Below are 225,791 nucleotides of genomic sequence, written 5' to 3' on the forward strand. Positions count from 1 at the left end.
CCATCGACGAGGTCAAGGCGAAGCTGGCCGGCATGGGCCTGGCCCTGAAGGACAGCCCGCCCGGATTCGACCCGACCGCCGCCGCGGACGCCTTCGGCGCCGACGACGACGCGGACGCCGGTTTCGTCGAGACCGAGCAGTACTGAGCGCTCCGCGAGGAGCCCGGTCCTGCGACCGCGGGCCGGCCGTGGCCGGTCGCGCGGTTCCCCGCGCCCCTCGGGGCGCGGGGTCTCCGACAGACAACCGTCTGCTCGGATACTGACCTCGGTACCTGATACGGCCGGGGCAGACACACAGGAGAAGAACCATGCCGAAGCCCACCAAGGGTGCCCGTCTGGGCGGCAGCGCCGCGCACGAGAAGCTGCTCCTCGCGAACCTCGCGAAGGCGCTCTTCGAGCACGGCCGCATCACCACCACCGAGGCGAAGGCCCGCCGCCTGCGCCCGTACGCCGAGCGTCTGGTCACCAAGGCGAAGAAGGGCGACCTTCACAACCGCCGTCAGGTGCTCCAGGTGATCACGGACAAGAGCATCGTCCACACGCTCTTCACCGAGATCGGCCCGCGCTACGAGAACCGCCCGGGTGGCTACACCCGCATCACCAAGATCGGTAACCGCCGTGGCGACAACGCGCCCATGGCCGTCATCGAGCTGGTCGAGGCGCTGACGGTGCAGCAGAAGGCCGTGGGTGAGGCCGAGGCCGCCACCAAGCGCGCGGTCAAGGAGTCGGACGAGGCCAAGGCCCAGGAGACCACCGAGGCCCCGGCCGAGGCTCCGGCCGAGGAGTCGAAGGACGCCTGAGGCTCTGCCTGACGCGGTAAGCGGGTCCGCCCTCCGGGGCGGGCCCGCTTTCACGTTTCCCGACCAGAGCACAGCCTTGAGAGGATCCCTGTGTGAGTGACGAAGTACAGCCCGGACACGTACGCATCCGCCTCGACCTCTCCTACGACGGCGCCGGCTTCCACGGCTGGGCCAAGCAGGCCGGCGGCAGGCGGACCGTGCAGGGGGAGATCGAGGACGCCCTGCGGACCGTGACGCGGTCGAAGGAGACGTACGAACTGACGGTGGCGGGGCGGACGGACGCCGGGGTGCACGCGCGCGGCCAGGTCGCGCACGTCGACCTGCCCGCCGAACTGTGGGCGGAGCACCGCGAGAAGCTGCTGAAGCGGCTCGCCGGACGGCTGTCCAAGGACGTCCGGGTGTGGCGGCTCAGCGAGGCGCCGGCCGGGTTCAACGCCCGGTTCTCGGCGGTCTGGCGGCGCTACGCGTACCGCGTCACCGACAACCCCGGCGGCGTGGACCCGCTGCTGCGGGGGCACGTCCTGTGGCACGACTGGCCGCTCGACGTGGACGCGATGAACGAGGCCGCGCGGGCGCTCGTCGGCGAGCACGACTTCGCCGCCTACTGCAAGCGGCGCGAGGGCGCGACCACGATCCGCACCCTCCAGGAGCTGAGCCTGGTGCGCGGCGCGGACGGGGTGGTCACGGCCACGGTCCGGGCCGACGCCTTCTGCCACAACATGGTGCGCTCGCTGATCGGCGCGCTGCTGTTCGTGGGGGACGGGCACCGGGGCCCGGAGTGGCCCGGCAAGGTGCTGGCCGCCGGGGTACGGGACAGCGCCGTGCACGTCGTACGGCCGCACGGGCTGACCCTCGAGGAGGTCGGCTATCCCGCCGACGAGCTGCTGGCCGCCCGGAACAAGGAGGCCCGGAACAAGCGGTCGCTTCCGTCGGCGGGGTGCTGCTGAGCTACCGGTTCGCCGCCGCGGAGGCCTGTGCCTGGCCGCGGCGGTGGATCTGGTTGACGGTGAACTGGGCCAGGTCGTCGCCGGTGCGGAACACCTTGGTGTCCTTGGTGGTGACGTTCTTGCCGCCGGTGAAGCCGCTGATCGTGAAGTAGGCGTAGCGGCCGTAGGCGTTCGTGGTCGTCCGGCAGATCGCGGAGTCGCAGAAGTCCTTGATGCCCTTGCCCGCCAGGGAGTTCACCAGGCTCTTCCTGCTGCCGGCCTGGGACTTCACCTTCGTGGCCTGCGCCTCGTCGTCGAAGACCGCGACGCCGACCGTGACGGCGATGTCGCCGTTGGCGTAGCTCACCCGCATCAGCCGGGTGCAGCCGTTGGCGGTCAGGATCTTCGGCAGGTTGCCGCCGGTCGCCGAGGCGCAGTTCCTCGTGTCGGCGGTGGCGCCCTTCTTGTACACCGTCTGGCCCATGGTGAGCTGCGTGCCCGGGAACAGCGTCTCCGGGCTGAGCGGGGCGGTGTCCTTCTTGGCGCTGGCTATGAAGTCCTTCGGGTCCAGCGGCGGCGGGGCGCTGGTGGGCGCGAAGGACGGCGCGGTGGCCGAGCCGCTGGGCAGGGAGGCGCTGGCGGGCAGCCCGGTGGGCTTGCCGGAGGCGCCGTCGTCGCCGTTCGCGGAGACCACGGCCATGGCGACGGCCGCGCCGACGCCGATCGTGGCGAGCGCGCCGCCGCCGATGAACAGCAGCCGGCGACGCTTGTTCCGCGTCTCGGACGCCTCGGCGAGCGCGGCCCAGTCGGGGGTTCCGTCGTCACCGCCGCTGCTCCAGGGCTGCTGGGAATTAGGTTTCCAGGGATCCCACTGAGACTGGGGTCCCCCCTGCCCGTAACTCATGGGGCGCATCTTAGACGTGGGGCGGGCGATACTGGAGCGCGAGCGGCGGCATGCGACCTTTGTCCGTCGGCATGCCTCGTTTTGACCCGTCCGGGGGCGTCCAGGTAACCTGCTTCTTCGTTGTGTATTGGCTTGCTCATTCTCACGGGACGGGCCCTTACACCGGTCCACCGGGCCGATGACCAGCAACCCCACGTACGCGGTATGCGTCGCCGCAGTGGCTCAGGCTGTCGTGATCGTTTCGGTGACCTGTTCAGGACCATTCACTCGAAGCGAAGGCTACGAACCGTGCGTACGTACAGCCCCAAGCCCGGCGATGTGACGCGCCAGTGGCACGTCATCGACGCCCAGGACGTTGTTCTGGGCCGTCTCGCCACCACCGCAGCGACCCTCCTCCGGGGCAAGCACAAGCCGATCTACGCGCCGCACGTCGACGCTGGTGACTTCGTCATCATCATCAACGCCGACAAGGTGCACCTGTCGGGCAACAAGCGGACCCAGAAGATGGCGTACCGCCACTCCGGCTACCCGGGTGGTCTGCGCTCCGTCCGCTACGACGAGCTGCTGGACAAGAACCCGGAGAAGGCCATCGAGAAGGCCGTCAAGGGCATGCTCCCCAAGAACTCCCTGGGCCGTCAGATGCTCTCGAAGCTGAAGGTCTACAAGGGTGACGTGCACCCGCACGCTGCGCAGCAGCCGGTGCCGTTCGAGATCACCCAGGTCGCGCAGTAAGTCCGGCCACCCCCTAAGACTGACAGAGAATCTGAGGAGAATCGTGGCCGAGACCACTGCCGAGCAGCCGCTCGAAGAGCTTGACATCGACAGCTACACCACCGAGTCCGAGGTCCCCGTCGAGGGCGAGTACACCTCGGAGTCCATGGCCTCCCGCTTCGGCGAGCCCCAGCCGGCCGCCGGCCTGGGCCGTCGCAAGAACGCCATCGCCCGCGTCCGGATCGTCCCGGGCACCGGCAAGTGGAAGATCAACGGTCGCACCCTCGAGGACTACTTCCCGAACAAGGTGCACCAGCAGGAAGTCAACGAGCCCTTCAAGGTGCTCGAGCTCGAGGGCCGCTACGACGTGATCGCCCGTATCGCGGGTGGCGGCGTCTCCGGTCAGGCCGGTGCGCTCCGTCTCGGTGTCGCCCGTGCGCTGAACGAGGCCGACGTCGACAACAACCGCGGCCCGCTGAAGAAGGCCGGCTTCCTCAAGCGCGACGACCGTGCGGTCGAGCGCAAGAAGGCCGGTCTGAAGAAGGCCCGCAAGGCCCCGCAGTACAGCAAGCGCTAATCACCGCTGCCTGCTCGTACTCCGAACGCCCCGGCGGCACGCCTCTGTGCCGCCGGGGCGTTCGTTTATCCCAGCCCAAGGGCGTATAACGACACAAGACGCTCAAAGGCTTGTGTGATCGGATGTCGTGGCGTCTGCCATGATTCCCGGCAGCATGGACGCTTCCTCAGGAGGACAAGTGGGACGACTCTTCGGTACGGACGGCGTGCGCGGTGTCGCCAACGCGGACCTGACGGCCGAGATGGCGCTCGGCCTGTCCGTGGCGGCGGCCCACGTGCTGGCCGAGGCGGGCACCTTCGAGGGCCACCGGCCGACGGCCGTGGTCGGACGGGACCCGCGCGCGTCCGGGGAGTTCCTGGAGGCGGCGGTGGTCGCGGGCCTGGCCAGCGCGGGCGTGGACGTCCTGCGAGTCGGCGTGCTGCCGACGCCCGCGGTGGCGTTCCTGACCGGCGCGCTCGGCGCCGACCTCGGCGTGATGCTCTCCGCCAGCCACAACGCCATGCCGGACAACGGCATCAAGTTCTTCGCCCGGGGCGGCCACAAACTCGCCGACGAGCTCGAGGACCGGATCGAGTCGGTGTACGACTCCCACCGTCACGGCGAGCCCTGGGAGCGGCCCACGGGCGCCGGGGTCGGACGGGCCCGTCCGTACGACGAGGGCTTCGAGCGCTACGTCGGCCACCTGCTCGGCGCGCTGCCGAACCGGCTCGACGGCCTGAAGATCGTCCTGGACGAGGCGCACGGCGCGGCCTCGGGGGTCTCGCCGGAGGCGTTCTCGCGGGCCGGCGCCCAGGTCGTCACGATCGGCGCCGAGCCGGACGGGCTCAACATCAACGACGGCTGCGGCTCCACCCACCTGGAGAAGCTGAAGGCGGCCGTCGTCGAGCAGGGCGCCGACCTCGGCATCGCGCACGACGGCGACGCCGACCGCTGCCTCGCCGTGGATCACACCGGCGAGGAGGTCGACGGGGACCAGATCCTCGCCGTGCTCGCGCTGGCGATGCGGGAACGCTCCGAGCTGCGCTCCGACACCGTCGTCGCGACGGTCATGTCGAACCTGGGCTTCAAGCTGGCGATGGAGCGCGAGGGCATGCACCTGGTGCAGACCGCCGTCGGCGACCGGTACGTGCTGGAGGAGATGAAGGAGAAGGGCTACGCCCTCGGCGGCGAGCAGTCCGGCCACGTGATCATCCTCGACCACGCGACGACCGGCGACGGCACGCTGACCGGGCTGCTGCTGGCGGCGCGGGTCGCGCAGACCGGCCGTACGCTGCGTGAGCTGGCGTCGGTGATGGAGCGCCTGCCGCAGGTCCTGATCAACGTCCCGGACGTGGACAAGTCCCGGGTGAAGACCTCCGCCGACCTGGCCGCCGCGGTCGCCGAGGCGGAGCGTGAGCTGGGCGAGACCGGCCGCGTGCTGCTGCGTCCCTCGGGGACCGAGCCGCTGGTGCGGGTGATGGTCGAGGCGGCCGACATCGACCAGGCCCGCTCCGTCGCCGGACGCCTCGCCGACGCCGTGAAGTCGGCCCTGGGCTAGGCCCTGTCTGACAATTCCCGCCTGCCGCGCGACGCCATGCACGCGCTCTCGCCGCACCGGCCCCAGACCCGAGTACGTCCAGTACGCGGCCCTGGAGCCGGCCCGCCGAGAGCACGCACCTGACGCCGCGCGGCCGCCCTTCGGGCGACGGCGCGAATGGTCAGACAGGCCCTAGGCCCGTTCGGGGCCAGGGCCGTTCGGCGGCAAGGCCTCAGGACCGTCCGACGTTCGGCCGCTGCTGCCGCTGCCTGGCCCAGAACCACTTCTGGGTCAGCAGGGTCAGGATGCCGGCCAGGACGATGCCCAGCAGGTTCAGCAGGAGCTGGTTCGTGGAGCCGATCGTCTGGGCCGTGTCGCCGTAGGCGAGGGCCACGGCCGCGTTGGCGGCGGCGGGCACCGTCGTCACCGAGATGGCCACGCCGACCAGCGCGCCCGACTTGGCGGAGGTCAGGGACAGGGTGCCGGCGATCCCGGCCAGCACCGCCACGACGAACGAGAAGGCGTCGGGCGCGTAGACGAACGCCGTGTTGGGGCGCGCGCCCTCCAGCCCGGACCGGTGGAACAGCCCGACGGCGTCCATGAACAGGCTGAAGCCGACCGTGACCGCCATCGCCGCCGCGAAGCCCACGAGCAGCGCCGTCACCGAGCGCAGCGCCAGGCGCGGGCGGCGCTGCACCAGGGCCGTGCAGATGCCGGCCAGCGGACCGAACTCCGGGCCGACCGCCATGGCCCCCACGATCAGCACCGCGTTGTCCAGCACCACGCCGCAGGCCGCGATCATGGTGGCGAGGGTGAGGAACGCGACGTAGGTGACCGACAGGGTCGACTCCTCGTGCGTCGCCTCCGTCAGGTGCTCCCACAGCACCGCGTCCGCGGCCTCGCCGGGCGCCTCCTCCTCGGCCCGGTCGGCGCGCCGGGACAGCGAGAGGTCGATGTTCTCGACCGCGATGGAGCCCGTCCGCTCCAGGTCCAACTTCTGCAGCGCGCTGAGGAGTTCGTCGCCCGCCTCGCGGGCCACGTCGCACTGGACGACGTCCCCGGCCGGGTTCCGGGCGGCGCCCGGCAGCACGACGAGGTGGGCCGTGCCGACCGTCGTCTCGATCAGCCGCACCACCTCGTCCGTCGTGTCGGCCGGGGTGATCAGGCGCAGATGCAGCATGGCGCCTTTCTAACAGGCTTCCATGCACACGTCACATGGACACGTCGCCCCTAGAGCTTGCGCAGGCGCAGCCGCTGCACCTTGTGGTCGGCGCCCTTGCGGACGACGAGGGTGGCGCGGCCGCGGGTGGGCGCGATGTTCTCGACCAGGTTGGGCTTGTTGATCGTGCGCCACAGGGTGCGGGCGTAGTCGAGGGCCTCCTCCTCGGACACCTGGGTGTACTTGCGGAAGTACGAGTCCGGGTTCTGGAAGGCGGTCCGGCGCAGCTTGCGGAAGCGGCTGAGGTACCAGCTCTCGATGTCCTCGGCGCTCGCGTCGACGTACACGCTGAAGTCGAAGTAGTCGGCGAGACCGACCCGGGTGCGCCCGTCCTTGCCGGGCAGGGCGGGCTGCAGGACGTTGAGCCCCTCGACGATCAGGATGTCCGGGCGGCGCACGGTGAGCCGGCTGTCCGGGACGATGTCGTAGATCAGGTGGGAGTAGACGGGGGCCGTCACCTCGTCCTTGCCCGCCTTGATGTCGGCGACGAAGCGGGTCAGCGCCCGGCGGTCGTAGGACTCGGGGAAGCCCTTGCGCGACATCAGGCCGCGCGACTCCAGCTCCCTGGTGGGCAGCAGGAACCCGTCGGTCGTCACCAGTTCGACGCGCGGGTGCTCGGGCCAGCGGGACAGCAGGGCCTGCAGCAGCCGGGCGACGGTCGACTTGCCGACCGCCACCGAGCCGGCGACGCCTATCACGAACGGGGTGCCGGACTGGGAACCCTGTTCGCCGAGGAAGGTGTTGAGCGCGCTGCGCAGGCCGTCCGTGGCGCCGACGTAGAGGTTGAGCAGGCGCGACAGCGGGAGGTAGATGTCCCGCACCTCGTCGAGGTCGATGACGTCGCCGAGCCCGCGCAGCTTCTCCACCTCCTCGGCGGTGAGCGGCAGCGGCGTCTTGTCCCGCAGCGCACTCCATTCGGCGCGCGTGAGGTCGACGTAGGGAGTCGCCTCCGGCCTGGACCGGTGGGCGCTCCTGGGCATCGGGGAGACCGGTGAGATCACAGTCCATTGTTAACGGAGTTTGAACAGGGCCGCGGGGTGGGGTACGTCACGTGCGGGCCCGGCCGCGGACCCGGGCCGGGCCTCCTGCCGCGGTGGGAATTTCTGATTTCGGGCACGCGGCGGCTCTTTCGAGAGGCCGGTCGCCCGTAGGCTGCGGCACATGTGCGGAATCGTGGGATACGTGGGGTCGCAGTCGGCGCTCGATGTCGTGATGGCCGGGCTGAAGCGGCTGGAGTACCGGGGCTACGACTCGGCGGGCGTCGCCGTGCTCGCGGACGGCGGGCTGGCCGCGGGGAAGAAGGCCGGGAAGCTGGTCAACCTGGAGAAGGAGCTCGTCGACCGGCCGCTGCCGGCGGGCACGACGGGTATCGGCCACACGCGCTGGGCCACCCACGGCGGTCCCACGGACGCGAACGCGCACCCGCACCTCGACAACGCGGGCCGGGTCGCCGTCGTGCACAACGGCATCATCGAGAACTTCGCCGCGCTGCGGGCCGAGCTGACGGAGCGCGGGCACGAGCTTGCGTCCGAGACGGACACCGAGGTCGTCGCGCACCTGCTGGCGGAGGAGTTCTCCTCCTACGCCGACCTCGCCGAGGCCATGCGGCTGGTGTGCCGGCGCCTGGACGGCGCGTTCACGCTGGTCGCGGTGCACGCCGACGCGCCGGACGTGGTCGTCGGCGCCCGCCGCAACTCGCCCCTGGTGGTGGGAGTCGGCGAGGGCGAGGCGTTCCTGGCCTCCGACGTCGCCGCGTTCATCGAGCACACCCGCTCGGCGGTCGAGCTGGGCCAGGACCAGGTGGTGGAGCTGCGCCGGGACGGTGTCACGGTGACCGGCTTCGACGGCCGTCCCGCCGAGGTGCGTTCGTACCACGTGGACTGGGACGCGTCGGCCGCGGAGAAGGGCGGCTACGACTACTTCATGCTCAAGGAGATCGCCGAGCAGCCCAAGGCGGTCGCCGACACCCTGCTCGGGCGCATCGACGCGGCCGGCTCCCTGACGCTGGACGAGGTCCGGATCACGCCCTCGGAGCTGCGCGAGGTGGACAAGGTCGTCATCGTCGCGTGCGGCACGGCCTTCCACGCCGGCATGATCGCCAAGTACGCCATCGAGCACTGGACCCGCATCCCGTGCGAGGTGGAGCTGGCGAGCGAGTTCCGCTACCGCGACCCCATCCTCGACGGCCGCTCCCTGGTCATCGCCATCTCGCAGTCCGGCGAGACCATGGACACCCTGATGGCGCTGCGGCACGCGCGCGAGCAGGGCTCCAAGGTGCTGGCGATCTGCAACACCAACGGCTCCACCATCCCGCGCGAGTCGGACGCGGTGCTGTACACCCACGCCGGGCCGGAGGTGGCCGTCGCCTCCACCAAGGCGTTCCTCACCCAGTTGGTGGCGTGCTACCTGGTGGCCCTGTACCTGGGCCAGGTGCGCGGCACCAAGTGGGGCGACGAGATCAGCGCCGTCATCAGGGACCTGTCCCACATCGCGGGCGCGGTCGACCGGGTACTGGAGACCATGGAGCCGGTACGGGCGCTCGCGCGGTCGCTGGCGGACAAGGACACGGTGCTGTTCCTGGGCCGGCACGTGGGCTACCCGGTCGCCCTGGAGGGCGCGCTCAAGCTCAAGGAGCTCGCCTACATGCACGCCGAGGGCTTCGCGGCGGGCGAGCTGAAGCACGGCCCGATCGCCCTGATCGAGGAGGACCTGCCCGTGGTGGTGGTCGTGCCGTCGCCGCGCGGCCGGTCGGTGCTCTACGACAAGATCGTCTCCAACATCCAGGAGATCCGGGCGCGCGGGGCACGGACCATCGTGATCGCGGAGGAGGGCGACGAGGCGGTGGTCCCCTACGCCGACCACCTGATCCGCATCCCGGCCACGCCCACGCTGCTGCAGCCGTTGGTGGCCACGGTGCCGCTCCAGGTCTTCGCCTGCGAACTGGCCACGGCCCGGGGCAACGAGGTGGACCAGCCGCGCAACCTGGCGAAGTCCGTCACGGTGGAGTGACCTGCCGACGGCCGCGCACCGGCGCCCCGTAGGGTCTGCCCATGAGCATCATCGGGGTCGGTATCGACGTCGCCGAGATCGACCGGTTCCGGGCGTCGCTCGACCGGACGCCTGGACTGGCCGGCCGGCTGTTCGTCGACAGTGAGTTGCTGCTGCCCAGCGGGGAGCGGCGCGGCATCGCGTCCCTCGCGGCGCGGTTCGCCGCCAAGGAGGCGCTGGCCAAGGCGTTGGGCGCGCCGCCGGGCCTGCACTGGACCGACGCCGAGGTGTACGTCGAGGACAGCGGTCAGCCGCGGCTGCGGGTGAAGGGGACCGTCGCCGCGAAGGCGGCGGAACTCGGGGTGCGCTCCTGGCACGTGTCGCTGAGTCACGACGCCGGGATCGCCTCGGCCGTGGTGGTCGCCGAGGGCTGAGCGCCGCGGGCGGCTCCGTGGCGCGAGTGTGGCGGACGGCGTTCGCGGGGCACACTCGAACCCATGCGTACTGCGTACAACGTGGAGACGGTGAGGGCGGCCGAGCGGGAGCTGATGGCACGGCTACCGGAGGGCGCGCTGATGCAGCGGGCCGCCGCCGGGCTGGCCGCTGCCTGCGCCGACCTGCTCGGGCGGGTCTACGGCCGGCGGGTGGTGCTGCTCGTCGGCAGCGGGGACAACGGCGGGGACGCGTTGTACGCGGGCGCCCGGCTGGCGCGGCGGGGCGCGGGCGTCACGGCCGTGCTGCTGGCGCCGCCCGAGCGCACCCACCCGGGCGGTCTGGCGGCGCTGCGCCGGGCGGGCGGCTCCGTCACGGCGCCCGGCGGCGCCGAACGGTGGATCGCACGGGCCGACCTCGTGGTGGACGGCATCGTCGGCATCGGCGGCAGGGGCGGGCTGCGGCCGGAGGCCGAGGCCCTGGTGGACGCCGTCGAGCGGTCGGGCGCGGCCGTCGTCGCGGTGGACCTGCCGAGCGGGGTGGAGGCCGACACCGGGGAGGTGCGGGGCGCGGCGGTCCGGGCCGACCTCACCGTCACCTTCGGCACGCACAAGCCGGGGCTGCTGATCGACCCGGCGCGCGAGTACGCCGGAAGCGTGCGGCTGGTCGGCATCGGTCTGGTCCTGCCGCCCGTCGCCGAGCTGGAGGCGCTGCAACACGCGGACGTGGCCCGGCTGTTGCCGCGTCCGGCGGCGGAGAGCGACAAGTACCGGCGGGGCGTGGTCGGGATCGCCGCCGGGTCGGCGCGCTATCCGGGGGCCGCCGTGCTGGCCGTCTCCGGGGCGCTGCGCGGCGGGGCGGGCGCCGTGCGGTACGTCGGGCCGGCCGCGGACGCGGTGATCGCCCGGTTCCCGGAGACGCTCGTGTCCGACCGGGGCCCGGCGAAGGCCGGGCGGGTGCAGGCGTGGGTGGTCGGGCCCGGCGCCGGGGACGACGCGGCGACCGTGGCGGAGGTGCTGGACACCGACGTGCCGGTGCTGCTCGACGCCGACGGGCTGCGGCTGGCGGAGCGGGACGCGGTGCGCGGGCGTGCGGCGCCGACGCTGATGACCCCGCACGCGGGGGAGGCGGCCGCGCTGCTCGGGGTGCGCCGCGAGGAGGTCGAGGGGGCCAGGCTGGCCGCGGTGCGGGAACTGGCGGCGGTGTACCGGGCGACCGTGCTGCTGAAGGGGTCGACGACGCTGGTCGCCGACCCGCGGGGCGGCGCGGTGCGGGTGAACGCCACGGGCACGGGCTGGCTGGCCACCGCCGGGAGCGGTGACGTGCTGTCGGGGCTCGCCGGGTCGCTGCTGGCTACCGGGCTGCCCGCGCGGGACGCCGGGAGCGCGGCGGCGTATCTGCACGGCCTGGCCGGGCGGTTCGCCGCTTCGGGGGCGCCGGCCGGGGCCCACGACATCGCGGAGCGGCTGCCCGAGGCGTGGCGCGACGTGCGGGACGCCCTGGGCTGAGCCCCGCGACCGGGGGCCCGGCGCGCCGCCGGTGCGGCGCGCCGGCCCCTGTCGGTGTCCGGCTCAACGCACGGTGAAGGCCGGGGACTTGCCGGTGATCGGGGTGACGGTGCCGAGCAGGTTCCGCGCGTCGCCGCGGTACACGATCCGGTACGTGCCCGGGGCGGTGTCCTGCGGGATGTCCCAGGTGACGGTGACCTTGGAGGCGGCGACGCCGTAGCGCTCCCAGTGGAACCTGGTCGCCCAGTCGCCGTCGTCCGCGATCCGGCGCCAGGCGCCGCCGGGGTCCTGGCGCTGGATCTCCAGGTACGTGCCGCCCCGGTGCAGGTCGTTGCCCGGGTGGGCGCCGGCGAAGACGACCCGCGCCCGGTCGCCGGCCCGGTAGCCGTCCTGGGGCGTCTCCAGCACGTCCCCGAACGACTTGAGGACCGGCGGCGCGTCCAGCACCACGCCGGGCTGAAGAGCGAGGACCGTGCCGGACAGGTCCGGGGCCTCGGGGCCGAGGGGCAGCTCGGTGCCGTCGCGCAGCGCGGTGGCGAGAGCGGCCGCCGTCTGCTGCAGCGCCGGGAGCTGCCAGCGGCCGAACAGGGTGCTGCCGCCCTCGTACTGCTGGGAGTCGTACTCCTCCGGGGTGGTCAGGTAGTGGAAGTACGCGTTGGCGTATCCGGCGACCAGCACGTCCTCGAGGTCGGCGCCGACGATCTCCGCGACCGTGCGCCGCAGCCGCAGGCCCGCGCAGATGGTGACCTCGCCCGGGATGCCGACGAGGTACAGCCGGCCGATGCGCACCAGCATCACCGGCACCCGCTCCTGGACCCACGGGTAGACGCGGTTCATCTCGCCGATGGGCACGAAGACGTCCTTGGGCGCCTGCGCCTCCTTCAGCTCCGGCGAGACGGTGTAGATCACGGAGTCGGACACCGCGTCCCAGAAGGGGTTCTCGCCTTCCTGGAATCCCGGGAAGGCCGGCCCGTCCTCCATGCTCCCGGCGGCCATGGAGGCGCCGATGCAGGGCTTGGAGGTGCGGTGGGTCCGCCCGTCGCCGGTGAACTCGGGGCGCACCGCGACGTCGGAGAGGTCGACGTAGACCAGCCGGGAGTCCACCGGGCCGGTCAGCGTGACGCCCGGCTCGTGCAACTGCGCCGCGGCGGCCTCGTACTGCCGCAGCCCGCTGGCGTGGGTGTGGGCGAAGTCCTCCGGCGTGGTCGGGGGCGACAGGTCCAGGTTGAGGGACATGTCGCCGCTGTTGGTCTGCGCGAACGCCGAGACGAACGCCGGGGAGCCGTCGGCCAGGTAGTCGACGCCGTTGACCTCGCGCTCCCAGTGGTAGGCGGCGAACCCCTTGTTGTCCGCGCTGATCACCCGGTTGTCCCCGGACATGCTGGTGCCGTGCACCGGGAACCAGTTGACGGCGCCCACCGCCCGGCCCTCCCGCTCCACCCGCAGCAGCGTGGTGTGCGGGTCGACGCCGTCCGGGAAGTGGTCGCGGTCGGCCTTCGGGTTGCGGTCGAAGGCCACCCGGGAGCGGTTGGCGCTGGCCCCGGTCAGGGTCCCGTGGCTGAGGACCAGGCCGGAGGGCGCCAGATCGTCGTGGGCGCGCCGGGCGGCCTCGACGAGACCGTCCGCCACGGCCTCGAAGGTCTTGCGGTGGAACCCGAACGTGGTCGCGTTGTACAGCAGATGGTGCGAGTAGCCGCCGGGACCGGCGTGGGTGTGGGTGGCGGTGATGAGCACGTTCTGCTCGGTGTAGAGGTCGCCGTACCGCGCGGCGAGACGCCGCAGCACCTCCTGGTGCACGCTCTCGAAGATCATCGGCGAGTCCGCGACGATCAGCAGGACGCGCCGGCCCGTGGCCCGGTCCACCACCACGAACCCGCGGGCCCGCAGACGCGTGTGCAGCCCGGCGGCCTGCTGGTCGAACCGGCCGTAGCCCATCATGCCGACCTCGGCGACCTCGCCGGTGGCGTCGGCGACGCCCCGCCCGACGAGGTAGGTGGTGTCACCGCCGGACGGGGTGTCACCCGCGGACGCCGTGCCGTCGGCGGTCGCGGCGCCGGCCGGCGCCGGCCCGGCCAACTGGGCGCCCGCCAGGCCGAGGCCGGTGAGGGCTCCCGCGGCCAGGACGGTACGCCGGCTGCGGGCGGGGCGTTCCGTGGACATCTGCTGCTCCTCGGCTCGGTGGGGGGTGCGAACGCGAAGTGGAGAACGGGAAGTGCCGAACACGCCGGGAAGGAACTTGAACAATGTTCAAGTTTTCCGTGCGCCATTGCTACACCTGCCGCCGCGGGCGCCGCAATACCCGTGCGGCAACCTCCACGCGGTCGCCGTGCCTTCGCCGCGACGCCCCCGCAGGACGGCCTTCGGCGGCCCTCCGGACGGTGCGCCCGGGGGCCGCCGCGGTCCTCTGAGACACTGGGGGCGCCATGAGTGAGACTGTTGCTGAGCCGACCGCGCCTCTGCGGGCCCGGGCCGAGATCGATCTGGCCGCCCTGCGCGCCAATGTGCGGGTCCTGCGGGCCCGGGCGCGGGGCGCGGCCCTGATGGCCGTCGTCAAGTCCGACGCGTACGGCCACGGGGCGCTGCCGTGTGCCCGCGCCGCCGTCGAGGCGGGCGCGACCTGGCTGGGCACGGCCACCCCGGAGGAGGCGCTCGCGCTGCGCGCCGCCGGCCTGGACACCCGCGTCCTGTGCTGGCTCTGGGTGCCCGGCGGGCCCTGGCGGCAGGCCGTCGAGGCGGACATCGACGTCTCCCTCAGCGGGATGTGGGCGCTGCGCGAGGTCACCGAGGCCGCCCGGCAGGCGGGCCGGCCCGCGCGGGTGCAGCTCAAGGCCGACACCGGGCTCGGACGCAACGGCTGCCAGCCCGCCGACTGGCCCGAACTGGTCGACGCGGCCCTGCGGGCCGAGGCCGAGGGCCTGCTCCGGGTCACCGGTCTGTGGTCGCACTTCGCCTGCGCCGACGAGCCGGGGCACCCGTCCATCGCCGCCCAGCTCACCCGTTTCCGGGAGATGGTGGCGTACGCCGAGGAGCGTGGCGTGCGCCCCGAGGTCCGCCACATCGCCAACTCCCCGGCCACGCTGACCCTTCCGGAGACCCACTTCGACCTCGTCCGGCCGGGCATCGCGATGTACGGCATCTCGCCCAGCCCGGAGATCGGCACCCCGGCCGACTTCGGCCTGCGCCCGGTGATGACGCTGAGCGCGTCGCTGGCACTGGTCAAGCACGTCCCGGCCGGACACGGCGTCAGTTACGGCCACCACTACGTCACCCCGGGCGCGACCACCCTCGGCCTCGTCCCCGTCGGCTACGCGGACGGCATCCCCCGGCACGCCTCCGGCACCGGCCCGGTGCTGGTGGACGGCAAGTGGCGGACCGTCGCGGGGCGGGTGGCCATGGACCAGTTCGTGGTGGACCTCGGCGGGGACGAGCCCGAGGCCGGCGCGCAGGCGGTGCTGTTCGGTCCCGGCGACCGCGGCGAGCCCACCGCCGAGGACTGGGCGCAGGCCTGCGGCACGATCGCGTACGAGATCGTCACCCGGATCGGAACGCGTGTTCCCCGCGTCCATGTGAACGGGGCCCAGGCGGGGTAACCCCTTCAGGGGGCGGACATCCATGCCCGGTTACTCCTGCCGCCACCGGTAACACGGACACCACCGGCACCACCGGCACCAGCCCCGGCACCACCCGTTTCACCCACCCAGCGAACTGCAGTACGGCGAAGAGGAGCGGAAGTGAGCGAGAGCAGCGCGGAGGCCCTGGTGGACGCCGTCGCCTCGGCGGCCGCCGCCTCCGCGGCGGGGGCGGCCGGCAACTGGCGCAGGACGACCGGCATCGCCGGTGCCGCGATAGGCGTCCTGGCCGCGGGCGCGGCCGCCGGGGTGGCCGTCGAGCGGATGACCGTGGGCCGCGGGATGCGCCGCAGGGCCCGGCTCGTGCTCGACTCGGCCGGCCCCTACGGCACCCTGCGCGGCACCCCCGGCAAGGCGTACGCCGACGACGGCACGGAGTTGTACTACGAGGTCGACGACGTCGAGCCCGACCCGGGTCCGAACGTCTCCCCGCGCCGCCGCAGGCTCTTCGGCCGCAAGGCCCCCGCCCCCGTCACCGTCGTCTTCTGCCACGGCTACTGCCTCAGCCAGGACTCCTTCCACTTCCAGCGGGCGGCCCTGCGCGGGGTCGTGCGCACCGTGTACTGGGACCAGCGCAGCCACGGCCGCTCCGCACGCGGGGTGGCCCAGACCCAGGACGGCGTGCCCCTCACCATCGACCAGCTCGGCCGCGATCTGAAGGCCGTCCTCGACGCGGCCGTGCCGGACGGGCCGATCGTGCTGGTCGGGCACTCCATGGGCGGGATGACGATCATGGCGCTGGCCGCCCACTTCCCGGAGCTGATCCGCGACCGGGTCGTGGCCACCGCCTTCATCGGCACCTCCTCCGGACGGCTCGGCGAGGTCAACTTCGGGCTGCCGGTGGCCGGCGTCAACGCGGTGCGCCGGATACTCCCCGGAGTGCTGAGGGCGCTCGGGCAGCAGGCGGAACTGGTCGAGAAGGGGCGCCGGGCCACCGCCGACCTGTTCGCCGGGGTCATCAAGCGGTACTCGTTCGCGTCCCGGGACGTCGATCCCGCCGTGGAGCGGTTCGCCGAACGGATGATCGAGTCGACGCCGATCGACGTGGTCGCCGAGTTCTACCCGGCCTTCACCGAGCACGACAAGACCGAGGCGCTGCTCTGCTTCCGGGACTTCCCCGTGCTGGTGCTGGCCGGGGTGCAGGACCTGGTCACGCCCAGCGAGCACAGCGAGGCCATCGCCGACCTCCTCCCGGACGCCGAACTGGTGCTCGTGCCGGACGCCGGGCACCTCGTGATGCTGGAACACCCCGAAGTGGTCACCGACCGCCTGGCCGACCTGCTCACCCGCGCGGGCGCGGTGCCGGCAGGGGCTACCGTAAGTGGCTATGGAACAGCCAGCAGCACCAGCAGCACCGCACGACCCCGCTGAGACCCGGCTGACCATCACCTCTCCCGAGCAGATGCGGGAGCTGGGCCGCCGCCTGGCCAAGCTGCTGCGCTCGGGTGACCTGGTGATGCTCAGCGGCGAGCTGGGCGCGGGCAAGACCACGCTGACCCGCGGGCTCGGGGAGGGGCTCGGCGTGCGCGGCGCGGTCACCTCGCCGACCTTCGTGATCGCCCGGGTGCACCCCTCCCTGGGCGACGGGCCGCCGCTCGTCCACGTGGACGCCTACCGGCTCTCCGGCGGTCTCGACGAGATGGAGGACCTCGACCTCGACGTCTCCCTGCCCGACTCGGTGATCGTCGTGGAGTGGGGCGAGGGCAAGGTCGAGGAGCTGACCGACGAGCGGCTCCAGGTCGTCATCCACCGGGCCGTCGGCGACACGACCGACGAGGTCCGGCACGTGACGGTCACCGGGCTCGGGCAGCGGTGGGCGAGCGCGGACCTGGACACGCTCGCGGCCTGACGACGACCTCTTTCCGACAAGGCGTCGGTAACATATTGCGCAGGATGTCCCGGGCGTGGTCACATGGAGTCCCCGCTCGTGGTTAGGCATACCTAACCGCGTCTGCCCCCGCACGTGAGGAGGCGTCCATGTCCGCTTCTCGGTCCACGGAGCCGCCGGTCGAGCCGCCCGTGGTCGGCGGGGTGTCGATGCGTGAGCTGCTGGCGTCGTGCGAGGCCGCCCGCGCCGTCTCCCGGCCCCCGTGCGAGCCGGCCCCGTCCCGGCCGGAACACCCGGTGGGACCGGAGCGGTGCCGGGCCGCGTGACCGGCGTCCCGTAGCCGCGGGACGAGTGCCGCCGGGAGCGGCACGGGTGAGCGCGGCCGCGTCCGGCGAGCCGGCCCCGGCGGCGGCCCCGCGCACCTGCGGGCGCCGGGCGGTCCGCCCCGCGAACGTCAGCGGATCACCACCACGGGTACGCCGATCGTGGCGAATTTCCACATCGCCTCGCCGTCCTCGCGCCGCTCCCGGATGCCGCCCGTCTTCACGCCGTCCCCCGTGACGGGGTCCCCGCCCCGCACCGCCGCGCTGAAGCCGATCACCACCCCGTCCACGCTGGTGAACCGCACGACGTGCTCGATGGGCAGGCCGTCCGTGCCGGTGACCGCGTTCGATCGGGACGTGACCCAGTACCTGCCCGCCGGCGGGTCCACGGTGCCGGGTTTCACCCCGAAGCTGCGCTGGACCCGGTTGTGGTCGTCGACCAGCCAGACTCTGTCGTCGTCCACCGAGTACACGACCCGTTCACCCGTTCCGGAACCGCTCGGCAGGGCGCCCGGGTGGAGTCGGTCGCGCGGCGCCTTGCCGGTCGCCGAGGCGGACGCCGCGTTCGGCCCGGGCCTGCCGCTCAGGTTCGGCGGGACGGTCGCCTGTGCCTGGTAGGTGAGGAATCCGACGACGCCGATGGCCACCGCGGTGAGGCCGGCCACGATCCCCGAGCTGGTCCCTGCCACGCGCGCCCACCTCTGTTTCGTGCCATATGTCGTACTTCGTACGAACCGTAGCAGTCGGTCACCGCCGCACCCGTACGGCGATGCGAGCGGCGCGAGCGCCGTAGGCTGTTCGCGTGCTCTTGCTCGCTCTGGATACCGCCACCCCCGCCGTCACCGTCGCGCTGCACGACGGAACGGACGTCATCGCGTCGTCGAGCCAGGTGGACGCCCGCCGGCACGGAGAGCTGCTGCTGCCGGCCGTCGACCGGGTGCTCGCCGAGGCCGGGCTCAAGCTGGAGGCCGTCACCGGCATCGTCGTCGGCGCCGGGCCCGGGCCGTACACCGGTCTGCGGGTCGGCCTGATGACCGCCGACACCTTCGGCCTCGCGCTCGGCGTCCCTGTGCACGGCCTGTGCACCCTGGACGGCCTCGCCTACGCCGCCGACATCGAGAAGGGCCCCTTCGTCGTGGCGACCGACGCCCGGCGCAAGGAGGTCTACTGGGCGACCTACGCCGACTCCCGCACCCGCCTGACCGACCCGGCCGTCGACCGCCCCGCCGACATCGCCGAGCGGGTCGCCGGACTGCCCGCGGTCGGCGCCGGCGCGCTGCTCTACCCGGACACGTTCCCGAGCGCCCACGAGCCGGAGCACGTGTCCGCCGCCGCCCTCGCCGCGCTGGCGGCCGAGAGGCTGGCCGCGGGCGAGGAGCTGCCGGCGCCGCGCCCGCTGTACCTGCGCCGCCCCGACGCGCAGGTCCCCAAGAACTACAAGGTGGTCACCCCGAAGTGACGGAACCTCGACTGCGTGAGATGCGCTGGTGGGACATCGACCCGGTCCTCGGGCTGGAACGGGAGCTGTTCCCCGACGACGCCTGGTCGAGGGGCATGTTCTGGTCCGAGCTGGCCCACGCCCGGGGCGGCGAGGCCAACCGGCGGTACCTCGTGGCCGAGGAGGACGGCCGGATCGTCGGGTACGCGGGCCTCGCGGCCTCCGGCGACGTGGGCGACATCCAGACCATCGCCGTCGCCCGCTCCCACCAGGGCACCGGCCTCGGCGGCCGCCTGCTGACCGAGCTGCTGAAGGCGGCCACCGCCTTCGAGTGCGCCGAGGTCATGCTCGAGTGCCGGGTCGACAACCTGGCCGCCCAGAAGCTCTACGAGCGCTTCGGCTTCGTGCCCATCGGCTTCAGGCGCGGCTACTACCAGCCGGGGAACGTCGACGCCCTGGTGATGCGCCTGACCACAGCATCCGACAGCGGCCCCGCCGCGGACTCACCCCCAGTACAAGGAACCGAGATCAATGGCTGACGAACCTCTCGTCCTCGGCATCGAGACCTCCTGCGACGAGACCGGCGTCGGCATCGTCCGCGGCACCACCCTGCTGGCGGACGCCGTCGCCTCCAGTGTCGACGAGCACGCCCGCTTCGGCGGCGTGGTGCCCGAGGTGGCCTCCCGGGCGCACCTGGAGGCGATGGTCCCGACCATCGACCGCGCGCTGAAGGAGGCGGGCGTCACCGCGAAGGACCTCGACGGCATCGCGGTCACCGCCGGCCCCGGACTCGCCGGCGCCCTGCTGGTCGGCGTCTCGGCCGCCAAGGCCTACGCCTACGCCCTCGGCAAGCCCCTCTACGGCGTCAACCACCTGGCCTCGCACATCTGCGTGGACCAGCTGGAGCACGGCCCGCTGCCCGAGCCGACCATGGCCCTGCTGGTCTCCGGCGGACACTCCTCGCTGCTGCTGTCCGAGGACATCACCTCCGACGTCCGCCCCATGGGCGCCACCATCGACGACGCGGCCGGCGAGGCTTTCGACAAGATCGCCCGGGTGCTGGACCTGGGCTTCCCCGGCGGTCCGGTCATCGACCGCTACGCCCGTGAGGGCGACCCGTCGGCGATCGCCTTCCCGCGCGGCCTGACCGGCCCGCGCGACCCCGCGTACGACTTCTCCTTCTCCGGTCTGAAGACCGCCGTGGCCCGCTGGATCGAGGCGCGGCGGGCGGCCGGCGAGGAGGTCCCGGTCCGGGACGTGGCCGCGTCCTTCCAGGAGGCCGTGGTCGACGTGCTGACCCGCAAGGCCGTCCGCGCCTGCAAGGACCAGGGGGTCGACCATCTGATGATCGGCGGCGGCGTCGCGGCCAACTCCCGGCTGCGCGTCCTGGCCCAGGAGCGCTGCGAGGCGGCCGGCATCCGGCTGCGCGTCCCGCGTCCCAAGCTCTGCACGGACAACGGAGCGATGGTCGCGGCCCTCGGCGCCGAGATGGTCTCCCGCAACCGCGCCGCCTCCGACTGGGACCTGTCCGCCGACTCCTCGCTGCCGGTGACCGACCCGCACGTGCCGGGGCAGAGCCATGCCCACGCGCACGAGACCGGCACGGAGAACCTGTACTCATGACGGTCGCCCTGATGTGGGAGGCCCGGGCGGCCGCGGGCCGGGGCGCGGAACTGCTGGCCTGGGCGCGTGCGCAGGACCTCGCAGGGGAGCCGCTGCGCCGGGAGACGTTCCGGGCCCCGCAGGACCGGGTGCTGGTCGTCACCTGGTGGGACGCGCCGTACGACGCCGAGCTGCCGGAACTGCCCGAACCGGACGGGGGGCTGGTGACGCGGGCGGTCCACCGGTGGCGGTTCGAGCGGGTGGACGGGGAAGCGGAAGGCTGAGGTGGCGCGCGGGCCCGATCCCGCGCTATGATCATCACACGCGAACGGCCGGAAACCCGGTCCGGACGCAGTGCGTTGGTGGTCCAAGGAAAGACGCCCCACTTCCTGTGGGGAGATGCAGGTGCAAGGCCTGCCCGGCGCTCCATCGAACACCCCGTCACCGGTTCTCCGGCGGCGGGGTGTTCGCGTTCACCCCGCCTCGGTCACCTCCACCTCGCAGCGCAGCGTCCGCTCGGGCCCGACCACCCGCACCGGACCGGTCAGCCGCAGCCGGGCGGTGTGCCGTACCTCCGCGCTGGACGGCCCGAGCCGCAGCTCCAGCGCGCCCGGCTCCACCACGCGGGCGCCGGTGCGGTCGGTGAAGGACGACAGGTCGGCGTGGAAGCGGAAGGTCAGCCGGCGGGACTCGCCGGGGGACAGCTCCAGTCGCCGGTAGCCGGTCAGCCGGACGTCCGGGCGGGTCACCGACGCCACCGGGTCGTGCAGATAGAGCTGGACCACCTCGGCGCCCGCCCGGTCGCCGGTGTTGCGGACGGTCAGCGAGAGGTCGTACGAGCCGTCCGTGCCGATCTCCGTGACGTCGCCGCCGGTGAAGTCCTCCCAGGAGAACGTCGTGTACGAGCGGCCGTGGCCGAAGGGGAACAGCGGGGTCGGGTCCAGATTGCTGACCTCGCCGGCCAGGCCCAGCGGGGGCTGGAGATAGGTCCAGGGCTGGCCGCCGGGCGCCCGCGGGACGCTCACCGGCAGGCGCCCCGAGGGGTTCACCCGGCCGGACAGGACGCCCGCGAGGGCCGGGCCGCCCTCCTCGCCCGGGAAGAAGGCCTGGACGGCCGCGCCCAGCCGGCCGTGCCAGCGGCCCAGTGCGTACGGGCGGCCGGTGAGCAGAACCAGGACGACGGGGACGCCGGTGGCGACCAGCGCGTCCAGCAACTCGCCCTGGACGCCCGGCAGCCGCAGGTCCGCCACGTCGCAGCCCTCGCCCGAGGTGCCCCGGCCGAACAGGCCCGCGCGGTCGCCGAGGACCGCCACGCACACGTCCGCCTCCGCCGCCCGGGCCACCGCCTCCGCGAAGCCCGAGGCGTCCGGGTCGGAGACCCCGCAGCCCTCGGCGAACGTCACCTTGGCGTCCGGGAGTTCGGCGCGCAGGGCCTCCAGGACGGTCGGGATCGGGATGCCGAGCGGCACCTCGGGATGGTGGGGGAGCACATGGGAGGGGAAGGAGTAGCAGCCGAGCATCGCCAGGGCGTCCGCCGCGCGGGGGCCCACCACCGCGATCCGGGTGTCGGGGGCCAGCGGAAGCAGCCCGTCGGGGTTGTCGAGCAGGACCACCGACTCCTGCGCCAGCCGGCCGGCCAGGGCCCGGTTGGGGGCCGAGTCCAGGTCGACCGGGCCGTCCGGCTCCGGCCGCCAGTCCTCGTCCAGCAGACCCAGCTCGCACTTCTGCAGCAGGACCCGCCGGGCCGCGCGGTCCACCAGCGACTCCGGGATCCGGCCCGCCCGCACCGCGCCCACGAGCGGGGCGCCGTAGCACTTCAGGGTGGGCAGTTCGACGTCGATGCCCGCCGCGAGGGCCAGGTGCGCCGCGCCGGCCTCGTCCTCCGCGACCCGGTGCTGGCTCTGCAGGAAGCCCACGCCGAAGTAGTCGGCGACCACCGTGCCCGTGAACCCCCACTCGCCGCGCAGGAGTTCGTCGAGCAGCCGGGGGTCGGCGGAGACCGGCACGCCGTCGGTCTCGGTGTAGGAGGCCATCACCGAGCGCGCCCCACCCTCGCGCAGCGCCATCTCGAACGGCGGCAGGGTCACGTCCGCGAACTCCCGCACGCCCGCCCGTACGGGGGCGAGGTTGCGGGCGCCCACCGAGGAGGCGTACCCCGCGAAGTGCTTGAGGGTGGCGACCACCCCGGCCGACTCCAGACCGCGCACGTAGGCCGCGCCGACCGTGCCGACGAGGTACGGGTCCTCGCCGATCGTCTCCTCCACCCGGCCCCAGCGCGGGTCGCGGACCACGTCCAGCACGGGGGCGAGGCCCTGGTGGACGCCGACCGAGCGCAGGTCGCGGCCGATGTGCCGGCCCAGCTCGGCGACGAGCTCCGGGTCGAAGGACGCGCCCCAGGCGAGCGGCACCGGGTACGCGGTCGCGCCCCAGGCCGTGAAGCCCGCCAGGCACTCCTCGTGGGCGACCGCCGGGATGCCGAAGCGGCCCGCCCCGGCGATGCGGCGCTGGGCGCGGGCCAGCGCCTGCGCGCCCAGCGCCGGGTCCACGGGGGCGGTGCCGAAGGAGCGGGTCAACTGGCCGAGGCCGTGGGTGATCAGCTCGTCCCAGTCGTAGTCGGCGGTCATCTCGCGCTGCAGCGGGGCGACTCCGTCGCCGTCCGTGGCGGCGCCCACCCACACTCCGTAGAGCTGCGCGGTCTTCTCCTCGAGGGTCATGCGGGAGAGCAGGTCGTCGACGCGCGCGGCGGCGGGCAGGGCGGGGTCGCGCCAAGGAGCGGTGGTCATGGAACTCCCGTCGGAAGGGTCGGGACGCCGGGCGGTACCCCGTTCGTCGGCACACTCTCGGGCTCTCGGGCGGTGGACTCTCGACTCCGCTCACGAATGTTTCGGAAAGGGTATCGAATGTTCCGGAAACCTATGGCGCGACAACACCTTCGTCAAGAGGTGCCGCAGGGATACGATCGCGGGCATGAAGCCTTCGAAGCCCGCAGAAACGCAGACGGCGACCCTCGCCGAAATCGCCAGGGAGGCCGGGGTCTCCGCTCCGACTGTTTCGAAGGTCCTCAACGGCCGGGCCGACGTGGCCCCGGCCACCCGCACCCGGGTCGAGGAGCTGCTGCGCGTCTACGGCTACCGCCGCCGGCGTGCCGAGGCCTCCCGTTCCCCGCTGATCGACCTGGTCTTCCACGAGCTGGAGAGCGCCTGGGCGATGGAGGTCATCCGGGGCGTGGAGAACGTGGCCCGGGACGCGGGGCTGAGCGTGGTGCTGTCCGAGTCGGCCGGGCGGCTCACCCCGGGCCGCACCTGGGCCGACCAGGTCGCCGCCCGCCGGCCGCACGGCGTGGTCCTGGTCCTCTCCCACCTCGACGAGTCCCAGCGTGCCCTGCTGACCAGCCGTTCCATCCCGTTCGTGGTGATGGACCCGGCCGGCGACCCGGGCCCGGACGTGCCCTCGATCGGCGCCACCAACTGGCAGGGCGGCCTCGCCGCGACCCGCCACCTGGTGGAGCTCGGCCACACCCGGATCGGCGCCATCAGCGGGCCGTCCCGGATGATGTGCAGCCGGGCCCGCGTCGACGGCTACCGGGCCGCGCTGGAGACGGCGGGCCTGCCGGTCGACCCCTCGCTCGTGGTCACCGGCGACTTCCACCACGACGCCGGCTACCGGCTGGGGCTGGAGCTGCTGCGCCGCCCGGACCGGCCCACCGCCGTCTTCGCCGGCAACGACCTCCAGGCGCTCGGCCTGTTCGAGGCCGCGCGGGAGCTGGGGCTGCGCGTCCCGGAGGATCTCAGCGTGGTCGGCTTCGACGATCTGCCGGTGGCCCGCTGGGTCGGGCCGCCGCTGACGACCGTGCGCCAGCCGCTGACCGAGATGGCCGAGGCCGCGGCCCGGCTGGTGCTGGAACTGGGCCGCGCGCAGGACGAGCGGGCGGCGACCCGGGTGGAGCTGGCGACCAGCCTGGTGGTGCGCAGCAGCACGGCGGCCCCGGCCGCCGGGTGATATGCGTGGCCGGAAGTTGACGTTTTGACAGGTGGGGCGTGCGCGCCCACACTCCTCCGAAGTCAATCGGTTGTACGGCCGAAACTTTCGGAGGCACCCCCGCCATGAGAACCTCCAGAACCCCCCTTACGCGCCTGCCCGGCCGCCCTGGTCGCCGCCGCGGCCCTGCTCACGGCCGGCGTCGGCACCGCCCGCGCCGCCGACCCGCCGCTGCGCGACCTCGCCGCGGCCAGTGGCAGGGTCACGGCTCTGACCCTTTCCGCCGCCCGTCGCGGACGGCCGGAGAAGTTCTCCGGAAGATTTTTCCGCGCGGCTGTCGATCCGGCCGTCTCCCGTTCGACGCATGGGTGAGCGGCGGGGAACGACCCCGCCGCCCGGACCGAGGAGTCACCATGCCCCGTTACCTGTCGCTCGTGCGCATCGACGAGGCCTCCGCCCCCGCCGAGGGCCCCAGCGAGGAACTGATGCGGCGGATGGGCGAGCTGATCGAGGAGATCACCAAGGCCGGCGTCATGCTCGACACCGCCGGGCTCACCCCCTCCGCCCAGGGCTCCCGGGTGCGCTGGGAGGGCGGGAAGATCTCCGTCACCGACGGGCCCTTCACCGAGTCCAAGGAGGTCGTCGGCGGCTACGCGCTCATGCAGTGCAAGGACATGGCCGAGGCCGTGGAGTGGACCAAGCGGTTCCTGAAGACCCACGAGGAGTTCTGGACCGTCACCTGTGAGGTCCGGGAGATCGCCGAGGGCTGAGGCCGCTTGGCTCCGGCGGCCCGGGGGGTGTTGCATGGTGGGCTGTGGAAGCACAGCCCACCGCGGCACACGCCATCGAGACCGTCTTCCGGCTGGAGTCCCCGCGCGTCGTCGCCGGCGTCGCCCGGATCGTGCGGGATGTCGGCCTCGCCGAGGAACTCGCGCAGGACGCGCTGGTCGTCGCCCTGGAGCGGTGGCCCCGGGACGGCGTGCCCGACAACCCCGGCGCCTGGCTCATGGCCACCGCCCGGCACCGCGCCGTCGACCTGGTCCGGCGCCGCGAGACCTACGCCCGCAAGCTCGCGGAGGTCGGCCGGACCCTGCCGGACACGGTCCCGGCGCAGGAGCCCGCCGACCCGGACGGCATCGACGACGACCTGCTGCGGCTCGTCTTCACCACCTGCCACCCGGTGCTGTCGCCCGAGGCCCGCATCGCCCTCACCCTGCGCCTGCTCGGCGGCCTCACCACGGCGGAGATCGCCCGCGCCCACCTGGTCCCGGAGGCGACGGTCGCCCAGCGCATCGTCCGCGCCAAACGCACCCTCGCGACCCGCGGCGTCGCCTTCGAGGTGCCGTACGGACCCGACCGCGAGGCCCGCCTCGGCTCGGTCCTCGACGTCATCTACCTGATCTTCAACGAGGGCTACGCGGCCACCGCCGGCGACGACCTGCTGCGCCCCGGGCTCTGTGAGGACGCCCTGCGGCTGGCCCGGCTGCTGTCCGCCCTGATGCCCAAGGAACCGGAGGTGCACGGCCTGACCGCACTGCTGGAGTTCCAGGCCTCGCGCACCGCCGCCCGCACCGCCCCCGACGGCACCCCGGTCCTGCTGAAGGACCAGAACCGGCGCCGCTGGAACCGCATGCTCGTCACCCGCGGCATCGAGGCCCTCGCCCGCGCCGACGCCACCGCCGCCGGCGCACCCGGCCCCTACGCCCTCCAGGCGGCCATCGCCGCCTGCCACGCGCACGCGTACTCCTACGCGGAGACCGATTGGCGGACCATCGCCACCCTCTACGCGCTGCTCGCCGCCCGCGCCCCGTCGCCGGTCGTCGAGCTCAACCGCGCGGTCGCCGTGTCGATGGCCGAGGGACCGGCCGAAGCGCTCGGGCTCGTCGACGCCCTGGCCGCCGAACCCGCCCTGCGCGACTACCACCTGCTGCCCAGCGTCCGCGCCGACCTGCTGTCCCGCCTCGGCCGCACGGCGGAGGCCCGCGCGGAGTTCGAACGCGCCGCCTCCCTCACCCGCAACGAACGCGAACGCGCCCTGCTGCTGGCCCGGGCCGCGGAGGCCGGCTGAGGGCCCGGACGCGGCGCTCAGCGCGCCGGCCGGCCGACCAGCATCGTCGGGGCTCCCGCCACCCGGGTCAGGAAGACCGTGGCCGAGTGGGGGCCCTGCGGTTTGACCTTTCTGCGCAGCTCCTCCGGCTCGACCGCCGAGCCCCGCTTCTTCACGGTCAGGATGCCGACCTCGCGCTCGCGCAGCAGCGCCTTGAGCTTCTTGACGTTGAACGGGAGCCGGTCGGTGATCTCGTAGGCGGTGGCGTACGGGGTGCCGTGCAGCTCGTCGGAGGTGACGTAGGCGATGGTCGGGTCGATCAGACCACCGTCCAGGTCCTCTGCCACCTCGGCGACCAGGTGGGCGCGGATCACGGCGCCGTCGGGCTCGTACAGGTACCGGCCCACCGGGCGTACCCCGGGGTCGGGCAGGCCCCGGCCGGGCAGGGTGCGCGGGCCCGGCAGCAGGGTGGCCCGCACGGTGCCGGGCGCCCCGGCGCCGAACCACAGCACCGCCTCCTTGACGTCCCCGCCGTCCGAGATCCACTCGGCCTCCGCCTCGGCCGGGATCGCCTCGTGCGGGACGCCGGGCGCGATCTTCAGGGCGGCCCGCGGCGCCTTCAGGGCCGCTCCGACGGCCCACGACAGCGGCGGCGAGTAGGCCTCGGGGTCGAAGACGCGGCCCCGGCCGCCGCGCCGGGCGGGGTCCACGAACACGGCGTCGTGGCCGCCCGTGTCCACGTCGGTCACGTCCGCCTCCCGCACCTCGATCAGCCCGGCGAGCCCCAGCGCCTCGGCGTTGGCCCGGGCCGCGGCCGCCGTCAGCGGGTCGCGGTCCACCGCCAGCACGCGGATCCCGGCCCGGGCCAGGGCGATCGCGTCGCCGCCGATCCCGCAGCACAGGTCGGCGACCGAGGTCACCCCCAGCCCCTTCATCCGCTCGGCGCGGTACGCGGCCACGCTCGCGCGGGTCGACTGCTCGACCCCGTTGGGCGTGAAGAACATCCGACCCGCGTCCTCGGCCCCGAACTTGGCCACCGCCCGCTGCCGCAGCCGCGCCTGGCCCAGCGCCGCCGACACCAGCTCGGCGGGGTGGTCCCGGCGCAGCCGGGTGGCGACGGCCAGTTCGTGCGCGGGGTCGGTGTCACGCACCTCGTCGAGCAAGGCGCGGCCTTCGGGGGTGAGGAGGAGGGCGAGGTCGTTCACCGGGTCATTGTGGGCCAGTCGGTGGATGGTGCGCCTCCTGCGGCGGTGTCGGGCCGGGTTCGGCGCCGGGGCCTGCGAGGATCCGACGCCATGCGAGAAGTAGTACAAAATGACAAAAAGCGGTCGTATGCCGGGCGTTCGTGCCTTCGGGGGGCCGCCCTACGCTGCGGGGCGGCCGCCCTGGCCTCAGCCGCCCTCGTCGCCGGCTGCGGCTCCCCCGGCCAGAGTTCCGGCGCCCACCACGGACCCGGCCACGGCTCCGGCCAGGGCGGCCCCGCCCAGGCGCTCAGCCCCGAGGCGCGCCGCGCCGCCGAACAGGCCCGGCTGGCGGCCGCCGCCCGGCGCTGGAAGCTGGCCCGGGTGCCGCTCACACCCCCGGCTCCGCCGGCCGTCAAGCCGAAGATCACCCCGCGCGACGGCTTCGAGGTGGACGGCCAGGAGGAGGAGAACCTGCCCCCGGTCTTCACCACCGTCCCCACCGGCAAGAAGGTCGTCTTCCTCACCATCGACGACGGCGCCGAGAAGGACCCGGCGTTCCTGCGCATGATGAGCGACCTGAAGATCCCCTACTCGGCCTTCCTCAGCAACTACCTGGTGAAGGACGACTACGGCTACTTCCGCCGGATGCAGTCCGAGGGCCACACCCTCAACAACCACACCCTCACCCACCCGTATCTGCCCGGCCTCTCCTACGAGCAGCAGCGGGACGAGATCTGCGGCATGCAGGACATCATGAAGAAGCAGTTCGGCAAGGCGCCCACGATCTTCCGGCCGCCCTACGGCAACTACAACGGCGACACCCTGCGCGCCGCCAAGTCCTGCGGGATCAAGTACGCGCCGATCTGGGACGAGGAGGTCTTCGTCGACCACTGGGAGTACCGCGACTGGGACCGCAGCCTGCACCCCGGCGACATCGTGCTCACCCACTTCCGCGGCCGCGACGACTGGGACGGCACGATGGTCGACGACATGCGCAGGTTCCTCGACAAGGTCACGCGCGAGGGATACGCCGTGGCGCGCCTGGAGGACTACCTGTGAGGCGCCGGGGGCGGCCGGCGGGCGGCCCGGTGCGAGCGCGGGCCGCCCCGGCGGCCGCGCTCGCCGCGGTCCTCCTGCTCGCCGGCTGCGCCCAGTCGGTCGACCCCATCGAGCGCCTGGGCAAGCGGGCGGCCCAGGGGGCCCGGCCGCCGAGCCCGGCCGCCGGCCAGGCGCACCGCCGCTGGGGCCTGGCCGCCCCGCTCGCCGTCCCGCCCAGCCACCCGGCCCGGCCGCCCGTCGCCCGCCGGGCGGACGCCCCGCCGCCGGTCGTGGACCACGTCGACACCACCGACCGGGTCGTCTTCCTCACCTACGACGACGGCGCCGGGCGGGACCCGCGGTTCGCCGACATGGTCCGCGAACTCCGGCTGCCGGTCAGCCTCTTCCTCGCCGACGGCGTGACGGACCCGGGCCACGGACGGTTCGCCCGGCTGCGCGCGGCCGGCGCCGCGATCGAGAACCGCGCCCCCGGCCACCCCGCGCTGCCCGGACTGCCCTACGCCGAACAGCGCGCCGAGATCTGCGGCCGGCGGGACAGGATCGGCTCCCGCTTCGGCGTCCGCCCCCGGCTCCTGCGGCCGCCCCGCGGCGCCTACGACACCACCACCCTGCGCGCCGCCGCCGCCTGCGGCGTCTCCGCCGTCGTCCTGTGGCGCGCCGCCCTCGGCCCCGACGGCGTCGTCCACCGCAGGGGTGCAGGGCGCCTGACCCCAGGCGACATCGTCCTCGTGGGCCCCGGCGAGGACGGCGGCCCCACCCTGACGGAACGCACCGCCCGCCTGCTGCGCCGCGCCCAGCGCCAGGGCCTGACGGTGGCCCGCCTCGAGGACTACCTGGCCTGACCACGCCCGCCCGGGGCACCCCCCAGCGGCCCCGGCCGGCCGACGCGCCGCACCGCCATTGGCACTCCGCTTGACCGAGTGCTAATCGCGGTCATAGTCTCGGCTCTGGCACTCGGCAGATGAGAGTGCCAACCAGCGACGGGCAGGTCCGGCACCCGCGACGACGGATCCACCTGGTCGCCACCCCAGACAGTTAACCCCGTGAGATCTCCGAAGGGGGAGGTCGGACCGTGACGACCACCAGCTCCAAGGTTGCCATCAAGCCGCTCGAGGACCGCATCGTGGTCCAGCCGCTCGACGCCGAGCAGACCACCGCCTCTGGCCTGGTCATCCCGGACACCGCGAAGGAGAAGCCCCAGGAGGGCGCCGTCCTCGCCGTGGGCCCGGGCCGCTTCGAGAACGGCGAGCGCCTGCCGCTCGACGTCAAGGTCGGCGACGTCGTCCTGTACAGCAAGTACGGCGGCACCGAGGTGAAGTACAACGGCGAGGAGTACCTCGTCCTCTCGGCTCGCGACGTCCTCGCGATCATCGAGAAGTAAGTCACCTCGAGCACTTTTGATGCTTGACGCTGCGCCCCTGGCCCCCGCGACCACATAAGAGCCGGGCGCCCGGGGCGCAGTGCCTTTTTCACCCACAGATTTCCGAGAGGGCTCCCGCTGTCATGGCGAAGATCCTGAAGTTCGACGAGGACGCCCGTCGCGCCCTCGAGCGCGGCGTCAACAAGCTGGCCGACACGGTGAAGGTGACGATCGGCCCCAAGGGCCGCAACGTCGTCATCGACAAGAAGTTCGGCGCGCCCACCATCACCAACGACGGTGTCACGATCGCCCGTGAGGTCGAGATCGAGGACCCGTACGAGAACCTCGGCGCCCAGCTGGTGAAGGAGGTGGCGACCAAGACCAACGACATCGCTGGTGACGGCACCACCACCGCCACCGTGCTGGCCCAGGCGCTGGTGCGCGAGGGTCTGCGCAACGTCGCCGCCGGCGCCTCCCCGGCCCTGCTCAAGAAGGGCATCGACGCCGCGGTCAAGGCCGTCTCCGAGGACCTGCTCGCCTCGGCGCGCCCGATCGACGAGAAGTCCGACATCGCCGCCGTCGCCGCGCTGTCCGCCCAGGACCAGCAGGTCGGCGAGCTGATCGCCGAGGCCATGGACAAGGTCGGCAAGGACGGTGTCATCACCGTCGAGGAGTCCAACACCTTCGGTCTGGAGCTGGACTTCACCGAGGGCATGGCCTTCGACAAGGGCTACCTGTCGCCGTACTTCGTCACCGACCAGGAGCGTATGGAGGCCGTCCTCGACGACCCGTACATCCTGATCAACCAGGGCAAGATCAGCTCCATCCAGGACCTGCTGCCGCTGCTGGAGAAGGTCATCCAGTCGGGCGCCTCCAAGCCGCTGCTGATCATCGCCGAGGACGTCGACGGCGAGGCCCTGTCGACCCTGGTCGTCAACAAGATCCGCGGCACCTTCAACGCCGTCGCGGTGAAGGCCCCGGGCTTCGGCGACCGCCGCAAGGCCATGCTCCAGGACATCGCCACCCTCACCGGCGGCACCGTCATCTCCGAGGAGGTCGGCCTCAAGCTCGACCAGGTCGGTCTGGACGTGCTCGGCTCCGCCCGCCGCGTGACCGTCACCAAGGACGACACCACGATCGTCGACGGCGGCGGCAACTCCGGCGACGTCGCGGGCCGCGTCGCGCAGATCAAGGCCGAGATCGAGAACACCGACTCCGACTGGGACCGCGAGAAGCTCCAGGAGCGCCTCGCGAAGCTGGCCGGCGGCGTGTGCGTGATCAAGGTCGGCGCCGCCACCGAGGTGGAGCTGAAGGAGAAGAAGCACCGTCTGGAGGACGCCATCTCCGCGACCCGCGCCGCGGTCGAGGAGGGCATCGTCTCCGGTGGTGGCTCCGCTCTGGTCCACGCCGTCAAGGTCCTCGAGGGCAACCTCGACAAGACCGGCGACGAGGCCACCGGTGTCGCGGTCGTCCGCCGCGCCGCCGTCGAGCCGCTCCGCTGGATCGCGGAGAACGCCGGCCTCGAGGGCTACGTCATCGTCTCCAAGGTGGCCGAGCTCGAGAAGGGCAGCGGCTACAACGCCGCCTCCGGCGAGTACGGCGACCTGATCAAGGCCGGCGTCATCGACCCGGTCAAGGTCACCCGCTCCGCCCTGGAGAACGCCGCCTCCATCGCCTCCCTCCTGCTCACGACCGAGACCCTGGTCGTCGAGAAGAAGGAAGAGGAGGAGCCGGCCGCGGCGGGCCACGGCCACGGCCACGCCCACTGAGGCACATCGGCGACGAGGCCCGGCACCCTTCGGGGTGCCGGGCCTCCCGCGTTCTCCGGCCCGGAAGCCCGCCGATCAGCTCGTCAGGGTGTCGAACATCCCCGGCTCGTACGAACCCCCGGGGTTGTGCACGATCACGTTCATCCGGGTGGACGCGTTGATCAGGGCGACCACGCAGACCAGCGCGCCGATCTGCTCGTCGTCGAAGTGCCTGCGCACCTCGGCCCACGTCTCGTCGGACACGCCCCGGTCGCCGAGCAGTGTGCCCTCCTCGGCGAGCGCCAGCGCGGCCCGCTCCGCCTCGGTGAACACGGTGGAGTGGCGCCAGGCGGCGACCAGGTGCAGCCGGAGCGCGGACTCACCGGCGGCCGCGGCCTCCTTGGTGTGGATGTCGACGCAGAAGCCGCAGCCGTTGAGCTGACCGACCCTCAGCTCCACCAGCTCCCGCAGGGCCTTCGGCAGCGTCGAATCCTCCAGGGCCAGCGACGTGCCGTAGAAGCGCTTGACGACCTTCGCGGCGGTCGGGCTGTCGAGCAGGTTGAAACGGGGTTCCATGGCCTTGTCCTCACTCGTGCGGTACCGCCGCGCGGATCGTTCGCGGCGTCCTGACGACCACGAGACGCCGCCCGCCCGGACCGTGTGACAGCCCCGGCGTGTGACGCGGTCCACCCGCCGTGGTGTCACACTCCGGCCGGTCGCGGCGTCTTGTGCGTGACACGGACGAGAGCCGACAGGGGAGTGGGCCATGACCGAGCAGAGCGCGCACACGGACGACACCACCGGGCCGTCCGCCGGCCCGGACCCCGCCACGGAGACCTTCGTCGCGCACCGCAACCTGCTGTTCACCGTCGCCTACGAGATGCTCGGCTCGGCCGCCGACGCCGAGGACGTCCTCCAGGAGACCTGGCTGCGCTGGGCCGGCGTCGACCTCGGCGCGGTGCGCGACCGGCGTGCCTACCTGGTCCGCGTCACCACCCGCCAGGCGCTGACCCGGCTGCGCACGCTCCGCCGCCGCAAGGAGTCCTACGTCGGCCCCTGGCTCCCCGAGCCGCTGCTGACCGCGCCGGACGTGGCCGAGGACGTCGAGCTGGCCGACAGCGTCTCCATGGCGATGCTGCTGGTGCTGGAGACGCTGTCGCCGACCGAGCGCGCGGTGTTCGTCCTGCGCGAGGTGTTCGACCTGAGGTACGACGAGATCGCCGAGGCCGTCGACAAGAACCCGGCTGCGGTCCGCCAGATCGCCCACCGGGCACGGGCCCACGTGGCGGCCCGCCGTCCCCGCGAGGCCGTCTCCCCGGACCACGCCCGCGACGCGCTCGCGGCGTTCCGGCGGGCCGTCGAGACCGGGGACCCGAGGGGCCTGCTCGACCTGATCGCACCGGACGTCGTCCTGCTGACCGACGGCGGCGGAGCCGTACCGGCCGCCCTGCGGCCCGTGGTGGGCGCCGCCGAGGTCATCCGGGTCCTGAACCGGATCGACACCGGGGTCTCCGTGCGACCGGCCCAGGTCAACGGCCACCCGGCCCTGCTCCTGCACCGCGGCGACGAACTCGACACCGTCATCGCCTTCCGCCTCGACGCCGGCCTCGTCACGGGCCTCTACGCGGTCCGCAACCCGGAGAAGCTGTCCCGGATCGGCCGGGAGACGGCGATCAGCCGGTGAGCAGCGGCGGGACGGGGGCGCCGGAGGCGCGCGCCGGCACATGTGGGCCAGTACGTCACCTCGCCCGGGAAGCCCTCCGCCCCGACCCGCTCCGCCGGGGGACCGGCGAGGCGCCTGCCGCAGCACGGACAGGGGACCGGCGTACGGATCGGGCCCCCTGTCGCTCTCCTTCCGCCCGCTCAGCGCCTGCCCGGGCCCGCGGGGCGGATCCGCCCGTAGGCCGCCCATCCGCGCACCGCTGCGGCGTCCGTGCCGCAGGCCAGCAGTCGCCAGGCCCGCGGTGTCCAGGCGAAGATCGCGTCCTGGTGGAAGCGGCGGCCGAGGTCACGCGCCGCGTGGTCGCTCAGGCCGACGAGGGCGACGCTCTCCTCACGGTGTGCGCCGCCCGCGTCGCCGCCCACGGCGGGCCACCAGGGGAGACCACGGCGGCGGAGCTCGTCGAGCAACCGGGACTGGGCGCGGCCGTTGTCGCGGTCCGACGCGGTACGGCCCAGCGGGTTCCACGCGGTCACCACGTGGATGGTGGCGCCGTCGGCCGCCGCCGGGAAGGCGCCCTCGGCCGTGCCCGAGGGGCGGGGTTCGACGCGGACGGTACGGTCCGGGAAGCGGATGTCGACGACCGCGGTCTCGTAGTGGATCCAGTTACGGGGCGCGCCGGCTGCGTCGATGTGCACAAGGGCCTCCTGAGGAACGAAGACCCCCTTGCCCGTCGCAGGGAGATCGGTGCTTGAACCCGGCCCGGCCGTGCTCGACCGGGCGGCCGGGCGGCAAGATCTCATGATCGCCGGCCCGGAGGCAAGGGGGTCGTGAAGATCTCGCGGTCGGTGCGAGCCGGGTGCTACCGCTCGACCGCCGCCTACTGCTCCAGCTCGTCCAGCGCCCCGAGCTGCTGCATGAGGCCGAGCTGGTCGTGCTGCCACCAGGTCTCGGTGATCTTGCCGTGGGCGTCGAAGCGGAAGAGGGTCATGCCGGTCATGGTGACCTGGCGGCCGGTCGCCGGGATGCCCAGGAAGTCGCCCGTGTGGGTCGCGTGCCAGGTCCAGCGCGCACAGGCCTGGTCGCCCTGGGCCAGCACGTCGTCGACGGTGAAGGCGAAGTCGAAGGCGGCGCGCCACATCCGGTACTCGCCGCGCACGCTGTCGAGACCGATGGTGTCCTGCGGGTTCACCGGGTCGTGGCTGTGGATGTCCTCGTCCAGCAGGTCGTTGAGCGGCGGCAGCTCGCCCTCGCTCTCCAGCGCCGCGAAGAGCCGCCGTACGGCGTCGAGGCCCAGCTGCTCGTCCCTGACGACGTCCAGGTCGGTGAACGTCGGGGTCTCGTCGCAGAGGGCGGCCATGTCCCGGAAGATCCGTCCGGTCTCCGGGAGGCTCGAGTTCCGCATCGCCTCCTCGTACGACGGGAACTCCACCACCTCGACGATGTGCGACGCGTCCGAGCGGTCCTTGGCGACCACCGCGTGCGTCGCCGTGCGCCGTCCCTTGCTCTGGGTGACCCAGTCGTCCATCAGCCGGTTGATCTCGTCCAGCCGGCTCGTCCTGCACTCGATGAGCTGTACGAAGGTCATGTCACCGCCTCCGGCCCCCCTGGTCGGGTACCGACCCGACCATCCTCCCACCGGATCGGCGGCGCCACCCGTGCTACTGGGGCCCGTACTTGCGGCCCGTCCGCGAGCTGACCCCGCCCAGCAGACCGCGCGGGGTGACCTTCACCAGCCCCATCAGCGCCTTGTAGCGCGGGTCCGGGATGGACACCGACTTCCCGCGCGCGAGGTCGGCCAGCGCCGCCGCGACCAGCTTGTCCGCGTCCAACCACATCCAGCCGGGGATGTTGTCCGTGCCCATCCCGGCCCGCTCGTGGAACTCGGTGCGCACGAAGCCGGGGCACAGCGCCATCAGCCGGACCCCGCTGCCGGCCAGGTCCTTCGCCGCGCCCTGGGTGAACTGCACGACCCACGCCTTCGAGGCGCCGTAGGTGCCCCGGGGCAGGAAGGCGGCCACCGACGCCACGTTGACCACACCGCCCCGGCCGCGCTCGCGCATCGGCCCGGCGGCCGCAGCGGTCAGCCGCAGCACCGCCTCGCAGTGCACCTTGAGCATCCTCAGCTCGTCGGCCATGGGCACGTCGAGGAAGCGGCCCTTGTTGCCGAAGCCGGCGTTGTTGATCAGCAGGTCGACCGGGTTGCGCCGGTCACCGAGCCGGTCGGCCACCCGCTCGATGCCCTTGTCCTCGGCGAGGTCGGCGGTCAGCACCTCCACCTCGACGCCGTGCCGGTCGTGCAGCTCGGTCGCCTGCTCGCGCAGCCGCTTGGTGTCCCGCGCCGCCAGGACGAGGTCGTGCCCGTCCGCCGCGAGGCGGCGCGCGAACGCGGCACCGATCCCCGCCGTCGATCCCGTAATCAGAGCCGTTGTCATGGCCCAAGCGTAGTGACCCGGAGCGGCCGCGTCCGCCGGCGGTGACGGCCGCTCAGCGGGCCCGGTCGGCGACGTACTTCCGGGCCGCGGCCAGGGTCTCGGCGTGCAGCGCCTCGCCGGCCGCGAGCAGCCCGGGCAGCAGTTCCCGCTCGGTGGTGACCGCGCGGAACTGCGTCGCCACGGTCACCCCGTGGTCCGGCCGGTGCAGGATCTCGACGGAGTCGCCCGCCCGTATCTCTCCCGGCTCGATCACCCGCAGGTAGGCGCCGGTCGCGCCCTTCCGGGTGAATCTCCTCACCCATCCCCGTTCGGCCAGATGGCCCTGGAAAGTGCGGCACGGGATGCGTCCGGAGGTGACTTCCAGTACGACCCCGGAACCGATCCGCCAGCGCTCACCGATCAGCGCCCCGGACACGTCCAGGCCGCCCGTCGTCAGGTTCTCGCCGAAGCAGCCGTTGGGCAGCGTCCGGCCCAGCTCGCGCTCCCACTCGTCGAGGTCCTCGCGCGCGAAGGCGTACACCGCCTGGTCGTCACCGCCGTGGTGCCGGGTGTCGCACACCGCGTCCCCGGCGACACCGCTCGCGCCGGTCCCCTTGGGGCCGGGCGCCGCCACCCGCACCGGCCCGTCGGCGGGCCGCTTGTCGATGCCCGTCAGGCCCTGCGGCTGGTCCGTGTACGGCACCGCCCGCGGGCTGCCCAGGTTGACCGAGAGAAGCTTCATGCCGGCACGGTACGGGAGCGGACCCCAAAGCGTCGACGCGATATCGGGTGCCGCACCCAAGCCCGGCTTATGCTTAGGAGGTGATCGAGGCCCGTCATCTCCGCGTCCTGCGCGCCGTCGCCACCACCGGCTCCTTCTCCGCCGCGGGGCGCGAGCTGGGCTGCACCCAGCCCGCCGTCAGCCAGCAGATGAAGGCCCTCGAAGGCTCGGTCGGCACCCCGCTGCTGGTCCGCAGCGGCCGCGAGATGCGGCTGACCCAGGCCGGCGAGGCCCTGGTCCGGCACGCCTCCGGCATCCTCGCCGGGCTCACCGCGGCCGAGGAGGAGGTCGCCGCGATCGCGGGCCTGCGTGCCGGCCGGGTCCGGCTCGTCTCCTTCCCCAGCGGCAGCTCCACCCTGGTGCCCACCGCCCTGGCCGCCCTGCGCGCCGCCCACCCGGGCACCCGCGTCTCCCTGGAGGAGGCCGAGCCGCCGAGATCCGTGGAGCTGCTGCGCGAGGGCGACTGCGACCTGGCGCTCGCCTTCCGCTACGAGGGCGCGGCGGTCGCCGAGGAGTGGGACGACCTCGTCGTACGGCCCCTGCTGACGGACCGCCTGGTCGCCCTGGTGCCCGAGCGGCACCCGCTCGCGCGCGCGGAGTCCGTCGGCATCGGGGAGCTGGCCCGGGAGCCCTGGATCGCGGGCTGCCCGCGCTGTCGCGGCCAGTTGGTCGAGGTGTGCGAGAGCGCCGGCTTCACGCCACGCATCGACTTCGCCACCGACGACTACCCGGCGGTGGTCGGCCTGGTGGGCGCGGGACTCGGGGTCGCCGTCCTGCCGCAGCTCGCGGTGGAGTCGGTACGGCCGAGAGGGGTGCGCACGGTGGGCCTGGAACCGGCGGTCCGGCGGCAGATCGTCGCCCTCACCCTGCCCGACCTGGCACAGGTGCCGGCCGTGGCGGCGACGCTGGAGCAGCTCGCCCGGGCGGCCGGGCGGGAGTAGGGGTACGGCGGCAGAGTCACGGGCACGCGGTCGGCGTGCCCGGTGGGGGGATGGGAAGCACCCGGTGGTCTGTGGGTGCAGAAACGTTTCCTTCAGTGATGAGGGGCGGTGTCGCCGCTGGTGGTCGAGGCCGCCACCAGACGGTTGCGGGCCCGCCCCATCAACTCCTCACGCTCGTCCTCGGTCAGGCCGCCCCAGACTCCGTACGGCTCGCGTACCGCCAGCGCATGCGCGGCGCACTCCGCACGGACCGGGCACCTCATGCAGACCTCCTTGGCCGAGTTCTCTCGAGCGCTCCGAGCCGCCCCGCGCTCGCCCTCAGGGTGAAAGAAGAGCGAGCTGTCCACTCCGCGGCAGGCAGCCAGCAGCTGCCAGTCCCATAGGTCCGCGTTCGGTCCGGGAAGGCGGGAGAAATCTGCCATTACGTGACCCCTTGTAGCCGTTCTGGGCGGATCCGGTGCCAACGACCGTACATCTCCGGTCTAAGGAGATGAAAATATGACTCATTGCGAATCTAGCTCCAGACACTGAGAAATGGGAGCAAAAGCGACTAAATGGGGCATAGGTTGTGATGAAAAGTTGAGAGTCCGTTCGGCATGTCTGCACCGTGTCGAGACCCTCACGTAGAGTGCCGAAGACGGCATGTAGCCCCGTAACTCTTTCGAGTGACCGTCGTTGAGAGTGCGGAGGCGGTTGAAAACACAAGCGCTCGGGCAGGCGTCCGAGGCGGTCGACCGCACAGGTGACGATTCCGTACCAGCCTGGAGGCTCAAGGTGACGCGCATCAGCTGCGGAGGGCGGTCATGACTTCCGTCCTCGTCTGCGACGACTCCCCGCTTGCCCGAGAGGCGCTGCGCCGCGCGGTGGCGACCGTGCCCGGCGTCGAGCGCGTGACCACGGCGGCCAACGGCGAGGAAGTCCTCCGCCGCTGGGGCGCCGACCGCTCCGACCTGATCCTGATGGACGTGCGCATGCCCGGCCTGGGCGGCGTCGAGACCGTGCGCCGCCTGCTGTCCGCCGACCCGGGCGCGCGCATCATCATGCTGACGGTCGCCGAGGACCTCGACGGTGTGGCCCTCGCGGTCGCCGCCGGCGCCCGCGGCTACCTGCACAAGGACGCCTCGCGCGCGGAGCTGCGCGCCACGGTGACGCAGGCCCTCGCCGACCCCACCTGGCGGCTGGCGCCGCGCCGTCTGCGCTCGGCGGAGATGGGCGCGGCGCCCACCCTCACCGCACGCGAGATCCAGGTGCTGGAGGGCATGAGCCACGGCCGCTCCAACGCCGAGATCGGCCGTGAGCTGTTCCTCTCCGAGGACACCGTGAAGACGCACGCCCGCCGCCTGTTCAAGAAGCTCGGCGCCTCGGACCGGGCCCACGCGGTGGCACTCGGCTTCCGCTGGGGACTGGTCCGGTAGCGCGCGCCGCGGCACACGGCCGCGGCCGGCCCCCGGCGGTCCCCGTCGGCATGCGACGGACGGGCCGAAGCGCGGCCGGGGGCGAGGCGGTGCGGTGGCGGGACGGCGGGCGGGTGCGAGTGCCGCTCGGCGACCTGTCGGCAGCCGCCCGCGGCGCGGGTCCGTGACCCGTGTCCGTGGCCGGAGGTCACGCGACCGAAGGGCGCGCAGCCGTTCGAGCGAGGCTGTTGTCCCGTCGTGTGCGTGGTGACTGTGGGTGACGGGTCCGGCCTCCGCCGGACTCCGGGGCCGGTCCTCCGGTCGCCTCCCCGGCGATCGGCCGGTCGGCTGCCATCCGCCGCGACGGCTCGGCCGCTCGCCGCCGGTCCGCCGACCGGGGTGCGAAGCGCGCGGGCACGGGCTGCCGGCGGGCGGTGGGAGGCGCGTGGACGGAGCCGGGCGAGGCGGTCCGCGGACGCCCGCTGCTCGTTTCGGCGCGGATGCCGCATCCTTGAGTTGTGGAGTCTCTCGGGGACGAGTCGGTCGAGCGGAAGGGGAGGGCGCAGGGGATGAGTGCCGGCGCACCTACTCATAACGCTTCGGTGCACAACCACGGGCACGATGCGACGGACCCATCGGCCGCAGGGCACCATGGACCGATGCGCGACGACGAGGCGGGCACGGCCCCTGGGGCGTTCGGTGCGCTCGTGCATCGCGCCGTCGACGGCGACGCCCAGGCCACGCACGACCTGCTCGCGCACGTCCACCCCCTGGCGCTGCGCTACTGCCGCACCCGGCTGTCCCGGCTGCCCGGCGACGCGCGCCACTTCGTGGAGGACCTCGCCCAGGAGGTCTGCGTCGCGGTGCTGCTCGCCCTGCCCCGCTACCGGGACACCGGCCGCCCCTTCGAGGCCTTCGTCTTCGCCATCGCCTCGCACAAGGTGGCCGACCTCCAGCGCGCCGCGATGCGCCACCCGGGCTCCACGGCCGTCCCCTCGGACGAGATGCCGGAGCGCCCTGACGACTCCCTCGGCCCCGAGGAGCGCGCCCTGCTCAGCAGCGACGCCGAGTGGGCCAAGAAACTGCTGGCCAACCTGCCCGAGAACCAGCGGGAGCTGCTCCTGCTGCGCATCGCCGTGGGCTTGACCGCGGAGGAGACGGGGCAGATGTTGGGAATGTCACCCGGCGCGGTCCGGGTCGCCCAGCACCGGGCGCTCAGCCGCCTGCGCGCGCTGGCCGAGCAGTAACCCCCTGGACGGAGCCGTCGGAGCTCCCTCCGCTGAACGGGCACGCCCCCGTTCCCGTACGAACATACGAAGCCTGAAGCGGCGCCCTGACGTGGAATTTGCTAGCGAAGCTTGCCGTTAGCATGGACATCCGCACCGATCAAGGCCATTTGGGGAAGGTGTCATGACTGCAAACGTCGACGGAGTGCCCGGAAAATTCGCGACACTCGGGCTGACCTACGACGACGTGCTGCTGCTGCCGGGCGCATCCGAGGTGCTCCCCAACGCGGTCGACACCTCGTCCCGCATCTCCCGCAACGTCCGGGTGAACATCCCGCTGCTCTCGGCGGCGATGGACAAGGTGACCGAGTCCCGCATGGCGATCGCGATGGCGCGGCTGGGCGGCGTCGGCGTGCTGCACCGCAACCTCTCCGTCGAGGACCAGGTCAACCAGGTCGACCTGGTGAAGCGGTCCGAGTCCGGCATGGTCACCGACCCGATCACGGTGCACCCCGAGGCCACGCTCGCCGAGGCGGACGCGCTGTGCGCCAAGTTCCGCATCAGCGGTGTGCCGGTCACCAACCCCGCCGGCAAGCTGCTCGGCATCGTGACCAACCGCGACATGGCCTTCGAGAGCGACCGCACCCGCCGCGTGCACGAGGTCATGACCCCGATGCCGCTGGTCACCGGCAAGGTCGGCATCTCCGGCCCGGAGGCCATGGAGCTGCTGCGGAAGCACAAGATCGAGAAGCTGCCGCTGGTGGACGACGAGGGCGTCCTCAAGGGCCTGATCACGGTCAAGGACTTCGTCAAGGCCGAGAAGTACCCCAACGCCGCGAAGGACGCCGAGGGCCGGCTGCTCGTCGGCGCAGCGGTCGGCGCCAGCCCCGAGGCGCTGGAGCGCGCCCAGGCGCTGGCCGGGGCCGGTGTGGACTTCCTGGTCGTCGACACCTCGCACGGCCACAACAGCAACGCCCTGAGCTGGATGTCCAAGATCAAGTCGAGCGTGAACGTCGACGTGGTCGGCGGCAACGTCGCCACCCGCGACGGCGCCCAGGCGCTGATCGACGCCGGTGTGGACGGCATCAAGGTGGGCGTCGGCCCGGGCTCGATCTGCACCACCCGAGTCGTCGCCGGCATCGGCGTCCCGCAGGTCACCGCCATCTACGAGGCCTCCCTCGCGGCCCGTTCCGCCGGTGTCCCGCTGATCGGCGACGGCGGCCTGCAGTACTCCGGCGACATCGGCAAGGCGCTGGCCGCCGGCGCCGACACGGTGATGCTGGGCAGCCTCCTCGCCGGCTGTGAGGAGTCCCCGGGCGAGCTGCTCTTCATCAACGGCAAGCAGTTCAAGTCGTACCGCGGCATGGGCTCGCTGGGCGCCATGCAGTCCCGCGGCCAGGGCCGGTCGTACTCCAAGGACCGCTACTTCCAGGCCGACGTCACCGCCGACGAGAAGCTCGTGCCCGAGGGCGTCGAGGGCCAGGTGCCCTACCGCGGCCCGCTCGCCAACGTGCTGCACCAGCTCGTCGGCGGCCTGCGCCAGACCATGGGCTACGTGGGTGCCGCCACCATCGAGGAGATGGAGTCCAAGGGCCGCTTCGTGCGGATCACCTCGGCGGGTCTGAAGGAGAGCCACCCGCATGACATCCAGATGACGGTCGAGGCGCCGAACTACAGCAACAAGAAGTGACGCACGCGCGCGCGTGACGGGTATCGGCGGCGGCCCCGGAACCTCCGGGGCCGCCGTTGCCGTGCCCGTCGGCGATACTGGAAGACGCTGAACGCATCAGGGAAAGGCCAAGACGTGACTGAGATCGAGATCGGGCGCGGCAAGCGCGGCCGCCGGGCGTACGCCTTCGACGACATCGCCGTCGTCCCCAGCCGCCGTACGCGGGACCCGAAGGAGGTCTCGATCGCCTGGCAGATCGACGCCTACCGGTTCGAGCTGCCGTTCCTGGCCGCCCCCATGGACTCGGTCGTCTCCCCGGCCACCGCGATCCGCATCGGCGAGCTGGGCGGTCTGGGCGTACTGAACCTCGAGGGCCTGTGGACGCGGCACGAGAACCCGCAGCCGCTGCTCGACGAGATCGCCGAGCTGCCCGCCGAGCGGGCGACCCGCCGCCTCCAGGAGATCTACGCGGCTCCCGTCAAGGAGGAGCTGATCGGCGCCCGCATCAAGGAGGTGCGCGACTCCGGCGTGGTCACGGCGGCCGCGCTCTCCCCGCAGCGCACCGCCGAGTTCTCCAAGGCGGTCGTGGACGCGGGCGTGGACATCTTCGTCATCCGCGGAACGACGGTCTCCGCGGAGCACGTGTCGTCCTCGCACGAGCCGCTGAACCTCAAGCAGTTCATCTACGAGCTGGACGTCCCGGTGATCGTGGGCGGCTGCGCCACCTACACCGCGGCCCTGCACCTGATGCGCACCGGCGCGGCGGGCGTGCTGGTGGGCTTCGGCGGCGGCGCCGCGCACACCACGCGCAACGTGCTCGGCATCCAGGTCCCGATGGCGACGGCGGTCGCCGACGTGGCCGCGGCCCGCCGCGACTACATGGACGAGTCCGGCGGCCGGTACGTGCACGTGATCGCCGACGGCGGCGTCGGCTGGTCCGGCGACCTGCCCAAGGCGATCGCCTGCGGCGCCGACTCCGTGATGATGGGCTCCCCGCTGGCCCGCGGCACGGACGCGCCCGGCAAGGGCCACCACTGGGGCATGGAGGCCGTCAACGAGGAGCTGCCCCGCGGCCAGAAGGTCGACCTGGGCACGGTCGGCACCATCGAGGAGATCCTCACCGGCCCGTCCCACACTCCCGACGGCTCCATGAACTTCTTCGGCGCCCTGCGCCGCGCCATGGCCACCACCGGCTACAGCGAGCTGAAGGAGTTCCAGCGGGTCGAGGTGACGGTCGCGGACAGCCAGCACCGCCGCTGAGCCTTCTGAGCACCGCAAGGGCCGGCCGTCCAGCAGGACGACCGGCCCTTGCGTGTCTCCGTGCGCACCCGCAGCCGCGGTCCCGCCCCTCAGGCCGCCGGCGCGCTCCTCTTCACAACCGGTGCGCCGCCCCCGTGGGGGCCGCGCCCCTGGTGTCCAGGAGGAGTTGCGCCTTCACCGACAGGCCCTGCAGGTCGTAGGTGCGGTGGTGCTGGAGCAGGATCGTCAGGTCGGCGTCGGCGACCGCCTCGTACAGGGCGTCGGCCCGGGGGACCGGGCGGTCGAGGACGCTCCACGCGTGCACGTACGGGTCGTGGAAGCTCACGGACGCGCCCAGCTCGGTCAGCCGCACCGCGATCTCGCGCGCGGGCGTGCCCTGGAGGTCGGCGATGTCGGGCTTGTAGGTGACGCCGAGCAGCAGCACGCGGGCCCCGCGCGCGGACTTGCCGTGCTCGTTGAGGAGGGTGGCGGCGCGCCGGACGACGTACTCGGGCATGCGGTCGTTGACCTGCTGGGCGAGTTCCACCATGCGCAGGGTGCGGGTCGCGTGGCCGGTCAGGTCCTGGGGGAGGCCGTGGCCGCCGACGCCCGGGCCCGGCCGGAAGGCCTGGAAGCCGAACGGCTTGGTCTCCGCGCAGCGCAGTACGTCCCACAGGTCGACGCCCAGCTCGTGGCAGAGCACGGCCATCTCGTTGACCAGCGCGATGTTCACGTGCCGGTAGTTCGTCTCCAGCAACTGCACCGTCTCCGCCTCGCGCAGCCCGCGCGCGCGGACCACCTTGTCGGTCAGCCGCCCGTAGAAGGCGGCGGCCGACTCGGTGCAGGCCGGGGTGAGGCCGCCGATGACCTTGGGCGTGTTGACGGGGTTGCGGTCGCGGTTGCCGGGGTCGACCCGGCTGGGCGAGTAGGCGAGGTGGAAGTCGCGTCCGGCGCGGAGCCCGGATCCCTCTTCCAGCAGGGGGCGCAGGAACTCCTCGGTGGTGCCGGGCAGCACGGGTGACTCCAGGATGACCGTGGTGTGCGGGCGGAGCCGCTGGGCGAGCGTGCGGGCGGCACCCTCCACCTGACCGAGGTCCATCCCGCCGTCGGCGCCGCGCGGAGTGGGCGCGCAGATCACCGCGGTGCGCACCCGGCCGAGCTGGGCCGGGTCGGTGCCCGGCAGGAATCCGGTGGAGCGCATCCGGCGCAGCTCGGCGGGGCTGAGCGAGCCGGCCTCGGGGCCGGTGGCGTACCCGATGGTCGGGATGCCTGCGGCGACGGCGGCCTGGGCGAGCGGCAGGCCGTACGGACCGAGTCCGATCACGGCGAGGTCTGCGGGCATGGGGCGTGGGCCGTCCTTCCCAGTAGCCGAAGCGGAACAGGTGCGCAACCGCTGTGAGCAGCATGTACGAGCGCACTGTCACACTAGGAGTAAATATGACCGTTATGTGGGATTGTGTTCGTGTGTCTCCCGGGTCGTTGCGCGGACGTTGTCCACAGGTCGCGGGCGCGTGGTGGCCGGTGCAGGACGAGCCGGTCAGAATTTGGGCATGAGGAGGGGGTGAACGGGCTTCGCCCACCGCGGGTGCGGCCGACGCGGAGCGAGACGTCCGACAGCGGGAGGCAGCGGTGAGGACAGCGACTCTGGGCCCGGAGCGGCGCGCCGAGGCACTGGCGGCGATGGCGGAACGCGAACTGGACGTGCTGGTGGTCGGCGGCGGAGTGGTGGGCGCCGGCACCGCGCTGGACGCCGTCACCCGTGGTCTGTCCACCGGCCTGGTCGAGGCCCGCGACTGGGCGTCCGGCACCTCCAGCCGGTCCAGCAAGCTCATCCACGGCGGCCTGCGCTACCTGGAGATGCTCGACTTCGCCCTCGTCCGCGAGGCGCTGAAGGAACGCGGCCTGCTGCTGGAGCGGCTCGCCCCGCACCTGGTCAAACCGGTGCCGTTCCTCTACCCGCTCCAGCACAAGGGCTGGGAGCGGGTGTACGCCGGGTCCGGCGTCGCGCTCTACGACGCGATGTCGATGGCCCGCGGGCACGGCCGGGGCCTGCCCCTGCACCGGCACCTGACCCGCCGTCACGCCCTGCGCGTCGCGCCGTGCCTGAAGAAGGACGCCCTGGTCGGCGCGCTGCAGTACTACGACGCCCAGATGGACGACGCCCGCTTCGTCACCAACCTGGTGCGCACGGCGGTGTCCTACGGCGCGCGGGTCGCCAACCGGGCCCGCGTCACCGGGTTCCTGCGTGAGGGCGAGCGGGTCGTCGGCGCCCGGGTGCAGGACGTGGAGGGCGGCGGGGAGTACGAGATCCGCGCCAAGCAGGTCGTCAACGCCACCGGTGTGTGGACGGACGACACCCAGGCCATGGTGGGGGAGCGGGGCCAGTTCCACGTCCGCGCCTCCAAGGGCATCCACCTGGTCGTGCCCAAGGACCGCATCCACTCCACCACCGGTCTGATCCTGCGCACCGAGAAGTCGGTCCTGTTCGTCATCCCCTGGGGCCGGCACTGGATCGTCGGCACCACGGACACCGGCTGGGACCTCGACAAGGCGCACCCGGCCGCCTCCAGCGCCGACATCGACTACCTGCTGGAGCACGTCAACTCGGTGCTCGCCGTGCCGCTCAGCCGGGACGACGTGCAAGGGGTGTACGCCGGACTGCGCCCGCTGCTGGCCGGCGAGTCGGACGCCACCAGCAAGCTGTCCCGCGAGCACACCGTGGCGCATCCCGCGCCCGGCCTGGTGGTCGTGGCGGGCGGCAAGTACACGACGTACCGGGTGATGGCGAAGGACGCCGTCGACGAGGCCGTGCACGGGCTCGACACGCGCGTCGCCGACTGCGTCACCGAGGAGATCCCGCTGCTCGGCGCCGAGGGGTACCGGGCGATGTGGAACGCCCGGGCGCGGATAGCCGCCCGCACCGGTCTGCACGTGGTCCGGGTGGAGCACCTGCTGAACCGGTACGGCTCCATGGCGGAGGAGGTCCTGGACCTCATCGCCGCCGACCCGACGCTGGGCGAGCCGCTGCGGGCCGCCGACGACTATCTGCGCGCCGAGGTCGTGTACGCCGCCTCGCACGAGGGCGCCCGGCACCTGGACGACGTGCTCACCCGCCGCACCCGCATCTCCATCGAGACCTTCGACCGGGGCACCCGCAGCGCCCGCGAGGCCGCCGAGCTGATGGCGCCCGTCCTCGGCTGGGACAAGGGCCAGATCGAGCGCGAGGTGGAGCACTACGAGAAGCGGGTGGAGGCCGAGCGGGAGTCCCAGCTCCAGCCGGACGACCTGACGGCGGACGCGGCCCGGCTGGGAGCGCCGGACATCGTGCCGCTGTAGCCGGAACCGGTGCGGCCGGAACCACCCGGACGAGTGAGCCGGGCCGGGATCTCCGCCGCCGGCCCGGCCGTTGTACCCGGTGCGAGGACGGATCCGGCGGCGCGCGGGGCGGGTCCGGCGGCTGGTGCGCCGGGGTTCTGCGGGTGCCGGAAAGGATGTCGGAGAGCGGCCGGGGCGGGCTGGGAGGGGCGAGTGGGGCGCATGGTCTGACGCGGACTCAAGGTGACGGTGCGGCGGGTGTTCCGGTGTGCGCGGCCCCCGGCGCGGCAGTGGGCACCCTGGGCGTCGGGCACTTGTCGGGTGAGAGACAATGGAGGCTCTGTCAGGGCGGGTTGCATGAGGGGACGCATGTCGGAGGCGGAGCGGGCGGGAACATCCCGTCAGGAGACTCGTCAGGGCAAGAACGAGGGTCGTCTCCTCGCCGGGCGGTACCGGCTGGGAGACGTGCTGGGCCGCGGCGGCATGGGCACGGTGTGGCGCGCCGAGGACGAGACCCTCGGTCGCACGGTCGCCGTCAAGGAGCTGCGGTTCCCGTCGAACATCGACGAGGAGGAGAAGCGGCGTCTGATCACGCGCACCCTGCGCGAGGCCAAGGCGATCGCCCGGATCCGCAACAACAGCGCGGTGACGGTCTTCGACGTGGTCGAGGAGGACGACCGGCCGTGGATCGTCATGGAGCTGGTCGAGGGCAAGTCCCTGGCCGAGGTCATCCGTGAGGACGGCCTGCTGGAGCCCAAACGAGCGGCCGAGGTGGGCCTCGCCGTCCTCGACGTGCTGCGCTCCGCGCACCGCCAGGGCATCCTGCACCGGGACGTGAAGCCGTCCAACGTGCTGATCGCCGAGGACGGCCGGGTCGTGCTCACCGACTTCGGCATCGCGCAGGTCGAGGGCGACCCGTCCATCACCTCCACCGGCATGCTGGTCGGCGCCCCCTCCTACATCTCCCCGGAGCGCGCCCGCGGGCACAAGCCCGGTCCCGCGGCCGACCTGTGGTCCCTGGGCGGCCTGCTGTACGCGTCCGTCGAGGGTCTGCCGCCGTACGACAAGGGCTCGGCGATCGCCACGCTGACCGCGGTGATGACCGAGCCCCTGGAGGAGCCCAAGAACGCCGGCCCGCTCAGGGACGTCATCTACGGCCTGCTCAACAAGGACCCGGCGCAGCGGCTCGACGACGCCGGCGCCCGGACCATGCTCAACGCGGTGATCCACGCGCCGGAGCCCGAGCCGATGGACGCCACCCGTGTCGTCCCGCTGCCGGCGCAGCCCGGCGCCCCGGAAGGCAAGCCGGGCCAGGAGGCCGGGGAGAAGCTGCGCGGAGCCCTGCGCTCGGTCCGCAAGGCGGCCGGGGCGGCCACCGCGGCGGCGGCCGTGCGGGCGAAGAGCAACAGCGGGACGGCCGCTTCGGGTACCGGCGCCGCGGACACGGAGGGCGGTGCGGGCGCCGCGGAGCGCGGTCGGACCGGCGCCGCCGCGGGTGCGGGCGCCGGCGCCGGCGCGCGGGGGAGGCAGGCCGGCCCCGCCCAGGGCTCCCCGTCCGCGCCGAACTCCGATGCGACCAAGCCCAGTTCCGGGTGGCCCGTGGTGCCGCCGCCGGACCTGGACCTGCCGCCGCGGCCGGTGCCCAGAGCGCCGCTCACCGACGTGGTGCCCAGGCGGACCCTGGTGATCATCGCGGTCGTGGTCGCGCTGGCGGTGATCGGCACCGTACTGGCCGTCGTGTTCGGCGGCGGTGACGACAAGGGCGGCGACCGCGGCAGCGGCGCCAAGGCGGCGCCGAGCGCGAGTGCCTCCACCAAGGAGGACAAGAACACGGGCGGCGAGAGCAGCCCCGGCGACGGCGCCCGGACCGACGGGAGCGCCTCGGCCTCCGCGTCGTCCGGCTCGTCGTCGGACGACGGGGCGAGCGCGAGCGCCTCCGGCGACAGCGGGGACTCCGGCTCGTCCGGCTCGAAGGGCGGCGGCAGCGCGCCCGTCGCGTCGACCCACAAGGGCGGCCAGGGGTACTCGATCGGGCTGCCCAAGGGCTGGAAGTACGAGTCCACCGGACGGGCCGGGGACCGCTACACGGGTCCCGACGGACAGACGCTGCTGGTGGCTTGGACCAGCACGCCCAAGAACGACCCGGTGGCGGACTGGAAGAGCCAGGAGCGCTACATGGTGCGTTCCCAGTACCAGCGGATCCGCATAGAGAAGGTCGACTACCGCGACTGGAACACCGCCGACTGGGAGTTCACCTACTCCGACAACGGCACGCGGTACCGCACGATCGACCGCGGTTTCGTGGTGAACGGGCATCTCGGCCACGCGCTGATGTACACCGCCAAGGCCGGGAAGTGGCAGAGCGACCTGCGCAAGGACACCTGGCGGACGCTGACGAAGTCCTTCGAGCCCAAGTCGTGACATGACCGAGCCCGGTTCGGATCCGTGAGAATCCGTCATCCCCTCAATGCGGGTTGCCTCCGGCACGTATCGTGAATGGTTGCGGACCGTACGGAGCCGGATGCGGACGCGGAACGGACCGTAGTGGAACGGATCTGAACGACCAGGCGGCCGGGGGAGGCAACGTGGACGACTACGCGGGCCGGGTGCTCGCGGACCGCTACCGCCTGCCGCTGCCGCCGTCCGACGAGTACGAACTGACCGAGACCCGGGCGTTCGACACCTACAGCGGCCAGGAGGTGCTGGTCCGTCAGGTGCCGCTGCCCGAGGTCGTCGAGGCCGAGGTGCTCGACTCCGAGGGGCTGCCCGAGGGCTTCACGGCCCGCGAGCGCGGCGGCCGCCGCTCACCCGCCGCCCGCACGGCCACCCGCCGCCCGTCGGACCCCGCGGTGCGGCGCGCCGTCGAGGCCGCGCAGGCGGCGGCCCGCATCCCCGACCATCCGCGGCTCGACCAGGTCTTCGACGTGTTCGCCGAGGGCGGCTCGCTGTGGATCGTCAGCGAGTGGGTGGCCGCCCGGCCCCTGTCCGCGCTGCTGGCCGAGCAGCCGCTGGCGCCGTACCGGGCGGCCGAGGTCGCCTCCGACGTCCTCATGGCACTGCGCGTGCTGCACGCCCACGGCTGGACGCACCGCAACATCACCGCCCGCACGGTCCTCGTCTGCGACGACGGCCGGGTGATGCTGACCGGACTCGCGGTCGGCGCGGCGGAGGAGGCGCTGTGCGGGTACGACCCGGTGCCGGCCCAGGACGGGCCGCAGGACCCGCTCGGGCCGGCCGGTGACGGCGGCGGTACGGACGTCCGGGCCCCCGGCGGACACCTTCCCGGCGCCCCGGGCACCCCGGGCAGCTCAGGGAGCCAGGGGTTCGGCGGCGCGCCCGGGCCCGCCGAGCCGGTTCCGTCCCCCGACGCCGATCCCGAGGCCGCGCGGCGTGCCGCGATCCAGGCGCGGGCGGCCGGCGGGCTGCCGGTGCCGGGCGGTGCTCCCCCGGGGACCGTCGCGGTGCCGCCGTCCGGACGCCGGGCCCTGGAGAGCGGCGACGACGTCCGTGCCGCCCGCGCCGGGGCGATAGCCGCCTACCGCGCCGGCACCCGTGCCGCCGCCCGGGTGCAGGAGGCCCAGCAGAACGGCCGCGCCGCGCTGCCCGGCGCCCGTCCGCCCGCCGAGGGCGACACCGGGGCCGCGGGCGCGGCGCAGCAGCCGTACTCAGCCGGCCGGACCGCGATCCCGCCCGGCCGGACGGCCGACCCCCACGGCGCGCCCGGCACCGCCTGGCACGGCGCCGCACCCCGCACCGCCCCGGCCGGCGACCCGCAGCGACCGGGACTGCCGTCCGGCGACGACACGGCCTCCGGCTCGGGGCGCCTGCCGTTGCCCGGCCAGGCGCCCCCGCCCGGATACGGGAGCGCCGGCTCCGGCCAGTCGCCCGCGCCCACGTCGTACGGGGCTCCTGGCCCTGGTCAGCCATTCGCCTCTGGGCACGGGGCTTCCGGCCCCGGCGCCATGGTCCCGGGTCAGTCGTCCGCGCCCGGATACGGCGCACCCGGCCCCGGTCACGACGTCGCCCCGCGCGGCAACCCCTCCGCAGCGGGCTCCGGGTGGGACGACCCCGGGGCCGGGAGTGGCGCCGCGCGGCGTGGCCCCGGCACCGCGCTCGCCGCCGAGCGGGCCCGGCAGGTGCGGATGACCGTGGTCGGGCCGGTCACCGAGCGCTGGGCACCGGAGCAGGCGGGCCCCGTGCACGAGAACTGGCAGTTGGCCGCGCCGATCGGGCCCGCCACCGACCTCTGGGCGCTGGGCGCGCTGCTCTTCCGCGCCGTCCAGGGACACGCCCCCTATCCCGAGGAGTCCACGGCCGAGCTGGTGCAGCTCGTGTGCGCGGAGCCGCCCGCCTTCGCCGAGGAGTGCGGGCCGCTGCGCCCGGTCGTGGAGTCGCTGCTGCGTCAGGACCCCACCGACCGGCCGGACTTCGAGGAGCTGAGCGGCTGGCTGCGCTCCCTGGTGCGCTCGGCGCCCGAGCCGGACGCCGGCGCCCATGTGGTGCCCGTGCCGCCCGCCGACCCCAACCGCCTGCCGATCGTCCGGCGGCGCGGCGAACTCGTACGGCGGCGGCGTGCCCGGGTGCCCGCCACCCATCCGCACGGGCGGCACAAACGCGCCGCCGAGCAAGCGCGTTCTCCCCGCAGCCTGGGCAGGCTGCTGCTCCTGCTGGTCTTTCTTCTGCTGGCCGGCGCGGTGGCGTACGCGATGCTGTTCATGCCCAAGCAGGGCGAGAGCGGCGCCGGCGGCGACCGCACCGGCAGCGCCGGTGAGGCGAGTCCGGCGCCCTCGCCCTCCGAACGTCCCTCATCCGCGGGGCCGTCCGATTCCGGTCCCTCGGCGTCCGCACCCGCCGCCGAGACCCAGACCGGCGGCGACCCCTCCGTCGCCGACGGGTTCACCCTGCGCAAGGACCCGGACGGCTTCCGCATCGCCGTCGCCAAGGGCTGGGACCGCACACCGAAGAACGGCAGCGGCCAAGTCGTCTACTCCCACGGGGACTTCGAGCTGCTCGTCGTACCCGGACGGGACGGAACAGGCGGCTACGGCAGCGATCCGATGGTCTACCAGCGGGACAGGGAGCGCGAACTCCAGCCGTACCGGGACTCCAGCTGGGCCACGGCCACCGGCCTGCGGACCATCGAGGTCGGCGGACGGACCATGGCAGAGGGCCAGTTCACCTGGACCGACGGACAGGGCCGCGACCGGTACGTGCGCAACATGGCGATCCTGCTGAACGGCCGCTACCACATCGTCCAGGTCCGAGGCCCGGAGGCCGAGCGCGACGAGGTGACACGGCTGTACGAGCAAGCTACCGCGACGTACCGCTACACGGGTTGAGCGCCCCGTATACCGCCTGCGTGAAACGGTGTTGGGGTCCGCCCGCGCGCCGGAAGCGGTAACCGTCACAGGACTGTCACCTTGGTACCCCTCGTGTTCCCAGGGGGAGGGCCGGTCCTTAGTCTGACCCTGTCAATAGCATTGCGGGGCAACGTGAATCAGATGCAGGGCCTGCTCATAGCGGGCCGCTACCGGCTCGCCGATTCCATCGGCAGCGGCGGCATGGGCCGGGTGTGGCGCGCCCACGACGAGGTGCTGCACCGGCACGTCGCCGTCAAGGAGCTGACCGCGGCGCTCTACGTCTCCGACAGCGACCGGGCCGTCCTGCTGGCCCGCACCCGGGCCGAGGCGCGGGCCGCCGCACGCATCAACCACTCCGCCGTCGTCACCGTCCACGACGTGCTGGAGCACGACGGCCGCCCGTGGATCGTGATGGAGCTGGTCGAGGGCCACTCGCTGGCCGACGCGGTCAAGGAGCGCGGCCGCATCGAACCCGCCGAGGCCGCGCGGATCGGCCTGTGGGTGCTGCGGGCCCTGCGCGCCGCGCACTCGGCCGGTGTACTCCACCGGGACGTCAAACCCGGCAACGTCCTCCTCGGCCGGGACGGCCGGGTCCTGCTCACCGACTTCGGCATCGCCCAGATCGAGGGCGACTCCACCATCACCCGCACCGGAGAGGTCGTCGGCTCGGTCGACTACCTCGCGCCCGAGCGGGTGCGAGGTCACGACCCGGGCCCGTCCTCGGATCTGTGGGCGCTCGGGGCCACGCTGTACACGGCGGTCGAGGGACGCTCGCCGTTCCGCCGGACCTCGCCGCTGAGCACCATGCAGGCGGTCGTCGAGGAAGAGGCGGAGGAGCCCCGCAACGCCGGTCCGCTCGGCCCCGTCATATCCGCCCTGCTGCGCAAGGAACCGGCCCAGCGGCCGGGCGCGAAGGAGGCGGAACGCATGCTCGCGGAGGCGGCGCAGGGCCGCCTGCCGCAGACCACGCAGGCGTTCGTACCGGCGCAGAGCCCGGGCACGCAGGCCGGCGCGCCGGGGAACACCGGCCACGCGCCCGCCGGTTACCCCTCGGGAGGGGCCACGCGCGCTCACGGCGCACCGGCGGCCGGGGGCCGCTCCACGACCGGGGCGACGGCCGTGGCCCCCGCACCCGCGGGTCCGCCGGACCGGCCCAGGCGACGGCTGCGCACCCTCGCGCTGGTCGTCGCCGTCGCGGCCGTGTTCGGCGGCGCCGCGGCCGTCGCCTACCAGCAGTGGGGCGGATCGGAGCACGGCACCGGCGCGAGCGGGGGCACGGGCCGGCTCACCCCCTCGCCCTCCACCAGCCCCAGCTCCGGCGGCAGCGCCACGCCGGGCCCCGACGGTGTCCTGCCCGCCTCCTGGCAGGCGTACCCCGACCCGTGGGGCTTCACCGTCTACCTGCCCAAAGGCTGGTCGCGCCGGGTCGTCGAGGCGAAGGACGGCGCGGCCGACCCCGACCTCCGGCAGGTCGACTACACGCCCGACGGCGGCAAGCACTTCCTGCGCATCTCCATGGACACCAGCTCGGACTTCGCCAACGCCCTCGCGCACCAGAGGAACCTGGAAGGGCAGGTCCAGTCGCTCGTCAACTACCACCGGGTCACCATGAAGGCGAACACCTACCGCGACCGCGAGGGCGCGGTGTGGGAGATGACCTGGGACGCGCTGGCGAAGGACCCGCCCTACGTGGCCGGGCCCCGGCACGCCATCGAGGAGACGTACTTCTCGCGCGAGGGAACCGAGTACGCGATCTACATGTCGACGCCCGAGGCCGACTGGCCGCGGACCAGCAAGCAGTTCCAGTGGGTGCTACGGAGCTGGCAGCCGCCGAGCACCGGCTGACCTGACCTGCCGACCCACTGATCGTCTGAGCTGAATTGCCGCCGGCCGACCGGCCGACAGGTTCGGTCTCGGCACTCGGCACTTGGCCGATCACCGACCCGAACGGGTGCGGCCGGTGCGGCATGATGGGCCTCATGGGATCCGACGGGGACGACTTCCGCGTGATCGCGGGCCGTTACCGCCTCCAGGAGCGGATCGGGCGCGGCGGCATGGGCGTCGTATGGCGGGCCAGCGACCAGGTGCTGGGCCGGCTGGTGGCGGTCAAGGAACTGGCGGCCGACGACTCCCTCCCGGACGACGACGCCCGCCGCCGCCGTGACCGCACCTTCCGTGAGGCGCGGGCGGTCGCACAGTTGCGGCACCCGCACATCATCGTCGTGCACGACGTCATCGAGCAGGACGAGCGTCCGTACCTCGTCATGGAGTTGATCGACGGCGGCTCGCTCGCCGACCGCCTCACCAGGCACGGCCCCGTCGACGCCGCCGAGGCCGCCCGGATCGGCGCCGACCTGCTGAGCGCGCTGCGCGTCGCGCACGCGGCCGGCGTGCTGCACCGCGACATCAAACCCGCGAACGTGCTGCTGGAGTCCGGCACCGGCCGGGTGGTGCTGACCGACTTCGGCATCGCGCAGGTCGCGGGCGCCACCACGCTCACCGAGACCGGCTCCTTCGTCGGCTCGCCCGAGTACACCGCCCCGGAGCGGATGGCCGGCACCCGCACCGGGCCCGAGTCCGACCTGTGGTCGCTGGGCGCGCTGCTGTGCACGGTGCTCAGCGGCGAGTCCCCCTTCCGGCGGGACTCGCTCGGCGGCATCCTGCACGCCGTCGTCGCCGCCGAGATCCGGCCACCCGCCGAGGCCGAGCCGCTGCTGCCCGTCGTACGGGGCCTGCTGGAACGCGACCCGGACCGGCGGCTGGACGCGGCGGACGCCGAGCGGATGCTGCGGGCCTTCCTGGAGACGGGCCGCACGCCGGCCGCCCCGGAAACGCCGGCGACCGGCCGCACCCCCAGGCTCGTCGCCCGGGCGGCCCGCGCGGCCGGAGCGGGTCACCCGCCGGCCGAGCCCGACGCGCCGCGGGCGCCCGCCGACCCGCCGACGCCCGTACAGCCCCCGCCCGGCCGGCAGTCGTCGCGCGGTGTGCTGATCGCCGCGCTGCTGGTCGCGGCGGTGGCCGGGGCCGGTGTCTCGGCGGCGGCGCTGCTGCTGCACCGGGGCGACGGCGGCGGCCCGCCCGGTGGCCCGACCAGCAGCCCGGCGGCGCCGACGAGTCGCTCCGCGTCCCCGCCGGCCGGCAGCGCCTCGCCGTCCCGCGCGGGCACCGCGCCCGCTGCCTCCCGGCCGCACACCGCCCCCTCCGGCTACCGCACCGCGCGGGACCCGGCCGGCTTCTCGCTCGCCGTGCCGGAGGACTTCGACCGCGAACGGCAGGGCGAGCGCGTCTTCTACCTCTCCCCGGGGCAGACCTTCCGGCTCGGCGTCAAGGTCTCCCCGCCCGACGCCGGCGGGCCCGCCGCGGTGATGAGCCGGGCGGCGGCGGAAGGGGCCGGCACCAATCCGGGTTACCACGACGGCCGGGTCGTCGGGACCACGCACTCCGGGCACCCCGCCGCCCTCTGGGAGTTCACCTGGGACGGCTTCAGCGCGGCCGAGGGGCCGCGCCACACCTACGACCTGTGCTGGGAGGAGGACGGCCGGATGTACGACGTGTGGGTGTCGGCGCCGGTCGGACGGGTCCGGGAGGCCCGGGAGTACTTCGACGTCGCCGTGGACACCTTCTCGGTCACGACACGTTGATTCCCGCCCGGTCACGGCTTCGTGACCGGTTCGTGCTCCCTGTGGTGGCGGACGCCGGTGGCGCGATATGGATGGTCCATGAGCAGCGACGGGGGAGCCGGCCGTACGGCCGACGACACGACGAGTTTTGTTCTGCAACCGCCGAACCCGACGCCGGATCCGGTGCCGGGCGCACGGCCCGGTGCGGCGCCTCGGCCGGCTGCGGAGCAGGCGGCCCCGCAGAGCCCGCACCAGGCACCGGCCCCCGCGGCTCAGGACGGCACCGGACGGCTGATCGCCGGCCGGTACCGGCTGCTCGCCAGGCTCGGCCACGGAGGCATGGGCACGGTATGGCGGGCCAAGGACGAGACGGTGGACCGCGAGGTCGCGGTGAAGGAGCCCCGCGTACCGGACCACCTTCCCGAGCGCGAACGCGCCAACGCCTTCGAGCGGATGCGCCGCGAGGCCCGCGCGGCGGCCCGGCTCGACCATCCCGCCGTGGTCAACGTGTACGACGTCGCCGTGGTCGACGGCCGGCCGTGGATCGTGATGGAGCTGGTGCACGGCCGCTCACTGGGCGGCGCGCTCCAGGAGGGCACGCTGGACGCGCGCGAGGCGGCGCGGATCGGCCTCGAGGTGCTCGGCGCGCTGGAGGCCGCGCACGCGGCGGGCGTCCTGCACCGGGACGTCAAGCCGGACAACGTGCTGCTCGGCCGGTACGGCCGGGTCGTGCTCACGGACTTCGGCATCGCGCAGATCGAGGGCGAGACGAACCTGACCGACACCGGTGGCTTCGTCGGCTCGCCCGAGTACATCGCGCCGGAACGGGTGCTGGGGCAGCGTCCCGGTCCGGCGAGCGACCTGTGGTCCCTGGGTGTCGTCCTCTACACCGCCACCGAGGGCGTCTCCCCGTTCCGCCGCAGCAACACCCCGGCCACCCTGCAGTCCGTCCTCAACGCCACCCCGGCCGCGCCCGCCGCCGCGCGCGGCCCGCTGGCGGAGGCCGTCAACAGCCTGCTCCGCAAGGACCCTTCCCGCCGCCCGACGGCCGCCCAGGTCCGGGTGCTGCTGGAGGCGGCCGCCGACCCGCCGGCCCCGGAGCCCACCCAGCACGTGGCGTTCGCCGCGCCCACCACGCCCGCCGGCCGTGCCCCGCGCCCGGGACGCAAGGTCTGGCTGGGCCTGGGGGCCGCCGTGACCGCGGCGGCGGTGGCCGGGTACCTCGTCCTCGCCGACCCCTTCGCGGGACCGCTGCCGGACGGCTGGACGAAGCACACCGACGCCGGGCTCGGCGTCACCCTCGCCGTCCCCGCGGCCTACGAGACCGGTCACCCGGACAAGAACGACTCCGACCAGAGCTGGGTGTCGTACACGGACCCGAGCGGCGCCGTCTCGGTCGTGCTGGACCTGACCCGGAAGTCGGAGGACTCGCTCAACACGATCAAGAGCAACGCGGTGGCCCAGATGCACGCCGACGACGAGAAGTTCAAGAACGAGGGCGAGTACAGCCTCGACATGCCCAAGGGCGCGACGACGCACCCGGACGACGGAACCGAGTACCGCGGCAGACAGGCCGCCACGAACACCGTCGAGTACCAGACCGACGACTCCCAGCACCCGCGCCCGCGCGAGCTGCGGATCTTCTACTACCGCACCGGCTCCGGAGACCTGTACCGGCTCACCATCGGCTACCCGGGCAAGGGCGACCTCACCGACCGGGGCCGCGAGGTCGCCAGGACCGCGATCGCCAACCTGGACGTCAAGAAGCCCTGAGCGACGGCCGGATCGGGGCGCCGGACCGGTGTCCCTTCGACAAGGGCGGGGTGCGCACGGTACTCATGTGACATGAGTGGAGACGGCGAACTCCCGCCCGGCGCACGGCTGATCGGTGGACGCTACCGACTTCTCGGGCGCCTGGGCGCCGGGCCGGCCGGGACCGTCTGGCGGGCCCGGGACGAGCAGGAGCGGCGGGACGTCGCCGTCAAGGAGCCCGTGCTGCCGGGGCGTCCGGCCGACGACGAGGAGAGCCGGCGGATCGCGCACCGGCTGCACCGGGAGGCTCGGACCGCCGCCCGGCTGCGGCATCCCTCGGCCGTCGCCCTGCACGATGTCGTCCTCGACGGCGGACTGCCGTGGATCGTCATGGAGTTGGTGGAGGGCGAGTCGCTCCAGGAGGCCGTGCGGCGCGGGCCGCTGCCGCCCGCCGAGGCCGCGCGGATCGGGCTCGCCGTCCTCGGGGCGCTCAGGGCGGCGCACGCCGTGGGGATGGTGCACCGGGACCTCAAGCCCGCCAACGTCCTGATCGAGTCCGGTACCGGGTGGGTCGTCGTCACCGACTTCGGGATCGGGGACGGGCCGGCCGCGGACGTCCCCGCCGGGTTCGCCGCCCCGGAGCGGGCCTCCGGACGTGGCGCCGGGCCCGCCTCCGACCTGTGGTCCCTCGGCGCGCTGCTCGCCTCCGCCGTCGCGGGCGGCGACGCCGGCCCGCTGCGGCCGCTCCTGACCCGCCTGCACGCGCCGGACCCGGACGCGCGGCCGCCCGCGGAGGAGGTCGCGGCCGCCCTGAAGGCCTGCGCGACCGCACCACCCACCCGCCCGTCCCCGGCAAAGCCCGACGCGACCGTGCCGGCTGTCCGCGCGGCGCCTTCGGAGCCCGACGCGACCGTGCCGCCCCTCCGCCCGGCGTCCCGGAAGCCCGATGCGACCGTGCCGGCCGCCCGCCCGGCGCCTGCGGAGCCCGATGCGACCGTGCCCGCCGTCCGCCCGCCCGGGAGCCCGATGTGACCGCCGTGCCGGCTGTCCGTGCGATGCCTCCGGAGGCCGGCGCGACCACCCGCCGTCCGTCAGGCGCCCTCAGAGCCCGATGCGACCGCGCCGGCTGTCCGTGCGGCGCCTGCGGAGCCCGGTGCGACCGTGCGGGCTGTCCGCCCTGCGTCCCGGGAGCCCGATGCGACCGTGCCGCCCGTCCGCCCGGCGCCCCCGGAGCCCGACGCCACCGGGCCCGCCGTCCGCCCGGCGCCCCAGGAGCCGCTGCGAACCCTGGCGGCCGAACCGCGCCCCTGACCCGAATCGCGCCGCCCTCGCGCCGACTTCGTCGCTCCCCGGGCCGGAAAAACCACACTCCCGTTGATCATCACTCGACAACGCGCTGATCAGCGCGTTTGCTGCCAGTGATCACTGGCGTAGTGTGTGCACTCGGTGAATCCCCGTTACCGACGGGTACCCAAAGCCTCCGCCGCGGCATACCCTGCGCGTCATGACGGACTCGCAGGCCCCGGACATCACCGGTACCAACCCGCTCGCGCCCGCCCCCGAGGGCGTGCGCACCGCCGCCGACGTGGTCACCCCGACACTGGTGGCCCAGCTCACCAAGGGCGTCGTCGGCTCCGGCCGCACGGCCAACCACACTCCCTTCACCGGCGAGAAGCTGGCCGACCTGCCCGAGTCCACGCCCGAGGACGTACGAAAGGCCTTCGAGGCCGCCCGCGCCGCCCAGGCCGTGTGGGAGAGGACGCCCGTGCGGCAGCGCGCCGCCGTGCTGCTCCGCTTCCACGACCTGGTGCTCGAGCGCCAGGCCGAGGTGCTCGACCTCATCCAGCTCGAGACCGGCAAGGCCCGGCTGCACGCGCACGAGGAAGTGCAGGCCGTCGCCGTCGCGGCCCGCCATTACGGCCGCAAGGCGCCCAGCTACCTGCGGCCCAAGCGGCACACCGGCGCCGTGCCGACCCTGACCAAGGTCACCGAACTCCGGCACCCGCGCGGGGTCGTCGGGCAGATCGCCCCGTGGAACTACCCCCTGGAGCTGTCCGTCGGCGACGCGCTGCCCGCCTTCGCCGCCGGCAACGCGGTCGTCATGAAGCCGGACACCGAGACCTGCCTCACCGCGCTCTGGGCCCGTGACCTGCTCATCGAGGCCGGGCTGCCCGAGGACGTCTTCCAGGTCGTGCTCGGCGAGGGTCCGGTCGTCGGACCCGAGCTGGTCAGGCACGCCGACTACGTCTCGTTCACCGGCTCCACCCGCACCGGCCGCGAGGTCGCGCAGGGCGCCGCCGCCCGCCTGGTCGGCGTCTCCCTCGAACTCGGCGGCAAGAACGCCATGCTCGTGCTGGAGGACGCCGACATCGAGAAGGCCGCCGCGGGCGCCGTCCGGGCCTGCTTCTCCTCGGCCGGCCAGCTCTGCATCTCCATCGAGCGGCTGTACGTCCACGAGTCCGTCGCCGACGCCTTCCTGGAGCGCTTCGCCGCCCGCACCCGGGCCATGCGGCTCGGCAACTCCCTCGCCTACGGCGCGGACATGGGTTCGCTGGTCGGCGAGCGGCAGCTCAAGACCGTGGAGGGGCACGTCCAGGAGGCCGTCGCCAAGGGCGCCCGGGTGGTCACGGGCGGCGTGGCGCGCCCCGACATCGGCCCGTACTTCTTCGAGCCGACCATCCTCGACGGCGTAGAGGAGTCCATGGCCGTCTGCGAGGAGGAGACCTTCGGGCCCGTCGTCTCGCTGTACCGCTTCAAGACCGAGGACGAGGCGGTCGAACGCGCCAACTCCACGCCGTACGGCCTGAACGCGTCCGTGTGGACGAAGTCCGCCCGGCGCGGCCTGGACGTCGCCTCCCGGCTGCGCACCGGCACGGTCAACGTCAACGAGGGCTACGCGCCCGCCTATGGCAGCGTCCAGTCCCCGATGGGCGGCATGAAGGACTCCGGCCTCGGCCGCCGCCACGGTTCCGAGGGCATCCTCAAGTACACCGAGGCCCAGACGGTGGCCAGGCAGCGGTTGCTGCCGATGGCGCCGTCGCTGGGGATGGACGACGCGCAGTACGCCCAGTTCATGAGCCGCAGCCTCCGCCTGATGAAGGCCTTCCGCTTCCGTTAGCCACGACCCCACCGCCAGCAAGCCCGTTCTCGACGAGGAGAGCACGTGTCGCAGGAGAAGTCTGTCCAGACCCGGGACGAGGACGGGTACGACTACGACGTCATCGTGATCGGTTCGGGGTTCGGCGGCTCGGTCTCCGCCCTGCGCCTCACCGAGAAGGGGTACCGGGTGGGCGTGCTGGAGGCCGGCCGCCGCTTCACCCGCGACTCCCTGCCCAGGAACTCCTGGGACCTGAAGAACTACCTCTGGGCCCCGCGGCTCGGCATGTACGGCATCCAGCGCATCCATCTGCTGGGCAACGTGATGGTGCTGGCCGGCGCGGGCGTCGGCGGCGGCTCGCTGAACTACGCCAACACCCTCTACGTGCCGCCGAAGGCCTTCTTCGACGATCCCCAGTGGCGCGGCATCACCGACTGGCAGCAGGAGCTGAAGCCGTACTACGACCAGGCGCAGCGCATGCTCGGCGTGCGGCTCAACCCGACCATGACGCCGTCCGACGTGCACCTGAAGGCCGCGGCCGAGAAGATGGGCGTCGGCGACACCTTCCACCTGGCGCCCGTCGGCGTGTTCTTCGGCGACGGCAAGGACGCCGACGGCACGGCGCAGGGCCGGCCCGGCGAGCGGGTGGACGACCCGTACTTCGGCGGCGCCGGGCCCGCCCGCAACGCCTGCACCGAGTGCGGCGAGTGCATGACCGGCTGCCGGCACGGTGCGAAGAACACCCTCAACGAGAACTACCTGTACCTCGCCGAGAAGGCCGGCGCGGTGGTGCACCCGATGACGACGGTGGTGTCCGTCACCGACGACTCGCGCGGCGGCTACGCGATCGCGACGCTGCCGACGGACGAGAAGAAGAAGGGCAAGGGGCGGCTGTTCACCACGCGCAGGGTCGTGGTCGCGGCCGGCACGTACGGCACCCAGACCCTGCTGCACCGGATGAAGGCCGGCGGCCAGCTGCCGCGTCTGTCCGCCCGGCTCGGCGATCTGACCCGCACCAACTCCGAGGCGCTGGTGGGCGCGCAGACCGACAACCGCCGCTACCGCAAGGCGACCGGCGAGCAGCGGGCCGACTTCACGCGCGGCGTCGCCATCACGTCCTCGATCCACCCCGACGACAGCACGCACATCGAACCGGTCCGCTACGGCAAGGGCTCCAACTCGATGGGCGGGCTGTCCATCCTCCAGGTCCCCTACGCCGAGGGCTCCTCGCGCGTCCTGGCCTGGCTGGCCAACGCCGCCCGCCACCCCCTCCTCGTCGCCCGCTCGCTGTCCAACCGGCGCTGGTCGGAGCGGACCATCATCGGGCTGGTGATGCAGTCGCTGGACAACTCGCTGACGACGTACCTGAAGCCCGGCGGGGTCGGCAAGGGCCTGCTCACCGCCCGGCAGGGGCACGGCGCCCCGAACCCCAAGCAGATCAAGGCCGCCTCCGAGGCCGCCACCGTGCTCGCCGAGGAGATCAACGGCTTCCCGGGCAGCAACGTCGGCGAGCTGATGGGCACCCCGCTGACCGCGCACTTCCTCGGCGGCTGCCCCATCGGCGACTCCCCGGAGACCGGTGTGATCGACCCCTACCACCGGCTCTACGGCCACCCCGGCATCTCGGTGGTGGACGGCGCCGCCGTCTCGGCCAACCTGGGCGTCAACCCGTCGCTGACCATCACCGCGCAGGCCGAGCGGGCCATGTCGTACTGGCCGAACAAGGGCGAGGAGGACCCGCGCCCGGCACAGGGGGCGGCGTACGAGCGGCTGAAGCCGGTGGAGCCGCGCGAGCCGGCGGTCCCGGCGGACGCGTTCGGCGCGCTCAGGCTGCCGTTCCTGGGCATCCCGGCGGTGCCGCCGAAGAAGTAGGCCGGACCCGGAGACGCCGAGGGACCTGCATCCCCCTCCGAACGCAGGTCCCTCGTCTCTTACCGTCTACGTGATCCGGCAGCAGGTTTGATCCGCGAGGGCGGTGAATGGTTGCTTCCGGATTCACCGGAATTTTTGTGTCATGGATCACATTCGGTGGGAGTCTCCGGCCGGACACGACGAAGGGCACGACGAAGGGCCCCGCGGGACTCGAGCCGCGGGGCCCTCTCTTCGCCGGCACCGGCGCAAGGGCGCGCTGGTGCCCAGGAGCGGCGCCGGGGGGTCGCGCCGCCTGCTCATGTGTCCTGACCTGGTGTTTCCGCGGACGGCCCCGGGCGTCCCCGGAGCCGGCCGTTCTCTTGGGTGACCGGGCTGCTGTCCCCTGCCGTCCGGTCACTTCTCCGGAGCGAGGTCCCACGGTGTACGGCACGACCCGTACGCCTCATCGCTCCGGTGAGCCACGCGTGGTTCTGTCGGGCCCGCCCCTGGCTGGCACGGACAACCGGCTCAACGAAGCGGTGCGGGGGGCGGTCACGCGCCGTACGGGTGAGAACCGGCCCGAACTCAGATGCGACCCCGGCACAGCTCCAGCATGGTCATCGCCAGCGCGGTGCCCGGCTTGCCGAGCGCCTCGCGGTAGCGGCCGAGGATCTCCATCTCACGGGAGAGGTTCACCCGCCGGCCGCCGGAGGCGATCCGGGTCTCCTGGACGACGGTGGAGACGGCCATCCGCTCCTGGATGAGCCCGATGATCCGGTCGTCGAGCGCGTCGATGCGGGTACGGGCGTCGGTGATGGTCTGTTCCGCGGTGAGAGTGGTCATATCGGGGGCTCCTCGTGAAGGTGGCTGGCGGAGGCCCCGGAACGGCAGAACCCGGAGAAACGACAGGCGCCCCGGGCCTTGTCGGCCCGGGGCGCCTGGTAAGTCGCTTGGCGGTTCGCTCAAGCAGCACGACCATGGCAGCCGGCGGGCCGGGTGCCATAGGTAAAGAGGAAGGTCGGGTGCGCGAGCATGCGTCCAGTATGCCACGGTCCCGTCCGGGGGAGGCGTACCCGCCCGCACCGTTAGACTCGTTAGCACAGACCCCGCCCGACCACCAGAAGGCACCCCGTGTCATCAGCGACTTCGCCTGCCGCCTCCCCCGACACCGTCCTGGTCGTCGACTTCGGCGCGCAGTACGCCCAGCTCATCGCCCGTCGCGTCCGCGAGGCGCGGGTCTACAGCGAGATCGTGCCGAGCACCATGCCGGTCCAGGAGATGCTCGCCAAGAACCCCGCGGCGATCATCCTCTCCGGCGGCCCCTCGTCCGTGTACGAGGAGGGCGCCCCCCGGCTCGACCGCGCGCTCTTCGAGGCCGGCGTCCCCGTCTTCGGCATGTGCTACGGCTTCCAGCTCATGGCGCAGGTCCTCGGCGGCACCGTCGACAACACCGGCGCCCGTGAGTACGGCCGCACCGACCTGCACGTCTCCAAGTCCGGCTCCACCCTGTTCGAGGGCACGCCGGACGAGCAGCACGTGTGGATGTCGCACGGCGACGCCTGCTCCGCCGCCCCCGAGGGCTTCGCCGTGACCGCGTCCACCGACGTCGTCCCGGTCGCCGCCTTCGAGAACGACGAGAAGAAGCTGTACGGCGTCCAGTACCACCCCGAGGTCATGCACTCCACGCACGGCCAGCTCGTGCTGGAGCACTTCCTGTACCGGGGCGCGGGCCTCACCCCGTCCTGGACCACCGGCAACGTGATCGAGGAGCAGGTCACCGCGATCCGCGAGCAGGTCGGCGACCGGCGCGCCATCTGCGGTCTGTCCGGCGGCGTGGACTCCGCCGTCGCCGCCGCGCTCGTCGCGCGGGCCATCGGCGACCAGCTCACCTGCGTCTACGTCGACCACGGCCTGATGCGCAAGGGCGAGACCGAGCAGGTCGAGAAGGACTTCGTGGCCGCGACCGGCGTCAAGCTGGTCGTCGTGGACGCCGAGGAGCGCTTCCTGACCGCGCTCAAGGGCGTCTCCGACCCGGAGGAGAAGCGCAAGATCATCGGCCGCGAGTTCATCCGCGTCTTCGAGCAGGCGCAGGCCGAGATCATCGCCGACGAGGGCCCGGCCGTGGAGTTCCTGGTCCAGGGCACCCTGTACCCGGACGTGGTCGAGTCCGGCGGCGGCACCGGCACCGCCAACATCAAGTCGCACCACAACGTCGGCGGCCTGCCCGAGGACCTCGAGTTCAAGCTGATCGAGCCGCTGCGCAAGCTGTTCAAGGACGAGGTCCGGATGGTCGGCCAGGAGCTGGGCCTGCCGGAGGAGATCGTGCAGCGCCAGCCCTTCCCGGGCCCCGGCCTCGGCATCCGCATCGTCGGCGAGGTCACCAAGGAGCGCCTCGACCTGCTCCGGGACGCCGACGCCATCGCCCGCGAGGAGCTGACCGCGGCCGGCCTGGACCGCGACATCTGGCAGTGCCCGGTGGTCCTGCTCGCGGACGTCCGCAGCGTGGGCGTCCAGGGCGACGGCCGCACCTACGGTCACCCGATCGTGCTGCGCCCGGTCTCCTCCGAGGACGCCATGACCGCCGACTGGTCGCGGCTGCCGTACGACGTCCTCGGCCGCATCTCCACCCGGATCACCAACGAGGTCCGCGACGTCAACCGCGTCGTCCTCGACGTGACCTCCAAGCCCCCGGGCACCATCGAGTGGGAGTGATCCTCTCCCGCTGAGGATCAGGTCCGCCTGAGCGTGCGCACCGGCGCGCCGGGCCGCCAGACCTGGACGACCAGATGCGTGTCGTCCTCGACGAAGGTCCGCACGACCTCCGTCAACTCGGTGCGGAAGAGGTGGAACGGCTGCGGCGGTTCCACCTCTTTCACGTACGCGGCCTTGGTCACCCCGTCCCCGACCTCGTACGCCCGCCCGGCGATCCGTACGTCACCGCCGCCCATCGCGGTGCCCTCGCCCGGGTTCGCCTGCAGCGCGAAGCGCGGATCACGGCGCAGGTCCAGGGCCTTCCACGAGCCGGCCATCATGCCCAGCCACAGCTCGCCGCCCCGGAAGTCGGCCTCCAGGCCGGAGGTACGCGGGGAGCCGTCCCGGCGCAGGGTGGCGAGGACATGGTGACGGAAGGCGCCGAAGCGCCGCTCGGTGATCGCCGCGAGCTCGGGCGCGGCGGTGGTGAAGGCTGCCCAGTTCATGCCGGCCAGTCTCACCGGCAAAGCGGACACCCTCTGTCGGGTATCCGCCGCCCACGTCATCTTTACCAACCAGCGCTGCCCTTTTGCGCCGACCGGCGGTAACTTCCCGCCCGTACCGCAAACCCCCACGCTGGAGGACCCATGAACGGGCCCACGCCGCCGCCTCCGCTGCCCACCGATCAGCTGAGATTCGCCATGCCGCCGATGCACGACTCGGTGGAGGACGAACGCCGGCACCGCAAGGAGCGGCTCGCGGGCGCCCTGCGGGTCTTCGGGCGCTCCGGACTCGAGGACGGGGTGTCCGGGCACATCACCGCCCGCGATCCGGAGTACAGCGACTGCTTCTGGGTCAACCCGTTCGGGATGCCGTTCAAGCACGTCACCGTCGGCGACCTCGTGCTCGTCAACCAGGACGGGCAGGTCGTCGACGGCCGCTACCACGTCAACCAGGCCGCGTTCACCGTGCACGCCCAGGTGCACGCCGCCCGGCCCGACGTCGTCGCGGTCGCGCACTGCCACTCCGTGCACGGCAGGGCCGTCGCCGCGCTCGGCGACCTCATCGACCCCATCACCCAGGAGAGCTGCGCGTTCTACGAGGACCTGGCGCTGTACGACGCCTACACCGGCGTCAACGTCGACGCCGACGAGGGCCGCCGCATCGCCGGGGTGCTGGGGTCCCGCAAGGCTCTGGTGCTGCGCAACCACGGGCTGCTGACCGTGGGGAACTCGGTCGACGCGGCGGCCTGGTGGTTCCTGTCCCTGGAACGGTCCTGCCAGGTGCAGCTCATGGCCAAGGCGGCCGGCCGGCCGGTCCTCATCGACCACAAGCTGGCCGTGGCCACCCGCGAACAGCTCGGCGGCGACCTGGTGGCCTGGATCAACTACCAGCCCCTGTGGCAGGACGTCAGCCGCAGCGAGCCCGACCTGCTCGGCTAGCTCCCGGCCGTACGGGGGCCCCGGGAGCCGCGTCAACGCGGTGGCCCGGGGTTCACCCGGCATGACCCGGACCGGCGAACCCCGGACGGCCCGGGGTAGGGCACAATTCGCTGTCGTCGCAGGGGAGTTGCGCGGCCGGAAATGCGCACTATGGGTGGCTTCGGGTCGTGTCGAGAGGCAGTGCGGAAGGCGGGCGTCGGGCGTGGCGGTGCAGGAGGCCAGACAGAGCACGGGTGCCGACGGCGCCCATGAGGGCGGCTGTGCGTGCGGGGACTGCCCGCACGGGGCCCGGCAGGGGCACCGGCGGGCCGTCGCCGCGTTCCTGCGCGTCCGCGACGAGTTCGCGGCCGGACAGGGCCTGCCGCCCGCGGTGGCCCACTCGGCCTCCGCCTCCCGCCAGTGGGTGTCCGAGGAGCTGACCCAGCGGGCCGAGGAGGTCGCCGGGCGCGGCCGCGCCGAGGGCCAGGCGTGGCTCGCGCGGCTGTGGCTGCGGACGGTGTGCGCGGTGGGCGGAGCCGTCCTCGCCCTGCTGCTCGCCGAGTCGCTCACCGCGATCGGCGCGGGCTGGAGCAGCGCCCGGACCGCCGCCCTGCTCGCAGCCCTCGCCGTCGGCGGCGTGCTGGCGGCCGCCTCCTGGTGGCACCGGGCCCGCGGCGGCGTCCTGGCCCCGCTCATCGGCGAGGACAACCGCTTGTCCACCTCCCGCACCGTGGCCGCCGGCTGGATCCTCCTCGCGACCTACTCCGTCCTGCTGCTCGCGGGCCGGCTGGCCGCCGCCTCCGGCCACACCGAACGCGACGCGCTGCTCGCCGGCCTGGACCTCGCGCGCGGCGCGGGCCTGCTGACCGTCCTCGGCGTGCTGTGCGGCATCGCCGTACTGGTCCGCCGGGTGGTCGGCCTGCGCATCCTCGCCCAGCGGCTGCAGAAGGTGCCGGCCCACCGGCCGCGCGCGGCCGACCTGCTGACCGACGACTCCGGCCGGGGCGCCTTCGCCGACATCCAGTACGTCGCCGTCAACGGCGTCGCCCTGCTGTTCGCCGCCGTCCGGCTGGCGCGCCGCCCCGACCAGCTCCCCGACCTGCCCTGGGGGCTCGCGGTCCTGGTACTGGTCTCCGCCGCGACCTACCTGGCCGGCAAGTACGCGGAGGGCGGCCGTCCGGTGATCCTCTCCGTGGTCCGCGCCCGTGAGCCCGGCGATCTGGACGGTCCGATCCGCACCGGCGACGACATCGAGATCCGCGGCACCGGCTTCGTCCCGCCCGGCGCCCACGGCGCCGACCGGCTCTCCCGCACCGTCGTCCGGATCGGCGCCGTCGACGTCCACGTGCCCCTGGTCCCCGTCACCGGCGGCTTCCGCAACCCCACCGACACCGTCCTGACCGTCCCCGTGCCGGTCGAGGTGGAACCCGGCGCGGTGGAGGTGCAGGTGATCACCGCGGGCGGCGCCGCGACCAACCGGTGCGTCGTCCAGATCACGGAGTGAGGTCCGGGTCGGGAGCGGCCGGGTGAGCCGGTCCCTCCATTCGGTCCGGCCGTCCACCCGGATGCGAAGGTCGGAAGTCGGTAAAAGCGGTGAAAGCGTCCCGCAGAGGATTGAACGGTTCCCCCTTGTCATACGTATCGTCGATTGAGGGGTCCGGCACGGCGGGTGAGAGGCGGCTGGCAGCGATGACTCAGGGTATTCGGACGGACACCTACACGACCGATCTGCACGGCATGCGCGGCTGGCGGGACACCGCCACCCGGTACGCCCTCCTTCCGCTCCGGATCTACCTCGGCGTGACTTTCATGTACGCCGGCCTCAACAAGATCACCGACAGTGCCTTCCTCAAGTCCGGCGGAGCCGGGTCGATCGGCGACACCATGCGCGCGGCCCGCGGCTCCGCCGCCCTGCCGGCCCTGATCGACCTGGCGCTCAAGAACCCCGTCGGCTTCGGCTTCGCCATCGCCCTCGGCGAACTGGCCGTCGGCATCGGCACCCTCCTCGGACTCTTCGGCCGGCTGGCCGCCCTCGGCGGCGCGCTGATCTCGCTCAGCCTCTGGCTGACCGTGAGCTGGGCCTCGACGCCGTACTACTACGGCAACGACCTCGCCTACCTGATGGCCTGGCTGCCCCTCGTCCTCGCCGGAGCCCCCTACCTCTCCCTCGACGCGGTCCTCAGGTCGCGCCGCCGTGCCCGGGCGGGCGGCTACCGCTGACCGCTGCGCGCGGCCTGCCGTCTGCGTACGCCCCGCGCCGCCGCCGTGCCGGCGCCGGCCAGGCAGAGGCCGCCCACCACCAGCGGGATGATCAGGAACCACGGGGCTTCCCACAGCCCGGCCGCGTCGCCGGCGTAGACCGCTCCGGCGGCGCTGAGGAAGAGCCCGGCGACCAGCTTCCCCGGCTGGAACTCATGACGCAGCACGGCTGACCTCCACCTGTCCGACGCCCACCCGCAGATCCAGGGTCAGCGTGCCGGCCTTCTTGCCGGACCCGACCGGTGCCAGGGTCACTTCCTCGTGCCTGCCCGGCTTCACGTCCACGTCCTTCCTGCTGTCACCGGGCAACCGGATGTCGCCCACGCCCACGTCGATGCTCATCCGCACGGTCGCGTCCCGGGGCAGGAGCACCTTCAGCTGCCCCGCGCCCACCTGGGCGTCGGTGGTCACCGTCCGCCCCTTGCCGGGGTGCACCCGCGTCAGGTCCAGGGTGCCGACGCCGGTGCCCACGGAGTAGGCGGGCCGCACCTGCGCCGTCGCGGCCGGTCTCCAGGACGTCCGGTTCCAGTGGGTCGCTATGTCCTTCGGCAGGGCCGTGGCGCCCGCCAGCAGCCCCGCGGTGACGATCGCCAGGAGCACCGATCCGGCCCCCGTCCGGCCCAGGAACGCGCTGACCGCGATGCCGAGGCCGAAGACCACGAGCGCCCAGGCGAGGCCGGTCTGGAGACTGGTGCCCAGTGGGTGCGTGTCCCAGGTCAGCCCGGTGCCCAGTCCGCCGGCCAGCAGGGCGCACAGGAACACCCAGCCGCCGATCCAGCGCGGGCCGCGAGGTCTCGGCGGCGCCGTCCGCGTCGGCCGGGCGGCGCCGGGGTGGGTCCAGGGGAGGCCGATGCCCAGGTCGACGGGGGCGATGTCCCGGTCGCGGGTGTCCGGAGGGCCCCACAGATACCCGGTGCCGCCGACATGGGTGCCGTCCTTGACGATCGGGTCCCGCCACCAGGAGGCGTGGTGAATGGCGATGACCGGCGGCGCCTTGGCCTCCGGCGGGGCGTCCGCGGCGGCCTGCGCGGCGAGCGGATCCGGGTCGGGGGCGCCGCGGTGTCGCGACCAGTACCCGGCGCCGGCCAGCAGCAGGGAGAGCACCACGGCGAACGCCAGCACCCCGCCGTTCTTCAGCATGGTCAGGAAGATCCCGCAGCCGACCAGCGCGAACAGCACGGCGGCCAGCGCCTGCCCGTCGACCCGCCCGGTCAGCAGCTTGCGGACTTCGTTCTCCTCTTCCTCCTCGTACGGCACGAGCAGCCAGGCGAAGCCGTAGAAGATGAGACCGATGCCACCGGTCGCGGCCAGCACGGCCAGGGTGATCCGGAAGATCACCGGGTCCATGTCGGCCTGCCGTCCGAGCCCCGCGCACACGCCGGCGATCATCTTGTGCCGGCGGTCGCGCCGCAGGCGGCCCGGGGCCCCGGCGGTGTCCTGGTCCTCCGTCCCCTGCTCCGGCTCCCGCTCCGCCGTCGTCGTCCGCCCCGCGGCGCCGGTGCCGGCGGGTCCCTCAACTCCGGGCGCCTGCGTCCCTCCCGCCGCGGCGGGCGCGGCATCCGCCGGCCCGGTGCCCGGGGCCGGGCGCGGGCCGGAGCCGGGTCCCGTACCCGTCGCGGCGTGCTCGTGATCGGTCATGCGTCCATGGTGACGGTCCGTCCGCCGCGAGGGGAGTCGGGATGACCCTGGGCGAACCCTGAGATCGGCCCGGAGGGACGGCGGGAAGGCGTTCGGCGGCGGTCGGCCGCCGCGCACCGCCCGACCGTAGATCAGGGGAGTCTAGGGGGCGGACCCTGATGCTCCGCCCCCGCGGCCGTGTGACCATCGATGGCATGCCGGAAGCCGCAGCCTCGCCCCTCGACGACCCGCGGCCGCCGCGCAAGCTCTACCGCAGCAGCGACGGCCGCTGGCTGGGAGGAGTGGCGCGGGGCCTCGCCGGGCACCTCGGCCTGCCCGTCATCTGGGTCCGGCTCGCCTTCGTCGGCCTGTTCATGGCCAACGGACTGGGCGCGCTGCTGTACGCCGCGTTCTGGTTCTTCGTCCCGCTCGGCGTCGGCGGCGTCGGCGGCCACAAGCCGCCGCTGGTCGGCACCGAGACCTCGCCGGAGGGCCGCCGCAGACTGGTGGCCCGCAAGCCGGACAAGGGGCAGATGGTCGCCCTGCTCCTCATGGTCATCGTGTCCATGGTCTTCGTGGGCAGCGTCAACGTGACCAACGGGGCCAAGGCCTATCTCCTGCCCGCCGTGCTGGTCGCGGCCGGTGTCGCCCTCGTCTGGCGCCAGGCGGACAACGCCCGCCGGGCCCGCTGGGTCGAGGTCGGCAGCCGCCGGCGCACCCTCACCCTGCTGCGCGCGGGCGTCGGCGTCCTGCTGGTCACCGCCGGCGTCTCCGCCATCTTCGTCATGCAGGGCTCGGCCGCCCACCTCGGCGCGGTCCTCCAGGCCGCGCTCGCCGTCCTCGTCGGCATCACCCTGCTTGCCGGCCCCTACCTGGTCCGGATGACCCAGGACCTGTCCGAGGAACGGCTGATGCGCATCCGCGCCCAGGAGCGCGCCGAGGTCGCCGCCCACGTCCACGACTCCGTGCTGCACACCCTCACCCTGATCCAGCGCAACGCCGACAACGCCGGCGAGGTGCGCCGCCTGGCCCGGGCCCAGGAGCGGGACCTGCGCACCTGGCTGTACAAGCCCGAGGGCACCGGCAAGGACGAGGCGGACGAGCCCGACACGGTCGCCGAGGCGGTGCGGCGCAGCGCCGCCGAGGTGGAGGACAAGCACGGCGTGCCCATCGAGGTGGTCGTCGTAGGCGACTGCCCGCTCGACGAACGGACCGCGGCGCAGATGCAGGCCGCGCGCGAGGCGATGGTCAATGCCGCCAAGTACGGTGGCGAGGGCGGCGCCGTACAGGTGTACGCCGAGGTCGAGGGGAGGACGGTGTTCGTGTCGGTCCGCGACCGCGGCCCGGGTTTCGACCTCGACTCGATACCCGCCGACCGCATGGGTGTCAGAGAATCGATCATCGGCCGCATGGAGCGCAACGGCGGCACGGCCCGGCTACGGGCGGTGCCGGGCGGCGGCACCGAGGTCGAACTGGAGATGGAGAGGGCGGAGAAGACGTCATGAGCGACGCGACCGAGGCGAGCGGTACGGCGGGAGCGGCGGAACCGGCCGGGTCCGGCCCGGCCGGTAAGCGGCATGTGCGCGTGGTGCTCGTGGACGACCACCGCATGTTCCGCACCGGTGTCCAGGCCGAGATCGGCCAGACCGCCGAGACCGGGGTCGAGGTGGTCGGCGAGGCCGCGGACGTCGACCAGGCGGTCTCGGTCATCACCGCGACCCGGCCCGAGGTGGTCCTGCTCGACGTCCATCTGCCGGGCGGCGGTGGTGTCGAAGTGCTGCGCCGGTGCGCCGCGTTGACGGCGGACGCCGAGCGGCCCGTCCGCTTCCTCGCCCTGTCCGTCTCCGACGCCGCGGAGGACGTGATCGGCGTGATCCGCGGTGGCGCCCGCGGCTACGTCACCAAGACCATCACCGGCACCGACCTGGTCGACTCGGTCTTCCGGGTACAGGAGGGAGACGCGGTCTTCTCCCCGCGCCTGGCCGGGTTCGTCCTGGACGCCTTCGCCTCCACCGACGCCCCGCCGGTCGACGAGGACCTGGACCGCCTCACCCAGCGCGAACGGGAGGTGCTGCGCCTGATCGCCCGCGGTTACGCCTACAAGGAGATCGCCAAGCAGCTCTACATCTCGGTGAAGACGGTCGAGTCCCACGTCTCGGCGGTCCTGCGCAAGCTCCAGCTCTCCAACCGCCACGAACTGACCCGCTGGGCCACGGCACGCCGGCTGGTCTGAGCCGCCGCGCCGCCTCACGACACCCTGGTCGCCCCCGCGAACGGCATCTCGTCGACGGGGGCCACCCGGACCGGGGCTGAGGGGTTCGGGGCGTGGATCATGCGGCCGTTGCCGATGTAGATGCCGACATGGCTGATGCCGGAGTAGAAGAAGACCAGGTCGCCGGGCTGGAGCTGGGAGCGGGGCACCCGCCGGCCCGCGTTGATCTGGGCGTAGGTGGTGCGGGGCAGGGAGACGCCCGCGGAGCGGTAGGCGGCCTGCACCAGGCCCGAGCAGTCGAAGGCGTTGGGCCCGGTCGCGCCCCAGACGTAGGGCCTGCCGAGCTTCTGGTAGGCGTAGGCGACGGCCGCGGCCGCGCGGGAGACGGAGGCGGCGACGGACCCCGCCTGCTCAAGGGCCGCCCGGGTGTCCGAGGCGGAGCGCGAGGCGTGCCCGGCGCCGGCTCCCGCGCCGGCGATCCGTGACCGCTCCGCCGGAGTGAGCCGGGCCAGCAGCCTGCGCGCCTCCCCGAGCTTCGCGGTGACGGTTTGCTTGTGCCGCCGTACCTCCGCCTGCCGCGACCGCAGTGACGTCAGCTCGGCGCGGGCGTCGCCGCGCAACTGCTCGATCTCGCGGAGCTGCTCCCGTACCCGGGTCACCGTCCCCGCCTGCCGGTCGCCCGCCCGCTCCGCGAAGGCGGCGCCGTCCAGGTACCGGTCCGGGTCGCTGGACAGCGCGAGCTGCCACGAGGGGTCGATCGCGCCGTCGCGGTACTGCGCCGCCGCCAGCGAACCGAGCTCGTCGCGCGCCGTGTTGAGCTTCTGCTGTCGGCGTGCGGCCTCGTCCCGCAGCGAGTTCAGCCGCCGCTGGGCCGCGTCCGCCTTCTCCTTCGCCCCGTCGTACTTCTCAGTGGCGGTCTCCGCCTCCCGGTACAGCCTGTCGACCTTGGCCTTCACCTGGGCCGGCGTCAGCTGCGGTTCGGCGTTGCCCGTGCCCTCGAAGGCCGCCGCGGTGGCCGCGCCCGCCAGGGCGAGGGTCACGGCCGTGCGGGCCGTGTTACCGCCGAGGGAGCGCTGTCGGGGCCTGCGGTGCGCTGCCACCTGGACCGTCACGTCCTTCCATGGGACCTCTGCGGCCGAGCGGTCGGGGTGTCCGGCGGCCGCCCGCACAGGGGAACGGACCACCGCCGGACCTTTCTCGGCGGAGGTGACCGGCGGCCGCCCCTGGCCCGGGCGGCGTGGGAAGCCGGTCACCTGGGGGAGGACGCTAGGCCGGACTGTGACAGGTTGGTAACGCACTGTACGGAAGTGGCCGAGACGGACCGGGGCGCGTCAGTCCGTGACCGCTCTGCCGGGCCATGGTTGCCGCCTTCACGCTGCGTAGTGACCGAAGCGTGCATTGAGGGGTTCACGGGGGCCCTGTGGTGCTATGTGGCGCATATATGCAAGATCAACTCACACGGAGCGCGGCTGTGGGCGGGCCCGGTGACCGGCCGCCCGGGGCCTCCTCATAGGCTCCGGGTCATGGACGTACTCATCCATCTCTTCGTCGGCCTGCACATCATCGGCATCGCCGCACTGCTCGGCGGTTTCCTCACCCAGATGAAGGCGATGGGCCAGGGCACGGCCCGGTTCGTCCCCGGGATGCTGCACGGCGCGTTCACCATGCTGGTCACCGGCGTGGCCCTGGTCGGGCTCAACGAGGCCGACGGCCACCACGTCAACTCCTTCAAGATCGGCGTGAAGCTGGCCCTGCTGATCGTGATCCTCGGACTGGTCTACGTCCAGCGCGACGAGGAGAAGGTGGACAAGCGCGTCTTCGGGCTCGTCGGCCTGCTGACCGTGGCGAACATCTTCATCGCCGTGCTGTGGACGTGAGACTCAGCGCGCCCTGACGAGCCCGGCGCGGCCCGCGAGCACCGCGCCGGCCGCGACCGCCACCCACACCGCCACCGTCAGCCACACCAAGGCCTCGCCCGGCTGCCGCAGCCACCCGATGCCCATGAACGCGCCGACCGACAGGGCCGACGCAGCGGTCATGCCCAGCGAGAACACCGTCGACCACCGCCGCACGTCGTAACGCAGCCGCGGCCGGGCCACCTCGGCCGCCAGCAGGACCACACAGCACGCCAGGTCCAGTACCAGCAGCGCGACCGTGACGTTGCGGAGCACGCCCCGGTCGTCGTCGTTCCACAGGTACAGCCGCGCACTGTCGGCGGCCAGCAGCTTCGCCCCGGCCAGCGCCGAGATGGCGAGCGCCCCGCCCACGATCCAGTGGTCGCCGGCGCCCTCCAGCACCTGACGCGGATCGAAGCGCGCCAGCGCCAGGCAGTAGAGGACCAGGCCTAGCCAGAACAGCACCAGCGCGGCGCGCGCGAGCCAGGCCGTCGTCTCCGCCGCGGCCAGGGTGGCCGCCAGCACCGCGAGCCCCTGTGTGGCCACGCAACACAGGAACACCGCCCCCGGCATGCGCCGCTCCCAGTGCCGTACGACGAGAAGCAGCAGCACCGGCCACAGCACAACCGCCAGTGCCAGGGCGGCCTCGGCCAGGGTCTGCCGGCCGAGCAGCGAGAGCCGGGTGCCGAGCACGGTCGTGGCGGCCACGGCGGTGAGCGCGCCGGGGCTCTTCGCCTCGGCCATCCACCGCGGCCGCTGCGTCACCAGCCGCACGGTGAAGTCGGCGGCGAGCGCCGCCCAGGCGAGGCAGCCCAGCCACAGGAAGACGAGCGACACCGTCTCGGCACCGGTCAGATGCAGGGCCACCGACACGATGCCGCTCGCCATGACGGCCGCCCCCGCCGCCGGCGGACGCCCCGCCCACCACGTACGCACACCGGAGAAGCGGGGCATGGGCATGAGCCCGATGCTAGGCCGTGTCCGCAAAGTCGCGTCTGCGTCACGACGCCCGGCACGCACTCTCGCCGCACCGGCCGAAAGCCCGAGTACACCCAGTACGAGGGCATCCGACCGGCACTCCCCCAGCCTTCGGCCGGGGGGACCCCCAGAGCACGCACCGGACGCCGCGACGCCCGCCCTGCGGGCGAACGACGCGACTTTGCGGACACGACCTAGGGAGCGGAGCCGCCCGCGCTCGCGGGGCACGCGCGCGTGGAGCCCGAAAAGAGCACCGTCAGGCCGGCCGCACCACCCGGTGGACCACCGACTCGCCCGCCAGGTGCACCGGCTCCTCGCGCACGTACGCACCGGGGCGCGGGGCGTGGATCATCGTCCCGTCGCCCGTGCACAGGCCCACATGGCTGCTGTCGTGGTGGAAGAAGACCAGGTCGCCGGGGCGCGCTTCGTCGAGCGGGACGGCGGTGCCCATGGCGGCCTGGTCCCGCGCGGCACGCGGCAGGGCGACGCCGGCGGCCTTCCAGGCGGCCTGGGTCAGGCCGGAGCAGTCGTACGAGCCGGGCCCGCTGGCGCCGGAGACGTACGGCTTGCCGATCTGGGCACGGGCGAAGGCGATCGCCCTCTCTGCCTTGGTGACGGGGGCGTGCGGTACGACGGGCGGAGTGCTCGGCCGCCGCGCTGCGGACCGCGTCCGCTCCGGCGCCTGGGCCGGGACCGGAGAAGCAAGGACCGGAGGAGCCAGGACCGGGCCGGCGGCCGGTGCCGAAGCGAAGGCCTGAGCCGGGTCCGGAGCCGGGATCGCATCGAGTAGCGGGTCCGGAGCCGGGGGCGCCTCGAGCAGCGGGTCCGGAGTGGGGATCGCATCGAGAATCGGACCCGCGGTCGAAGCCGGGGCCTGGACCGCCAACGGATCCGTGGTGGAGGCCGGGGCCTGGAGTGGAGCCGGTGCCGGCATCGGTTCCGCGGCCGAAGCCGTCAGCCGGATCAGCAGCCCGCGCGCGGTGACGAGTTTGTGCTGGACGGCCGCCTTGGCCGTCCTCACGTCGTACGGTGCGGCGGTCGCCGGCGCCTCGTGAGCCCTGGGGGCCTTGCGCTCGGCGGCGCCCTTCACCCGGGAGGCCAGCCGGTGCATCAGCCGGTTCTGGGCGAAGTGGTCCTCCGGGAACTCCGCGAGGAGCGAACCGGCCGGCTCCGGAGCGGCGGCGAACGGAGCCAGCCCCTCGCGGGCCTTCGTGAACAGTCCCGGGCGCCGGACGGCCTCCGCGCGCGGGGCCTCGGCGCGAGCCCGCTGCACGGCCGCGGGCTCCTCGTCCGGGTCCGCCCTGCGGTACAGCTCGTCGATCTTCTTCTCGACCTCCTCCAGGCTCGGCCTGCCGTCGCCCGCGGAGGGGGCGGAGGCCGAGGCGGACGCGGCCGTCTGGGACAGGACGGCCACGGAGGTGAGGGCGGCGGTGGCCAGGACGGGGGTGCGGATGCCCGTCCCGCGGGTCCCCGGGGGACCCGGCTTGCGGTGCGACGCCAAGGCTGGCGACTCCTTCCAACGTGCCGCCTACCGGGTTAGCTGTCGGGTTCGGGCGGGTGGTTCGGAAGGGTTGCCCTACGGCGTCTTCCCGGGCGGGAGTCGGCCGATTCACCCCAGGATCGGTGGGTCCCCGGCTCCGGCCGCCGTGAAGGGCGCACCGGACTCGGCGGAGGCCGCGCGGCCCGGCGAGGTTCGCCGGTAGGGGTCGTGCGGCCTGACGGAAACCTAGCCAACTCGTGTGACTCCTGTGAAGGTTGCTGTGCCATATGTCCGATACATTTCCGTGACCCGGGGCCGGTTTCATACAGGCGTGACAAGGCGATCTCGCAGGGTGAGGAGTCCGGCCGGGTCCGCGGCACGCCGGCCGGCGCGCTCGACGCGGGTCCTGTCGCCGACCTCACGGCCGCCGGTTTTCCGGTGCCGGGACCGGTTGTCGGTGCGGCCCCCTAGACTCGTAGAGCGATGAGCAGCCTCTTTGACGACAGCTTCCTGGCGGACCTCCAGGCCCCTCGTGGGCACGCGGAGGAGCCCCCGCCGCCGCCCGAGGACGATCACGCTCCGGAGCCCCTTCCGGACGATCTGTTCGGCGGGAAGTTCGACGTGCCGCCGGACCGGGACGCGCACTACCGCGACGGCGCCCCGCGTCCCGTGACCGACCCGGACGCGCTGCTCCGGGGGCTGAACGACAACCAGCGCGCCGCGGTGGTCCACGCCGGCTCTCCGCTGCTCATCGTGGCCGGCGCAGGCTCGGGCAAGACCCGCGTGCTCACCCACCGCATCGCCCACCTGCTCGCCGCGCGGAACGTGCACCCCGGCCAGATCCTCGCGATCACCTTCACCAACAAGGCCGCGGGCGAGATGAAGGAGCGGGTCGAGCAGCTCGTCGGCCCGCGCGCCGGCGCGATGTGGGTGATGACCTTCCACAGCGCGTGCGTGCGCATCCTGCGCCGCGAGTCCAAGAGACTCGGCTTCACGTCGTCCTTCTCGATCTACGACGCGGCCGACTCCAAGCGCCTGATGGCCCTGGTCTGCCGCGACCTCGACCTCGACCCTAAGCGCTACCCGCCGAAGTCCTTCAGCGCCAAGATCAGCAACCTCAAGAACGAGCTGATCGACGAGGAGGACTTCGCCGCCCAGGCCACCGACGGCTTCGAGAAGACCCTCGCCCAGGCGTACGCGCTCTACCAGTCGCGGCTGCGCGAGGCGAACGCGCTGGACTTCGACGACCTGATCATGACGACGGTCAACCTGCTGCGCGCCTTCCCGGACGTCGCGGAGCACTACCGCCGCCGCTTCCGGCACGTCATGGTCGACGAGTACCAGGACACCAACCACGCCCAGTACGCCCTGGTCCGGGAGCTGGTGGGCACCGGGCAGCACGACGAGGACGTGCCGCCCGGCGAGTCGGACCTGCCGCCCGCCGAGCTGTGCGTGGTGGGTGACGCGGACCAGTCGATCTACGCCTTCCGCGGCGCGACGATCCGCAACATCCTCCAGTTCGAGGAGGACTACCCGAACGCGACGACGATCCTGCTGGAGCAGAACTACCGCTCCACGCAGACCATCCTGTCCGCCGCCAACGCGGTCATCGAACGCAACGAGTCCCGCCGCCCGAAGAACCTGTGGACCAACGCCGGCCAGGGCGCGCGGATCACCGGTTACGTCGCCGACACCGAGCACGACGAGGCCCAGTTCGTCGCCGAGGAGATAGACCGCCTCACCGACGCGGGCGAGGCGAAGGCCGGGGACGTCGCCGTCTTCTACCGCACCAACGCGCAGTCCCGTGTCTTCGAAGAGATCTTCATCCGCGTCGGCCTGCCGTACAAGGTCGTCGGCGGCGTCCGCTTCTACGAGCGCAAGGAGGTCCGGGACGTCCTCGCCTACCTGCGTGTCCTCGCCAACCCCGAGGACTCGGTGCCGCTGCGCCGCATCCTCAACGTGCCCAAGCGCGGCATCGGCGACCGGGCCGAGGCGATGATCGACGCCCTCTCCCAGCGCGAGAAGATCAGCTTCCCGCAGGCACTCAAGCGCGTGGACGAGGCCTACGGAATGGCCGCGCGCTCCACCAACGCGGTCAAGCGGTTCAACACGCTGATGGAGGACCTGCGGACCGTCGTGGAGTCCGGCGCCGGACCGGCCACCGTGCTGGAGGCCATACTCGAACGCACCGGTTACCTGGCCGAGTTGCAGAACTCCACCGACCCGCAGGACGAGACCCGCATCGAGAACCTCCAGGAACTCGCGGCGGTGGCGCTGGAGTTCGAGCAGGAGCGCGCGGAGGGCGAGGCGGGCACGCTCGCCGACTTCCTGGAGCAGGTCGCGCTGGTCGCCGACTCGGACCAGATCCCGGACGAGGAGGACGGCGACGGCGTCATCACCCTGATGACCCTGCACACCGCCAAGGGCCTGGAGTTCCCGGTCGTCTTCCTGACCGGCATGGAGGACGGCGTCTTCCCGCACATGCGCGCCCTCGGCCAGACCAAGGAACTGGAGGAGGAGCGGCGCCTGGCGTACGTGGGCATCACCCGCGCGCGGGAGCGGCTCTACCTCACCCGGTCGGCGATGCGCAGCGCCTGGGGCCAGCCGTCGTACAACCCGCCCTCCCGCTTCCTGGAGGAGATCCCGACCGCCCACCTGGAGTGGAAGCGGACCGGAGGGGCGGCGCCGATGTCCTCCGGACCCGCTGCCGGGGTCGCCGCGTCGCTGTCCTCCTCCCGCTCCCGTTCCGCGGCGTCGGGCGCGTCCGGGTTCGCCACCCGGCGCTCGGCCGAGAAGCCCGTGGTCGCCCTGGCCGTGGGGGACCGGGTCACGCACGACCAGTTCGGTCTCGGCACGGTCGTCGGGGTCAAGGGCACCGGCGGCAACGCGGAGGCGACGATCGACTTCGGCGACACCAAGCCGAAGCGGCTGCTGCTGCGGTACGCGCCCGTCGAGAAGCTCTAGGCCACCCGTCGGGCAGCCCAGGACGACAGGAGCCCCGCCGGCCGGGCGGGGCTCACGTCATTCTCCGGTTGCTTCGAGGCTCAGTTCGGGTCCAGCCCGTGGCTGCGCAGCCACGGCAGTGGGTCTATGGCCGCCCCGCCGGCCGGCCGGACCTCGAAGTGCAGGTGCGGGCCGGTGGAGTTGCCGGAGTTGCCGGAGTAGGCGACCGGCTGGCCGGCCTTGACCTCCGTACCGGAGGCGACGCGGTAGCTGGAGAGGTGGCAGTACCAGGTCTCCGTGCCGTCCTTCGCCGTCACGATCATCATGTTGCCGTAGGCGCTGTTCCACTTGGTGGAGACGACGCCGTCGGTCGCGGCCATCACCGTGGTGCCGTACGACACCGGGAAGTCGATGCCCGTGTGGACGGACATCCAGTTCACGCCCGCCTGGCCGAAGTAGGCGCTGAGCCCCTTCTGGGCGACCGGGATCGCGAACTTGGGCCGCAGCCGCTCCTTGAGCGCGGCCTCGGCGGCGGCCTTCTTCTTCTGCAGTTCCTGCTGGGTCTTGAGGTCGATGCGTTCCTGCGTCCGGCTGGCCCGGTCGGCGAAGTCGTCGGCGCCCGCGGAGAGGGTCCTGAGCTGGCTGTCCAGCTTGCTGTTGGCGACGGAGGGCTTGACCGACTGCGCGTCCGACGCGGTGGTCGAGGTCTCCTTGCCGTCGTCGGTCAGGCCGCCGACGGAGGCGGCGGCGATGCCGGCGACGCCCATCACACAGGCCGACGGCACCGCGATGGTCAGCAGCGCGGAGCGCTTGGGCGGTGTACGGCGACGGGAACGCGACGCGCTGCGGGAGCCCGCGCGAGGAGCGGGGATCGGAGCGGACTCCTCCTGGTCGTCGAGCAGAGCCGGTACGACGGGCAGCTCGCCCGTATCGCCCGGCTCGCCGCTCCCGGCGGCCGCTTCCTCGTACTCGGCGGCCTCCGCGTACTCACCGAACTCGGCGGCACCGGTGTACTCGCCGCTGCCCGCGTACTCGCCGGCCTCGGCGTACTCGGCACTCTCGGCGTACTGACCGAACTCGCCCGTCTCGGCGGCCTGCTCGAACGGCTCGGCGGGATGGTCGTGCGGCGCGGCGAGCTGCTCGTGCGGTGTTCCGAGCTGGTCGTGCTGCACGGACGTGCCGTCGGAGTTCCACTGCGTGGCGTCGTACACGCCGGTGTCATAGGTCTGGGTGCCCCACTGCCACTGCTGGGTGTGGTCGGCGCCGGCGGACTGGTCGTGCTGCAGCCAGGTGTTCGCGTCCCACTGGCCGCTGACGTCGTTGCCCGTGGCCTGCGCGGGGACCGTCCAGGCGGTGGTGTCGTACGAGCCCGTGTCGTAGGCCTGGTGCTGGGCCGCGTACGGGTCGTACTGCGTGAACTGGCCCGTGCCGGTCTGCCACTGCGTGCTGTCGTAGGCGCCCGTGTGCTGCTCGTCGCCCGGGAGGCTGCCGAACAGCGGGTCGGCGGCGAAGGCGCCGGTCCCGGCGGTGCCGGCCGTGAAACCGGTGGCGTCGTAGCCGCCGTACGTGGTGAGGTCGTCGTACTGGGCTTCCTGCGTTCCGTACGCGTAGTGCCCGGTGGAGGCGTCGGAAGCCGGGGTCGGGGTGGTCATGGTCCCCGACGGGTGACGGTCGTTCACCAACTTCTCTTTCGCCTCGACAACGGTGGCTGCCAGAGCAGTGCGGCGACTGTACCCGGCGGTACGCGGGCGCGACAATCGTCGGCCGGTTTCAGGGAGGCCGGAAACGGGCATTCGGCCGTGATTCGGGGGCCCGTGAACCCGAGTTTGGCTTTGTGTTCGAGGAATGTTCGATGCCGGATGACGCTGTGTCACCTGTGGATCGGCTGTGTCACGCCCCCCGCGCGGCCCCGGCTCACCCTTCCGGGGCGGCCTTCCTCACGCCACCGTCACTCCGCCGGTGAGCGGGTTCTCGACGGGCGCGTCCTCGAGGGCCTCGCGTATCCCGGACGCCACGGCGGGGTGCACCGGCAGAGCGAGATGCCCGATGCCCGTCACCCGGACGTTGCGCACCTCCAGGTCGGGGTGGTCGATACAGGCCGATTCCAGGGGGTCCATCACGGAGTCGAGGTCGCTCCAGAAGCTGACGAACCGGGTGCGGCAACCGGGCGCCGGCCTGGTCAGCTCCTCGATCACCTCGGAGCCGGGGCGCATCTGCCGCACGATCGGGTGGGCGCTCGCCAAGGGCATGGCCCGGGTGCCGGAGTGCGGGGTGCCGAGGGTGACGAGCGTGCGCACCCGGAGGTCACCGCCCAGACACTGGGTGTAGTAGCGCGCGATGAGCCCGCCGAGGCTGTGGCCCACGATGTCGACCTGCGTGCTGCCGGTGCGCTCGCAGATCTCCTCGACGTGCCGGCCCAGCAGTTCGGCGGCGATGCGTATGTCGCACGTCAACGGAGAGTAGTTGAGTGACTCCACCCGCTGCCGGCCGCTGCGTGCCAGGCTGCGGCGCAGCAGGACGAAGACCGAGCGGTTGTCGATGAAGCCGTGCAGCAGCACCACCGGCGGTCCGGGCCTCTCCGGCAGCCGGGTGGTGCCGTCCCGGTCCCGGGCGGCGGCCGCGGGGCCGCGGCGCTCCTGGGTGAGGCCGGTCGGGTACAGCAGCAGGTGACCGGCCAGGATCGCCGCTTCCAGCGCCGTCGCCTTGAGCAGGGTCATGGAGAGATCGACCAGTCTGCCGGGCCACAGGCGCCGGTAGAGCGGGAGGACGAGCGGCAGTACCCCGGTGACCTTCATTGGCCGACCTCCAGTCGGCACGTGGGGGGCGGCTCGGTCCCCCGCGTGCCCTCATGTCCCACTATGTGATTTCCCCCTCCCCGCGCACCGTAAAACTGCCGGTTGCGGGATGCTGGCGATAACGTTCGTTCACTTCGCGACGGGTGGCGGGACGCGCCAAAAGTGCGGTACTTGTCGTTACGGACGGAAGCGATCGCTTCCGGGGTCGTCTGATGGAGGCAGTGATGGGTGTGGCAGCCGGTCCGATCCGGGTGGTTGTGGCCAAGCCGGGGCTCGACGGCCACGATCGCGGGGCCAAGGTCATCGCGCGTGCGCTGCGCGACGCCGGTATGGAGGTCATCTACACCGGACTGCACCAGACGCCGGAGCAGATCGTCGACACGGCGATCCAGGAGGACGCCGACGCGATCGGCCTGTCGATCCTCTCGGGCGCCCACAACACCCTCTTCGCCGCCGTGATCGATCTCCTCAAGGAGCGCGACGCCGAGGACATCCTCGTCTTCGGCGGCGGCATCATCCCGGAGGAGGACATCGCGCCCCTGAAGGAGAAGGGCGTCGCGGGGATCTTCACGCCGGGAGCGACGACCGGGGCGATCGTGGAGTGGGTACGGGAGAACGTGCGCCAGCCGGCCGCTTCCTGAGCCCGAGCCGCCGCAGACGCGCGGGGCCGTGAGGCTCCGGAGGCGTCGCCCCCGGAGCCCTTCGAAGCCGGACGGCTTCCCGGATCAGACCCCGGCGGGCCCGGGCGTGCCGTCCGGAGCCAGTTCCGCGGCCATCGCCGCCCGCAGCCGCAGGGTGGTGACGAGCCGCTGGAACGCCTCCGCCCAGTACCCCCCGGCGCCCGGTGAGGCGTCCTCCCGCTCGTCGGGTATCGCCAGCAGGCCGTCCAGACGGGTGACCTCCGCCGGATCGAGGCACCGCTCGGCCAGTCCCATCACCCCGCTGAAGCTCCAGGGATAGCTGCCCGCGTCCCGCGCGATGTCCAGGGCGTCCACCACGGCCCTGCCCAGCGTGGCGGTCCAGGGGACCGCGCACACCCCGAGCAGCTGGAACGCCTCGGACAGCCCGTGCGTCGCGATGAAGCCCGCCACCCACTCGGCCCGCTTACCGGCGTCGAGCGCGGCCAGCAGCTTCGCCCGCTCCGCCAGGGACACCGCCCCGGGCCCGCCGGCCTCGGGAGCCGACGGCGAGCCGAGCAGCACCCTCGACCACTCGGCGTCGCGCTGCCGCACCGCCGCCCGGCACCACGCGGCGTGCAGCTCGCCCTGCCAGCCGTCGGCCACCGGCAGCGCCACGATCTGCTCCGGGGTGCGCCCGCCGAGCCGCCCCGGCCAGGTGTCCAGCGGCGCCGCCTCCACCAGTTGGGACAGCCACCAGGACCGTTCCCCTCTTCCGGTGGGAGGTTTGGCCGCCACGCCGTCCCGTTCCATGACCGGATCGCACTCGTGCGGCGCCTCCACGACGAGCGTGGGGGAGGCCGCCGTGCGGTCGACGGCCACACAGGCCGCGGCCCGCCCCGCCATACGACGGGCGAGTGCCGAGCCGGGCAGCGACGACAGCAGTTCCGCCGCCGTCGCCCGGACGTTGCGGCTGCGGTCGCCCAACGCCTGTTCGAGGAAGGGCTCGTCGTCGATCGACAGGCCCGCGCGCAGCGAGTCGAGGAACATCAGACGGTCCTCCGCGCGCTCCGTCGGCCAGGTCTCCTCCAGCAGTTCCCGCGCGAGGGCGGGCGTTGCGGCCCGCAGTGCGCCCAGCAGGGCGACCCGTTCGGCGAACAGCCCCTCCTGCCACAGCCGCCGCACCGCCTCGCCGTCCCCGGCGTCGGGCAGCGCCGTACCGCCACCCGGCGCCGCGCGCAGGGCGAACCGCCAGTCCGGGTTGAGCCGCGCCAGCCACAGCGCCCGCGGCCCGGCGAACGCCAGCGCCGCCGGCCGCAGGTCGGTGCGGCCCCGGGCGGCGTCCAGCAGTGCGGGCAGCGCCTGGGCGGGGGCCGCGTAGCCGTGGGCGCCCGCCGCCGCCAGCCACTGCGGGAGCAGTTCCATGAGGTCCGGCGAGCTGCCCCGCCGCCCGCCGCCCGCACCGCCGGAGCGGTCCGCCAGCAGGGTGGCGAGCCTGCGGGCCGCGGCCGCGGGCAGTGCCGGACGCGGGTCCTCGGGGGCGGGCTCCGGCCGCCGCGCGGCCCGTCCGGGCCGCAGGCCCGCGCGCCGCCGCACGGTCGCCACGGCAGCGGCGTCCAGCAGAGCCACGGGGGCCTCCCGCCCGGCCGCGACTGCCGGCGGCTGCCGCCGGTCGGTGCCGAGCAGGGCGGTCGTGACCAGTTCCTCCCAGGAGGCCTCGCCGTTCCGCGTGGCCGGCGTCGCGTCCATGACGTCCCCTTCCCCTTCCGTCACTGAGGGCGCTGCCCCGTTCTTCCGCCGGCGTGGTCCGGGCCCGGTCAGCACAGCGTCACCGGGTCGCCCGGACCCTCGGGCCACGCCGTCAGCGGGGTGAAGCCGCGGTGGCCGCACTCGCCGAAGACCCGCACGGGGGCGCCGCCGGACAGGGCGACCAGACGCCACAGACCCGGGCGGGCCCGGAACGCCTCGGTGAGCGGCAGCGCCGAGTCCGCCTCCGCGTCGGCCAGTTGCCAGGCGTCTCCCGCGTCCGCGTCCCGGGCGGGTACGACCCGGTCCAGCGTGACCGGGACCGAGTCCAGCCAGGGGTCCGCGCGCAGGGCCTCGCCGTAGCGCGCCGCGGCCTCGGTGGTGGTCCCGCCGGGCGGGCGCAGTGAGGCGGGTGCGGGCGGGGCGTACTGCTCGCCCAGGGCCGCCCGTACCTGACCGGCGCCGGGGAACACGGACAGGTCCGCGTCCAGCGCGAGGCCGACCGGCAGCGACAGCTCCGGTGCCCGGCCGGCCGCGCCGTAGGAGAGGAGCAGCCGGGTCAGGCCCGAGTCCGCGCCGTGCAGCCATATCCGGCGCGTCGTCAGTTTCGCGTCGGCCGTGTCGTACTGCGCCAGGACCAGCCAGCGGTCGCGCAGCGGCGGGCCGTCCGGCACGGCGGGCAGACCGAGCCGGGAGCGGACCGTGGCCGCGAGGTCGTCCGGCAGCCGGTCGTGGCGCAGCCAGCCCTGGTCGAGGAGATGCAGCAGGGCGCTCTCCTCCAGCAGCCGCGCCGGCCAGCCCGGACCGGAGGCCGGTATCGCCCCCAGCTCCCTCACCCGCGCCGCGAGTCCGGGCGCCTGCGCGTCGACCATGCGGGCCGCCGTCTCCTCCCACAGGCCGTACCCCGCCTGCTCGGCCGCGGCCAGACCGCCGCGCAGCAGGTCCGCGAGGCGCTGCTCCAGCTCCGTCGCGCCCGCCGTGACCCGCTCGGCGCGGCGCTCCGCCCGCCGCCGCGCCGCCTCCGGATCGGCGGACCCGGACGAGGGACCGCCCTCGCCCGGGGCGCGCTTGTCCCGCGCCCGCTCGCGCCGGCCCGAGAGCCACTGCCCGGCCCAGTCCGGCGGCTCGGCCGCCCCCGGCACCGAGCCGTCCCCCTCCGCCCACAGCAGGAGCAGGCCGAGGGCGTGCTTGCACGGGAACTTACGGCTCGGACAACTGCACCTGTACGCGGGACCGGCGGCGTCCGCGAGGTCCACCACCGTCTGGTACGGCTTGCTGCCGCTGCCCTTGCACAGCCCCCACACCGTCCCCTCTCCGCTCCCCGCACCGGACCACGGCCCGGCCGTGCCCAGTCTGCTTCCCGCCTTGCGTGAGGCGGCGTCAGGCGCCAGAGCCAGCACCTGGTCCGCGGTCCAGCGCACCCCCTGCTCAGTCATGGAAACGACGGTAGGTCCCGCCACTGACAATCGGCCCCGCGAGCACGTTCGTGCAGGTGAGAGCGATTGTCAGTGGTGTGGTGCACGGTTGGTGGCAGATCCGAACCGGCCGAGCTGGAGGGGGCCTCAGCCATGTCTGTGTCCGTGGAACCGATGTCCGTCGACGTGAGCGGGGAGCAGGACGCGCAGGCGTTGCGACCGCACGCCGAGCACGCCTTCGCCGCCGAACTCGCCGCGCTCGCCGCCCAGGACGACCGTCCGCGTCCGGCCCGCTGGAAGATGTCGCCGTGGGCGGTCGCGACCTACCTGCTCGGCGGCACCCTGCCGGACGGCACCGTCATCACGCCGAAGTACGTGGGCCCGCGCCGCATCGTCGAGGTCGCCGTCACCACCCTCGCCACCGACCGCGCCCTGCTCCTGCTGGGCGTGCCCGGCACGGCCAAGACCTGGGTGTCGGAGCATCTGGCGGCGGCCGTCAGCGGCGACTCGACCCTGCTGGTGCAGGGCACGGCGGGCACGCCCGAGGAGGCCATCCGCTACGGCTGGAACTACGCGCAGCTCCTCGCCAACGGCCCCAGCCGCGACGCCCTCGTGCCCAGCCCCGTCATGCGGGCCATGGCCGAGGGCAGGACCGCCCGGGTGGAGGAGCTGACCCGTATCCCGGCCGACGTCCAGGACACCCTGATCACGATCCTGTCCGAGAAGACGCTGCCGATCCCGGAGCTGGGCCAGGAGGTGCAGGCGGTCCGCGGCTTCAACCTCATCGCCACCGCCAACGACCGCGACCGAGGCGTCAACGACCTCTCCAGCGCCCTGCGCCGCCGCTTCAACACCGTGGTGCTGCCGCTGCCGGAGAGCGCCGACGCCGAGGTGGACATCGTCACCCGGCGCGTCGAGCAGATCGGCCGCTCCCTCGACCTGCCCGCCGCGCCCGACGGCATCGACGAGATCCGCCGGGTGGTGACCGTCTTCCGTGAGCTGCGCGACGGTCTGACCGCCGACGGCCGCACGAAGCTGAAGTCGCCGAGCGGAACGCTCTCCACGGCCGAGGCGATCTCCGTCGTGACCAACGGGCTGGCCCTGGCGGCCCACTTCGGCGACGGTGTGCTGCGCGCGGGCGACGTCGCCGCCGGCATCCTGGGCGCCGTCGTCCGCGACCCGGCGGCCGACCGGGTGATCTGGCAGGAGTACCTGGAGACGGTCGTGCGTGAGCGCGACGGCTGGAAGGACTTCTACCGGGCCTGCCGGGAGGTGAGCGCGTGAGCGACGCCTCGGCCCGGCACGGCGTGTACGGATCAGGACCGCTGCTGCTGGGCGTACGGCACCACGGGCCCGGCTCGGCGCGCGCGGTGCGGGCCGCCCTCGACGCCGCCCGGCCCGACGCGGTACTCGTCGAAGGTCCGCCCGACGCCGACCCGCTGATCCCGCTGGCCGCCGACCCGGACCTGCGGCCCCCGGTCGCCCTGCTCGCCCACGCCGTGGACCAGCCCGGCCGCTCGGCGTTCTGGCCGATGGCCGAGTTCAGCCCCGAGTGGGTGGCGATCCGCTGGGCCCTGGAGCACGACGTCCCGGCCCGCTTCATCGACCTGCCGGCCGCGCACACGCTGGCCTGGGACACCGGGGCGGAGGACCCGGCCGGCGCCGGGGACGGTGAGAGCTCGGAGCCCGACCTGCGCGTCGACCCGCTCGCGGTGCTCGCCGGGACCGCCGGTCACGATGATCCCGAGCGCTGGTGGGAGGACGTCGTCGAGCACCGGGGCGCCGGGCCCCGGGACCCGTTCGCGCCGTTCGCCGCGCTGGAGGAGGCCATGACCGCGCTGCGGGAGCGGTACGGCGTCGGGGGCCGGCAGCGCGACCTGGTGCGGGAGGCCCACATGCGGCTCCAGGTGCGCGCCGCGCGCAAGGAGTTCGGCCCAGCGGTGGCCGTCGTGTGCGGCGCGTGGCACGTGCCCGCCCTGCGGGAGCGGACCACCGTCACCGCCGACCGGGCCCTGCTCAAGGGGCTGCCCAAGGTCAGGACCGACCTGACCTGGGTGCCGTGGACGCACCGCCGGCTGGCCAGGTCGAGCGGCTACGGCGCCGGGATCGACTCGCCGGGCTGGTACGGGCACCTGTTCCGGGCGCCGGACCGCCCGGTCGAGCGCTGGCTGACCAAGGTGGCGGGGCTGCTGCGCGAGGAGGACCGGATGGTGTCCTCCGCGCACGTCATCGAGGCGGTGCGGCTCGCCGGCACCCTCGCGGCGATGCGCGGCCGCCCGCTGCCCGGCCTGAGCGAGACCACCGACGCCGTCCGCGCGGTGATGTGCGACGGCTCCGACGTACCGCTGGCGCTGGTGCACGACCGGCTGGTGGTCGGCGACCTGCTGGGCGAGGTGCCGGAGACGGCGCCCGCGGTGCCGCTGCAGCGCGACCTCGTCCGCGAGCAGCGCAGGCTGCGGCTGAAGCCGGAGGCCTTGGAGCGGGAGCTGGAGCTCGACCTGCGCAAGGAAACCGACGCCGGCCGCGGCCGGCTGCTGCACCGGCTGCGGCTGCTCGGCGTCGGCTGGGGCGAGCCGGCCGAGTCCCGGGGGAGCACGGGCACCTTCCGGGAGACCTGGCGGCTGCGCTGGGAGCCGGAGCTGTCGGTCCGGGTCGCCGAGGCGGGGGTGTGGGGGACGACCGTGCTCGCCGCGGCCACGGCGAAGGCCGAGGCCGACGCGCTCGCCGCGCGGGCCCTCGCCGACGTCACCGCCCTCGCCGAGCACTGCCTGCTGGCCGGGCTGCCGGACGCGCTGCCCGTGGTGATGCGGGCGCTCGCCGACCGGGCGGCCCTCGACACGGACGTCGGTCACCTCGCCCAGGCCCTGCCGGCCCTGGTCCGCTCCCTGCGCTACGGCGACGTGCGCGGCACCGCCACCGGAGCCCTGGCCGGCGTCGCCGCGGGCCTCGCCGAGCGGGTCTTCGTCGGCCTGCCGCCTGCCTGCGCCGCCCTGGACGCGGACGCGGCCCAGGAGATGCGCGGCCATGTGGACGCCGTGCACACGGCTGTGGGCCTGCTCGCGGAGACCCTGGCCGGCACCCCTGCCGCCGGTCACGGGGAGCTGCGCGGCCGCTGGCGCGCCGTGCTGCGGACCCTGGCCACGCGGGACACCGTGCCCGGAGTGGTGCGCGGACGGGCCGTGCGGCTGCTGCTGGACGACGGCGAGCTGGAGCCCGGGGAGGCGGCCCGGTTGATGGGCCTGGTGCTCTCCCCGGGCACTCCGCCCGCCGAGGCGGCGGCCTGGATCGAGGGCTTCGCCGGGGGCGGGGGCGGCATGCTGCTGGTCCACGACGAACGACTGCTCGGCCTGGTCGACGCATGGCTGACCGGGGTCCCGGCGGACGCGTTCACCGACGTGCTGCCGCTGCTGCGGCGCACTTTCTCGGCGTACGAGGCCGGTGTGCGCAGAACTCTCGGCGAACTGGTGCGCCGCGGGCCGGGAGCGGACGCCGCCCGCACGGCCCGGACGGCCGCCGTGCCCGGCTTCGCCGCCGAGCCGGACACCGTGCGCGCCGACGCCGTGCTGCCGGTGCTGCGGCTGCTGCTCGGCCCGGATGCGGCCGGCGGCACGACGAGAAGCGACGACGACTGCCTGACGGGAGTGGGCGCATGACCGGCGAACCCCTGCTGACCGAATCCGACCCGGCGCGGGAGCGGCTGCGGCGCTGGCGGCTGGTGCTCGGCGGCGACCAGGCCGACGGCACCGGGTACGCGCTCTCCGGCCGGGACGCGGCGATGGACGGGACGCTCGCCGCGCTGTACGGCAAGGGCGACAGACCGCAGGGAGGGCGGGACCGTTCGGCGGGACTGGGCGCGTCGGCGCCGTCCGTGGCGCGCTGGCTGGGCGACATCCGCACCTACTTCCCGTCCTCCGTCGTCCAGGTCATGCAGCGCGACGCCATCGACCGGCTGGGGCTCGCGTCCATGCTGCTGGAGCCGGAGATGCTGGAGGCGGTCGAGGCCGACGTGCATCTGGTCGGCACGCTGCTCTCGCTCAACAAGGCCATGCCGGAGACGACGAAGGAGACGGCGCGGGCGGTGGTGCGCAAGGTGGTCGAGGACCTGGAGAAGCGGCTCGCCTCCCGGACCCGGGCCACCCTCACCGGCGCCCTCGACCGCAGCGCGCGCGTCAGCCGGCCGCGCCACCACGACATCGACTGGAACCGCACCATCGCGGCCAACCTCAAGCACTACCTGCCCGAGTACCGCACGATCGTGCCGGAACGGCTCATCGGGTACGGGCGGGCCGCGCAGTCGGTGAAGAAGGACGTCGTCCTCTGCATCGACCAGTCGGGCTCGATGGCCGCGTCCGTGGTCTACGCGTCCGTCTTCGGCGCGGTGCTGGCCTCGATGCGGTCGATCGACACCCGGCTCGTCGTCTTCGACACGGCGGTCGTGGACCTCACCGACCAGCTGGACGACCCGGTCGACGTGCTCTTCGGCACCCAGCTCGGCGGCGGCACGGACATCAACCGGGCGCTCGCCTACTGCCAGGAGCGGATCACCCGGCCCGCCGAGACGGTGGTCGTGCTGATCAGCGACCTGTACGAGGGCGGCATACGCGACGAGATGCTCAAGCGGGTCGCCGCGATGAAGGCGTCCGGGGTCCACTTCGTCACCCTGCTCGCGCTGTCGGACGAAGGCGCGCCGGCGTACGACCGGGATCACGCGGCGGCGCTCGCGGCGCTCGGCGCGCCGGCGTTCGCCTGCACGCCCGACCTGTTCCCGGAGGTGATGGCGGCGGCGATCGAGAAACGGCCGCTGCCGATACCGGAAACCGCCTGACCCGGCAGGGAAAAAGGGACATGGCTACTCATTGGTAACAGGGGGCTTGCGCTAACTCGGGCGGTGCGTGCGAGGATCTACGCCGCCTTCTCCACGCCGACCCGAGGAAGCTCGCCTCTTGACCCTGACAGCAGCTCCGTTCGGGACCGCTGTGCGCGCGCTGCGCGCCGCGGCCGGGCGGCGTGCGCTCCAACTGGCGCTGCTGCTCGGCGGATTGCTGGCACTCGGCTTCCTCTGCGGGGAGCAGGCCCACGCGGCCGAGGGCACGCCCACCACCCCGGTGAGTTCGGTACTGCCGCGAATCTGGCACGAGGCCGCGCAGACCGCCGGGGCCGGGACCGTCACGGCGAGGCCCCGCACCGCGCCGGCCACCGCCACGAAGTCCCACACCGCACCGGCCGTCCAGTCCCTCACCGCGCCGGCCGCCGGGGCGGCGTCCGCCACCGCGCCGGTCACTGCCGCGAGGTCCCGCACCGCGCCGTCAGCCGACGCGGGAGCCGTCACCGGACGGGTCGTCAGCGTCGTGCGCGGGGTCACCGGCGGCACCGTCGTCGGACAGGCCGTCACCTCGGTGGAGGCGGTCGCCGATCGCGTCGTCACGCCGGTGCGCACCGTCGTGCGCGAGACGGCCGGCACCCTCGACGAGGCGCGGTCCACGACACTGCCCGGGAGATCCGCCCTGCCCGTGCCGGAGCTCCCCGGAGTAGCCGAGCTGCCCGTGCACCGACCGCCCGTGCCGGTCATCCCGGTGCCCGGGCCGGACCGGCACGGCGGCGTGGCACCGGCCGACGGACAGGCCGGCGGGCCCGGCACCGAAAGCGCCGGAAGCGCCGAGCGCACCGGGCACCGCACCGCGGCCCCCGCACGCCCGTCGGCGGCCGCCTACGGTCCGGACGCCGTGTCCGCCACCGCGCAGGCCCCGACGGCCCCGGCCCGCACCCGCGCGCGCCACGCCCACGCCCCGGCCGGCGCTCCGGCCCAGCGGCCCACGCCGCCCGGGGACCCGGACGGCGCCCTCGGCAAGCAGGCGGCCGAAGGCACCGCCTATCGGCACGGCGACGCGCACGCGATCGCCCTCGACGGCCGGGCGCCCCTGCGGCTGCTGCCCGGCGCCACCGCGCGCGTCGACGCGCCAGGGACCCGGGAACGGCACCGGGACATCCCTCTCTTCCCCGGCTAGGCACAAGGGCCGACCTCCGACCTGTCGCGCGGGGCGCAGCAGGTCTGCCCGCCGTCCGGGCGTGTTCTCCCGATCTCTCGGCGATCCCCGGACGGAAACCCCCAGCCGTTTCCGAAGGACTGACGCACGCAATGAACAAGAACATCCGCCGTTCCATAGTGATCGCCGCCGGTGTCACCGGCGCCTGGGCACTGGGCTCGGCCGCGGCCAGCGCCGACGAGCTGTCCTCCCCCTCGGTCTCCGTGCCGGACACCGACACCAGCACCGGCACCCTGACCGGCGCGCTCACCGGCACCGTCGACGGCGTCCTCACCGACGTCACCGATGTCACCGGCGCCACCGGTGTCACCGGCACCGTCTCCCGGCTGACGGACACGGCCGCCGACACCGTCGCGGGCACGGCGTCCGAGGCGCGCAAGCCGGCCGGGGCCGTCACGGACACCGCCGCCGGCGAGGCCCGCCGTCGCGCAGGAACCACGACCCCGGCCGCCAAGCGGATCAGGGGCGACCAGGCCGTCAGGGGCGCGCAGGCCGCCCGCGCCGCACAGGACCGGGCCGAGGCGCACGCGCCGACCGCGCAGCACGCCCAGCACCTGCGGGAGGCGGGCGACGGGCTCCTCGGCGGCACCACCGCCCGGCCCGCCAGGGTGGCCGAGGTGGTCACCCCCGTCTCGGCCCCCGCCCCTCAGGGGGAGATCGACTACCTCTTCGGCCCGCTGTCCTCCTTCGCCCCCGAGGTGGAGGAGGCGCTGGCCGCCGCGCAGACCGGGCTCCGGACCACCGCGTCGGAGACCCGCCTGAGGGCCGGGGACACCGTCTCCGGCGTGCCCGCGCACGTCACCGGCACGGTCGCCGGCGCCCAGCGGCGGGTCACGGGCACCGTGGGGGCGGTTCCGGGCACCGTCGCCCCGGTCGTGGACGAGACGGCCACCGCCGTGGTCCCGCCGGTGGCCTCCGCCGCCGTGCACGGTGTGCTGCCGGTCGCCGGGCAGGCCGTGGCGGGTGTCCTCCCCGCCGCCGGGCACGCGGTCGAGGGCGTGCACGGCACCGCTGCGGGCGCGGTGACGGGCGTCCGGCACACCGCGACGGGCGCCGTGTCGGGTGTGCTGCCCACCGCCGGGTACGCGGTCGCGGGCGTCGATGGCACCGCCACGGACGCCGCGGCGCACGTGCGCGGACTCGCCGCGGACGCCACGGCCGACCTGAACGGCGTCACGGGCGGCGCCGTGACCGGCGTCGACGGGACCGCCACGGGCGCGGTGGGCGGCGTGCGCGGTGCCGCCGGGTCCGCCGTGGCCGGAGTGGACCGCACCGCCGGCGGCGCCCTGGCCGACGTCCTGCCCGTGGCCGGCGGGGTCGTCGAGGGCGTGCCGCCGTACGCCACGGGGCTGGCCGGCCGGGTCGTCCAGGACACCGGGGACGCCGTGCTGCCGCCGGTCGCCGGGGCCGCCGTGCACGGGGTCGTGCCGGTCGCCGGGCAGGCCGTCACGGACGCGGGGGCGCTCGCGTACGGGGTGACCGGTGCCGTGGCGCCCTTCGCGTCCGGTGTCGTGGGCGCCGTGCCGCCGGCAGTCCAGGAGGCGACCGGGCAGGCCGGCGCCCTCGCGCACGGCGTGACCGGGCAGGTGCCGCCGTTCGCGGCCGGGGTCACCGGGTCCGTGCGGCCGGTGGTGGACCAGGTCACCGGGACGGTGCGGCCGGTCGTGGACGGCGTCGGCGGCAGTGCGAGCGGGCTGGCGTACGGCGTGGCGGGCGAGGCGGTGCCGTTCGCGGACGGCGTCGTCGGCGCGACCGGGCCCGTCACGCGGCAGGTGGGGCCCTTCGCCCAGGACCTCGGCTGGACCGCGCGGGTCACCGCCGGGCCGCTGGCCGCCCACGCCGTGGACGGCGCCGGGCGGGCCGCTGAGACCGTCACTCCGGGGTATGCGCACGGCCTGACCGACCAGTACGGCGTGCGGGCCTGAAGCCCGCGACCGACTCCGCGGAGCGGACCGGACCCGGACGGCCGAATCCCGTCGGCCCGTCCGGCCGGCCCTCCGCGGCACGGGGCGGGTGGTTCCCATTGGGGTGGGGACCGCCCGTCCAGGGCCCCAGCGGCCCGTTCGGGGGCCTCACCGGGTTCACCCCAGCCCGGTGAGGCCGCGCACATCCCTCCATCCTCGGCACGCGGTGCCAGCAAAACCGGCATCATGTGACAGGTATCACCGCTCAGGTGTGACCCTCGATTTAGGGACCCCCGGCAAGCGGCGATAACCTGCGAGACGGACATGCCGCGCGCTCGGACACCGTGTGCGCTTCCCTTGTGACACAGCGGACGTCACGTTGCCCTTCGCGGCACGCCCACGCATCCAACGAACCGCGAGATCACTGATAGGGACGGAAGCGCGTGGACCTGTTCGAGTACCAGGCGAGGGACCTCTTCGCCAAGCACGATGTACCGGTGCTGGCCGGTGAAGTCATCGACACGCCTGAGGCGGCGCGCGAGATCACCGAGCGGCTGGGCGGCAAGTCCGTCGTCAAGGCGCAGGTGAAGGTCGGTGGTCGCGGCAAGGCCGGTGGCGTCAAGCTGGCCGCCTCCGCGGACGAGGCCGTCGCCCGGGCGACGGACATCCTCGGCATGGACATCAAGGGCCACACGGTCCACAAGGTCATGATCGCCGAGACCGCTCCGGAGATCGTCGAGGAGTACTACGTCTCCTTCCTCCTCGACCGTGCCAACCGCACCTTCCTCTCCATCGCCTCCGTCGAGGGCGGCATGGAGATCGAGGAGGTCGCGGCCACCCGTCCGGAGGCCGTCGCCAAGATCGCGATCGACGCCATCGACGGCGTGGACGAGGCCAAGGCCCGCGAGATCGTCGAGGCCGCCAAGTTCCCGGCCGAGGTCGCGGACAAGGTCGTCAACGTCCTGATCAAGCTGTGGGACACCTTCATCAAGTCGGACGCCCTCCTCGTCGAGGTCAACCCGCTGGCGAAGGTCGCCTCCGGCGAGGTCATCGCCCTCGACGGCAAGGTGTCGCTCGACGAGAACGCCGAGTTCCGCCACCCCGAGTACGAGGAGCTCCACGACAAGGCCGCGGCCAACCCGCTCGAGGCCGCCGCCAAGGAGAAGAACCTCAACTACGTCAAGCTCGAGGGCGAGGTCGGCATCATCGGCAACGGCGCGGGTCTCGTCATGAGCACCCTGGACGTCGTCGCGTACGCCGGTGAGAAGCACGGCAACGTCAAGCCCGCCAACTTCCTGGACATCGGCGGTGGCGCCTCCGCCCAGGTGATGGCGAACGGCCTGGAGATCATCCTCGGCGACCCCGACGTCAAGTCGGTCTTCGTCAACGTCTTCGGCGGCATCACCGCCTGCGACGAGGTCGCCAACGGCATCGTGCAGGCCCTGAAGCTCCTCGAGGACCGCGGCGAGAACGTCAGCAAGCCGCTCGTCGTCCGTCTGGACGGCAACAACGCCGAGCTGGGCCGGCAGATCCTCACCGACGCCAACCACCCGCTGGTGCAGCGCGTCGACACCATGGACGGGGCGGCCGACAAGGCCGCCGAGCTGGCCCACGCCGCCAAGTAAGCACTCAGGACGAGGACACAACACACCATGGCTATCTGGCTCAACAAGGACAGCAAGGTCATCGTCCAGGGCATGACCGGCTCCACCGGCATGAAGCACACCAAGCTCATGCTCGGTGACGGCACCAACGTCGTGGGCGGCGTGAACCCGCGCAAGGCGGGTCAGTCCGTGGACTTCGACGGCACCGAGGTACCGGTCTTCGGCACCGTCAAGGAGGCCATCGAGAAGACCGGCGCCAACGTCTCCGTCATCTTCGTGCCGGAGAAGTTCACCAAGGACGCGGTCGTCGAGGCCATCGACGCCGAGATCCCGCTGGCCGTCGTGATCACCGAGGGCATCGCCGTGCACGACACGGCCTCCTTCTGGGCGTACGCCGGCAAGAAGGGCAACAAGACCCGCATCATCGGCCCGAACTGCCCCGGCATCATCACCCCGGGCCAGTCGAACGTCGGCATCATCCCGGGCGACATCACCAAGCCGGGCCGCATCGGCCTGGTCTCGAAGTCCGGCACGCTGACGTACCAGATGATGTACGAGCTGCGTGACATCGGCTTCTCGACGGCCGTCGGCATCGGTGGCGACCCGATCATCGGCACCACCCACATCGACGCCCTGGCCGCGTTCCAGGACGACCCCGAGACCGACCTGATCGTGATGATCGGCGAGATCGGCGGCGACGCCGAGGAGCGCGCGGCCGCGTTCATCAAGGAGAACGTGACCAAGCCGGTCGTCGGCTACGTCGCGGGCTTCACCGCGCCCGAGGGCAAGACCATGGGCCACGCCGGCGCCATCGTCTCCGGTTCGTCCGGCACCGCCCAGGCGAAGAAGGAGGCCCTCGAGGCCGCCGGCGTCAAGGTCGGCAAGACGCCGACCGAGACGGCGAAGCTGGCCCGGGAGATCCTGAGCGCCTGAGCTTCCTGACCGAGTGCCGGTAGGCCCGTCCCCGTGTGGGGCGGGCCTACCGGCGTTCGCGCCCGCCGTGCCGCGGGCGTGAGGGCGTCACCCGGCCAGGGGCGTCAGCCGTTGCGGGCCGCTGGTCTGCGAGCGGCGGAGCTTGTCGCGCAGTGCCTGCTCCTCGCGGGACAGGGGGCCCATCGCGGCGGGCGGCGGCACCCCCTGCACCGCCTGGGCCGGGGCGATGGGCGGCTCGTAGTGGGTCGGCGCGGTGCGCAGGGTCAGCGCCGTGGAGCCGATGATCGCGACCGTGAAGGCGATGGCCGCGCGGGTCCAGAACACGTTCCGGCGTTCGCCGGTCGTCCGTACCGTCGTAGGTCTCGGCGGCTGCAGCCGCTCCGTCGAGGCGAGCTCGACCAGCCGCCGGTGCAGTTCGGCGGGGTCGGCCAGGTGCGGGACCCGCGCCGCCACCGCCTCCCGGGCGCGGGTCAGCCGGCCGGCCGCGGCGGGCGTGCTGGCCTCCGTCTCCGCCGCAGTCTCGGGCAGGTCGAGGCCGACGCCGTCGTACAGCACGAGGGTGCGCCGGTACGACGGCGGCAGTTCGAGCAGGGCGTTCAGCAGCGCGCGGTCGGCGGGGTCGGCCGGCGGGGGCTCGGGGGAGCGGTGGCGGGGGCGGAAGCGGTGCCAGGGGGAGAGGGCCCACTCGTAGGCCATCGCCCGCACCCAGCCCGCCGGGTCCCGGTCCTGGGCCACTTCCGGCCAGCGCTGCCAGGCGACCTGGAAGGCGTGCTCCACCGCCTCCCGGGCCAGCTCACGGCGCCCGGTGAGCAGGTAGGTCTGCCGGACCAGGGCGGGGGCGCAGAACGCGTACAGCGCGTCGAAGGCCTGATCGGGCGTCAGCGCGGGCGGTGCCGCCGCCCCGTCGGCGTCCCTCCGGCCGGCCGCGGGTTCGGCGAGGGCGGCCAGCAGGCGGGTGTACGCCTCGCCCTCCCGGCCGCCGGGAGTGCTGCGGCCACGCTCCCAGGCGCGGAGCGTGGCGCGGCCGACGCCGATCCGCTCGGCGGCCTGAGCCTGTGTCAGCGCCGCCGCCTCGCGCAGGCGTCGGCGTTCCTTCGGTGGTGGCAACGGGCTGGCCGGGCTTTCCGTCACAGAACACTCCTTCAGCCGAAAAAGTACATAAACATATATTGAGCGACACATCGGAGGTTCTGCTGTTACGACGGGAAAGCGCGTGTCGTTGGGAGCATGGCGGGCGTGACCCTGATGACCGATCGCCGACCGTCGTTGCCGCCCCTGCTGCACGGAATGCGCGACCGATCGCCCGGACTGGGCGCCGGCCTGCTGGGCGGCGCGGTCGCCGCCGCGCTCGGGCTCGGCTCGCTCGCCGTCCTCGTGCTGGCGCTGTGGATCAGCTCGCCGTACCCCGACAGCGGACCCGACGGCGCGCTGCACGTGGCCGCCGCGCTCTGGCTGCTCGGCCACGGCGTCGAACTGGTCCGCACCGACACGCTGTCCGGCGCGCCCCAGCCGGTGGGCGTGTCCCCGCTGCTGCTCCTCGCGCTCCCGGTGTGGCTGGTCTACCGGGCCGCGCGGGACGCCACGGACGCCTCGCCCGAGCCCGACGGCCCGCCTCCCGTCCCGGCGCGCACGGCGTGGACGGGCGTGGTCCTCGGCTACCTCGGCGTCGGCGCCGCCGCAGCGCTGTACTGCTCCGGCGGCGCACTGCGGCCCCAGTGGGGCTGGGTGACGGTGTGCCTGCCGCTGGTCGCCGCCGTGCCCGCGGCCGTCGGGGTGTGGACGGCGCACGGCTGCCCGCGCGGGCCCCTGCGCGCCCTGCTGCCCCTGTTGCCCGGGCCGGTACGACGGCTGCTGACCGGGGCGGACGCGTGGGCCCGGCTGGACGCGGCGGTACGGGCCGCCGCGGCCGGGACCGCGGTGCTGGTCGGCGGCGGGGCGCTGCTGCTCGGGGTGTCGCTGGTGCTGCACGGCGATGTGGCGCGCGCGTCGTTCCTGCAGCTCACGGCGGGCTGGACCGGCCGCTTCGCGGTACTGCTGCTCGGCATCGCGCTGATCCCGAACGCGGCGGTGTGGTCGGCGTCCTACGCCCTCGGCCCCGGCTTCGTCCTCGGCGCCGGGCACCTGGTGCACCCCCTCGCCTCCGACCCCGCCCCGCTCCTGCCGCCGTTCCCGCTGCTCGCTGCGGTGCCGGACGCGGGCCCCGGGACCCGGCTGAACTGGGGCGCGGGCCTGGTGCCGGTGGCGGCCGGGGTGACGGTGGCCTGGTTCCTGGCGCGGGCGGCCGCCGGCCTGCGGGGACGGGAGAAGGCCGAGCGGCGGGCGGCGCCCTGGTCCGCGCTGCGGACGGCGGGGGCGCTGGTCGTGGCGGCGCTGCTGTGCGGAGCGGCCGTGGCGCTCCTCGCCGCGCTGTCCGGAGGCCGCCTGGGCGCGGCCGCGCTGGCCGACTTCGGCCCGGTGTGGTGGCAGGGCGGTCCGGTGGCCGCGGTGTGGGTCATGACGACCGGTCTGCCGGTCGCGCTGATCTCACGGGCCTGGCGGCTGTGGCGGGGCCGGGCGGGGGACACCGGGCCGGCCGGGCGGGCGGCGAAGGACACGGGGGCCGGGCGGGCCGCACCCGGGAACACCACCGAGGAGCCGGCCGGGGGTGCGACGCCCAAGCAGCCGAAGACCGGGAAGGCGGCGCGGACGGCGAAGGCGCCGGGCGGGGGGCGGCTGGAGGACGAGCTCTACGACTTCCTGCCCACCGACGACCCGTACCCGCCGGCCTGGCAGAACGACGACCTCTCCCGGGCGTCGCGCTGGGAAGCCCTGCGCGCGGCCGCCAAGCCCCCGCGGCAGTGGCCGCCCCTGGCGCCGGCGACGGACACCGGAGGCCCGACACCCGCCGAGCCACCCGCGCAGGACGACGGCCCCGGCCGTTCACCGGCGCCGGCCGCCGAGTCATCCACGCAGCAGCCCCTGCCCACGGCGACGGACGGGGCCCGGCCCACCGAAGCCGCACCCGCCCAGGACAAGGACCAAGTCCCGCCATCGGCGCAGACCGCCGCACCCTCGGAAGGGCCGACCCCGACTTCCCCGCCGCCGGACGAGCCCCGCCCCACCGGCGAAGCGGCTCCAGCCGACTCCCGCGCAGAGAAGGGCGAGTCGGCTTCGTCGTAGGCACAGGCGCCGAGCCGCCTCGCTCCGTGGGCCCCGGGTCACCGACCCGGACGTACGAGACCTCAGCCGTCCCCGACCCCGAGGACCCCGCGCAGCTCCTTCGGCAGGTGCTGCTCGCAGGACTGCTTGGCCTGGTGGGTCAGGGCGTCGCTGACGCAGGTGTAGTAGTCGCTGTAGACGAGCTGGACCGTGAAGGTCATGGCCACCAGCAGCAGGGCCAGGCCGGCCGTGACCAGGCCGCTGATCGCCGCAGTGGTCTGCGGGCGGGCGCCGGCCGCGGGGGCGGGGGCGGGGGCGTCCGGGCCGGGGTTGCGGGGCTTGGCGCGCAGGGCACTGATGCCCCAGTACAAGGCCAGGGCGCCCAGCAGGAGCGCCACGTACGGCCAGCTGAACAGGGCGAAGAAGACGGCCCACATGCCGGACAGCAGGGCGTAGCGCGCACGGCGCTGGGCCGGGTCCGTCGGGTCCCAGCGCATGCCGGGGCCGGTCGGGCCGCCCGGTCCGGGGCCCTCGGGGCGGCTGCCGGGGCGTTCGCCGAAGCCGCCGGGGGAGCGGCCGGGCTGGCGGTCGCTCCACTGGCTGCCCCACCGGGAGTCGCCCTGCGAACCCGAGGAACCCTCCGGGTGGCGGGGCCGCCACGGCTGGTCCGGGGCGCCTTCCGGCGGCGGCGCGAACGGGTTGTCGTCCTGCCGCTCGCCGCCCTGCTCCTCGCCGTCCCTGCCGCCCGACGGCGCCTCGGGCGGCGAGGCCGGCCGCTCCCGGAGCAGCACGCCGGCACGCTCGCCTCGCTGGGCCCGGAGCGGCGGGAACGTGAGGAGTCGCAGGCTGCGATCGGGCATCAAAAGAGCGTCTTCCCCTAGGTGAGCGCGGTTGTCCGCGTTGAGCTTCCACCCCGTGAACGCACCGCACGGCGACCGCGTTCCCGGGGCTGCTCCTTCGTGATTCCCTCCGAACGCTACCTTCCGGCCCCGCCCCCGTCCCGAGGGGGCCTTCCGGAGTGCCGGTATCGTTGCTGGCGGTCGGCCGCTTCGTAGACTTCCCCGTATCCCGGGGCGCGAAGCATTGGTGCGAACGCACAAAGCGCCGGCCGGACATGTCGCTCACCGAGAAAGGGCCCCGCCGTGGCCGCCACCCCCGCTGGCCGAGCGGTCAAGCGCCTCGTCGTGCTGGTCTCCGGATCCGGCACCAATCTCCAGGCGCTCCTGGACGAGATCGAGCGCACCGGAGCCGAGGAGTACGGCGCGCGGATCGTCGCCGTCGGGGCCGACCGCGGCGGCGTCGAGGGGCTCGCCCGCGCCGAGCGGGCCGGACTGCCGACCTTCGTGTGCCGCGTGGGCGACCACGCGACCAGGGAGGAGTGGGACGCGGCCCTCGCCGAGGCCGTGACCGCGCACCGGCCCGACCTCGTGATCTCCGCCGGCTTCATGAAGATCGTCGGCAAGGAGTTCCTGGCGCGGTTCGGCGGGCGGTTCGTCAACACCCACCCGGCCCTGCTGCCCAGTTTTCCCGGGGCCCACGGCGTGCGCGACGCGCTCGCGTACGGCGCCAGGGTCACCGGCTGCACCGTCCACTTCGTCGACGACGGCGTCGACACCGGGCCGATCATCGCCCAGGGCGTGGTCGAGGTCCGGGACGAGGACGACGAGAGCGCGCTGCACGAGCGCATCAAGGAAGTCGAGCGAAGGCTGCTCGTCGAGGTCGTGGGGCGGCTCGCCCGCAACGGCTATCGCATTGAGGGACGAAAGGTAGTTATCCAGTGACCGCCACCGCCGAGAGCACCAAGCGGCCCATTCGCCGGGCGCTCGTCAGCGTCTACGACAAGACCGGCCTGGAAGACCTCGCGCGCGGCCTGCACGAGGCCGGTGTCGAGCTGGTCTCCACCGGCTCCACGGCCGGCCGTATCGCCGCCGCCGGCGTCCCCGTCACCAAGGTCGAGGAGCTGACCGGCTTCCCCGAGTGCCTGGACGGCAGGGTCAAGACGCTGCACCCCAAGGTGCACGCGGGCATCCTCGCCGACCTGCGGCTCGACAGCCACCGCGAGCAGCTCGCCGAGCTGGGCGTGGAGCCGTTCGACCTGGTCGTCGTCAACCTCTACCCGTTCCGCGAGACCGTCGCCTCCGGCGCCTCGGACGACGAGTGCGTGGAGCAGATCGACATCGGCGGCCCGTCGATGGTCCGCGCCGCCGCCAAGAACCACCCGTCGGTGGCCGTGGTGACCAGCCCGGAGCGGTACGCCGACGTGCTCGCCGCCGCGTCGGCCGGCGGCTTCGACCTCGCCACCCGCAAGCGGCTCGCCGCCGAGGCCTTCCAGCACACGGCCGCCTACGACGTGGCCGTCGCCTCCTGGTTCGCGTCCTCCTACGCCCCCGTCGACGAGTCGTCGTTCCCCGACTTCCTCGGCGCCACCTGGGAGCGCGCGCACACCCTGCGCTACGGCGAGAACCCGCACCAGCCGGCCGCCCTCTACGTCGAGGCCGGCGGCGCCGGGCTGGCGCAGGCCGAGCAGCTCCACGGCAAGGAGATGTCGTACAACAACTACACGGACACGGACGCCGCGCGCCGTGCCGCGTACGACCACGACGAGCCCTGCGTCGCGATCATCAAGCACGCCAACCCCTGCGGCATCGCGGTCGGCGCGGACGTCGCCGAGGCGCACCGCAAGGCGCACGCCTGCGACCCGGTCTCCGCGTACGGCGGCGTCATCGCCGTGAACCGGCCGGTCAGCAAGGAGATGGCCGAGCAGGTCGCGGAGATCTTCACCGAGGTCATCGTGGCGCCCGGCTACGAGGAAGGGGCCCTGGAGGCCCTCGCCAAGAAGAAGAACATCCGGGTCCTGAAGGCCCCGAACGGCCCGGCCGACCCGGTCGAGGTCAAGGCGGTCGACGGCGGCGTGCTGCTGCAGGTGACCGACCGGCTGCAGGCCGAGGGCGACGACCCGGCCAACTGGACGCTCGCCAGCGGCGAGGCCCTGAGCGAGGCCGAGCTGGCCGAGCTCGCCTTCGCCTGGAAGGCCTGCCGCGCGGTGAAGTCCAACGCGATCCTGCTCGCCAAGGACGGCGCCTCGGTCGGCGTCGGCATGGGCCAGGTCAACCGCGTCGACTCCTGCAAGCTGGCCGTCGAGCGGGCCGGCGAGGAGCGGGCCCGCGGCGCCTTCGCGGCCTCCGACGCCTTCTTCCCCTTCCCCGACGGGCCCGAGATCCTCATCGGCGCCGGTGTCCGGGCGATCGTCCAGCCGGGCGGCTCGATCCGTGACGAGCAGGTCGTGGAGGCCGCCAAGAAGGCGGGCGTGACCATGTACTTCACCGGTACGCGCCACTTCTTCCACTGAGCCCCGCGGGGCCACGGGAAGCGGCCTCCGGCCCCCTTCGCGGGGGCCGGAGGCCGCTTGGCGTTGCGGGCGCTCAGCTCACGGGTTGCGGATCACGATCGAGCCGCAGATCTTGTCGGCGAACGTCTGGCGCTTGGAGTCCCACGCGGGCCAGAGGTAACCGAGGTAGCAGGGCAGGCCGTCGATGATGTGGGCGAGCTGACGCACGAACGCCATGCCGCCGCCGAGCGGCTGGCCGGTGTCCTCCTTGAGCGTGCGGATGCCCAGGGCCTTCTTGCCGACGGTCTGGCCGGTCTTGCCCTCCTGGATCACCTGCCAGACGAGGACGCCGATGCCGAGCAGGAAGCCGACCAGCGTCAGCACCGGGGCGCCCGCCTTGGCGCCGATGACGGCGAGGGGGACGTAGGCGACCATGTAGATGATCATGTCGATCAGCTTGCTGAGGAACCGCTGGCCCCAGTTCGCGTACTGCGGCTGCATCCCGTAGCCGCCCTGCTGCGGGTAGCCCGGGTAACCCGGCTGCTGGGGGTAGCCGTAGCCCTGCGGGGGCACGCCCTGCGGGGCCTGGGGGTAGCCCGGCTGCTGCGGGTAGCCGTAGCCCTGCTGCGGAGGGACGCCCTGAGGAGCCTGCGGGTAGCCCGGCTGCTGCGGGTGCCCGTAGCCCTGCTGCGGGTCCTGCGGCTGACCATAGGGGTTGTTGGGCGAGCCGAAACTCATGGCGGATTTCCTCCGTTGAATCTGCGGGGACGACGCGGAAGGAACGGAGGTACGTCAGGATCTGAGCGGTTTGCCCCCCAACCGGACCGCGATACTGCGCCGTTCATCGTCGTCGCGGAGGCGAGTTCTTGTCCAGCCGGATTCGCGATGCGTTGTGCAAGTGCAACATCGTCGATCATGTCCGGACATCCGCGGCCGCCGCCGGGGCCGTCCCAGGTGCCGGACGGCGGGGGACCCGGATTGGAACCGGGAGCCGGTCATCCGCGAGGATGGGTGCATGACCGCCCAGATTCTCGATGGCAAGGCCACCGCAGCCGCGATCAAGTCCGATCTGACCGCCCGCGTGGCGGCGCTGAAGGAGCGGGGCGTCACGCCCGGCCTCGGCACGATCCTGGTCGGGGAGGACCCCGGCAGCCAGAAGTACGTCGCCGGCAAGCACCGCGACTGCGCCCAGGTCGGCATCGCCTCCATCCAGCGCGAGCTGCCCGCCACGGCCACCCAGGAGGAAATCGAGGCGGTCGTCCGGGAGCTGAACGAGGACCCGGCCTGCACCGGTTACATCGTGCAGCTCCCGCTGCCCAAGGGCATCGACGAGAACCGCGTCCTGGAGCTGATGGACCCGGCCAAGGACGCCGACGGCCTGCACCCGATGAACCTCGGCCGTCTGGTGCTGAACGAGCCGGCTCCGCTGCCCTGCACCCCCAACGGCATCATCACCCTGCTGCGGGCCCACGGCGTCGAGATCAAGGGCGCCGAGGTCGTGGTCGTCGGCCGCGGCGTGACCATCGGCCGCCCGATGCCGCTGCTGCTCACTCGCCGCAGCGAGAACGCCACCGTGACCCAGTGCCACACCGGCACCCGCGACCTGTCCGCCCACCTCAGGCGGGCCGACATCATCATCGCGGCGGCCGGCTTCCCGCACCTGATCCGCGCCGAGGACGTCAAGCCGGGCGCGGCCGTGCTGGACGTCGGCGTCTCCCGCAACGCGGAGGGCAGGATCGTCGGCGACGTGCACCCGGACGTGACCGGCGTGGCCGCCTGGATCTCCCCGAACCCCGGCGGTGTGGGTCCGATGACCCGGGCGCAGCTGCTGGTCAACGTGGTCGAGGCGGCGGAGCGCAGTGCCGGCTGAGGACGACCGTACGGTGACCGGGCAGCCGACGGTCCGCGACGCGATCAGCGCCCCCGACGCCCAGGGGCGCCCGCGGCGCGTGACGCGCCGCTTCCCGCTGTTCACGCGGGACACCGCGCGCCCCGAGGGTGGCGGCCGGGCCGCCCCCGGTGACGCCCCGGCGCCCGCCCGGCAGTGGCCGGTGCTCGTCGTGCTGTCCGCCGTCGCGCTCGGCCTGCTGCTGACCGCGCTCGACGTGTTCCGCTACGGCACCCTGCTGATCGGCGTCGCCCTGCTGGGCGGCGCGGCCCTGCGCTGGGCGCTGCCGGGCGTCGGCATGCTCGCGGTCCGCTCGCGGTTCACGGACATCGTCACCTACGGCGTCCTGGGCCTCGCGATCGTGCTGCTGGCGATGACGGTCCAGCCCAACCCCTGGCTGAGCATTCCGTTCCTGAAGGACGTACTGCACTTCACGCTGACCAAGTAGCGCCACCGGCGCGGCCCCTGACGGGCCGCCCGGCGGCCGGCGCCGTGCGACGGCGGCCCGTCCCCTCCCCCGAGCAAGGACGGACCGCCGTCGGGACGTAAGCCTTCCCTGACGTGAAGGGCCAGTTCAACGGCTGTCCGCGCGCTGTGGCACGGAAGTGACCGTTCCGCTACGGTGTCGGCGCACTGCCACATGTGTGCGAGCCGTGTCGCTGACCCGGTGAATCGGCGCTACGTTACGAAGGCTCCGTGGAGGCGGGTGCGCGGCCGGTGAACCCGGTGCTCCCGTGCGCCCCCGCTCCGGGAACTGGGATCCTTGGTCGGCGCATCCCTGTGGGTAGGCCAGAACGATGTCGCGCCGGGAACGGACCGGACGGCGCGAGGGCCACGCGCGGGAACGGCGCGGGGAACCAACAGCACCAACCGGGGGGAAGAGGGGGAAGCACGATGCCTCGATGGAAAGCCTTGCCGGACGAGCTGGATCCGCAGATCAAGGAGTTCACGAGCCAGTTGCGGGCGCTCGTGGACCGCAGCGGTCTGAGCATCGCGGCGCTGGCGGACCGGACCGGCTACAGCAAGACGTCCTGGGAGCGCTACCTGGGCGGCCGGCTGCTCGCTCCCAAGGGCGCGATCGTGGCCCTCGCCGAGGTCACCGGAACCAACCCGGTCCACCTCACCACCATGTGGGAGCTGGCCGAGCGGGCCTGGAGCCGTGCGGAGATGCGGCACGACCGGACCATGGAGCAGATTCGTATCTCCCAGGCCCGCGCCGCACTGGGGGAGTTCGGCGGGGCCGAGGCGGAGGCCCGGGCGTCGGGCGGCACGCGGACGGCCCACCGGGGCGCCGGGGCCGGCGCGGCCCCGGGTGCCGCAACCGATCCCGCCGGCGCTCCGCCGCGGGTTCCGGCCCAGCCGACGGCGTCCGACGCCGAGGACCGCGAGCGGGCGGCCCGTGGCACGGCCCCCGAGGTCAACTCCTGGGGTCTGGCGGGCTATGAGGGCCCGTCACGGGCGAGCGGCCGCCCGGGTACGCGCCCGGGTACGCGCCCGGCTACGCGTCCGGTGACCCTGCCGGACGGTGCGGGCCACCCGCCGGTCGCGCCGCCCCCGTACGGCGGGCAGCGGCCGCCGGGCCCCGCCGACGGCCGTCCCGCCACGAGAGCGGGCGGCAGACGGCGGCTGACGGTGTTCCTCGCGGGCGCCGGCGCCCTCCTCCTCGTCGTCGTGGCCGTCTTCCTGTACACGCACCGGGGCGGCGGCAAGGCCGAGGGCGCGACGAAGCGGCCCTCCCCGGCCGCCAGCACCGGCCCCAGCCTGCCCGCCGGGGTGAAGTGCGCCGGCTCCGCCTGCACCGGCAAGGACGCGGAGGCGATGGGCTGCAGCGGCAGCCTGGTGACCACCGCGAAGACGGCCACCGTCGGCGCCACCACCCTGGAGGTCCGCTACAGCCGGACCTGCGGCGCCGCCTGGGGGCGGATAACCGGCGGCGTCCAGGGCGACCAGGTCCAGGTCTCGGCCGGCAAGGCGCGCCAGAAGGGCGACATCACCACCGCCGGGGACACCATCGCCTACACGCCGATGGTCGCCGTGAAGGACGCGGCCGAGGCCGAGGCCTGCGCGACCCTCGCCTCCGGGCAGACGGGCTGCACGAAGTAGCGGCCGCGGGACGGCGCACCGGCAGCACTGGCGGACCGGGGCGACGGGAGGGGCGGACCGGCGGGAGGCCGGCGACGGGACGGACCGGCGGGCAGGGCTGCGACGGGGCGGACCGGCGGGCGGGCCGGCAACGGGACGGACCGGCGGGAGGCCGGCGACGGGGCGGACCGGCGGGCGGGGCGGCAACGGGACGGACCGGCGGGCGAGGCGCAAGCGGAAGGACCCGTTCGGGTGGATTTCGGGGGCGGGACGCATGGGCCCCGGCATGCCGGGAACGCGATCCGTACCCCCACGGGAGTCCGGCAGTCCGGTCCCCCCGGCGGCCGTCCCCGTCCCCTTCCCCCGGACGGGCGGCCGCCTCCTCCGTGCCCCCGTGACCGCCCCTGCGACCCGGCAGCACGACTTGTGGGCTGGGCCACAGGGCCCCGGACGTCTCGCATGGCGGATGCGCGATAGCCTGATCGCTGGATTCTCTTGACGCCAAGAGATCGATCATCCGGGGCCGTGCCGCCCCACCGCCAGCTGTCATACGGAGAACGCCATGACCCGCACTCCCGTGAACGTCACCGTCACCGGCGCGGCCGGCCAGATCGGTTACGCCCTGCTCTTCCGCATCGCCTCCGGCCAGCTGCTCGGCGCGGACGTGCCGGTCAAGCTGCGCCTCCTGGAGATCACGCCCGCGCTGAAGGCCGCCGAGGGCACGGCCATGGAGCTGGACGACTGCGCCTTCCCGCTCCTTCAGGGCATCGAGATCAGCGACGACCCGAACGTCGCCTTCGACGGCGCGAACGTGGCCCTGCTCGTCGGCGCCCGCCCCCGCACCAAGGGCATGGAGCGCGGCGACCTGCTGGAGGCCAACGGCGGCATCTTCAAGCCGCAGGGCAAGGCCATCAACGACCACGCCGCGGACGACATCAAGGTCCTGGTCGTCGGCAACCCGGCCAACACCAACGCGCTGATCGCCCAGGCCGCCGCGCCGGACGTACCGGCCGAGCGCTTCACCGCGATGACCCGCCTCGACCACAACCGCGCGCTGACCCAGCTCGCGAAGAAGACGGGCTCGACGGTCGCCGACATCAAGCGCCTGACGATCTGGGGCAACCACTCCGCCACCCAGTACCCGGACATCTTCCACGCCACGGTCGCCGGCAAGAACGCCGCCGAGGTCGTGAACGACGAGAAGTGGCTGGCCGAGGACTTCATCCCGACCGTCGCCAAGCGCGGCGCCGCGATCATCGAGGCCCGTGGCGCCTCGTCCGCCGCCTCCGCCGCCAACGCCGCCATCGACCACGTGCACACGTGGGTCAACGGCACCGCCGAGGGCGACTGGACCTCCATGGGCATCCCGTCGGACGGCTCCTACGGCGTCCCGGAGGGCCTGATCTCCTCCTTCCCGGTCACCACCAAGGACGGCAAGTACGAGATCGTCCAGGGCCTGGACATCAACGAGTTCTCCCGCGCCCGCATCGACGCCTCCGTCAAGGAGCTCGAGGAGGAGCGCGAGGCGGTCCGCGGTCTCGGCCTCATCTGAGCACGACCGCGGCGGCGACGCCGTGCACCCGAGCGGCCCCGCTCCGGTTCTCCGGAGCGGGGCCGCTCGCGTGCGTACGCGAACCCGGGCCGGTGTCACACCGTTGCCCTATGCTGATGGCTCGTCAACTCATCTCTTCACGGAGTGACTTACCACGCCTCGGGGGAATCGCGTGAACACCGCATCCGTGCCGCAGCAACCGCAGCCGACGCCTGCGACGGCGCCTTCCGCAGCGCCGTCCACCCCACCGCACGCCAGCGAGGCCACCCGGCTGCTGTGCGCGGGCACGTACCTGGACCCCGGTTACCGGGACCGGGTGATCGACGAACTGCACCTCAACGAGCAGCGGTTCGTGGCGCCCTCGCTCGGTCTCGACGCCGCCCGCGTCCTCGCGCACGCCCTGCGCGCCCGCAGGCAGGAGCTCCAGTGGGCCGGGGCGATCTTCGGCCTGTGGCTGCTGGGAGCGGTGCTGACCCAGGGCCTGCTGGCCCTCTACGTGCTGCCCAGCCTGTACCTGGCGATCGGTGTCTGGATCCGGGGCCGCGCGCCGGTGGCCCCGCTGTACCGGACGGTGCCGGCCTTCTTCTTCCGCTGGTGGGGCCGCATCCTGCTCGCGGTGATGGCGGTGTTCACGGTGATCGCCGCGTTCGCCGGCGGGGACGACGGCCCGTCGTCCGGTTCCTACGGGAGCCCGTACGACCCGTACGACTCGTACGGGACCTCCGACTCGCCCGGCCTGAGCGACGTCTTCCTGCCCGGCTCCGGCGACGCCGGGACCCACTTCAAGCCCTGGCAGGCCTGGGCCGCCCTGGTGGTCCTCGCGCTCGTCGCGGTGTGCCTGGCGGGTCAGCGGGGCCAGTTCGCGCGCGTCCTGGCCGGCGAGCTGTCCCCGCAGCGCTTCCCCGACGCCGCCGACGACCCCGCCGAACAGGGCGAGAACCGGCGCTTCCAGTGGCTCAGGCACCGCATCCGCACGGAACAGCACGCGCCGCTGATCATGTACAACGAGGCGCGCCCGTTCTGCGGGGCCGGGCAGGCGCAGCAGGACTGGGTGCTGGCCGTCGAGCTGAAGCCCGACGCGCTGAAGAAGCGGCAGCAGCCGATCAGCAACCGGCTGGTGCTGGAGAAGATCCGGCCGCTGGTGGAGCGGCTCCGGCTGCCCGCCGAGTACGCGGGGCCCGGGGTGCGCGACCGGCTGCGCTGGCTGGAGATCGACGAGTGCGTGTTCCTGCCCGCCGAGGGTCTGCTGCGCCGCGACGACGCGCCGTACCAGCAGCAGGCCTTCGAGCAGCACCGGGCGCACGCGGTCGAGGAGGGCGCCGAGAAGCGCCGGCACTTCCTGCGCATCCGCGTCGGCGGCTGGGAGGAGGAGCTGGTCGTCACCGTCTTCGTGCGCGTCCACACCCAGGGCCGCATGCTCATGCTGGAGATCGCGCCGCACGTGCTGCAGCCGGTGCGCCCGCTCTTCAAGGAGGCCGACCGCGCCGCCCACCGGTACCGGCACAACAGCGCACTGGGCAAGGCGGTCTGGGCCGTCGCCCGGGTGCCGGTCTCGCCGGCCCGGTCCCTGATCGTCCTCGGCAGGGCGGTGGCGTACGGCTGGCGGCTGCTCACCGGCGGGTACGCGAACGCGCTGCCGGACGGTCCCGCACTGTCCGTCCGGGAGCTGGGCTCGGCCGACGCCGGTTCGCAGTTCCAGGAGATGGACGCCTCCCGCTACCTGAAGAGCATCCAGGACCGGGTGGCGAACGGCGTGCGCGCCGCGCTCGCCGAAGCCGGCTACCAGACCGGCGAGTTCGTCCAGCAGGTCAACAACATCAGCAACGGGGGCGTGCACATCGGCCGCGTCGAGGGCAGCACCTTCGCCGTCGGCGACAACTCCTCCGCCTCCTCCACCAACGGCGGCGGCGAGCCGCGGAAGGGAGCCGACGCACATGGCGACGAATGAGCCGGGGGTCAGCATCGGCGACGTCTCGCACAGCACCTTCGCCATCGGCGACCACGCGCACGCCGAGAGCCACCACGGCACGGCCGCGCCGCGAGACGCGGCGGCCGAGGAGCTGCTGCTCGCCGTGCGGGAACTGCGCGCCGACCTGGCGCGGGTGCGGGCCGACGACCGGACGGCGGAACTCGACGCCGCCCTCGCGGACACGGAGGACGAGATCACCCGCACCGGCCAGGCCGCCCCCTCCCGGCGCGAGCGCCTGCGCCGGCTGCTCGACGACTCCCAGGCGCTGGTCGGCCTGCTCGCCTCGGCGGGCACGCTGGCCGGCCTGGTGGGGCTGTGAGGCGGACGCCATGAGCGGGGGAGCGCGGTACTGGAACGAGGAGACCCAGCGCTGGGAGGACAGCGAGGGAGGTCAGGCCGGCGCACCGGTGACACCGCCGCCGCCGGCCATGCCGGACCGGGCGCCCGGGTGGCCGCCGGCCGGACCGCGGACGGCCGCCGAGGGCGGGTCCGTCCCGACGGACCCCGTCCCGCCGGAGTCCGTCCCTCCGATGCCGTCGGCGCCGTTCGCGCCCGCGGCGCCCGAGCAGGCGCCGGCCGCACCGCCGGCGCCGTGGCCGGACCCGTCCGGCGCCCCGCACGGGTCCTGGCCGGGCGCCTCCGCCGGCCCGCCGGGCGGACCGGGCGGCCTCGAAACGGGTGGCGGCGGTGCGGGCTGGTCCTCGCCCGAATGGCCCGTGCCGACCGTGCCGCCCGGGCCGGCGCAGGCGCGCACCGGCGGGCCCAGCCGCAGGACGGTCTGGGCCGTCGTCGTGGGCGCCGCCGTGGTCGGCGTCGCCACGAGCCTCGTCCTCACCCTCGTGGTCGGGTCGGATGATCACGACCGGCCCGCACCGGCGGTCGGCTCGCCGAGCGCCTCCGCGGTCACGGACTCACCGGCGCCGTCCGGCGACCCGTCCGGCTCCGCGTCCCCCTCGCCGGAGGAGACCACGCCCTCCGCCTCGGCGAGCCCGCTGCCCGCGGACTGGGAGTCCTACGACGACGCCGAGGGCTTCCGGATCGCACGGCCCAAGGGCTGGTCACGCTCCTCGCTTCCCTCCTCCTACGGCATCAGGATCGTCAACTACCGCAGTCCGGACCGCGAGCACCGGCTGCAGATCTACCAGGTGGCGGAGGCGTCCCCGGACGAGTCGTTCGCGACGTACCTGTCCGGCCAGACCGCCAAGCCGCCGGGGTTCAAGAAGCTCGCCCTGCTGAATCTCGACGAGGGCGACTTCGTCGGCTCGCGCATGGAGTACGTGGCCGACAGCATCAGGAACGAGCCGGACGTCGGCCGCTGGCACGTCTACGACGAGCGCTTCATGGCCGTCGACGGACGGATCTACGCCGTCGCCGCCTACGGCCCCGACAAGAACGGCGGCGCCGACGAGCTGAGGCTGCTCGACACCGCCCTGAGCGGGTTCTGCCCGCCCGACACGGGCTGTGACGCACCGATGGACTGAGCGCCGCGCCGTAGATAACCCGTTTCTGTCCGTTTTCGCACGAATTTTCAGTGACGCCGCGCACTGTGGGCCACTGATTCGGCATGCATGCCCGGGGTCGTGGGCAGGCGGCGACGGTCCCTGAGCACGCCGCCTGCGTGACACACGGGCACCGAACAGGAACGGAAGGCAATACCGATCATGGCGGACAGAACGGAACGACAGGACCAGGCGACCATTCACGCGGGAGGGGAATGGTCCACGGCGGCCTCCGGCGCGACGCGCGAGATCCTCGACCCCGCGGACGCCCGGCGGTTCGCCCTGGTCGCGGAGGGCGACGAGAAGGACGCGGAACGGGCGGTGGCCGCCGCCCGGCAGGCGTTCGACCACGGGCCGTGGCCGAGCACGCCGGTCGCCGAGCGCGCCGCGCTGCTGCGCCGCGTCGCCGGCCTCCTCGTGCGCGACCGCGAGGAACTCGGCCTGCTGGAGAGCCGGGACGCGGGCAAGACCGTCGAGGAGGGCCGCGTCGACATCGACTGCGTCGCCGACGCCTTCCGCTACTTCGCCGACCTGGTCGCGGGCGAGGCCCCCGGCCGGGTGGTCGACGCGGGCTCACCCGACGTCCACAGCGTCGTGGTCCACGAGCCGGTCGGCGTCTGCGCGCTGATCACCCCCTGGAACTACCCGCTGCTCCAGGCGAGCTGGAAGATCGCCCCCGCGCTCGCGGCCGGCAACACCTTCGTCGTCAAGCCCAGCGAGATCACCCCGATGACGACCATCGCGCTGATCGACCTGCTCCGCGAGGCCGGTCTGCCCGACGGCGTCGCCAACCTGGTCACCGGCCCTGGCCACACCGTGGGCGCCCGGCTCGCCGAGCACCCCGACGTCGACCTGGTCTCCTTCACCGGCGGCCTGGTCAGCGGCACCAAGGTCGCCCAGGCCGCCGCCCCCACCGTCAAGAAGGTCGCCCTCGAACTCGGCGGCAAGAACCCCAACGTGGTCTTCGCCGACGCCTGCGCCACCGAGGAGGGCTTCGACACCGCCGTCGACCAGGCCCTCAACGCCGCCTTCATCCACAGCGGCCAGGTCTGCTCGGCGGGCGGCCGGCTGATCGTCGAGGAGTCCGTCCGGGAGCGCTTCGTCACCGAACTCGCCCGCCGCGCCCAGCGGATCAGGCTCGGCCGGGGCACCGAGGACGGCGTCGAGTGCGGCCCGCTCGTCTCCGCGCAGCAGCGCGCCAAGGTCGAGTCGTACGTCGCCTCCGCGCTCGAGGAGGGCGCGGTGCTCCGCTGCGGCGGCAAGCGCCCCGAGCCGTCCGAGACCCGTCCGGAGAGCGGCTACTTCTACGAGCCGACCGTGCTCGACGCCTGCCACCGCGAGATGCGCGTCGTACGCGAGGAGGTCTTCGGCCCGGTCCTCACCGTCGAGACCTTCCGCACCGAGGACGAGGCGGTGTTCCTCGCCAACGACACCGAGTACGGCCTCGCGGGCGCCGTCTGGACCGCCGACGCGGGCCGCGCCCGGCGCGTGGCGGGACGGCTGCGCCACGGCACCGTCTGGATCAACGACTTCCACCCCTACCTGCCGCAGGCGGAGTGGGGCGGCTTCGGCAGGAGCGGCACCGGGCGTGAACTCGGCCCCGCCGGCCTCGCCGAGTACCGCGAGACCAAGCACGTCTACCAGAACCTGGCGCCGAAGCCGGTGCGCTGGTTCGCCGGCTGAGCCCCCACCAGCCCCGCCGGCGAACCGCTTTCCGCACCCTGAACTTCCTCCCACCCCCCAGGAGTAACCACCCGATGCCCGATCACACCCACGAATTCGACTACGTCGTCATCGGCGGCGGAACAGCCGGTTCCGTCATCGCCTCGCGGCTTACGGAGAACCCGGACGTGACCGTCGCCGTCATCGAGGGCGGCCCCAGCGACGTCGGCCGCGACGACGTGCTGACGCTGCGCCGCTGGATGGGCCTGCTCGGCGGTGAACTCGACTACGACTACCCGACCACCGAACAGCCCCGCGGCAACTCGCACATCCGGCACAGCCGGGCCCGGGTGCTGGGCGGCTGCTCGTCCCACAACACCCTCATCTCCTTCAAGCCGCTGCCGTCCGACTGGGACGAGTGGGAGGAGGCCGGCGCCAAGGGCTGGGGCGCCGTGCCCATGGAGGCGTACTTCGCCCGCCTGAAGAACAACATCGTCTCCGTCGACGAGAAGGACCGAAACGCCATCGCCCGCGACTTCGTCGACGCCGCGCAGAGCGCGCTCGGCGTCCCGCGCGTCGAGGGCTTCAACAAGAAGCCGTTCACCGAGGGCGTCGGCTTCTTCGACCTCGCCTACCACCCCGAGGACAACAAGCGCTCCTCCGCGTCGGTGGCGTACCTGCACCCCGTCATGGACGAACGGCCCAACCTCCACATCCTGCTGGAGACCTGGGCGTACCGGCTGGAGCTTGACGGCACCCGCGCCGAGGGCGTGCACGTGCGCACCAAGGACGGCGAGGAACTGCTGATACGGGCCCGCAACGAGGTCGTGCTGTGCGCGGGCGCCGTCGACTCTCCCCGCCTGCTGATGCACTCCGGCATCGGCCCGCGCGAGGACCTGGAGGCGCTCGGCATCCCCGTCGCGCACGACCTGCCCGGCGTGGGCGAGAACCTGCTCGACCACCCGGAGTCGGTGATCGTCTGGGAGACCGACGGGCCGATCCCGGAGAACTCCGCGATGGACTCCGACGCGGGCCTGTTCGTGCGCCGCGACCCCGGACACCAGGGCCCCGACCTGATGTTCCACTTCTACCAGATCCCGTTCACCGACAACCCGGAGCGACTGGGCTACCGGCGGCCGGAGTTCGGCGTCTCGATGACCCCGAACATCCCCAAGCCGAAGAGCCGCGGCCGCCTCTACCTCACCAGCGCCGACCCGTCCGTGAAGCCCGCGCTCGACTTCCGCTACTTCACCGACGAGGACGACTACGACGCGCGGACCCTGGTCGACGGCATCCGCATCGCCCGCGAGATCGCCAAGACCGAGCCGCTGGCCGGCTGGCTCAAGCGCGAGGTCTGCCCCGGCCCCGAGGTCCAGGGCGACGCCGAACTGAGCGAGTACGCCCGCAAGGTCGCGCACACCGTCTACCACCCGGCCGGTACCTGCCGCATGGGCGCCGCCGAGGACCCGCTCGCCGTCGTCGACCCGGAGCTGCGCGTGCGCGGCCTCGACGGCATCCGTATCGCCGACGCCTCCGTCTTCCCGACCATGACGGCGGTCAACCCGATGATCGGGGTGCTCATGGTCGGGGAGAAGGCCGTCGATCTGATCGGAGGTGACGCGCGATGACGCTCACCGTTCCCACCCGTAAGCCGCCCACCACGGACGCCCCCGTCTTCTCGGTCGACGGACTGTGGAAGGTGTTCGGCCCCAAGGCCGGCCGGGTCCCGGGCGACCCGGAGCTGAGCGCCCTCGGCCCCGCCGAGCTGCGCTCGCGCACCGGCTGCACGGCCGCCGTCCGGGACGTCTCCTTCGACGTCCGCAAGGGCGAGGTCTTCGTGGTGATGGGCCTGTCCGGCTCCGGCAAGTCCACCCTCGTGCGCTGTCTGACCCGGCTCATCGAGCCCACCGCCGGAACCATCGCCATCGACGGCGAGGACGTGCGCGCCATGGACCGCACCCGGCTGCGCGAACTGCGCCGCCACCGTGCCGCGATGGTCTTCCAGCACTTCGGCCTGCTCCCGCACCGCACGGTCCTCGACAACGTCGCCTACGGCCTGGAGATCCAGGGCGTCGGCCGGTCCGAGCGGCGCGAGCGGGCCGCCGAGGTGGTCGCCAAGGTCGGCCTCGAAGGCATGGAGAAGCGCCGTCCCGCCCAGCTCTCCGGCGGTCAGCGCCAGCGCGTCGGACTCGCCCGCGCGCTCGCCGTCGACCCCGAGGTACTCCTCTTCGACGAGCCGTTCAGCGCCCTCGACCCGCTGATCCGGCGCGACATGCAGGAGGAGGTGGCCCGCCTGCACAGCGAGGAGGGCCGCACGATGGTCTTCATCACCCACGACCTCTCCGAGGCGCTGAAGCTCGGCGACCGGATCGCCCTGATGCGCGACGGCCGCGTCGTCCAGCTCGGCACGCCCGAGGAGATCGTCTCCGCCCCGGCCGACGACTACGTCCGCGAGTTCGTCCGGGACGTGCCGCGCGAACAGGTGGTGACCTGCCGCAGCGCCATGCGCCCCGCGTCCCTCGAGGAGGCCGGCAGCGGTCCCGCCGTCCGCCCGGAGGCCACCGTCGCCGAGGCCATCGAGGCGGTGGCCCGCGCCGGCGCCCCGGCCCGCGTGATGAACCAGGGCAAGTGCGTCGGGGTGGTCGGACACGAGCAACTGCTGGGCGTGGTCGCCGGCACCGGGTCCACGCCGGCCGCCGGGGTCGGCGCCGGCGCCGCCGTGCCCGCCCAGGGCGAGGAGGCGACCCCGCCCGCCCTCAGCACCGGCACGGAGGGCGTCTGATGGCAACGGTCACCGCGACAGCCCCCCGTACGCACCTCCCCGGCGTCCTGAGACACCGCGCCGCGGCGAAGCTCCTCGTGCTCGCCGTGGCCGCGGCGGTCGTCGTGCCCCTCGTCAACAGCCGCTGGGGCAGCGCGTCCTGGCCCGGCGCCCTCACCGTCGACCTCTCCAAGCCCCTGGCCTCCGCCAGCGACTGGGTGATCGACAACCGCGACAGCCACCCGCTGTTCCTCTACTTCTTCGGCTACATCAGCAACGCGGTCGTCCTGTCCGTGCGCGCCGTCTACCTCGCCCTGCTCGCCGCGGGCTGGGCCGGCGTCACCGCCCTCGGAGCCCTGGTCGCCTGGCGCGTCGCCGGTGTCCGGCTGGCAGCGGGCACCGCCGCCGCCCTGCTGGCCTGCGGCGTGCTCGGCATGTGGGTGCCGACCATGCAGACCCTGGCCCTCATGGTGGTGGCCGTCCTCGTCTCCGTGGCCGTGGGCGCCCTGCTCGGCCTGGCCGCCGGCCTCTCCGACCGGCTGGACCGCGCGCTGCGCCCGGTGCTGGACACCATGCAGGTGCTCCCGGCGTTCGCCTACCTCCTCCCCGTCGTCCTGGTCTTCGGCATCGGCGTGCCCGCGGCCGTGCTCGCCACCGTCGTCTACGCCGCCCCGCCGATGGCCCGGCTCACCGCGCTCGGTCTGCGCGGCGCGGACCCCGAGGTCCTGGAGGCCGTGGAGTCGCTCGGCGCCACCGCGCGCCAGCGGCTGCTGACGGCCCGCATCCCGCTGGCCCGCAAGGAACTCCTGCTCGGCCTCAACCAGACGATCATGATGGCCCTGTCCATGGCCGTCATCGCCTCCGTCATCGGCGCCGGCGGCCTCGGCGACCGCGTCTACCAGGCCCTCGCCTCCGTCGACGTGGGCGCGGCCCTCGCCGCGGGCATCCCGATCGTCCTGCTGGCGGTCGTCCTGGACCGCGTCACCGCCGCGGCCGGCGACGGCGTCCAGGCGGCCGACCGCCCGCGCACCATCGGCTGGCCCTACGCCCTCGCCGTCACCGCGGCCGTCGCCCTGGCCACCCGCCTGCTCGGCGCCCTCGACTGGCCCGGCGGCTGGACCCTGCCGATCGCCGAGCCCGTCAACCGCGCCGTCGACTGGATGACGGCCCACCTGTACTCCGGCGTCCCGGTCGTCGGCGGCACCGCCGACTGGGCGGGCCACTTCACCACCTGGGTGCTCGACCCGGTCCGCGACGGACTGCAGTGGCTGCCCTGGTGGGCGGTGCTGCTGATCGTCGCCGCCCTCGCCTGGCTGATCGGCACCTGGCGCACCGCCCTGACCGCCGTCCTCGCCATGGCCGCCATCGGCGTGCTCGGGGTGTGGAAGCCGTCCCTCGACACCCTCTCCCAGGTGCTCGCCGCCGTCGCCGTCACCCTCGTCCTGGGCCTCGCCACCGGCATCGCCGTGGCCCGCAGCGACCGCGTCGAACGCGCGCTGCGGCCCGTGCTGGACGTCTTCCAGACGATGCCGCAGCTCGTGTACCTGATCCCGGTCGTCGCCCTGTTCGGCGTCGGCCGCGCCCCGGCCGTCGCCGCGGCCGTCGTGTACGCGCTGCCGGCCGTCGTCCGGATCACCGCCCAGGGCCTGCGCCAGGTCGACCCGGCCGCCCTGGAGTCCGCGCGCTCGCTCGGCGCGACCGGCCGCCAGCAGCTCTGGCAGGTGCAGCTCCCGCTGGCCCGCCGTTCGCTGCTGCTCGCCGTCAACCAGGGCGTGGTCCTGGTCCTCGCCGTCGTCATCATCGGCGGCCTGGTCGGGGGCGGCGCCCTCGGCTACGACGTCGCCTTCGGACTCGCCCAGGGCGACCTGGCGACCGGCCTGGTGGCCGGCGCGGCCATCGTCTGCCTGGGCCTGATGCTCGACCGGGTGACCCAGCCCACCGAACGGCGCGCGAAGAAGGGAGCGTGACATGCGATTCCGTACGACTCTCACGGTGGCCGCGGGCGTGTCCGCGCTCGCGCTGCTGACCGGCTGCGGCGCCGCCGACATGACCAAGCAGGCCAGCCCGTTCGCCAACGCGCGGGGCTCGAAGACCGTCACCCTGTCCGTGCAGTCCTGGGTGGGCGCCCAGTCCAACGTGGCCGTCGCCCAGTACCTGCTGGAGCACAAGCTGGGCTACCGCGTCGACACCGTCCAGGTCGACGAGGTGCCCGCGTGGGACGCGCTCAGCCAGGGCCGGGTCGACGCCATCCTGGAGGACTGGGGGCATCCGGACCAGGAGAAGCGGTACGTCGAGGACAAGAAGACGATCGCGCCCGGCGGCGGCCTCGGGGTGACCGGCCACATCGGCTGGTACGTCCCCGCCTACCTGGTCAAGCAGCACCCGGACATCACCGACTGGCACAACCTGAACAAGTACGCCTCCCTCTTCCGCACCGCGGAGAGCGGCGGCAAGGGCCAGCTCATGGACGGCTCCCCGTCCTACGTCACCAACGACAAGGCGCTGGTGAAGAACCTGAAGCTGGACTACCAGGTCGTCTTCGCCGGTTCCGAGGCGGCGCAGATCACCCAGATGAAGCAGTTCGCCAAGGAGAAGAAGCCCTTCCTCACGTACTGGTACGCGCCGCAGTGGCTGTTCAAGAAGGTCCCCATGACCGAGGTGAAGCTGCCGCCGTACAAGGAGGGCTGCGACGCGGACCCGGCGAAGATCACCTGCGCCTACCCGCACACCCCGCTGCAGAAGTACCTGAACTCCGGCTTCGCGAAGTCCGGGGGCGAGGCGGCGGCCTTCCTGAAGAAGTTCAAGTGGACGACCGAGGACCAGAACGAGGTCTCCCTGATGATCGCCGACCAGAAGCTGAGCCCGCAGGACGCGGCGAAGAAGTGGGTGGACAGCCACCCGTCCGTCTGGAAGAAGTGGCTGTCCTGACCCGGCTCAGCGCAGTCCGGCGACGATCTCGCCCAGCGCGGCCGCGGCCCGCCGCTGGAGTCCCGGACCGAACGTGACGCGAGTGGCCCCGAGTCCGCCGAGCACGGCGGGCGAGGGGCCCTCGCCGTCCAGCCGGGCCGCCATGTTGATCGGGCCCTGGATGCCGGACCGCAGCAGGGGCAGCACATCGGCCGGCGCGAGGATCGGGTACACGCAGTCCGCGCCCGCCGCCACGTACAGCGCGGCACGGGCGATGGCCTGCTCCGGGTCGCCGTCGCCGTGGACGAAGGTGTCGACCCGGGCGTTGACGAACAGCCGGTCGGCGGCGGCCGAGCGGACCCCGGCGAGGTAGTCGGCGTGCTCGTGCGGGTCCTTGAGGACACCCCCCGCTCCCGAGTCCTCGAGGTTGCAGCCCACGGCCCCCGCCTCCAGCAGCCGCTCCACCAGTTCGGCCGGCGCGAGCCCGTAGCCGCCCTCGACGTCCGCCGACACCGGCACGTCCACCGCCCGGGCGATCCGGGCCACCGCCGCGAACATCTCGTCGGCGGGGGTCTCGCCGTCCTCGTAGCCGAGGGAGGCGGCGATGCCGGCACTGGGCGTGGCCAGCGCCGGGAAGCCGGCCTCGACGCACGTCCGGGCGCTCGCCGCGTCCCACGGGCCGGGCAGCACCAGCGGGTCCCCCTGGGGGCGCCGGCGGTGCAGCGCGCGGAACAGGTCCGCCCCGCTCACGGCCGGCGGCCCCTCGGCGGGGCGGCTCACCCGTGCTGTCCCGGCTGGTAGTGGCCCGGCGCCATCCGGGTGGTCACGCCGAAGCGGTTCCAGGCGTTGATCACCGCGATCGCGGCGATCAGCCGCGCCAGCTCGGCCTCGTCGAACCGCTTGGCGGCCCGCTCGTACACCTCGTCCGGCACGAAGCCGTCGGTCAGCACGGTGACCGCCTCGGTCAGCTCGATCGCCGCCAGCTCCTTCTCGGTGTAGAAGTGCCGGGACTCCTCCCAGGCGCTGAGCTGCACGATCCGCTCCACGCTCTCGCCCGCCGCCAGAGCGTCCTTGGTGTGCATGTCGAGGCAGAAGGCGCAGTGGTTGAGCTGTGAGGCGCGGATCTTCACCAGCTCGTACAGCTTGGGGTCGAGGCCCTGCCTGGCGGCGGTGTCCAGGCGGACCATCGCCTTGTAGACCTCGGGCGCGTGCCGGGCCCACTCCAGGCGCGGGGTGTGTTCGGTGGCGTACTCGACGGTTTCCTGTGCGCTGCTCATGGTTCGACCCTAGGAGCCGGGCAGCCCAGGAGTATGGTCCATTCCCATGGCGAATTCCTGGGCCAATCTGGGCGTCGACCTCCATCTGGAGCCGGCCGGGACCAGCGGGCTGCGCCGCGGTCTGACCGACGCGCTGCGGGACGCGGTCCGCACCGGCCGCCTCGCCCCCGGCACCCGGCTGCCGTCCTCCCGCTCCCTCGCCGGCGACCTCGGCATCGCCCGCAACACGGTCGCCGAGGCCTACGCCGACCTGGTCGCCGAGGGCTGGCTCACCGCCCGCCAGGGCTCCGGCACCCGGGTGGCCCCACGGGCGGTGATCCCGCCGGCCGCGGACGCGCCCCGGCGCCGGCCACCGGGCCGCCCGGCGTACAGCCTCCTGCCCGGCAGCCCCGACCTCACCGCCTTCCCGCGCACCGAGTGGCTCAAGGCGGCCCGCCGCGCCCTGGCCGCCGCCCCGTCCGACGCCCTCGGCTACGGCGACCCGCGCGGACGCCCCGAACTGCGCACCGCCCTGGCCGGCTACCTCTCCCGCGTCCGGGGCGTCCGCGCAGACCCGGAGACGATCCTGATCACCGCCGGTTTCTCGCACGCCCTGCGCGTCCTCGGCACGCTGCTGCGGGCCCGCGGGGTGCGCTCGGTGGCGGTGGAGTCCTACGGGCTCGACGCCCACTGGGGTCTGCTGCACGACGCGGGTCTCGCCACGCCCGCCCTGCCGTACGACGAACTGGGCACCGACACAGGCGCGTTGACCGGCGAGGGCGCCGTCCTCCTCACACCCGCCCACCAGTTCCCCATGGGCACGGCCCTGCACCCGGACCGGCGGACGGCGGTGGTGGAGTGGGCGCGGCGCACCGGCTCCCTGGTCCTGGAGGACGACTACGACGGCGAGTTCCGCTACGACCGCCAGCCCGTCGGCGCCCTCCAGGGCCTGGACCCCGGCCGGGTCGTCCACCTCGGCACCGCCAGCAAGTCCCTCGCCCCCGGTCTGCGGCTGGGCTGGATGGTCCTGCCGCCCTCGCTGGTGGAGGAGGCGGCCGCGGCCAAGGGCCGGATCGACACCGTGGGCGTGCTGGACCAGCTCACCCTGGCCGAGTTCCTCACCTCCGGCGCCTACGACCGGCACGTCCGCTCCGCCCGGCTGCGCTACCGGCGCCGCCGTGACGCCCTCACCGCCGCCGTCGCCGAGCGCGCGCCCGGCGTCCGGGTCACCGGGATCGCGGCCGGCCTGCACGCGGTGCTGCGGCTGCCGCCCGGCAGCGAACAGCCGGTGGTGCAGGCCGCGACCTGGCAGGGCCTGGCCCTGCACGGCCTGTCCTACCACCGGCACCCGCAGGCCCTCGCCGAACCGGCCGACGCCCTGGTCGTCGGCTACGGGACCCCACCGGACAGCGCCTGGCCGGCAGCCCTGGAAGCCCTGTGCCGGGCCCTGCCGTGACGACAGGGCCTGTCACCCACGAGCGGGCACTTCCCGGGTCCTCCTCCGACTCCGGCGGCTGCCTCCGGTCCTGATCCGGATCGGAGTCGGCCCCCTTCGGCCCCGCCCCCCCCGCGGACGTCTCCGGGTCCAGAGCCGGCCCAGGCCGCGTTCCTCCGGTCCGAAGCCGGCGCTGGGTCGTCTCACTCCTCCGCGGCCGCCGTGGCCGGTGCCTCGCCGAAGCGGGCCAGGGCCAGGGCGCCCGCCACCGCGACCGCGAAGCCGAGCGCCGCCAGCCAGCCCAGGCCCTCCCGGGTGCGGTCGCCGAGCCAGACGACGCCCACCGCCGCCGGGCCGATCGTCTCGCCGATCACCATGCCGGCCGTCGCGGTGGTCACCGAGCCGCGTTGCAGGGCCGACGTCAGCAGCACGAAGGCGGCGCCGCCGCCGATCAGGAGGGCGTAGGACGCCGGGTTCGTGAGCAGATGAGCCGGACGCAGCGAGTCGACCAGCCGGACCGCCACCTCCACCACCCCGAACCCGAAACCCGCCCCGAGACCCAGCACGAGGGCCCGCATCCGCCCCGACAGCCGCCCACCCAGCAGAGCGAGCACCGCCATGCCGGCCGCCGTCGCGAGCATCGCCCATCTCAGGGCGGGCGAACCGCCCTCCTCGCCCTCCGGTCCGGCCGCCAGCCCCAGCATCGCGAGCCCGGCGCACACCACGCCCACCGCGCCCCACTCCGTGCCGCTGAGCCGCACCCGCAGCAGACGTGCCGCGACCACGGCCGTCACCGCCAGGCTGGCGGCGAGCGCCGCGCTCACCGCGTAGATGGGGATCGAGCGCAGCGCCGCGATCTGGAACAGGAAACCGAGACCGTCCAGCGCGAGACCCGCCAGGTACCGCCACTGCCGCAGGGCCCGCAGCAGCAGGGCGACCTCGCCGCCCCCGCCCGTGCCGGCCTGCCGCGCGGCCATCGCCTGCAACACCGTCGCGGTACCGAAGCAGACCGCCGCGCCGAGGGCGCACACCATTCCGAACAGCACGAACCGACTCTAGGCGAGCGCGAGATCGCCGGGCCCCTTGCGGGGACCCGCGCACCCCCGCCTAGGCTGACCGCCGCACACCGCACAGCAGACGGGGGATCCACCACATGGCGAACACACGCGCGCAACTGCGCTCCACCACGGTCGTCCTCGGCGGCATGGGCCTGCTCGCCGCCGCCCTCACGGCCTGCTCCTCCTCCCCGGACAAGCGCTGCGTCGACCGGGACAGCTACCGCCTCGCCAAGGGCTACCAGGTCGTCTCCGACAAGAACTGCAAGTCCGCCAAGTCCACGGTGAACGGCTCCTGGTACTACGGCGGAAAGAAGAAGGGCTCCTGGGTGAGCGGCGGCTCCTTCACCAAGCCGAGCAAGGGCTCGGGCGGGTCCTCGGGCGGCGGCGGGGTGCACCGCGGCGGCTTCGGCGGCGGCAAGGGCGGCTCCGGCGGCTGAACGGCACACACCATGGAACGCCGAACCATCACCCCCCGCCCCGGCTGGCAGCGGACGGTCGAGGAGCAGGGGCTCGTCTATCCGCTCACCCGCCACCCCGACGGCTCCCTGCGCCCCTACTGGGACGAGAGCGCCTACTATGCCTTCACCCTGCCCGAGATCGAGGCGCTGGAGGAGACCGTCGCGGAACTGCACCGCATGTGCCTGGCCGCCGCCGGGCACATCGTGGCGAAGGACCGTTTCGCCGAACTCGGCGTCACCGACCCGCGGGTCGTCGCGGCCGTCACCGAGGCCTGGCACCGCCGCGCCGAACTCCCCACCGTGTACGGCCGGTTCGATCTCCGCTACGACGGCGCCGGCCCGGCGAAACTGCTGGAGTACAACGCGGACACCCCCACCTCGCTGGTCGAGGCCGCCTCCCCCCAGTGGTTCTGGATGGAGGAGCGCTTCCCCGGCGCCGACCAGTGGAACTCGCTGCACGAGCGCCTGGTCGACGCCTGGCGCGAGCAGGCCGCGCTGCTCCCGCCGGGCAGCCCGCTGCACTTCGCGCACTCCTCGGCCGACGAACTCGGCGAGGACCTGATGACGGTCGCCTATCTCAAGGAGACCGCCGAGCAGGCCGGACTCGAGACCGACTGGATCTCCATGGAGGAGATCGGCTGGGACACCCTCTCCGGCCGGTTCGTGGACAACGGACTCCGGTTCATCCGTGCCGTGTTCAAGCTCTACCCCTGGGAGTGGCTCACCACCGACGCGTTCGCCGGGCACGTCCTCGACACCCTCGACAACGGCGGCGGCAGCGGCACCACCCTGTGGATCGAGCCCGCCTGGAAGATGCTGCTGAGCAACAAGGCCCTGCTGGCCGTCCTCTGGGAGCTGTACCCCGGCCACCCGAACCTGCTCCCCGCCCACCTCGACGGCCCGCGCGAACTCGCCCGCACCACCGGCTACGTGGCCAAGCCCCTGCTGGGCCGCGAGGGCGAGGGCGTCACCGTGCACGAGCCGGGCGCGCCCCCGGCCGTACGCGACGAGCCCTGCTGCTACCAGCAGTTGGCCCCGCTGCCCGCCTTCGACGGCAACCACGTCGTCCTCGGCGCCTGGACGGTCCGGGACGAACCGGCCGGCCTGGGCATCCGGGAGTCCTCGGGCCTGATCACCGACGGGTACGCCCGCTTCCTGCCCCACGTCATCCTCTAGCCGCCGCCGGGGCCGGGCCCGGACGCTCCGGCGCGCGGCCCTCAGCCGCCCAGCACGGCCTCCAGCCGGTCGAGCCCGAAGTCCAGGTCCTCCTCGGCGATGACCAGCGGCGGCGCGATCCGGACGGTCGAGCCGTGGGTGTCCTTCACCAGCACGCCCCGCTCCATCAGCCGCTCCGACACCTGACGCGCGGTGCCGGCCCGCGGCGCGACGTCCACGCCCGCCCACAGTCCGCGCCCGCGCACCGCCGTCACCGCGTCCCCGCCGAGCAGCCCGCGCAGCCGCCGGTGCAGCCGCTCGCCCAGCTCGGCCGCCCGCGCCTGGTACTCGCCGGTGCGCAGCATCGCGATCACCTCCAGCGCCACCGCGCAGGCCAGCGGGTTCCCGCCGAACGTCGACCCGTGCTCGCCCGGCCGGAAGACACCGAGCACCTCCGCGCTCGACACCACCGCCGACACCGGCAGGATCCCGCCGCCCAGCGCCTTGCCCAGCACGTACACGTCCGGCACCACCCCCTCGTGCTCGCACGCGAAGGTACGCCCGGTCCGCCCCAGACCCGACTGGACCTCGTCCGCGACGAAGAGCACGTTCCGCTCCCGGGTCAGCTCCCGCACCCCGGCCAGATAGCCGGCCGGGGGCACGATCACCCCCGACTCGCCCTGGACCGGCTCCAGCAGCACGGCGACGGTGTTCTCGGTGAGCGCCCGCCGCATCGCGGTCAGGTCGCCGTACGGGACGATCTCGAACCCCGGTGTGTACGGCCCGAAGTCCGCGCGGGCCTCCGGATCGGTCGAGAAGCTGATCACCGTCGTCGTACGCCCGTGGAAGTTGCCGCCCGCGACCACCACCTTCGCCATCTCCGCGGGCACCCCCTTCACCCGGTAACCCCACTTCCGCGCCGTCTTCACCGCGCTCTCCACGGCCTCCGTGCCGGTGTTCACGGGCAGCACCATCTCCATGCCGCACAGCTCGGCCAGCTCGGTGCAGAAGGCCGCGAACCGGTCGTGGTGGAAGGCGCGGGACGTCAGCGTCACCCGCGCGAGCTGCCGCTCGGCCGCCTCGACGAGGCGCGGGTGGCCGTGCCCGAAGTTCAGCGCGGAGTACCCAGCCAGCAGGTCCAGGTACCGGCGTCCCGCCACGTCCGTCAGCCACGCCCCCTCGGCCGTGGCCACGACGACCGGCAGCGGACGGTAGATGGGCGCGCTGTGCGCCTCGGCGGCGGCGATGAGGTCTTCAGCAGTGGGCACGGCCTCTCCCGGATACGACGGTGACTCTCCCGGACACGACGGTGGCCCCCTTCCTATCCCCGCTCGCATGGTGGACGCGGGATCTCCCGGTTCCGGCGCGCCCGGTAGGCTGATCAGCGGGTCGTGACTGGCGCGCAGGGATGGGACGGACCATCGGGGAGCGGCCCGACGGGAAACAGTGCCGTGCGCCTGGGCCGAACGTGAACGCTGAACGCACGCCGTCCGGAGGTCCCCATGCCAGAGCAGAAGTCCCTCTCCACCGAGTCCACGGCCTTCCGCGCCGCACTCGACGTCATCCGCACGGTCGAACCGCGGGTCGCCGACGCCATCGGCCAGGAGGTCACCGACCAGCGCGCGATGCTCAAGCTGATCGCCTCCGAGAACTACGCCTCCCCGGCCACCCTGCTGGCGATGGGCAACTGGTTCAGCGACAAGTACGCCGAGGGCACGGTCGGCCGCCGCTTCTACGCCGGCTGCCGCAACGTCGACACCGTCGAGTCCCTGGCCGCCGAGCACGCCCGCGAGCTGTTCGGCGCCCGGCACGCCTACGTCCAGCCGCACTCCGGCATCGACGCCAACCTCGTCGCCTTCTGGGCCGTCCTCGCCGACCGCGTCGAGGTCCCCTTCCTGGAGAAGACCGGCGCCCGCCAGGTCAACGACCTCACCGAGGCCGACTGGGCCGAGCTGCGCCAGGCCTTCGGCAACCAGCGCATGCTCGGCATGTCCCTGGACGCCGGCGGCCACCTCACCCACGGCTTCCGCCCCAACATCTCGGGCAAGATGTTCGACCAGCGGTCCTACGGCACCGACCCGGCCACCGGCCTCATCGACTACGAGGCGCTGCGCGCCCAGGCCCGCGAGTTCAAGCCGCTGATCATCGTGGCCGGCTACTCCGCCTACCCGCGCCTGGTGAACTTCCGCGTCATGCGGGAGATCGCCGACGAGGTCGGGGCGACCCTGATGGTCGACATGGCCCACTTCGCCGGCCTGGTCGCCGGCAAGGTCCTCACCGGCGACTTCGACCCGGTCCCGCACGCCCAGATCGTCACCACGACCACCCACAAGTCCCTGCGCGGCCCGCGCGGCGGCATGGTCCTGTGCGACGACTCCCTGAAGGACCAGGTCGACCGCGGCTGCCCGATGGTGCTCGGCGGCCCGCTGCCGCACGTGATGGCCGCCAAGGCCGTCGCCCTCGCCGAGGCCCGGCAGCCCTCCTTCCAGGACTACGCCCGGCGCATCGTCGACAACTCCCGCGCCCTCGCCGAGGGCCTGTCGCGCCGCGGCGCCACCCTGGTCACCGGCGGCACGGACAACCACCTCAACCTGATCGACGTGGCCGGCTCCTACGGCCTCACCGGCCGCCAGGCCGAGGCGGCCCTGCTGGACGCCGGCATCGTCACCAACCGCAACGCCATCCCGGCCGACCCGAACGGCGCCTGGTACACCTCCGGCATCCGCGTCGGCACCCCCGCCCTGACCACCCGGGGCCTCGGCACCGCCGAGATGGACGAGGTCGCCGGCCTCATCGACCGCGTGCTCACCACCACCGAGCCCGGCACCACCAAGTCCGGCGCCCCCTCCAAGGCCCAGCACATCCTCGACCCGAAGATCGCGGACGAGATCTCCCGCCGGGCCACCGACCTGGTCGCGGGCTTCCCGCTCTACCCCGAGGTCGACCTCGGCTGACCCTCACAGGTCGATCAGCTCCTGACGAGGCTCCCCGCGCGGCGGCCCGGTGCGACGCCGCTCCGCCGCCCGGCGGACCAGGAGAGTGCCGGCGGCCCCGGCGGCGAGCCCGCCGGCGGCCGCCCACCACGGCTCGACGGCGGACCACGACCGGCTCCGGCCCGGGGCGGCGGGCGCCGGCGCGCCGAGCAGCCCCGCACGGTCCAGCCGGTCGTAGAGGTCCCGCCGCGCCGGGTGCCAGCGGATGTCGTCGTCCTGCACGTCCGGCGCGGGGTCCGTGCGCACCCAGGGTGTGCCGTCCCCGGCGAGGAAGAGCTGGTCCACCCGCTCGACGGCCGTGTCCCCGCCCGGCGCCCGGCTGGTCTGCGGCCAGCCGCCCACACCGGTCAGGCCCCACACCACGGTGACCCGCACCCGCGGGTACCGCCCCCGGGTCCAGGCCCGGGGCACCGGCCGCGTGCCCGTGTACCCGGGCCGCAGCAGCTCGTGGAGCCGCTCGAAGGACGGCTCGCCGGAGGCCACCGCCCGCGGCGCGCCGTCGCCGTTCGGAATGATCATCACCACATCGGGTGGATCGGTTTGCGCCGCCCGCGCCGCCCCCGGCGCCCCCAGGGCGAGCGCTCCCGCGACCGCCGCCGCCCAGGCGGCCCGCGCCCGCCTCGGCCGTGTCCCCCGTACGCCCATAGACCCTCCCCTTCGGTGTCCCACCCTTGTTACACCCCGCGGACCGGATCGCGCCCCGCCTGTTTGCCACCCGTTCCGGATCGCCGCCCGTTACCTGAGAGAATGGTGAACATGGCCAACGACCGCCCACCCGTCGCCCACCACCGCCCTCAGGGGAATGGCTCCGCCATGCAGCGTCCTCCGCGTGTGCTCTCCGGAATCCAGCCCACCGCGGGCTCGTTCCACCTCGGCAACTACCTCGGCGCCGTCCGCCAGTGGGTGGCCCTCCAGGAGTCCCACGACGCGTTCTACATGGTCGTCGACCTGCACGCGATCACCGTCCCGCAGGACCCGGCCCAGCTCCGCGCCAACACCAGGCTGGCCGCCGCGCAGTTGCTGGCCGCCGGTCTCGACCCGGACCGCTGCACCCTCTTCGTGCAGAGCCACGTCCCCGAGCACGCCCAGCTCGCCTGGGTCATGAACTGCCTCACCGGCTTCGGCGAGGCCTCGCGCATGACCCAGTTCAAGGACAAGTCCGCCAAGCAGGGCGCCGACCGGGCCTCCGTCGGCCTGTTCACGTACCCGGTCCTGCAGGTCGCGGACATCCTGCTGTACCAGGCCAACGAGGTGCCGGTCGGCGAGGACCAGCGCCAGCACATCGAGCTGACCCGGGATCTGGCCGAGCGGTTCAACGGGCGGTTCGGCGAGACCTTCACCGTCCCGAAGCCGTACATCCTCAAGGAGACGGCGAAGATCTACGACCTGCAGGATCCGACGGTCAAGATGAGCAAGTCGGCGTCCACCCCCAAGGGCCTGATCAACCTGCTCGACGAGCCGAAGGCGACGGCGAAGAAGGTCAGGAGCGCGGTCACCGACACCGACACGGTGATCCGCTACGACACCGAGAACAAGCCGGGCGTCTCCAACCTCCTCACCATCTTCTCCACCCTCACCGGCCGCACGATCGACGAGCTGGAGAAGGACTACGAGGGCAAGATGTACGGGGCGCTCAAGACGGACCTCGCGGACGCCATGGTGGAGTTCGTGACGCCGTTCCGGGAGCGCACCCAGCAGTACCTGGAGGACCCCGAGACGCTCGACTCGGTCCTGGCCAAGGGCGCGGAGAAGGCGCGGGCCGTGGCCGCGGAGACGCTCGCGCAGGCGTACGACCGCGTGGGTTTCCTGCCGGCCAAGCACTGAGCGGTACCGAGGCGTGCGACCGCACGCGCACCCGAGCGGGCGGAGCGCTGCACATCACTGCCGCCGCGCCTGCCCACGGGACACCCGTGGCCGTACAGTCGATAACCGACGGGTGAGAAGAAAACAGACACGACGAGGGGAGACGACGTGGGGACCGTAACGATCGGCGTGTCGATCGCGGTCCCGGAGCCTCACGGCAGCCTGCTCCAGGAGCGGCGCGCGGGCTTCGGCGACGCCGCGGCTCACGGCATCCCCTCGCATGTCACCCTGCTGCCGCCGACCGAGGTGGACGAGGCCGACCTGCCGGCGGTGGACGCCCACCTGAGAGGGGTCGCGGCCGCCGGGCGGCCGTTCCCGATGCGGCTGTCCGGGACCGGTACCTTCCGGCCGCTGTCGCCGGTCGTCTACGTGTGCGTCGTGCAGGGCGCCGAGGACTGCTCCTGGCTGCAGCAGCGGGTCCGCGACGCCTCCGGGCCGGTGCCGCGGGAGCTGCAGTTCCCGTACCATCCGCACGTGACGGTCGCGCACGGCATCGACGAGGCGGCCATGGACCGCGCGTTCGAGGAGCTGGCCGGCTTCGAGGCGGAGTGGCCGTGCACCGGGTTCGCGCTGCACGAGCAGGGCGCCGACGGGGTGTGGCGCAAGCTCCGGGAGTACCCGTTCGGCGGATCCGTGGTGCCGCCGCAGGCGGGGCACCTGGACCGCGGCACGATCGCCAGCCGGTAGCCGCCGCCTCCCCCCACCCGCGGAAGGCTCCCGCACGGGGCTCCCCCTAGAGGGGCAGTCTGCGGAAGACCGTCCGCGGCGCGTGCCGCAGCACCGCCATCACCAGGCGCAGGAAGCCCGGCACCCACACGGTCTCCGAGCGGCGGCGCAGGCCCAGTTCGACGGCCGTGGCGACCGCCTCGGGCGTGGTGGCGAACGGCGCCCTGGGCAGGGCGGCGGTCCTGGGCGTGACGACGAAGCCGGGGCGCACGACCATGACGTGCACCCCGGTGCCGTACAGCGCGTCGCCGAGACCCTGCGCGAAGGTGTCGAGCCCGGCCTTGCTGGAGCCGTAGATGAAGTCCACCCGGCGGGCGCGTTCGCCGGCGATGGAGGACAGGACCACCAGCGAGCCGTGGCCCTGGGTCTGCAGCGCGCGGGCCGCCACCAGGCCCGCCGACACGGCTCCGGTGTAGTTGGTCTGCGCGACCTGGACGGCGCGCAGCGGTTCCCGCTCGTCGTGGGCCTGGTCGCCGAGGACGCCGAAGGCCAGCAGCACCAGATCGACGTCGCCCTCGGCGAACACCTTGCCGAGTACCGGCTCGTGGGACTCGGGGTCCAGGGCGTCGAAGGCGAGGGTGTGGACGTCCGCGCCCAGCGCGCGCAGACCCTCGGCCGCCCGCTCCAGGCCGGGCGAGGGGCGGCCCGCCAGCCGGACGGTCCGGGCGCCACGGGCGATCAGGCGGCGCACGGTGGCGAGCGCGATCTCGGAGGTGCCGCCGAGGACGAGCAGGGACCGGGGGAGGGGTTCGAGGTCGGGCATGCCGGCGACCGTACCGCCCCCGCCCGGGCGACCGGCCGGAGAACATAACCCCGCTCGGCGGAACGGGTGATTAATGGGATGTCACTCAATAGTGTTGCCGCGCCCGCACATCGGGTCCTGGTGGCGGGGCAGAGACGCAGCATGGACTGGCTGAAGAAGCTCCCCGGTGTCGGGCCGATCGTCACCCGGCTGATGATCACGCACGCCTGGCGTTCCTACGAGCGCCTGGACCGGGTGAAGTGGACGCGACTGGCCGCCGCGATGACCTTCGTCAGCTTTGTCGCGCTGTTCCCGCTGCTGACGCTGGCGGCCACCGTCGGCGCCGCCACGCTCAGCCAGTCGCAGCAGCGGACCCTGCAGGACAGGATCGCCGAGCAGATCCCCGGCATCTCCGACCAGCTCGACATCAACGCCCTGGTGGAGAACGCCGGCACCGTCGGGGTGATCGCCGGCGCCCTGCTGCTGTTCACCGGCCTGGGCTGGGTCGGCCAGGTGCGCGACTGCCTGCGCGCGGTGTGGGAGCTGCCGGACGACGAGGAGAACCCGTTCCTCGCCAAGGCCAAGGACGCGGGCATCCTGATCGGTCTGGGCGGCGCGGTCGTCGCCACCCTCGCCATCTCCACCGTGGCCTCCGCGATGGTGGGCCGGCTCAGCGACGCCCTCGGTCTCGACCGGGCGGGCTGGGGGCACGTGCTGCTGCAGATCATCGCGTTCGCCGTGGCCGTGCTCGCCGACTTCCTGCTGCTGCTCTACGTGCTGACCCTGCTGCCCGGCACCGAACCCCCGCGCCGCCGTCTGCTGGTGGCCGCACTGACCGGCGCGGTCGGCTTCGAGCTGCTGAAACTGCTGCTCAGCGGCTACATCCAGGGGATCGCCTCGAAGAGCATGTACGGCGCGTTCGGCGTGCCCGTGGCCCTGCTGCTGTGGATCAACTTCACCGCGAAACTCGTCCTGTTCTGCGCCGCCTGGACGGCGACGCCGAGCAAGGACGCCGGGATCACGAGCGCGGCCGACGGCGCATCAGATCCGGCAGCGGCCAACGGCGGTTGATCAGGAACACCCCGCCCCCGAGCAGCGCCAGCAGTCCGCCGGCGACGGCCAGGGCGGTTCCGGCGCCGGTGGCCCCGGTCCCGCCCGGGGCGCTCGCGGCCGGCCGTCTGCCGGAGCCGCCGGGTCTGTGCGCCTGCCCCGCCGAGGCGGTGGCGCCCGGCTGGGAGGTGGACTGCGCGCTCTTCGGCGGGACCAGCTCGCCCACCGGGCGCACCTTGCCGGCCGCCCGGAAGCCCCAGTCGAACAGCTTCGCGGTCTCCTTGTAGACCTCGTTGTGCTCGTGCTTCTCCGGGTTCATCACCGTGACCAGCAGCACCTTGCCGTCGCGTTCGGCGACGCCGGTGAAGGTGGCGCCGGCGTCGGTGGTGTTGCCGTTCTTCACCCCGGCGATGCCCTGGTAGACGGGCACGTCCGTGTCGCCGCTCAACAGCCGGTTGGTGTTGCGGATCTCGCCGGACTCGAACTTCGCCGACACGGTCGAGCAGTACTCGCGGAAGTCCTTCTTCTGCAGCCCGGAGCGGGCGAACAGCGTCAGGTCGTACGCCGACGACCGCTGCTCCGGCGCGTCGTACCCGTCCGGGCTGACCACGTGCGTGTCCAGGGCCTGCAGCTCGTCGGCGTGGGCCTGCATGTCCGCGACGGTCCGGTCCACCCCGCCGTTCATGGCGGCCAGCACGTGCACGGCGTCGTTGCCCGAGCGCAGGAAGACCCCGAGCCACAGGTCGTGGACGGTGTAGGTGTGACCCTCCTTTATCCCGACCACGCTCGAACCGGCGCCCATGCCCGCGAGGTCGGACGGGACCACCTTGTGCTCCATCGTCTTCGGGAACCGGGGCAGCAGGGTGTCCGCGAACAGCATCTTCAGGGTGCTCGCCGGGGGCAGCGGCCAGTGCGCGTCGTGCGCGGCGAGGACCTCGCCGGACTCGGCGTCGGAGACGATCCAGGACCGTGCGGTGAGGTCCTCGGGAAGCGCGGGCACGCCGGCCGTGAGGTTCACCTGGGTCCCCGGCTGCCCCAGCCGCGCGCCGCCCACCTGCGACATGAGCGCCGGGGGAGTGGCCGTCGGGCTCGTGGAGGGCGTCGGGGCCGCGAATGCCACCGGCGTGGTGACGGAGAGGGACAGCAGCGCGGCGGAGGTGGCCAGCAGGCGTCGCCCGAGGGCCTTCTTCGGTGGGGGCACGGTCGGAAACGTACCGGCCGAGGACACCGAAGTCCCGCCCGGCACCCCACCCCGGCCACGGAACGCGGGCGCGGACAGCGATACTGAACGCATGCCGTGCTCATCCGGGGGACAACCCCCGGACCCCCGGCCGGCCGCCGGGGCACGGCGTCGTGTCGAAAGGTCAGTCTCCGTGAAACTCAGCCGCCCGGTCTCCTGGTTCCTGCTCGCCTTCGGGGTGTGGAGCTGGGTCATCTGGATCACTTTCGTCAAGAACCTGGCCGAGGACGGCAGCGGACTCGCCTTCGACGACGGCCACCCGACCGCGTACTTCTGGGTGCATCTGCTGCTGGCGATCGTCTCCTTCGTACTGGGGACGGTCATCGGGCTCATCGGGTTGCGCGGACTGCGCGCACTGCGCCGGAAGTCATAGCGGGAGACACTGCAGCGTGGTCATCGTCTTCGTCCTCATCGCGGCGGCCGTCCTGGCCGTGCTGGTGCTCGGGCACTGGTACGTGTGGCGCCGTCTGGTCCGCGACACCACCCGCGGCCCGGGCCCGGCCCGCCGCGCCGGCACGGCGGTGTTCGTCGCCGGCCCGCTGCTGATGGTCGGCGCCCTGGTCGCCGAACGCTCCGGCGCCCCTTTCTGGCTCCAGCGCACCCTCGCCTGGCCCGGCTTCCTGTGGATGGCGCTGGCGCTGTACCTGCTGGTGGCGGTGGTGGCCGGCGAGGTCGTACGGCCCCTGGCGGCACGGCTCCTGGCGCGCCGGGCGCGGACCGCCGAGACCCCCGTGCGGGAGCCGGAGACGGTGCCGGCGGCGCCTCGGCCGGCGCCGGCCGAGCCGGATGTGCCGGACGTGCCGGATGTGCCGGAGGACCAGGCCGGCCCGGAGCCCGCCGGGCGGGCGCCGCGCGAGGCGCACGCCCCCTCCCGGCGGCTGTTCGTCTCCCGGGTCGTGGGCGGAGCCGCCGCGGCCGCCGCCGTCGCGACGGTCGGGCAGGGCACGTACGGCGTGCTGCGCGGGCCGCGGGTCAAGCGCGTCACCGTGCCGCTGGCCCGGCTGCCGCGCGCCGCGCACGGGTTCCGGATCGCCGTCGTCAGCGACATCCACCTCGGGCCCGTCCTCGGCCGCGGTTTCGCGCAGCGGGTCGTCGACACCGTGAACGCCACCCAGCCCGACCTGATCGCGGTCGTCGGCGACCTGGTGGACGGCAGCGTGAAGGACCTCGGCCCGGCCGCGGCGCCGCTGGCCCGGCTCAGCGCACGGCACGGGGCCTACTTCGTCACCGGCAACCACGAGTACTTCTCCGGCGCCGAGCAGTGGGTCGCCGAGGTGCGCACCCTCGGCCTGCACCCGCTGGAGAACGCCCGCACCGAGCTGCCGTACTTCGACCTGGCCGGGGTCAACGACCTCCAGGGCGAGAGCGAGGGCCGGGGCCCGGACTTCGCGAAGGCGCTCGGCGACCGGGACCCGGCCCGCGCCTGCGTGCTGCTCGCCCACCAGCCGGTGCAGATCCACGAGGCGGTGCGGCACGGCGTCGACCTCCAGCTCTCCGGCCACACCCACGGCGGCCAGCTCTGGCCGGGCAACCTGATCGCGGCCGCCGCCAACCCCACCGTGGCCGGCCTCGAACGCTACGGCGACACGCAGTTGTACGTCAGCCGGGGCGCCGGCGCCTGGGGGCCGCCCACCCGGGTCGACGCGCCCTCGGACGTGACGGTGATCGAGCTGGCCGCCACGCGCGCCTGACCCGCCCCGCGGCGCCTCACGGAAACCGCTCCCACCTTCCTGTGAAGGCGCTGTGGAATTCGGCGGAAACAACGCCTCGGTAAGTTCTCCCTCATGGGGGCCGATAGCCCTTCCCCCCGCTCAAACAGGTGTGATTAGGTGAGCCGCGCCACTAGGGGAGTGGCCGTTTTTCTGTGCTGGGCCAGGGGTAGGGCCCTGGCAGGCCTGGGAGGGGCACCACCATGCGATCTGTTCGCATGCGCATTCTCGTGACGCTGCTCGTACTCGCCGTCGTGGGGATCGGCGGCTGGCAGTTGCTGCCGTCGCAGGGCGACAAGAACCGGACGATCACCGTCGGCACGACCGACGCCGTCACCTCACTGGACCCGGCCGGCGCCTACGACGCCGGTTCCTGGGCCCTGTTCAGCAACGTCTTCCAGACCCTGCTGACCTTCGAGCCGGGCGGGGTCAAACCCGTCCCGGACGCGGCGAAGAGCTGCGCCTTCGAGGGCGGCGGGCTGAAGACGTACCGGTGCTCGCTGCGCGGCGACATCACCTTCCCGAGCGGGCGGAAGCTGACCGCCGAGGACGTGAAGTACTCCTTCGAACGGGTGAAGAAGATCAACTCGGACGTCGGCCCGGCGTCCCTGTTCTCCACCCTCGGCTCGGTGTCCGCCGACAGTGCGACGTCCGTGACCTTCCACCTGTCGTCCCCGGACGCCACCTTCCCGCTGAAGGTCGCCACCGGCGCCGGCTCGATCGTGGACAAGGACGCCTACCCGGCCAAGGCCCTGCGCACCGGCACCGGTGTCGACGGCACCGGCCCGTACACGCTGACCTCGTACACCAAGGACCAGAAGGCCGTCCTCGCGCCCTACACGAAGTACCAGGGCTACCTCGGCGGCACCGGCCGCCCCATCGAGCTGCGCTACTACGCCGACTCCCAGAAGCTGCAGACCGCCTGGCAGCACAAGCAGGTCGATGTCGCCACCCGGACGCTGCCGCCGCAGGTCCTGTCCGAGCTGAACCCGAGCGACCCCACCCAGCGCGTCACCGAGTCCGACAGCTCCGAGACCCGCAACCTGTACCTCAACACCCGCGCCGCCTCACCGCTGCACGACGAGCGGGTGCGCCGCGCCATGGCCTGGCTGGTCAACCGCGAGCAGCTCGCCGCCAAGGTGTACGACGGCACGGTCGACCCGCTGTACTCGCTGATCCCGACCGGCATCATCGGCCACACCACGTCCTTCTTCGACACCTACCCGACGCAGAGCACCGCGAAGGCGCGGGAGCTGCTCACCCAGGCCGGGGTGACCCTGCCGGTGCGCTTCACCTTCGGCTACGGCAGGGGCCGGGGCGCGGGCGCGGAGGAGGCCGCGGAGCTGAAGCAGCAGCTCGAGAAGGGCGGCCTGTTCAAGGTGGACGTCCAGGGCTACGAGTGGACCGACTTCCAGAAGCGCTGGGCCGCCGGGAAGATGGACGCCTGGGCGGTCGGCTGGGTGGCCGACTACCCCGACCCGGACACCTTCGGCTCCCCGCTGATCGGCACCGGCTCCACCATGAGCACCGGCTACAGCAGCAAGGCCGTCGACGCGCTCATCCGGAACAGCCAGCAGTACGCCGACCGCTCGCGGACCTCGAACGACTTCCGCGCCATCCAGGGGGACGTGGCGGCCGACGTGCCGCTGATCCCGCTGTGGCAGCGCAAGGAGTACGTGGTCAGCACCGAGGACGTCGGCGGCGGCCAGTACCTCTCGGACGGCACGGGCGTGTTCCGCCTGTGGCGCCTGCAGTGGATCTGACGTCCCGCGGCCGAGGGGTCAGTCCTCGGCCCCGTCCTCGTCCGCGCGGCCGGCCTCGTGTCCGGCCGCGCGCCCGGCTCTGGCCGAGGGGTCCGGAAGTGCCCTCGTCATCCCCGGCAGGAAGTCCGTGAACAGCTCGTGGACCTCCAGCACCAGGGGGCGCAGCACCCGGAACCGGGCCAGGGCGACCCCGCGGGCGGTCAGCCGCGCGCCGCGCCGCGCCAGCCGGTAGCTGCGCTCGCGGCCCTCGGTCCGGTCGAAGACCCAGTACAGGACGAGGCCCATCTGGGACAGCCACATCAGTTCCGGCAGCGCGTCCCGCAGTTCGGGCGCCACCTTGGACCTGGAGCCGGCCAGCACCTCCCGGTGGACGCTGATGGCCTGCTCCCGCGCGTGCTCGCTCTCCGGAGAGAACGGGCTGAGCGGGCTGTCGGGGTCGGCGGCGTTCTTGAAGAACTGGACCGCGAACTCGTGGTACGGCCGGGCGATGTCCAGCCACGCGGTCAGCACGCCCGCGAGCCGGGCCTCCAGGTCGGTCTCCCGGTTCAGGACCTCCCGGACCGCCACCTGGTGCTCGGCGGCGATCCGGTCGTAGAAGCCCTGGATCAGGTGCTCCTTGCCCTCGAAGTAGTAGTAGGCGTTGCCGACGGAGACGCCGGCCTCCTTGGCGATGGCCCGCATGGTGGTCTTGTCGTAGCCGCGCTCCTGGAAGAGCCGCATCGCGGTCTCCAGGATGAGCGCGCGGGTCTGCTCGGACTTGGTCTGGGGGCCGGCCTCTTCGGGGCCTTCGTTCTTCGCGGGCACGACAGGAGCCTAACCAGTTGGGCAGGCGCCGCCGGAACAGGACGGCGGGTTGTAGGTCCAGCCCGCCCGCGGGTCGTACGACCATCCGTCGGCCCGCGGGTACGCCCGCCCGCCCCACTGCGCGCCCCGCCACTTGGCGGCCGCCAGCACCGCGCCCCGGGCCAGCTTGTAACCGGCCGGGGTGCTCAGCCGGTGGGCGAGCGGGCGGTGTTCGCGCAGCGCCCACAGGACGACGATCCAGGCTCGGGACGCCTGGTAGACCTGCCCGGAGTCGCCGATCACGGTGACCTCCTGGAGGGTGGCGGCGTGGTCGAGCCCCGGGTAGCGCCGGCGGGCCTCGTCCGAGCCGGCCGGAACCAGTTCCAGCGGCACCAGCTTGGGCTGCCTGACGAGCCAGTCGCGCAGGTGCGTGCACAGGGCGCACTCGGCGTCGTAGAGGACGGTGAGCCCGCGGACCGGGACGGACGTGGCGTCCCGGTCCTGCGCGGAGGTCACCGCGCTCACGCCCCGGCCGTCGGCGGTACCCAGGCCTGCGGGGGGACCGGGGGCTGCTGCTCGCGGTCCATCAGCCCGCGCCGCCGGATCCTGTTGAGCACGTACACGTTGCCCAGGTGCATCACACCGAGCACCAGCAGCACCACGCCGAGCTTGGCCGACAGGGCCTCGAAGATGCCCCGGGTGTCCTCGATGTCGCCGCTGTCGTTCAGGTACAGCGCCACGAAGCCCAGGTTGACCAGGTAGAAGCCGACCACCAGGAGGTGGTTGACGGCGTCGGCGAGCTTCTCGTTGCCGCGCAGCACGTCGGACAGGAAGACCCGGCCGTTGCGGCTGAGCGTGCGGGCCACCCAGACGGTCAGCGCGATGCTGACCGCCAGGTAGATGACGTAGGCGATGACGGTGCGGTCCATGCCCCACCCCTTCTTGAACGCGTTCAAAACGCTGACAGGAAGGACTCTAGCCCTGCTTTTGAACATGTTCAACTCAAGGGTGCGACGGATCGCGCGGGCTTCGCGCGTCAGCTCCGGCGGCCCAGCTCCGGGCGCTTGCTGTAGTCGGTGAACCCGAGGACGTTCCCCCAGGGGTCGGCGATCTCCACGGTCCAGCCGGTGGCCCCCGGGAACGGCTCGTCGAGCGGCATGATGCCGGCGGCGGCCAGCTCCCGTGCCGCGGCCCGCGCGTCCGGCACCTCCAGCCACAGCCGCGGCGACGGCCACGGCGGCGGCCGGTGTCCCAGCGCCTCCTCGGCGCGCAGCAGGATCGCCGGCATCTCGCCGCCGACCTTCAGCTGGGCGATCCCCGCCTCGTCGAGCCGGAACCCGACGGTGAACCCGGCCCGCTCGTAGAAGCCGACGGCCTCGCCGAGGTCGCCGACGGGAAACAGCGCGTTGTCGAACCCGAGCAGTTCGTACGACCCTTTGTCTGACATGTCGTCACATTAGGGCTCAAACCCGACCATACGCGAGGAGCCCCACCGAAACTCGTTCGGCGGGGCTCCCGGAAACGCGGGATCATCCTGTCACCCGCCGGCCCGGGAAACGCGAAGGGCCCCGCTTCCGGTGGCTGACCGGGAGCGGGGCCCAACTCGCAAGAGGCGGAGGGAGATCAGTAGCGGCGCGTGATCAGCGCGCGCTTGACTTCCTGGATCGCCTTGGTGACCTCGATACCGCGCGGGCAGGCGTCCGTGCAGTTGAAGGTCGTGCGGCAGCGCCACACGCCGTCGCGGTCGTTGAGGATCTCCAGGCGCTGCTCGCCCGCCTCGTCACGGCTGTCGAAGATGAAGCGGTGGGCGTTCACGATCGCGGCCGGACCGAAGTACTGGCCGTCGTTCCAGAACACCGGGCAGGACGACGTGCACGCGGCGCAGAGGATGCACTTCGTGGTGTCGTCGAAGCGCTCGCGGTCCTCGGCCGACTGCAGACGCTCGCGCGTGGGCTCGTTCGTGTCCTTCGTGACGAGGAAGGGCATGACGTCCCGGTACGCCTGGAAGAACGGCTCCATGTCCACGACCAGGTCCTTCAGGACCGTGAGGCCCTTGATGGGCTCGACCGTGATCGGCTTCTCGGGGTTGATGTCCTTGATCAGCGTCTTGCACGCCAGGCGGTTCTTGCCGTTGATCCGCATGGCGTCGGAGCCGCAGATGCCGTGGGCGCAGGAACGGCGGAAGGTCAGGGTGCCGTCGATGTCCCACTTGATCTTGTGCAGACCGTCGAGGACGCGCTCCTTGGGGTCGATCTCCAGCTGGAAGTCTTCCCAGGACGCCTCCGCCGAGACCTCCGGGTTGAAGCGGCGGATCCGGAAGGTGACGGTGATGTAGGGGGAGTCGGCGAAGCCGGGCTCGGGCTGGCCGGCCGCGTCCGCCTTGTCCAGAACAGGGGTAGCCATCAGTACTTACGCTCCATCGGCTGGTAGCGGGTCTGGACGACCGGCTTGTAGTCGAGACGGACGGTTTCCGAGCCGTCGGCCCCGACCTCGCGGTACGCCATGGTGTGCCGCATGAAGTTGACGTCGTCGCGGTTCGGGTAGTCCTCGCGGTAGTGACCGCCGCGGGACTCCTTGCGGGCGAGCGCGGAGACCGCCATGACCTCGGCCAGCTCGAGCAGGTTGCCCAGCTCGATCGCCTCGAGGAGGTCCGTGTTGAACCGCTTGCCCTTGTCCTGGATCGCCACGTTCTTGTAGCGCTCGCGCAGCTCGGCGATCTTCTCGACGGCCGTCTTGATCGTCTGCTCGGTGCGGAACACCATGACGTTGGCGTCCATGGTCTCCTGCAGCTCGCGGCGGATGGTGGCCACCCGCTCGTTGCCGGTGGAGTTGCGCAGCCGCTCGATCTGCTCGACGACGAGCGACTCCGGGTTCTCCGGCAGCTCGACGAAGTCGACCTTCGCCGAGTACTCGGCGGCGGCGATGCCCGCGCGGCGGCCGAACACGTTGATGTCCAGCAGCGAGTTGGTGCCCAGGCGGTTGGCGCCGTGCACCGACACGCAGGCCACCTCGCCGGCCGCGTAGAGGCCCGGGACGACGGTGGTGTTGTCCGCCAGGACCTCGCCCTGGACGTTCGTCGGGATGCCGCCCATGGCGTAGTGCGCGGTCGGCTGGATCGGGATCGGGTCCGTGTAGGGCTCGATGCCGAGGTACGTCCGCGCGAACTCGGTGATGTCCGGGAGCTTGGCGTCGAGCTGCTCCGGCGGCAGGTGGGTGAGGTCGAGGTAGACGTGGTCGCCCTCGGGACCGCAGCCGCGGCCCTCGCGGATCTCCGTGTAGATGGAGCGGGAGACGACGTCACGGGACGCGAGGTCCTTCATGACCGGCGCGTACTTCTCCATGAAGCGCTCGCCGTCCTTGTTGCGGAGGATGCCGCCCTCGCCGCGCGCACCCTCGGTGAGGAGGATGCCCATGCGCCAGATGCCGGTCGGGTGGAACTGGAAGAACTCCATGTCCTCCAGCGGCAGGCCCCGGCGGTAGACGGCGGCCTGGCCGTCACCGGTGAGGGTGTGCGCGTTGGAGGTCACCCGGAAGAACTTGCCGGTGCCGCCGGAGGCGTAGATCACGGCCTTCGCCTGGAAGAGGTGGATCTCGCCGGTGGCCAGCTCGTACGCCACCACGCCGGCCGACTTCTTGACGCCGTCGACCTCGGTGATGAGCTGGTCCAGGACGTAGAACTCGTTGAAGAACTCCACGCCCTCCTTGACGCAGTTCTGGTACAGCGTCTGGAGGATCATGTGGCCGGTGCGGTCCGCGGCGTAGCAGGACCGGCGGACCGGGGCCTCGCCGTGGTTGCGGGAGTGACCGCCGAAGCGGCGCTGGTCGATCGTCCCGTCGGGCGTCCGGTTGAACGGCAGGCCCATCTTCTCCAGGTCGAGGACGGCGTCGATGGCCTCCTTCGCCAGGATCTCGGCGGCGTCCTGGTCGACCAGGTAGTCACCGCCCTTGACCGTGTCGAAGGTGTGCCACTCCCAGTTGTCCTCCTCCACGTTGGCCAGCGCGGCGGCCATGCCGCCCTGCGCGGCGCCCGTGTGGGAGCGGGTGGGGTAGAGCTTGGTCAGGACCGCGGTGCGGCTGCGCTTCGTCGACTCGATGGCCGCGCGCATGCCGGCGCCGCCGGCGCCGACGATGACTGTGTCGTACTTGTGGATCTTCATGATTCTCGCAGCCCCGTGCCTAGCGGATGTTCGGGTCGAAGGTGAAGATCACCAGCGTGCCGAGCAGGATGGTGAACACCGTGGCGGTGTAGAGCAGAGCCTTCAGCCACAGCCGGGTGTTCGGGCGCTCGGCGTAGTCGTTGATGACCGTGCGCAGGCCGTTGGCGCCGTGCAGCATCGCGAGCCACAGCATCAGCAGGTCCCAGACCTGCCAGAACGGGGACGCCCAGCGGCCGGCCACGAAGGCGAAGCCGATCTTGGAGACGCCGCCGTCCAGGACGAGCTGGATCAGCAGGTGGCCGATGACCAGGACGACCAGCACGATGCCGGACAGGCGCATGAACAGCCAGGCGGCCAGCTCGAAGTTCCCCCGGGTGGACTTGGGGGTCTTCTTGGTCCGCAGACGCGGCGCCTCGATCACCGGGGCCGGGTTGTCGACGGAGTACACCGGGGCGCCCTCGACGGGGCCGACTCCGGACGCGGGGGTTTCAGTCGTGGACATGAGTGTCAGCTCCCGAACAGGGCACGAGCGGCGTGGCCGAGGACCGGGTAGAGCGCGCCGATCATCAGGACGATCCAGACGCCCATCACGGTCCAGAACATCTGCTTCTGGTAGCGGGGGCCCTTCGACCAGAAGTCGACGGCGATGACGCGCAGGCCGTTGAGCGCGTGGAAGAGGATGGCGGCGACGAGGCCGTACTCCAGCAGCGCGACGATCGGCGTCTTGTAGGTCGCCACGACCTTGTCGTAGGCCTCGGGGGAGACACGGACGAGTGCGGTGTCCAGCACATGCACGAACAGGAAGAAGAAGATGAGGACGCCGGTGACTCGGTGAGCCACCCAGGACCACATTCCTTCCCGTCCGCGGTACAGCGTTCCAGCCGGCACGGAAGAACCCTCCGGGAGCGGGGACTAGGGCCGCGCCGGCTTCACGGTCGGTCGGGCCCGGCCGGGTACGGTCCACCGGCCCTCAGCATCGTATCCATGCGGCGGGGCGAGGCTTACGGGGGGCCTACTTGTGTGATCAAAGTGGCACCGGACGGGCTAGGCGTGCGGCATTCGGGCGGTGTGTGCGGTCATATGCCGGAAGCGGGCGTGTTGTGGCTGGTCGCGCCGCTGGTCGGGCCCGTCGGGGAGTGGGGCGCGGGGCCCGCCAGGAACGCCGCGAGCCGGTGCCTCGCCAGGCGTCGCAGCTCCTCCGCCGCCCTGACCCGCTCCTCCTCCGGATCGTTCGCCAATCGTGACCGGATGCCTTCGAGGATGCGGTCGATGACCTCGTACTCCGGGGTGTCGCCGAGAAAGATCACGAACGTGTGCCCGAATTTCGCCTCGTACGCCGCGTGCGCCGCGCTCAGCGCCATGTGCGCCGCCTGGTACGTGTCCTCCGGCAGCACGGGCAGCGGCTCGCCCGCCAGGGCCCCGGACAGCTCGGCCGCGGGCAGGTCGTACGTCGCCTCGTCCGCCGCCGCCAGCAGGGCGTCCAGGTCGGGGTACGGGCGGTGCTCGGCGATACGCCCGGACCAGCGCGGATTGCGCAGGCAGCGCTGCAGCATCGCGCCCGCCTCGTCGGCGGGGGCGGCGTTGAAGGCGTCCAGCGGCGTGGGGAGGTACGGGAGACGGTGCGCAGGCAGCGTGGGTCCTCGCGTCACAGGTGGTGTGGCAGGGGATCTTGTGAAGGCTGTGTCGCTACGTTATCGAGAGTGGTCACACTGTGTCCGACGAGTATCTGAATTTCACCCGTACGGAAGAGTTTCGGAACACCTCGATGACGGGTGACGGGCCGATCGGTCGTACGTTGGCTGAGTGACCCAGCACAGGCGTCGGGCGTCGGCGCAGCAGGTGAGGCGGAAGCGGGCGGTGGTCGCCGCGGCTTTCGCGGGTACCGTCGCGCTCGGTGTGGGCGTGGGCGTGTGGGCCTCGGCGGACACCGGCAAAAGACCGGCCGGGGACGTGGCGCAGGCCCCGTCGGGCCGGGCGCCGACCAGTCCCTCGCCCAGCCGCTCCTATCCGCTCTCCCAGGCGCCGCGCACCATACCCGCGGTCAGCTCCCACACCGCGGCGCGCGGCCCCGGCTGGCGCCCGAAGAAGGGCGAACGCGTCGTGGTGAGCGATCCGTCCCTGGCCGACGAGGGCCGGCTGACCGCCGGTGAGCTGGGGCTGACGTACGCCGGGGAGAAGAACGACAAGCGGGCCGGGGACGTCCGGCTCACGCTCGGGAAGGGCGGCGGCAACCCGGAGTCGTACACCATGACCGTCCGCGACGGCCGGGTGGACATCAGCGGGCCCACCGAGAGCGGCGTGTTCTACGGCACCCGCACCCTCAAGCAGGAGGTCCACGGCGGCGGCACGGCGCCGGAGGGCGTCGTGCGCGACCGGCCCGCGAAGCCGGTGCGCGGCTTCAACCTGGACATAGCCCGCAAGCCCTACAGCGAGTCCTGGATCGAGGACCGGATACGCGAGCTGGGCGACCTGAAGTTCAACGAGCTGGGACTGCACTTCTCCGACGACCAGGCCTTCCGGATCGAGTCCAGCAGCCATCCCGAGATCGTCTCGCCGGACCACCTGACCAAGGCGCAGGTCAAGCGGATCGTGGACCTGGCGAAGAGCCGGCACATCACGGTCGTGCCCGAGATCGACTCGCCGGGGCACCTCGGCGCGGTCATCGCCGCCCACCCCGACCTGCAGCTGCGCAACGCCAACGGGGTCGCCACCCGGGGCGCGATCGACATCTCCAAGCCCGGCTCCGCCAAGATCGTCGACGACCTGCTGAACGAGTACGCCGGCGTCTTCCCGGGCAACCAGTGGCACCTCGGCGGCGACGAGTACCAGGCGCTGACGGTGTCGGACCCGCAGGCCTCGTACCCGCAGCTCGCGGCCGCCGCCCGGCAGAAGTACGGCTCCGGCGGGACCGTCGCCGACCTCGCCACCGGCTGGCTCAACGACCGCGCCGCCACCGTCCGCGCCCACCACCGGACCATGCGCGCCTGGAACGACGGCTTCTTCCGCGACACCTCCGTGCGGCCCGCCAAGGACCTCCAGGTCGCCTACTGGACCGGCAAGGAGATCGGCGCCCGGCAACCGGTGGAGTACCTGCGCGACGGCCGCAAGGTGCTCAACTACAACGACGAGTTCATGTACTACGTCCTCGGCCAGCCGCAGACCTTCGTCTACCCCACCGGGCAGCGCATCTACGAGCAGTGGAACCCGCGCGTGCTGCGCGGCACCACCGCCGTCCCGTCGAGCTACGACGGCCAGATCCCCGGCGGCTCGTTCGCCGTGTGGAGCGACATCCCGGGCGCCCAGACCGAGGCGCAGGTCGCCGCCGGCATCCGGATGCCGCTCCGGGCCACCGTGCAGAAGCTGTGGGACCCGGGCAGGCCGGCGCTGTCCTGGGCCGAGTTCAAGGCGCTGGCCGACCGGCTGGGCTGACCGGCTGACCGGCCGCCGGGCACGGTATCTTCCGTCTGCCGCACCACGCGGGGTGCGGGGACACGGGGGGCTCGATCATGTCCGCAGCGCGCCTGCGCTCACCACAGGGCCTCGGCCGGGCCACCGTCGTCCTGCTCGGACTGGTCGTCGCCGCCGACCTGTTCGCGCTGTGGGCCGGAGTGCTCGAGATCCGGGTGGCCGGCGACGTCCTGAGAGGGATCGACGACGACGCCGCGCTCCGCCGGGGCGAGCGGTCCGAGCAACTCTACGAGCTGTCCCGCGCCGCACAGGCGCTCGCGCTGCTCGCGACGGCGGGCGTGTTCCTGTGCTGGTTCCACCGCGTCCGGGTCAACGCGGAGGTCTTCGACCCCGCCAGGCACGCCAAGGCGCGCGGCTGGGCGATCGGGGGCTGGTTCTGCCCGGTGGTGAACCTGTGGTTCCCGCGCCGTGTCGCCCTCGACGTTTGGGACGCCAGTGCCTCCTGGGCCGAGCGGCCCGGACACGGCCTGGTCAACTCCTGGTGGACGCTGTGGATCGTCTCGCTCTTCGCCGACCGGCTGGCGGAATGGCGGTACGACACGGCCAGGGGGGTGGTGGGCTGGCGGCACGCCCTGCGTCAGGTGCTGGTCGCCGACGCGCTCGACATCGCCGCCGCCGTGCTCGCCGTGCTGGTCGTCCTCAAGGTGACCCGCATGCAGCGCGAGAGGGCACGCGCCGGTGCCGACTTCGTCACGGCTCTTGGCTGAAAAGCTTCGTCTGTGACACCCTCGGCCCGTTGCACGCAGTAAGGGGAAGTGTGGGCTCCGTACAGGGCGCCCGGGCGAGGGAGGCTTCCATGAGCCTGGTGGAACTGATCGCGCAGGCCGGCGAACGGGGGCTGGCCGTGAGCGGACTGGCTTGTTTGGACCGGTGCGTGCCCCTGCTGGGCGGTGACGACGAGGTGCTGCGCCCGCTGTGGGCGAGCGTCGCCGAGGGCTCGGACTGGGCCGCGGGCCTGGAGAAGGCGCGCGGCGCGCTCGGCCCGGAGGACTCCGACGAGGACGAGGCCGCGCACCTCGCCCACCTCATGCTGGACGAGGCCCCGGCCGAGCGCACCCCCGAGGCGGTACGGGCCTGGGCGGACGCCTGCTCCGTCGCCTCCCTGCGCATCCACCGGCTCCTCGACCCCGCCGCCGACGGCCCGGACGACACCGGCGACGTGGAGGCCGGCCGCGCCGGCGACGCCGAGGGCCTGCCCCCGCTCGTCGCCGCCGAACTGCGCCGCCAGACCGTCGTCCTGGAACTCCTCGCCGAGCACGGCGCCAACGGCTTGCGGCGGGCCCTCGACGTGTCGGTCGAAGGCCGCCGGGTGCTGACCGCCGTGGTGTCCCGCCGGGCCCGCGGACGCGGCTGACCGGCCCGTCCAGGGCCGGCGGTCCCGGCCGCCGGACGAACCGCCGCACAGCGGGCCGGCGGTCCGCCAAACCCGGCTCGTGGGCGGGTCCTGTGTCCGTCCTGCGGTGGCGGTGCGGCGGTCCTGCGCCGTTTGCCGGAACCGGCCGGATCGCTGTGACGGATGCCCCGCGCGGCCCGCTTCTCCCTATGTGACAGCGCACTACGTGACAGCACAGCAGGAGACCCGGCCGCACGCCGCGGCCAAGCCCGCGCGCTGGGCCGCGGACACGGTGGCGGCCATGCGCGAGGGCGCGCGGCTCAGGCTCGACTACTCGGTGCAGAGCCTGTGGCGGGTGGACCGGATGATCGACGGCATCCGCCGCGAGGGGCCGCCGTACGCGGCGGTCGAGCACGCGTTGCGCGGCTTCGGCGCCTACGCCGGCGAGGTCGTCGTCCGCCGCACCGGCGCCCAGTGGTGGTCGTCCGGCGGCGAGCACTGGGTCCGCACGCCCGACGGCCGCCTGTGGGACCCCATCGACGAGGCCCGCCGCGCCTACGCCGGCCACGGCTCGCTGCGCCTGCTCTGCCGGGATGCCACGAGCGGGCAGGCCGGCTGACACCGGCGCGCGGGGCCGCGCACCGGCCCCGGACGCCCACCGGCCGGGACCCGCCGCCTGGCGGAAGTCCCGGCCGGTGCGCCGCGCGGGGGTTACGGCGCCAGCGTCACGCCCAGCCCGGCGCCCGTCGGGGTGCCGAGGATCGTCCTGCCCAGGACCGCCGTCTGGCCGAAGCCGAGGCCCGAGCCGTTGCTCGGCAGGTACATCAGGATGCCGTTGCCGCTGTCCTCGCCCGCCACGCCGAACGTCAGGTCGGCGCGCCCGTAGCCGGACAGGTCGGTCAGGGACACCGACGAGCCGAGCTTGTCGCCGCTCTCGGAGTCGCCGGGCACGCCCGAGGTGTCCTGCGAGACCGCGATCGCGCCCGAGCCGGTGAGGCCGGAGGCGCCGCCCTTGATGAGGAGTGCCGAGCCGGCGTCGGAGCGGTTGGCGCCGCTGCGGGTGAGGTCCTCGCCGGGCAGGCCGGTGAGGACGTCCGGGTAGCCGTCGCCGTTGTAGTCGCCGACCGAGACGGAGGCGCCCATCGCGTCGCCGGACTCGTTGCCGCCGGGGACGCCCGAGGTGTCCTGGTGGACGGTGACCATGCCGGTGGTGGTGAACCCGGTCGAGGAGCCCGGCACCAGGGTGACCTGGCCGCCCGACTTGCCCCCGGACTCGCTCGTGTACGGCTGGCCGATGACGATGTCGTCGTAGCCGTTGCCGTTCACGTCGCCGGCGGCGATCGACCGGCCGCCCTTGACCGAGATGACGCCCGCCTTGGTCAGGCCGGTCGCCGAGCCGGCGAACCGCACGACCCGGCCGATGCCGCCCGCGTCCCGGTAGTTGAGGGCGACGTCGGCGTAGCCGTCCCGGTTGAAGTCGCCGGTCGCGGCGTCCAGGTAGGCGACGGAGCCGGTGGCGGTGGTCAGCGTGCCGGACGTGGTCGCGCCGCCGGTCAGCCGGACGTTGTAGTTGCCGCCCTTGCCGGTGCCGGCCGAGAAGACGTCCGCCTTGCCGTCGGCGTTGAAGTCGCCGACCGCGACGGTGGAGCCGAGCTTGGCGCCGGTCGCCGTGACGCTGCCCGAGGTGGTGTAGGAGAAGCCCGTGTCGAGCGCGGGACCGTACATCACGGTGACCGCGCCCCGGTCGGCGTGGCCGCTGGTGTCGTCCTCGCCGGGCACGCCGATCGCGAGGTCCGCGTAACCGTCGCCGTTGACGTCGCCCCAGGCGGTCGCGGCGCCGAAGCTGTCACCGGACTCGGACGAGCCGGGGACGCCCGGGCTGCTCTGGGTGAGCGTGAGCTTCCCGGCGCTGACGGGACCGTCCACCCCGCCCGGCACGACCGTCAGCGAGTTCGCCTTCGGCGTGCCCGCCACCAGGTCGGCCAGGCCGTCCCGGTCGCGGTCGGAGGTCGGCAGCGCGTGCGAGATGCCCGGGGTCTTCGCCAGCGCGGCGATCAGGGGCAGCTTGGCGTACAGATTGTCGCCGGGGCAGGCGGTGGCGTTGGTGTCCCGGTGGCCGAAGACCCGGGGCAGCGTGATGCTCTGGCCCTTGTCGACCAGGTTGCCGTCCTGGCCCTTGGGGCTGCCGGAGGTCAGCGTGACCTTGCCGGTCGGGTCGACGCCGTACATGCCGAACTTCCACGCCACGATCCGGGCGATCGAGTCGAGCGCGGCCCGGGACGGCTTCGCGGACACGTAGTTGCCGATGTAGGAGATGCCGACCGTGTTCGTGTTGAACCCGATGTCGTGCGCGCCCACCACCGGCAGGTCCATGCCGCCGCTGCGGCCCTCGAAGATCTGGCCGCAGCGGTCGACGACGAAGTTGTAGCCGATGTCGAAGTAGCCGCGGGAGAAGTGCTCCTGCTGGATGGTGCGCATCCGGGCCCGCGAGTCGGCGCAGGACACCGTGTTGTCGCTGTCGACGCCGGTGTGGTGGATGACGGCGGCCTTGATCTCCGTGCCGTAGCTCGGCGTGCCGTCGTAGTCCGTGGAGGCGCCCCACTCGGCCTGCGTGACGACCGGCGGCTTGACGACCGTGGAGGGACGCGGCGCCGGGACCGTGCTCGACGGGGACGGGGAGACCGAGTCGGACACCGACGGCGAGGCGGACGCGCCGGTGGAGTCGGACACCGAGGGCGACGGGGACGTCGTGTCCGGGGCCGACGCCGTGTCACTGGGCGCCGGCGAGTCCGTCGGCGAGGACGGGTCGGACGGCTCCGGTGACGTGGTGTCCGCGGCGAAGGCGGCCGGCCGCGTGCCGCCCGCCGGGTCGGTGCCCGGGTCGAGCAGCTTGACGTCCATCCCGGCCGGGAGCCCGGGGGTCGCGTTGCCGTCGGCGTCGACCACCCGCACCGCGACGCCGTCCGCGTCGCCCGTCCACATGGATCCGGTGCCGCCGCGCGCCTTGGCCCGCGCGCCCTCGGCGCCGTCGGCGGAGAACGGGTCGTCGGGCAGCTTCGCCCAGTCCGACCACTTCCCCGTCTCCCGGGAGCGGTAGCGGAGCTCCGGTGTGCCCTTCAGTTCGGCCCGCTCGTTGTCCCAGGTGAGCAGCGCGGCGCTGAACCGCTCGGTGTCCCGCTTGCCCAGCCCGCGGCGGCCCCCGCCCTGGTCCGCCAGCTTCACCGTGTGCACGGAGGCCCTGCGGCCCGCGCCCTTGCCGTCGTTGTGCGCACCCGGGTCCGCGACCGCGTAGGTGACGGCGCCGGCACCCCCCAGCACCACGGCTCCGAGCGTCAGCCACGCCCGTCGCTTGAGACTGAGAGGTCTGTACGCATGGGTCCTGCGAGGACTCAACTGTCCCACCCCTAGAGAATGAACGGTGGCATCAACTGCCACACGGGTAACACCTGTACAGCGCACGGAGGTTGCGGAACGTCACCCGGCCCGGCGCCGGTCCGTGACCGGTCTCCCGGCGGCCGCTCGCGGTACGGTCGGTCCGGACGGTCGCCCGGGCACCCGGTGACATCAGGGGTCCGGCATCGGCGAGCGGATCGGGCGGTCGGCAGTGGGACACATACGCGTACTCGCCGCGGGCGTCGCGGTGTTCGCCTCGCTCGCCCCGCTCACCTCGTGCGCCTCGCCGGACGGCGGCGGGGACGGCCAGGGCCGGTGTTCCGCGCGGTCCGACCCGGCGCCGGTCGAGAAGCGCTTCCCCGTCTTCGGCACTCCGGAGCGGGCGCACTGGTGCGGCGTGGTCCTGAACGCCGGCGACGGACGCGTGCCGGGGCCGACGGACGTGCGGCTGGTCGGCGTCGTCGAACTCGCGCCCGAGGCCTTCGCCGGGGTCGTCGAGGACCTCGGGGAGCACCCGGTCGCGCACGCTCCGGAGGGGCTGCCAGACGAGATCGCGGAGTTCCTTCCCGACGGGGCGCGGTGGCGGCGCAGCGACCGACTCGACCGGTCCCTCACCCAGGGGCGGTACAGAGGTTCCTTCCATGTCGACACGGCCCACCGCGCGGTCCTCCTGGACTGCGTCGACCCCGTCCCGCCGGAGCACTGAGACGGCGTCGCCCCGGACGCCGCCGTCGTGGCTGTGACAAAACCGTGAGCTGCGGCGCTGATGACCTTGGGGCTCGGGGAAGGCCCGTGCCCGGTTCGGACGAGGACGGTTCTTGGGCCAGGGAGGCGAACCCCGCCGCGTACAGGCGTACGACGGGGAACTGGGCACTGCCGTCGCGCGGGCCCAGGACGGGGACGAGGCCGCGTTCGCGGCGGCATACCGGATGGTGCAGCCGGGCCTGCTCGGTTACCTGCGCGGTCTGGTCGGCGACGACGCCGAGGACGTGGCCTCCGACGCCTGGCTGGAGATAGCCCGCGACCTCGGGCGGTTCAAGGGCGACGGCGCCGGGTTCCGCGGCTGGACGGCGACCATCGCCCGCCACCGGGCCCTGGACCACCTGCGCAGGCAGCGGGTGCGGCCCCGGTCGGCGGGGGTCCTCGAACAGGACGTGCTGGACCTGCCCGGACCGCACAGCACGCACGACCAGGCGCTGGAGTCCATCTCCACCCGGCGGGCCCTCGAACTGGTCCGCGCCCTGCCTCGCGACCAGGGCGAGGCCGTCCTGCTCCGGGTGGTCGTCGGCCTCGACGGCCCGTCCGTGGCGCGGGTCCTCGGCAAGCGCCCCGGCGCGGTCCGCACCGCCGCGTACCGCGGCCTCAAGCGGCTCGCCCGTCAGCTCGGCGGGTCCGGCGCGGCGGACGAGGGTGTGACGGATGACGGCCCCCGGACGCTGGGTGAGTCGACGTGAACGGCGGCGGCCCGCGGCCGTATAGATCAGATGGAAGCAGCGTCGGCGACGGAGCCGGCGGAGGCAGTGGCACGAGGCCGGCCGGGCGATCCGGCGGGCCTCACCAGGGACGGGAACAAGCATGGGTGAACGGCTGAGCGGCGAAGGGCTGCCCGGCCGCCGGCGCGGACACCCCGGCGGTACCGTCCTGGGCTCCGCGCCGGCCGGTCCGGACGCCGGGTTCGAGGCCCGCATCGCCGCCGCACTCCGCGGGTACGGCGCGGACGGCGTCGACCCCGAGGCCGAACGGCGCGCCGTGGCCGCCTTCCGCGCCGCCCGCGCCTCCGGGCAGCGGCCGGCGCGCACCCGGCGCCGGGACGACTGGCGGCCCGGGCGGCCGCGCCGCGCGCGGCTGTCGGTGCGGACCACGCTCTCCGTGTTCCTCGCGAGCCTCGCGCTGGGCGGCGTCGCCTTCGCGGCGATCGGTTCCCCCGGGTTCGCCGGGCACGACGACGGCGGCGGCACCGGCCAGCGCCCCGCGCGGCCGCCGGTGAGCACGGCGCCCCGGCAGCAGGCCGCCGAGCCGGCCGGCACCGCGTCCGCGGCACCCTCGGGCCGTCCGGACCGCCCCGCCACCGCGCAGGACCTGCGCGCGCACTGCCGCGCCTACGAGCAGGTACGGGGCCGGGGCAAGGCCCTGGACTCGACGGCCTGGCAGCGGCTCGTCGTCGCGGCGGGCGGCGAGGACGACGTCGCCGGCTACTGCGCGGCACGGGCCGCGGGCTCCGCCCGGCCGACGTCACCCGCGCGGACGGGCCGCCCGGACAACGGCACGGGCAACGGCGCTGGAGACGGCACTGGGAACGGCGCCGACAGCGGCTCGGGCAACGGGTCCGGCAACGGCGCCGGCAGCGGGACCGCCGGCGGCTCGGGCGACAGCTCGGGCAACAAGGCGACCACCGGCGGGAGTTCGGGCCAGAAGGCGGCCGGCCCCGATCGGGCCGACGGGAAGAACTGACCCTCGCCCGCGGCGGAGGTCCGGGGCCAGGGCAACGGCCGGGGCCGCCACCCCCCACAGGAGAGGCCCCGGCCGTCGCGCTTCACGGGCCGCGCGGCGGCCCGTACTTCCTTCAGCGCCAAGGGTGCCTTTTCTGTCACACCCCGTCGCTCCCTGATGTGTCACGAGTTAGTTGCATCTTCTACAGACATGGACGTGGGCGGGTTTCTCGCCGTAACGTGCCTTTCGCGCCGGACCGAAGACATGGCGTAAAGGGAGTGCGGTGCTGGGGGACGACGCGGAGCTGACCACCGCGGTGCGTGCGGCACAGGACGGGGACGAGACCGCGTTCCGGACGGTGTACCGCGCGGTGCAGCCGAGACTGCTGGGCTACGTGCGCACGCTGGTCGGCGATCCGGACGCCGAGGACGTGGCCTCCGAGGCATGGCTCCAGATCGCCCGGGACCTCGACCGCTTCAGCGGCGACGCCGACCGCTTCCGCGGCTGGGCCGCCCGGATCGCCCGCAACCGCGCGCTGGACCACATACGCATGCGCGGCCGCCGCCCCGCCATCGGCGGCGACGAGACGGAACTGACCGGCCGGGCCGCCGACTCCGACACGGCCGGCGAGGCCATCGAGGCCCTGGCCACCGACAGCACCCTCTCGCTCATCGCACGCCTTCCGCAGGACCAGGCCGAGGCGGTCGTGCTGCGCGTGGTGATGGGCCTCGACGCCAAGTCCGCGGCGGAGACGCTCGGCAAGCGCGCGGGCGCGGTGCGCACCGCCGCGCACCGCGGCCTGAAACGGCTCGCGGAGCTCCTCGGCGGCGATCCGGAATCGGCGGGCGTCCTCGACGGACTGCCGCCCCAGCGAGAACCGCGTGGCCGCGCGGTGACGTCCGCCACTGTGACGCATACGCGTCCGCGGACGCAGAAGGACATGTGATGGCCGACGAGCGCTGTGTTTCTCCGGGAGACGACCCCCGGGCCCCTGACGAGTGGCTCACCGGCGAAACGGCGGAACGTCTGCTGCGTGGCGAGTCGCCGGCATCCTTCGACCCCGCGGTCCGTGACCAGGCAGAACGGCTCGCCGAAGTGCTCGGCGCGCTCTCCGTGCCGGCGTCCGCCGCCGGTGCCGAACTGCGCGGCGAGGAGGCCGCGCTGGCCGCGTTCCGCAAGGCCCGCGAGGCCGCCGAGGCCGAGCGCACCGCCGCCGCCTTCGGCGACGGCGCCCCCGGCGGGGAGGCCGCGCCCGTCGCGGCCGGCGCTGGCGAGGGCCTGGTCCGCATCGGCGCCCCGGCCCGTTCCGGAAGCCGCTCGCGCCGTCCGCGCTGGGCCCGGCCGGTCCGTCTGACGCTCGCCGCGGCGATGGCCGCCGGCACCCTCGGCGGGGTCGCCGTGGCCGCCGGCAGCGGAGTGCTGCCCATGCCCTTCCACAAGGACCGCCCGGCCCCCGCCGCCTCCGTCTCCGCCGACGAGACGCACGGGCGGCCGCGCGTCTCACCCTCCGCCCCGGCCCCCCAGGGCCCCGGCGCCGGCACGCGCACCCCCGGCGCCGGTCCCGGCGCGTCCGCCGGCGGGGCCCCCTCGGGCGGCGCCACCACCGGCGCCGACAGCGGCGGCACCCTCGGCGGGACCACCGGGAGCTGGTGGCGGGACGCCGCCACGGCCTGCCGTGACATCCGGAACGGCAAGAGCCTGGGCGCCGGCCGCAAGCGGGCCCTGGAGGGCATGGCCGGCGGAGCCGCACGGGTCGGCAGGTACTGCGACGCCGTCCTGGCGGCCAAGCCCGGCGCCGGCGGGGACGACAACGCCGGTGACGACTCGGGCGACGGCTCGGGCAAGGGCGAGAGCGACGGCAAGGGCAAGGGCGGCGGCAAGAACAAGGGCGGCGGCAAGAACAAGGGCGGCGGCAAGGGCGGCACCGGCCAGGGCGACGAGAACGGCCAGGGCGGGGACGAGGACGGCCAGGGCGGTGACGGGGACGGCCGAGGTCACGGCCGGCACGGCGGCGGCCGGCAGCGGGGCGCGGCGGCGTCCCCCTCTCCCTCGGACCGCACGCACCTGGCCCCCGGCCGGCGCGGCGCCGCTCCGGTCCCCTCGCCGAGCCCCACGTACTCCGCCCTCTGAGCGCTCGCCCTCGGCTTCCGTCACCCCTGTGACCTGCGGATTCATCAACGGCGAAATTTTTTTCGCGACAGGTGTGACGTTTCTGGCCCGCGCGGCGCAGTAATGAGTGAGCCGACTGGTCATCGGCCGTCGCACTGAGCCGGGGTTCCCCCCGTACCTACGGCTCGTGCATATGGCGCGGGCGGGACACGTTCCCCCGGTCCCGCCCGCGCCCCGAATCCCTCACCAGTGGACGACGACCTTGTCGCCCACCCGCGCCTGTGCGAACAGCGCGGCGATCGCCGCCTCGTCCCGTACGTTGACGCACCCGTGCGAGCCGCCCGCGTAGCCCCGGGCCGCGAAGTCGTACGAGTAGTGCACCGCCTGGCCGCCGCTGAAGAACAGGGCGTACGGCATGGGGGAGTCGTAGAGCGTCGACACATGGTGCCGTGACTTCCAGTAGATGTGGAACACACCCTCGCGGGTCGGCGTGTACTGGCTGCCGAAGCGGACCGACATCGTCTCGAGCGTGCGCCCGTCGACCATCCAGCGCAGCGTCCGGCTGGTCTTGCTGATGCACAGCACCCGGCCGGTCAGGCAGCGCGGATCGGGCGCGTCGGCCGGCTGACCGCCCATCAGGTACAGCTCCCACTTGCCGGGCCGGTGGGTCATGCCCACCAGCCGCTGCCAGGTGACGGTGTCCAGCTCGCCGGTCCGCGGCAGCCCGCGCCTGCCCTGGAAGCCGCTCACCGCCCGCTCGGTCAGATCGTCGTACGACCCGGTCGGCCCGTCGGCCAGCCAGTCGACCTGGCGCAGCCGCGCCTGCAGTTCGCGCACGCCCGTGCCGCTGTCGCCGCGCGACCACAGCACCCGGGGCGCGGGCCCGGCCGGCCGGGCGGCGGGCGCCGAGGAGGCCGACGGCCCCTGTCCGCCGGTCCCGGCCCGCCCGCCGGACTCGGCCGTCCGGGTGGCGGCCGGAGCGTGGCTGGACGGAAGCTGGATGCGCACCGGCAGGTGGTGCTTGCCGTCGGCGTCCGCGGGCTGCACGGTGCAGCCGCTGAGCGCGGCGAGGGCGGCGGTCGAGACGAGTGCGGCGAGTACGGCGGCAGATCTCCCCGGGATCCTCATGCCGGAGATGCTTCCCCGCGTGACCGCCGCCGAACTACGGGGCATGGTGAGGTGGTGTCGGAACGTACTGCGGAGGCATCCATGGCACGTGAGTCGGAGTCGGGGCTGCCGATCGAGCCGGTCTACGGACCCGGCGACCTGACCGGCTGGGACCCCGCCGGGAAACTCGGCGAACCGGGCGAGTACCCGTACACGCGCGGGGTGTACCCGACGATGTACACCGGCCGGCCCTGGACCATGCGCCAGTACGCCGGTTTCGGCACGGCGGCGGAGTCCAACGCCCGCTACCGGCAGCTCATCGCCCACGGCACCACCGGCCTCTCCGTCGCCTTCGACCTGCCCACCCAGATGGGCCACGACTCCGACGCGCCCCTCGCGCACGGCGAGGTCGGCAAGGTCGGCGTGGCCATCGACTCGATCGAGGACATGCGGCTGCTGTTCGACGGCATCCCGCTGGACCAGGTCTCCACGTCGATGACGATCAACGCCCCGGCGGCCCTCCTGCTGCTCCTCTACCAACTGGTCGCGGAGGAGCAGGGCGTACCGGCCGACCGGCTGACCGGCACCATCCAGAACGACGTCCTGAAGGAGTACATCGCGCGCGGGACGTACATCTTCCCGCCCAAGCCCTCGCTGCGCCTGACGGCGGACATCTTCAAGTACTGCGGCGCCGAGATTCCCAGGTGGAACACCATCTCCATCTCCGGCTACCACATGGCCGAGGCGGGCGCCTCGCCCGCGCAGGAGATCGCCTTCACCCTCGCCGACGGCATCGAGTACGTCCGCACGGCCGTGGCGGCGGGCATGGACGTGGACGACTTCGCGCCCCGCCTCTCCTTCTTCTTCGTGGCCCGCACGACGCTGCTGGAGGAGGTCGCCAAGTTCCGCGCGGCGCGCCGGATCTGGGCGCGGGTGATGAGGGAGGAGTTCGGCGCGCGGAACCCCAAGTCCCTGATGCTGCGGTTCCACACCCAGACGGCGGGCGTCCAGCTCACCGCCCAGCAGCCGGAGGTGAACCTGGTCCGGGTCGCGGTGCAGGCCCTCGGGGCCGTCCTCGGCGGCACCCAGTCGCTGCACACCAACTCCTTCGACGAGGCGATCGCCCTGCCGACGGACAAGAGCGCCCGCCTGGCCCTGCGCACCCAGCAGGTGCTGGCGCACGAGACGGACGTGACGGCGACGGTCGACCCCTTCGCCGGCTCCTACGCGGTGGAGCGCATGACCGACGACGTGGAGGCCGCCGCGCTGGACCTGATGCGCCGGGTCGAGGACCTCGGCGGCGCGGAGGCGGCCATCGAACAGGGCTTCCAGAAGTCCGAGATCGAGCGCAACGCGTACCGCATCGCCCAGGAGACCGACTCCGGTGAGCGCGTGGTGGTCGGCGTCAACCGCTTCCGGCTCGACGAGGAGGAGCCCTACGAGCCGCTGCGCGTGGACCCGGCCATCGAGGCCCGGCAGGCGGAGCGGCTGGCCCGGCTGCGGGCCGAGCGGGACCAGGGCGCGGTGGACGCGGCGCTGGCCGCGCTGAAGAAGGCGGCGGAGGGCGAGGACAACGTCCTGTACCCGATGCGGGAGGCGCTGCGGGCGCGGGCGACGGTGGGCGAGGTGTGCGACGCCCTCCGGTCGGTCTGGGGCAGCTATGTGCCCTCGGACGCCTTCTGAGCCCGGGGCCCGTCTCGCCCTCCGAAATCCCCGGCCGGAGTGTCGTACCCGCGTGCGACACTCCTTGCCATGTTCGGCGTCATCGATCTCCCCACCTACCTGGCAGGACTCGTGCTCATCGTCCTGCTGCCCGGCCCCAACTCGCTCTACGTCCTCTCCGTCGCCGCCCGGCGCGGTGTGCGGTCGGGCTATACCGCCGCCGCCGGCGTGTGGTGCGGGGACACCGTGCTGATGACGCTGTCCGCCGCCGGGGTCGCCTCGCTGCTGCAGGCCAACGCCGTGCTGTTCGGCATCGTGAAGTACGCCGGCGCCGGCTATCTGACCTGGCTGGCGATCGGGATGATGCGGTCCGCCCTGCGGATGTGGCGGACCCGGCGGGAGAAGGCGGTCGAGGAGACCGCCGCGGTCGTCGCGGCCGAGGAGCGGCCGTTCCGCCGCGCCCTCGTGGTCAGCCTCTTCAACCCCAAGGCGATCCTGTTCTTCGTCGCCTTCTTCGTGCAGTTCGTGGACCCGGGGTACGCCTATCCGGCCCTCTCCTTCGTCGTCCTCGGCGCCTTCGCGCAGGCGGCCAGCTTCCTGTACCTGAGCGCGCTGATATTCGGCGGCACCCGCCTCGCCGCCGCCTTCCGCCGCCGCAAGCGGCTGTCGGCGACGGCCACCTCGGCGGCGGGCGCCCTGTTCCTCGGCTTCGCGGTCAAGCTGTCGCTGGCGAGCGCGTAGGACCCGGGCCCGCCGGGCCGCCCGTCCGGGCGGCCCGGGGACGCACCGGGGCCGCGCGGCCGGTCGGCTCCGGCCGGTGTCCGCCCCGAAGGGCGGGGGCGGAAGCCAAGGAGAGGTGAACGGACGACCAACGTCCCGATCACCCGCCCGGCCGGTATTCAGCCGCATTCATTTCGGCAAGGTGAACGGCGCCGGAATTCCCGGTGTACGGGTTTTCTTCAATGCCCTTCTCAGTCGCGGGCCGAATGGTTTCTCCACGAACCGGTGCATCAGCCAGGCCAGCCCCAGCATGCCCAGCACGGTCACCGCGAGCGTCGGATACGGGGGCAGCCCGAGGCCCCGGTGCAGCACCCGGATGACGAACCAGCCCAGGTGCTCGTGGACCAGGTAGAACGGGTAGGTCAGCGCGCCGGCCGTGGCCAGCCAGGGCCAGTTCGCCCGCCGGGTCCAGCCCAGCGCCACGGCCGCCACGGCGGCGAAGGCGAGGGTGACGACCAGCAGGATCACGAGCGGGCTGCGGACGAAGTCGCCGTGCGCGCCCGGGTGCCACAGCCCGCTCGTCGCGGTGCTCTGCCCCAGCAGGCAGGAGACGGCCACGATGCCCCACAGCAGCAGGTCGCCGCCGAAGCGGTGGATCAGGTAGAGGGCGAGACCGCCGATGAAGAAGGGTGCGTACTCCGGCATGACGATCTGCTCCGTCAGCGCGTTGCCGCTGGTGCGGCACACCACCGCCGCCAGCGTCCACACGGAGGCGAACAGCACCACCCGGCGGTAGGTGACCCCGGGCAGGACGACGAAGAGGGCGAACAGCGCGTAGAAGCGCACCTCGACCCAGAGCGTCCAGCACACGCCGAGCACCCGCGGCGCGCCCATGGGCTGCTGGAGCATCGTCAGGTTGACCAGGAACTCGTCCGGCCGGACCGCGTGCACCACGGCGGGCAGCACCAGGGCCGCCCCGGTGACCAGCACCAGGGCCACCCAGTAGGCGGGGTAGAGACGGGCGACCCGGGACCGGAAGAAGTCGCCGAGGCCGCGGCCCCAGCTGCTCATGCAGATGACGAAGCCGCTGATGACGAAGAAGAACTGGACGCCCAGACAGCCGTACGCCGCCACCTGCGACAGGGTCGGGAAGACGCGCGACGGGCTCTGGTGCCAGGACTCCGAGACCGTGCCGCCGCGTCCGGCGTAGTGGTAGAGGCAGACCATCAGCGCGGCCACCAGCCGCAGGCCGTCGAGGGCGTGCAGCCGGCCCCGCCCCTCGGCGCGGGCGGCGGGGGACGGGCCCGCCTCGGGCACCGGGAGAGCGGGAGCGGCGGTGAGGGAAGGCGAAGAAGCAGGCATGATGCCCCAGAACCTAGTCGATAAACCGCTGATAATCCCGGTCCCTTTTGTGAAAGTCCCCGGTGCGCGGCTATCGCATCACCGGTACCTGGGCGAATCACGGAAACGGCTTGGTTGACAGCCCAACCATTCGCCGTGCCGTCCGAATTCGTTAACCCGGACGTCGTTTTGGCTTCCTAGTTTCTCCATCAACCCCCACGTTTCGGCAAACCCATGGCATGCCGCCGTATACACAGTCTTTGCTTGGTACACATCAGGAGAGCTATGACGAGGGTCCAGAACCGGCGGACGCCCGCTAGTGGAGGGGGAGTGGAGGACTGCCTGCGCGCCTGTGCCGTTCACAGCGGCAAACTCGTGGGCAGCCTCGACCGCCGGCGCACGGAACTGGCCGAGCAGCTTCGCAGGCTGCTCGTGGTGGCCAGCACCACCGGCACCGCCGCCCCCGCCCCGGCCGGCGGCGCGACCGCGCTGCTCAAGCGGGCCGTCAAGGGCGCCGCCGTGCCCGCCGGCGGCATCGGCAACGACCTGCTGGACGCCCTGCTGGCCGTCGCGGGCAAGGCGCTGGAGTGCGGCTACGACGACGAGCTGAACCTCGCTCTGCGGATCAGCGACACCGTCCTCGCCCAGCGCCGCAACTCCCGGGCCGGCTGGCGGCTGCGCGCCCGCGTCCTGGAGGCGCTCGGCGAGGAGCGCGAGGCCGTCGAGGCGTACGAGCGCTACCTGGAGCTCACCACGGAGGACGGCTTCGGTGTGGCCGCCCGGATCACCGGGCTGCGCCGGGCCGCCGAGCGCGAGCGCGAGCTGCTCGCGCTGCTGGAGCGCCGGTGCCCGCGCGCCGCCGACTTCGCCGCCGGACCCGCCACCGACGTCTGGGCCGAGGGCCTCGCCCTGCACGCGGGCGGTGACTGGGAGGCGGCCGAACCCCGGCTAGTGGGCGCCCTGCTGGCGCTCGCCGCCGAGCAGGCCCCGGTCGCCGACCGGCAGGAACTGCTGTCCCAGTACCTCGAACTGCGCACCGGCGTCCCCGGCGACGACCTCACCGAGGCCGTCGCCCTCTACGCCGAGCAGCGCCGGGTCCGGATGCGCGGCCCGGTCGCCGACCCCACCGTCGGCGGGGTGAACTGGATCGGCCTCGGCGAGTTCCGCAACCTGATCGCCGGCAAGTCCGTGTGCCTGGTCGCCAACTCCGGCCGCGTGGGCGAGAGCGGCCTCGGCGGCCGGATCGACGACTACGACCTCGTCGTGCGCTTCAACTCCTACCGCATCGAGCCGAAGCACACCGGCGGCCGCACCGACATCCACGCCACCATCCACAAGCACGGCTTCAACTGGGACAAGCCGGTGACCACCCGGCTCGTCTTCGGCGGGGTCTCCGGCGACTGGAAGCACTCGCTGCGCAACCGCCTGGTGCCCGGCGCCCAGCGGTACCTCGGCGACGAGTCGCTGCGCTGGCCCGTCCGCAACATCGGCCGGCTCGGCAACGACGTCTGGTCCGGCATTCCCACCACCGGCTTCAACATGCTGTGGCTGCTGGACTTCCTGGACGTCAGCCCCACCCTCGACCTGATCGGCTTCGACTTCTACGAGAGCGGCGCCTACCGCGTGCCGGAGGCCATGAAGCTCGCGATCACGTCCGTGCACGAGTACACCAGCGAGAAGGCATGGGTCATGGAGCGGGCCCAGAGCGTGACCGACATGAGGATATCCCTGCGATGACCACCGCCACCCCGGTAATACCGGAGACCTCCGCGCACGCGCTGACCAAGAAGCGGCGCATCGCCTTCGCGAGCTTCGTCGACGAGAACTACCTGCCCGGGTTCCTCGTCCTGCTGCGCAGCCTCGCCCTGTCCAACCCGGGCGTCTGCGAGGACTTCGTCGTCCTGCACGACGACCTCAAGCCGTCCTCCGTCGCCCGCATCCGCGCGCTGCACCCGAGGATCGTGCTGCGCCGCGTCGACGCCGCCCACTACGACTCCTACGTCAAGGGCGACCAGGACAACTACCTCGTCCGCAAGGCGTACTTCATCCTCGACGTCTTCCGGCTGCGCGACTACGACACGGTCATCACCCTGGACACCGACATGGTCGTCCTCGGCGACCTGGGCGAACTGCTCGCGCTGCGCGAGGGGCTGGCGGCCGTCCCGCAGTTCTTCTACGGGCAGCACAAGCTCAACTCCGGACTGCTGGTCATCCAGCGCGAGTACCTCTCCGACGCGTTCTGCGCGCGGCTGGACGAGGTCGGGCGCGGCGGCGGCTACGAACTCGACAAGCACGACCAGGGCATCCTCAACGCCGTGCTCGACGGCGACTTCGTCCGCCTGGACACCCGCTACAACTTCGTCAAGCGGCGCCTGTCCGGCGACCTGCCGGTCCCGGACGACACCGCGATCCTGCACTTCACCGGCCGGCACAAGCCCTGGCAGGGCGGCGAGGCCGGGTACCAGCAGGCCGAGGAGCGCTGGCGGGAGTTCGAGCTGTCCGACGCCGAGTTCCACGCGGCCTACCTGGGCCGAGGCGGCACCCTCCACCACGACCTGCTGGTGCATTACGGCACCCCGCACGTACGGCGCACCGGGGACGTGGAGGCAGCCCGCAAGGTCGCCGCCGCGCACATCGCGGCCGGCGAGTACCAGGACGCCGTCGACCTGCTGAGCGGTGTGCGCATCCCGCTGGACGAGGCCTGGCCGCACGAGGTGTTCGGGCACGCCCTGATGAGCGTCTCCCGCTACGCGGAGGCGAAGACCCAGCTCCTGCTGGCCACCGCCGCCCCCAACCGGGCCGCCACCGCCTACGCCCGCCTCGCCCAGATGGCCTGGGTGCACGGCGACAACGCCGAGGCGCTCAGGCACGCCACCGCCGGCCTCACCGTGGATCCCACCCACCGCCCCAGCCGGCTGTGGGCCCAGCGCGCCGCCGCCGTCCCGGCCCAGGAACAGGGCGCCGCCGAGGACCAGCTCGCCCACGTCGCCTTCTACATGGACCGGCAGGGCAACGCGGGCGACAAACTGCTGCCCGAGACCGTCCGGCTCGCCTTCGGCCCCGACACCACCTCCCGCCGCTGGCACTCCGTCCACGCCCACCGGCTGTTCGACCAGGCCGCCCTGGAGCGGGTCAACGCCCGGCGCGGCCTGGTCATCGGCGGCGGCGGACTGTTCATCCCCGACACCATGCCCAACGGCAACAGCGCCTGGCAGTGGAACGTCCCGGACGAGCGGCTGCGCGCCGTCGACGTGCCGATCATGGTGTTCGCGGTCGGCTTCAACGCCTTCGACGGGCAGTCGTACCGCGCCCGGCGGTTCAACGAGAGCCTGCGGCTGCTGGTGGAGAAGTCCGCCTTCTTCGGGCTGCGCAACCACGGCTCCATCGCCAGGGTCCGCTCCCTGCTCCCGCCCGAGCTGCACGACCGCGTCGTCTTCCAGCCCTGCCCGACCACGGTCATGCGCCAGTTGGTGACCGGCTGGTCGGACCCGGCGTACCGCGAGGACACCGTCCTGCTGAACGCCGCCTACGACCGCGCGGGCCTGCGCTTCGGGCGCGACTACGGGCACTTCCTCGCCGAGATGGCGAAGGCCGTGCGCGCGATCGGCGCCCACACCGAGGTCCGCTGCGTCGCCCACTCCCTGGACGACGAGCGGATCGCGTTCGACCTGCGCCGCGAACACGGGATCTCGCTTCCGGTGATCCCGATGTACGACTTCGACAACGACGCCATCCGCGAGACCTATGCCAAGACGAAGCTGGTCATCGGCATGCGCGGGCACGCCGGAATGATCCCCTTCGGGGTCGGCACGCCCATCGTCAGCCTGATCTCGCACCCGAAGATGGCGTACTTCCTCAGCGACATCGAGCGCCCCGAGTGGGGTGTCTCGGTGCACGAGCGGAACCTGGGCGAGGTGCTCACCGAGCGGGCCCTCGACATCCTCGACCACCACGACCGGACCGTCGCCGACGTGCACGACCGGCAGGAGACGCTCTGGAAGGTCACCCAGGAGAACGCGGCCCGGATCCGCACGATCCTCGGCCGCTGAAACGCCGCGAAGGGCGGGCCCGGCAAGGGCCCGCCCTGAGAGGGGAGGAGAGGGGATCAGCGCCGTACGACCCGGCGCAGCCCGCGCGCCTTGCGCGCCATCCGGCGGACCGTGGCGTTGCGCGGGATGAACGCGAGCTGGGACGGCACCCCGCCGGGCAGCGCCAGCGAGGTCAGCCGCTTGCGCTTGAAGTAGCGCAGGGTCCGCTCGTCCGGGCCGCCCGCGAGATACCGCTCGGTCTCGGCGCGCAGCCCGGGCAGGATCTTCGGCTGCATCGCGAAGCCCACCGCGCGGACCAGCGCGCCCAGCGCCGCCACGTCCATCCCGGGCCGCCGCCCGTCCACCGCGGCCCGGTCGCCCAGGTCCGGCAGCAGCGCGTCGGCCACGGTCACCGGGATCCGGTTGCTGTTCTCGAACGGCGTCAGCCGCTCCAGCAGCATCCCGGTGCCGACCCGGGCCACCGGCAGGCCGTACAGCGCGGACGCGGTGAGCAGGGCGGTGGAGAAGCAGCCCACGACCAGCGCCGGACGCATCCGCTGGTACAGCACCTCGGCGAGGACCGGGGCGTCCAGCACGGTGAGGTGCACCCCGAGCCGCTCCGCCTCCTCCTCCAGGGTGCGGGTGAAGCGCGCGGGCGCGGTGGGGTGCGGCTTGAACACCACCGTGTCGTGCCCGAGTTCACGAGCGCCTCTGAGCATCCGCACATGCAGGTCCTCCTCCTGCTCGGCGGTGAGGATGCCCAGCGCGGACAGGTACTGGCCGAGCAGCAGCGCGGGCTCCTCCACCTCCGGCAGATCACCGGCCTGCGGCGCGAGTTCGGCCAGGACCTTGGTGAAGGCGGGCGTCGGCACGATCTCCGCCGGGACGCCGAACTCGGTGAGCAGCAGCGGCTCCAGGCCCGGCACCAGGTCCAGGTGGAGCACCCGGTCCACGCGGGTGCCGACCAGCGGGTCGATCTTGTTCCGGGTGGGGCCGTAGCTCATCAGGCCGTCGGCGTAGACGGTGACGGGGGCGCCGGTGAACATCTGGGCGAGCGCGAGTGACGGATTGACCTGGATCGACTCCACGGCCAGCTCGACGGGCTCGTCGCCGAGCTGCCACGCCAGGCGCAGATACCGCTCCCAGAGCGGCAGGTCCTCCGGCCGGGGCGCCCAGCCGCCGGGATGGAAGGGGAAGAACGTCTCGTTGTACGACAGCACGTCGTCGAAGCGCTCGCGCAGCCGCTCGAAGCCGGGCATCTCCTGCGGTCCCGGCGTGGTCTCGGGCGTGGCCGCGTTGTTGCAGACCAGCAGGATCCGCCGGCCGGCGGGGCGGAAGCAGCCGGAGTCCAGGGCGGCGGCCAGCGTGGCCACGCCGTACAGCGAGGACGCCTGGAAGATCTGGGTGGTCACGCGGCGGCTCCCGCGGGGACGGGGCGGCGGCGCAGCCGGCGCAGCTTGGTGGCACGCCGCAGGTCCATGGAGTCCAGCGCGTCGTCCAGCACGTCCTGCGGCATACGCCGCAGCGCGGCGGAACTCAGGGATTTCAGTTTTCTCGCCACCGCCGGCTCGAACCTTTCGATGGATCCCAGGTGATGGGAAATGATGGCGCAATACGTACGGACGGCCTTCGGCAGCAGAGCGCCGGATTCCGGGTCCTCGGCGGTCTCCGCGACGACCTGGTCGAAAGCGCGAATGAAATCGAGCTGACGGACATCACCGATCTGGGTGAGCGAGGAGGCGACCCCGCGCCGGTAGAACACCCCGAGCAGTCCGACCGCGGCGAACGACTCCGCCTCCCGGTGCAGCTTCCAGATCCACGGCCGGTCCTCGGCCGTGCGCAGCCCGTCGGTGAAGTGCAGCAGCCCCCTGTCCACCAGCCGGCGGTGGTAGACGCCCGCCCAGGCGTAGGCGTAGTCCACGGAGGTCGACCGGTCGGCGGGCAGGATCGCCGCGCGCGGATCCAGCACCATGTTCCGCCGCCCGACCGGCACCCGGTGCACGGTGCGGGCCCGCGCCGTGCACTGCACATGGTCGGTGCGCAGGAAGTCGCAGCCCAGTTCCTCGATGGCGGCGACCAGCTTCGGGTAGTAGCCGGGGGCGAGCCAGTCGTCCCCGTCCAGGAAGGTCAGGTACTCGCCGCGCGCCCGGTCGATGCCGGTGTTGCGGGCGGTCGCGAGCCCTCCGTTCCGTTCGTGCCGGACGAGGACCGCGCCCGGCAGCTCGCGCTCCGCGCGCGCGAGGATCTCTGGTGTCCCGTCGCGGGAGCAGTCGTCGACGAGAATGAATTCGAAGTCCTCACGCGCGTTCGCACCGAGGCTCCTCAGGGTGTCGGGCGCGTATTGCTGCACGTTGTAGAACGGCACGATGACGGAGAGCTTGACCACGTCACGGACGTTAGGGCGCGGCCCGCCATTCGTCTTGACCGTCGGCTTGATACCGGGTGAACGACGCGTGGCGAAGCTGTGAACCGGGTCTTTTTCCGCGCCGCTCACGGGCCGATTCGCCATTCGGCGATGTGCTGTTAACCGTTTGTTGCATTCGGGTTGGGCGGAACAACGGAATGCCTTCCTAGCGTCTTCGACGTGCCAGCAAGTGCAACGAAGTCCCTGCGGATCGCCGTCCTGGCGGACTCCGACACCCGGTGGAAGTGGGGCGCGCTCACCGCGCGACGCCTCACCCCCACCGGTGCCGACGTCCGGCTCGACGGCTACCTCCTGCGCGGACGAGCCACCCCCACCGCCCGCCAGCTCCGGGAGGTCGGCGTCCGCGCCGACTCCCTCAGCGAGGTCACCGGCGTCCAGTTCCTGCGCGCGATGAGCGACAGCGCCGAGGAACCGTACGACATCCTCGTCCTCGCCCTGGTCGGCGGCGGTGTGCAGGCGATGCTGCACGGGCTGCGCAACGCCTGGGCCTCCGGCAGGCGCCCCGTCGTCGTCACCGGCTACGTGGGCGTCGTCTACGAGAAGCTCGCCGACGGCCTGCTGCTGCGCCACGGAGCCGATCTCGTCCTCGCCAACTCGGCGCACGACGCGGACCGCTTCCGGGCCGTCTACGAAGGGGTCGGCGCCGACGCCTCCGCGGTCACCGAGGTCGCGCTGCCCTTCCTCGGCGGGGAGCCCTACGCCGGCGAACACGACCCGTACACCGTGGTGTTCGCGGCCCAGCCCTCCGTACCGGACAACCGCCGGGACCGCGCCTACCTGCTGAACCGGCTCATCGAGCACGCCCGCCGGCACCCCGGCCGCGAGGTACTGCTGAAGCTGCGCTCCAAGCCCGGCGAACACACCACCCACATCGAGGAACTGCCGTACCAGAAGCTGGTCCAGGGCATGGCGCCGCCCGCCAACTTCCGCCTGGTGTACGGCCACATGGGCGAGGTGCTGGACCGCACCGACCTGCTGGTCACGGTCAGCTCCACGGCCGCCCTCGAAGCCCTGCACCGGCGCATCCCCACGGCCGTCCTGACCGACCTGGGCGTGCGCGAGGTGCTCGGCAACCACCACTTCACCGGATCCGGCTGCCTCGCCTCCTGGGACCGGCTCGACGCCGGGCACCGCCCGGCCGCCGACCCGGAGTGGCTGGCCCGGCAGGGCGTCTCGGCCGACGGCTCCTACGGAACCGCCTTCGACAGCGCCCGCGAACGCATCACCAAGCTGCTGGGCCGGCCGGGCGGCCTGCCGCCCCTGAACCCCTACTACACACCCGAGACCGCGCCCGGTTACCTGCCCGGCATCCTCGCCCGCCACCACCTCGGCCCCGACGGCGCCCCGCTGCCCGGCGCGCCCGCCGCCGACAAGGAGCCCGGCCCCGTCCGCCAGATCGTGCGCCGGGCCGCACGCGGCGCCTACCGCCACGGCGTGCAGCGGGTGGCCCCCGTGATCCGGCGGATGGGGGAGCTGTGAGCGGCCGGATCCCACGTCAAGGAGAGAACCCCATGCCCCACACGGACGCGGAACCAGGGGCCTCGGTGCCCCGGGTGCTCGCGGTGATCCCCGCCCGCGGCGGCTCCAAGGGCGTGCCCGCGAAGAACCTCGCCCCGGTCGGCGGCGTCCCGCTGGTCACCCGCGCGGTGCGCGAGTGCCGGGCGACCCGGCTGGTCACCGACGTCGTGGTCTCCACGGACGACCCGGCCATCGCCGCCGAGGCCCGCCAGGCCGGCGCCGAGGTCGTGCTCCGCCCCGCCGCCATAGCCGGTGACACGGCGACCTCGGAGGCCGCCGTCCTGCACGCCATGGACGCGCACGAGGCCCTGCACGGCGCCCCCGTCGACGTCGTCCTGCTGGTGCAGTGCACCAGCCCGTTCCTGGTCCGCGAGGACGTGGACGCGGTCGCCGCCGCCGTCGTCGAGAACGGCGCCGACACCGCCGTGACCGTCGCCGCCTTCCACGGCTTCGTCTGGCGGGACGCGGCCGACGACCCGGTGACGGCCGGCCCCGGCCCGGGCACGGCCGTCGGCGCCTCCCTGAGCGCCGTCGACACCACGACGGTGCCCGGCACCCGGACGGCCGGCGGCGGCTACGGCGTCAACCACGACAAGTCGTTCCGCCCCCGCCGCCAGGACCGCCCCCAGGACCTGCTGGAGACCGGCGCCGCCTACGCGATGGACGCGGCCGGCTTCCGCGAGCACGGGCACCGCTTCTTCGGCCACACCGAACTGGTCCGCACCGACCCGGCCCGGGTGCTGGAGATCGACGACCCGCACGACCTGGCCCGCGCCCGCGCCCTCGCCCCGCTCTTCGACGCGGACCGGCCGAGCGCCCTGCCCGCCTACGACGACATCGACGCCGTAGTCCTCGACTTCGACGGCACCCAGACCGACGACCGGGTGCTGATCGACTCCGACGGACGGGAGTTCGTCTCCGTGCACCGCGGCGACGGACTCGGCATCGCGGCCCTCCGCCGGAGCGGCCTGAAGATGCTGATCCTTTCCACGGAACAGAACCCGGTGGTCGCCGCCCGCGCCCGGAAGCTCAAGCTCCCGGTCCTGCACGGCATCGACCGCAAGGACCTCGCCCTCAAGCAGTGGTGCGAGGAGCAGGGCATCGCGCCGGAGCGCGTGCTCTACGTCGGCAACGACGTCAACGACCTCCCGTGCTTCGCCCTCGTCGGCTGGCCCGTGGCGGTCGCGAGCGCCCACGACGTCGTACGCGGCGCCGCACGCGCGGTCACCACCGTCCCCGGCGGTGACGGCGCGATCCGAGAGATCGCCAGCTGGATCCTCGGCCCCTCTCTCGATTCCCTCCCCAAGTAAGGACATCTCCTGCCATGAGCACCAACTCCCGCATCCGCACGTTCGGTACGCGCGAGGCCGGCCCGGGCCGCCCCGTCTACATCTGCGGTGAGATCGGCATCAACCACAACGGTGAGCTGGAGAACGCCTTCAAGCTCATCGACGTGGCCGCCGAGGCCGGCTGCGACGCCGTGAAGTTCCAGAAGCGCACCCCGGAGATCTGCACCCCGCGCGACCAGTGGGACATCGAGCGCGACACCCCCTGGGGCCGGATGACCTACATCGACTACCGCCACCGGGTCGAGTTCGGCGAGGACGAGTACCGCCAGATCGACGAGTACTGCAAGGAGAAGGGGATCGACTGGTTCGCCTCCCCGTGGGACACCGAGGCCGTCGCCTTCCTGGAGAAGTTCGACGTCCCCGCCCACAAGGTGGCCTCCGCCTCCCTCACCGACGACGAGCTGCTGCGCGCCCTGCGCGCCACCGGCCGCACGGTCATCCTGTCCTCCGGCATGTCGACCCCGAAGCAGATCCGCCACGCGGTCGAGGTCCTGGGCAGCGACAACATCCTGCTCTGCCACGCCACCTCGACCTACCCGGCCAAGGCCGAGGAGCTGAACCTCCGCGTCATCAACACCCTGCAGGACGAGTACCCGAACGTCCCGATCGGCTACTCCGGCCACGAGACCGGCCTGCAGACGACCCTGGCCGCCGTCGCCCTCGGCGCCACCTTCGTCGAGCGCCACATCACCCTCGACCGCGCCATGTGGGGCTCCGACCAGGCCGCCTCCGTCGAGCCGCAGGGCCTGCAGCGCCTCGTCCGCGACATCCGCACCATCGAGGCCTCCCTCGGCGACGGCGTCAAGAAGGTCTACGACTCCGAGATGGGCCCGATGAAGAAGCTGCGCCGCGTCCCCGGCGTCGTCGCCGAGGCGGAGATCGCGGCGGCCGCGGGCGAGCCGGTCGCGGTCTGACCACCCCGATCGCCCAACGGTTGCCCTGAGACGGGACGGTCGCACGCCGATGAGCCCCCGCGCCGGTCACCCCGGCCACCCTGCCCGCACGCTCGCCTTCGTGGAGAGCCCGGTACAGCTGCTGAACGTACTGGAGTGGGCGCACCTGCACGGCCTGCAGGGCGCGCGAACGGACGGCCTGCCGTCCGTGCCTGCGCAGATACGCCGGGCACCGGCCGGCGCTCCGGCGGCGGCCGACGCGGAGCTCACCCTCGTCGTGCTGTCCCCGACCGACCCCATGACCCGGGGCCAGCTCCGCCGCATGGCGGACCTGGCCCGGGACGAGGGGTACCGGGTGCGCTGGGAGGAGGCGCGGGGCGGCACGACCGCGCCCTTCCACACCATCGGCGGCCTGGCCGGCCCGCTGCGCCGCGCCGACCGCATCGTGATGGGCGACCCCTTCTCCCGCTACGTGCAACTGCTCCTGACCATCACCCGGGCCCGCGACCTGGTCGTCGTCGACGACGGCACCGCGACCATGGAGTTCGTCGCCCAGCTCGCCCGCGGCGAACGCCTGGTCCGCTGGCACCGCAAGGGCGGCCGGCCCGGCCCCCGCGACCTGCTCTTCGCCCCGGTCTCCTCCTCGGCCCGCCGCCGCCTCACCCCGAGCGAGCACCGCCGCGTCGAGGTCTTCTCCTCCATGCCGGTGACCGAGACCCCGGACGGCGTCACGGTCACCGTCAACGACTTCGCCTGGACCCGCGCCCGCTTCGGCCCGCCGCGCATCACCGCGAGCGCCGACATGGTCGGCACCTCCCTGGTGGAGACCGGCGTGGTCGACGGCGACCGCTACCTGGCCGCCGTCCAGTCCCTGGCCAGGGCCCACGGAGCCACCCGCTACTTCGCCCACCGCCGCGAGAGCACCGACAAGCTCCACCGCCTGGCCGCGGAGACGGGCCTGGAGATCGTCCGCCCCGACCTCCCCCTGGAACTCATCGCCCGCCGGGGCCCCATCGGCCGCACCATCCTGAGCTTCCCCTCCACCGTCGTCCACACCCTCCCCCTGGCCCTGGCCGGCACCGGCGTCCGCGTCGCGGTCTGCGACATCGACCCCACCTGGCTCACCGAGACGGCCTCGCCCCGCGCACAGGGCTTCCTGTCCGGGGTCACGGGCACGGCGCGGGACGTGCACCGGCTGGCGGCGGTGGGGCCGGCCTGACGGCGGGGCGTGCTCTCCCCGCCATCGGTCCCTGTCACCGATCGATCACGGCGGGGTGAACGCCGACCGATGCGGCACTAAAATCTTCCCGTTACAACTGGTTGCGGGGGGCAACCAGAGTGCCTTTCGGCTGCCGGCGTCCTGGGGAGGGTGTGCAGCGCATGAGTCGTCGCTCCACTGGTTTCGTCGGTGCCTGGGCCGAGATGCAACGGCAGCAGCAGCGCCAACTGGAAGCGGAAGCCCGACGGCGCAGACAGCAGGAGCAGCAGGCGCGGGCCTACCAGCGGCGAGCCGCCCAGAGCCACCGCGAGTACCGGCAGGCGGAGGCCCTCCGGCGTACGGAGGAGCTGGACGCACAGGTCGCCTCGCTGCGGGGACTGCTCGCCTCGGGCTGCCGGGCACCGGCCTTCCGGGCCGCCTCGCTCATGCGGCCCGAGGAGGTCCAGCCCTTCTCGCCGGGCCCGCTGGCGCAGCCGGTGCCGATGCCGGACTTCAGCCGCTACGAGACGCAGAGCGGCTGGACGGCGGGCCGCCGGGCCCAGGCGCAGGCCGAAGCCCGGGCCCGCTTCGAACGCGACTGGCACGCCGCCCAGGCGGCGGAGGCGCACCGGCAGCAGCAGCTGGCGGCGTACCAGCGGCAGTACCGGCAGTGGGCCGACGCCCGGCTCGAAGAGGTCCGGAGGCACAACGCCGGCGTCGCCGCGCTGACCGAGGGGGTGGGACGCCACGATCCCGATGCCGTGATCGAGTACTTCTCCGCCGCCCTCTACGCCTCCACGGCGTGGCCGGAGGATCTCCCGCGCCAGGTGGCGGCGGCCTACGACCCGGCGGCGCGGCAGCTCGTGCTGGACTGGGAACTGCCCGCCTACGGCATCGTGCCGGAGGTCAAGGCCGTTCGGTACGTGTCCGGGACCGACCAGGACAAGGAGACGCCCCGCCCCGTGGGCCAGCGCCGTGCCCTGTACCGGGAGGTGCTCGCCCAGTGCATGCTGCTCGTACTGCACGAGCTGTTCGCCGCCGACGAGTTGGGCGCGCTCGAATCGGTCGCCCTGAACGGCTTCGTCGACGGGCACGACCCCACCACGGGCAGGCCGGGCCAGATCTTCCTCGCGACGGTCATGGCCTCCCGCTCCTCGTTCCGCGATCTGCACCTGGCACAGGTGGACGCGTGCAGTTGCCTGGCCGACGCACTGCGCGGGCAGCTCTCGGCCCGGCCGGACCAGCTCACAGCGGTACGGCCGGGCAGGCGGCCGCAGGACGTCGGGAACCGCGTGGTCGCCCACGGCGGCGACGAGGAACCCGACCTGTTCGCCATGGACCCCATCGCCTTCGAGAACCTCGTCGCGGATCTCTTCCGGGCCATGGGGATGCAGGCGGTCACCACCCAGCGTTCCAACGACGGCGGCGTCGACGTCGACGCACTGGATCCGGCGCCGATCCGCGGCGGCAAGATCGTCGTCCAGGTGAAGCGCTACCGGAACACGGTGCCGCCCACCGCCGTGCGCGACCTGTACGGAACCGTGCAGGACGTCGGTGCCAACAAGGGCGTCCTCGTGACGACCTCGAAGTTCGGCCCCGGCTCGCACACCTTCGCCAACGGCAAGCCGCTGGAACTCGTCTCCGGCCCCGAACTCGTCGACCTGCTGCACCGCCACGGGCTGACCGGGCGGCTGGGCGACGGCGGCCGGCGGACCGCCGGACAGCCGGCGTCCGACGGGCCGGACACCCGGCTGCCCGACGACTACAACGTCCTGGGCATGTCGTGGACCGGGAACGTCGCCCTGGACGTGTGCGCTCTCGTCTGCCGGGGCAGCATCGTCCTCGGCGACGATCACCTCGTCTTCTACAACAATCCCCGGACGCCGGACGGCACGGTGCGCGCCCTTCCCGCCACCGCGCCCGACAAGGCCGCGATCTGCGTCTCCTTCGACGGACTGCCGCGTGAGGCCGACCGGCTCGTACTCGTGGCCGCCGTCGATCCGGAGGTGAACCCGGCCGCCGACCTCTCCGGCTTCACGGACGCCCGGATCAGGCTCCTCGACCCGGGGATGGCCGAGCTGGGGTGCCTGGAGGTCTCGGACGGCCGGCCGTCCGAGACCGCCCTGGTCCTCGGCTCGTTCCGCCGCAGGTCCACCGGCGACTGGGACTTCGTCCTCGGCGGCAAGGGCTACACCGGCGGCCTGGAGGAGCTCCTGCGGGACTTCGGCATCGACGTGGAGTAGCCCGACGCCGGCCCCCGCGGGCGTCAGCTCCGGGTCACCGGCGCCTGGAGTTCCGTCACCCAGTCGTCGCGGTTCTCCGGGCACTCCAGATTGACCTCGCGGGGGTAGCCGGTCGACCGGTAGCCGTTGGCGTCGATCCAGCGGGCCAGGGTCTGGGCCGTGGGGAGGACGGTGTCCATCGAGCCGCGGTGCATGACGGTCGCCGCCGTGCCGACGGGCGGCAGGTCGACGATCCGCAGCGCGCCGTCCCGGAGCGGTGCGGACACCTGCACGGCGGCGTGCACGGTGATCCTGCCCTCGCCCTCCGGCGCGTCCTCGTAGTAGGCGACCCCGGGCCCGGTCGGCTTGACGCCCGCCTCGTCCAGACGGCGGAACAGCTCGTCGTACAGCGGCCCGATGACCGGGCCGATGTCCTCGGGCTGGAAACTCGCCGCGACCGCGGTCAGCTCCGCGACCCGCACGGCCGGGAGGCTCTTGATGACGACGTCGTTCTCGGGCATGTGCCCCTCGCTCTCGATGGCCCGGAGCCTCGCCTCGACCTGGACCAGCCGGTCCGCCGCGGCCGTCATGGCGGCCTCCAGCTCCGCCCGCCGCAGCCGCAGCATGGCGCGCAGATCCTCGCTGCTCACCTTCTCGTCGAGGATCTCCCCGACCTGCTTGAGGGTGAGCCCGAGGTCCTTGAGCGCGATCACGCGGTTGAGGCGCGCCAACTGGGCGGCGGTGTAGTAGCGGTAGCCGGACGCGGGGTCGACGTGGGCCGGGCGCAGCAGTCCGGTCGCGTCGTAGTGACGCAGCATCCGGACCGAGACGCGGCCGTGCCGGGCGAAGTCTCCGATGGTGAACATGACGTCTCCGAGTCGACCGCCTGACACGGCGTGAGGGTCAAGAAGCGCCGGCGTGACGCCCCTTCAGACTCCGGACGAAGGCGGCGAAGGCGCCGGGCGCGAACCCGAGGACGCCGGCCGCCGGGTCCTTGGAGTCGCGGACGGATATGCGGGCGGGGGAGTCCGCGGCCCAGCGGGCGATGCGTGCCGAGGACGCGGCGGAGCTGTTCGAGGGGGAGTGAGCGAGCGGTGCCGGTGCGGGGCAGTATGGGTTCATGAGCGTAGTGAAGATCAACGTGCTGACCGTGCCGGCCGAGCAGCGGGAGACGCTGGAGAAGCGGTTCGCGTCGCGGGCCCACGCCGTGGAGAACTCCGACGGGTTCGAGTGGTTCGAGCTGCTGCGGCCGGTCGAGGGGACCGACCAGTACCTCGTCTACACCCGCTGGCGGGACGAGGCGGCGTTCCAGGCCTGGATGGAGGGGCCGATGAAGTCGGCCCACCAGGGCGGCGGCGAGGGCGGCGAGAAGCCGAGGCCCGCCGCCTCCGGCTCCACCCTGTGGTCCTTCGACGTGGTGCAGCAGGCCGCGCCGAAGAACGCCTGATCCTCGGAGCGGATCAGGCGTCGCCGCCCGGGGGCTCCTCCCGCGGCGGCGTGCCTCTGCCGATCGTCATCGACCAGCGCACGGACGGCGGGGCCTCGACGGAGGCGACGCCGCCGTCCTCCGCGCCGCCGGTGTTCACCTCGTTGTAGACGGTGCCCGTCCGGCCGGCGCGGCAGTCCAGCGGGAAGGACACGTGCACGGGGCGGACGGCGACCCTCATGCGTCCCGTGCCCTGGCAGCGCACCGCGAGGATCAGGGCGTCGCCCTTTCTGCCCTTGCCGAAGGCGATGCTCGCGTTCCCCGTCGTCACCCCGAGGCCGCCGGCCAGGGTTTCGCCCGCGTCCAGCTCAGGGGGCCTCTGGTGGGTGGGCGTCGGGGTGCGGTGCGGTGCCGGGGCCGGCACCGCCGGCCGGCCCTGCCCGGACGGGCGGCCGTGGGCGGAGGCGCAGCCGGTGAGCGGGACGAGCAGCAGCGTGCACGCGAGGCTCGGGCCCGCGAGGGTCCGGATGGACATGTCGGCACTCCCGGTCTGACAGCGGCCGGGTATCGGCCGACGGCTGACCGGATCATGGCAGTGCCGGAGGGCGGACCGAGGGAGTCCGGGCGTTCTCTGAGCAAGATGTGAGCTTCACCGCGGCACCGGAGCACCGGTGCGCCCGGCCCCGGTCAACCCGATCGGTCCAGCGGCGCCCGCTCCTGCCCCGCGCGTCAGGCAGGACGGCGCGCGGGCGTGGAAGCGCAGCTCCGGGTGGGTGTCGCGGGCCGGGACACCATCTCGGGGAGACGTCCGGCGCCGGGCTCCGCCTGGTCCGCCACCGGCCGCGCGTGCGTCCGCTCGGCGGACTGGGGGAGCGTGGGGACGGTGATGCGTGGTATGCGTGGAGAGAGGAAACAGAGGTTTTACCCACCGAAGTCCGCCGCCATGCGTCCGCCGGTCCGATTTTCTTCCCCTAACGGGCTGAACTTTTGTTGATCCGGGGTCAGTTGGCCGGTCGGGCGTCCTACCCTTCAGAGGGTGAAGCAATTGATGTCCCGAGAGTCCGAGGCCCAAGTGCCCGGGGACGTGCTCCCCGGCGTGCTCAGCGAGTCCCTGCACGCCGAACTGGTCGCCTTCCGCCGTGACCTCCATATGCACCCCGAGCTGGGCAACCAGGAGTTCCGCACGACCGCCGCGATCAAGGAGCGGCTCGAGCAGGCCGGGCTCAAGCCCCGCGTCCTCGCCACCGGAACCGGACTGCTCTGTGACATCGGGATCGCCGAGGGGCAGGAGGCGGAACGGACCGCCGTGCCGATGCTCGCCCTGCGCGCCGACATCGACGCCCTGCCCATCCCCGACACCAAGGCCGACTGCCCGTACCGGTCCACCGTGCCCGACCGGGCCCACGCCTGCGGCCACGACGTGCACACCACCGTGGTGCTCGGCGCCGGTCTGGTCCTCGCCGACCTGGCGGCCAAGGGGCTGCTGTCCCGGGCGGTGCGGCTGATCTTCCAGCCCGCCGAGGAGGTGCTGCCCGGCGGCGCGCTCGTCGCGATCGGGGACGGGGCGCTCGACAACGTCGGCCGGATCCTCGCCGTGCACTGCGACCCCAAGGTCGAGGCCGGCCGGATCGGCCTGCGGCACGGGCCCATCACCAGCGCCTGCGACCGGCTGGAGGTCGCCCTGGACGGGCCCGGCGGCCACACCGCCCGGCCGCACCTGACCACCGACCTGGTCACGGCGGCCGCCCGCGTCGCCATCGACGTGCCCGCGCTGGTCGCCCGCCGCGTCGACACCCGCGCCGGCCTCGCCGTCACCTGGGGCCGGATCGAGTCGGGCCATGCCCCGAACGTCGTACCGCAGCACGCCGAGCTGTCCGGCACCGTGCGCTGCCTCGACCTGGACGCCTGGCGGGACGCGCCGGACATCGTGCACGCGGCCATCGACGAGATCGCCACGCTGCACCGCGCCAAGTCGGAGATCAACTACGTGCGGGGCGTCCCGCCGGTGGTCAACGATCGGGAGTCCGCCGAGCTGCTGCGCCGGTCGATGGTGGCCCGGCGCGGGATGGACTCGGTCGAGAGCACCGAGCAGAGCCTCGGCGGCGAGGACTTCTCCTGGTACCTGGAGAACGTGCCCGGCGCCATGGCCCGCCTGGGCGTGCGCACCCCCGGCGACCGCATGGTCCGGGATCTGCACCAGGGCGACTTCGACGCCGACGAGCACGCCATCACGGTCGGCGTGGAGATGTTCACGGCCGCCGCGCTGCTCGACGACATGTAGCCGCCCCCCCGGGCCCGGGCGCGGCCCCGGGGGGCCTGGCCGCCCGGGGCAACACGGTCGTAAGCCAACCGTGCACTGTGCGCAACAGGCGTGTGAGACGCCCGGTACGCCGAGTTCAGGCGGTGTTTGCCTCGAATAGATAACGGCTTCGTGAGGGGGTGTTTTGCGACATCTACGCGCGTTACGATGCCGCGAAGCCGACGCCGTCGGGGCGTCTCGGCTTGAGCACCGATCCGGTGCTCACATCAAGCGCCGACAGGCGCTCAGGTCAGGTGAAGGAGCCTTCCCGTGCGCCGGGTAGCCAAGATTTCCGCTGCGTGTGCCGCCACCGCAGCTTTCGCCCTCACTGCCACCGCGTGTGGCAGCACCTCCTCCGACAACGACAAGTCGTCGTCCTCCTCCGGTGACGGCAAGGGCGTCAAGATCGGTCTCGCCTTCGACGTCGGCGGCCGTGGTGACCGCTCCTTCAACGACTCCGCCGCGCGCGGTGCCGACAAGGCGAAGAAGGAGTTCGGCGGCGAGATCAAGGAGCTGACCGCGAAGACCTCGGACACCGAGGCCGACCGCGAGCAGCGCCTGTCGGACATGGCCGAGGCCGGGTACAGCCCGATCATCGGTGTCGGTTACGCGTACGCCGCCTCGATGACCAAGGTCGCGGCGAAGTACCCGAAGACCAGCTTCGGCATCGTCGACTCGGTGGTGGACGCGAAGAACGTCGACAGCATCACCTTCACCGAGGAGCAGGGCTCCTACCTGGCCGGTGTCGCCGCCGCGCTGAAGACGAAGAAGGACCACGTCGGCTTCATCGGCGGCGTCGACGTCCCGCTGATCAAGAAGTTCGAGGCGGGTTACGTCCAGGGCGTCAAGGACACCAACTCGAAGATCAAGGTCGACACCCAGTACCTGAGCCACGGCTCGGACACCTCCGGCTTCGCCAGCCCCGACAAGGGCAAGGAAGCCGCGCAGGGCATGCTGGACAACGGCGCCGACGTGATCTACTCGGCGGCCGGCTCCTCCGGCAACGGCGCGATCGAGGCCGTCAACGGCGTCAAGGGCGCCTGGGCGATCGGCGTGGACTCGGACCAGTACAGCATCCCGGGTCTGGCCAAGTACAAGAACTCGATCCTGACCTCGATGGTCAAGAACGTCGACCTCGGTGTTTACGACTTCGTCAAGTCCGTGCACGGCGGCAAGCCGCTGACCGGCACCAACACCTACTCGCTGAGCAAGGACGGCGTCTCGCTGTCCACCAGCGGCGGCTTCATCGACGACATCCAGGCCAAGCTGGACGCGGCGAAGAAGAAGATCGTCGACGGCTCCGTCAAGGTCAAGACCACCCCGTGACCTGACGGGTCCCGTGGGACCCGGGCTCGGCGCGGGGGCGGCTTCCGCAGCCCCCCGCCGAGCCATAACAATGTGTCAACTCTACGCGTGTAGCATCGAGTTGCCGCGCTAGCGTCGCCGACGCCTGCCCTCCCCCCGCAGCCCCTTTCCCCGAGGAGAGTGCGCCATCAACGCGTCCAGCCCTCCCGCTGCCGTCGAACTGCGCGGCATCACCAAGCGTTTCCCCGGCGTCGTCGCCAACCGCGACATCGACATCACGGTCCGCACGGGCACCGTACACGCCCTCTGCGGTGAGAACGGCGCCGGCAAGTCGACCCTGATGAAGATCCTCTACGGCATGCAGCAGCCGGACGAGGGCACCATCGCGGTCAACGGTGAACTCGTCACCTTCAGCAACCCCGGCGACGCCATCGCCCGCGGCATCGGCATGGTGCACCAGCACTTCATGCTCGCCGACAACCTCACCGTCCTCGAGAACGTCGTCCTCGGCGCGGAGAAGCTGTACGGCATCGGCGGCAAGGCGCGCGCGAAGATCAAGGAGATCTCCGACGCGTACGGCCTGGGCGTCCGGCCCGACGTCCTGGTCGAGGCGCTCGGCGTCGCCGACCGCCAGCGCGTGGAGATCCTCAAGGTCCTCTACCGCGGCGCCCGGACCCTCATCCTGGACGAGCCGACGGCCGTGCTCGTGCCGCAGGAGGTCGACGCCCTGTTCGACAACCTCCGCGAGCTCAAGGCCGAGGGCCTCACCGTCATCTTCATCTCCCACAAGCTGGGCGAGGTGCTCTCCGTCGCCGACGAGATCACCGTCATCCGGCGCGGCACCACGGTCGGCACGGCCGAGCCGCGCAGCACCACCTCCAAGCAGCTCGCCGAGATGATGGTCGGCAGCGAGCTGCCCACGCCGGAGACGGAGGAGTCCACCGTCACGGACGTCCCCATGCTCACGGTGGACAAGGTGCACCTGTCCCAGACCGACCTGGACGGCGTCGAGCGGATCATCCTCGACGAGATCTCCTTCACCATCCACAAGGGCGAGGTCCTCGGCATCGCCGGTGTGGAGGGCAACGGCCAGTCCGAGCTGGTCGAGGCGATCATGGGCATGCGGAACCCGGACGCCGGCGTCGTCACGCTGGACGGCGAGGACATCTCCCACACCCCCACCCGCCGCCGCCGCGAGGCCGGCGTGGGCTACATCCCCGAGGACCGCCACCGCCACGGCCTCCTCCTCGAGGCGCCGCTGTGGGAGAACCGCATCCTCGGCCACGTCACGGAGAAGCCCAACTCGCGCGGCGGACTGCTCGACATCAAGGCGGCCCGCACCGACACCGAGCGCATCGTCCGCGACTACGACGTCCGCACGCCCGGCATCGAGGTGACCGCCGCCTCGCTGTCCGGCGGCAACCAGCAGAAGCTGATCGTCGGCCGCGAGATGAGCCACGCCCCCAAGCTGCTCATCGCCGCCCACCCCACCCGCGGTGTGGACGTCGGCGCGCAGGCGGCCATCTGGGACCACATCCGGCAGGCCCGGCGCGAGGGCCTGGCCGTGCTGCTGATCTCCGCCGACCTGGACGAGCTCATCGGGCTCTCCGACACCCTGCGGGTGATGTACCGGGGCCGTCTGGTCGCCGACGCCGACCCCGCGACCATCACCCCCGAGGAGCTGGGCTCCGCCATGACGGGTGCTGCCTCCGGCCACCTGGAGCACGCAGAGGACGACGCGCGATGAACAAGCTGACCTCACGGATCGACAAGGAGCGGCTGCTCCTCGGGATCGCGGCGCCGCTGCTGGCGATCGTCGCCGCGCTCGTCGTCACCACCCTGGTGATCCTCGCCACCGGCAAGAACCCGGGCGACGCCTTCAGCGACATGGTGACCTACGGCTTCGCCAGCGACAGCCAGGTCTACATCCTGAACAAGGCGACGACTTACTACCTCGCGGGTGTCGCGGTGGCCATCGGCTTCCGCATGAACCTGTTCAACATCGGCGTGGACGGCCAGTACCGGCTCGCCGCGTTCATCGCGGCCGTCCTCGGCGGCGCGCTGACCGTGCCGGGCTGGATCGCCATCCCCCTGATCATCGTCTGCGCGATGGCGACCGGCGCCCTGTGGGCGGCCATCGCCGGCGTGCTGAAGGTGACCCGCGGCGTCAGCGAGGTCATCTCGACGATCATGCTGAACTCGATCGCCACCGCGATCATCGCCTACCTGCTGCAGCCCGGGAAGCTCGGCCAGCTCGACCAGGCGGGCACCCTCGTCTCCACCAAGCCGCTGCCGTCGTCCTCGTACTTCTTCAGCATCGACACCGGCCCGGCCGGCGTCCTGTGGGGCTTCATCGTCGTCGCCGTGGTCGTCGGCATCGGGTACTGGTTCGTGCTCGGCCGCACCCGGTTCGGCTTCGACCTGCGCACCGTCGGCCAGTCCGACACCGCCGCCGCCGCGAGCGGCGTCGGGGTGAAGAAGATGGTCGCCACCAGCATGATCATCTCGGGTGCGGTGGCCGGTCTGATCGGCATGCCGACCCTGCTGAACGACAGCCACCAGTTCAGCAACGACTTCCCGGCGGGCATCGGTTTCACCGGCATCGCCATCGCGCTGCTCGGCCGCAACAGCCCGATCGGCATCGCGCTCGGCGCCCTCCTGTGGGGCTTTCTGGAGCGCACCACCAACCACCTGGAGTTCCAGGGCTACGACAAGGAGATCCTCGGCGTGATCCAGGGCGTCATCGTCCTGTGCGTCGTGATCGCCTACGAGGTCGTCCGCCGCTACGGCCTCAAGCGCCAGCAGCAGCGGGTCGGCGCCGAACTCGCCGCCCAGGCCGCCGCCCCGACGATGAAGCAGGAGGTGGCGTGATGACTGCCACGATGACCGACGCGCCGCCGCCCGCGGCGCCCAAGGCGGAGAGCGCGGCCGGCAAGCGCTCGGGCCGGTCGCTCGGCCAGATCCTCATGATCGTCGCGGGTGCGCTGCTCCTCGTGGCCGCGGTCCGCGTCATCACCGGCGCCGACCAGCTCACCTCCGAAGGACAGGTCGGCGCCGCCCTCGGCCTCGCCGTGCCCATCGGCCTCGCCGGTCTGGCCGGTCTGTGGTCCGAGCGGGCCGGTGTGGTCAACATCGGCCTCGAGGGCATGATGATCCTCGGCACCTTCGGCGCCGGCTGGGTCGGCTGGCAGACCAACCCCTGGCTGGGCCTGCTGTGCGGCATCGGCTTCGGCGTCCTGGGCGGCCTGGTGCACGCCGTCGCCACCATCACCTTCGGCGTCGACCACATCGTCTCCGGTGTCGCGGTCAACCTGCTGGCGCTCGGCGCCACCCAGTACCTCGCCAAGCTGTTCTTCGCCGAGGGCAAGCCGGCGGAGGCGGGCGGCAACCCCAAGCAGTCGCCGCCCGTGGACTCGCTGCCGCACGTCACCGTGCCGGGCCTGTCCGACGGCCTGCAGACGGTCCAGAACCACCACTGGTTCCTGGTCTCCGACCTCGCGGGCATCATCGGCGGTCTGATCACCGACCTGTCGGTGGTGACGATCCTGGCCGTGCTGCTGTTCGTCGGCAGCTGGTGGCTGCTGTGGCGCACCTCGTTCGGCCTGCGGCTGCGCTCCTGCGGCGAGAACCCGGTCGCCGCCGAGTCGCTCGGCGTCAACGTCTACCAGTACAAGTACGTGGCCGTGGCCGTCTCCGGCGGTCTCGCCGGCCTCGGCGGCGCGTTCCTCGCCCTGGTCACCTCCCACACCTACCTGGAGGGCCAGACCGGCGGGCGCGGCTACATCGGCCTCGCGGCGATGATCTTCGGCAACTGGCGGCCGGGCGGTCTGGCCATGGGCGCGGGCCTGTTCGGCTACTCCGACGCGCTGCAGCTGCGCAACGGCGGCACGACCGTGCACGCCCTGCTGCTCCTGCTGGTCGTCCTGCTCGTGGTCCTGGCCGGCTGGAAGCTGTACCGCTCGGCCGTCTGGCAGGGCGCCGTCAGCCTCGTCGTCGGCGGGCTCGTCCTGGCCTGGTACCTGCTCACCGACGAGGTCCCGAGCGACTTCGTGGGCGCCACGCCGTACGTCGTGACGCTGCTGGTGCTCTCGCTCTCCGCCCAGCGGCTGCGCATGCCCAAGGCGGACGGCATGCGGTACCGGAAGGGGCAGGGCAAGTGACGGCCGCGCCGGACGCCGGCTTCGACTGGGAGCCGCTGCGCGCCGAGGCGCGGGAGGCCATGACCCACGCCTACGTCCCCTACTCGGGCTACCCGGTCGGCGTGGCCGCCCTGGTCGACGACGGGCGCACGGTCTCCGGCTGCAACGTCGAGAACGCCTCCTACGGGCTCGGCCTGTGCGCCGAGTGCGGGCTCGTCTCGCAGCTCCAGCGCACGGGCGGCGGCCGCCTCACGCACTTCACCTGCGTGGACGGCGAGGGCGCCCTGCTGGTGCCGTGCGGCCGCTGCCGCCAGCTCCTTTACGAGTTCGGCGGCCCCGGCCTGCTGCTGGACACTCCCGAGGGCGTCCTCCCGCTCTCCGAGATGCTGCCCCAGGCCTTCGGCCCGGGCCATCTCTCCAAGTAACTCCCCGTACGGCCCCCCTGAACCGAATCAGGGGGGCCGTGCACTTCGCACCTCCCGGAAGGAAGCCATAGCCATGGCCATGGACGCCATCTCCGTCATCCGCACCAAGCGGGACCGCGGTGAGCTGACCGACGAGCAGATCGACTGGGTCATCGACGCGTACACCCGCGGCGAGGTCGCCGACGAGCAGATGTCGTCGCTCGCGATGGCGATCCTGCTCAACGGGATGAACCGCCGGGAGATCGCCCGCTGGACCGCGGCCATGATCGCGTCCGGCGAGCGCATGGACTTCTCCTCCCTGTCCCGTCCGACGGCCGACAAGCACTCCACCGGCGGCGTCGGCGACAAGATCACGCTCCCGCTGGCCCCGCTCGTCGCGGCCTGCGGCGCGGCCGTCCCGCAGCTCTCCGGCCGGGGCCTCGGCCACACCGGCGGCACCCTGGACAAGCTGGAGTCCGTCCCCGGCTGGCGCGCGCTGCTGTCCAACGAGGAGATGCTGAACGTCCTCGACACCACCGGCGCGGTCATCTGCGCGGCCGGCGACGGCCTGGCCCCCGCCGACAAGAAGCTCTACGCCCTGCGCGACGTGACCGGCACGGTCGAGGCGATCCCGCTGATCGCGTCCTCGATCATGTCCAAGAAGATCGCCGAGGGCACCGGCTCCCTGGTCCTGGACGTGAAGGTGGGCTCCGGCGCCTTCATGAAGACGATCGAGGACGCCCGCGAGCTGGCCTCCACGATGGTCGGCCTCGGCACGGACCACGGCGTGAGGACGGTCGCGCTGCTGACCAACATGTCCACCCCGCTCGGCCTCACCGCCGGCAACGCGCTCGAGGTCCGCGAGTCGGTCGAGGTCCTGGCCGGCGGCGGCCCGGCGGACGTGGTCGAGCTGACGGTCGCCCTGGCCCGCGAGATGCTCGACGCGGCCGGCATCAAGGACGCCGACCCGGCGAAGGCACTGGCCGACGGCTCGGCGATGGACGTGTGGCGCCGGATGATCACGGCCCAGGGCGGCGACCCGGACGCCGCGCTGCCCACGTCGAAGGAGCAGCACGTCGTCAGGGCGTCCGCGTCCGGCGTCCTGACCCGGCTGGACGCGTACGGCGTCGGCGTCGCCGCCTGGCGCCTCGGCGCGGGCCGCGCCCGCAAGGAGGACCCGGTGCAGGCGGCGGCGGGCGTGGAGATGCACGCCAAGCCGGGCGACACGGTGACCGAGGGCCAGCCGCTGCTGACCCTGCACACGGACACCCCCGAGCGCTTCGAGTACGCGCTCCAGGCGGTCGAGGGCACTTACGACATCGCGGCCCCGGGCACGGCCTTCACGGCGTCGCCGGTGGTGCTGGAGCGCATCGCCTGATCAGGGCCCGTGGCCGAAGGCCGCGGAGGCCGTGGCCCTTTCGGGCGAACGGGACCGGTGGATTGCCGCCGGTCCCGTTTCGGCATGCTGGGATCGGTGACGCACCGATAGGAGACCGCCGTGAGCGCACTCACCGTCAGCCAGGACCCCGACCACCGCTGGGCACCCGGCGGCCCGACGGCGACGCTCTACGGAGAACCCAAGGGCGAGGTCTACCGAGTTCTCGGAGCAGTGAAGTTCGGCGATCCCATCAAGCTGCCGGAACCGTTCGGCATCACCATCGACACCGGAGAGTTCCCCGTCGACTGACACGCCCTCAGCCCAGCACCGTCGCCACCCCCACCAGCACCGGCACCGAGACCACCGTCGACAGCAGCACCGACTCGCGGGCCAGGGTCTCGGCGACCCGGTAGCGGCTGGCGTAGGTGAACAGGTTCTGGGCGGCCGGCAGGGCCGAGGTGACGACCACGTCCAGCAGGGGCGCGCCGTGCAGGCCGAAGACCCCGCGGGCCAGGGCCCAGGCCACCAGCGGCTGGCCCAGTGACTTCAGCGCCACCGACAGCAGGACCGGATGGCGGTCGAGTCCCCGGCCGGGAGCCGCGCTGCCGCGCAGGGACATGCCGAAGACCAGCAGGGCCGCCGGGACCGACATGTCGCCGATCATGCCGAGCGGCTCCATGACCGGGCCCGGGACCCGCCAGCCGGCCGCCGACACCGCCACACCGGAGAGCGACCCCACCGCGATCGGATTGCGCAGCGGCGTCAGCAGCCGCTGCCACACCGGGGCCTTCCCGCCGTTACGGCCGGTCCCGTCGTCCGTGCCGGTCAGATCCAGGACGGTCAGGGCGACGGGCGTGACGATGACGACCTGGAACAGCAGGACCGGGGCCACCAGGGACGCGTCGCCCAGCACGTAGGCGGCGATCGGGATGCCGAGGTTGCCCGAGTTGACGTACCCCGCGCACAGGGCGCCGATCGTCGTCCGGCCCACGCCCCAGTGCCGCAGCGCGCCCACCGCTACGAAGGCCGCCGACACCGCGGCCGTGCTCAGGGCCGTCACCAGCAGGCGGCTGGAGAACAGCACGGAGAGGTCGGCCCGGGCCAACGTGTGGAACAGCAGGGCCGGTCCGGCCACCGAGAAGGCGAGCCGGGTCAGCACCTCACGGCCCGGCTCACCGAGGGTGCCGCGCCACCCGAGCACATAGCCCACCCCGATGACGACCGCGATCACCGCGAACCCGCTCAGCACCCCCGTCACGGCCCCAACCCTCCGCCGGAGCACGGCAGCGGGTCAATGTGATCTCCGTCCGGGCGTGCCCGGCGGGCGGTCCGCGATGAGTTGTGCCGCGGCCGCCGGTCTACCGCACGTGGATGCCGACACACCCGCCGTACTCGTACTGCCCGGATCCGTCACCCGTGCCGAGGTGGCCGGGCTCTGCGCCGATGTGCGGACACTGCTGGACGGCGGCGGAGCCGCGGTCGTGGTGTGCGACGTGGCCGGACTCGGACCGCCGGGGCTGCGGACCGTGGACCTGCTGGCCCGGCTGGAGCTCGCCGCCCGCCGGGCCGGCGGGCGGATACGCCTGCGCGGCCCCGACCCCGCGCTACGCGCCCTCCTCGACCTGGTCGGACTCCGCTTCCAGGTGGAGGGGCAGGCCGAAGAGCGGGAACCAGCGCGCGGTGTCGAGGAAGCAGTGGAAACCGGTGATCCGGCCGCCTGACACCTCCAGCACCTGCACCGCCCAGGGGGTGAAGCCGCCCTTCTCCTCGTCCGGCTTGTAGTGCGCGAACCCCGGCAGGCCGTTCGCCCGCACCGGCAGCAGCCGGGAGCCCGCGCAGGACGCGCCCAGGGTGGTCATGAAGCCGGTGATGTCCTGCGGGCCGCGCAGCCACAGGTCGAACGGCGGCATCGTCATGACGGCGTCCTCGTGCAGCAGCGCGGTGAGCGCCGTCATGTCGTACCCCTCGAAGGCCTTCACATAGCGTTCGAGCAGTCTCTGCTGCTCCTCGTCCAGCGGGTCGGACACCGCCCCCGCCGCGGCCTCGGAGTCCCGCTCGGCGAGCGTGGCCCGGGCCCGCTGCAGGGCGCTGTTGACGGAGGCGACCGTGGTGCCCAGCAGCTCGGCGACCTCGCTCGCCCGCCAGGCCAGCACCTCGCGCAGGATCAGCACCGCCCGCTGCTTGGGCGGAAGCTGCTGCAGGGCCGCCATGAACGCCAGCCGCACCGACTCCTTGGCGACGGCGGCCTCCGCCGGGTCCTCCACCGCAGGCAGCACGCGCGCGTCCGGCATCGGCTCCAGCCAGGTGCTGTCCGGACGGGGGGAGAGCGCCGCCCGGGCGAGCGGCGTCGAGTCGGTCAGGTCCATCGGCCGGGCCCGCTTGTTGCCCGCCGTCAGCATGTCCAGGCACACGTTCGTCGCGATCCGGTACAGCCACGAGCGCAGGGACGAGCGGCCCTCGAACTTGTCGTAGCTCCGCCAGGCCCGCACCAGCGTGTCCTGCACCGCGTCCTCGGCCTCGAAGGAGGAGCCGAGCATGCGGTAGCAGTACCCGGTCAGCTCGGTCCGGTGCTTCTCCAGTGCCGTGTCGAGGTCCGTCGTCGCCGTTCCGCTGCCCATCGTGTCCACCCCTGTGGCCGTCCCCGTGCGCACCTTCGCGCCCCAGCACTCCGGAAGCTACCGCAGCCCACTGACAATGGCGCCCGGAGCGCGGAAAAGCCCGGCCCGGACCGGTTTTTCACACAACCGGGCGGGCACCGCGGCCGGTGCCCGCCCAGTCGTACGCGCGTCGTCTCAGTGTGCCGGGACCGGCTCCCGCCGGGCCGCCACCCGGGCCGCGCGGGACCCGAGGACGGTGATGGCCACGACGCCGAGGACCGCGAGGACGCCGACGCCGACCGTGCCCGCCCAACCGCCGGCGTGGAACGCCGTCGCGCCCACCGTGCTGCCGGCGCTGGAGCCGATGTAGTACGCGGACTGGTACAGCGCCGAGGCCTGGGCGCGGCCGTGCTGGGCCGTCCGGCTGACCGCCGAGGAGGCGACCGCGTGGCCCGCGAAGAAGCCTGCCGTGATGAGCACCAGACCCAGCAGGACCAGCGGCAGGAAGGGCACCAGCGACAGCAGCAGACCGGCCGCCGTCGTACCGCCCGCCAGGTACAGCGCGCCCCGGCGGCCGAGCCGGCCCACCAGGCGCCCGGCCGTCGACGCCGACACCGTGCCGACCAGGTACACCAGGAAGATCGAGCCGACGATGCCCTGCGGCAGGGAGAACGGCGCCTCCGTCAGCCGGTAGCCGATCACCGTGTACACGCCGCCGAAGACCGTCATGAACAACGCGCCGATCGCGTACAGCCGGCGCAGCAGCGGGTCGGCGAGGTGGCCGCGCACCGTGTCCAGCAGCACCCGGGGGCGCAGCGAGCCCGCCGAGAAGTGCCGCGGGGCGGGCAGCAGCAGCCGGAACGCCACCGCGCAGGCCACCGCGACCGCGCCGATCACTCCGACGGCGACCCGCCAGCCCCACTCCTGCGCGACCCAGCCGGTGATCACCCGGCCGCTCATCCCGCCGACGCTGTTGCCGGCGACGAACAGCCCGATCGCCGTGACCAGGGCCTTCGGCCGGACCTCCTCGGCCAGGTACGCCGTCGCCGAGGCCGGCAGACCGGCCAGCGCCGCGCCCTGCACCGCCCGCAGCACCACCAGCGTGCCGATCGACGGCGCGAAGGGCACCAGCAGGCCCACGCCCACCGCGACCGCCAGCGAGGCCGTCATCACCGTACGGCGGCCGAAGCGTTCGGAGAGGGCGCTCATCGGCAGCACGAACAGCGCCAGTCCGCCGGTCGCGGCCGCCACCGTCCAGCTCGCCTCGCTCGCCGCCACCCCGAACTCGCCGGAGATGAGCGGCAGCAGGGCCTGGGTGGAGTACAGCAGGGCGAAGGTCGCGACCCCGGCGAGGAAGAGGGCGAAGCTCATCCGGCGGTAGCCGGGGCCGCCCGGCGCCATCCGGGAGTCGGGGGCGGAGTCGGAGGAGGGGGCGGGCGTGACGGCGTCCACGGTGGCGGACGCCCCGGTACTGGCGGGAGACATGCTTCGACGCTATGCACCGCCCACTGATCCGTCCAATGCATGGAATCGCCATAATCGTTCCCGTGAAGCATGAGCAGAGGTCACAGGGTCAGCCGTCATCGTTCAGTGACATGGAAGACATGGCGCTGTTGCTCGCGCCGCGCCTCGCGTACTTCGCCGGGGTCGCCCGCACCGAGCACGTCACCCGGGCCGCGCAGGAGATGAACGTGCCTCAGTCCACGCTCTCCCGGGCCATGGTCCGGCTGGAGCAGGACCTCGGTGTCGGCCTGTTCGCCCGCCACGGCCGCACGGTTGCCCTCACCACCGCGGGCCGCACCTTCCTCGCCTCCGTGGAGCGCGCCCTCGCCGAGGTCGAGCGTGCCGCCGAGGAGGTCCGCGCCGACGCCGACCCGGCCACCGGCAAGGTCGCCTTCGGCTTCCTGCACACCATGGGCGCCGAGACCGTGCCCGGTCTGCTGCACGCCTTCCGCGCCGACCATCCGCGCGTCCGCTTCAGCCTCTTCCAGAACTACGGGGAGGCGATGCTGGAGCGGCTGCGCGCGGGCGGACTGGACCTCTGCCTGACCTCCCCGGTGCCGGACGCCCCCGACCTGGTCGCCCGCCGCCTGGACGAGCAGAAGCTGCGCCTGGTCGTACCGGCCGACCACCGCCTGGCCGGCCGGCGCCGCATCCGGCTGGCCGAGGCGGCCGAGGAGACCTTCGTCACCCTGGAGCCGGGCTACGGCCTGCGCCGCATCACCGACGACCTGTGCCGCGAGGCCGGCTTCAAGCCCCGCATCGCCTTCGAGGGCGAGGAGGCGGAGACCCTGCGGGGCCTGGTGGCGGCCGGCCTCGGGGTCGCTCTGCTGCCGCCCCCGACGGTGCCCCGCCCGGGAGTGGTGGAACTGACGGTCACGGCGCCGCGGGCGGTCCGCGAGATCGGCGTCGCCTGGCTGGCCGACCGCCCGGACACCCCACCGGTCGCGGCCTTCAAGAAGTTCCTGCTCTCCAGAAGGGGGAGCCTGCTGCCCTAGGCCGTGTCCGCGAAGTCGCGTCTGCGTCGCGACGCCCGGCACGCACTCTCGCCGCACCGGCCGAAAGCCCGAGTACACCCAGTACGAGGGCATCCGGCCGGCACCCCGAGAGCACGCACCGGACGCCGCGACGCCCGCCCTGCGGGCGAACGACGCGACTTCGCGGACACGACCTAGGGCGTGTCCGGGGATCTGCGGGGCGTCCGGTGACCTCCGGGGCCTCCGGCTTCACCGCCGCAGCGACTTGCCGAACCCCGCCGCCAGGGGCATGCGCAGTCCGATCGGCGGCGGTGCGGCCAGTGCGTCCTCCACCGGGCGGGACACCGGGTGGCCGAACAGCGCGCCCATGACGAAGTCCACGGCGAGGGAGCGCACTTCGTCGCGGTACTGGTGCAACGTGTGGCCGTCGGTGTGCACCTCGAACCGGCACACGTCCCGGTTGGCCTTCTTCGCCCGCTCCGCCAGGCGGAACGACAGCTCCGGGTCGGTGCGTTCGTCGTTCGTGCCGTGCACGATCAGCACCCGGCGCCCCACGAGCTGCTTCACCGGCTCCGCGGGCGCGGCCACGTCCTCCTCGGGCAGCCAGGGAGCGAGCGCGACGACGGAGTTCACCGCCTCGTGGCCGCCCGCCCGCAGCGCGGCCCGGCCGCCCATGTCCAGGCCCACCAGGCACACCGGCACGTCCCCGTACCGGCGCACGACCTCGTCGGCGGCCCACTCGGCGTCCGCCGCCAGATGCGCCTCGGCGCCGTTCCAGCCGCGGTACCGGTAGTGCACGGCGTGCACGGCCAGCCCCTCCTCCCGGCCCGCCCGGGCGAACCGGCGGCCCAGGGAGCGGACGAAGGCCGTCGCCCATACGGGGGACGGCCTGCGGTCGGAGATCTCCTCCCCGCCGGGGAGCAGCAGCACCGCTCCGCTCACCGCCGTCGGCTCCGGCCCGACCGCCTTTCCCAGTCCGGCCGTTCGGACCGGCGTCGCTTGCTGTCCCATGACAGAACAGTGTCAGAAGCGGTGGTGTACGAAACCCGTCCGGGCGGTCACCGTTGCGTATCGGCGGAAAACCTGCTGTGTCTCCTCGCGTACCGGGGGCGCTCTACGCGCGTAGGAGTTAGAGTGCGGAAATGACGAGCCAGACTGCACCGACTGGGACCGTCCCGGCCCACGTTCCGACGCCGGACCAGATCCGACGGGCGCCCAAGGTTCTGCTGCACGACCATCTCGACGGCGGGCTGCGCCCCGGCACCGTCGTCGAACTCGCCCAGGAGACCGGGTACTCCCAACTGCCCGAGACCGACCCCGACAAGCTGGGCCTCTGGTTCCGCGAGGCCGCCGACTCCGGTTCGCTGGAGCGGTACCTGGAGACCTTCTCGCACACCGTCGGCGTGATGCAGACCCGGGACGCGCTGGTCCGGGTCGCCCGGGAGTGCGCGGAGGACCTGGCCGAGGACGGGGTCGTCTACGCCGAGGTGCGCTACGCGCCCGAGCAGCACCTCGCGGCCGGGCTGAGCCTCGAAGAGGTCGTCGAGGCGGTCAACGAGGGCTTCCGGCAGGGGGAGCGGCTGGCCAGGGAGGATGGCCACCGCATCCGGGTCGGCGCCCTGCTGACCGCCATGCGGCACGCCGCCCGTGCCCTGGAGATCGCCGAACTCGCCAACCGCTACCGCGACATGGGCGTCGTCGGCTTCGACATCGCGGGCGCGGAGGCCGGCTACCCGCCCACCCGGCACCTCGACGCCTTCGAGTACCTGAAGCGGGAGAACAACCACTTCACCATCCACGCCGGCGAGGCCTTCGGACTGCCCTCCATCTGGCAGGCGCTGCAGTGGTGCGGCGCCGACCGGCTCGGGCACGGGGTGCGGATCATCGACGACATCGAGGTCCTGGCGGACGGCTCGGTGCGGCTCGGCCGGCTGGCCTCCTACGTCCGTGACAAGCGCATCCCGCTGGAGCTGTGCCCCAGCTCCAACCTGCAGACCGGGGCCGCGCCCTCCTACGCCGAGCACCCGATCGGGCTGCTGCGGCGGCTGCACTTCAGGGCGACGGTGAACACGGACAACCGGCTGATGTCGCACACCAGCATGAGCCGGGAATTCGAGCACCTCGTCGAGGCGTTCGGCTACACGCTCGACGACCTCCAGTGGTTCTCCGTCAATGCGATGAAATCAGCGTTCATTCCTTTCGATGAACGACTGGCGATGATCAATGACGTGATCAAGCCCGGATATGCAGAGCTGAAGTCCGAATGGCTGTTCCAGCAGACCGCCTCCACCAGTGGTTCTTCCGGTTCGGAAGGCTGACGGCGGGCAAATCGGCCGCCGAAATGCGAACGGCTCTTCACGAGCCGTACGCATTTCGGTGTTTGCGGCGGGCTGCGCGTGCTGTCTACGGTCGTGGGACCGCTCAGATCATTTGCGATCACCCGTCTCCGTATTCAAGGACGCATTTAACATGAAGCAGTCTGCTGCCAAGACCCTCGGTGTCGCCGCCCTCGGCGCCGCTTTCGCGGCCGTCGGTGCGGGCGCCGCCGAGGCGGCCCCGGCCGCTCCGGTCGCCCCGCAGGCCCTGGACTCCGTCGCCACCGCGCTGCCGGCCCAGAACGTCGGCCAGGCGCTCGCCCAGGAGCAGGGCGCTCTCGGCGCCGGGGGCACCACCGCGCAGCCGGTCGTCGGGAACGTCGTCGCCGGCGGGCCGACCGCGCCGCTCGCCGGGCTGCTCGGCGGACTGCCGCTCCAGAGCATGCCCACGCAGGGCGTCGCGGTGAACGGCCTGCCGCTCGGCTGACACCCGCCGTACGACGGCGTCGGCGCGCCCCGGAACCTTCCCTGGGCGCGCCGACGGCGTTCGCGTGCGCGGGCGGTCCCGCACAGGGGGCTCACCAGGCGGCGGTGCGGGCCTTGTCCTCGGCCGGGAGCAGGATCCACAGCGCGATGTAGAGCAGGAACTGCGGGCCGGGCAGCAGGCAGGACACCAGGAAGACGACCCGCATCGTCGTCGCCGAGGTGCCGAAGCGCCGGGCCAGCGCGGCGCACACTCCGCCGATCACGCGGCCGTGGGTGGGGCGGGCGAGGCTGGACATCTGCGGCTCCTTCATGGACGTCGGACGAGGCGGTCCGGTCGGCTGCCTCAACGATGTCAACGGTACGGAGACGAAGGGGGCGAAGCGTCGCTCTACGGGGCGATCCCGACCCTGGGAATCGTCGGGGTACGACCCTGAGCCACGTCCTCCTGGACGGTGACCTGCCCACTCGCGCCGGTCGCCCGCCCGGCCCGGCGGCGCAGCAGGGCCCGGCCGGCCGGGACCACGGCCAGGTGCGCCAGGGCCACGCCCACGGTGTTCAGCAGCAGCGAGTCGACGTCCACGACCCGGCCGGGCACGCCGGTCTGCAGCAGGGCGATGCCGGTCGAGACCAGGGCGCCCGCGGCGGTCGTACGGACCAGGGAGGCGAGCGGCGACACGGAGAGCCTGCCGTGGGCCGCGGGCAGCAGCACACCCAGCGGGGCGAGCAGGGCCAGGCCCTCGGCGAGGCGTCCGGCCGCCCGCGTCCCGCCCAGCGCCAGATCCGCCCGGATGCCGGCCAGCGGACGCAGATTGGCGGGCATCACCCAGGGCACGTCCAGCGGCCGCAGCATCAGCCAGGCGACGAGCCCGAGATGGGCGGCGAGGAGGACACCCCCCGCCACACGGATTCGGATCGCGGCGCTGCCGCCGATGGAGCCTTGACGCTGCACGCCCCCCAAGACGCACCCCTGTGCACAATCGGTTCCGCAGCGGTCACGCGGACGTGCCTGAGGCGTCCGCCACACCCGGGGGCCGCCCGCGTCTCAGCCCGCGGTGACCTCGCTCGACGGCGGGTCCGTGCTGCCCGGGCGGGTGCGGACGGTGTCGGTGCACTCGTAGCGGCGCAGCGGGGCCGGGGCCGGGCCGCCCAGGATCACCGAGCCGTCGCCCTCCGTCGCCGCCGAGTCGGACAGCGTGCACACGATCTGGGCGAGGGCGAAGGAGGTGAGCCGGGCCGGGGTGGCGCTCAGCCTGAGCGTGTCCTCCGGGTCCTTGCGCCCGTTCCCGGCGACGCCCAGGCCGCCCGGCACGTACGTGGTGTAGCCCGCCGCCTTCTCCGCGGCCGAGGGCGACGCGGCGAGCTGGTCCAGCAGGCCCTGGGCCACGATGACCCGGCGCTTCGCGTCCGGGGTGCCCTCGGGCACGCGCACGGTGCGGTCGACGGCGACCAGGGAGGACCCGCAGAGCAGGAACACCTGTACCGGAACGCCGTGCGCGGACTGGGTCGTCGCGTCGGGGGCGGACAGCGAGCACGGCACCCGGGAGGGCGCCGCGCCGAAGTCCGTCGGCACCTCGGTGGGCCGGATCCCGCACCCGGCGAGCACCGTGGTCAGGAGGGAGGCCGCGAGCAGACGCCGTACGGTCCGGGCCGTCGACGCGGTCCGTGCGGTCCGTGCGGTCATGATCCCTCCTTCCCGGTGCTGTTTCCGGCCTTGTCGTCCTCGGTGCTGTCGTCGTCCTCCGCCGTCAGGCGGGAGGCGTCCCGTGGCAGCCGCAGTGTGAACACCGCGCCGCCCTCCGGTGAGTTGGCGGCGGTGATGCCGCCGCCGTGGATGTGGGCGTTCTCCATGGCGATGGACAGGCCCAGGCCGCTGCCCTCGGAGCGCGGCCGGGAGGCGCTGGCCTTGTAGAAGCGGTCGAAGACGTGCGGCAGGACGTCCTCGGGGATGCCCGGCCCGTGGTCGCGCACCGCGATGACGAGATCGTCGCCGTCGATCCGCACCGACACCCGGACCGGCGAGCCGCCGTGCTTGAGGGCGTTGCCGATCAGGTTGGCCAGTATGACGTCCAGGCGGCGCGGGTCCAGCCGGGCGTGGCGTCCGCGCTCGGCGTCCAGCTCGACCGCGTCCAGCCAGGCGCGGGCGTCGATGCAGGCGGTGATCTGGTCGGCGATGTCCACGTCGTCCAGGACCAGCCGGGCGGTGCCCGCGTCGAAGCGGGTCACCTCCATCAGGTTCTCGACCAGGTCGTTCAGCCGCCGGGTCTCGCTGACCACCAGCCGCACCGCGGGCTCGATCATCGGGTCGATGCTCCCGGCGTCCGCGTCCAGCTCCTCCTCCAGCACCTCCGTCACGGCGGTGATGGCGGTCAGCGGGGTCCGCAGCTCATGGCTCATGTCCGCCACGAAGCGGCGCGAGGCCTCGTCCCGGGCGGCCATGTCGGCGACCCGTTTCTCCAGCGCTTCGGCCGCGTTGTTGAAGGTCCGCGACAGGTCGGCCAGTTCGTCGGTGCCGGACACGCTGAGCCGGGTGTCCAGCCGGCCCTCGCCGAGCCGCCGGGCGGCCACCCCGAGCCGGTGCACCGGCTTGAGCACGGTCGTGGCGGCGGCCTGCGCGAGCAGCGCGGAGCCGATCAGGGCCAGGCCGGTCGCGATCCCCAGCGACCAGGCCAGCGAGTTCAGGTCCTTGGCCTCCGGCTCCAGCGACTTGGCCAGGTAGCCCGTCGGCCCGCCACCGGCCAGCCGTGCCCCGGCCACCAGGTACGGCGTGCCGTGGTCGTCGACCCGCTGCCAGTACAGGTGGTACGGCGCCTTGTTGCCGTCGGCCACCTTCTGCCGCTTGTTCACCGCCTTGCGCAGTGACGCCGGCACGTCCTCCAGCGAGAAGCCGTTGATCCCGCCCGAGGTGCCGTACACCGTCTTGCCGCGCGCGTCCTCGGCGACCAGCAGCACGCTGAAGCGCTGGCTGCTGTTGGCCATCTGGCCCGCCGCGCGCTGCAGTTCGTCCTGCGTGGGGCGCGCGGGCAGCGCGCCCGCCCGGTTCTGCATCTCCTGCTGGAAGTCGCGCAGCACCGCGTCCTGCGCGCGCGTCAGCACGGCCTCCCGGTTCAGCCAGTACGCGATGCCCGAAGCCGACACCGCGGCGGTGAGCGCGACCAGCGCGAAGACCACGACCAGCCGCAGCCTGAGGCTGGTGAACCGCAGCCGCGACACACTTCCCCTGCGCCCCGCGGCCCAGCCGCGCGGCCCCCCTTGCGTGTCGGTCACTGAGGAGTGTCCAGGCGGTAGCCGACACCACGGACGGTACGGATCAGGGTCGGGGAGGACGGCACGTCCTCCACCTTGGCGCGCAGCCGCTGCACACACGCGTCCACCAGACGCGAGTCGCCCAGGTAGTCGTGCTCCCAGACCAGCCGCAGCAACTGCTGCCGGGAGAGCGCCTGGCCGGGCCGCCGGCTCAGCTCCAGCAGCAGCCGCAGCTCGGTCGGCGTGAGCTGCAGGTCCTCGCCGTTCTTGGTCACGGTCATCGCGGAGCGGTCGATGACGAGGCTGCCGAAGGTCGCCGAGTCGCTCGACTCGCGCTCCCCGCGCCGCAGCACGGCCCGGATCCGGGCGTCCAGCACCCGGCCCTGGACGGGCTTCACCACGTAGTCGTCGGCGCCGGACTCCAGTCCGACCACCACGTCGATGTCATCGCTGCGGGCGGTCAGCAGGATGATCGGAAGCTGGTCGGTGCGCCGGATGCGCCGGCACACCTCGAACCCGTCGATGCCGGGCAGCATCACGTCCAGCACGATCAGATCCGGCCGCTGCTCGCGCAGCAGCTTCAGACCGTCCTCACCGCTGGCAGCGGTCGCCACCCGGTGTCCCTGGCGCGTCAGGGAGAGCTCCAGGGCCGTGCGGATGGCGTCGTCGTCCTCGATCAGCAACAGGGAAGGCACGGGCTCATTCTGGCCCATGGACGGGGTGCGGATCGACCGGTGGGACGGAGATCGCGGTGCGCGGTGCCCCGCGGACCGTTCCGGCGTGGCCGGCGGGACCGTACCGCTCCCTCCCGCGCGGCCCCGCTGACACGCCCCGGCCAGACCCCTGTGACAGGTCTGTGACAGTCGGCGGACACGGCCATGAAGGTCACTCGGCAAGCTACTCGGCACAGGCAAGAAAGCAGGACCGAGCAGGCCGGGGCACCGGAAGTCCACGACGGGGAGCGCGAGATGAACACGCTGCACAGCATCAGCACCAGCGCAGTGGTCACGCGTCTGCACGACGTGCACCGGGGCCCGGAGAAGTCCGGTGCCATGGGAGGACGGGGGTGCTCCCGCGGCACCGGGCGTCAGCACACCGGTTACATGACGGTGGTCGACGCCCGCACGGGGGAGACGCACGGGGGACCGGCGTACGGGGAGGAACCGGGGGAGCGTCGCTCGCTGACCGAGGCGGAGTTCACCGCCTACGTCCAGGAGCGCCGCGCCTCCCTGTACGCCACCGCCTACCACCTGACCGGCGACCGCTTCGAGGCCGAGGACCTGCTGCAGAGCGCGCTGTTCTCGACGTACCGGGCGTGGGAGCGGATCAGCGACAAGGCGGCGGTCGGCGGCTACCTGCGCCGCACGATGACCAACCTGCACATCAGCGCCTGGCGGCGCCGCAAGCTCAACGAGTACCCGACCGAGGAACTGCCGGAGACGCCCGGCGACACGGACGCGATGCGCGGCACCGAACTGCGCGCGGTCCTGTGGCAGGCGCTGGCCCGGCTGCCCGAACTCCAGCGCACCATGCTGGTCCTGCGCTACTACGAGGGCCGCACGGACCCGGAGATCGCGGAGATCCTCGGCATCAGCGTCGGCACGGTGAAGTCCAGCATCTGGCGCTCCCTGCGCCGGCTGCGCGAGGACGAGGTCCTCAGCTTCGGCCGTGACGAGGAGAACGCCTTCGGCGAGCTGGTCGCCTGAGGTCAGGGGGGGAGCAACGGGGGAACGGGGGACCACTGGGGGGTGGAACCCACGGGGGAGCGAAAAGGAGCGGGACTGGCGGGCCTCGGCCCGTCCAGTCCCGCCTCGCGTTGTGCGCGCCGCGCGTCCCCGGCTACGCCGGCGTCCGTTACGCCACCGTCCGCTGCGGCGCCGGCCGGCCGGCCGCCGCCATCCGGTCCAGCGCCTCGTCCCGGTCGCAGGGGTGGGCGCCCAGGGAGACCTGCCGGGCCACGATCGACCGCTCGGTGCGCATCAGCCGCCAGCCCCGCCGCAGCAGGAACGGCACCGACTTGCGGCTTTCCCTGAGGTCCCGCAGGAAGCGCCGGCGGAAGGTGGTGACCGAACCCCGGCTCAGGCACAACGCGTCTGCCAGCACGCCCTGCTCCCGGCAACGCCGCACGATCTCGGCGGCGAAGATGCCCTCCGCGATGAACAGCGGCGCGGACCCGATGCTCAGCGTCTGCTCGCCGGTACGGGCGCTCAGCGAGATGTCGTACACCGGCACCGGCGTCGCTCCCGTGGCGCACAGCCGGGCGATGGCCTCGACCGCGGCGTCCGCGTCCCACGACCTGGGGTGGTCCCAGTCGACGTCCGAACTCCCGTCCACCAGCGGCAGGGTCGGGTCGCCCGCCTCCTTGTAGAAGTCGTCGAGGCGCAGCACGGGGAGCCCGGAACGGGCGGCGACGAGGGACTTGCCCGAACCCGAGGGGCCGCAGAGCAGCACGACGCGGGCGGGGGACGGCGGATGAAGGCTCACGGAACACCAGTTTGACGCATGGCGGCGCTCCTGCCGACCCCGCGGGTCGGCTTTGGAGCGCGCGTCACATCTCAACTACCCTACGTGCTGATCTGTTTACCCTGCGCACCAGAAGGCGGCATCGGCGATGGCCCGACACACTTCCTCCCAGCACCCCACCGTGCAGCGCGCCCTGATCGCCCTCGCGGCCGCCGGAGCGGCGCTGGGAGCGGGCGCGGCGTCCGCGCACGCGGACGGCGGGGCCCGGACCGCCGACGCGCCCGCCGCGCTCGGGGACCTCGACCCGGCCGCGGGTCTGACGTCCCTCACCGGCACGGTCGGCTACGCCACCGGCCCCGTCTCCGGCCTCAAGCCCAACCCGCTCGCGGGCACCGGCGTCGACCCGCTGGACAACGGCGTCGGCACCCAGATCGCCGACTTCAAGCCGGTCAGCTCCCGCGACCTGACCCATCCGGTCGCCGAGGCGGACTCGTTCGGCAACCTGCCGGTGGTGGGGCAGGTCATGAACCCGCAAGCCTGACCGGCGCCGGCCGGCCCGAGCCCCGGTCACGACGAAGAGCCGCGCCACCCCCGGACGGAGGGGTGACGCGGCTCGCTCGTGCGGGCGCGGGACGGCTCAGTACGCCGAGCCGGACGCGCCCAGGGAGCCCGTCGGGTGCCAGACCGTCTTGGTCTCCAGGAACGCCGTCATACGGTCGGTGCCCGGCGTCGCGAAGTAATCCACAGCCTGTGGACGCAGGACGCGCTTCAGGTTGTCCGCCGCCGCGATCTCCAGCTCCTTCGCCAGCGCCTCGTCGGCGCCCGCGAGGTCGATCGCGTTGACGTCCTGGTGCGCGGCGAGCGGCGCGGCGATCTCCGCCGTACGGCCCGACAGGATGTTGACGACACCGCCGGGGACGTCGGAGGTGGCCAGCACCTCGCCCAGGGACAGGGCGGGCAGCGGGGCCTTCTCGGAGGCGATCACGACCGCCGTGTTGCCGGTGGCGATCACCGGGGCCACCACCGAGACCAGCCCGAGGAACGACGACTCCTGCGGGGCCAGGACGGCGACCACGCCGGTCGGCTCCGGGGAGGAGAGGTTGAAGAACGGGCCCGCGACCGGGTTGGCGCCGCCCACCACCTGGGCGATCTTGTCGGTCCAGCCGGCGTACCAGACCCAGCGGTCGATCGCGGCGTCCACGACCGCGGCCGCCTTGGACTTCGACAGGCCCTCGGCGTCCGCGACCTCCCGGACGAACTGCTCCCGGCGGCCCTCCAGCATCTCCGCGACGCGGTAGAGGACCTGGCCGCGGTTGTAGGCGGTCGCGCCGGCCCAGCCGCCGAACGCCTTGCGCGCGGCGACCACCGCGTCACGGGCGTCCTTGCGGGAGGACTGCGGAGCGTTGGCCGACCAGTTGCCCTTCGAGTCCGTCACCTCGTACACCCGGCCGCTCTCGGAACGCGGGAACTTCCCGCCGACGTACAGCTTGTAGGTCTTGAAGACGCTCAGACGGTTCTGCTCAGACATCGAGGTACGCCTCCAGGCCGTGGCGGCCGCCCTCGCGGCCGAAGCCCGACTCCTTGAAGCCGCCGAACGGCGAGGTCGGGTCGAACTTGTTGAACGTGTTGGACCAGACGACACCGGCGCGCAGCTTGCCCGCCACGGCCAGGATCCGGGAGCCCTTCTCGGTCCAGATGCCCGCCGACAGGCCGTACGCGGTGTTGTTGGCCTTGGCGACGGCCTCGTCGGGCGTGCGGAAGGTGAGCACCGACAGCACCGGGCCGAAGATCTCGTCGCGGGCGATGGTGTGCGCCTGGGTGACGTTCGTGAAGAGCGTCGGTGCGAACCAGTAGCCGGAGCCGGGCAGTTCGCAGGCCGGGGACCAGCGCTCGGCGCCCTCCGCCTCGCCCTGCTCGGCGAGCGCGGTGATCCGGGCGAGCTGCTCGGCGGAGTTGATCGCGCCGATGTCGGTGTTCTTGTCGAGCGGGTCGCCGAGCCGCAGGGTGGACAGCCGGCGCTTGAGGGAGTCGAGCAGCTCGTCGTGGATCGACTCCTGGACCAGCAGCCGGGAGCCCGCGCAGCAGACCTGGCCCTGGTTGAAGAAGATGCCGTTCACGATGCCCTCGACGGCCTGGTCGATCGGCGCGTCGTCGAAGACGATGTTGGCGCCCTTGCCGCCCAGTTCCAGGGTGAGCTTCTTGCGGGTGCCGGCGACGGTCCGGGCGATCTCCTTGCCGACGTTCGTCGACCCGGTGAACGCGACCTTGTTCACGTCCGGGTGCGCGACCAGCGCGGCGCCCGTGTCGCCGTAGCCCGGGAGGATGTTGACGACGCCCTTGGGCAGGCCCGCCTGGCGGCAGATGTCCGCGAAGAACAGGGCCGACAGCGGGGTGGTCTCGGCCGGCTTCAGCACGACCGTGTTGCCGGTCGCCAGCGCCGGGGCGATCTTCCACGCCAGCATCAGCAGCGGGAAGTTCCACGGGATCACCTGGCCGGCGACGCCGAGGGGCTTCGGGTCCGTGCCGAACCCGGCGTGGCCGAGCTTGTCGGCCCAGCCCGCGTAGTAGAAGAAGTGGGCCGCGACCAGCGGGAGGTCCGCGTCCCGGGTCTCCTTGATCGGCTTGCCGTTGTCCAGCGTCTCCAGGACCGCGAGCTCGCGGCTGCGCTCCTGGATGATGCGCGCGATGCGGAACAGGTACTTGGCGCGCTCGGAGCCGGGCAGCGCCGACCACTTCTCGAAGGCCTTGCGGGCGGCCTTCACGGCGCGGTCGACGTCCTCGGCGCCGGCCTGCGCGACCTCGGAGAGCACCTCCTCCGTCGACGGCGAGACCGTCTTGAAGACCTTGCCGGCGGCGGCCTCGGTGAACTCGCCGTCGATGAACAGGCCGTAGGAGGGGGCGATGTCGACGACCGCGCGGGACTCGGGCGCCGGTGCGTACTCGAATGCGGATGCCATGGTGATCAGTCCACCGTCACGTAGTCGGGGCCGGAGTAGCGGCCGGTGGCCAGCTTCTGACGCTGCATCAGCAGGTCGTTCAGGAGCGAGGAGGCGCCGAAGCGGAACCAGTGGTTGTCCAGCCAGTCCTCGCCCGCGGTCTCGTTGACCAGGACCAGGAACTTGATGGCGTCCTTGGTGGTGCGGATGCCGCCGGCCGGCTTCACGCCGACCTGGACCCCGGTCTGGGCGCGGAAGTCGCGGACGGCCTCCAGCATGAGCAGGGTGTTGGCGGGCGTGGCGTTCACCGCCACCTTGCCGGTCGACGTCTTGATGAAGTCGGCGCCCGCCATCATGCCCAGCCAGCTCGCCCGGCGGATGTTGTCGTACGTCGACAGCTCGCCGGTCTCGAAGATGACCTTGAGCCGGGCGCTTGTGCCGCAGGCCTCCTTCACGGCGACGATCTCGTCGTGCACCTTGAGGTAGTCGCCCGCGAGGAAGGCGCCGCGGTCGATGACCATGTCGATCTCGTCGGCGCCCGCGGCGACGGCGTCCCGGACGTCGGCCAGCTTCACCCCGAGGGCGGCCCGGCCGGCCGGGAAGGCGGTGGCGACCGAGGCGACCTTCACGCCGGAGCCGGCGACGGCCTCCTTGGCGGTGGCCACCATGTCGGGGTAGACGCAGACGGCCGCGGTCGCGGGCGTGGTGCGGTCCGTCGGGTCGGGACGGACCGCCTTGGCGCCGAGCGCCCGGACCTTGCCCGGGGTGTCCGCGCCTTCCAGCGTCGTCAGGTCGACCATCGAGATGGCGAGGTCGATGGCGTACGCCTTCGCGGTGGTCTTGATGGAACGGGTGCCGAGAGACGCGGCGCGCGCCTCCAGGCCGACCGCGTCGACGCCGGGCAGCCCGTGGAGGAAGCGGCGCAGCGTGCTGTCGGACGCGGTGACGTCAGCGAAAGGCTGTGCGGGGGATGCAGTGGTGGGCATGGTCACCAGACGAGCATATCTACGCGCGTAGCGGATGTATAGCCCCGTGACGCTCGCCACCTGCCCGGCGCTCACGGACGAGCGCTCGGGCCGGGGCGCGGGGGAGCGCCTCCCCGGCGTCGGGCAGAATCGGCACCATGACGACCCCGGACCACCAGTCTCCCGAGCCACGGCCCACCGCCAAGGACGTGATCTACCGCTCGCCCATGGCGCTCGTGGCCGGTGTGCTGCTGCTGGTGCTCGCCGGCTGGCTGGGCTTCGACGCGCTGGTCCGCGGGCACGGGCGCACCCCCTGGCTGGCGCTCGCCGCCCTGATCCTCGCCGTTCCGCTGGTGATCGCCTTCACGCTGCGCCCGGCGGTGTTCTCGGGCGAGGACCGGCTCCGGGTCCGCAACCCCTTCCGGTCGGTCACCCTGCCCTGGGGCGAGGTCGCCTCACTGCGCTCCGGCTACACCAACGAGGTCGTCGCCAACTCCGGCGACAAGTACCAGCTCTGGGCCATCCCGGTCTCGCTGCGCGCCCGCAAGAGGGCCGCGCGCCGCCAGGCACGCGCGGAGGCGGCGGCCCGGGGCGGCCGCTCGGGCGGGCTGGGCGGGCTCGGCCTCGGCGGCGTGCTCGGCGGCACCGGCGACCAGGACGGCCCGACCCGGGCGGAGTCCGACCAGATCATCGCCGACCTGCGGGCCACCGCGGAGCGCCGGGGCCCGGCCGGCACGGCCCAGGGCGAGGTGACGGTCCGCTGGGCCTACGAGGTGATCGCCCCCGCGGTCGCCGGGGCGGTGCTGCTGGTGGTCCTGCTGGCCGTGGGCTGAGTCAGCGGGCGGCGTAAGGCAGGAAGCAGTCCCAGGCTGCGGGGGAGAGGGCGAGAGCGGGGCCCTCGGTGTTCTTGGAGTCGCGGACGCGGACGGTGCGGGGGGCTATCGCGATCTCGACGCAGGATTCGCCGTCGGTGCCGCCGCTGTAGCTGCTCTTGAACCACGCCGCTTCAGAGGCGTCGCCGGCGGAAGGCTCGCGCATCATGTCTCTCCCAGCAGTCTCTCGATCAAGGCCAGGGACTCCCGGGGCGGGAGAGCCTGCGCGCGGATGGTGCCATAGCGCAGCTCTAGAACGCGCAGCTGTTTCGGATCGGTGATGGGCCGGCCGTTGAAGGCACCGTCGGAGCGTCGCCCCACTCGTCGTCCGGGTCGACCTCCCAGCCCGGCTCGTCCGCCTCGGTCCTGAGCCGTTCCGTCTGTCCGTCGACCGTCATACCGCCCTCACCGAACCGGCCCCGCTCCGTGACACCCTGTGCGCAGAGGGTCATCCGTCACGGTAGCGGGGCCGGGTCTGGGGACGTGCGGTGATCCGATGAAGAAGGGCCGCTCAGAGGCCCGCCGCCGCCGACAGGTCGCGCTTCAGGGCCTCCAGGAGCTCGGCCGCCCTGGTGCGGGCCGCCGGGAGGGCGGCGTGGCCGGGGGCCGGGACGACGACCTCCAGGTAGCACTTCAGCTTGGGCTCGGTGCCGCTGGGGCGGACGACGACCCGGGCGCCGTCGAGCGTGTAGCGCAGGCCGTCGGTGGGCGGCAGCCGGTCCGTGCCCCGGGTCAGGTCCTCGGCGCGGGTGATGGCCAGGCCCGCCAGCTCGGTCGGGGGCCGCTCGCGCAGCCGGCGCATCGCGTCGGAGATGACGGAGAGGTCCTGGACGCGGACCGAGAGCTGGTCGGTCGCGTGCAGCCCGTGCTCCACGGCCAGGTCGTCGAGCAGGTCGAGCAGGGTGCGGCCCTGCTCCTTGAGCACCGAGGCCAGCTCGGTGATCAGCAGCGCGGCGGTGATGCCGTCCTTGTCCCGCACGCCCTCCGGGTCGACGCAGTAGCCCAGCGCCTCCTCGTAGCCGTAGCGCAGGCCGTCCACGCGGGCGATCCACTTGAAGCCGGTCAGGGTCTCCTCGTACGGCAGTTTCGCGCTCTCGGCGATCCGGCCGAGCAGGGAGGAGGACACGATCGACTCGGCGAAGGCGCCGGTGACGCCGCGCCCGACCAGGTGGGCGGCGAGCAGCGAGCCCACCTCGTCGCCGCGCAGCATCCGCCAGTCGGCGCCGTCCTTGACGGCCACGGCGCAGCGGTCGGCGTCCGGGTCGTTGGCGATGACCAGGTCCGGGTCCGTGGCGCGGGCCCGCGCGAACGCCAGGTCCATGGCGCCCGGCTCCTCCGGGTTGGGGAAGGCCACCGTCGGGAAGTCCGGGTCCGGGTCGGCCTGCTCGGCGACCAGCACCGGCTCCGGGAAGCCGGCGCGGGCGAACGCGGCCAGCAGGACGTCCCGGCCGACGCCGTGCATCGCCGTGTAGACCGTGCGGGCGGTGCGCGGGGAGCCGGCGGCCAGGACGGCGTCCGTACGGGCCAGATAGGCGTCCAGGACCGAGTCGTCCAGCGTCTCCCAGCCGGACTCCGGGCGGGGGACGTCGCTCAGCGAGGCGATCGCGTCGATCTCGGCGGCGATCTCCGCGTCGGCGGGCGGGACGATCTGGGAGCCGTCGCCGAGGTACACCTTGTAGCCGTTGTCCCGGGGCGGGTTGTGGCTGGCGGTGACCTCCACGCCCGCGACCGCGCCCAGGTGCCGGATGGCGAACGCCAGGACCGGGGTGGGCAGGGGGCGCGGCAGTACGGCGGCCCGCAGGCCGGCGCCGGTCACCACGGCGGCGGTGTCCCGGGCGAAGTCGGCGGACATGTGGCGGGCGTCGTAGCCGATGACGACCAGCCCGGCGTCCGCGCCGCCGTGGGCGGCCCCGTGCTTCCTCAGGTACGCGGCGAGGCCGGCCGCGGCACGGATGACGACCGCGCGGTTCATGCGCATCGGCCCGGCGCCCAGCTCGCCGCGCAGGCCCGCGGTGCCGAACTGGAGGGTGCCGGAGAACCGGTCCGCCAGCGCCGGCACGTCACCGGCGTCGATCAGCCCGGCCAGCTCCTCGCGGGTGCGCGGGTCGGGGTCCTCGGCGAGCCATGCCTTGGCCTTGGCGATGAGTTCGTCGTGCACCTTGGTATCAACCTCTCCTCAGTTCCTGCCGGAGGCCTCGCCCCCGGACCCCCGTTCCGCACCGCCCGGCCGGCCGGGCCGGCGGGCGTGCGGTCTCTCAGATCCTGCCCAGTACCTGCGTCAGCAGCTGGCCCATGCGCGCCGCCGAGTCGCGGCCCGCCTGGAGGACCTCCTCGTGGTTCAGCGGCTCGCCGGTCATGCCCGCGGCGAGGTTGGTGACCAGGGAGATGCCCAGCACCTCGGCGCCGGCCTCACGGGCGGCGATCGCCTCGAGCACCGTGGACATGCCGACCAGGTCCGCGCCGATGACGCGGGCCATGCGGATCTCCGCCGGGGTCTCGTAGTGCGGGCCGGGGAACTGCGCGTAGACGCCCTCCTCCAGGCTGGAGTCGATCTCCTTGCACAGGGCGCGCAGGCGCGGGGAGTAGAGGTCGGTGAGGTCGACGAAGTTCGCGCCGACGATCGGCGAGGTCGCCGTCAGGTTGATGTGATCGCTGATCAGCACCGGCTGGCCGGGGCGCATGCCCTCGCGCAGGCCGCCGCAGCCGTTGGTGAGGACCACGGTCTTGCAGCCGGCGGCGACGGCCGTGCGGACGCCGTGCGCGACGGCGGCGACCCCGCGGCCCTCGTAGTAGTGCGTGCGGCCCAGGAACACCAGGGCGCGCTTGTCACCGGAGGAGTACGAGCGGACCTTGCCGCCGTGCCCCTCGACGGCCGGCGGCGGGAAGCCGGGCAGCTCGGTGACCTGGAACTCGGCGTCGGGGGCGCCCAGGGCGTCGACGGCCGGAGCCCAGCCGGAGCCCATCACGAGGGCGACGTCGTGGGTCTCGGCGCCGGTCAGTTCGCGCAGGCGCGCGGCGGCGGCGTCGGCGGCGGCGTAGGGATCGCCCTGGATGTCGTCCGGAAGAAGAGATGCGTTCACACGACGAGCCTAGCCGGTTCTCGCCTACGCGCGTAGATGACGGAGCCGACGGGATGGCGATCGTTGTCTTGTCGTTTCCAACGAGACACGGCACCGTCTCCGGCCGGACGCGGCCGGCGCGGGACGTCCGGTGGGGCGCCTGGTGCGGGGGCGCCTGCTGCGGCACGCCAGATGTGCCGGGGGCGCCTGGTGCGGCACCGCCGATGCGGGGGCGCCAGGTGCGGTCTCCGCCTAACACGGCCGCTTCCGCAGCTCCATCACGTAGTCGTGCGGCGCTCCCGCCGATTCCGCCGCGTCCGCGATCTCGCCCAGGTAGCGGGCCGAGGGCAGTCCGCCCTCGTAGCCGTTGAGGGCGTACACCCAGGCCGGCTCCTCGCCCTCCAGGGTGTGCACGCGGAGCCGGACGCGGCGGTAGATCCCCAGGCCCACGCCCTCCCACCGGTCGAGGGACTCCTCGTCCATCGGCGCGATGTCGTACAGGCCGACGAAGACCTGGGCCCCGGGCTCCTCGACGATCGTCGCCAGCGCCCCCTCCCAGCCGAGCTGCTCGCCGCCGAAGGTGAGCCGCCAGCCGTTCAGCCAGCCCACGGCGCGCTGCGGGGAGTGCGGGGCGCGGCGGGACATCAGCCGGGCGTCGAGGTTGCCGGCGTACGCGGCATAGAGCGACATGCACGAAGGGTACGGCAGGCGAAACCGCCGCCCCGCACGTGCCGGAGGCGGCGGCCGACGCCCCGGGGCGGTCGCACCTTGAAGCGTGCGGGACAATGGGGTACGTGACTCGGATCGTGATCATCGGTGGCGGACCCGGCGGATATGAAGCGGCCCTGGTGGCCGCCCAGCTCGGCGCGGAGGTGACCGTCGTCGACTGCGACGGTCTGGGCGGAGCGTCGGTGCTGACCGACTGCGTGCCGTCGAAGACCCTTATCGCTACGGCCGAGGTGATGACCACCTTCGACTCCTCCTACGAGGAGCTGGGCATCATCGTCGCCGACGACACCCCGCCGCTGGAGCAGGCGGCCCGGGTGGTCGGCGTGGACCTCGGCAAGGTCAACCGCCGGGTGAAGCGCCTCGCGCTCGCCCAGTCCCACGACATCACCGCGTCCGTGACCCGGGCCGGCGCCCGGGTGATGCGCGGCCGGGGCCGGCTCGACGGCATGCAGTCCCTGGACGGTTCCCGCAAGGTCGTCGTCACCGCCGCCGACGGCACCGAGGAGACCCTCACCGCCGACGCCGTCCTCATCGCCACCGGCGGCCACCCGCGCGAGCTGCCCGACGCCCAGCCCGACGGCGAGCGCATCCTCAACTGGACGCAGGTCTACGACCTCACCGAGCTGCCGGACGAACTGATCGTGGTCGGCTCCGGCGTCACCGGCGCCGAGTTCGCCGGCGCCTACCAGGCGCTGGGGTCCAAGGTCACCCTGGTCTCCTCCCGCGACCGGGTGCTGCCCGGCGAGGACCCGGACGCCGCCGCGGTCCTCGAGGACGTCTTCCGCCGCCGCGGCATGAACGTCATGGCCCGCTCCCGCGCGCAGTCCGCCAAGCGCGTCGGCGACCGGGTCGAGGTGACGCTGGCCGACGGCCGGGTCATCACCGGCTCGCACTGCCTCATGGCCGTGGGCGCCATCCCCAACAGCGCGGGCCTGGGTCTGGAGGAGGCCGGCGTCAGGCTGCGCGACTCCGGGCACATCTGGACCGACAAGGTGTCCCGCACCACCGCTCCGGGCGTCTACGCGGCCGGTGACGTCACGGGCGTCTTCGCCCTCGCGTCGGTCGCGGCGATGCAGGGGCGCATCGCGATGTACCACTTCCTCGGCGACGCGGTGGCCCCGCTGAATCTGAAGACGGTCTCCTCCAACGTCTTCACCGACCCCGAGATCGCCACCGTCGGCTACAGCCAGGCGGACGTGGACGCGGGCAAGATCGACGCCCGGGTGGTGAAGCTGCCGCTGCTGCGCAACCCGCGCGCGAAGATGCAGGGCATCCGGGACGGCTTCGTCAAGATCTTCTGCCGGCCGGGCACGGGCATCGTGGTCGGCGGTGTCGTCGTCGCGCCGCGCGCCTCGGAACTGATCCACCCCATCTCGATCGCCGTCGACAACAATCTGACGGTCGAGCAGATCGCGAAGGCCTTCACGGTGTACCCCTCGCTTTCGGGGTCGATCGCGGAGGTGGCGCGGCAGTTGCACACGCGCAAGGCGGGCATCGAGGCCTGACCGGCGCCGGCCGACTTCCCGCTGGTCACGGGGAGTTGTCGAGCATGCGTGCGGCATAGGCGGGCGGACTAGGTCCTATACCACCTCCCGCCCTGCCGTGCGAACAACTTCTGTTATTCGGCGCAAACTGCTGAAACCAGACGGTCGTTGGGGTTACTGTCAGTTTCGTGTTCGCTGCAGAACGTCGCCAATTGATTCTCGAAATGGTGCGAGCGAACGGAGCCGTGTCGCTCCGTGAACTCGCCCGCGTCGTCCAGACCTCCGAAGTGACCGTACGGCGGGACGTGCGCGCACTGGAGGCAGAAGGACTCCTCGACCGCCGGCACGGCGGTGCGGTACTGCCGGGCGGGTTCACGCGGGAGTCCGGCTTTCCGCAGAAGTCCCATCTCGCGACCGCCGAGAAGACGGCCATCGCCGACCTCGCCGCAGGCCTCGTCGAAGAGGGCGAGGCCATCGTGGTCGGGGCGGGCACCACCACGCAGGAGCTGGCCCGCCGGCTCGCGCGGGTGCCCGGGCTGACCGTCGTCACCAACTCCCTGCTGGTGGCCCAGGCGCTGGCCCATGCCAACCGGGTGGAGGTCGTGATGACCGGCGGCACCCTGCGCGGCTCCAACTACGCCCTCGTCGGTTCCGGCGCCGAGCAGTCCCTCCAGGGGCTCAGGGTCTCCAAGGCCTTCCTGTCCGGGAGCGGGCTCACCGCGGAGCGCGGGCTGTCCACGTCCAACATGCTCTCGGCGTCCGTCGACCGGGCGCTGGTGCAGGCCGCCGCGGAGGTCGTGGTCCTCGCCGACCACACCAAGCTGGGCACCGACACGATGTTCCAGACGGTGCCGACGGACCTCGTCACCCGGCTGGTGACCGACGAGCCGCCCGCCCACGACGACCGCGCCGGCACCGAGCTGCAGGCCCTCGCCGACCAGGGCGTGCAGATCACCGTGGCGGGGGCGGGGGGAAACCCGGTGGGTGAACCCATGCCCGCGGCCCGGCAGCAGAGGTCCTCCTCGCTGCCGGGCCCCCGCCGGGGGCAGGTCGCCGGAGGCGCACTGCGAGGCATGCTCGGCGACCAGCCGTCAGGAGCCGAACGGGGCCGCGTCGCCGACCTGCGCAGGCGCTGACACCCGACCCGGGCTGTTGCCGGCCCGGGCGCAGCACAGGGTGCTCTGCGGACGCCGAGCGGAGTCTTCATGGGCCGGTGAGCCCAGCGGGCCTGAGACTTGAGCCCCTTCGTGGGCGGGGACCCTTGTGGACGCGCTGCCGGATGTCTTCGCGGGCGCTGAGGACACCGCGTGCGGAGCCGGGCTGCCGCTTCCGCCGGGGGACTGGGCGGCTTGCGCCGCTCGTGGCGCGACTGACGCGCAGGGACTTCGGCAGCCCGGGCACCGAGCGCGGATGGGCGTACCGACGCCGCAGGACCCGCGGGCGCGGCCGCGGCCCGGAGGAGCCGTCGCCGCGTCTCGGCGGTGAGGCCGCCCGACGGGCGCGGCGGGCCCGGGGTGCGGGCCGGTGTCCCGGCCCACGACAGTGGCCGCGTGGTCGAGGGCGGCGGTGGAGTCGCCGGGCCGCGGCCCCCCTGTCCCGGTCGGCGCCCGAGTCGGGCCCCGGGCGGTGAGCGCGCCGGGGTGGTCGTCTTCGTGACCCGGGCGCGCGGCGGAGCCGGAGGGTGGGGCTGCGGGGGCGGGCCGGAGAAGCCGGACGCCCGGCGGCCCTGATGGGCGGCGCCGGGCGTCGGTGTTTCGGGGTGTCTGGCGTCAGTCCTTGATCTCGCAGATCGCGGCGCCGGACGTGACCGAGGCGCCCACCTCGAAGTTCAGGCCCTTGATGGTGCCGGACCGGTGGGCGTTGAGCGGCTGCTCCATCTTCATGGCCTCCAGGACGACGACCAGGTCGCCCTCCTTGACCTCCTGGCCCTCCTCCACGGCGACCTTCACGATGGTGCCCTGCATCGGGGAGGCGAGGGTGTCGCCGGAGGCCACCGGGCCGGACTTCTTGGCCGCGCGCCGCTTCGGCTTGGCGCCGGCGGCGAGGCCGGTGCGGGCCAGCGACATGCCCAGGGAGGACGGCAGGGAGACCTCGAGGCGCTTGCCGCCGACCTCGACGACGACGGTCTCGCGGCCCGTCTCCTCATCGCCCTCGACGTCGGCCGGAGCCGAGAAGGGCTTGATCTCGTTGACGAACTCCGTCTCGATCCAGCGGGTGTGGACCGTGAACGCGTCGTCCGAGCCGGTCAGCTCGGGGGCGAACGCCGGGTCCCTGACCACCACGCGGTGGAACGGGATGGCCGTGGCCATGCCCTCGACCTGGAACTCGTCCAGCGCCCGGGCGGCCCGCTCCAGGGCCTCCTTGCGGGTGCGGCCGGTGACGACCAGCTTGGCCAGCAGGGAGTCCCAGGCCGGGCCGATCACACTGCCGGCCTCCACGCCCGCGTCCAGCCGGACACCGGGACCGGCCGGCGCCTCGAAGCGGGTGACCGTGCCGGGGGCGGGCAGGAAGTTGCGGCCCGGGTCCTCGCCGTTGATCCGGAACTCGAACGAGTGTCCGCGCAGCGCCGGGTCGTCGTAACCCAGCTCCTCGCCGTCGGCGATGCGGAACATCTCGCGGACCAGGTCGATGCCGGCGACCTCCTCGGTCACCGGGTGCTCCACCTGGAGGCGGGTGTTGACCTCGAGGAAGGAGATCGTGCCGTCCTGGCCGACCAGGAACTCACAGGTGCCGGCGCCCTCGTAGCCGGCCTCCTTCAGGATGGCCTTCGAGGCGCGGTACAGCTCGGCGACCTGCTCCTCGGAGAGGAACGGCGCCGGGGCCTCCTCGACCAGCTTCTGGTGCCGGCGCTGCAGCGAGCAGTCACGGGTCGAGACGACGACCACGTTGCCGTGCTTGTCGGCCAGGCACTGGGTCTCCACGTGGCGCGGCCGGTCGAGGTACCGCTCGACGAAGCACTCGCCGCGGCCGAAGGCGGCGACCGCCTCGCGCACCGCGGAGTCGTACAGCTCCGGGACCTCCTCGAGGGTCCTGGCCACCTTCAGACCGCGGCCACCGCCGCCGAAGGCCGCCTTGATGGCGATCGGCAGGCCGTGCTCCTCGGCGAAGGCGACGACCTCGTCCGCGCCGGAGACGGGGTCGGACGTGCCGGCGACCAGCGGGGCGCCGGCGCGCTGGGCGATGTGCCGGGCGGCGACCTTGTCGCCCAGGTCGCGGATCGCCTGCGGCGGCGGGCCGATCCAGATCAGGCCGGCGTCCAGCACGGCCTGCGCGAACTCCGCGTTCTCCGAGAGGAAGCCGTAGCCCGGATGGATGGCGTCGGCCCCGGACTCCCGGGCGGCGTTGAGCACCTTCTGGATGTCCAGATAGCTGGTGGCCGGAGTGTCACCGCCCAGAGCGAACGCCTCATCCGCCGCGCGGACATGCAGAGCGTCCCGGTCCGGGTCGGCGTAGACGGCCACGCTCGCGATCCCGGCGTCCCGGCAGGCCCGGGCCACGCGGACAGCGATTTCGCCACGGTTGGCGATGAGCACCTTGCGCACGATTGAGGCTCCCTCCTTGAAACAAGCCGAGTTTAGGGACTGCCGACACGGCTCATCGACCCGTTCCCAATGGTGAGCTTGCCCACACGGAGCGTGATCCGAGGCCCGCTCGACCCGCGAAAGTCCATGTCGCACCTGGGGTGTGGCAGGACTCCTCCGGGCAACCCTAGCCCCGACGTGTGGTCAAGGTCTCTGTGAGAGGGTGCCGCGCCCCACTCCGTTTCTTTGTCGAGTCCCTACGAATGGCCCAATGATTCTTTGCCGGTGGCCGAACCCTTGTCCCAGGGTTTACCCGTTAGTAGCGTTCGCGACGACGCGAACGTACCCGGGGTAACCGGGTTTTGGGTGGAAAGTGGGTGGGAGCCGGTGGTGCGCAGACCGGTGGCATGGGTCGTAGCGATCGTCCTTCTGGGCGAGGCGTTCGGCCTCGGGGCGCTGAACTGGTTCCTCGGGGTGGTCGTGGAGCGCCAGAAGATGTCGCTGGCCGGACTCGACCCGGACGTCATGTCGACGTCCTCGAAGATCGGCGGCGTGGTCTTCGGTCTCTACTTCGCCCTGTGCGCCCTGGTGGCCCTGCTGGTGGCGCTGCGCGACCGCGCCCCCGCCGGCTTCGGCCGGGTGCTGCTGGTCAGCGTGGCGGTCGTGCACGGCCTGCTGGGGGCCTTCACGCTGAGCCTGGTGGGCTGGTCGGCCTTCGTGTTCATGGTGGTGATGCTCGCCCTGATCGTCCTGCTCCTGGTGACCTACGACCGGGACGCCGGCCCGGAGCGGAGCGTGTCCGGCGGCGCCCCCGGGGCGGGCGGCGACCCGAGGGCCGAGGACGAGCCGGCCGCCGGGTCTCCGGAGGCCGCGGGCGCCGCGCACGGCGGTGCGGGCGAGCGGCGGGACGGCGAGGAGGGGCCGCGGGAGTCCGTGCCCGCCCAGGTCACTCAGCCGGCGCCCACAACTCCGTGATGCCGACGCCCAGTTCGGCCAGCAACCGGCGAACGAGGGGCAGGCTGATGCCGATCACGTTGCCGTGGTCGCCGTCGATGCCCTCGATGAACGGCGCCGAACGGCCGTCCAGGGTGAACGCCCCGGCGACGTAGAGGGGTTCGCCGGAGGCGACGTACGCGGCGATCTCCTCGTCCGAGGGATCGCCGAAGCGCACGACGGTGGACGCGGTCGCGGAGACGTACCGCTTGGCCGTCGTGTCCCACACGCAGTGCCCGGTCTGCAGGGTGCCGGCCCGCCCGCGCATCGCCTTCCAGCGGGCGGTGGCCTCCTCGGGGTCGGCGGGCTTGCCGAGCGCCTGCCCGTCCAGCTCCAGCACCGAGTCGCAGCCGATCACCAGGGCGCCCAGCACGTCCGGCCTGGCCGCCACCACCGAGGCCTTGGCCTCGGCCAGGGCGAGCGCGAGCTCCGCCGGGGTGGGGGCGCTGACGGCGTCCTCGTCGACCCCGCTCACGATCACCTCGGGAGCGAGGCCGGCCTGGCGCAGCAGACCGAGCCGGGCGGGGGACTGGGAGGCGAGCACGAGCCGCCTGCGTGGCTTGGCAGTCATGCGGCCAGGTTAGGCCCTCCCGCGCGGATCGGGCGCCGCGCTACCGCAGACCGATCACGATCATGCCGAGCACCATCGCCAGGGCCAGGACGAGTCCGAGCCGCCGCAGCATCTCCTGCGTGTCGCGCAGTTCTTCGGGCGGCTCGTTCTCGGGGTCTGACCACAGCATCCCCCCAGCCTGCGGCCGGCTCCGGGCCGGGCGCCTGAGTACCCGTACTCAAGTCGGCACCCGGCGCGGGACTCAGCTCGGCCAGTAGGTGCGGGTCCAGGACGCCGGGCCCGGCTGGGGCAGGCGCGCGGACGCGATGCGGGCCGGGTCCGACCACGAGTCCCTGGTCCCGGGCGCGCCGGGCGGCGCCGCGGCGGCCGCCACGGCGCGGGCCCTGACCACCGCCAGGGCGGCGGCCAGCTCCTCGGGGGTCGGATTGCCTCGTACGACCTTGATGTTCATGACCGCTCCAGGGGTCCGCGGGGCGGGGGCCCGTCCGCCGTGGTCCGCCGGACGGGCCCCACAGGTCCTACAGGGGGATGTTGCCGTGCTTCTTCGGAGGCAGGGATTCCCGCTTCGTGCGCAGTTGACGCAGGCCGCGGACGATGTGGGAGCGGGTGTCGGACGGCATGATCACCGCGTCGACGTAACCCCGCTCGGCCGCGACGTAGGGGTTGAGGAGGGTGTCCTCGTACTCCTGGATCAGCCGGGCCCGGGTGGCCTCGCCGTCCCCCTGGCCCTCCGCCTCGGCGATGGTGCGGCGGTGCAGGATGTTGACGGCGCCCTGGGCGCCCATGACGGCGATCTGGGCGGTCGGCCAGGCCAGGTTGAGGTCGGCGCCCAGGTGCTTGGAGCCCATGACGTCGTAGGCGCCGCCGAAGGCCTTGCGGGTGATGACGGTGATCAGCGGGACCGTCGCCTCGGCGTAGGCGAAGATCAGCTTGGCGCCGCGCCGGATGATGCCGGTGTGCTCCTGGTCGACGCCCGGCAGGAAGCCCGGCACGTCGACGAAGGTGAGCACCGGGACGTTGAAGGCGTCGCAGGTCCGTACGAAGCGGGCGGCCTTCTCCGAGGCGTCGATGTCCAGGCAGCCGGCGAACTGCATCGGCTGGTTGGCGACGACGCCCACCGGGTGGCCCTCGACCCGTCCGAAGCCGGTGACGATGTTCGGCGCGAACAGCGCCTGCGTCTCGAAGAACTCGGCGTCGTCCAGCACGTGTTCGATCACCGTGCGGATGTCGTACGGCTGGTTCGCGCTGTCCGGGACCAGGGTGTCCAGCTCCAGGTCCTCGGCGTTGACCGTGAGGTCCGCCTCCTCGGCGAAGACCGGGGCCTCGCTGAGGTTGTTGGACGGCAGGTACGACAGCAGCTGCTTGACGTACTCGATGGCGTCCTTCTCGTCCCCGGCCATGTGGTGGGCCACACCGGAGGCGGAGTTGTGGGTGCGGGCGCCGCCCAGCTCCTCGAAGCCGACGTCCTCGCCGGTGACCGTCTTGATGACGTCCGGGCCGGTGATGAACATGTGCGAGGTCTGGTCGACCATGACCGTGAAGTCGGTGATCGCCGGCGAGTACACCGCGCCGCCCGCGCACGGGCCGACCACCAGGCTGATCTGCGGGATCACCCCGGACGCGTGGGTGTTGCGGCGGAAGATCTCGCCGTACGCGCCGAGGGAGGCCACGCCTTCCTGGATGCGCGCGCCGCCGGAGTCGTTGATGCCGATGACCGGGCAGCCGGTCTTCAGCGCGAAGTCCATCACCTTGACGATCTTCTGGCCGTAGACCTCGCCGAGGGCTCCGCCGAAGACGGTGAAGTCCTGGGAGAACACCGCGACCGGGCGGCCGTCGACCGTGCCGTAGCCGGTCACGACGCCGTCGCCGTACGGGCGGTTCTGCTCCAGGCCGAAGTTGGTGGAACGGTGACGGGCGAACTCGTCGAGTTCGACGAAGGAACCCTCGTCGAGGAGGAGTTCGATGCGCTCACGCGCCGTCAGCTTGCCCTTGGCGTGCTGCTTCTCGACGGCGCGCTCCGAGCCGGCATGCGTCGCCTCGTGGATACGGCGCTGCAGATCCGCGAGCTTGCCCGCGGTCGTGTGGATGTCGATCTCTTGGCGCTCTTCCGGCTCGGACATCGGGATCGCGGCTCCCTGCCTGCTCAAAAGGGGGGACGGTTACTCATCCGTAGCGTAGTGGTGCCGCTGCGCATCAGCAGTGCGGCGTTTCCCACACCTAGGGTGACTTGCATGACGCCGCACAATGCATCAGACGACAACCGCTGGTCCGATCTCGACCGACCGCCTCTGAACGCCGCGGCGCTGCGGCGCGGGCTGATCCGGGAGGGCGGCCTTTGGTCGGAGCTGGAGCTGGTCCGGCGGACCGGGTCCACCAACTCCGACCTGGTGGCCAGTGCCGCGGCCGGCCGGGCGGACGAGGGCGCGGTGCTGGTCGCCGAGGAGCAGACGGCCGGGCGGGGCCGGCTGGACCGGCAGTGGACCGCGCCGCCGCGGTCCGGCCTGTTCTTCTCGGTGCTGCTCAAGCCGGCCGAGGTGCCGGTGGCCCGCTGGGGCTGGCTGCCGCTGCTCACCGGGGTCGCGGTGGCGACGGGGCTGTCCCGCGCGGCCGGCGTGGACACGGCACTCAAGTGGCCCAACGACCTGCTGGTGACCGTCGGCGGCGAGGAGCGCAAGACCGGCGGCATCCTCGCGGAACGGGCCGGGGACGACGGGGTCGTCATCGGTGTGGGCATCAACGTCAGCCTGCGCGCCCAGGAGCTGCCGGTGCCGCAGGCGGGGTCGCTGGTGCTGGCCGGCGCGGTGAGCACCGACCGGGACCCGCTGCTGCGCGGCGTGCTGCGCTCGCTGGAGGACTGGTACGGACGCTGGCGCTCCGCGGGCGGCGACCCCGCCGTCAGCGGACTCCAGGAGACCTACGCGGCGGGCTGCGCCACCCTGGGCCGCACGGTCCGCGCCGAACTCCCCGGAAACCGCTCCGTCGTCGGCGAGGCCATCGCGGTGGACGGCGACGGCCGCCTGGTCATCGCCACGGAATCAGGAGTCCGGGAACCGGTAGGCGCAGGCGACATCGTCCACCTGCGCCCCGCATAGCCAGCGGCCTCGCTCACCGGCTGGGGGTGCCCCTGAAGGGGCGCGGGGAACTGCGCGACCGATCCCCACGGACCCGCGGCCGGGAACGCCGGGTTGGCACCCGCTGCCGAGCCGCGTCGGGATGGCCTCGCTCACCGGCTGGGGGTGCCCCTGAAGGGGCGCGGGGAACTGCGCGACCGACCCCCACGGACCCGCGGCCGGGAACGCCGGGTTGGCACCCGCTGCCGAGCCGCGACGACACGGCTCCGCCTTGCCGACCGGGCGCGCCCGAGAAGGGGCGCGGGGAACTGCGCGACCGACCCCCACGGCCCGCGGCCGGGGACGACGGGATGACGCCCTCTGTCGAGCCGCGTCGGAGTGGCCTCGCTTACCGGCTGGGGGGGGGAGCCCCTGAAGGGGCGCGGGGAACTGCGCGACCGATCCCCACGGACCCGCGGCCGGGAACGCCGGGTTGGCACCCGCTGCCGAGCCGCGTCGGGATGGCCTCGCTCACCGGCTGGGGGTGCCCCTGAAGGGGCGCGGGGAACTGCGCGACCGACCCCCACGGACCTGCGGCCGGGGACGACGGGATGACGCCCGCTGCCGAGCCGCGACGACACGGCTCCGCCTTGCCGACCGGGCGCGCCCGAGAAGGGGCGCGGGGAACTGCGCGACCAGCCCCCACGGCCCGCGGCCGAGCAGGGCAGGGGCCGCCCCGGGACGGACCCCGCCGCGGGGCGGCCGGGGGTGCCGGACCCCGGCAGACGCCCCCGCTGACCGGCACCGCAAGCGGACCCCAGCCCAACCCAACGGAGTGAGCTGGCGCACATCTGCCGTAGAGTTGAGGCCGGTCGTACCTGACCGCGGCAGATCGGAAGGGCAGCAGGCGTGACCGTCGACGACACGGGCTCCGGCGCGGACGCGCGGGTGGACCCCCACGCCGCCGACCCCGGCGAGGATCCGCTCGCCCTGCGCCTCGAGCAGCTCATTCTCGGCGCCGAGCGGCGCTACACCCCGTTCCAGGCGGCCCGCAGCGCGGGCGTCTCCATGGAGCTGGCGTCCCGCTTCTGGCGGGCCATGGGCTTCGCCGACATCGGGCAGGCCAAGGCCCTCACCGAGGCCGACGTGCTGGCCCTGCGGCGGCTCGCCGGTCTGGTCGAGGCGGGCCTGCTGAGCGAGGCCATGGCGGTGCAGGTGGCCCGGTCCACGGGACAGACCACCGCCCGGTTGGCCGAATGGCAGATCGATTCCTTCCTGGAGGGTCTGACCGAGCCGCCCGAGCCGGGCATGACCCGCACCGAGGTCACCTATCCGATCGTCGAGCTGCTGCTGCCGGAGCTCGAGGAGTTCCTGGTCTACGTGTGGCGGAGGCAGCTCGCCGCCTCCGCCGGCCGGGTCGTGCAGACCGCCGACGACGAGGAGATGGTCGACCGGCGGCTCGCCGTCGGCTTCGCCGACCTGGTCGGGTTCACCCGGCTGACCCGCCGCATGGAGGAGGAGGAGCTCGGCGAGCTGGTCGAGGCCTTCGAGACCACCGCCGCCGACCTGGTCGCGGCGCGCGGCGGGCGGCTCATCAAGACGCTCGGCGACGAGGTGCTCTTCGTCGCCGACGACGGCGGCACGGCCGCGGACATCGCGCTGCGGCTGGTCGAGACGATGGCCAACGACGAGACGATGCCGGAGCTGCGCGTCGGCATGGCGTTCGGCACGGTCACCACGCGCATGGGCGACGTCTTCGGCACGACCGTCAACCTCGCCTCCCGGCTGACCTCCATAGCCCCGCGCGACGCCGTGCTGGTGGACAGCGCCTTCGCCGAGGAGCTGATCCGCACCAAGGAGGCGCCCGCGTCCGAGGCGGAGGCCGCCGAGGCCGCGGCCGCCGCGGAGAAGGAGGGCGAGGAGCCGCCCTCGTACCGCTTCGCGCTCCAGCCGATGTGGCAGCGCCCGGTGCGCGGGCTCGGCGTGGTCGAGCCGTGGCTGCTCGGCCGCCGCGACGGTCAGTCCTGACCGCCGCCCAGCACGTCCACGCAGAGGCCGATCACCGGTAGGCACAGTCCGTCGTCCCGGGTGGGCGGGGTCGTCGTGCCCCGGCCCGGGGTGGGCGCGGGCGGTGGTGCGGGTGCGGACGACCGGGTCGGCGCGGGCGCCGTGGGCGAGGCGTGCGGTGCGCTCGGGGCCGGCTCGGTGCGCCGTGGGGCGGTGGTCGGGGCGCCGGTGCCGCTCGGGTGCGGCGCCCGGGTGGCCGAGGGGCCGGGGACGGCCTCGTCCGTCTCCGCCGGGTCCGTCGGGGCCGCGCTCACCCCGCCCATGGCCGAGGTGGCGGAGGGCCGGGTCGTGCGGGCGGCGCCGACGGCCACGGCCGTGTCCGTGGAGCGGGCGGTGGTCCCGCCGCCCGGGTCGACGCGGGGCTCGGCCTGCGCCGTGTCCGGGGCGCCGACACCGGACTCCGGTGCGGCCCGGACGAGGCTGAGGACGCCGGCGGCCAGCGCCAGTCCGCCGGCGGCGAGCAGCACCTTGCGGGGGCGGGGCTTGCGGTGCCGGCCGCGGCGCGCGAAGAGCGCGGCGCTCTGCGCGGCGTCGCTCCGCTGATTCGTTTCCCCGGCACCGGACTGGGCGCGTATCGGTCTCATGAGGTCCCCTCCCCACCGTGGCGCGGAGCGCACGTTATGCGCTCCCCTGGGCGGTGTGTGGCAAGACGGCCGGGATGTCACTCGAACGGGTGTAGGGCGTCGATACGGGCGGCCCTTTCCCGGGGCGGGGTCCGACTGCGATGATCGGGGCCGACAGTCAGTTAACCCGCGTTAACCGGAGGGCGTCATGAGCGAGGAGCGGTACGGGGAGTTCGTGCTGGTGCGGCGGCACGGGCACGTGGCGGAGCTGGTGCTGGACCGGCCCAAGGCCATGAACGCCGTCTCGACGGAGATGGCCCGCTCCCTCACGGGCGCGTGCGCGGCGCTCGCCGCCGACCGGGAGGCGCGGGTGGTCGTGCTGACCTCCTCGCACGAACGCGCGTTCTGCGTCGGGGCCGACCTGAAGGAGCGGAACTCCTTCAGCGACGCCGACCTGGTCAAGCAGCGGCCGGTGGCGCGCGGGGCGTACACCGGGGTGCTGGAGCTGCCGATGCCGACGATCGCGGCGGTGCACGGCTTCGCGCTGGGCGGCGGGTTCGAGCTGGCGCTGTCCTGCGACCTGATCGTGGCCGACCCGACGGCGGTGGTGGGGCTGCCCGAGGTGTCGGTGGGCGTGATTCCGGGCGGCGGCGGTACGCAGTTGCTGCCCCGGCGGGTCGGGGCGGCCAGGGCGGCCGAGCTGATCTTCACCGCGCGGCGGCTGGACGCGGCGGAGGCCGCCGGTCTGGGCCTGGTGGACCAGCTGACCGAGGAGGGCCGGGACCGCGAGGAGGCGCTGGCGCTGGCGGCGCGGATCGCCGGGAACTCGCCCGTGGGGCTGCGGGCCGCCAAGCGGGCGCTGCGGCTGGGGCACGGGCTGGATCTGCGGGCCGGGCTCGAGGTCGAGGACGCGGCGTGGCGGTCGGTGGCGTTCTCCGGGGACCGGGCGGAGGGCGTGGCGGCCTTCAACGAGAAGCGTGCGCCGCAGTGGCCGGGGGAGTGAGCGCGGGGGCGTGAAGGGCGCCACGGTCACGCCGGACCCCACCGTCACGCTGCGTCACCTTCGGTCCCTTGATGTTCCTGTTCATCCCATTTTCTTCCTAATCTGGAGCAATGGGTGAGGACAAGCGGCTGGCCGCCGTGGTGGCGCTGGCTCAGGGGATGGCCGCGGCGCGTGCGCCGATGGAGTCGTGGCGCGCCGCCGCGCTCGGCGCGTGCTGGGCGCTGGACGGCAGCTTCGCCGCGCTGTCGGTGTGGGAGCGGGACCTGGGCCGGCTGCGGGTGCTGGTGAACGTGGGGGAGCGCCGCCCGGACGAGGAGGAGTTCCCCGAGGCGGAGACCTACCCGGTGCACCAGTTCCCGGAGATCACCGAGTTCCTGCACGAGCGCTGGGCGGGCGGGGGCGGCCCGAACGCCTGGGTGGAGACCGCCGAGGGCACGGCCGCCGGCGACCGGGGCTACTTCCACCACCGGGTGGCCGCGCTGCGCCGCCGCGGCCGGGGCTGCTGCGTGGTCGCCCCCGTCGTGCTGCACGGCCGGGCGTGGGGCGAGCTGTACGTGGCCCGGGCGGTCAGCGTGCCGGTGTTCGGGCCGCCGGACGCCGACTTCGCCACCGTGCTGGCCGCGGTCGTCGCCGCCGGGCTGGCCCAGACCGAGCGGCTGGAGGAGGCCCAGCGGCTGGCGTTCACCGACTCCCTCACCGGTCTCGCCAACCGCCGTGCCGTGGACGTGCGGCTGGAGGAGGCCGTCGAGGCGCACCGCACCCGGGGCGTCGTCGTCAGTCTCGTCGTGTGCGACCTCAACGGGCTCAAGCGGGTCAACGACACCCTCGGCCACGCCGTCGGCGACCGGCTGCTGGAACGGTTCGGCTCGGTGCTCTCGCTGTGCGGGGCGATGGTGCCGGGCGCGCTCGCCGCGCGGCTCGGCGGCGACGAGTTCTGCCTGCTGGTGGCGGGGCCGCCGGCCGACGACGTGGTCAAGGCGGCGGACGAGCTGTGCCGGCGGGCCGGGGAGCTGGAGCTGGGCGAGGGGGTGGCGTGCGGCGTCGCCTCGACCGAGGATCCGATCGGGCCGGTGCACGACGCCCGGCGGCTCTTCCGGCTGGCCGACGCCGCGCAGTACCGGGCCAAGGCGCTGGGCGCGGACCGGCCGGTGGTGGCGGGCCGGGAGGGTCCGGACGACCCGGTCGTACGCCTCGCCGACGAGCCCCCGCCGGAGCGGGCCGAGCGGCGCCGCTTCCGGGGCCGGCTGCCCTGAGGCGCGTGAGGTGAAGCTCACGGGGCGGTAAGGGGCGCTCCCGTACCCCACTAGTGACACATGCGCATTCAATGCGTACGCTCCTGAATATGGATATGCACACTGTGGTGGTGGGGACGTCCGGTGTCACGGCGTCCGACGTTCTCGCCGTGGCGCGCGGCGGCGCCCGCATCGAGCTGTCGGCCGAGGCCGTGGCGGCCCTCGCGGCGGCCCGGGAGATCGTGGACGCCCTGGCGGCCAAGCCCGACCCGGTCTACGGCGTCTCCACCGGTTTCGGGGCCCTGGCGACCCGGCACATCAGCCGGGAACTGCGTGCCCAGCTCCAGCGCAACATCGTCCGCTCGCACGCCGCCGGCATGGGCCCGCGGGTCGAGCGCGAGGTCGTACGCGCTCTGATGTTCCTTCGGCTGAAGACCGTCTGCTCCGGACACACCGGGGTCCGGCCCGAGGTCGCGCAGACCATGGCCGACGTGCTCAACGCCGGAATCACCCCGGTCGTGCACGAGTACGGCTCGCTGGGCTGCTCCGGCGACCTCGCCCCGCTCTCCCACTGCGCCCTGACCCTGATGGGCGAGGGGGACGCCGAGGGCCCCGACGGCGCCGTCCGGCCCGCCGGCGAACTGCTCGCCGAGCACGGGATCGCCCCCGTGGAGCTGCGCGAGAAGGAGGGACTCGCCCTCCTCAACGGCACCGACGGCATGCTCGGCATGCTGGTCATGGCCCTCGCCGACCTCGACACCCTGTACAAGTCCGCCGACGTCACCGCCGCCCTCAGCCTCGAGGCGCTGCTCGGCACGGACAAGGTGCTCGCCCCCGAACTGCACGCCATCCGCCCGCACCCGGGCCAGGGCGCCTCCGCCGCCAACATGCTGGCCGTGCTCAAGGGCTCCCAGCTCACCGGCCACCACCAGGACGACGCCCCCCGCGTCCAGGACGCCTACTCGGTGCGTTGCGCCCCGCAGGTCGCCGGCGCCGGCCGGGACACCCTCGCGCACGCCCGCCTGGTCGCCGAGCGCGAACTGGCCTCCGCCGTCGACAACCCCGTGGTCCTTCCCGACGGCCGGGTGGAGTCCAACGGCAACTTCCACGGCGCGCCCGTCGCCTACGTGCTGGACTTCCTCGCCATCGCGGCCGCCGACCTCGGCTCCATCGCCGAGCGCCGCACCGACCGGCTGCTGGACAAGAACCGCAGCCACGGCCTGCCGCCGTTCCTCGCCGACGACGCGGGCGTCGACTCCGGTCTGATGATCGCTCAGTACACCCAGGCCGCGCTGGTCAGCGAGATGAAGCGGCTCGCCGTCCCGGCCTCCGCGGACTCCATCCCCTCCTCCGCCATGCAGGAGGACCACGTGTCCATGGGCTGGTCGGCCGCGCGCAAGCTGCGCACCGCCGTCGGCAACCTCGCCCGGATCATCGCCGTCGAGCTGTACGCGGCCACCCGCGCCCTCGAACTGCGCGAGGGCCTGAGCCCGGCGCCCGCCTCCCGCGCGGTGATCGACGCCGTACGCGCGGCGGGCGTGCAGGGTCCGGGCCCGGACCGCTTCCTGGCCCCCGACCTGGCCGCCGCCGACGCCTTCGTCCGCGGCGGACGCCTCGTCGCCGCCGCCGAGTCCGTGACGGGCCCGCTGGCCTGACCGCCGCCCCTCGGGGGCGCCGTCACCGGCGCCCCCACCGGCACGCACACGCCGTCACTTCAGCTTGGCCGCCTGGGCCTTGACGACCGGTGCCGAGACCGCGTACGGCTTCTTCGACATCATCGCGCCGATGTTGATCGTGGAGTACGTGGCGAGGGTGTTGCCGTGCCGCACGACCTCGCCGTGCAGGGGCATGTCGCCCTCGTCGGAGCTGTCGTTGGTCGCCGTGAAGGCCACCGACTCGTCACCGGTGCCCGAGGACTTCTCCTCGGCGACCTTGGTGAACTTCCCCTTGTCGCCGTCCTGCTCACCGGCGAAGCCGCCCGCGCACGCCTTCACCGCGTCGGAGACCGACTTCAGGGCCTTCTCGGCGCCGTCGCCGTCGTACGAGGCGAGGGTGACGACCGTGACGTCCAGGTCCATGGACTCGTTGAGCGCGTCCTCGAACTTGCCGTCGGCCATGTCGTCCAGGGACGTGGCGTCGTCCGTGGGGTCCTTCTTGTCCTCCGTGGCCATGCGGCTCGCCTGGGCCGCCGGCTCACCGGGCGCGATGGCGGTCAGGGCCCGCAGCAGCGGGTCGCACCGGGTGTCCTCCGCTTTGACCTCGCTCTTGTCGGGGAGGCCGCCCTTGACGGAACCCACCTTGAACCCCGGCACCTCGCCCTTGGCGATGAGCCGGTCCTTCAGTTCGGCGGCGGTCAGCGCCTTCGCCGAGCCGCTCTTGCCGTCCGCGGAACCGCCGTCGGAGCAGCCCGTGAGGAGGGCGAGGGACAGAGCGCCCACAGCCGCGGTGGCGCACAGCCGCACGCCCGATGATCTCTTCATGAGCGGACTATGAACGCGCTGTCAAAGAAACGTCAAGCGGGATTAAAACCCGAGGCGTTCGCGGCGCACCGAATACACCACGAACCCGGCGCCCACGGCGAGGAAGAGACTGCCGCCGACGACGTACGGCGTGGTGTCGAAGCTGCCGGTGTCGGCCAGCTCCGTGGTGTCCGCGGCGTCGGCCGTCGTGGCCTCGCTCACGGCCCTGGCCTGCTGCGTGACCGGTGTCGTCGAGGCCACCTGGGTCGTCGCTCTCGCCGTGTCGTCCTGAGACGCGTTGGCGGACGGGACGAACCAGAGGGCGCACAGGAGCGTCCCCGCGGCGGTGGCGGTCAGCAGCGGACGGCGAGCGGATGACACGGAATATCGATCCCCTTGTGACGCTGGCGAATTGGCCGTGTGGGGCGATGTTAGTGAAAGTCGCGGGTCACAGGAAAGTCACAAGGGGTTTCAGCCGTACGCTCCCGCCATGAACACGGAAGAGACATCCAGATTTGTACGCCTTCGGGTGGAGTTGGTCCTCGAGGTGGAGGACGGTGACGAGCTGACCAAGGCCGCCCTGCGCCGGCTCGCCGCCGACCAGGAGCTGCCGCAGGAGGAGCGGTCGCAGGCCGAGGGCGCTGTGACGGAAGACACCGCCGAGGCCCTCGCCTACCTCGTGGACCCGTTCGACCTGGTCAGCGAGGTGCCCGGGGTGGAACTCCAGCAGGCCTCCTGGTCCAGCGAAAGCATCGACTACGACCCCGACTCCCCGGACTGGGACGTGGACGAGGATGATGGAGGCCAGGACGACGAAGAAGAGGGCGGCATCGGCTGAGCGTCCCGGGGCACTTGTGCACCCCGGACGGCAACCGCCGTCCGGGGCTTTGTCGTCTCAGGGGGCGCACGGACGACTTCGGCACCACCGTCACGGGCGGGCGTGGGATGGCCCACACCCGCGAGCCGCGTGGGGCGGGACGGATCGCCCGTAGCGTGGAAGGTTCCCATGGGGACTCGGGGTTCTCGCGATTTCGGCAACGATGGAGAAGCGTGTGATGACGGACAGTAAGCGGCGCAAGGGCCTGACGGTCGCGTCCGCACTGCTCGGCGGTGTGCTGGCACTCACCGGCTGTTCCGGCGGCGACGACGCCAAGGCGTCCGGCGGTGGTGACACCTCGCAGGCCAAGGCCGACGAGGCGGCGGCCAAGAAGTCGTCCGAGGCCCAGATCACCATCACGCCGAAGGACGGCTCCAACAACGCCTCCATCAACAACTCGGCGGCCGTCGAGGTCGCCAAGGGCACTCTCACCAACGTGTCCATGACCACCGAGGACGGCAAGGCCGTGGCCGGCGCGCTGTCCGCCGACAAGACGAGCTGGAAGCCGAGCGCCCAGCTCGAGCGGTCCACCACCTACAAGCTCGCCGCCGAGGCCAAGGACTCCGAGGGCCGCGTGGCCCACGAGAACGCCTCCTTCACCACGGTCTCGCCGACCAACAGCTTCATAGGCAACTTCACGCCGGAGGACGGTTCGACCGTCGGCGTGGGCATGCCGGTGTCGATCAACTTCGACAAGGCCATCACCAACAAGGCCGCCGTGCAGAAGGGGATCACGGTCACCTCCAGCAGCGGTCAGGAGGTCGTGGGGCACTGGTTCAACGCCAACCGGATCGACTTCCGCCCGGAGGCGTACTGGAAGGAGAACTCCACCGTCACGCTGAAGCTCGCGCTCGACGGTGTCGAGGGCGCCTCCGGCGTCTACGGCGTGCAGCAGAAGACGGTCACCTTCCACATCGGCCGCAACCAGGTCTCCTACGTCGACGCGCAGACCAAGAAGATGAAGGTCACGCAGGACGGCCGGACCATCAAGACCATACCGATCTCCGCCGGTTCGCCGGAGAACAAGACGTACGAGGGCATCATGGTGATGTCCGAGAAGTTCAAGCAGACGCGCATGAACGGCGCGACGGTCGGCTTCACCGACGACGACGGCAAGGGCGAGTACGACATCAAGGACGTGCCGCACGCCATCCGGCTGACCAGCTCCGGCACCTTCCTGCACGGCAACTACTGGGGCGCGAAGTCCATCTTCGGCAGCGTCAACACCAGCCACGGCTGCGTGGGCCTGTCCGACACCAAGGGCGCCAAGGACCCCAGCACCCCCGCCGCCTGGGTCTACGAACACTCCCTCATCGGTGACGTCGTGGTGATCCGGCACACCGGCGACAAGACCGTGTCCCCGGACAACGGCCTCAACGGCTGGAACATGGACTGGGCGCAGTGGAAGGCCGGCTCCGCCGTCTGATCCCGCGCTCCCCGCGCGACCGCTCCGGTGCCGCCCCTGTCCCAGGGGCGGCACCGGCGTTTCCGGGCTCCTCCCTGGGCGGGGCACGGCCTTCTCATGGATCTTTTATCGCGGCCTTATCGAGTCATCACGGTCCGCTTCTAGCTTGCGGGCATGTTCTTCACCTACCTGAGGCGCGAACTGCGCCGCCGCAGAAAGGCGGCCCTCGTCGTCGCCTCCGGTCTCGCGCTCGGGATCGCGCTCGTCATCGTGGTCGCCTCGGTGTCCAGCGGCATGGGAAAGGCCCAGGACAAGGTCCTGCAGTCGCTGTACGGGCTGGGCACGGACATGACCGTCACCAAGGCCGCGTCGGCGTCCACCGGCGACGCGCAGCGTCCGCGCTTCCGGTTCGACGCGCAGGACGACGACTCCACGTCGCAGAGCAGCGACCGGG

General features: G+C 73.1%; 200 protein-coding genes, 3 pseudogenes and 2 riboswitches (1 of these 205 running past the window's edge). Of the genes and pseudogenes, 125 read left to right on the forward strand and 78 right to left on the reverse strand.

Going from position 1 to position 225,791, the window contains the following annotated elements; translation table 11 throughout:
- The 3 genes and pseudogenes from ACFYU0_RS22210 to truA all read left to right on the forward strand — a co-directional run.
- Positions 1-146 (forward strand): annotated as a pseudogene (locus ACFYU0_RS22210) (DNA-directed RNA polymerase subunit alpha); the annotation flags it as partial.
- Positions 147-307: 161 nt separating this feature from the next.
- Positions 308-799: a 50S ribosomal protein L17 gene (gene rplQ, locus ACFYU0_RS22215; protein ID WP_351672000.1), complete on the forward strand. Its 492-nt coding sequence runs from the start codon at positions 308-310 to the stop codon at positions 797-799.
- 92 nt (positions 800-891) lie between these two features.
- Complete coding sequence (gene truA / locus ACFYU0_RS22220) at positions 892-1,746, forward strand: tRNA pseudouridine(38-40) synthase TruA (protein WP_389303651.1); 855 nt, start codon at positions 892-894, stop codon at positions 1,744-1,746.
- A 1-nt stretch (position 1,747) separates the two neighbouring features.
- Here the strand turns inward: truA and ACFYU0_RS22225 are convergent, their stop codons facing one another.
- Positions 1,748-2,629 (reverse strand): hypothetical protein, encoded by an 882-nt coding sequence (locus ACFYU0_RS22225; RefSeq protein ID WP_389303654.1) that lies wholly within the window; start codon positions 2,627-2,629, stop codon positions 1,748-1,750.
- A 288-nt stretch (positions 2,630-2,917) separates the two neighbouring features.
- On the opposite strand from ACFYU0_RS22225, the gene rplM reads away from it, so the two are divergent.
- The 3 genes from rplM (at position 2,918) to glmM (ending at position 5,454) form a co-directional block, all read left to right on the forward strand.
- Positions 2,918-3,361 carry a 50S ribosomal protein L13 gene (gene rplM, locus ACFYU0_RS22230; protein ID WP_351672009.1) on the forward strand — a complete coding sequence of 148 codons (444 nt, stop codon included), beginning with the start codon at positions 2,918-2,920 and terminating at the stop codon, positions 3,359-3,361.
- Between the two features lie 43 nt (positions 3,362-3,404).
- A complete protein-coding gene (gene rpsI / locus ACFYU0_RS22235) occupies positions 3,405-3,917 on the forward strand; it encodes a 30S ribosomal protein S9 (protein WP_004927169.1) in 513 nt (170 codons plus the stop codon).
- Between the two features lie 178 nt (positions 3,918-4,095).
- Complete coding sequence (glmM, locus tag ACFYU0_RS22240) at positions 4,096-5,454, forward strand: phosphoglucosamine mutase (RefSeq protein ID WP_389303656.1); 1,359 nt, start codon at positions 4,096-4,098, stop codon at positions 5,452-5,454.
- 211 nt (positions 5,455-5,665) lie between these two features.
- On the opposite strand, the gene ACFYU0_RS22245 is transcribed toward glmM, so the two are convergent.
- Positions 5,666-6,613, reverse strand: a complete 948-nt coding sequence (locus ACFYU0_RS22245) for a DUF389 domain-containing protein (protein ID WP_389303658.1) — start codon at positions 6,611-6,613, stop codon at positions 5,666-5,668.
- A gap of 50 nt (positions 6,614-6,663) precedes the next feature.
- Complete coding sequence (coaA, locus tag ACFYU0_RS22250; protein WP_351672157.1) at positions 6,664-7,632, reverse strand: type I pantothenate kinase; 969 nt, start codon at positions 7,630-7,632, stop codon at positions 6,664-6,666.
- Between the two features lie 181 nt (positions 7,633-7,813).
- Between coaA and glmS the strand changes: the two genes are divergently transcribed.
- The 3 genes from glmS (at position 7,814) to ACFYU0_RS22265 (ending at position 11,580) form a co-directional block, all read left to right on the forward strand.
- Positions 7,814-9,661: a glutamine--fructose-6-phosphate transaminase (isomerizing) gene (gene glmS / locus ACFYU0_RS22255; protein ID WP_389303660.1), complete on the forward strand. Its 1,848-nt coding sequence runs from the start codon at positions 7,814-7,816 to the stop codon at positions 9,659-9,661.
- Between the two features lie 41 nt (positions 9,662-9,702).
- Complete coding sequence (locus ACFYU0_RS22260; protein ID WP_351672021.1) at positions 9,703-10,074, forward strand: holo-ACP synthase; 372 nt, start codon at positions 9,703-9,705, stop codon at positions 10,072-10,074.
- A 63-nt stretch (positions 10,075-10,137) separates the two neighbouring features.
- Positions 10,138-11,580 carry an NAD(P)H-hydrate dehydratase gene (locus tag ACFYU0_RS22265; RefSeq protein ID WP_389303663.1) on the forward strand — a complete coding sequence of 481 codons (1,443 nt, stop codon included), beginning with the start codon at positions 10,138-10,140 and terminating at the stop codon, positions 11,578-11,580.
- A gap of 63 nt (positions 11,581-11,643) precedes the next feature.
- Here the strand turns inward: ACFYU0_RS22265 and ACFYU0_RS22270 are convergent, their stop codons facing one another.
- Positions 11,644-13,740 (reverse strand): neutral/alkaline ceramidase, encoded by a 2,097-nt coding sequence (locus ACFYU0_RS22270; RefSeq protein WP_389303665.1) that lies wholly within the window; start codon positions 13,738-13,740, stop codon positions 11,644-11,646.
- A 263-nt stretch (positions 13,741-14,003) separates the two neighbouring features.
- Between ACFYU0_RS22270 and alr the strand changes: the two genes are divergently transcribed.
- From alr to ACFYU0_RS22290, 4 genes are all read left to right on the forward strand, one after another.
- Positions 14,004-15,170 carry an alanine racemase gene (alr, locus tag ACFYU0_RS22275; RefSeq protein WP_389303667.1) on the forward strand — a complete coding sequence of 389 codons (1,167 nt, stop codon included), beginning with the start codon at positions 14,004-14,006 and terminating at the stop codon, positions 15,168-15,170.
- A gap of 141 nt (positions 15,171-15,311) precedes the next feature.
- Entirely contained in the window at positions 15,312-16,580 is a 1,269-nt protein-coding gene (locus ACFYU0_RS22280; RefSeq protein WP_389303670.1) for an alpha/beta fold hydrolase, read from the forward strand.
- On the forward strand, positions 16,537-17,058 hold the full coding sequence (tsaE, locus tag ACFYU0_RS22285; protein ID WP_351672036.1) for a tRNA (adenosine(37)-N6)-threonylcarbamoyltransferase complex ATPase subunit type 1 TsaE: 522 nt from the start codon (positions 16,537-16,539) through the stop codon (positions 17,056-17,058). Before ACFYU0_RS22280 ends, tsaE begins: the two co-directional genes overlap by 44 nt.
- A 128-nt stretch (positions 17,059-17,186) precedes the next feature.
- Positions 17,187-17,363 (forward strand): hypothetical protein, encoded by a 177-nt coding sequence (locus ACFYU0_RS22290; protein ID WP_389303673.1) that lies wholly within the window; start codon positions 17,187-17,189, stop codon positions 17,361-17,363.
- 128 nt (positions 17,364-17,491) lie between these two features.
- Here the strand turns inward: ACFYU0_RS22290 and ACFYU0_RS22295 are convergent, their stop codons facing one another.
- Positions 17,492-18,049, reverse strand: a complete 558-nt coding sequence (locus ACFYU0_RS22295) for a hypothetical protein (protein WP_389303676.1) — start codon at positions 18,047-18,049, stop codon at positions 17,492-17,494.
- A gap of 113 nt (positions 18,050-18,162) precedes the next feature.
- Here ACFYU0_RS22295 and tsaB point away from each other — a divergent pair, with 113 nt between their 5' ends.
- From tsaB to ACFYU0_RS22315, 4 genes are read left to right on the forward strand one after another with little or no spacing between them, the layout of a single operon-like run.
- Positions 18,163-18,819 (forward strand): tRNA (adenosine(37)-N6)-threonylcarbamoyltransferase complex dimerization subunit type 1 TsaB, encoded by a 657-nt coding sequence (gene tsaB, locus ACFYU0_RS22300; RefSeq protein WP_389303679.1) that lies wholly within the window; start codon positions 18,163-18,165, stop codon positions 18,817-18,819.
- A 20-nt stretch (positions 18,820-18,839) separates the two neighbouring features.
- A complete protein-coding gene (gene rimI / locus ACFYU0_RS22305; RefSeq protein WP_351672159.1) occupies positions 18,840-19,337 on the forward strand; it encodes a ribosomal protein S18-alanine N-acetyltransferase in 498 nt (165 codons plus the stop codon).
- A complete protein-coding gene (gene tsaD / locus ACFYU0_RS22310) occupies positions 19,330-20,421 on the forward strand; it encodes a tRNA (adenosine(37)-N6)-threonylcarbamoyltransferase complex transferase subunit TsaD (RefSeq protein ID WP_351672047.1) in 1,092 nt (363 codons plus the stop codon). The genes rimI and tsaD overlap by 8 nt, the downstream gene beginning before the upstream one ends.
- Entirely contained in the window at positions 20,418-20,684 is a 267-nt protein-coding gene (locus ACFYU0_RS22315; protein ID WP_351672050.1) for a hypothetical protein, read from the forward strand. The genes tsaD and ACFYU0_RS22315 overlap by 4 nt, the downstream gene beginning before the upstream one ends.
- Positions 20,685-20,873: 189 nt before the next feature.
- Here the strand turns inward: ACFYU0_RS22315 and ACFYU0_RS22320 are convergent, their stop codons facing one another.
- On the reverse strand, positions 20,874-23,183 hold the full coding sequence (locus ACFYU0_RS22320) for a glycoside hydrolase family 3 N-terminal domain-containing protein (RefSeq protein ID WP_389303682.1): 2,310 nt from the start codon (positions 23,181-23,183) through the stop codon (positions 20,874-20,876).
- Positions 23,184-23,367: 184 nt separating this feature from the next.
- Here ACFYU0_RS22320 and ACFYU0_RS22325 point away from each other — a divergent pair, with 184 nt between their 5' ends.
- The 3 genes from ACFYU0_RS22325 to ACFYU0_RS22335 all read left to right on the forward strand — a co-directional run bounded on the left by ACFYU0_RS22325 (position 23,368) and on the right by ACFYU0_RS22335 (position 26,446).
- A complete protein-coding gene (locus ACFYU0_RS22325; RefSeq protein ID WP_351672056.1) occupies positions 23,368-24,399 on the forward strand; it encodes a LacI family DNA-binding transcriptional regulator in 1,032 nt (343 codons plus the stop codon).
- 392 nt (positions 24,400-24,791) lie between these two features.
- The gene (locus tag ACFYU0_RS22330) at positions 24,792-25,148 is read left to right on the forward strand and encodes a YciI family protein (protein ID WP_351672059.1); all 357 of its coding nucleotides are present in this window, start codon (positions 24,792-24,794) and stop codon (positions 25,146-25,148) included.
- A gap of 44 nt (positions 25,149-25,192) precedes the next feature.
- A complete protein-coding gene (locus tag ACFYU0_RS22335) occupies positions 25,193-26,446 on the forward strand; it encodes an RNA polymerase sigma factor (RefSeq protein WP_389303686.1) in 1,254 nt (417 codons plus the stop codon).
- A gap of 17 nt (positions 26,447-26,463) precedes the next feature.
- Here ACFYU0_RS22335 and ACFYU0_RS22340 read toward each other — a convergent pair whose 3' ends face one another.
- Positions 26,464-27,630: a methyltransferase domain-containing protein gene (locus ACFYU0_RS22340; protein WP_351672065.1), complete on the reverse strand. Its 1,167-nt coding sequence runs from the start codon at positions 27,628-27,630 to the stop codon at positions 26,464-26,466.
- 90 nt (positions 27,631-27,720) lie between these two features.
- Here ACFYU0_RS22340 and ACFYU0_RS22345 point away from each other — a divergent pair, with 90 nt between their 5' ends.
- From ACFYU0_RS22345 to groL, 4 genes are all read left to right on the forward strand, one after another.
- A complete protein-coding gene (locus tag ACFYU0_RS22345) occupies positions 27,721-28,668 on the forward strand; it encodes a polysaccharide deacetylase family protein (protein WP_351672067.1) in 948 nt (315 codons plus the stop codon).
- A 29-nt stretch (positions 28,669-28,697) separates the two neighbouring features.
- Positions 28,698-29,510: a polysaccharide deacetylase family protein gene (locus ACFYU0_RS22350; protein ID WP_389303690.1), complete on the forward strand. Its 813-nt coding sequence runs from the start codon at positions 28,698-28,700 to the stop codon at positions 29,508-29,510.
- A 230-nt stretch (positions 29,511-29,740) separates the two neighbouring features.
- The gene (gene groES, locus ACFYU0_RS22355) at positions 29,741-30,049 is read left to right on the forward strand and encodes a co-chaperone GroES (protein WP_020132158.1); all 309 of its coding nucleotides are present in this window, start codon (positions 29,741-29,743) and stop codon (positions 30,047-30,049) included.
- Positions 30,050-30,171: 122 nt separating this feature from the next.
- Positions 30,172-31,797: a chaperonin GroEL gene (groL, locus tag ACFYU0_RS22360; RefSeq protein WP_389303693.1), complete on the forward strand. Its 1,626-nt coding sequence runs from the start codon at positions 30,172-30,174 to the stop codon at positions 31,795-31,797.
- A 75-nt stretch (positions 31,798-31,872) separates the two neighbouring features.
- On the opposite strand, the gene ACFYU0_RS22365 is transcribed toward groL, so the two are convergent.
- Complete coding sequence (locus tag ACFYU0_RS22365; RefSeq protein WP_351672076.1) at positions 31,873-32,352, reverse strand: carboxymuconolactone decarboxylase family protein; 480 nt, start codon at positions 32,350-32,352, stop codon at positions 31,873-31,875.
- Positions 32,353-32,542: 190 nt separating this feature from the next.
- Here ACFYU0_RS22365 and ACFYU0_RS22370 point away from each other — a divergent pair, with 190 nt between their 5' ends.
- On the forward strand, positions 32,543-33,460 hold the full coding sequence (locus ACFYU0_RS22370) for an RNA polymerase sigma-70 factor (RefSeq protein WP_389303698.1): 918 nt from the start codon (positions 32,543-32,545) through the stop codon (positions 33,458-33,460).
- A gap of 179 nt (positions 33,461-33,639) precedes the next feature.
- Here ACFYU0_RS22370 and ACFYU0_RS22375 read toward each other — a convergent pair whose 3' ends face one another.
- From ACFYU0_RS22375 to ACFYU0_RS22390, 4 genes are all read right to left on the reverse strand, one after another.
- Entirely contained in the window at positions 33,640-34,134 is a 495-nt protein-coding gene (locus ACFYU0_RS22375) for a DUF3293 domain-containing protein (RefSeq protein ID WP_351672082.1), read from the reverse strand.
- A 182-nt stretch (positions 34,135-34,316) separates the two neighbouring features.
- A complete protein-coding gene (locus tag ACFYU0_RS22380) occupies positions 34,317-35,024 on the reverse strand; it encodes an ester cyclase (protein WP_389303701.1) in 708 nt (235 codons plus the stop codon).
- 73 nt (positions 35,025-35,097) lie between these two features.
- Positions 35,098-35,871 carry an SDR family NAD(P)-dependent oxidoreductase gene (locus tag ACFYU0_RS22385; protein ID WP_389303703.1) on the reverse strand — a complete coding sequence of 258 codons (774 nt, stop codon included), beginning with the start codon at positions 35,869-35,871 and terminating at the stop codon, positions 35,098-35,100.
- A 52-nt stretch (positions 35,872-35,923) separates the two neighbouring features.
- Positions 35,924-36,592 (reverse strand): MOSC domain-containing protein, encoded by a 669-nt coding sequence (locus tag ACFYU0_RS22390; RefSeq protein ID WP_389303706.1) that lies wholly within the window; start codon positions 36,590-36,592, stop codon positions 35,924-35,926.
- A gap of 80 nt (positions 36,593-36,672) precedes the next feature.
- On the opposite strand from ACFYU0_RS22390, the gene ACFYU0_RS22395 reads away from it, so the two are divergent.
- Positions 36,673-37,572, forward strand: a complete 900-nt coding sequence (locus tag ACFYU0_RS22395; protein WP_351672094.1) for a LysR family transcriptional regulator — start codon at positions 36,673-36,675, stop codon at positions 37,570-37,572.
- A 92-nt stretch (positions 37,573-37,664) separates the two neighbouring features.
- Here the strand turns inward: ACFYU0_RS22395 and ACFYU0_RS22400 are convergent, their stop codons facing one another.
- Positions 37,665-37,994 carry a WhiB family transcriptional regulator gene (locus ACFYU0_RS22400; RefSeq protein WP_199211640.1) on the reverse strand — a complete coding sequence of 110 codons (330 nt, stop codon included), beginning with the start codon at positions 37,992-37,994 and terminating at the stop codon, positions 37,665-37,667.
- 381 nt (positions 37,995-38,375) lie between these two features.
- On the opposite strand from ACFYU0_RS22400, the gene ACFYU0_RS22405 reads away from it, so the two are divergent.
- From ACFYU0_RS22405 to ACFYU0_RS22420, 4 genes are all read left to right on the forward strand, one after another.
- Entirely contained in the window at positions 38,376-38,987 is a 612-nt protein-coding gene (locus ACFYU0_RS22405) for a response regulator transcription factor (RefSeq protein WP_003948568.1), read from the forward strand.
- A 638-nt stretch (positions 38,988-39,625) separates the two neighbouring features.
- The gene (locus ACFYU0_RS22410) at positions 39,626-40,213 is read left to right on the forward strand and encodes a sigma-70 family RNA polymerase sigma factor (protein WP_351672097.1); all 588 of its coding nucleotides are present in this window, start codon (positions 39,626-39,628) and stop codon (positions 40,211-40,213) included.
- Between the two features lie 163 nt (positions 40,214-40,376).
- On the forward strand, positions 40,377-41,882 hold the full coding sequence (gene guaB, locus ACFYU0_RS22415) for an IMP dehydrogenase (RefSeq protein ID WP_351672100.1): 1,506 nt from the start codon (positions 40,377-40,379) through the stop codon (positions 41,880-41,882).
- Between the two features lie 114 nt (positions 41,883-41,996).
- Positions 41,997-43,121, forward strand: a complete 1,125-nt coding sequence (locus ACFYU0_RS22420) for a GuaB3 family IMP dehydrogenase-related protein (RefSeq protein ID WP_351672103.1) — start codon at positions 41,997-41,999, stop codon at positions 43,119-43,121.
- A gap of 112 nt (positions 43,122-43,233) precedes the next feature.
- Here the strand turns inward: ACFYU0_RS22420 and ACFYU0_RS22425 are convergent, their stop codons facing one another.
- A complete protein-coding gene (locus tag ACFYU0_RS22425; RefSeq protein ID WP_389303711.1) occupies positions 43,234-44,442 on the reverse strand; it encodes a nucleotide sugar dehydrogenase in 1,209 nt (402 codons plus the stop codon).
- Between the two features lie 287 nt (positions 44,443-44,729).
- Here ACFYU0_RS22425 and ACFYU0_RS22430 point away from each other — a divergent pair, with 287 nt between their 5' ends.
- The 9 genes from ACFYU0_RS22430 (at position 44,730) to ACFYU0_RS22470 (ending at position 62,116) form a co-directional block, all read left to right on the forward strand.
- The gene (locus tag ACFYU0_RS22430; RefSeq protein WP_389303714.1) at positions 44,730-46,436 is read left to right on the forward strand and encodes a glycerol-3-phosphate dehydrogenase/oxidase; all 1,707 of its coding nucleotides are present in this window, start codon (positions 44,730-44,732) and stop codon (positions 46,434-46,436) included.
- Positions 46,437-46,784: 348 nt separating this feature from the next.
- Positions 46,785-48,836 (forward strand): serine/threonine-protein kinase, encoded by a 2,052-nt coding sequence (locus ACFYU0_RS22435; protein WP_389303717.1) that lies wholly within the window; start codon positions 46,785-46,787, stop codon positions 48,834-48,836.
- Between the two features lie 164 nt (positions 48,837-49,000).
- On the forward strand, positions 49,001-51,754 hold the full coding sequence (locus ACFYU0_RS22440) for a protein kinase (RefSeq protein WP_389303720.1): 2,754 nt from the start codon (positions 49,001-49,003) through the stop codon (positions 51,752-51,754).
- 162 nt (positions 51,755-51,916) lie between these two features.
- A complete protein-coding gene (locus ACFYU0_RS22445) occupies positions 51,917-53,620 on the forward strand; it encodes a serine/threonine-protein kinase (protein ID WP_389304107.1) in 1,704 nt (567 codons plus the stop codon).
- Positions 53,621-53,754: 134 nt separating this feature from the next.
- On the forward strand, positions 53,755-55,416 hold the full coding sequence (locus ACFYU0_RS22450; protein ID WP_389303723.1) for a serine/threonine-protein kinase: 1,662 nt from the start codon (positions 53,755-53,757) through the stop codon (positions 55,414-55,416).
- A 78-nt stretch (positions 55,417-55,494) separates the two neighbouring features.
- On the forward strand, positions 55,495-57,168 hold the full coding sequence (locus tag ACFYU0_RS22455; protein WP_389303726.1) for a serine/threonine-protein kinase: 1,674 nt from the start codon (positions 55,495-55,497) through the stop codon (positions 57,166-57,168).
- Between the two features lie 72 nt (positions 57,169-57,240).
- Positions 57,241-58,179 carry a protein kinase gene (locus ACFYU0_RS22460; protein ID WP_389303729.1) on the forward strand — a complete coding sequence of 313 codons (939 nt, stop codon included), beginning with the start codon at positions 57,241-57,243 and terminating at the stop codon, positions 58,177-58,179.
- A gap of 472 nt (positions 58,180-58,651) precedes the next feature.
- Positions 58,652-60,265, forward strand: coding sequence for a succinic semialdehyde dehydrogenase (locus tag ACFYU0_RS22465; RefSeq protein WP_389303731.1), 1,614 nt, complete (start codon positions 58,652-58,654; stop codon positions 60,263-60,265).
- 45 nt (positions 60,266-60,310) lie between these two features.
- Positions 60,311-62,116 (forward strand): GMC family oxidoreductase N-terminal domain-containing protein, encoded by a 1,806-nt coding sequence (locus ACFYU0_RS22470; RefSeq protein ID WP_389303734.1) that lies wholly within the window; start codon positions 60,311-60,313, stop codon positions 62,114-62,116.
- A 564-nt stretch (positions 62,117-62,680) separates the two neighbouring features.
- Here the strand turns inward: ACFYU0_RS22470 and ACFYU0_RS22475 are convergent.
- Positions 62,681-62,938 (reverse strand): chorismate mutase, encoded by a 258-nt coding sequence (locus ACFYU0_RS22475; RefSeq protein ID WP_351672133.1) that lies wholly within the window; start codon positions 62,936-62,938, stop codon positions 62,681-62,683.
- A 288-nt stretch (positions 62,939-63,226) separates the two neighbouring features.
- Here ACFYU0_RS22475 and guaA point away from each other — a divergent pair, with 288 nt between their 5' ends.
- Entirely contained in the window at positions 63,227-64,807 is a 1,581-nt protein-coding gene (gene guaA / locus ACFYU0_RS22480) for a glutamine-hydrolyzing GMP synthase (RefSeq protein WP_351672136.1), read from the forward strand.
- 17 nt (positions 64,808-64,824) lie between these two features.
- On the opposite strand, the gene ACFYU0_RS22485 is transcribed toward guaA, so the two are convergent.
- Positions 64,825-65,292 carry a pyridoxamine 5'-phosphate oxidase family protein gene (locus ACFYU0_RS22485; RefSeq protein ID WP_351672139.1) on the reverse strand — a complete coding sequence of 156 codons (468 nt, stop codon included), beginning with the start codon at positions 65,290-65,292 and terminating at the stop codon, positions 64,825-64,827.
- A 141-nt stretch (positions 65,293-65,433) separates the two neighbouring features.
- Between ACFYU0_RS22485 and ACFYU0_RS22490 the strand changes: the two genes are divergently transcribed.
- The 3 genes from ACFYU0_RS22490 (at position 65,434) to ACFYU0_RS22500 (ending at position 68,427) form a co-directional block, all read left to right on the forward strand.
- The gene (locus ACFYU0_RS22490) at positions 65,434-66,228 is read left to right on the forward strand and encodes a class II aldolase/adducin family protein (protein ID WP_389303737.1); all 795 of its coding nucleotides are present in this window, start codon (positions 65,434-65,436) and stop codon (positions 66,226-66,228) included.
- Between the two features lie 202 nt (positions 66,229-66,430).
- Positions 66,431-67,711 carry a hypothetical protein gene (locus ACFYU0_RS22495; protein WP_389303739.1) on the forward strand — a complete coding sequence of 427 codons (1,281 nt, stop codon included), beginning with the start codon at positions 66,431-66,433 and terminating at the stop codon, positions 67,709-67,711.
- A gap of 185 nt (positions 67,712-67,896) precedes the next feature.
- A complete protein-coding gene (locus ACFYU0_RS22500) occupies positions 67,897-68,427 on the forward strand; it encodes a DoxX family protein (protein ID WP_351672145.1) in 531 nt (176 codons plus the stop codon).
- On the opposite strand, the gene ACFYU0_RS22505 is transcribed toward ACFYU0_RS22500, so the two are convergent.
- Complete coding sequence (locus tag ACFYU0_RS22505) at positions 68,418-68,633, reverse strand: hypothetical protein (RefSeq protein ID WP_351672147.1); 216 nt, start codon at positions 68,631-68,633, stop codon at positions 68,418-68,420. The genes ACFYU0_RS22500 and ACFYU0_RS22505 overlap by 10 nt on opposite strands.
- Entirely contained in the window at positions 68,620-70,104 is a 1,485-nt protein-coding gene (locus ACFYU0_RS22510) for a PspC domain-containing protein (RefSeq protein WP_389303741.1), read from the reverse strand. Before ACFYU0_RS22510 ends, ACFYU0_RS22505 begins: the two co-directional genes overlap by 14 nt.
- Before the next feature lie 194 nt (positions 70,105-70,298).
- On the opposite strand from ACFYU0_RS22510, the gene ACFYU0_RS22515 reads away from it, so the two are divergent.
- Both ACFYU0_RS22515 and ACFYU0_RS22520 read left to right on the forward strand, forming a co-directional pair.
- Positions 70,299-71,588 (forward strand): PspC domain-containing protein, encoded by a 1,290-nt coding sequence (locus ACFYU0_RS22515; RefSeq protein ID WP_389303743.1) that lies wholly within the window; start codon positions 70,299-70,301, stop codon positions 71,586-71,588.
- Complete coding sequence (locus ACFYU0_RS22520; RefSeq protein WP_389303745.1) at positions 71,585-72,316, forward strand: LuxR C-terminal-related transcriptional regulator; 732 nt, start codon at positions 71,585-71,587, stop codon at positions 72,314-72,316. Before ACFYU0_RS22515 ends, ACFYU0_RS22520 begins: the two co-directional genes overlap by 4 nt.
- A 14-nt stretch (positions 72,317-72,330) precedes the next feature.
- Here the strand turns inward: ACFYU0_RS22520 and ACFYU0_RS22525 are convergent, their stop codons facing one another.
- On the reverse strand, positions 72,331-73,395 hold the full coding sequence (locus ACFYU0_RS22525; RefSeq protein WP_389304109.1) for an NlpC/P60 family protein: 1,065 nt from the start codon (positions 73,393-73,395) through the stop codon (positions 72,331-72,333).
- Between the two features lie 423 nt (positions 73,396-73,818).
- On the opposite strand from ACFYU0_RS22525, the gene ACFYU0_RS22530 reads away from it, so the two are divergent.
- Entirely contained in the window at positions 73,819-74,172 is a 354-nt protein-coding gene (locus tag ACFYU0_RS22530) for a hypothetical protein (RefSeq protein ID WP_351672155.1), read from the forward strand.
- A gap of 3 nt (positions 74,173-74,175) precedes the next feature.
- Here the strand turns inward: ACFYU0_RS22530 and ACFYU0_RS22535 are convergent, their stop codons facing one another.
- Together ACFYU0_RS22535 and ACFYU0_RS22540 are read right to left on the reverse strand one after the other, a co-directional pair.
- On the reverse strand, positions 74,176-75,144 hold the full coding sequence (locus ACFYU0_RS22535) for a tellurite resistance/C4-dicarboxylate transporter family protein (RefSeq protein WP_389304111.1): 969 nt from the start codon (positions 75,142-75,144) through the stop codon (positions 74,176-74,178).
- A 280-nt stretch (positions 75,145-75,424) separates the two neighbouring features.
- Positions 75,425-76,669 (reverse strand): C40 family peptidase, encoded by a 1,245-nt coding sequence (locus ACFYU0_RS22540; RefSeq protein ID WP_389303747.1) that lies wholly within the window; start codon positions 76,667-76,669, stop codon positions 75,425-75,427.
- 7 nt (positions 76,670-76,676) lie between these two features.
- Positions 76,677-76,848: riboswitch (cyclic di-AMP (ydaO/yuaA leader) on the reverse strand.
- 283 nt (positions 76,849-77,131) lie between these two features.
- On the opposite strand from ACFYU0_RS22540, the gene pcrA reads away from it, so the two are divergent.
- Positions 77,132-79,612: a DNA helicase PcrA gene (pcrA, locus tag ACFYU0_RS22545; RefSeq protein ID WP_351670324.1), complete on the forward strand. Its 2,481-nt coding sequence runs from the start codon at positions 77,132-77,134 to the stop codon at positions 79,610-79,612.
- Between the two features lie 80 nt (positions 79,613-79,692).
- On the opposite strand, the gene ACFYU0_RS22550 is transcribed toward pcrA, so the two are convergent.
- Positions 79,693-81,270, reverse strand: a complete 1,578-nt coding sequence (locus ACFYU0_RS22550) for a M23 family metallopeptidase (protein ID WP_389303749.1) — start codon at positions 81,268-81,270, stop codon at positions 79,693-79,695.
- A gap of 258 nt (positions 81,271-81,528) precedes the next feature.
- Positions 81,529-82,386, reverse strand: a complete 858-nt coding sequence (locus tag ACFYU0_RS22555) for an alpha/beta fold hydrolase (protein ID WP_351670318.1) — start codon at positions 82,384-82,386, stop codon at positions 81,529-81,531.
- Between the two features lie 224 nt (positions 82,387-82,610).
- On the opposite strand from ACFYU0_RS22555, the gene ACFYU0_RS22560 reads away from it, so the two are divergent.
- On the forward strand, positions 82,611-83,027 hold the full coding sequence (locus ACFYU0_RS22560) for a cobalamin B12-binding domain-containing protein (RefSeq protein WP_358935494.1): 417 nt from the start codon (positions 82,611-82,613) through the stop codon (positions 83,025-83,027).
- An 84-nt stretch (positions 83,028-83,111) separates the two neighbouring features.
- Here ACFYU0_RS22560 and ACFYU0_RS22565 read toward each other — a convergent pair whose 3' ends face one another.
- Positions 83,112-84,752: a DUF5691 domain-containing protein gene (locus ACFYU0_RS22565; protein ID WP_389303752.1), complete on the reverse strand. Its 1,641-nt coding sequence runs from the start codon at positions 84,750-84,752 to the stop codon at positions 83,112-83,114.
- A 68-nt stretch (positions 84,753-84,820) separates the two neighbouring features.
- The gene (locus ACFYU0_RS22570) at positions 84,821-86,185 is read right to left on the reverse strand and encodes an SWIM zinc finger domain-containing protein (protein ID WP_389303754.1); all 1,365 of its coding nucleotides are present in this window, start codon (positions 86,183-86,185) and stop codon (positions 84,821-84,823) included.
- Positions 86,186-86,317: 132 nt separating this feature from the next.
- Between ACFYU0_RS22570 and ACFYU0_RS22575 the strand changes: the two genes are divergently transcribed.
- The 7 genes from ACFYU0_RS22575 (at position 86,318) to sucD (ending at position 96,649) form a co-directional block, all read left to right on the forward strand.
- On the forward strand, positions 86,318-87,448 hold the full coding sequence (locus ACFYU0_RS22575; protein ID WP_389303756.1) for an AAA family ATPase: 1,131 nt from the start codon (positions 86,318-86,320) through the stop codon (positions 87,446-87,448).
- A complete protein-coding gene (locus ACFYU0_RS22580; RefSeq protein WP_389303758.1) occupies positions 87,445-89,817 on the forward strand; it encodes a DUF5682 family protein in 2,373 nt (790 codons plus the stop codon). Before ACFYU0_RS22575 ends, ACFYU0_RS22580 begins: the two co-directional genes overlap by 4 nt.
- Positions 89,814-90,989, forward strand: coding sequence for a VWA domain-containing protein (locus tag ACFYU0_RS22585; protein WP_389303760.1), 1,176 nt, complete (start codon positions 89,814-89,816; stop codon positions 90,987-90,989). Before ACFYU0_RS22580 ends, ACFYU0_RS22585 begins: the two co-directional genes overlap by 4 nt.
- Before the next feature lie 118 nt (positions 90,990-91,107).
- Complete coding sequence (locus ACFYU0_RS22590; protein WP_389303761.1) at positions 91,108-92,169, forward strand: hypothetical protein; 1,062 nt, start codon at positions 91,108-91,110, stop codon at positions 92,167-92,169.
- A gap of 131 nt (positions 92,170-92,300) precedes the next feature.
- Positions 92,301-94,133, forward strand: a complete 1,833-nt coding sequence (locus ACFYU0_RS22595) for a hypothetical protein (protein ID WP_389303763.1) — start codon at positions 92,301-92,303, stop codon at positions 94,131-94,133.
- Between the two features lie 422 nt (positions 94,134-94,555).
- The gene (gene sucC / locus ACFYU0_RS22600) at positions 94,556-95,737 is read left to right on the forward strand and encodes an ADP-forming succinate--CoA ligase subunit beta (protein WP_351670291.1); all 1,182 of its coding nucleotides are present in this window, start codon (positions 94,556-94,558) and stop codon (positions 95,735-95,737) included.
- A 27-nt stretch (positions 95,738-95,764) separates the two neighbouring features.
- Positions 95,765-96,649: a succinate--CoA ligase subunit alpha gene (sucD, locus tag ACFYU0_RS22605; protein WP_351670289.1), complete on the forward strand. Its 885-nt coding sequence runs from the start codon at positions 95,765-95,767 to the stop codon at positions 96,647-96,649.
- Between the two features lie 87 nt (positions 96,650-96,736).
- Here the strand turns inward: sucD and ACFYU0_RS22610 are convergent, their stop codons facing one another.
- Positions 96,737-97,780, reverse strand: a complete 1,044-nt coding sequence (locus ACFYU0_RS22610) for a helix-turn-helix domain-containing protein (protein WP_351670287.1) — start codon at positions 97,778-97,780, stop codon at positions 96,737-96,739.
- Positions 97,781-97,876: 96 nt separating this feature from the next.
- Here ACFYU0_RS22610 and ACFYU0_RS22615 point away from each other — a divergent pair, with 96 nt between their 5' ends.
- Entirely contained in the window at positions 97,877-99,808 is a 1,932-nt protein-coding gene (locus tag ACFYU0_RS22615) for a DUF6350 family protein (RefSeq protein WP_389303766.1), read from the forward strand.
- Between the two features lie 62 nt (positions 99,809-99,870).
- On the opposite strand, the gene ACFYU0_RS22620 is transcribed toward ACFYU0_RS22615, so the two are convergent.
- On the reverse strand, positions 99,871-100,647 hold the full coding sequence (locus ACFYU0_RS22620; RefSeq protein WP_389303768.1) for a hypothetical protein: 777 nt from the start codon (positions 100,645-100,647) through the stop codon (positions 99,871-99,873).
- A gap of 282 nt (positions 100,648-100,929) precedes the next feature.
- On the opposite strand from ACFYU0_RS22620, the gene purN reads away from it, so the two are divergent.
- A complete protein-coding gene (purN, locus tag ACFYU0_RS22625) occupies positions 100,930-101,568 on the forward strand; it encodes a phosphoribosylglycinamide formyltransferase (RefSeq protein ID WP_351670278.1) in 639 nt (212 codons plus the stop codon).
- Positions 101,565-103,136: a bifunctional phosphoribosylaminoimidazolecarboxamide formyltransferase/IMP cyclohydrolase gene (gene purH / locus ACFYU0_RS22630; protein ID WP_351670275.1), complete on the forward strand. Its 1,572-nt coding sequence runs from the start codon at positions 101,565-101,567 to the stop codon at positions 103,134-103,136. Before purN ends, purH begins: the two co-directional genes overlap by 4 nt.
- Positions 103,137-103,214: 78 nt before the next feature.
- Here purH and ACFYU0_RS22635 read toward each other — a convergent pair whose 3' ends face one another.
- Positions 103,215-103,853, reverse strand: a complete 639-nt coding sequence (locus ACFYU0_RS22635) for an RDD family protein (RefSeq protein WP_351670272.1) — start codon at positions 103,851-103,853, stop codon at positions 103,215-103,217.
- 277 nt (positions 103,854-104,130) lie between these two features.
- Between ACFYU0_RS22635 and ACFYU0_RS22640 the strand changes: the two genes are divergently transcribed.
- The 12 genes from ACFYU0_RS22640 to ACFYU0_RS22695 all read left to right on the forward strand — a co-directional run bounded on the left by ACFYU0_RS22640 (position 104,131) and on the right by ACFYU0_RS22695 (position 119,456).
- Positions 104,131-104,985 (forward strand): bifunctional methylenetetrahydrofolate dehydrogenase/methenyltetrahydrofolate cyclohydrolase, encoded by an 855-nt coding sequence (locus ACFYU0_RS22640; RefSeq protein ID WP_351670270.1) that lies wholly within the window; start codon positions 104,131-104,133, stop codon positions 104,983-104,985.
- A complete protein-coding gene (locus ACFYU0_RS22645) occupies positions 104,975-105,451 on the forward strand; it encodes a DUF3017 domain-containing protein (protein WP_351670268.1) in 477 nt (158 codons plus the stop codon). The genes ACFYU0_RS22640 and ACFYU0_RS22645 overlap by 11 nt, the downstream gene beginning before the upstream one ends.
- Positions 105,452-105,897: 446 nt before the next feature.
- Entirely contained in the window at positions 105,898-107,106 is a 1,209-nt protein-coding gene (locus tag ACFYU0_RS22650) for a DUF2690 domain-containing protein (protein ID WP_389303770.1), read from the forward strand.
- Between the two features lie 541 nt (positions 107,107-107,647).
- On the forward strand, positions 107,648-108,637 hold the full coding sequence (locus ACFYU0_RS22655; protein WP_351670263.1) for a malate dehydrogenase: 990 nt from the start codon (positions 107,648-107,650) through the stop codon (positions 108,635-108,637).
- A gap of 172 nt (positions 108,638-108,809) precedes the next feature.
- Positions 108,810-110,585 carry a hypothetical protein gene (locus ACFYU0_RS22660; RefSeq protein ID WP_389303772.1) on the forward strand — a complete coding sequence of 592 codons (1,776 nt, stop codon included), beginning with the start codon at positions 108,810-108,812 and terminating at the stop codon, positions 110,583-110,585.
- Positions 110,572-110,925, forward strand: coding sequence for a hypothetical protein (locus ACFYU0_RS22665; RefSeq protein ID WP_351670257.1), 354 nt, complete (start codon positions 110,572-110,574; stop codon positions 110,923-110,925). The genes ACFYU0_RS22660 and ACFYU0_RS22665 overlap by 14 nt, the downstream gene beginning before the upstream one ends.
- 10 nt (positions 110,926-110,935) lie before the next feature.
- Complete coding sequence (locus tag ACFYU0_RS22670; RefSeq protein WP_389303773.1) at positions 110,936-112,087, forward strand: hypothetical protein; 1,152 nt, start codon at positions 110,936-110,938, stop codon at positions 112,085-112,087.
- A 180-nt stretch (positions 112,088-112,267) separates the two neighbouring features.
- The gene (locus ACFYU0_RS22675) at positions 112,268-113,788 is read left to right on the forward strand and encodes an aldehyde dehydrogenase family protein (RefSeq protein ID WP_351670251.1); all 1,521 of its coding nucleotides are present in this window, start codon (positions 112,268-112,270) and stop codon (positions 113,786-113,788) included.
- Positions 113,789-113,862: 74 nt separating this feature from the next.
- Positions 113,863-115,395, forward strand: coding sequence for a GMC oxidoreductase (locus ACFYU0_RS22680; RefSeq protein WP_351670248.1), 1,533 nt, complete (start codon positions 113,863-113,865; stop codon positions 115,393-115,395).
- On the forward strand, positions 115,392-116,549 hold the full coding sequence (locus ACFYU0_RS22685) for a glycine betaine/L-proline ABC transporter ATP-binding protein (protein WP_351670245.1): 1,158 nt from the start codon (positions 115,392-115,394) through the stop codon (positions 116,547-116,549). Before ACFYU0_RS22680 ends, ACFYU0_RS22685 begins: the two co-directional genes overlap by 4 nt.
- Positions 116,549-118,495 carry an ABC transporter permease gene (locus tag ACFYU0_RS22690; RefSeq protein ID WP_389303776.1) on the forward strand — a complete coding sequence of 649 codons (1,947 nt, stop codon included), beginning with the start codon at positions 116,549-116,551 and terminating at the stop codon, positions 118,493-118,495. The genes ACFYU0_RS22685 and ACFYU0_RS22690 overlap by 1 nt, the downstream gene beginning before the upstream one ends.
- Position 118,496: 1 nt before the next feature.
- Positions 118,497-119,456 carry an ABC transporter substrate-binding protein gene (locus ACFYU0_RS22695; protein WP_351670239.1) on the forward strand — a complete coding sequence of 320 codons (960 nt, stop codon included), beginning with the start codon at positions 118,497-118,499 and terminating at the stop codon, positions 119,454-119,456.
- A gap of 6 nt (positions 119,457-119,462) precedes the next feature.
- Here ACFYU0_RS22695 and ACFYU0_RS22700 read toward each other — a convergent pair whose 3' ends face one another.
- Both ACFYU0_RS22700 and ACFYU0_RS22705 read right to left on the reverse strand, forming a co-directional pair.
- Positions 119,463-120,185, reverse strand: a complete 723-nt coding sequence (locus ACFYU0_RS22700) for an isocitrate lyase/phosphoenolpyruvate mutase family protein (protein WP_389303779.1) — start codon at positions 120,183-120,185, stop codon at positions 119,463-119,465.
- Between the two features lie 26 nt (positions 120,186-120,211).
- A complete protein-coding gene (locus ACFYU0_RS22705) occupies positions 120,212-120,712 on the reverse strand; it encodes a carboxymuconolactone decarboxylase family protein (protein ID WP_389303781.1) in 501 nt (166 codons plus the stop codon).
- A gap of 46 nt (positions 120,713-120,758) precedes the next feature.
- Between ACFYU0_RS22705 and ACFYU0_RS22710 the strand changes: the two genes are divergently transcribed.
- The gene (locus ACFYU0_RS22710; protein WP_389303783.1) at positions 120,759-122,147 is read left to right on the forward strand and encodes a PLP-dependent aminotransferase family protein; all 1,389 of its coding nucleotides are present in this window, start codon (positions 120,759-120,761) and stop codon (positions 122,145-122,147) included.
- A 182-nt stretch (positions 122,148-122,329) separates the two neighbouring features.
- On the opposite strand, the gene ACFYU0_RS22715 is transcribed toward ACFYU0_RS22710, so the two are convergent.
- Positions 122,330-123,160 (reverse strand): DMT family transporter, encoded by an 831-nt coding sequence (locus ACFYU0_RS22715; RefSeq protein ID WP_389304113.1) that lies wholly within the window; start codon positions 123,158-123,160, stop codon positions 122,330-122,332.
- Between the two features lie 119 nt (positions 123,161-123,279).
- On the opposite strand from ACFYU0_RS22715, the gene ACFYU0_RS22720 reads away from it, so the two are divergent.
- A complete protein-coding gene (locus ACFYU0_RS22720; RefSeq protein WP_351670227.1) occupies positions 123,280-123,621 on the forward strand; it encodes a hypothetical protein in 342 nt (113 codons plus the stop codon).
- 12 nt (positions 123,622-123,633) lie between these two features.
- Positions 123,634-124,818: a glutathionylspermidine synthase family protein gene (locus ACFYU0_RS22725; protein ID WP_351670224.1), complete on the forward strand. Its 1,185-nt coding sequence runs from the start codon at positions 123,634-123,636 to the stop codon at positions 124,816-124,818.
- Positions 124,819-124,859: 41 nt separating this feature from the next.
- On the opposite strand, the gene rocD is transcribed toward ACFYU0_RS22725, so the two are convergent.
- Positions 124,860-126,134 (reverse strand): ornithine--oxo-acid transaminase, encoded by a 1,275-nt coding sequence (gene rocD / locus ACFYU0_RS22730; protein WP_389303785.1) that lies wholly within the window; start codon positions 126,132-126,134, stop codon positions 124,860-124,862.
- A 44-nt stretch (positions 126,135-126,178) separates the two neighbouring features.
- Positions 126,179-126,267, forward strand: a riboswitch (ZMP/ZTP riboswitch).
- Positions 126,268-126,299: 32 nt separating this feature from the next.
- Here rocD and ACFYU0_RS22735 point away from each other — a divergent pair.
- Positions 126,300-127,751 (forward strand): glycine hydroxymethyltransferase, encoded by a 1,452-nt coding sequence (locus tag ACFYU0_RS22735; protein ID WP_389303786.1) that lies wholly within the window; start codon positions 126,300-126,302, stop codon positions 127,749-127,751.
- Positions 127,752-127,754: 3 nt separating this feature from the next.
- Here the strand turns inward: ACFYU0_RS22735 and ACFYU0_RS22740 are convergent, their stop codons facing one another.
- Positions 127,755-128,435: a hypothetical protein gene (locus ACFYU0_RS22740; protein ID WP_389303788.1), complete on the reverse strand. Its 681-nt coding sequence runs from the start codon at positions 128,433-128,435 to the stop codon at positions 127,755-127,757.
- A 168-nt stretch (positions 128,436-128,603) separates the two neighbouring features.
- Between ACFYU0_RS22740 and trpS the strand changes: the two genes are divergently transcribed.
- Together trpS and ACFYU0_RS22750 are read left to right on the forward strand one after the other, a co-directional pair.
- A complete protein-coding gene (gene trpS, locus ACFYU0_RS22745; RefSeq protein WP_389303790.1) occupies positions 128,604-129,614 on the forward strand; it encodes a tryptophan--tRNA ligase in 1,011 nt (336 codons plus the stop codon).
- Between the two features lie 147 nt (positions 129,615-129,761).
- Entirely contained in the window at positions 129,762-130,340 is a 579-nt protein-coding gene (locus tag ACFYU0_RS22750; RefSeq protein WP_351670209.1) for a 2'-5' RNA ligase family protein, read from the forward strand.
- Positions 130,341-130,386: 46 nt separating this feature from the next.
- Here the strand turns inward: ACFYU0_RS22750 and ACFYU0_RS22755 are convergent, their stop codons facing one another.
- Entirely contained in the window at positions 130,387-131,142 is a 756-nt protein-coding gene (locus ACFYU0_RS22755; protein ID WP_351670206.1) for a decaprenylphospho-beta-D-erythro-pentofuranosid-2-ulose 2-reductase, read from the reverse strand.
- A 141-nt stretch (positions 131,143-131,283) separates the two neighbouring features.
- Between ACFYU0_RS22755 and ACFYU0_RS22760 the strand changes: the two genes are divergently transcribed.
- Positions 131,284-132,192, forward strand: a complete 909-nt coding sequence (locus ACFYU0_RS22760) for a YihY/virulence factor BrkB family protein (RefSeq protein ID WP_351670203.1) — start codon at positions 131,284-131,286, stop codon at positions 132,190-132,192.
- On the opposite strand, the gene ACFYU0_RS22765 is transcribed toward ACFYU0_RS22760, so the two are convergent.
- The gene (locus ACFYU0_RS22765) at positions 132,140-133,372 is read right to left on the reverse strand and encodes a D-alanyl-D-alanine carboxypeptidase (protein ID WP_351670200.1); all 1,233 of its coding nucleotides are present in this window, start codon (positions 133,370-133,372) and stop codon (positions 132,140-132,142) included. The genes ACFYU0_RS22760 and ACFYU0_RS22765 overlap by 53 nt on opposite strands.
- Positions 133,373-133,544: 172 nt before the next feature.
- Here ACFYU0_RS22765 and ACFYU0_RS22770 point away from each other — a divergent pair, with 172 nt between their 5' ends.
- From ACFYU0_RS22770 to ACFYU0_RS22780, 3 genes are all read left to right on the forward strand, one after another.
- Positions 133,545-133,784 (forward strand): SCO4848 family membrane protein, encoded by a 240-nt coding sequence (locus ACFYU0_RS22770; protein ID WP_351670197.1) that lies wholly within the window; start codon positions 133,545-133,547, stop codon positions 133,782-133,784.
- Between the two features lie 16 nt (positions 133,785-133,800).
- Positions 133,801-135,102: a metallophosphoesterase gene (locus tag ACFYU0_RS22775; RefSeq protein ID WP_389303793.1), complete on the forward strand. Its 1,302-nt coding sequence runs from the start codon at positions 133,801-133,803 to the stop codon at positions 135,100-135,102.
- A 236-nt stretch (positions 135,103-135,338) separates the two neighbouring features.
- On the forward strand, positions 135,339-136,883 hold the full coding sequence (locus ACFYU0_RS22780; RefSeq protein ID WP_389303795.1) for an ABC transporter substrate-binding protein: 1,545 nt from the start codon (positions 135,339-135,341) through the stop codon (positions 136,881-136,883).
- Between the two features lie 18 nt (positions 136,884-136,901).
- Here ACFYU0_RS22780 and ACFYU0_RS22785 read toward each other — a convergent pair whose 3' ends face one another.
- The 9 genes from ACFYU0_RS22785 to ACFYU0_RS22825 form a co-directional block, all read right to left on the reverse strand.
- A complete protein-coding gene (locus tag ACFYU0_RS22785) occupies positions 136,902-137,687 on the reverse strand; it encodes a TetR/AcrR family transcriptional regulator (protein ID WP_389303797.1) in 786 nt (261 codons plus the stop codon).
- A gap of 9 nt (positions 137,688-137,696) precedes the next feature.
- Complete coding sequence (locus tag ACFYU0_RS22790; RefSeq protein WP_351670185.1) at positions 137,697-138,191, reverse strand: DUF393 domain-containing protein; 495 nt, start codon at positions 138,189-138,191, stop codon at positions 137,697-137,699.
- Entirely contained in the window at positions 138,188-138,595 is a 408-nt protein-coding gene (locus ACFYU0_RS22795) for a hypothetical protein (RefSeq protein WP_351670182.1), read from the reverse strand. Before ACFYU0_RS22795 ends, ACFYU0_RS22790 begins: the two co-directional genes overlap by 4 nt.
- 107 nt (positions 138,596-138,702) lie before the next feature.
- A complete protein-coding gene (locus ACFYU0_RS22800) occupies positions 138,703-139,113 on the reverse strand; it encodes a VOC family protein (RefSeq protein WP_351670179.1) in 411 nt (136 codons plus the stop codon).
- Positions 139,114-139,289: 176 nt separating this feature from the next.
- Positions 139,290-140,069 carry a succinate dehydrogenase iron-sulfur subunit gene (locus ACFYU0_RS22805; protein WP_351670174.1) on the reverse strand — a complete coding sequence of 260 codons (780 nt, stop codon included), beginning with the start codon at positions 140,067-140,069 and terminating at the stop codon, positions 139,290-139,292.
- Positions 140,069-141,823: a succinate dehydrogenase flavoprotein subunit gene (gene sdhA / locus ACFYU0_RS22810; protein ID WP_351670171.1), complete on the reverse strand. Its 1,755-nt coding sequence runs from the start codon at positions 141,821-141,823 to the stop codon at positions 140,069-140,071. The genes ACFYU0_RS22805 and sdhA overlap by 1 nt, the downstream gene beginning before the upstream one ends.
- A 19-nt stretch (positions 141,824-141,842) precedes the next feature.
- Positions 141,843-142,325 carry a succinate dehydrogenase hydrophobic membrane anchor subunit gene (locus ACFYU0_RS22815; protein ID WP_351670168.1) on the reverse strand — a complete coding sequence of 161 codons (483 nt, stop codon included), beginning with the start codon at positions 142,323-142,325 and terminating at the stop codon, positions 141,843-141,845.
- A 5-nt stretch (positions 142,326-142,330) separates the two neighbouring features.
- Positions 142,331-142,711, reverse strand: a complete 381-nt coding sequence (sdhC, locus tag ACFYU0_RS22820) for a succinate dehydrogenase, cytochrome b556 subunit (RefSeq protein ID WP_308290908.1) — start codon at positions 142,709-142,711, stop codon at positions 142,331-142,333.
- 188 nt (positions 142,712-142,899) lie between these two features.
- Positions 142,900-143,472, reverse strand: a complete 573-nt coding sequence (locus ACFYU0_RS22825; protein ID WP_351670165.1) for a 2-oxo-4-hydroxy-4-carboxy-5-ureidoimidazoline decarboxylase — start codon at positions 143,470-143,472, stop codon at positions 142,900-142,902.
- Positions 143,473-143,626: 154 nt separating this feature from the next.
- Between ACFYU0_RS22825 and ACFYU0_RS22830 the strand changes: the two genes are divergently transcribed.
- From ACFYU0_RS22830 to ACFYU0_RS22845, 4 genes are all read left to right on the forward strand, one after another.
- Complete coding sequence (locus ACFYU0_RS22830; RefSeq protein ID WP_389303800.1) at positions 143,627-145,252, forward strand: family 20 glycosylhydrolase; 1,626 nt, start codon at positions 143,627-143,629, stop codon at positions 145,250-145,252.
- A gap of 77 nt (positions 145,253-145,329) precedes the next feature.
- On the forward strand, positions 145,330-145,998 hold the full coding sequence (locus tag ACFYU0_RS22835) for a DUF4328 domain-containing protein (RefSeq protein ID WP_389303802.1): 669 nt from the start codon (positions 145,330-145,332) through the stop codon (positions 145,996-145,998).
- An 89-nt stretch (positions 145,999-146,087) separates the two neighbouring features.
- Positions 146,088-146,645 (forward strand): hypothetical protein, encoded by a 558-nt coding sequence (locus ACFYU0_RS22840; RefSeq protein WP_351670156.1) that lies wholly within the window; start codon positions 146,088-146,090, stop codon positions 146,643-146,645.
- A 205-nt stretch (positions 146,646-146,850) separates the two neighbouring features.
- Positions 146,851-147,243: a hypothetical protein gene (locus ACFYU0_RS22845; RefSeq protein ID WP_351670153.1), complete on the forward strand. Its 393-nt coding sequence runs from the start codon at positions 146,851-146,853 to the stop codon at positions 147,241-147,243.
- A gap of 92 nt (positions 147,244-147,335) precedes the next feature.
- Here ACFYU0_RS22845 and ACFYU0_RS22850 read toward each other — a convergent pair whose 3' ends face one another.
- Positions 147,336-149,942 carry an FG-GAP-like repeat-containing protein gene (locus ACFYU0_RS22850; RefSeq protein ID WP_389304115.1) on the reverse strand — a complete coding sequence of 869 codons (2,607 nt, stop codon included), beginning with the start codon at positions 149,940-149,942 and terminating at the stop codon, positions 147,336-147,338.
- 286 nt (positions 149,943-150,228) lie between these two features.
- On the opposite strand from ACFYU0_RS22850, the gene ACFYU0_RS22855 reads away from it, so the two are divergent.
- The 5 genes from ACFYU0_RS22855 to ACFYU0_RS22875 all read left to right on the forward strand — a co-directional run bounded on the left by ACFYU0_RS22855 (position 150,229) and on the right by ACFYU0_RS22875 (position 154,577).
- A complete protein-coding gene (locus ACFYU0_RS22855; RefSeq protein WP_389303805.1) occupies positions 150,229-150,723 on the forward strand; it encodes a hypothetical protein in 495 nt (164 codons plus the stop codon).
- Positions 150,724-150,835: 112 nt separating this feature from the next.
- Positions 150,836-151,471 (forward strand): RNA polymerase sigma factor, encoded by a 636-nt coding sequence (locus ACFYU0_RS22860; protein ID WP_389303807.1) that lies wholly within the window; start codon positions 150,836-150,838, stop codon positions 151,469-151,471.
- Between the two features lie 121 nt (positions 151,472-151,592).
- Positions 151,593-152,468 (forward strand): hypothetical protein, encoded by an 876-nt coding sequence (locus tag ACFYU0_RS22865; protein WP_389303809.1) that lies wholly within the window; start codon positions 151,593-151,595, stop codon positions 152,466-152,468.
- Positions 152,469-152,730: 262 nt separating this feature from the next.
- Complete coding sequence (locus ACFYU0_RS22870) at positions 152,731-153,393, forward strand: RNA polymerase sigma factor (RefSeq protein WP_351670138.1); 663 nt, start codon at positions 152,731-152,733, stop codon at positions 153,391-153,393.
- Positions 153,393-154,577 (forward strand): hypothetical protein, encoded by a 1,185-nt coding sequence (locus tag ACFYU0_RS22875; protein WP_389303811.1) that lies wholly within the window; start codon positions 153,393-153,395, stop codon positions 154,575-154,577. The genes ACFYU0_RS22870 and ACFYU0_RS22875 overlap by 1 nt, the downstream gene beginning before the upstream one ends.
- 222 nt (positions 154,578-154,799) lie before the next feature.
- Here the strand turns inward: ACFYU0_RS22875 and ACFYU0_RS22880 are convergent, their stop codons facing one another.
- Positions 154,800-155,684: a L,D-transpeptidase family protein gene (locus ACFYU0_RS22880; RefSeq protein WP_389303813.1), complete on the reverse strand. Its 885-nt coding sequence runs from the start codon at positions 155,682-155,684 to the stop codon at positions 154,800-154,802.
- A gap of 81 nt (positions 155,685-155,765) precedes the next feature.
- On the opposite strand from ACFYU0_RS22880, the gene ACFYU0_RS22885 reads away from it, so the two are divergent.
- A complete protein-coding gene (locus ACFYU0_RS22885) occupies positions 155,766-157,346 on the forward strand; it encodes a methylmalonyl-CoA mutase (protein WP_389303815.1) in 1,581 nt (526 codons plus the stop codon).
- Between the two features lie 69 nt (positions 157,347-157,415).
- Entirely contained in the window at positions 157,416-158,066 is a 651-nt protein-coding gene (leuE, locus tag ACFYU0_RS22890; RefSeq protein WP_351670126.1) for a leucine efflux protein LeuE, read from the forward strand.
- Positions 158,067-158,234: 168 nt separating this feature from the next.
- Here the strand turns inward: leuE and ACFYU0_RS22895 are convergent, their stop codons facing one another.
- The gene (locus ACFYU0_RS22895) at positions 158,235-159,407 is read right to left on the reverse strand and encodes an acyltransferase family protein (protein WP_389303817.1); all 1,173 of its coding nucleotides are present in this window, start codon (positions 159,405-159,407) and stop codon (positions 158,235-158,237) included.
- A gap of 264 nt (positions 159,408-159,671) precedes the next feature.
- Here ACFYU0_RS22895 and ACFYU0_RS22900 point away from each other — a divergent pair, with 264 nt between their 5' ends.
- Both ACFYU0_RS22900 and ACFYU0_RS22905 read left to right on the forward strand, forming a co-directional pair.
- A complete protein-coding gene (locus ACFYU0_RS22900) occupies positions 159,672-161,123 on the forward strand; it encodes a hypothetical protein (RefSeq protein WP_389303818.1) in 1,452 nt (483 codons plus the stop codon).
- On the forward strand, positions 161,120-163,435 hold the full coding sequence (locus ACFYU0_RS22905; protein ID WP_389303820.1) for a glycosyltransferase: 2,316 nt from the start codon (positions 161,120-161,122) through the stop codon (positions 163,433-163,435). Before ACFYU0_RS22900 ends, ACFYU0_RS22905 begins: the two co-directional genes overlap by 4 nt.
- Positions 163,436-163,491: 56 nt before the next feature.
- On the opposite strand, the gene ACFYU0_RS22910 is transcribed toward ACFYU0_RS22905, so the two are convergent.
- Entirely contained in the window at positions 163,492-164,826 is a 1,335-nt protein-coding gene (locus tag ACFYU0_RS22910; RefSeq protein ID WP_389303822.1) for an alpha-2,8-polysialyltransferase family protein, read from the reverse strand.
- The gene (locus tag ACFYU0_RS22915; protein WP_389303823.1) at positions 164,823-165,800 is read right to left on the reverse strand and encodes a glycosyltransferase family 2 protein; all 978 of its coding nucleotides are present in this window, start codon (positions 165,798-165,800) and stop codon (positions 164,823-164,825) included. The genes ACFYU0_RS22910 and ACFYU0_RS22915 overlap by 4 nt, the downstream gene beginning before the upstream one ends.
- 198 nt (positions 165,801-165,998) lie before the next feature.
- Between ACFYU0_RS22915 and ACFYU0_RS22920 the strand changes: the two genes are divergently transcribed.
- The 5 genes from ACFYU0_RS22920 to ACFYU0_RS22940 all read left to right on the forward strand — a co-directional run bounded on the left by ACFYU0_RS22920 (position 165,999) and on the right by ACFYU0_RS22940 (position 173,040).
- Entirely contained in the window at positions 165,999-167,318 is a 1,320-nt protein-coding gene (locus tag ACFYU0_RS22920) for a DUF6716 putative glycosyltransferase (RefSeq protein WP_389303825.1), read from the forward strand.
- A 32-nt stretch (positions 167,319-167,350) separates the two neighbouring features.
- Positions 167,351-168,667: a cytidylyltransferase domain-containing protein gene (locus tag ACFYU0_RS22925; RefSeq protein ID WP_389303827.1), complete on the forward strand. Its 1,317-nt coding sequence runs from the start codon at positions 167,351-167,353 to the stop codon at positions 168,665-168,667.
- 14 nt (positions 168,668-168,681) lie between these two features.
- Positions 168,682-169,620 carry an N-acetylneuraminate synthase family protein gene (locus ACFYU0_RS22930; protein ID WP_351670102.1) on the forward strand — a complete coding sequence of 313 codons (939 nt, stop codon included), beginning with the start codon at positions 168,682-168,684 and terminating at the stop codon, positions 169,618-169,620.
- A 49-nt stretch (positions 169,621-169,669) separates the two neighbouring features.
- Positions 169,670-170,818 carry a hypothetical protein gene (locus tag ACFYU0_RS22935; protein WP_389303829.1) on the forward strand — a complete coding sequence of 383 codons (1,149 nt, stop codon included), beginning with the start codon at positions 169,670-169,672 and terminating at the stop codon, positions 170,816-170,818.
- Positions 170,819-170,979: 161 nt separating this feature from the next.
- Positions 170,980-173,040 (forward strand): restriction endonuclease, encoded by a 2,061-nt coding sequence (locus ACFYU0_RS22940; protein ID WP_389303831.1) that lies wholly within the window; start codon positions 170,980-170,982, stop codon positions 173,038-173,040.
- 23 nt (positions 173,041-173,063) lie between these two features.
- Here ACFYU0_RS22940 and ACFYU0_RS22945 read toward each other — a convergent pair whose 3' ends face one another.
- Together ACFYU0_RS22945 and ACFYU0_RS22950 are read right to left on the reverse strand one after the other, a co-directional pair.
- The gene (locus ACFYU0_RS22945; RefSeq protein ID WP_389303833.1) at positions 173,064-173,885 is read right to left on the reverse strand and encodes a MerR family transcriptional regulator; all 822 of its coding nucleotides are present in this window, start codon (positions 173,883-173,885) and stop codon (positions 173,064-173,066) included.
- 37 nt (positions 173,886-173,922) lie between these two features.
- Positions 173,923-174,141: a DUF397 domain-containing protein gene (locus ACFYU0_RS22950; RefSeq protein WP_389303835.1), complete on the reverse strand. Its 219-nt coding sequence runs from the start codon at positions 174,139-174,141 to the stop codon at positions 173,923-173,925.
- On the opposite strand from ACFYU0_RS22950, the gene ACFYU0_RS22955 reads away from it, so the two are divergent.
- Positions 174,140-174,466: an antibiotic biosynthesis monooxygenase gene (locus ACFYU0_RS22955; protein WP_351670088.1), complete on the forward strand. Its 327-nt coding sequence runs from the start codon at positions 174,140-174,142 to the stop codon at positions 174,464-174,466. The genes ACFYU0_RS22950 and ACFYU0_RS22955 overlap by 2 nt on opposite strands.
- Before the next feature lie 13 nt (positions 174,467-174,479).
- Here ACFYU0_RS22955 and ACFYU0_RS22960 read toward each other — a convergent pair whose 3' ends face one another.
- Positions 174,480-174,980 (reverse strand): hypothetical protein, encoded by a 501-nt coding sequence (locus tag ACFYU0_RS22960; protein WP_389303837.1) that lies wholly within the window; start codon positions 174,978-174,980, stop codon positions 174,480-174,482.
- Between the two features lie 513 nt (positions 174,981-175,493).
- Here ACFYU0_RS22960 and ACFYU0_RS22965 point away from each other — a divergent pair.
- The 8 genes and pseudogenes from ACFYU0_RS22965 to ACFYU0_RS23000 all read left to right on the forward strand — a co-directional run.
- A complete protein-coding gene (locus ACFYU0_RS22965) occupies positions 175,494-176,726 on the forward strand; it encodes an amidohydrolase (protein WP_351670082.1) in 1,233 nt (410 codons plus the stop codon).
- 288 nt (positions 176,727-177,014) lie between these two features.
- A complete protein-coding gene (locus ACFYU0_RS22970; RefSeq protein WP_389303839.1) occupies positions 177,015-178,070 on the forward strand; it encodes a BMP family protein in 1,056 nt (351 codons plus the stop codon).
- Positions 178,071-178,269: 199 nt separating this feature from the next.
- Positions 178,270-179,796, forward strand: a complete 1,527-nt coding sequence (locus ACFYU0_RS22975; RefSeq protein ID WP_351670336.1) for an ABC transporter ATP-binding protein — start codon at positions 178,270-178,272, stop codon at positions 179,794-179,796.
- Complete coding sequence (locus ACFYU0_RS22980; protein WP_351670076.1) at positions 179,793-180,920, forward strand: ABC transporter permease; 1,128 nt, start codon at positions 179,793-179,795, stop codon at positions 180,918-180,920. The genes ACFYU0_RS22975 and ACFYU0_RS22980 overlap by 4 nt, the downstream gene beginning before the upstream one ends.
- Positions 180,920-182,209, forward strand: a complete 1,290-nt coding sequence (locus ACFYU0_RS22985; RefSeq protein WP_351670073.1) for an ABC transporter permease — start codon at positions 180,920-180,922, stop codon at positions 182,207-182,209. The genes ACFYU0_RS22980 and ACFYU0_RS22985 overlap by 1 nt, the downstream gene beginning before the upstream one ends.
- Positions 182,206-182,613: a cytidine deaminase gene (locus ACFYU0_RS22990; protein WP_351670070.1), complete on the forward strand. Its 408-nt coding sequence runs from the start codon at positions 182,206-182,208 to the stop codon at positions 182,611-182,613. Before ACFYU0_RS22985 ends, ACFYU0_RS22990 begins: the two co-directional genes overlap by 4 nt.
- A gap of 79 nt (positions 182,614-182,692) precedes the next feature.
- Positions 182,693-183,970: a thymidine phosphorylase gene (locus ACFYU0_RS22995; protein ID WP_389304117.1), complete on the forward strand. Its 1,278-nt coding sequence runs from the start codon at positions 182,693-182,695 to the stop codon at positions 183,968-183,970.
- Between the two features lie 156 nt (positions 183,971-184,126).
- Positions 184,127-184,279 (forward strand): annotated as a pseudogene (locus tag ACFYU0_RS23000) (Uma2 family endonuclease); the annotation flags it as partial.
- Between the two features lie 7 nt (positions 184,280-184,286).
- On the opposite strand, the gene ACFYU0_RS23005 reads toward ACFYU0_RS23000, so the two are convergent.
- Entirely contained in the window at positions 184,287-185,228 is a 942-nt protein-coding gene (locus ACFYU0_RS23005) for an AEC family transporter (protein WP_389303840.1), read from the reverse strand.
- A 76-nt stretch (positions 185,229-185,304) separates the two neighbouring features.
- On the opposite strand from ACFYU0_RS23005, the gene ACFYU0_RS23010 reads away from it, so the two are divergent.
- Positions 185,305-185,691, forward strand: coding sequence for an STAS domain-containing protein (locus ACFYU0_RS23010; RefSeq protein WP_351670061.1), 387 nt, complete (start codon positions 185,305-185,307; stop codon positions 185,689-185,691).
- Here ACFYU0_RS23010 and ACFYU0_RS23015 read toward each other — a convergent pair.
- Both ACFYU0_RS23015 and ACFYU0_RS23020 read right to left on the reverse strand, forming a co-directional pair.
- On the reverse strand, positions 185,575-186,588 hold the full coding sequence (locus ACFYU0_RS23015; protein ID WP_351670058.1) for a sigma-70 family RNA polymerase sigma factor: 1,014 nt from the start codon (positions 186,586-186,588) through the stop codon (positions 185,575-185,577). The two genes, ACFYU0_RS23010 and ACFYU0_RS23015, sit on opposite strands and share 117 nt — an antisense overlap.
- A gap of 174 nt (positions 186,589-186,762) precedes the next feature.
- The gene (locus ACFYU0_RS23020; RefSeq protein WP_389303841.1) at positions 186,763-188,052 is read right to left on the reverse strand and encodes an MFS transporter; all 1,290 of its coding nucleotides are present in this window, start codon (positions 188,050-188,052) and stop codon (positions 186,763-186,765) included.
- Between the two features lie 119 nt (positions 188,053-188,171).
- On the opposite strand from ACFYU0_RS23020, the gene ACFYU0_RS23025 reads away from it, so the two are divergent.
- Complete coding sequence (locus ACFYU0_RS23025) at positions 188,172-189,065, forward strand: LysR family transcriptional regulator (RefSeq protein WP_351670330.1); 894 nt, start codon at positions 188,172-188,174, stop codon at positions 189,063-189,065.
- Positions 189,066-189,293: 228 nt separating this feature from the next.
- Here the strand turns inward: ACFYU0_RS23025 and ACFYU0_RS23030 are convergent, their stop codons facing one another.
- Complete coding sequence (locus tag ACFYU0_RS23030; RefSeq protein ID WP_351671431.1) at positions 189,294-190,055, reverse strand: alpha/beta hydrolase; 762 nt, start codon at positions 190,053-190,055, stop codon at positions 189,294-189,296.
- A gap of 131 nt (positions 190,056-190,186) precedes the next feature.
- Between ACFYU0_RS23030 and ACFYU0_RS23035 the strand changes: the two genes are divergently transcribed.
- On the forward strand, positions 190,187-191,362 hold the full coding sequence (locus tag ACFYU0_RS23035; RefSeq protein ID WP_389303843.1) for an adenosine deaminase: 1,176 nt from the start codon (positions 190,187-190,189) through the stop codon (positions 191,360-191,362).
- Between the two features lie 151 nt (positions 191,363-191,513).
- Positions 191,514-191,846 carry an ATP-binding protein gene (locus ACFYU0_RS23040; RefSeq protein WP_351671437.1) on the forward strand — a complete coding sequence of 111 codons (333 nt, stop codon included), beginning with the start codon at positions 191,514-191,516 and terminating at the stop codon, positions 191,844-191,846.
- A gap of 91 nt (positions 191,847-191,937) precedes the next feature.
- Here the strand turns inward: ACFYU0_RS23040 and ACFYU0_RS23045 are convergent, their stop codons facing one another.
- The 5 genes from ACFYU0_RS23045 to afsQ1 all read right to left on the reverse strand — a co-directional run bounded on the left by ACFYU0_RS23045 (position 191,938) and on the right by afsQ1 (position 195,783).
- Entirely contained in the window at positions 191,938-192,141 is a 204-nt protein-coding gene (locus ACFYU0_RS23045; protein ID WP_351671440.1) for a PspC domain-containing protein, read from the reverse strand.
- A 92-nt stretch (positions 192,142-192,233) separates the two neighbouring features.
- Complete coding sequence (locus ACFYU0_RS23050; RefSeq protein WP_389303845.1) at positions 192,234-192,794, reverse strand: VanZ family protein; 561 nt, start codon at positions 192,792-192,794, stop codon at positions 192,234-192,236.
- Positions 192,795-192,887: 93 nt separating this feature from the next.
- The gene (locus tag ACFYU0_RS23055; protein ID WP_389303846.1) at positions 192,888-193,526 is read right to left on the reverse strand and encodes a hypothetical protein; all 639 of its coding nucleotides are present in this window, start codon (positions 193,524-193,526) and stop codon (positions 192,888-192,890) included.
- Positions 193,523-195,109: a HAMP domain-containing sensor histidine kinase gene (locus tag ACFYU0_RS23060; protein ID WP_351671448.1), complete on the reverse strand. Its 1,587-nt coding sequence runs from the start codon at positions 195,107-195,109 to the stop codon at positions 193,523-193,525. Before ACFYU0_RS23060 ends, ACFYU0_RS23055 begins: the two co-directional genes overlap by 4 nt.
- The gene (gene afsQ1, locus ACFYU0_RS23065) at positions 195,106-195,783 is read right to left on the reverse strand and encodes a two-component system response regulator AfsQ1 (RefSeq protein WP_190012869.1); all 678 of its coding nucleotides are present in this window, start codon (positions 195,781-195,783) and stop codon (positions 195,106-195,108) included. The genes ACFYU0_RS23060 and afsQ1 overlap by 4 nt, the downstream gene beginning before the upstream one ends.
- Positions 195,784-196,056: 273 nt before the next feature.
- Here afsQ1 and ACFYU0_RS23070 point away from each other — a divergent pair, with 273 nt between their 5' ends.
- On the forward strand, positions 196,057-196,794 hold the full coding sequence (locus tag ACFYU0_RS23070; protein WP_389303849.1) for a SigE family RNA polymerase sigma factor: 738 nt from the start codon (positions 196,057-196,059) through the stop codon (positions 196,792-196,794).
- A gap of 148 nt (positions 196,795-196,942) precedes the next feature.
- On the opposite strand, the gene ACFYU0_RS23075 is transcribed toward ACFYU0_RS23070, so the two are convergent.
- On the reverse strand, positions 196,943-197,539 hold the full coding sequence (locus tag ACFYU0_RS23075) for a uridine kinase (protein WP_389304119.1): 597 nt from the start codon (positions 197,537-197,539) through the stop codon (positions 196,943-196,945).
- Between the two features lie 160 nt (positions 197,540-197,699).
- On the opposite strand from ACFYU0_RS23075, the gene ACFYU0_RS23080 reads away from it, so the two are divergent.
- On the forward strand, positions 197,700-198,092 hold the full coding sequence (locus tag ACFYU0_RS23080) for a hypothetical protein (RefSeq protein WP_389303851.1): 393 nt from the start codon (positions 197,700-197,702) through the stop codon (positions 198,090-198,092).
- A gap of 96 nt (positions 198,093-198,188) precedes the next feature.
- Here the strand turns inward: ACFYU0_RS23080 and ACFYU0_RS23085 are convergent, their stop codons facing one another.
- From ACFYU0_RS23085 to deoC, 3 genes are read right to left on the reverse strand one after another with little or no spacing between them, the layout of a single operon-like run.
- Complete coding sequence (locus tag ACFYU0_RS23085) at positions 198,189-199,079, reverse strand: aldehyde dehydrogenase family protein (protein ID WP_351671460.1); 891 nt, start codon at positions 199,077-199,079, stop codon at positions 198,189-198,191.
- The gene (locus ACFYU0_RS23090; protein ID WP_351671463.1) at positions 199,072-200,508 is read right to left on the reverse strand and encodes an aldehyde dehydrogenase family protein; all 1,437 of its coding nucleotides are present in this window, start codon (positions 200,506-200,508) and stop codon (positions 199,072-199,074) included. The genes ACFYU0_RS23085 and ACFYU0_RS23090 overlap by 8 nt, the downstream gene beginning before the upstream one ends.
- 5 nt (positions 200,509-200,513) lie before the next feature.
- A complete protein-coding gene (deoC, locus tag ACFYU0_RS23095) occupies positions 200,514-201,473 on the reverse strand; it encodes a deoxyribose-phosphate aldolase (RefSeq protein ID WP_351671466.1) in 960 nt (319 codons plus the stop codon).
- Positions 201,474-201,610: 137 nt separating this feature from the next.
- Here deoC and ACFYU0_RS23100 point away from each other — a divergent pair, with 137 nt between their 5' ends.
- A complete protein-coding gene (locus ACFYU0_RS23100) occupies positions 201,611-202,285 on the forward strand; it encodes a PH domain-containing protein (RefSeq protein ID WP_389303853.1) in 675 nt (224 codons plus the stop codon).
- Position 202,286: 1 nt separating this feature from the next.
- Here the strand turns inward: ACFYU0_RS23100 and ACFYU0_RS23105 are convergent, their stop codons facing one another.
- From ACFYU0_RS23105 to ACFYU0_RS23125, 5 genes and pseudogenes are all read right to left on the reverse strand, one after another.
- Positions 202,287-202,493: a DUF397 domain-containing protein gene (locus ACFYU0_RS23105; RefSeq protein ID WP_389303854.1), complete on the reverse strand. Its 207-nt coding sequence runs from the start codon at positions 202,491-202,493 to the stop codon at positions 202,287-202,289.
- A pseudogene (locus ACFYU0_RS23110) lies at positions 202,490-202,654 on the reverse strand (transcriptional regulator); the annotation flags it as partial. The pseudogene ACFYU0_RS23110 and the gene ACFYU0_RS23105, both read right to left, overlap by 4 nt.
- A gap of 181 nt (positions 202,655-202,835) precedes the next feature.
- Positions 202,836-204,482, reverse strand: a complete 1,647-nt coding sequence (locus ACFYU0_RS23115) for a phospho-sugar mutase (protein ID WP_389303856.1) — start codon at positions 204,480-204,482, stop codon at positions 202,836-202,838.
- A gap of 97 nt (positions 204,483-204,579) precedes the next feature.
- Complete coding sequence (locus ACFYU0_RS23120) at positions 204,580-205,404, reverse strand: purine-nucleoside phosphorylase (RefSeq protein WP_351671478.1); 825 nt, start codon at positions 205,402-205,404, stop codon at positions 204,580-204,582.
- 231 nt (positions 205,405-205,635) lie between these two features.
- Positions 205,636-206,073, reverse strand: coding sequence for a gamma-glutamylcyclotransferase (locus tag ACFYU0_RS23125; protein WP_351671481.1), 438 nt, complete (start codon positions 206,071-206,073; stop codon positions 205,636-205,638).
- Between the two features lie 95 nt (positions 206,074-206,168).
- Here ACFYU0_RS23125 and ACFYU0_RS23130 point away from each other — a divergent pair, with 95 nt between their 5' ends.
- Positions 206,169-207,617, forward strand: a complete 1,449-nt coding sequence (locus tag ACFYU0_RS23130) for an NAD(P)H-quinone dehydrogenase (RefSeq protein WP_351671484.1) — start codon at positions 206,169-206,171, stop codon at positions 207,615-207,617.
- 167 nt (positions 207,618-207,784) lie between these two features.
- Complete coding sequence (locus ACFYU0_RS23135) at positions 207,785-208,732, forward strand: DeoR/GlpR family DNA-binding transcription regulator (protein WP_351671487.1); 948 nt, start codon at positions 207,785-207,787, stop codon at positions 208,730-208,732.
- A 633-nt stretch (positions 208,733-209,365) separates the two neighbouring features.
- On the opposite strand, the gene ACFYU0_RS23140 is transcribed toward ACFYU0_RS23135, so the two are convergent.
- Entirely contained in the window at positions 209,366-211,138 is a 1,773-nt protein-coding gene (locus ACFYU0_RS23140; protein ID WP_351671490.1) for a biotin carboxylase N-terminal domain-containing protein, read from the reverse strand.
- A 381-nt stretch (positions 211,139-211,519) separates the two neighbouring features.
- Here ACFYU0_RS23140 and ACFYU0_RS23145 point away from each other — a divergent pair, with 381 nt between their 5' ends.
- Positions 211,520-212,092 carry a hypothetical protein gene (locus tag ACFYU0_RS23145; RefSeq protein ID WP_389303859.1) on the forward strand — a complete coding sequence of 191 codons (573 nt, stop codon included), beginning with the start codon at positions 211,520-211,522 and terminating at the stop codon, positions 212,090-212,092.
- On the opposite strand, the gene ACFYU0_RS23150 is transcribed toward ACFYU0_RS23145, so the two are convergent.
- The 4 genes from ACFYU0_RS23150 to ACFYU0_RS23165 form a co-directional block, all read right to left on the reverse strand.
- On the reverse strand, positions 212,064-212,681 hold the full coding sequence (locus ACFYU0_RS23150; RefSeq protein WP_351671496.1) for a nucleoside triphosphate pyrophosphatase: 618 nt from the start codon (positions 212,679-212,681) through the stop codon (positions 212,064-212,066). The two genes, ACFYU0_RS23145 and ACFYU0_RS23150, sit on opposite strands and share 29 nt — an antisense overlap.
- 40 nt (positions 212,682-212,721) lie before the next feature.
- Positions 212,722-212,850, reverse strand: a complete 129-nt coding sequence (gene mmpB, locus ACFYU0_RS23155) for a morphogenic membrane protein MmpB (RefSeq protein ID WP_268894155.1) — start codon at positions 212,848-212,850, stop codon at positions 212,722-212,724.
- A 72-nt stretch (positions 212,851-212,922) separates the two neighbouring features.
- The gene (locus ACFYU0_RS23160; RefSeq protein WP_250402483.1) at positions 212,923-213,132 is read right to left on the reverse strand and encodes an acyl-CoA carboxylase epsilon subunit; all 210 of its coding nucleotides are present in this window, start codon (positions 213,130-213,132) and stop codon (positions 212,923-212,925) included.
- A 67-nt stretch (positions 213,133-213,199) separates the two neighbouring features.
- Positions 213,200-214,801 carry an acyl-CoA carboxylase subunit beta gene (locus ACFYU0_RS23165; protein WP_351671501.1) on the reverse strand — a complete coding sequence of 534 codons (1,602 nt, stop codon included), beginning with the start codon at positions 214,799-214,801 and terminating at the stop codon, positions 213,200-213,202.
- Between the two features lie 111 nt (positions 214,802-214,912).
- Between ACFYU0_RS23165 and ACFYU0_RS23170 the strand changes: the two genes are divergently transcribed.
- Positions 214,913-215,773: a biotin--[acetyl-CoA-carboxylase] ligase gene (locus ACFYU0_RS23170; protein ID WP_351671503.1), complete on the forward strand. Its 861-nt coding sequence runs from the start codon at positions 214,913-214,915 to the stop codon at positions 215,771-215,773.
- 867 nt (positions 215,774-216,640) lie between these two features.
- Positions 216,641-217,759 (forward strand): adenylate/guanylate cyclase domain-containing protein, encoded by a 1,119-nt coding sequence (locus tag ACFYU0_RS23175; RefSeq protein WP_199211737.1) that lies wholly within the window; start codon positions 216,641-216,643, stop codon positions 217,757-217,759.
- On the opposite strand, the gene ACFYU0_RS23180 is transcribed toward ACFYU0_RS23175, so the two are convergent.
- Positions 217,750-218,382: a hypothetical protein gene (locus ACFYU0_RS23180; protein ID WP_389303863.1), complete on the reverse strand. Its 633-nt coding sequence runs from the start codon at positions 218,380-218,382 to the stop codon at positions 217,750-217,752. The two genes, ACFYU0_RS23175 and ACFYU0_RS23180, sit on opposite strands and share 10 nt — an antisense overlap.
- Before the next feature lie 187 nt (positions 218,383-218,569).
- Between ACFYU0_RS23180 and ACFYU0_RS23185 the strand changes: the two genes are divergently transcribed.
- The 3 genes from ACFYU0_RS23185 (at position 218,570) to hutH (ending at position 222,251) form a co-directional block, all read left to right on the forward strand.
- Positions 218,570-219,364: an enoyl-CoA hydratase/isomerase family protein gene (locus ACFYU0_RS23185; protein WP_389303865.1), complete on the forward strand. Its 795-nt coding sequence runs from the start codon at positions 218,570-218,572 to the stop codon at positions 219,362-219,364.
- 110 nt (positions 219,365-219,474) lie between these two features.
- Entirely contained in the window at positions 219,475-220,617 is a 1,143-nt protein-coding gene (locus ACFYU0_RS23190) for a GGDEF domain-containing protein (RefSeq protein ID WP_351671512.1), read from the forward strand.
- 95 nt (positions 220,618-220,712) lie between these two features.
- Positions 220,713-222,251 (forward strand): histidine ammonia-lyase, encoded by a 1,539-nt coding sequence (gene hutH, locus ACFYU0_RS23195; protein ID WP_389304121.1) that lies wholly within the window; start codon positions 220,713-220,715, stop codon positions 222,249-222,251.
- Positions 222,252-222,305: 54 nt separating this feature from the next.
- On the opposite strand, the gene ACFYU0_RS23200 is transcribed toward hutH, so the two are convergent.
- Positions 222,306-223,076 carry a hypothetical protein gene (locus tag ACFYU0_RS23200; RefSeq protein WP_351671515.1) on the reverse strand — a complete coding sequence of 257 codons (771 nt, stop codon included), beginning with the start codon at positions 223,074-223,076 and terminating at the stop codon, positions 222,306-222,308.
- A gap of 42 nt (positions 223,077-223,118) precedes the next feature.
- Entirely contained in the window at positions 223,119-223,436 is a 318-nt protein-coding gene (locus ACFYU0_RS23205; RefSeq protein ID WP_351671517.1) for an LAETG motif-containing sortase-dependent surface protein, read from the reverse strand.
- Between the two features lie 109 nt (positions 223,437-223,545).
- Here ACFYU0_RS23205 and ACFYU0_RS23210 point away from each other — a divergent pair, with 109 nt between their 5' ends.
- The 3 genes from ACFYU0_RS23210 to ACFYU0_RS23220 all read left to right on the forward strand — a co-directional run.
- Positions 223,546-223,893: a hypothetical protein gene (locus tag ACFYU0_RS23210; RefSeq protein ID WP_351671520.1), complete on the forward strand. Its 348-nt coding sequence runs from the start codon at positions 223,546-223,548 to the stop codon at positions 223,891-223,893.
- 217 nt (positions 223,894-224,110) lie between these two features.
- The gene (locus tag ACFYU0_RS23215) at positions 224,111-225,358 is read left to right on the forward strand and encodes an Ig-like domain-containing protein (RefSeq protein ID WP_389303868.1); all 1,248 of its coding nucleotides are present in this window, start codon (positions 224,111-224,113) and stop codon (positions 225,356-225,358) included.
- A 153-nt stretch (positions 225,359-225,511) separates the two neighbouring features.
- Positions 225,512-225,791 carry the beginning of an ABC transporter permease gene (locus ACFYU0_RS23220; protein WP_389303869.1) on the forward strand. 1,190 nt of this gene lie beyond the right edge of the window, so 280 of the gene's 1,470 nt are visible here — the first part of the coding sequence; the start codon lies at positions 225,512-225,514; its stop codon lies off the right edge, out of view.

The organism is Streptomyces sp. NPDC003720 (assembly GCF_042875075.1).
GTDB lineage: Bacteria > Actinomycetota > Actinomycetes > Streptomycetales > Streptomycetaceae > Streptomyces.

What these genes read in the sequence shown, in the direction of transcription:
- rplQ (WP_351672000.1), top strand. Translation starts at nt 308, where the DNA reads ATGCCGAAGCCCACCAAGGGTGCCCGTCTGGGCGGCAGCGCCGCGCAC.
- ACFYU0_RS22225 (WP_389303654.1), bottom strand. Translation starts at nt 2,629, where the DNA reads ATGAGTTACGGGCAGGGGGGACCCCAGTCTCAGTGGGATCCCTGGAAA.
- ACFYU0_RS22245 (WP_389303658.1), bottom strand. Translation starts at nt 6,613, where the DNA reads ATGCTGCATCTGCGCCTGATCACCCCGGCCGACACGACGGACGAGGTG.
- coaA (WP_351672157.1), bottom strand. Translation starts at nt 7,632, where the DNA reads ATGCCCAGGAGCGCCCACCGGTCCAGGCCGGAGGCGACTCCCTACGTC.
- glmS (WP_389303660.1), top strand. Translation starts at nt 7,814, where the DNA reads ATGTGCGGAATCGTGGGATACGTGGGGTCGCAGTCGGCGCTCGATGTC.
- ACFYU0_RS22260 (WP_351672021.1), top strand. Translation starts at nt 9,703, where the DNA reads ATGAGCATCATCGGGGTCGGTATCGACGTCGCCGAGATCGACCGGTTC.
- ACFYU0_RS22265 (WP_389303663.1), top strand. Translation starts at nt 10,138, where the DNA reads ATGCGTACTGCGTACAACGTGGAGACGGTGAGGGCGGCCGAGCGGGAG.
- ACFYU0_RS22270 (WP_389303665.1), bottom strand. Translation starts at nt 13,740, where the DNA reads ATGTCCACGGAACGCCCCGCCCGCAGCCGGCGTACCGTCCTGGCCGCG.
- alr (WP_389303667.1), top strand. Translation starts at nt 14,004, where the DNA reads ATGAGTGAGACTGTTGCTGAGCCGACCGCGCCTCTGCGGGCCCGGGCC.
- tsaE (WP_351672036.1), top strand. Translation starts at nt 16,537, where the DNA reads ATGGAACAGCCAGCAGCACCAGCAGCACCGCACGACCCCGCTGAGACC.
- ACFYU0_RS22290 (WP_389303673.1), top strand. Translation starts at nt 17,187, where the DNA reads ATGTCCGCTTCTCGGTCCACGGAGCCGCCGGTCGAGCCGCCCGTGGTC.
- rimI (WP_351672159.1), top strand. Translation starts at nt 18,840, where the DNA reads ATGCGCTGGTGGGACATCGACCCGGTCCTCGGGCTGGAACGGGAGCTG.
- tsaD (WP_351672047.1), top strand. Translation starts at nt 19,330, where the DNA reads ATGGCTGACGAACCTCTCGTCCTCGGCATCGAGACCTCCTGCGACGAG.
- ACFYU0_RS22315 (WP_351672050.1), top strand. Translation starts at nt 20,418, where the DNA reads ATGACGGTCGCCCTGATGTGGGAGGCCCGGGCGGCCGCGGGCCGGGGC.
- ACFYU0_RS22320 (WP_389303682.1), bottom strand. Translation starts at nt 23,183, where the DNA reads ATGACCACCGCTCCTTGGCGCGACCCCGCCCTGCCCGCCGCCGCGCGC.
- ACFYU0_RS22325 (WP_351672056.1), top strand. Translation starts at nt 23,368, where the DNA reads ATGAAGCCTTCGAAGCCCGCAGAAACGCAGACGGCGACCCTCGCCGAA.
- ACFYU0_RS22330 (WP_351672059.1), top strand. Translation starts at nt 24,792, where the DNA reads ATGCCCCGTTACCTGTCGCTCGTGCGCATCGACGAGGCCTCCGCCCCC.
- ACFYU0_RS22345 (WP_351672067.1), top strand. Translation starts at nt 27,721, where the DNA reads ATGCGAGAAGTAGTACAAAATGACAAAAAGCGGTCGTATGCCGGGCGT.
- groL (WP_389303693.1), top strand. Translation starts at nt 30,172, where the DNA reads ATGGCGAAGATCCTGAAGTTCGACGAGGACGCCCGTCGCGCCCTCGAG.
- ACFYU0_RS22365 (WP_351672076.1), bottom strand. Translation starts at nt 32,352, where the DNA reads ATGGAACCCCGTTTCAACCTGCTCGACAGCCCGACCGCCGCGAAGGTC.
- ACFYU0_RS22370 (WP_389303698.1), top strand. Translation starts at nt 32,543, where the DNA reads ATGACCGAGCAGAGCGCGCACACGGACGACACCACCGGGCCGTCCGCC.
- ACFYU0_RS22380 (WP_389303701.1), bottom strand. Translation starts at nt 35,024, where the DNA reads ATGACCTTCGTACAGCTCATCGAGTGCAGGACGAGCCGGCTGGACGAG.
- ACFYU0_RS22385 (WP_389303703.1), bottom strand. Translation starts at nt 35,871, where the DNA reads ATGACAACGGCTCTGATTACGGGATCGACGGCGGGGATCGGTGCCGCG.
- ACFYU0_RS22390 (WP_389303706.1), bottom strand. Translation starts at nt 36,592, where the DNA reads ATGAAGCTTCTCTCGGTCAACCTGGGCAGCCCGCGGGCGGTGCCGTAC.
- ACFYU0_RS22400 (WP_199211640.1), bottom strand. Translation starts at nt 37,994, where the DNA reads ATGGCAGATTTCTCCCGCCTTCCCGGACCGAACGCGGACCTATGGGAC.
- ACFYU0_RS22405 (WP_003948568.1), top strand. Translation starts at nt 38,376, where the DNA reads ATGACTTCCGTCCTCGTCTGCGACGACTCCCCGCTTGCCCGAGAGGCG.
- ACFYU0_RS22410 (WP_351672097.1), top strand. Translation starts at nt 39,626, where the DNA reads ATGCGCGACGACGAGGCGGGCACGGCCCCTGGGGCGTTCGGTGCGCTC.
- guaB (WP_351672100.1), top strand. Translation starts at nt 40,377, where the DNA reads ATGACTGCAAACGTCGACGGAGTGCCCGGAAAATTCGCGACACTCGGG.
- ACFYU0_RS22425 (WP_389303711.1), bottom strand. Translation starts at nt 44,442, where the DNA reads ATGCCCGCAGACCTCGCCGTGATCGGACTCGGTCCGTACGGCCTGCCG.
- ACFYU0_RS22435 (WP_389303717.1), top strand. Translation starts at nt 46,785, where the DNA reads ATGTCGGAGGCGGAGCGGGCGGGAACATCCCGTCAGGAGACTCGTCAG.
- ACFYU0_RS22445 (WP_389304107.1), top strand. Translation starts at nt 51,917, where the DNA reads ATGCAGGGCCTGCTCATAGCGGGCCGCTACCGGCTCGCCGATTCCATC.
- ACFYU0_RS22450 (WP_389303723.1), top strand. Translation starts at nt 53,755, where the DNA reads ATGGGATCCGACGGGGACGACTTCCGCGTGATCGCGGGCCGTTACCGC.
- ACFYU0_RS22455 (WP_389303726.1), top strand. Translation starts at nt 55,495, where the DNA reads ATGAGCAGCGACGGGGGAGCCGGCCGTACGGCCGACGACACGACGAGT.
- ACFYU0_RS22460 (WP_389303729.1), top strand. Translation starts at nt 57,241, where the DNA reads ATGAGTGGAGACGGCGAACTCCCGCCCGGCGCACGGCTGATCGGTGGA.
- ACFYU0_RS22465 (WP_389303731.1), top strand. Translation starts at nt 58,652, where the DNA reads ATGACGGACTCGCAGGCCCCGGACATCACCGGTACCAACCCGCTCGCG.
- ACFYU0_RS22475 (WP_351672133.1), bottom strand. Translation starts at nt 62,938, where the DNA reads ATGACCACTCTCACCGCGGAACAGACCATCACCGACGCCCGTACCCGC.
- ACFYU0_RS22485 (WP_351672139.1), bottom strand. Translation starts at nt 65,292, where the DNA reads ATGAACTGGGCAGCCTTCACCACCGCCGCGCCCGAGCTCGCGGCGATC.
- ACFYU0_RS22490 (WP_389303737.1), top strand. Translation starts at nt 65,434, where the DNA reads ATGAACGGGCCCACGCCGCCGCCTCCGCTGCCCACCGATCAGCTGAGA.
- ACFYU0_RS22500 (WP_351672145.1), top strand. Translation starts at nt 67,897, where the DNA reads ATGACTCAGGGTATTCGGACGGACACCTACACGACCGATCTGCACGGC.
- ACFYU0_RS22510 (WP_389303741.1), bottom strand. Translation starts at nt 70,104, where the DNA reads ATGACCGATCACGAGCACGCCGCGACGGGTACGGGACCCGGCTCCGGC.
- ACFYU0_RS22515 (WP_389303743.1), top strand. Translation starts at nt 70,299, where the DNA reads ATGCCGGAAGCCGCAGCCTCGCCCCTCGACGACCCGCGGCCGCCGCGC.
- ACFYU0_RS22520 (WP_389303745.1), top strand. Translation starts at nt 71,585, where the DNA reads ATGAGCGACGCGACCGAGGCGAGCGGTACGGCGGGAGCGGCGGAACCG.
- ACFYU0_RS22530 (WP_351672155.1), top strand. Translation starts at nt 73,819, where the DNA reads ATGGACGTACTCATCCATCTCTTCGTCGGCCTGCACATCATCGGCATC.
- ACFYU0_RS22535 (WP_389304111.1), bottom strand. Translation starts at nt 75,144, where the DNA reads ATGCCCCGCTTCTCCGGTGTGCGTACGTGGTGGGCGGGGCGTCCGCCG.
- pcrA (WP_351670324.1), top strand. Translation starts at nt 77,132, where the DNA reads ATGAGCAGCCTCTTTGACGACAGCTTCCTGGCGGACCTCCAGGCCCCT.
- ACFYU0_RS22555 (WP_351670318.1), bottom strand. Translation starts at nt 82,386, where the DNA reads ATGAAGGTCACCGGGGTACTGCCGCTCGTCCTCCCGCTCTACCGGCGC.
- ACFYU0_RS22560 (WP_358935494.1), top strand. Translation starts at nt 82,611, where the DNA reads ATGGGTGTGGCAGCCGGTCCGATCCGGGTGGTTGTGGCCAAGCCGGGG.
- ACFYU0_RS22565 (WP_389303752.1), bottom strand. Translation starts at nt 84,752, where the DNA reads ATGGACGCGACGCCGGCCACGCGGAACGGCGAGGCCTCCTGGGAGGAA.
- ACFYU0_RS22570 (WP_389303754.1), bottom strand. Translation starts at nt 86,185, where the DNA reads ATGACTGAGCAGGGGGTGCGCTGGACCGCGGACCAGGTGCTGGCTCTG.
- ACFYU0_RS22575 (WP_389303756.1), top strand. Translation starts at nt 86,318, where the DNA reads ATGTCTGTGTCCGTGGAACCGATGTCCGTCGACGTGAGCGGGGAGCAG.
- ACFYU0_RS22585 (WP_389303760.1), top strand. Translation starts at nt 89,814, where the DNA reads ATGACCGGCGAACCCCTGCTGACCGAATCCGACCCGGCGCGGGAGCGG.
- ACFYU0_RS22595 (WP_389303763.1), top strand. Translation starts at nt 92,301, where the DNA reads ATGAACAAGAACATCCGCCGTTCCATAGTGATCGCCGCCGGTGTCACC.
- sucD (WP_351670289.1), top strand. Translation starts at nt 95,765, where the DNA reads ATGGCTATCTGGCTCAACAAGGACAGCAAGGTCATCGTCCAGGGCATG.
- ACFYU0_RS22615 (WP_389303766.1), top strand. Translation starts at nt 97,877, where the DNA reads ATGGCGGGCGTGACCCTGATGACCGATCGCCGACCGTCGTTGCCGCCC.
- ACFYU0_RS22620 (WP_389303768.1), bottom strand. Translation starts at nt 100,647, where the DNA reads ATGCCCGATCGCAGCCTGCGACTCCTCACGTTCCCGCCGCTCCGGGCC.
- ACFYU0_RS22635 (WP_351670272.1), bottom strand. Translation starts at nt 103,853, where the DNA reads ATGAGTTTCGGCTCGCCCAACAACCCCTATGGTCAGCCGCAGGACCCG.
- ACFYU0_RS22640 (WP_351670270.1), top strand. Translation starts at nt 104,131, where the DNA reads ATGACCGCCCAGATTCTCGATGGCAAGGCCACCGCAGCCGCGATCAAG.
- ACFYU0_RS22650 (WP_389303770.1), top strand. Translation starts at nt 105,898, where the DNA reads ATGCCTCGATGGAAAGCCTTGCCGGACGAGCTGGATCCGCAGATCAAG.
- ACFYU0_RS22655 (WP_351670263.1), top strand. Translation starts at nt 107,648, where the DNA reads ATGACCCGCACTCCCGTGAACGTCACCGTCACCGGCGCGGCCGGCCAG.
- ACFYU0_RS22665 (WP_351670257.1), top strand. Translation starts at nt 110,572, where the DNA reads ATGGCGACGAATGAGCCGGGGGTCAGCATCGGCGACGTCTCGCACAGC.
- ACFYU0_RS22670 (WP_389303773.1), top strand. Translation starts at nt 110,936, where the DNA reads ATGAGCGGGGGAGCGCGGTACTGGAACGAGGAGACCCAGCGCTGGGAG.
- ACFYU0_RS22675 (WP_351670251.1), top strand. Translation starts at nt 112,268, where the DNA reads ATGGCGGACAGAACGGAACGACAGGACCAGGCGACCATTCACGCGGGA.
- ACFYU0_RS22680 (WP_351670248.1), top strand. Translation starts at nt 113,863, where the DNA reads ATGCCCGATCACACCCACGAATTCGACTACGTCGTCATCGGCGGCGGA.
- ACFYU0_RS22685 (WP_351670245.1), top strand. Translation starts at nt 115,392, where the DNA reads ATGACGCTCACCGTTCCCACCCGTAAGCCGCCCACCACGGACGCCCCC.
- ACFYU0_RS22690 (WP_389303776.1), top strand. Translation starts at nt 116,549, where the DNA reads ATGGCAACGGTCACCGCGACAGCCCCCCGTACGCACCTCCCCGGCGTC.
- ACFYU0_RS22695 (WP_351670239.1), top strand. Translation starts at nt 118,497, where the DNA reads ATGCGATTCCGTACGACTCTCACGGTGGCCGCGGGCGTGTCCGCGCTC.
- ACFYU0_RS22705 (WP_389303781.1), bottom strand. Translation starts at nt 120,712, where the DNA reads ATGAGCAGCGCACAGGAAACCGTCGAGTACGCCACCGAACACACCCCG.
- ACFYU0_RS22710 (WP_389303783.1), top strand. Translation starts at nt 120,759, where the DNA reads ATGGCGAATTCCTGGGCCAATCTGGGCGTCGACCTCCATCTGGAGCCG.
- ACFYU0_RS22715 (WP_389304113.1), bottom strand. Translation starts at nt 123,160, where the DNA reads ATGGTGTGCGCCCTCGGCGCGGCGGTCTGCTTCGGTACCGCGACGGTG.
- ACFYU0_RS22720 (WP_351670227.1), top strand. Translation starts at nt 123,280, where the DNA reads ATGGCGAACACACGCGCGCAACTGCGCTCCACCACGGTCGTCCTCGGC.
- ACFYU0_RS22725 (WP_351670224.1), top strand. Translation starts at nt 123,634, where the DNA reads ATGGAACGCCGAACCATCACCCCCCGCCCCGGCTGGCAGCGGACGGTC.
- rocD (WP_389303785.1), bottom strand. Translation starts at nt 126,134, where the DNA reads ATGCGAGCGGGGATAGGAAGGGGGCCACCGTCGTGTCCGGGAGAGTCA.
- ACFYU0_RS22735 (WP_389303786.1), top strand. Translation starts at nt 126,300, where the DNA reads ATGCCAGAGCAGAAGTCCCTCTCCACCGAGTCCACGGCCTTCCGCGCC.
- ACFYU0_RS22740 (WP_389303788.1), bottom strand. Translation starts at nt 128,435, where the DNA reads ATGGGCGTACGGGGGACACGGCCGAGGCGGGCGCGGGCCGCCTGGGCG.
- trpS (WP_389303790.1), top strand. Translation starts at nt 128,604, where the DNA reads ATGCAGCGTCCTCCGCGTGTGCTCTCCGGAATCCAGCCCACCGCGGGC.
- ACFYU0_RS22755 (WP_351670206.1), bottom strand. Translation starts at nt 131,142, where the DNA reads ATGCCCGACCTCGAACCCCTCCCCCGGTCCCTGCTCGTCCTCGGCGGC.
- ACFYU0_RS22760 (WP_351670203.1), top strand. Translation starts at nt 131,284, where the DNA reads ATGGACTGGCTGAAGAAGCTCCCCGGTGTCGGGCCGATCGTCACCCGG.
- ACFYU0_RS22780 (WP_389303795.1), top strand. Translation starts at nt 135,339, where the DNA reads ATGCGCATTCTCGTGACGCTGCTCGTACTCGCCGTCGTGGGGATCGGC.
- ACFYU0_RS22795 (WP_351670182.1), bottom strand. Translation starts at nt 138,595, where the DNA reads ATGGACCGCACCGTCATCGCCTACGTCATCTACCTGGCGGTCAGCATC.
- ACFYU0_RS22800 (WP_351670179.1), bottom strand. Translation starts at nt 139,113, where the DNA reads ATGTCAGACAAAGGGTCGTACGAACTGCTCGGGTTCGACAACGCGCTG.
- ACFYU0_RS22805 (WP_351670174.1), bottom strand. Translation starts at nt 140,069, where the DNA reads ATGGCTACCCCTGTTCTGGACAAGGCGGACGCGGCCGGCCAGCCCGAG.
- sdhA (WP_351670171.1), bottom strand. Translation starts at nt 141,823, where the DNA reads ATGAAGATCCACAAGTACGACACAGTCATCGTCGGCGCCGGCGGCGCC.
- ACFYU0_RS22815 (WP_351670168.1), bottom strand. Translation starts at nt 142,325, where the DNA reads ATGTCCACGACTGAAACCCCCGCGTCCGGAGTCGGCCCCGTCGAGGGC.
- ACFYU0_RS22835 (WP_389303802.1), top strand. Translation starts at nt 145,330, where the DNA reads ATGTCCGCAGCGCGCCTGCGCTCACCACAGGGCCTCGGCCGGGCCACC.
- ACFYU0_RS22840 (WP_351670156.1), top strand. Translation starts at nt 146,088, where the DNA reads ATGAGCCTGGTGGAACTGATCGCGCAGGCCGGCGAACGGGGGCTGGCC.
- ACFYU0_RS22865 (WP_389303809.1), top strand. Translation starts at nt 151,593, where the DNA reads ATGGGTGAACGGCTGAGCGGCGAAGGGCTGCCCGGCCGCCGGCGCGGA.
- ACFYU0_RS22875 (WP_389303811.1), top strand. Translation starts at nt 153,393, where the DNA reads ATGGCCGACGAGCGCTGTGTTTCTCCGGGAGACGACCCCCGGGCCCCT.
- ACFYU0_RS22880 (WP_389303813.1), bottom strand. Translation starts at nt 155,684, where the DNA reads ATGAGGATCCCGGGGAGATCTGCCGCCGTACTCGCCGCACTCGTCTCG.
- ACFYU0_RS22885 (WP_389303815.1), top strand. Translation starts at nt 155,766, where the DNA reads ATGGCACGTGAGTCGGAGTCGGGGCTGCCGATCGAGCCGGTCTACGGA.
- leuE (WP_351670126.1), top strand. Translation starts at nt 157,416, where the DNA reads ATGTTCGGCGTCATCGATCTCCCCACCTACCTGGCAGGACTCGTGCTC.
- ACFYU0_RS22895 (WP_389303817.1), bottom strand. Translation starts at nt 159,407, where the DNA reads ATGCCTGCTTCTTCGCCTTCCCTCACCGCCGCTCCCGCTCTCCCGGTG.
- ACFYU0_RS22900 (WP_389303818.1), top strand. Translation starts at nt 159,672, where the DNA reads ATGACGAGGGTCCAGAACCGGCGGACGCCCGCTAGTGGAGGGGGAGTG.
- ACFYU0_RS22905 (WP_389303820.1), top strand. Translation starts at nt 161,120, where the DNA reads ATGACCACCGCCACCCCGGTAATACCGGAGACCTCCGCGCACGCGCTG.
- ACFYU0_RS22925 (WP_389303827.1), top strand. Translation starts at nt 167,351, where the DNA reads ATGCCCCACACGGACGCGGAACCAGGGGCCTCGGTGCCCCGGGTGCTC.
- ACFYU0_RS22930 (WP_351670102.1), top strand. Translation starts at nt 168,682, where the DNA reads ATGAGCACCAACTCCCGCATCCGCACGTTCGGTACGCGCGAGGCCGGC.
- ACFYU0_RS22935 (WP_389303829.1), top strand. Translation starts at nt 169,670, where the DNA reads ATGAGCCCCCGCGCCGGTCACCCCGGCCACCCTGCCCGCACGCTCGCC.
- ACFYU0_RS22940 (WP_389303831.1), top strand. Translation starts at nt 170,980, where the DNA reads ATGAGTCGTCGCTCCACTGGTTTCGTCGGTGCCTGGGCCGAGATGCAA.
- ACFYU0_RS22945 (WP_389303833.1), bottom strand. Translation starts at nt 173,885, where the DNA reads ATGTTCACCATCGGAGACTTCGCCCGGCACGGCCGCGTCTCGGTCCGG.
- ACFYU0_RS22955 (WP_351670088.1), top strand. Translation starts at nt 174,140, where the DNA reads ATGAGCGTAGTGAAGATCAACGTGCTGACCGTGCCGGCCGAGCAGCGG.
- ACFYU0_RS22950 (WP_389303835.1), bottom strand. Translation starts at nt 174,141, where the DNA reads ATGAACCCATACTGCCCCGCACCGGCACCGCTCGCTCACTCCCCCTCG.
- ACFYU0_RS22960 (WP_389303837.1), bottom strand. Translation starts at nt 174,980, where the DNA reads ATGTCCATCCGGACCCTCGCGGGCCCGAGCCTCGCGTGCACGCTGCTG.
- ACFYU0_RS22965 (WP_351670082.1), top strand. Translation starts at nt 175,494, where the DNA reads ATGTCCCGAGAGTCCGAGGCCCAAGTGCCCGGGGACGTGCTCCCCGGC.
- ACFYU0_RS22980 (WP_351670076.1), top strand. Translation starts at nt 179,793, where the DNA reads ATGAACAAGCTGACCTCACGGATCGACAAGGAGCGGCTGCTCCTCGGG.
- ACFYU0_RS22985 (WP_351670073.1), top strand. Translation starts at nt 180,920, where the DNA reads ATGACTGCCACGATGACCGACGCGCCGCCGCCCGCGGCGCCCAAGGCG.
- ACFYU0_RS22995 (WP_389304117.1), top strand. Translation starts at nt 182,693, where the DNA reads ATGGACGCCATCTCCGTCATCCGCACCAAGCGGGACCGCGGTGAGCTG.
- ACFYU0_RS23010 (WP_351670061.1), top strand. Translation starts at nt 185,305, where the DNA reads ATGAGTTGTGCCGCGGCCGCCGGTCTACCGCACGTGGATGCCGACACA.
- ACFYU0_RS23015 (WP_351670058.1), bottom strand. Translation starts at nt 186,588, where the DNA reads ATGGGCAGCGGAACGGCGACGACGGACCTCGACACGGCACTGGAGAAG.
- ACFYU0_RS23020 (WP_389303841.1), bottom strand. Translation starts at nt 188,052, where the DNA reads ATGTCTCCCGCCAGTACCGGGGCGTCCGCCACCGTGGACGCCGTCACG.
- ACFYU0_RS23025 (WP_351670330.1), top strand. Translation starts at nt 188,172, where the DNA reads ATGGCGCTGTTGCTCGCGCCGCGCCTCGCGTACTTCGCCGGGGTCGCC.
- ACFYU0_RS23030 (WP_351671431.1), bottom strand. Translation starts at nt 190,055, where the DNA reads ATGGGACAGCAAGCGACGCCGGTCCGAACGGCCGGACTGGGAAAGGCG.
- ACFYU0_RS23035 (WP_389303843.1), top strand. Translation starts at nt 190,187, where the DNA reads ATGACGAGCCAGACTGCACCGACTGGGACCGTCCCGGCCCACGTTCCG.
- ACFYU0_RS23040 (WP_351671437.1), top strand. Translation starts at nt 191,514, where the DNA reads ATGAAGCAGTCTGCTGCCAAGACCCTCGGTGTCGCCGCCCTCGGCGCC.
- ACFYU0_RS23045 (WP_351671440.1), bottom strand. Translation starts at nt 192,141, where the DNA reads ATGTCCAGCCTCGCCCGCCCCACCCACGGCCGCGTGATCGGCGGAGTG.
- ACFYU0_RS23055 (WP_389303846.1), bottom strand. Translation starts at nt 193,526, where the DNA reads ATGACCGCACGGACCGCACGGACCGCGTCGACGGCCCGGACCGTACGG.
- ACFYU0_RS23070 (WP_389303849.1), top strand. Translation starts at nt 196,057, where the DNA reads ATGAACACGCTGCACAGCATCAGCACCAGCGCAGTGGTCACGCGTCTG.
- ACFYU0_RS23080 (WP_389303851.1), top strand. Translation starts at nt 197,700, where the DNA reads ATGGCCCGACACACTTCCTCCCAGCACCCCACCGTGCAGCGCGCCCTG.
- ACFYU0_RS23085 (WP_351671460.1), bottom strand. Translation starts at nt 199,079, where the DNA reads ATGTCTGAGCAGAACCGTCTGAGCGTCTTCAAGACCTACAAGCTGTAC.
- ACFYU0_RS23090 (WP_351671463.1), bottom strand. Translation starts at nt 200,508, where the DNA reads ATGGCATCCGCATTCGAGTACGCACCGGCGCCCGAGTCCCGCGCGGTC.
- deoC (WP_351671466.1), bottom strand. Translation starts at nt 201,473, where the DNA reads ATGCCCACCACTGCATCCCCCGCACAGCCTTTCGCTGACGTCACCGCG.
- ACFYU0_RS23100 (WP_389303853.1), top strand. Translation starts at nt 201,611, where the DNA reads ATGACGACCCCGGACCACCAGTCTCCCGAGCCACGGCCCACCGCCAAG.
- ACFYU0_RS23105 (WP_389303854.1), bottom strand. Translation starts at nt 202,493, where the DNA reads ATGATGCGCGAGCCTTCCGCCGGCGACGCCTCTGAAGCGGCGTGGTTC.
- ACFYU0_RS23125 (WP_351671481.1), bottom strand. Translation starts at nt 206,073, where the DNA reads ATGTCGCTCTATGCCGCGTACGCCGGCAACCTCGACGCCCGGCTGATG.
- ACFYU0_RS23130 (WP_351671484.1), top strand. Translation starts at nt 206,169, where the DNA reads ATGGGGTACGTGACTCGGATCGTGATCATCGGTGGCGGACCCGGCGGA.
- ACFYU0_RS23150 (WP_351671496.1), bottom strand. Translation starts at nt 212,681, where the DNA reads ATGACTGCCAAGCCACGCAGGCGGCTCGTGCTCGCCTCCCAGTCCCCC.
- mmpB (WP_268894155.1), bottom strand. Translation starts at nt 212,850, where the DNA reads ATGCTGTGGTCAGACCCCGAGAACGAGCCGCCCGAAGAACTGCGCGAC.
- ACFYU0_RS23160 (WP_250402483.1), bottom strand. Translation starts at nt 213,132, where the DNA reads ATGAACATCAAGGTCGTACGAGGCAATCCGACCCCCGAGGAGCTGGCC.
- ACFYU0_RS23165 (WP_351671501.1), bottom strand. Translation starts at nt 214,801, where the DNA reads ATGTCCGAGCCGGAAGAGCGCCAAGAGATCGACATCCACACGACCGCG.
- ACFYU0_RS23170 (WP_351671503.1), top strand. Translation starts at nt 214,913, where the DNA reads ATGACGCCGCACAATGCATCAGACGACAACCGCTGGTCCGATCTCGAC.
- ACFYU0_RS23180 (WP_389303863.1), bottom strand. Translation starts at nt 218,382, where the DNA reads ATGAGACCGATACGCGCCCAGTCCGGTGCCGGGGAAACGAATCAGCGG.
- ACFYU0_RS23185 (WP_389303865.1), top strand. Translation starts at nt 218,570, where the DNA reads ATGAGCGAGGAGCGGTACGGGGAGTTCGTGCTGGTGCGGCGGCACGGG.
- ACFYU0_RS23190 (WP_351671512.1), top strand. Translation starts at nt 219,475, where the DNA reads ATGGGTGAGGACAAGCGGCTGGCCGCCGTGGTGGCGCTGGCTCAGGGG.
- hutH (WP_389304121.1), top strand. Translation starts at nt 220,713, where the DNA reads ATGCACACTGTGGTGGTGGGGACGTCCGGTGTCACGGCGTCCGACGTT.
- ACFYU0_RS23200 (WP_351671515.1), bottom strand. Translation starts at nt 223,076, where the DNA reads ATGAAGAGATCATCGGGCGTGCGGCTGTGCGCCACCGCGGCTGTGGGC.
- ACFYU0_RS23210 (WP_351671520.1), top strand. Translation starts at nt 223,546, where the DNA reads ATGAACACGGAAGAGACATCCAGATTTGTACGCCTTCGGGTGGAGTTG.
- ACFYU0_RS23215 (WP_389303868.1), top strand. Translation starts at nt 224,111, where the DNA reads ATGACGGACAGTAAGCGGCGCAAGGGCCTGACGGTCGCGTCCGCACTG.